Raw genomic sequence first — 226940 nt, 5'->3', positions numbered from 1 at the left:
CGAGGCGTTCGGCGTAAGCGACCGACTGAGCACGGAGGAAATCCAGCACGAAGAACGCACCACTGGTCGCGGTGTGCGGCCCGTCCTCTGGTCGAACCACCTGGATAGTCACATTGGGGCGCTTCGCCAGATCAATCAGGTGACGGAACTGCTCACGCCGGACCTCAGGCGTGCCGACCTCCAACCTGAGTGCGGCTTCTCCGATCACCGTGTGCAACTCCAGCGGTTCGGATTCGGTGAGCCGCTTGGCCCGCTCCACCCGGAATGACGCGAACCGCTCCGCGTGATCACGTCGCACGAAACCGGTGGCTTCGGTGATCGCTTGGGCGTAGTCCTCCGTCTGCAACAAACCCGGCAACACCATCGGTTCGAAGCAAAACTCGCTTTCGGCCAGGCCCTCCAGTCCGACGAAGGTCTTGAACCAGTCCGGGACGAGGTGGGACCAGGGCGCCCACCAGCTCTTGCCCTCGGAGCTGCCGGACAACGAGGCCAGCCGCTCGACGTCGGCGCGGCCCGCGCCGTAGACGTTCATGAGCTTGGTGACGTCGTCCGGGAACTGCTGGTAGCGGCCGGTTTCCATGTGTCCGACCTTGGCCCGCGTGATGCGGGCCGCCTCCGCCGCCTGCGCGATCGTGAGCCCGCTGAGCTTGCGGTAGTGCGCCAGCTCGACACCGACGAGCCATTGCAGCGCCGAGGGGTCGTTCCGAGTGGTCATGCACCGATCATTTCCTAGATGTCTGGCTAGCGCATTCACTCGATCAGGCAATATCCCACCGCTAGCCGTCTAGCTACCGTTGGTCCATGGATCTGTTGACGGATTTGGAATACGAGGCCCGCACTTCCCGGCCGACTTTGTTCGCCTTGGTCGGCGTGGGCCGTGGCGACGACGACCCGGGTTACGTCGCGTGGGGACTGGAGTTCACCGAACCACGCGCGGCGGTGCTGTGGACGGAGGACGGCGGGACGTGGGTGTCGCAATCGGCGGCCACCCTGCTCGCCCGCCACCGGGTGCTGGGTGAGGCGAAGCTGGTCACCTTCCCCGAGTGAGCGCCCCTTCCCCACCGGACACCGCCACTTCGCGACACCGCCACTTCGCGACCCCGCAGCTTCGCCACTCCGCACCGCCGCGCTCGGCCCGTCAGCCCTCGCTGACCGCGGCGTCGTACAACGCCTTCTTGCTCACCCCGGCCGCCGCCGCGACCTCGGCCGCCGCCGCCTTCATCCGCTCGCCGTCCGCCACGCGTTGCCGCACCTCCGCGACCAGCGACGCCATCGACGGCCCCGCGGCGGGCGCGCCGGGTGCGAGCACGACCGTGATCTCACCGCGCACCCCGGCCGCCGCCCACTCGGCCAGCTCGCCGAGCCCGCCCCGGCGCACCTCCTCGTAGGTCTTCGTCAACTCCCGGCACACCGCGGCGCGGCGGTCGTCCCCGAGCACCTCGGCCGCGTCCGCGAGCGTCGCGGCCAGCCGGTGCGGCGACTCGAAGAACACGCAGGTCCGCGGCTCGTTGGCCAACGCGGCGAACCACCGCTGCCGCTCGCCCTGCTTGCGCGGCGGGAAGCCCTCGAAGCAGAACCGGTCCGACGGCAGCCCCGACACGGCCAGCGCCGTCGTCACCGCCGACGGACCGGGCAGGCAGGTGACCACCAGCCCCTCCTCGACGCACGTCGCCACCAGCCGGTAGCCGGGGTCGGACACGCTGGGCATCCCGGCGTCGGTCACCAGCAGCACCGTGCGCCCCTCGTGCACCGCCTCGACGAGGCCCGGCAGGCGGCTGGTCTCCACCTGGTCGTAGAAGCTCACCACGCGCCCGCCGACCTCGACGTCCAGCGCGGCGGCGAGGGCACGCAGGCGGCGGGTGTCCTCGGCGGCCACCACGTCGGCCGTCGCCAGTGCCTCCACCAGGCGCGGCGACGCGTCTCGGATGTCGCCGAGCGGAGTAGCGGCCAGCACCAGACGGCCTGATCCCGATACAGGTCTCACACCCTTCACCCTACGATCGGGCGCGTGAGCCTGATCGCACCGCAGTCCGCAGACGACGTGGTCGACGTCGGGGAGCTGCCCCCGACCAGCCCGCCCCCGGGCAACGACCGCGAGCAGCGGGCCAAGCAGCTCGAACCCGGCCCGCTCAGCAGCGCGCTGCGCGGGTGGCTGGTGACGCTCGCCGTGGCGTTGATCGGCGGCGTGGTGCGGTTCTGGAACCTGGGGTTCCCGACCGACAAGGGCACCCCTCTCTTCGACGAGAAGCACTACGTGCCCCAGGCGGCGCAGGCGCTGCGCAACGGCGGGTACGAGGACAACCCCGGCTACGAGCTGATCGTCCACCCGCCGCTGGGCAAGCAGCTCATCGCCATCGGCCAGTGGCTGTTCGGCTACGACGGCCTGGGCTGGCGGTTCGCGTCGGCGCTGGCCGGGACGATCGTGATCCTGCTGGTGGTCCGCATCGCGCGCCGGTTGACCCGGTCCGACCTGCTCGGGGCCATCGCGGGCGTGCTGATGATCGCGGACGGCCTGAACCACGTGCAGACCCGGATGGGGATGCTGGACGCCTTCGTCACGCTGTTCGTGGTGGTGGCGTTCGCGTGCCTGGTGGTGGACCGGGACCAGATGCGGGCCCGGCTGGCGGTCGCCGTGCGCGAGGGCTGGGTGAACAACTCGGTGTACGGGCCGTCGCTGGGCTTCCGCTGGTGGCGGTTCGGCGCCGGTGTCGCGATCGGCCTCGCGTGCGGCGTGAAGTGGTCCGGCGCCTGGTACATCCCGTTCTTCGGGCTGCTGCTGGTGCTGTCCACGGCGACGGCGCGGCGGACGGCGGGCGTGGCGCGGCCGTGGGTGGGCGCGATCCTGCGTGACGTGCTGCCGTCGCTGTTCGCGCTGGTGGTGCTCCCGCTGCTGACCTACCTGGCCACCTGGTGGTCGTGGTTCGCCAGCGAGACGGCGATCGACCGGCACGTGGTGGGCCAGAAGATCCCGGACGACTCCTGGGTCCCGACGCCGCTGCGGGCGCTCTGGTACTACAGCGGCAACGTGCTGGAGTTCCACAACAACCTCGTGACGTCCGAGACGAACCGGCACCCGTGGGAGTCGAAGCCGTGGACGTGGCCCATGGGCCTGCGGCCGATGCTCTACTACTACGAGGGCTCGGTGACCGGCTGCGGCGCGGCGTCGTGCGTGGGCGCGATCATGCTCGTCGGCACGCCCGCGATGTGGTGGCTCGCGTTCCCCGTGCTGGGCTGGGCGGTGTGGCGGTCCATCGCCCACCTGGACTGGCGGTACACCGCCGTGCTCGTCGGCTACGCCGCCGGCCTGCTGCCGTGGTTCGTGAACGTGGACCGGCAGATGTACTTCTTCTACGCGATGCCGATGGCGCCGTTCCTGGTCCTGGGCATCACGCTGGCGCTGGGCGACATCCTCGGGAAGGCGTCGGCGGGCAAGGAGCGCCGCGGCACCGGGTTGCTGGTCGTGGCCCTCTACGTGGGTCTCGTGGTGGCGAACTTCGTGTGGCTGTGGCCGGTCCTCAACGGCGTACCGATCACACCGGAGATGTGGGAGGCCCAGCACTGGCTCCCGTCCTGGCGGTAGCGCCTTCCCGGAAAACCCCGGCGGCGATGTCGAGAACCCGTGACCGGCTCCGTCCCCTGGTTGACCGCGACGACAGCGGTCGCACCGCACCGAGGAGGACCACGATGGCGAAGTACCTGTTGCTCAAGCACTACCGCGGCGCGCCGGCCGCCGTGAACGACGTGCCGATGGAGCGGTGGACGCCGGAGGAGGTCAACGCCCACATCAAGTTCATGCTCGACTTCGCCGCGCGGCTGGAGGAGACCGGCGAGTTCGTCGACGCGCAGGCGGTCGCGCCGGAGGGCCTGTACGTCCGGTACGACGGCGAGGGCAGGCCGCCGATCACCGACGGCCCGTTCCCCGAGACCAAGGACCTCATCGCGGGCTGGATGGTGATCGACGTCGACAGCCACGAGCGGGCCGTCGAGCTGGCCGGGCAGCTCTCGGCCGCGCCGGGCGCGGGCGGGCGGCCGATCCACGAGTGGCTGGAGCTGCGCCCGTTCCTGGCCGAGCCGCCCACCATCACCGAGTGAACACCCTCCTGCGGAGCCTCACGCCGGGCGTCCTGGCCGCCCTCGTCCGCCGCGGCGCCGATTTCGCGGCGGCCGAGGACGCCGTGCAGGACGCGCTGGTGGAGGCGTTGCGCACCTGGCCGGACGAGCTGCCGCGGGACCCGAAGGGCTGGCTCGTCACCGTGGCCTGGCGGCGGTTCCTCGACGCGACCCGCGCGGACGCCTCCCGCCGCCGGCGGGAGGCCGTCGTGGAGCCGGAGCCCGGTCCGGTGCCCGCGGTGGACGACACGCTCCAGCTCTACTTCCTGTGCGCCCACCCGTCGCTGACGCCGTCGTCCGCGGTCGCGCTCACGCTGCGTGCCGTGGGCGGGCTGACCACCCGTCAGATCGCACGGGCCTACCTGGTGCCCGAGGCGACGATGGCGCAGCGCATCAGCCGCGCCAAGCGCACCGTGTCCGGCGTGCGGTTCGACCAGCCCGGTGACGTCGCCACCGTGCTGCGCGTCCTCTACCTGGTGTTCAACGAGGGCTACTCCGGTGACGTCGACCTGGCGGAGGAGGCGATCCGGCTCACCCGGCAGCTCGCCGCCGCGGTCGACCACCCGGAGGTGGCGGGGCTGCTCGCGCTCATGCTGCTCCACCACGCGCGCCGCGCGGCGCGCACCACGCCCGACGGCGGCCTGGTGCCGCTCGCCGAGCAGGACCGCGGCCGGTGGGACACCGACGCGATCGCGGAGGGCGTCCGGGTGCTCCAGGCGGCGCTGGCCCGCGACCGGCTGGGCGAGTTCCAGGCGCAGGCCGCCATCGCCGCGCTGCACGCCGACGCGCGCACCGCCGGGGAGACCGACTGGGTGCAGGTCGTCGAGTGGTACGACGAACTCGCGCGCCTGACCGGCAGCCCGGTCGTGCGGCTCAACCGGGCGGTGGCCGTGGGCGAGGCGGACGGGCCGCGGGCGGGGCTGGCGGCGCTCGCGGAACTGGACGACTCGCTGCCCCGGCACACCGCGGCGGTGGCGTACCTCCACGAGCGGGCCGGCGACCTGGCGACGGCGGCCGACCGGTACGCCGAGGCGGCCCACAAGGCGACCACCCTGGCCGAGCGGGACCACCTGACCCGCCGGGCCGCCCGGCTCAACACGCGGCTGCGCACCTCCTGACCGTCAGGAGGGCAGCTCGGCGAACACCGGCTTGCGGGTGCTTTCGAAGATGATGGAGCTGCGGAAGCCCAGCACCTCGCGGCGCTCGCTGAGGCGGTCGATCAGGAACTCGTGGAGGCGTTCGAGGTCGGGCACGGCGACGTGGAGGATGAAGTCGTCGTCGCCCGCGCACACGTACGAGGCCAGCACCTCCGGCAGGCTGTTGAGGGCCGCCTTGAAGTTGTCGATGACGGCGCGGCTGAGGGGGCGGACGCGGCACGCCACGAACGCCTCCACGGGCCGGTTCAACGCGGCCAGGTCGATGTCCGCGTGGTAGCCGCGGATGACGCCCCGCTCGCGCAGCAGCCGCACGCGCTCCAGCGCCGTGGACGGCGCGACGCCCAGCCGCCTGGCCAGTTCGCGGTTGGTCAGCCGGGCATCCGCCTGGAGATGGGCGACGATCGCCGAATCAAGTTCGTCCACGGCGTGATCATGCCAGGAGCCGTCGAACGAAGTTCGGCAGCGACCCCGCACCACCACGCACGACGCTAGCTTCAGCCGCGTCTCACCGACCGGATGAACGGACCGAACCGTGCTGTCGACCAAGATCACCCTCGTCCTGCGTGCCGACCTGCCGCCGAACCTCGCCGCCAACGCGGCCGTCGTCCTGGGCCTGAGCCTGGGCGCGCGGCTGCCGGACATCCTCGGCACCGACGGCGCGGACGCCGACGGCACACCGCACGCCGCCATCACCGACCACCCGGTGCCCGTCCTCACCGCGCCCGCCGAGGAGCTGAAGGCGCTGCACCGGGCGGACGGCGTGACGGCCGTCGGCTTCACCGAGGTCGCCCGCCGCGCCCGCGCCTACGACGCCTACCTCCGCGACCTGGCCGCCACCGCCGACCCGGACTTCGTGGCGGTCGCCCTCCACGGGCCGCGCGAGGTCGTCACGCGCCTGACCCGCCGACTGCCCCTGATGGGCTGACGCGGGGCCGGGCGGACCGGGCCGCGGCGTCGACGAGCCAGGTCTCGCAGGCGATGAGGTCTTCCAGGGCGATGTGGGCGGTGGCGTCGAGCGGGGCGATGTCGATCAGCCGCTGGAGCCGCTTCGCGTCGACGAGACCGTGCTCGACCAGGGTGGAGCGGGTGAACAGGTCCCGGATGACGGACATGTTGTGGTGCAGGCCGCTGATGGCTTCGCCGCTGAAGTCGTCCTTGCTGCCGCGGTTGCGGATGACCTCGGGCATGATGCCGCGCATCGCCTCGCCGAGCAGTTGCTTGTAGCGCCACGGGGTCGAGCGCTGGTGGAGCTGGACCGCCGACACGGCGACGACCACGGCGTCGTCCAGGTAGGGCAGGTCGAGGAACACGCCCTGCTCGGCGTACAGGGCGGCGAGCTGGTGGTAGCCCGGCGCCGTGGAGCGGATGGCCAGCAGGGCCTGGTGCTGACCGGGGTCGGCGGCCAGGGGCGTGACCTGCCGCGCGGTCCGGCGCAGCGCCGCGCGGGTGGTCGCGATGGCCTCGGGCGTGGCGCACGTGCCGGCCCGCAGGGGGTCCAGGCCCCAGCCGAGGTCGGGTTCGCGGTCGGGCACCGGCGGTCCGGTCAGCTCGTCGGCCTGGGCCTTCCACCAGTCGCGCAGCGTGCCCCGCCGGACCAGGCCGCGCGCGGTGGCGACCAACGGCCAGTGACTCAGCGCCCGCTGGGCGCGGATGTGGCGCAACGCCTCCAGCGGTCGGTGGCGCGGCAGGCCCGTGAGGTAGCCGTGCGGTGGCAGGAACAGCTCGTCGCCGCCGTTGCCGGTCAGGTGGTGGTGGTAGCCGCGGTCGGCCAGCAGGCGGGAGATGTGGCGTTGCTGGGCGTCGGTGCGGGAGCAGGCGGTGGGGTGGTCGCTGTCGATGGCGCGGCCCGGGTCGGTGTGGAGGGCCGGCAGCTCGGCCGGGTCCAGCACCAGGTGCCGCGCGTCCGGCAGGGCACGCCGGGCGTGTGCGGCGAAGAACGGGTCGCCTTCCTCCGGGCCGTCCACGGCGACGCGCACCGTCAGCAGGTCGGGGGCCTGGTGGTGGGCGGCCAGGAAGCACAGCGAGGTGGAGTCCAGCCCGCCGGACAGGTCCGCGCTGAGCCGGCCGGGTCGCACGGCCATCGCACCCACCAGGGCGTCGCGGACCACCGCCGCGCCGGCCGCCAGGGGCAGTTCGGGGTCGGGCGGGGTCCACCAGCGCACCACCCGCGAGGTCCGCCTGCCCAGCACGACGTAGTGGCCGGGCGGCACCGCCGTCACGCGTCGCCACATGCTCTGCTCGCCCAGCGGGGCGGGCACGCTGTCGCCGCACACCACCCGGACCGCCAACGCCTCGGTGTCGACGCCCGCGCCGGTGAGCGAGGCCAGCAGGTCCGCCCGGTCGCCCGCCACCGGCACGTCCTCCGCGGCCCGCGTGTGCAGCACCCGGCGCAACCCGGCCAGCGTGCCCTGCACCCGGACGTGCCCGTCGACCGCGGCGATCAGGTGCGCGCTGCCCGGCAACGCGTGGGCGACCCGGTCGACGTCACCGACCGACCGCACCCCGCGGGCCAGCTCGGTCAGCCGCGCGGCCGTCACCGGGCAGAACCCGACCACCACCAGCGCCGCCTCGCCGGCGTGGGCCGACACCACCGGTTCCGGCGTGCCCCACGTCACCAGCCACGGCCTGCCCGACCGGTGCCGGACCGCCACCACACCACCCGGCGCGCCCGCCGCCAGGTGCTCGGCGGCGGGCGCATCGGGGAATACGAGGAATCCACGCATCCCGGCGGCTCAGAAGCGGGGACGACGACGGCGGAAGTCGGGCCGGGGACCGCGTGGTCCCAGGGTGTCGTTGCCGAACTCGCCCGCCTTCACCAGCACCGGCCGCTGGTACGGCCGAGGGGTCGTGTCCATGGTCAACCTCCTCTGACTACGATGCGTGCCCTAAGAGGCACACTCCGCAATGAACCTCGCGGAGTCGCGCTCCGCCAGACCCGCCGACCCGATTCACCCGCAGGTCCGGCCACGTCCGCCGATCGTGCCCGCACCAGTGCGCTCCACCGGCGGTTCCCAACACAGCGCCCCCGCCGCCGTGTTCGGCGACGGGGGCGTCCCGGGCGTCTCAGTGGGTGCGACGCCGCCGGTAGTCGCGCCCCCACGGGCCGCGGCCCAGGGTGTCCTTGCCGAACTCGCCCGCCTTCACCAGCACGGGCCGCTGGTACGGCCGCTTGGTCGTGTCCATGCTCAACCTCCTCTGACTACGGGGCGTGTCTCGAATGACACACACAGCAATCATCTCCGCGGAGTCGCGCCCCGCCAGACCCACCGACCCGATTCACCCGCAGGTCCGGCCACGTCCGCCGATCGTGCCCACACCACATCGGTGCCCCCGCCGCCGGGTGTTCGGCGACGGGGGCACCGGGCCAACTGATCCGCGAATCCCGACGTCTCAGAAGCGCGAGCGGCGCCAGTCACGCCCCCGCCCACGTCCGCCCAGGGTGTCCTTGCCGAAGGCGCCCGCCTTCACCAGAATCGGCCGCTGGTACGGCCTAGGGGTCGTGTCCACGATCAACCTCCTCCGACTACGGTGCGTGCCACGCGCGGCACGCTCCGCAATCATCCCCGCCGAACCCGACCCCACGAACCCGATTCACCCGCAGGTCCGCCCACATCCGCCGATCGTGCCCACACCACACCGGTGCCCCCGCCGCCGGTTCGGCAACGGGGGCACCGGGGGTCTCCGAGCCTCAGAAGCGAGGACGACGCCGTCGCCAGTCCCGCCGAGGCCCGTCGTAGCCCAGGGTCTCGCTGCCGAACCTGCCCGCCCTCACCAGCACCGGCCGCTGGTACGGCCTAGGGGTCGTGTCCACGATCAACCTCCTCTGACTACAGTGCGTACCCCGCACGGCACGCACCGCAATCATCCCCGCCGAACCCGACCCCACGCACCCGATTCACCCGCAGGTCCACCCATGTCCGCCGATCGTGCCCGCACCTCAACGCACGCGACGCGTCGGCGGCTCGGGGCGGTCGATCAGCCGGGTCACCGGGCCCTCCTTGCTGACACCCGCCTGCGACAGCCACGAGCCGAGTTCGGCCCGGACGGACGACAGCGACGGGCGACGGGCCGGGTCGGCGTCCAGCGCACTGGTCAGCAGCCGGGTGTGGGCGCTGTGCTGCGGCAGCTTCACGCACGGCTCGCCCTGCGCGGCGGCCATCAGGGCCGAGATCGGGTTCTCCCGCGTGCCCCGCGGCGGGTGTCCGGTGAGCGCGTAGCTGACCGTGGCGGCCAACTGCCAGGCGTCGGACGCGGGACTGGCCGCCTCACCGCGTGCCGTCTCCGGTGCGAGGAAGTCGGGCGTGCCGACCATCATCCCGGTGGCGGTCAACGTGCTGTCGCCCTTGGAGCGCGCGATGCCGAAGTCGATCAGGTGCGCCGAACCGCTGCCGTCGACGATCACGTTGGAGGGCTTCACGTCCCGGTGCAGCACGCCCTGCTCGTGCGCGGCGGCGAGGGCGTCCGCCATGTTCACCCACAGCCGGGCCGCGAGGGTGTCCTGGAGGAGACCGTTGTCCAGCACCACGTCCGACAGCGGCCGGCCGTCGATGTACTCCATGACGATGGCCAGGCCGTCCGGGTCCTGCACGATGTCGAACACGCGCACGCAGTTCGGGTGCCGCACGGCGGCCAGCGCCCGCGCCTCCCGCAGCATCCGCTGCTCGGTGTCGTTGTCCGGTGCGTGCGCGAGCTTCACGGCGACGGTGCGGTCGAGCTGGGTGTCCACGGCCAGCCACACCGTGCCGAACCCGCCGCGCCCGAGCTGCCGCACGCGCCGGAACCGCCCGCCTGCCGGGTTCCACACCATGCCGTCGGCGGTGGGTGACGGCGGTGGCGGCGTGCTCGCGCCGGGACCGAACGGCAGCGGCCCCGGGGTGTCGGCGAGCTGGGCCGGCTGCTCGGCCCGCGTCGGCACGGGACCCGGCTCGACGCGCGTCGGCAAAGCACTCGGGTCGACGCGCGTGGGCGCCGGACCCGGCTCGACCCGCGTCGGCCGCGGTTCGGACGGCGACGGCTCGACCCGCGTCGGCGGGTACTGCCGGACGGGTTGCCGCGCCGGCGGGTTCGGGTGGTACGGCGGCACCGGTCGGTAGGGCGGCACCTGCGCCGGCTGGTACGGCGGCGGCTTCGGCGGTCCCTGGTAGGGCGGCGGGTTGTTCCGCGCCGACGCGGCCGACGCGGCCGGCGTCGCCGGTTGCGCCGACGCGGGTGACGGGGTGGCGGGGGCCGGTGTGCCGCGATCCCGGCCGGGGCGGTTCAGCATGGCCGTAGTCAACCCGAAAACCCGCACGACGAAGGACCCGATCAGCGCAACCGGCGAGAACCCGAGCAGCAGGTGGCCCACCACCGTCACCGGAAGCGACGACGTGGCCACGAGGAGGACCAGGAACGGCGGCCAGAACACGCGCCTCGGCCAGTTCGGGCCGAGCCGGAACGCCGATCCGGCCTGCATCATCACGAACACCAGGCACAGCAGGGCGAGCAACGCCGTCGCACCGGCCGCCACCTGGAACACGATCCCGGAGCGCCCGGTGATCGCCGGCCAGATCGACGGCCCGCCGAGCAGGTACCTGCCCTGGGAGACCGCGAAGCACGGCGAGTCGTTCAACGTGCCCAGGCCCTCGAGGGAGTTGGTGCGCAAGGCGTTGACCGAGCCGGAGAACAACACCCACGGCAGCACCAGGGTCGCGGTGACGCCGAGCACGGCGAAGATCCCACCGGTCACCGGGCCGTAGGAGTTGCCGACCACCCGGCGGACGGCGATCGACAGCAGCGCGGCCACCGTCGGCAGCAGGCCGATGAACCCGCCCAACGCGGTCAGCGTCCACGCCCAGTCGCCGGGGCACACCGGGACGGCGGTCCAGCCGTGCAGCCACGCCAGCAACGACTTGGCCAGTTCCACGGCCGCCACCACCCCTTCTCGTCGCCCCTCAGGGTACGGGTGGTGGCCATCCCACCACTGCCGCACGGGCAAGGTGGTCGAGTTCTCCCCTGAACACGGGTGGTTTCCCGCCACCCGGCGCACAACACGGCGCGCGGGCGATCGGGTCCGCTCCCGATCGCCCGCGCGACCTGTGAGTGGGGGCGGGGCGCCTCCGCAAACGCCCCGTCATCCCCGGGATACGCGAGAGGAAGGGGGGCCCGACGTCCGCCGGGCCCCTCCCCCGCGCGTGCAGCTTGCCGCTAGCCCACGCGCGCCCACAGAGCGGGTGCCGTCGGCGGGTCCCAACCGGGCTGGGACGTGTGCCCCTGCAAGCACCGGTACCCGACGCCGTTGTACGTGACCGTGTTACCGGCCGTGTACGCGACGCCCGGCTGCCAGGTCGTGTTGCCGTTGTCGCTGGTGGTCGTCGACGTGGTGTTGCTCGTCGTCGTGCCGCCTTCGATGACCAGCTGGAGGCCGTACGCCTGGAGGATCGGGTTCACCGGCTGGAAGTACGTCGTGCCGCCGGAGGAACAGTTCCCGGAGCCGCCGGAGGTGACGCCCTGGGCCTGGTCGCCGGAGACCCACGAACCACCGGAGTCGCCGGGCTCGGCGCAGGCGTTGGTGCGGGTGACACCGGAGATGGTGCCCTCGGGGTAGGTCACCGAGGTGTTCTTCTGCTGGATGGTGCCGCAGTGCCAACCGGTCGTGGAACCGGAGCGGCAGACCGAAGCGCCGACCGCCGCCTCGGCGGAGCCCTTCACCGCGACGCTACCGGGGTAGCGGTTCACCAGGCCACGCATGGTGTTGCCCGCGGAGACGCGGACCCACGCGTAGTCGCGGCCCGGGAAGGTGGACCCGGCGAACGAACCGCTCGGCTGCGTGGTGGAGGTGCCCACCCGACCGCAGTGGCCCGCGGTCACGAAGCCGCCGTTGACCGAGAAGCCGACCGAGCAGCGACCGCCGCCGCCCATGTAGTAGGCGTTGCCACCGATCACGTCGATCAGGGGACGCGGGTTCTCGGTGCTCTTCTCGATGCGGACGTCGCCCTCGCTGACGCCGCTCGACTTGACGAACGCCTTGGCGTTCTCGACATTCCGCGCGAGGACGACGACCGAGTTGGTCTCCACGTCCACGTACCAGGCGGGGACGCCCTCCGGGGTGCTCCGGTTGGCGTCGAGCTTGCTCTTGATGCCGTCGAGCTGGATCTGGCTGCGCTGCACGACGACCGGCGTCGCGCCGGCGTCCTTGACCGCCTGGATCTGCGCGCGGTCGGTGACCGCGACGGTCAGCTGCGTGGCGTCGCCGTTGAGCCAGCCGCCGGCGTAGGAACCGCCGAGCCGGGCCTTCAGCCTGGTGTCCGCCTGGGAGGCTTCAGCCTCCCGGACGAGCCGGTCGCGGGCCTGGTCCGGCGTGATCTTGAAATCACGGGCCATGGCCGCGAGGACTCCGGGATCAGCCGCTTGCGCGGGTGGGCCGGCGTTCGCGGTGGAGGTCAGTGCGACTGCCACTCCGGCAGTGCTCAGGACCGCTACGGCGACGGCGGCGGCGATGCGTCGAGTCATCCGCTGTCTCCTTGCAGGGGGTGGTGACACGGGATGCGGGGCCGTTGTGATCACAAGCTAGCCGGCCGAGCCGGACGGCGGATATGCCAGTCAAGTCATAACATTGAGTTATGGTCCAGTCCATTTGTGATCTTGTTTGAGTTATTTTCGCTGCTCAGAGCCTCGTACAACCACGCGACAAACGGTTAAGTCACCACGTACGCGTGTTAACGCCAGGGAAAACGGCTGGTGCTACAGGAGGCTGAGCTGCGTGCCGCGGCCCCGCCGGCGCGGGCGGTCGGCCCCGATCCGCTCGACCCCGGTCAGCACGTCCAGGAACGGCGACCGCCGCCGCTCGCCCGCGTGGCTCAGGAACAACCGCCGCTGCGCTCGGGTCATCCCGACGAACAGCAGGCGGCGTTCCTCGGCCACGCCCTCGTCGTCGGTCTCGCCGGGCCACCGCAGCGGCAGCAGGCCGTCCGCGCAGCCGACGATGAACACCACCGGGAACTCCAGGCCCTTCGCCGCGTGCAGGGTGAGCAACGAGACCTGGTCCGCGCGCGGGTCCCACGCGTCGACCTCGACGCCCAGCGCCAGCGCCGCGCGGAACCGCTCGACGTCCGCGCCGCACTCCCGCGCGAGCGGCTTGAGCAACTCGTGCGCGGTGTGGTCGTCACCGGCCACCGCGCGCACCCGGTCCAGCACCGTCGCGCCCGGCGCGGCACCCACCTCGTGGGCGATCCGCGCGACGCCGGGCCGCTCGGCGAGCCGGTCGTGCGACCGCTTGCGGAACGGCAGGCCCGACCGCGTGAACGCCTCCACCAGCGCCCGCGCCTGCCGGTCCGTCCGGTACAGCACGGCGAAGTCGGCGAACCCGAGCCCCGCCGCGCCGTCCTCCACCACCCGGCCGCTGTCGAGCGCGTGGAACGACGCGCCGCCCAGCAGCCGCTCCACCGTCCGCGCGACGAACGCCGCCTCCGCCTGGTCCGACACCGCGTGGTGCACGCCGATCGGCGCGTCGCCGTGGTCGACCACCGCGCGCAGTTCCCGGCCTGGTGCCAGCGAGGTCGGCGCGACGACCTGGAGCGCACCCGCGACGACCCGCGCGCTGGAGCGGTAGTTGCGGGTCAGCGGCACCTCCCGCGCGCCCGGGAAGTCCTCCCGGAACCGCAGGAAGAACCCGACGTCCGCGCCCCGGAACCGGTAGATCGCCTGGTCCGGGTCGCCGATCGCGGTCAGGTTCCCGTCCGCCGGCGCGAGCAGCCGCAGCAACCGGTACTGCCGCTCGTCCACGTCCTGGTACTCGTCCACGCAGATCCACCGGTACCGCGCGCGGTAGGCGGCGACCAGCGCCGGATCACCCTCCAGCAACGCCACCGGCAACGCGACGAGGTCGTCGAAGTCCACCAGTCCCTTCGCGCGCAACGCCTCCTTGTACCGCCGGTCGTTCTCCTGGACCAGCCGCCGGGCCTCCGCCGCGTCACCGGCGACGGAGAGCGCGACCTCCGCCTGCTGCTCGGGGTCGGCGACGGTGAAGTCCGCGGGCAGACCGGCGGCTGCGTGGTGCTCGCGCAGGACCAGCACGCCCAGCGAGTGGAACGTGGCGACGGTCAGCCGGTCGGCGTGGTCCGGGACGAGGGCGGCCAGCCGCTCGGCCATCTCCTCCGCCGCGCGGCGGGTGAACGTGATGGCGAGGCAGTTCTCCGGCGCGACACCGCGTTCCGCGACCAGGTGGGCGATCCGGTGGGTGAGCACGCGCGTCTTGCCGGTGCCGGGTCCCGCGATGACGAGCAGCGGCCCGTCACCCGCCGCCGCGGCGGCCTTCTGCTCCGGGTCGAGCCCGTCCAGCAGCACGGTGGCGTCCACAGTGGACTCCGACACGTCGGGCTCCGGCACGACCGGTTCCGGTGCCACGCGCACCGGCGCGGCGGGCACCGCCACCTCGAACAACGACGGCTTCGCGCGCCGCTCCAGCTCACCGGGCTCGAACAGCCGGATCACGCCGTACTCGCCGTCGTAGCCCGCGTCCCGCACGACCTGCCCGCGCCGCAACCGGTCGACGGCCTCGCCCAGCAGCGGTGAGCGTGCCGCGATGTCGTCGACCGGCACGTCCTGGAGGATCACCAGCTCCGGCCCGAGCGCGGCGGTCAGCCGGTCCACCTCGCCCAGCACCCGCTTGCTCTTCGGTCCCGTGCCCACGATCTCGCCGACGATCTCGGGCAGCGGCACCAGGTTGCGGAAACCGGCCGCGCCGTCCGGCCGGTGGCCCGCCGGCCGGTCCGCCAGCTCCTCCACCCGGCTCAGCACGCCGACCGTCAGCGGTTTGCCGCACTCCGGGCAGATGCCCCGGTGCGCCGCGGTTTCCGCGGGTTCCATGCGCACGCCGCACTTGCGGTGCCCGTCGACGTGGTACTTGCCCTCTTCCGGGAAGAACTCCAGCGTCCCGGCGAACCCGACGCCGGTCTCCAGCGCACCGCGCACCGAGTGGTAGTCCAACGCGGTGTCGAACACCGTGGCCTCGCGGCCGAGCATCGGCGGCGAGTGCGCGTCGGAGTTGCTGACCAGGCGGTACCGGTCGAGCCCGGACACCCGCCAGTTCATCTCCGGGTCGCTGGACAGCCCGGTCTCCACCGCGGACACGTGGTCGGCGAGGTCCGCGTAGCAGTCCTCGACCGCGTCGAACCCGGATTTCGAGCCCAGCACGGCGAACCACGGCGTCCAGAGGTGCGCGGGCACCAGGTAGCCGCCGCACTCCAGCACGATCTCCAGCAGGTCGCGCGAGTCCAGGCCGAGGATCGGGCGGCCGTCCGAGCCGATGTTGCCGATCCTGGCCAGCCGCCGGTTGAACCCGCCCGCCGCGTCCAGGTCCGGCAGGTAGACCAGGTGGTGGACCTTGCGCGTGTGGCCGTCGCGCTTGTAGATGGTGGAGATCTCCACCGACAGCATGAACCGGACGGTCGACGCGGCCAGCGACGGCGGCAGCGTGCGGTCGACCTCCCGGTCCACGTCGGCACGCAGCCGGTACAACCCCGGCTCGGCGGGCGTCAGGTTCTCACGCAGGTGCTCGTACCAGGCGGGGTGGGTGAAATCGCCGGTGCCGACCAGCGAGATGCCCTTGCGGCGCGCCCACCACGTCAGGTGCTCCAGGTCGCAGTCCCGGCTGCACGCCCGGGAATACTTCGAGTGGATGTGGAGGTCGGCCACGAAGCGCACCGACCCGATCCTAGCGGCGGCTGCGGAACGCGATCATCCGCGTCGGCTCGATCCGCGCCCACGGCAGCGCGCTCATCCAGCCGTCCCAGGCTTCCCGGCCGTACACGCCGACCAGGAACGCCGTCAGCTCGTCGTCCGGTCGCACCTCGCGCGCGACGCCGTGCACCGTGACCTGCAACCGCTCGCCCTCGATGACCGACGCGGACACCGCGGGCTGCGCCCGGATGTGCCGGAACCGCACCGAATCCGCGCCCGAGCCGAAGTGCAGCCTGCCCCGGTGGAACAGCCCGTCCACCGGTCCGACCCGGGGTTCACCGCGCGCGGTCGTGGTGGCCAGCGCCATCACGCGCATCGCGCCCAGCTCGGCGACCACGCCCGCCGCGTCCAACCGGCGCTCCGGCGTCACGACGGACCGCAGGTGCGCACCTGCCGCCGCGTACGACTCGTCCAGCAACTCCTGCAACCACACCATGTCCGCGGATGTCTCGTGCACACCGCCGAGCGTGCCGGCCGCTCAGACCGAGAAGTCGTCGGGAGGGGTCCACGGGTCGCCCGCCTCGAACACCCGTTGCCGGTACTGGCGCTCCATCACCTCGTCCCAGTCGTTCGGCCCCAGCTCCGGGTCGTGCCGGCGGTACTCCCGCCACGCGGCGGCCTTCTCGTCACGCCAGAACCCGGACCAGTTCTCCGGCCGCTGCCGGATCACGTACCCGTCGTACTCGTCGCGCCGGATCCACGTGCGGCCGTGCTCGTCGCGGTCCGCCAGCGCCGCCAGGATCGCGGCGGCCGTGTGGTCGACGTGGTCCCGGTCGCCCTCGCGGTGCCCGACGGTGCTCAACGTCCGCACGTAGTCCGGCCCGGCCCGGCGCAGCAGGTCACGCAGCACGCCGAGGAACGAGTCCCGCGTGTACGGGGCGCGCCCGTCGATCGGCCGGGCCTGGAACCCGCCGTCGAGCACCATCCGCGCCAGGTCGCCCACCTGGTCGCTGCCGCCCGCGGCGTGGATGAACATGAAGGCCAGCCGGACCCCGGTGCCGTCCAACGTGTTCGTGGCGACCCGGTGCCCGCCGAGCGACAGCTCCTCGAACGTCCACCGGTTCGCGACGTTCGCGGCCCGCGCGTAGGCCGCGCGCTCGCCGTGGATGCGCATGTCGGCGTATTCCATGCCACAGGCCCGGAAACCCTCGCCGCAGGGCAGGTCGCCGGCGCTCAGGTACACCACCCACACCCCGAAACCCGCCCGGACGTCGGACAGGACGTCCGGGCTCATGAACAGCAGGTCGTCGTCGGGGTGCGCGACGAAGCTGACGGTCGTGGTCATCGGCCCATCCCCATACCGGACAAGAGGCAGAGACAAGCGCCCTGATACCGCTAGGCCCCGCCCTCCCCGCGCCGGCAGGGGCGGTCCGGGCCGCGCTCCGGCTTCGAGGGCGGCTCCTAGTCGTCCGGGCCCACCAGGTCCAGCAGGACGTCCGGCGACCCGGCCCGCATGATGCGGACGCCGTCCGCGGACTTCGCGGCGGACCGGTCCCGGCGGGCGCGGGGGATGCGGGTGCCACCGGGCGGCACCCAGAGCCAGCCCATCAGCCGGGACCCGCTGACCGGGACGTCGACCGGTTGGAACGCCACCTGGTCCAGCCCCCGCTCACCACGCCGCACCACCTCGCCGTGGAACCGGTCGGACACGATCAGCCCCAGGTCCTGGTCCGGCGCGTCGGCCAGCGACTCGCGCAACCGCGGCGCGTCCACCAGCCGCGCGGTGGCCACCACCGGGTCACCGCCCACGTGCTGACCCTCCACCACGATCTCGCCGTGGTCGATCGCGACCCGCAGCCGCAGCCGGTGCTCCGGGTTCGCCACCCGGTTCTCCTCGCCCACGGCGATCAGCACCTCCCGCAGCACGAAGTCCGCCACGACCCACGCCTTCGCGACCCCGGCTTCGACCACCAGCGTGGCGCTGTCCCCGTCGGCGCGCCGGAACGAGCCGGCGATCGGGTAGCGGGGGTCGCGGACCGCGTCGATCGCCCGGTCCAGCACGGCTTCCAGCGCGCGGTCCAGGTGCACCTGCCTGCCGCGGCCGCCGGCGCTGGAACCGACGACGTCCAACCGCAGCACGGTGCGGGCGAGTGCGAGTGCGCTCACGTTGCCTCTCTTGCCGGGGAAGGGGTTCGGCGATTGCGATCACCTTTGGGGGCAGACCCCGTGGCCACCACATCCCGTGACGTCTTTCGCGTGGTTCAGACCGGACAGTGCGACGAGGCACGCGACGCACGGCACCTCCACCCGCCCGTACCCCGTGACCACCAGTTTCCGCGTTCTCAGCCGCCGCAACGCGCGCTGCGCCGACACGTGCGAGGCGGCGGCGAGCTGCGCCAGCTCCTCCTGCCCCAGCGGCACCGACACGCCCCGTGCCGCGGAGCCCTCGTCCACGAACTCCGCCACCAGGTCGACGAGCACCCGCGTCACGCGGGTGTCGACGTTCTCCGACGTCAGCTCCGACTGCTTGCGCTCAGCGTCCCGCAACCGCTGCGACACCTGGCGCACCACCTCACGGGCGACCGCGGGCCGTTCGTCCATGATGCCGACGAACCGCGTCTTCGTGATCTTGGTGGCCTCCACCGCGCCGTGCGCGACGACCGACGCCGACCGCGGCCCGTCATCCACGCAGGACATCTCACCCAGCAGCTCGCCCTTGCCCCGGATGCCCAGCAACCGGTCGTGCCCGGACCCGTCACGAGCCACGACCTTGACCCGCCCGGACCGCAGCACCCACACGCAGTCACCCGGATCCCCTTGGCGCATCAGGTGATCCCCGGCGGCGTAGCGAACCGACCGCCCGCTCTCCAACAACACCCGCAGATCAGCGGACCCCACCCTGGCGGCGAACGCTCTCCGGCTCAAGTCCCCACCCCCACCGCGGCATTCTCCAACCACCCCGCTGTACAACCGCAAAACCCGCCCACGAGCGGCAAGCCCACCAAGGCAAGATCCCAGCAGCAAAGCCAACCAGGCGAGGGGCCAACGCCCCCACGACGAGCGAGCGAAGGCGGGGACCCGACGGCGAAGCCAACCGGGCGGGGTTCAGCGGCGAAGCCAGCCGGCAGACCCGACGGCAAAGCCAACCGGGCGGGGTTCAGCGGCGAAGCCAGCCGGCAGTCCCGACGGCGAAGCCAGCCGGGCGATAGCTCCGGCAACGAAGCCAGTCCGGGAGAATCCGGCGGCGAAGCCGGCCGGCCGGGGGTCCGGGGGCGAAGCCCGCCGGGCGGGGTCTGGGGGTTGCACCCCCAGGAAATACGACGAAGCGAGGCGGTCGACGCTCTCCGTCGACACACCTCGCCCATCGCTACGTGGAGCTGAGGGGAATCGAACCCCTGACCTACTCGATGCGAACGAGTCGCGCTACCAACTGCGCTACAGCCCCGTGTTCAGTTGTCGTTCCGTCGTACGGGGAGAAGCATATCAGTAGTCCGGGGGTGGTTTTGCCACCCCCCTCCTACTCGCCCGAGGCGCGGCGGTACGGCAGCGCCTCCGGCCCGTCCAGCTCCACGAACACCGGGTCCTCGTCGTCGGTGTCGACCACGACGGTGCCCGGCCGGACGTGGTGCTCGAAGCGCGGCTGCGGCGCGAGCCCGGCGACCTCCTCCGCCTCGACCGACTCCTCGGGGTCCGGCACGGCGACCGGGCGCGCGACCGGGCGGCGACGGCTCTGGGCGAGCCGGGCCTGCCGACGGGCGCGGACCTCCTCCTCGATGCGCACCTGCCGGCGCAGGTAGCCGAGGTAGCCCACGAGCGCGAGGTCGACGGCCGCGTGCCCCCACCACACGAGCGGCACGAAGAAGCCCGCCACCACACCGCTGGCCAGCGCGAGCAGCAGCAGCGCCGCGACGACGCGGCGGCGGAACGCGTACTTCGCCTGGGCGACGATCGCCGCGGTCTCCGGGTCGTAACCGCCGCGTCCGGGCCGGTACGGCCGGTGGGCGATCTCCTCGTAGTCGTCGTCGGCGAAGTCGTCGTACTCGTCGAACTCGGCGTCGGGCATGGCGTCGTACTCCTCCTCCATGCTGGTCCGCGCATCGGCGCGCTTGCGCGCGACCATGGGGACGAGGACGACCAACCAGGCCACCACCAATCCCACGACGATCAGCGAACTCGGCATCCCCGTCACCTCCCCCTGCCCCGCGGCCCGCTAGCTGCGTGTGCCACGCTAGTCACAACAGTCACACCTGTGTCGGAGACTCGCCGACCGGCGTGCGTACCAAAGTGTGGTCTATCACCCACTTTCGGGTGATCAAGATCAGCCACTCGGCCCGGTGATCAGGCAGTTCGGGCGTACCCCCGGGCGACCAAACGGCGTACCAAACCCTCGGGTGAGGTCTCTTCGGACGTCATCGCGAAGCACAGGTGGTCCCGCCAGTCGCCCGCCACGTCCAGGTACCGCAGGAACAACCCCTCCTCGCGAAAACCGGCCTTCGTCAGCACGCGGAGGCTGGCCGCGTTCTCCGGCCGCACGGTCGCCTCCAGCCGGTGCAGGCCGGCGTCGCCGAAGCAGTGGTCCACGACCAGCGCCAGCGCCGCCGTCGCCACGCCGCCACCCGCGCGGTCCGCCGCCACCCAGTAGCCGACCCACGCGGACCGCAACGAGCCGCGCACGATGTTGCCCACCGTGATCTGGCCGGCCAGGTCACCGTCCACGGTGATCACGAACGGCAACGCCTGACCGCGGCGCGCCAGGGACCGCAGCGACGACCACTGCGCGGGCCACGCCATCGCCGCGTTGCGCTCCGCCCAGCCGTCCACCGCGGTCGGCTCCCAGTTCTCCAGGTGCTCCTGGTCCCGCAACCGGATGCGGGACCAGGTGGAGGCGTCGAACAGCTTCGGCGGGCGCAGCGCGACGACACCGGCGGCCACCCGCAGCGGACCGAGCCGCACCGGCCAGCCGGGATGCCTGCCGCCTTCCCACGCCAGTCCGGAGCCCATCCGTCCCCTCTGCGCTCAGCTCTTCTGGGCGAGGAAGCTGACCATCACTTCCGCTCCCACCGAGACGTCCGTCACGTCTTCGTCGACCATGATCAGGCAGTTGGCCTCGGCCAGCGAGGCGAGCAGGTGCGAACCGGAGGTACCCAGCGGCTGCACCAGGTACTCGCCGTTCTCGGCGTCCCGCAGGAGCTGGCCGCGCAGGTAGCCGCGCCGGCCCTTGGTGGACGTCAGCGGCGACAGCAGCCGCGCGCTCACCGCCCGCCGGTACGGGTTGCGCTTGCCCAGCGCCGCCCGGATCAGCGGGCGCACCAGCACCTCGAAGACGACCAGCGCGCTCATCGGGTTGGCGGGCAGCAGGAACGTCGGTACCGCGTCCGGCCCGAGCCGGCCGAAGCCCTGCACCGAACCGGGGTGCATGGCGACCCGCGTGCAGTCGACGTCGCCGAGGTCGGCCAACGCGGACCGCACCTCGTCACCCGCCGCACCGCCGACGCCGCCCGCGATGACCACGATCTCGGACAGCAGCAGGCGGCCCTCGACCACCTCGCGCAGCCGACGCGGGTCGGCGGGCACGATGCCGACCCGGCTGACCTCCGCGCCCGCGTCCCGCGCGGCGGCGGCCAGGGCGTAGGAGTTCACGTCGTAGACCTGGCCCGGACCGGGCGTGCGGTCCACGTCCACCAGCTCCTCGCCGACCGAGACCACCGACACCCTGGGCCGCGGGTGGACCAGCACCTTGTTGCGCCCGACCGCCGCGAGCAGGCCCACCTGCGCGGCGCCGATCGTCGCGCCGCGGCGCACCGCGACGTCACCGGTCTGCACGTCCTCGCCCGTCCGCCGCACGAACGCGGCGGACGGCACGGGGGTGTGCACGGTGACGTTCGCCTGGTGCCCGTCGGTGTGCCCGAGCGGGACCACGGCGTCGGCCAGCGTCGGCAGCGGTGCGCCGGTCGCCACCCGGACCGCCTGGCCGGGCTGCAACCGCCGGGGCTGGCGCGACCCCGCCGGGATCTCGCCGACCACCGGTAGCCGCACGGGTTCGTCGTTGGCGGCCTGGACGTCCACGCTGCGCACCGCGTAGCCGTCCACCGCCGCCTGGTCGAACCCGGGCAAAGCGCGTTCCGCGACGACCTCCTCCGCGCAGAGCAGGCCCTGCGACTCGGAGATCGCCACCCGCACGGGTGCCGGCCGCACGGCGGCGGCGATCACCTTGGCGAGTTGCTCGTCCACTGACCTCATGTGTTGACCTCGTTCAGGAGTTGCCCAGGCGTTCCCGCAACCACTCCCCCAGCTCGGGCCCGTAGTCCGGGTGCTCGAGTGCGAAGTCAACCGCAGCTTTGAGGAAACCCCCCGGATTGCCCAGGTCGTGTCGCCCACCCCGGTGGACGACGACGTGCACCGGGTGGTCCTCGGCGATGAGCAGCGCGATGGCGTCGGTGATCTGGAGTTCGCCGCCCGCGCCGGGCTCGATGCGCTTGATGGCGTCGAAGATCGCGCGGTCCAGCAGGTAGCGGCCGGCCGCAGCGAACGTGGACGGCGCGTCCTCCGGCTTGGGCTTCTCCACCATGCCGACAACCTGCTTGACGTCGTCGTCACCGGTGTCACGCACGTCGAAGACGCCGTACGCGGAGATTTGGTCCTTGGGGATGTCGAACGCGCACAGCACGCTGCCGCCGAACTTGTCGCGGGCGGCCGCCATGCGGGTGAGCACGCCCGTCGGCAGCACGAGGTCGTCCGGCAGGAGGACGGCCACGGCCTCGTCCTCGCCGGTCAGGTTGCCCTCGGCGCAGCCGATGGCGTGCCCGAGGCCGAGGGCCTGCTCCTGGATGGCGGTCTCGACGTGCAGCAGGCTCGGCGCGCGGCGCACCTTCTCGACCAGTTCGGTCTTGCCACGCGCCTCCAGGGTCCGCTCCAACTCGGGCTGCGGCCGGAAGTATTCGGCCACCGCGTCCTTGCCGGGTGAGGTGACGATCACGAGCTTCTTCGCCCCGGCCTGCGCGGCCTCGGTGGCGACCAGTTCGATACCGGGGGTGTCGACGACCGGCAGCAGCTCCTTGGGCACCGCTTTGGTGGTGGGGAGGAAGCGCGTGCCCAACCCCGCAGCGGGCACGATTGCTGTCTGGAAGGCGCTCATGGGAAGCGAGCGTAACGGCGCGCTTAGGGTTACCTGCTATGACGTCCGATCTGCGTAACCAGAAGACGACGCTGCGCACACGGCTGCGGGCCGCCCGGCGTACCGCCCCGCCCGCTCCGCTGTCGTCCGAAGTGCGGCAGGTGGTTGCCGCGTTCGACGTGGTGCCTGGTCAGACGGTGTGCGCTTACCTGGCCGTCGGTGGCGAGCCGGGGTCGGCGGAGATGCTGGACGTGCTGCGGTCCGCCGGGTGCCGCGTGCTGCTGCCGGTGGTGGTCGGTGACGCGCCCCTGGAGTGGGCGGTGCACGACGGCGAGTTGCGGCCCGGTCCGTTCGGCCTGCTGGAGCCCGCCGGCGAGCGGCTGGGGGTGGCGGCCATCGCGGAGGCGGCGGTGGTGCTGGTGCCGGCGCTGGCGGTGGACCGCGGTGGCGTGCGGCTGGGCAAGGGCGGCGGCCACTACGACCGCTCCCTGCCCTACGCCACGGGGCCGCTGGTGGCTTTGGTCCGGGATGAGGAGTTCGTCCCGGAATTGCCGGCGGAACGGCACGATGTCCGGATGAACGCCGTCCTGACGCCGGGTGGGGGCCTGATCCGCCTGCCGCTGTGACGTTGACCAGTGATGTTTGCGTGACGTATGCCGGCCGGCGCATCATCGTTGTTGGCACTCGTGACGTCGGAGTGCCAACCCAGGGACCCGTGGAGGGGCGAACCGTGCCGACTTACCAGTACGCCTGCACCGTGTGCGACCACCGGTTCGAAGCGGTGCAGTCCTTCAGCGACCAGGCGCTGACCGAGTGCCCGGAGTGCCAGGGCAAGCTCCGCAAGCTCTACGGGGCCGTCGGCGTGGTGTTCAAGGGCAGCGGCTTCTACCGCACCGACAACCGTTCCACGACTTCCTCGTCCAGCTCGTCGTCCACGACTTCCGCGTCGTCTTCGTCGTCTTCGTCCTCGTCCTCGGGCGACTCCGCCCCCGCGGCGGCTGCCTCCTAGCCCTCCGGGCAAGGCGAGTTATCCACAGGCCCCCGAGTTGTCCACAACTCGGGGGTTTCCTGCTTCCCACCCCCGCCGAAGATCCGTAAATTCGGCCCCGTGAACCTCACCCGCAAGCTCCTCGCAGCAGCATTTGCCCTGCTCGCGCTGGCCGTGGCGACCTGGCCGACCCCTCCGCGAACCCCCGTGGCGGTGGCCGCGCGCGACCTACCGGCAGACGTCCCTTTGACACCCGCGGACCTGAAACTGGTCCACGTCCCGCCCGAGTTATCCCCAGCGGGAGCCGTACCGGTGGACAAAGCCACCGGCCGCGCCCTCACCGCACCGGCGAGGGCGGGAGAACCCCTGACCGACGCCCGTTTGGCCACGCCCGACCCCTCCATGGCCTCGGTAGCCGTGCACCTGCCGGGCCCGGCCACCACCCTGCTCCGGACCGGCAGCCGGGTGGACGTGATCGGTGAGGAGTCGGCGGTGCTGGCCGAGCAGGCGTCGGTGACCTCGGTGCGCGACGACGTGGTGGTCCTGACGTTGCCCCACCAGGCAGCCACGAGGGTCGCCTCGGCCGCGCTGTCCCAACCGGTGACGGTAACCCTCCGCTGACCGTCTCCCCGCGCACCCCACCGGCCTCCTCTCCCCTCACCCGCGCACGCCCTTCCGCGCCCTCGCACGCCCTCCTCCGCACGGCTCCACACACCGCCCCCGCGCACCCTTCCCACGCGCCAACCACCCCGCCCTGCCCTCCGCACACCCCCTCGCTCCTCCGCACACCGCAGCCTCCGCACACCCCGCTCTCCCCCACGCACAACGGCGCTCCGGCACCGCACACCGCGGCACTTCCGGCATTCCCGGCACCCCCGCAACGGCACCTCGCCCCAGGACCGTCCTGTTCGCACGGAAGTGCCCCCGGCACGACCCGCCAGCCGCCACACTTCAACCCCGACAACAACAACCAGCCAGGAGAGCACAGTGGACTGGAAGCTAGAGGTCGTGATCGTGCCGGTGACCGATGTGGACCGGGCCAAGGAGTTCTACGCCGACAAGCTCGGCTTCCCCGTCGACACCGACCACCGCGCCGGCGACGACTTCCGGGTCGTCCAGGTGACCCCACCCGGTTCGGGGTGCTCGATCGTCTTCGGCAAGGGCGTCGGCGCCGGGACGCCCGGCTCGGTGAAGGGCAACCACCTGGTCGTGGCCGACATCGAGGCCGCCGCCGCGCACCTCGACGCCAACGGGGTGCGGCACTCCGGCATCCAGCACTTCGAGAACGGCGGCATGGCACCCGGCCCGGACCCGCAGGGCCAGGACTACGCGAGCTTCATCTACTTCGACGACCCGGACGGCAACACGTGGGCCGTCCAGCACGTGAAGAACCGCTGACCACCCGACCGTCACCCGCACGGGTCATGTGACCCGTGCGTGGGTGAGACACGAGTACGCACCACGTCACAGGAGGTCGGTCAAGCCGTTACCCTCCGCAAGCCCCCAATGTCCCCCCGAACGGAGGAACCGGCTGTGATCAAGGGTTTCAAGGACTTCCTGATGCGCGGCAACGTGATCGACCTCGCGGTCGCGGTCGTCATCGGCGCGGCGTTCGGCGCGATCGTCACCGCCTTCACGAACAACCTGATCAACCCGGTCGTCGCCCTCTTCGGCGGCAGCAACATCCACGGCCTCGCGGTCCAGTTGGGCAGCAACGACAAGACGGTGGTCGACTTCGGCGCGATCATCACGGCGACGATCAACTTCGTGATCGTCGCGGCGGTCGTCTACTTCGTCTTCGTCCTGCCCATGAACAAGATCAAGGAACGACGCGAGCGCGGCCAGGAACCCGGCCCGTCGGAACCGACGGACGTGGAGCTGCTCAAGGAGATCCGCGACCTGCTCGCCGCCTCCCAGGACCGCGGTCCACGGCCGGGCAACGGCCCGAAGTCCTGAACCACCGGCCTCAACAGCCAGGGCGCAACGCGCAACCCTCGCGATACGTCGCCACACTGCTCCCGCTCAGCAGGGCACCCCTCGCGTCCGGCAGGACGGTCACTCGCGCCCCTCAGGAGTTCGCGCGCGGCGCGGCGGCACGCGGCGGGGCATCACTCGCGGCGTGGTAGCGCATCACTCATGCCCGGCAGAAAACCGCCCGCGGCATCGCCCGCAGCGGGGTCCCGCGGCGGCACCGGTCGCGCGGCGGCGAATCACCCGCGGCGCGGCGGCGGATCGGCCTCCCCGGCGCGGCCTCATCGGGAGCGCGGCCTCACTCGTGGTGGGGCGGGCGGTTTTCCAGGTACCACTGGTCGTCGTGGCGGTGGGGGGCCGGTTCGTCCGGGGTCTCCGGGAGCACGTCACCGAAGACCTCGGCCAGCCGACGACGCCGCGCCGCCTCCTCCGCCGCCGCGTCGGCGGCCGGGGTGGGTGCGGCGTCGTCCGCGGGCCGTTCGGTCATGACTCGTCTAGCCCGGAGAGCTGTTCGATCACGTACGGCACGAGGGACGACAGGGTCGCCATGCCGTCCCGCACCGCCGAGCGCGAACCCGCCAGGTTCACCACGAGGGTGCTGCCGGACACGCCCACCAGACCACGCGAGATACCCGCGTCCACCGCACCCGCGGCCAGCCCCGAAGCACGCAACGCCTCGGCGATGCCCGCGATCGGCCGGTCCAGCACGCCTTGCGTGGCGTCGGGCGTGACGTCGCGGGGCGACACGCCCGTGCCGCCGACGGTGACCACCAGGTCGACACCACCGATGACCGCCGTGTTGAGCGCGGCGCGGATGCCCACGACCTCGCCCTCCACCGCGACGGTGCCGTCGACGATGAATCCCGCTTCCTCCAGCAGCTCGGTGACCAGCGGCCCCGTGCTGTCGTCGTGCTCACCGTGCGCCACCCGGTCGTCCACGATCACGACAAGGGCGCGTCCCAGGCGCTGCGCGCTGCGTTCCATGCGGATCACCGTAGCCAATCGGCGGATATGACGGTTCCGCGACGTCACGTGGTCTTCACGCGCGTCGCCCGACCGTTCGGTCTGGTTGCCCACCACGTGCGGCTATTCCAACCGACGTGAAACCAAGGACACCCGCCGGCGGGTGAGGGGCGGCCCGCCGGCGGGTGGTCTCGGTACCGGCCCGCGAGGGGCCGGGGTCCTGCTACCGGGTTTCCACGGGCTGACTGCCGAGGGTCACCTCGACCGTGCGCCCGCCGTCCACGGTCAGCTGCACCTTCTCCCCCGGCGCCCGCGAGCGGACCGCGGCGACCAGGGCGTCGGAGCTGTCGATGGGGCGGTCACCGAACTTGGTGATCACGTCGCCCGCCTTGACACCGGCCTGCTCGGCCGCGCCGCCGCCGGTGACCTCGCGCACCTGCGCGCCGCCGTTCTGGCCGTCGGTCACCTGGACGCCGAGCACCGTCTGGTTGGCCTTGCCGGTCTCGCTCAACTCCTTCGCGGTGCGCCGCGCCTGGTCGACCGGGATGGCGAACCCGATGCCGACCGAACCGGCCTGACCCGACCGGCTGCTGTTGGGGCTGTAGATCGCCGAGTTGATCCCGACGACCTGACCCTGCATGTTCACCAGCGGCCCGCCGGAGTTGCCCGGGTTGATCGCCGCGTCGGTCTGGATGGCGTTCAGCACGGTCGCCTGGCTGCCGTCCTCGCCGCCGGCCCGCACGGGGCGGTTCAGCGAGCTGACGATGCCCGACGTCACGGTGCCGTTGAGGTCGAACGGCGAACCGACGGCCACCACCTGCTGCCCGATCCGGAGGTCACCGGAGTTGCCCAGTTCGGCGGTGGGCAGGCCGTTCACGCCGTCCGCCTTCACCACGGCCAGGTCCGACGTGGGGTCGCGGCCGACGATCTTGGCGCTCGCGGTCCGGCCGTCCTGGAACTTGACCCGCATGGGCCCGCCGTTGGCGGCGGTTTCCACGACGTGGTTGTTGGTCAGCACCAGGCCGTCGGAGCTGAGCACGAAGCCGGAGCCCGCGCCACCGCTGACCTGCACCTGCACCACCGTCGGCAGCACCTTCTGCGCGACCTGCTCGATGGAGCCCTGCGGCGCGTTGCCGGTCTGCTGGGCGGGCGGCGCGGCGTTCAGCGCGTTGGTCACCGGCCCGGACCGCTCGGCCGCCTGGTAGCCGACGTACCCGCCGATCCCGCCGGCGAGGGAACCCACGCCGAGCACGAGCGCGGCGATCCCCGCGACGACCTTGCCGCGGCCACGTCCCCGCGGTGTGACGACCGCCGGTCCGGGCGGTGCGTAGTGGGGTCCCGGCCCGCCGAGCTGACCGGGTACCTCGGAACTCCACGCGGGAGCACCGTTCCAGGGCGCGTCCGCGCGCCCGGCATGGCCGGGCACCTCGTGGCCGCCCCAACCGGGCTGCCCGGAACCGCCGCTCCAACCGGTCGCGGTGTCCCCCCGACCGGCCTGGTTCGGCACCTCGTGGCCGCCCCAACCGGACTGGCCGGGCACGTCCGGACCGCGGTGCGCCCAAGCCGATGGCGGTGCGCCGGAGCCGCCCTGCACGGCTCCGGGCGCACCTGAACCCGATGACCCGGCGCCACCCTGCGAGGCGCTCGGCACATCGGCGGCCGGCGTCGTCCGGCTCCCCTGCGAAGCCGTCGCGACGCCTTCGTGCGGCACGGCGTCTCCCTGCGAAACGCCCTGCGCGCGTTCCGGCGGTACGGGGCTGCCCTGCACAACCCCGTGCGCGCCGTCGTCCGGCTCACCGGCACCCTGCTGCCGGGAACCGGCGTTCCCCTGACCGGTCCCGGCGCTCCCGCGCGCCCACGGCTCGGGTGAGGGCTGCTGCGGCGGCTGCGACTCGTTCTCGGTCATGTCCACCACTCTGGGGTGTGCGCCTGAGAGGAGCCTTAAACAGACCTGGGGATCACTTGTGAGACTCGCGCAGGCGCTCCGCGATCTGCTCCGGCGTCACGTCGTTGATCCACACACCCATGCCCGACTCGGAACCCGCCAGGTACTTCAGCTTGTCGGCGGTGCGCAGCACGGAGAACACCTCCAGGTGCAGCCACGCGAGGTCGCGCCCGGTGCGCACCGGCGCCTGGTGCCACGCGGCGACGTACGGCAACGGCCGCCGGTAGAGGCCATCCAGGCGACCGAGGACACGCAGGTACACCAAGGCGAAGTCGTCACGCTCGGCGTCGGTCAGCGCGGGCAGGTCGGGCACCTGCCGGTGCGGCACGACGTGCACCTCCACGGGCCACCGCGCGGCGGCGGGGACGAAGGCCGTCCAGTGCTCGGACGTCTCCACGACCCGCGTGCCCGCGGCACGCTCCGCGGCCAGGACGTCCCCCATCAAGGGACGTCCGTGCGCATCGCGGTACTCCGCCGCCATGGCGAGCATCCGCTCCGTCTTCGGCGTCACGAACGGGTAGCCGTACACCTGCCCGTGCGGGTGGTGCAGGGTGACGCCGATTTCCTCGCCCCGGTTCTCGAACGGGAACACCTGCTCCACACCGCTCACCTCGGCGAGCGCCGCGGTGCGGTCGGCCCACACGTCCACGACGGTCCGCACCCGCGACGGCGGCAGCTCGCCGAAGGACGTGTTGTGGTCGGACGTGAAGCACACGACCTCGCACCGCCCGCGCCCGGCGGCACGCGCCACCATCGGCATCCCTTCCACGGTCGGCGGCACGTCGGGAACGCCCTGCGCGAACGACGGGAACCGGTTCTCGAACACGGCCACGTCGTAGCTCGACTCGGGTATCTCGGTGGGCTTGCCGGGCGCGGACGGGCACAGCGGGCACAGGTCGGCCGGCGGTTTGTAGGTGCGGGTCTGCCGGTGGGCGGCCATGGCGACCCACTCACCGGTCAACGGGTCCCGCCGCACCTCGGACGCGGGCCGCGCCTCGGGCAGGTCCCGCTCGTCCGCGGCGGTGCGCGGTGGCGCGTCCGCCGTGTCGTCGAAGTAGATGATCTCCCGACCATCGGCGAGTCGCCTGGCCGTGCGCTTCACCGCAGCACTCCCTCTCCCGTCCCGGTGGGCACCACCGTACGGTCGGCGCGCTCACCCCGCCGGTGCGCGGGTCGAGGTGGTCACGGCCGGCCGGGCAGGCGCAGGGTGAACAACGCGCCGCCCTCCGGCGCCGGCCCCGCGTACGCCGCGCCGCCGTGCCGCTCGGCGGCCTGCTTCACGATCGCGAGCCCCAGCCCCGAGCCGGGCAGCGTGCGTGCCTCGGAGGACCGGTAGAAGCGCTCGAACACGTGCGGCAGGTCGTCGTCCGCGATGCCCCGGCCCGAGTCCGCGACCTCCAGCGCCACGCTGCCGTCGCCCACCTGCCGCAGCTCCAGCCGCACCACGCCGTCCGGCGGGCTGAACTTCACCGCGTTGTCCAGCAGGTTCAGCACGGCCCGCTCCAGCGCGCTGGAGTCGCCGAGCAGCGACCACGGCTGGAGCCGCACGTCGAAGCGCACGTCGGCGGGCGCCCGGCGGCGGGCCCGGTCCAGCGCCCGCTCCACCACCTCGACCAGGTCCACCGGCTCGTGCACCACGTTCGGCGCGTCCTCGCGGGCCAGCTCGACCAGGTCGCCGATGAGCGTGGTCAGCTCGTCGAGCTGGGCGCGCACGTCCGCGTTGATCTCCGCCTTGTCCTCGTCGGACAGGGTCGGCGAGTCCGGCCGCTCGGAGGCGAGCAGCAGCTCCAGGTTGGTGCGCATGGACGTGAGCGGCGTGCGCAGCTCGTGGCCCGCGTCGGCGACCAGCCGCCGCTGCCGCTCCTGCGATTCCGCGACTGCGCCGAGCATCGCGTTGAACCGCTGCGTGAGGCGGGCCAGCTCGTCGTCGCCGGTCACCGGTATCGGCCGCAGGTCACCGGTCATCGCGACGCGCTCGGTGGCCTCGGTCAGCCGCTGCACGGGCCGCAGCCCGGTGCGCGCCACCGCCGTCCCGGCCGCCGCCGCGACCAGCACGCCGATACCGCTGATCACGAACAACACCACGGACAGCTTGCCCAGCGTGGTGATCAGCGGGCGCATCGACTGGGCGATCACCATCGCCTGGCCGTCGGCGTAGGGCACGGAGATCACCCGGAACCCGTTGCGCGTGTCGGTCCACAGGTTCTCGACCTTGCGGCCCTGCGCGACCTCCATGTCGCCCTGCTGCCACGGCGGCGCGACGGTGCCCTTCGGGTACAGCATCTGCCCGTCTTCGCTGAGCAGGCCGATGCGCACGTCACCCGCCGCGAGGAACGCGCCGGGTATCTCGGTGACGTTGTTGTTGACCCGCGGCGCGGTGCGGGCCGCTTCGGCGCGCTGGCGCAGGTTCACGTCGAGCTGGTCGTTCAGGTTGGAGCTGACGGTCATGTAGGCGCCGAGCGACACCACGCCCACCACGCCCGCCACGCAGAACGCCGCCAGCAACGTGACCCTCGCCCGCAGCGAAACCCGCTGGAACCGCCCGTTGGCGGTGTTGATCACGGAGGGGTCTCCCGCAGGACGTAGCCCACCCCGCGCACCGTGTGCAGCAACCTCGGCTCCCCCTCCGCCTCGGTCTTGCGGCGCAGGTAGCCGACGTACACCTCCAACGCGTTGCCGGAGGTCGGGAAGTCGTAGCCCCACACGTCCTCCAGGATGCGGCTGCGCGTGAGCACCTGCTTCGGGTGCGCCAGGAACAGCTCCAGCAACGCGAACTCGGTGCGGGTGAGGCTGATGGGGCGGTCGCCGCGCCGCACCTCGCGGGTGCCGGGGTCCAGCTCCAGGTCCGCGAACCGCAGCACCGCGCCCGCCGGCTCGGCGGCGTCGGCGGCGGCCCGCCGCAGCAGCGCGCGCAGCCGGGCCAGCAGCTCCTCCAGCGCGAACGGCTTGGGCAGGTAGTCGTCCGCACCCGCGTCCAAGCCGGACACCCGGTCGGACACCGCGTCACGCGCGGTGAGCACCAGGATCGGCAGGTCGTCGCCGGTGCTGCGCAGCCGGCGGCACACCTCCAGCCCGTCCAGCCGGGGCATCATCACGTCCAGCACCATCGCGTCGGGACGCTGGGCGACGACCGCCTCCAGGGCCTGCCGGCCGTCGCCGGCCAATTCCACCTGGTAGCCGTTGAATTGCAGTGAGCGGCGAAGCGACTCACGCACGGCCCTGTCGTCGTCGACAACGAGGATGCGCATGGGGTCAGTTTTGCCCCTCGGCCTGAGAGCCGCCTGAGAAGGCGATGTGAGCTAGCCGTCAAGTTTCCTGGCCACCGGGGCGTTCCACTTCCGCCACAGCGCCAGTATCCGCACGCCCGCGATGAGCGCCGCCCCGACCAGCGTCACCGGACCGGCGGGCAGGCCCAGCCGGTGACCGAGCGCGACGATCACCGCACCGCCGAGCGCCGCCACGGCGTAGATCTCGCGCCGCAGCACCAGCGGGATCTCCCGCAGCAGCACGTCCCGCAACGCGCCGCCGCCGATGCCCGTCGTCATGCCCACCAGGCACGCGGCGTACGGCGGCGCGCCCAGGTGGAGCGCGGTGGTGGTGCCCGCCGTGACGAACAGGCCGAGCCCGATCGCGTCCAGCAGCAGCACGGACCGGCGCAGTTTGGCCACGGTCGGGTGGAACTGGAACACGACCAGCCCGGTGCCGGCCGCGACCGCGAGGTACGGCCAGGTCACCAGCGCCGCGGGCGGCCGGACGCCGAGCAGGATGTCCCGCACGATCCCGCCGCCCAGCGCGGTGGTCAGGGCCAGCACGATCACCCCGAACACGTCCAGCCGCGCCCGGACCGCCGCGAGCGCACCCGAGGCGGCGAACGCGGCGATCCCGATCAGCTCCAGCACGGTCAGCACGCGAGGAGGCTAGAAGAAATCCGCCAATCGGGGCACGCCCGGCGCGCCGGTGAGCAGGTCGAGCAGCGGCGCGTCGCCGTCGAGCAGGCCGGCGCGGCGCAACGCGTGCGTGTCCTGGAAGCCGCTGAACCACGGCCCGAGCGCCCGCGCGTGCACCCGCACCGCGCCGCTGCCGCCCGGCTCCAGCCGCACCCGGCCGCCCTCCACGACCAGCCGCCGGCGGCCCGCGTGCCACGGCGCGTGCTCGTCCACCACGTCCAGGTCGACGGCGGCGGACCCGATGACCGCGGCGGTGGGCCAGCCACGTGCCCCGACCGCCGCCGCCAGGTCGACCACCCGCAGCATCCACTGCGACGTGGTCGTGGTGTACCGGATGCCCTGGTTGGTGAGCAGGCCCGGCACGGCCGGGTCGGTGACCCGCAGTGCCAGCCCCTCCAGCAGCCCGGTCCACGAGGCCAGGCCGCGCAGCAGGCCGAGCTGGGTGTCCCGGTCCCGGCCCACCAGGTCGTGCACGCGCAGGCCCGCGCGGTCGCGCTCGGCGGTGAGGTAGCCGCGCACGTCGCCGTCGTGGCCGGGCACCACGGAGACGATGTCGAGCTCGAGCACGTCGGCCACGTCGATCGCGGGCGCGGAGCGGTCCAGCATCCCGTTCACGGTGGACGCCAGGTCGGCGTAGCAGGCGTGCAGCGCGGCGAGGTCGGCCTCGGTGGCGGGGCGGGTGTCGACCCTGGGTCCCGCGGGCAGCCGGTCCAGGGCCAGGTCGAGCGTCTCGTGCACGCCGGCCCGCTCCCAGCCGCGCGACCGGTACAGCGGCGGCGCGGTCGGGAAGAGCACGGACAGCGGCTGCCCGTGCTCGCGCAGGTCGACCAGCGCCCGGTCGAGCAACGCGGAGGCCACGCCCCGGCCCCGCGCGTGCGGGTCGACGGCGACGCCGCCGACACCGCCCATGGGCACCGGCGACCCGCCGTAGAACTGGTGGTGCTCGTTGATCGCCAGCACGGCGGCGGGCCGCCCGTCCAGCTCGGCGATCAGCCCGCGCCTGCCCGGTCGGACCGGCCGGTCGTCGGACGTGCCGCCGAACGCGACCTTGCGCAGCCGGACGACGTCGTCGGTGTCGTCCCCGTTCCACTCCCTGATCAGCACGTCGCCTGCTTACCAGGTGAAGAAGCCCCGCCCGGTCTTGCGGCCGAGTTCGCCCGCCGCGACCTTGGCGCGCAGCAGGGCGGGCGGTTCGAAGCGCGGACCGAGTTCGGCGGCCAGGTGCTCGGCGATGGCCAGCCGCACGTCCAGGCCCACCAGGTCGGTGAGCCGCAGCGGTCCCATGGGCCAGCCGTAGCCCAGGCACATCCCGGTGTCGATGTCCTCGGCCGAGGCGACGCCCTCCTCCAGCATCCGCATGGCCTCGATGCCGACCGCGACGCCCAGCCGGGACGTGGCGAAACCCGGCGCGTCCCGCACCTCGATCACGGTCTTGCCGAGCTGCTCGGCCCACGCACGGGCCTTCGCGACGACCTCGGGCGCGACCCCGTCGTGGTGCACCAGTTCCACCAGCCGCTGCACCGGCACCGGGTTGAAGAAGTGCATCCCGAGCACGCGTTCACCGGGCAGCCCCGCGGCGAGGCGGCCGATCGACAGCGACGACGTGTTGGACGCCAGCACGGCGTCCGGGCACGCCTCCGCCGCGGCGGCGAGCACGCGGCGCTTCAGCTCCAGGTCCTCCGGGACGGCCTCGACCACGAGTTCGGCGGGCACGGCGGCCGGCCGCTCCACCACCGTCAGCCGCGTCAGCAGGTCGTCCGGCTCGGCGTCCAGGCGGCCCTTCGCGGCGGCCTTGGCGAGGGAGTCGGCGACGGCACGCCGGGCCGCGGCGGCCCGGGCCGCGCCGGACTCCGCGAGCACGACCTCGTGCCCGCCCGCGAGCAGCACGTGCGCGATGCCCGCGCCCATCGTGCCGCCGCCGATCACCACGGCGATCATGCCTCGACGACCTCCGCGGCGAACATCGCGACCAGGTCCAGGCCGCCGATCTCGGTGAGGTTCACGCCGGCGGCCTGCCACTCGGGCGAGGCGATCGCGGCTTTGAGGGCGTCCGCGGACTCGAAGTACAGCTCCGCCACCAGGTGCGGCTCGTGCTCGCCGAGGAAGCCGGGTACGAACACGCGGGACACGGTGGCGACCTCCACCCGCAGCAGGCCGGGTGTGCGCGCGACGAGGGGCAGGTGGGTGTCGAGGTAGGCCCGGTCGAACTCCTCGACGTGGTCGGGTTTCCGGTACAGCGCGATGTACTTGATCATGTGACACCTTCCGTCCGGCTACCCGCCGGACTGTAACACCGGCACCATGGTCGGGTGCGGATCATCCTGCTGCGGCACGGTCAGAGCCTGGGCAACGTCGACGAGCTGGCGTACTGCCGGATACCCGATCACGCGCTGCCGCTCACGCCCCTCGGCGAGCAGCAGGCCGCCGCGGCCGGACCGCGGGTGAAGGCGCTGCTCGACGGCGCGCGGACGGCGGTCTACGTCAGCCCGTACGTGCGGACGCGGGCCACGTTGCGCGCGCTCGCGCTCGGCGACCAGGCCGAACGCGTGGTCGCCGAACCCCGGCTGCGCGAGCAGGACTGGGGCAACCTCCAGGACCCCGTCCAGCAGGAGGTGCTCAAGCACCAGCGGCACGCGTTCGGCCACTTCTTCTTCCGCCTGCCCAACGGCGAGTCGGGCGCGGACGTGGACGACCGGCTGGCCGCGTTCCTGGTGGACCTGGAGACGCGGATGACGCGGCCCGACCACCCGGACACGGCGCTGGTCGTCTCGCACGGCCTCACCATCCGCCTGCTGTGCCGGCGGCTGTTCGGGTGGAGCATCGAGCTGTTCGAGTCGCTGTCGAACCTGGACACGTGCGAGCACCGCGTCCTCACCCACGACGGCGCGCGATGGGCCCTGGACCGGCCGTTCGCCCAGTGGCGCGACTCCCCGGACGGCGAGACCCAGGTGCGCTGACCCCGGTTGCGGTTGCGGGCGCGCGCGGGCGGAGGTGAGCTGACCGGTGTCCGAGTCGAGCAGCTAGGAGAGCACCGTGCCCAAGCCCGAACGGCCGCTCAAACGCCGCCGCAACCTCCTGCGCGAGCAGGGCGTGACCACTGTGGACTGGAAGAACGTCACGCTGCTGCGCAAGTTCATCTCCGACCGGGGCAAGATCCGGTCGCGCCGCGTCACCGGCCTCACGCCGCAGGAGCAGCGGCAGGTCGCCACGGCCATCAAGAACGCCCGCGAGATGGCGTTGCTGCCCTACCCCGCGGCGGGCCGCTGACCCCCGTTGAGACGCACGCCACGACCACGGCGGCGGGTTCACCGGATCGCGTGAGGCACGATCACGCGATGAGCTTTTACGACGTGCTGCACCGCCGGCGGGACACCAGGGGTGAGTTCACCGGCGCCCCCATCCCGCCCGACGTGCTGCGCCGGGTGCTCTCCGCCGCGCACGCCGCGCCCAGCGTGGGCCTGTCCCAGCCGTGGGACTTCATCGTGGTGCGTGACGAGCACACCCGGCGCGCGTTCCGCGACCACGTGCAGGCCGAACGGGACGTGTTCGCGTCCGGTCTGGACGGCGAGCGCGCGGAGACGTTCGCCCGGATCAAGGTCGAGGGCATCCTCGAAGCCACCCTCGGCGTGGTCGTCACCTACGACCCCGACCGCGGCTCGCCCGCCGTGCTGGGCAGGCACGCCATCGCCGACGCGGGCCTGTACTCGGTGTGCCTGGCGATCGAGAACCTGTGGCTCGCGGCGACCGCCGAGGGCCTGGGTGTCGGCTGGGTCAGCTTCTACCGCGAGGACGCGTTGCGCCGCCTGCTGGACATCCCGTCGACCGTGCGGCCGGTGGCGTGGCTGTGCGTGGGTCCCGTGCACAGCCTGCCCGGCGCACCCGACCTCGAACGGCACGGCTGGCGCAACCGGCTGCCGCTCGAAGACGTGCTGCACCAGGAGCGTTACACCCGGCGGTCGGCCCGGTAGCCTGTGGAAACCGTGCCGCTGGCGAGCGGGACCGCGTAACCCCTCGCCGAGTCGGAATGGAGTGTCAGCACGAGTGGAGCAGCGAGAGCCGCGCGCAGCGGCGCCCGGGGCGGACGACGAGGTCAAGGCGTTGCTGGACGCCGGCCGCCTGGTCGAGGCGAACACCCTGTTCGACCGGGTGGTGAGCCGGGTGCCGCCCGGCGCGGACCGCTGGGCGCGCTCCGCCGTGCTGGTCAACCGGGCCAAGCTCGCGTGGCGCCTCGGCCGCATCCCGCTCGCGCTGGAACTCGCCGCCGAGGGCTGGACGGACCTCGACGGCGAGCACGCCGACGACCCGGCCGCCGCGCAGGCCATGCTCGCCCTCGGCTACCTGCTGGAGGGCATCGGCAACCGGCGGGCCGCCGTGGACCTGCTGCGGCTGTCCGTGCGGGTCGCGCGGCGGGCCGACGCGCCGGAAGTGCTCGCGGGCTGCCTCCAGGGGCTCGGCGGCACGCTCAACTTCCGCGCCATCTCGTCGCCGCCGGAACTCGCGCCCGGCATCTTCGCCGAGGCGCGCGACCACCTGCGGGAGGGCCTGGCGCTGACCCGCGACCCCCAGCTGCACCGGGCGCTGCTGGGCGCGTGCGGCCGGTCGCTGGCCGGGGTGGGCGACCTGCCCGCCGCCGACGAGGCCGCGAGCGAGACCCTGCGGCAGGCCGTCGAGGCCCACGACCGGTGGGCGGAGGCCGTGGCCAACTGGGTGCTCGCCGTCGTGCGGCGGGAACGGGCCGAGCTGGCGGGCGCGCGCACCCTGGCCAGCCGCGCCGTGGCCGCCGCCGAGGCGATCAACGACACCTCCCTGCTGCTGCGGTTCTCGCTGGACCTGGCCGACATCTGCGCGCGGATGAACGACCCGGTCGGCGAGTCGGCCGCGTTGCGCCGGTCCGTGGCGGCCGGTCGCACGGCGACCGAGACGTTGCAGGAGGGCCTGGCGCAGGCGCTGGAGCAGCGGCGGGTGGCCGTGCAGGCGCAGCGCCTGGCCGTGGCGGCGCAGGAGGCCGCCGCGCGCGACCCGTTGACCGGGCTGGCGAACCGCCTCGGGCTGGAGCGGTCGGCGCCCGCGCTGCTGGAGAGCACCACCACGCGTGGCCGGGTGCCGTGGCTGGTGCTGGTGGACGTGGACTGGTTCAAGGACGTCAACGACGACGCCGGGCACGCCGCGGGTGACGCGGCGCTGCGTGAGATCGCCCAGCTCCTGCGCCGCGAGTGCCGGGCGGGCGACCTGGTGGCCCGGTGGGCGGGCGACGAGTTCGTGGTGCTGCTCGGCGACAACGAGGGCGCCGCGCACGACGTCGGCCCGACCGTGGCCGAGCGCATCCGCGCGGCGGTGGACGACCACGACTGGACGATGGTGCTCGGCACGACCCGCCGACCGACGGTGAGCATCGGCGTGGCCGCCGGCGCGACCCGGTTGGACCAGCTCTTCGCCGCCGCCGACCTGGCCCTGTACCGGGCCAAGCGGCACGGCCGCAACCGGGTCGAGGTGGAACCGGCGGTGGGCGTCGGGGAGACCGTCTGACCCGGCGCCCGACCACCGCACCGGTCAGGCGATCAGCCCGCCGCGGAACGCGACCAGCGCCGCCTGCACCCGGTTCACCGCACCGATCTTGCCCAGCACCGACGACACGTAGCCCTTCACCGTCGCCTCGGACAGGTGCAGCGTGCCGCCGATCTCGGCGTTCGACATGCCCTGTCCGATGAGGACCAGCACCTCGCGCTCCCGCTCGGACAGCGAGGCCAGCAGCCGCCGAGCGGGTTCCGCCGCCCGCTCACCGTCCGCGACCGCCGCGAGCACCCGTGCCGCCACACCGGGGTCGAGCACCGCGCCGCCCGCCGCCAGGTCGCGCACCGCGCGCACCAGCTGCTCCGGCTCGGTGTCCTTGAGCAGGAAGCCCGACGCGCCCAGCCGCAGGGCCTCCGACACGTACTCGTCCACGTCGAACGTGGTCAGCATGGCGATCCGCGGCGGGTCCGGTATGGCGCGCAGCCGGCGCAACGCCATCAGCCCGTCCGAGGAACGCATCCGGATGTCGAGCAGCACCACGTGCGGGCGGTGCTGGCGGGCCAGGTCGGCCACCAGGTGCCCGTCATCGCATTCGGCCACGACCTCGATGTCGCCGGCGCTGCTGAGGATCATGCGAAGGCCGGACCGGACGAGATCCTCGTCATCGGCCAGCATCACCTTGATCACGACGCCTCCCCGCGTTGGCGTTTCGTGTTCGTGCCCGCCCAGCATCGCGCACGAACACGCAAGCTGACGTTAATTCATCGTTATCTCACCACGGAACACGACCGGAACACCCTGTTCACAGTTGCCAGGAAATACCGGTCACCGCGAGTGGACCCGCGCAACTTCCTGGCGCGGGCACGGCCACCGGGCGCAGGCGCGGTCGTCCGGACAGAGCGCGGATCATTGCCCGTGACGGGCGAAACCACGGGGTTCGGGGCCGTTGACCGTGAACGCGGGCGGGCGGCGCGGACCACGTCGGGCTGCGCTGTCCGGCGCTGCCACCGCTGGGGCGGACGGGCCGGCGGACCACCGGCCGTTCCACGCAGGGCCGTGGATGGAGAACCCGGTCGGCGGCATTCCACCGGTCCATCACACGGGACAGCGGGAGTGCGCACGAGTCCTCACAGGACGATGAATTCAACGCTTTCCGGACGCGCGCCGGTGCGGCCGGATTCGTACGAATGACCGGTATCCAAGGCGTCGGCGCGTGCGGATACTCGCAGTACGAGCTTGAGGTCCGCGACACGCGGACCGGCCCGCAGGAAGACCCCGGTCCACCCCCAGGGACCGGGGTCTTCCGCCGGGTCAGGGCAGGGGTTTGGCGCCGTTCTGGTGCGGCAGGCCCACCTGCTCGGCGAACTCCGTCGCCACCGCCGGGCCGCCGTAGATGCCCAGCGCCTTGGCCAGGTGCAGGCGCAGGTCCTGCCGGTGCCCGTCGGTCAGCCGCGGCAGCGCGCTCTCGAACGAGGTCACCAGCGTCTCCGCCCAGTGGCCGTCCCGGCGCTGCGCGGCGATCCGCACGAGCTGGTCGAGCTGCGGCGCGAGCGCGACCGCCTGCTCCACCTGGTAGCCGCTGCGGTACAGCCACCAGATCGTGGCGGTGGAGAGGTCGGTGAGCACCTCGTCCCGCAGGTAGCGGATCTCGGCCCGCTCCGCGTCCCGTTCCGCTTGGCGCACCGTGGTGGTGCGCAGCAGTTCGATGTGCTTGCGCGCCATCTCCAGGTCCGCCTCGTCGGCGGACAGCTCGACGCCTTCGGCACGTGCCCACACGTGCGTGCCCTCGACCTGGCGTTCCGCGGCCAGCTCGTCGCCGAGCTGGTGCTGTAACGCCGCGTGGTGCACCAGCATGGCCCGTTCGGTGACGGCCTTGGCGCGGCGCACGATGTCGTTGATGGCCGCGCTGCGCGGCGCGTTGTGCCGAACCCCGGACGTCAGGTCGAGCCGCCAGTGGACAGTGAACCGGGCGCGGAAGTCGAGCCCGTAGACGGCGCTGGGCAGCGGCGTCTCGAACACCTGCTGGTGCGACGAGGAGGGCGGTTCGAACGTGAACTCCTCCCGCCGGGCGAACCGCCGACGCCACCAGGCCGCCAGGGCGCCCATCGGTCCGGGCCGGAAGTCAGGCCAAGGTCTACCGCTCATGGAATGTCTTTCGCCGGAGTCTCACAACGCCTCCTCCCTACCGGATCCCCAAACCGGCGGGAAGGTGACCCACCCCACTTCCCCCCAACAGCCCACTCCCCACCCGGCGGGGGTGCACGCAGCGCAACCCTCCCCGCCTCCACCGCGTGGCCGGCCGACCCGGTACGCTGCGGCGTGCGCCCTCGTAGCTCAGGGGATAGAGCATCGGTTTCCTAAACCGTGTGTCGCAGGTTCGAATCCTGCCGGGGGCACTCACCTTTCGCCGGGTGAATCAGGCCCTGAGCTGCTGTGATGCGCTCGGGGCCTGAACTTTTCGGTCGGTCCGCGGTCGGCTTCTCCATCGCCACCGACTGCCCGTCGGCGTGATTGGCACACCTTCGGCAGCATGTCCACGCCGCAGCCACCGGGTCGCGGTGGCTGCGACAGCACGCCGTACAGCCGGGGTGACTCGTCTTTTCGAGGCGCGGTGCGCACCGCCCGCTCCAGCGAGAAGCGCCGCCCTGATCGGATCGATCTCAGCCACCGAACGCAGAGTTACACTCGCGACTAGGCACGTCGTGCTGTGTCGCGCAGGCACCGCCGACACTCGGCTCTACGAGATCAAGCGCATGCGGCAACGAGCGGCAAGGCGGCAAGCCGGAGGACGACGAGCCGCCGTGGCTCGCCATCGGGACTCGATCCTGAGGCTCCACGTCAAGGATGCCACCGCCGGCTTCGAGGCGACCTCGCGGTCCAGTTGGATCCGCGCGGATGCGTGGCGGCTGCGGGCCAGCGGGTGGGACCCCTGTCGCGCACGTGGGTGAGCGGTGCGGCGTTCGGCAGCCCGCTCAGTATGTTCGGGATCGCAACACAACCGAGCCCCGGAAGGGTGTTCCCATGCGCGTGGCATCCCGGTTCGCGCTCACCGCCGCGGCGGTGGCCGGACTGCTCTTCGCCCTGCTGCCGGCCGCGGTCGCGACGCCTGGTCGTGGCGTCACCTCGGTCACGGTGTTCGACCGCGTGGTTGGCGATACCCAGTACGTGCTCAAGGAGATCACCATCGCACCCGGTGGCAGCACGGGCTGGCACTTCCACCCCGGCCCCGTGCACGGGCTGGTGAAGAAGGGCGTGCTGACCCACTACGACTCCACCTGCGCGCCCGACGGCGTCTACCGCGTCGGCCAGGTCATCGCCGAGCCGAGCGGGCCGGGTTATGTCCACATCGGACAGAACCTGGGCAGCACGCCGCTGGTGCTTGAGGCGCTGTACCAGAACCCGGTCGGCCGACCGCTTGCCGTGGACGTGCCCAACCCCGGCTGTTCCTTCGAGTGACCGGGCACCGCCGCCCCACGCCGGCGCGGGGTGCTCAGTTGCGCTCGCAGGCGACGCCGTTGTGGTCGTTGTCCAGGTCGTAGACGTCCGGGCCGAGGACGTCGATGGGGCCTTGCACGTATTCCGGGCCGTTGCCCTTGCCGCCTGCGCAGTCGACGTCGGAGGCGATTGGTACGCAGCCGCCGTAGTTGGGGTGGCACGGGGACTGCGGAACTGGTGGCGGCTCGACCGGGGCCGGAGCGGGTTCTGGAGGGGCGATTACCGGGGGTTGGGTGACCGGGGGTGGGGCCGCCGGTGGCTGGGTGGTTGTCGTGGGTGAGGGCGTGGTGGTGGTTGGAGCAGCGGTGGTGGTGGTTGTGGGGGCCGCGGTGGTGGTGGAGAGAGGGGTGGTGGGCGCGGTGTTCGCGGTGGGGCGCGGGGTGGTGCTGTTGGCGATCGTCGCGATCAGGAGTACGGCGCCTACCGCTGCCGCTGCTATCCAGATCGGCTGTCTCGACTTGCGCGGGGGCACGGCCGGGGCCGGCGTCAAGGGGGTTGCCGGGGCCGGAGTCAGGGGCAGGGTCAGGTTTCCCTCGCGGGGCAGGCGGAGGACTACCTCGGTGCCCCGGACACCCGCCTGGAGGAGGGCTTCGCAGCCCGCCCGGCTGCCGCGGGCGGCTAGTTGTACCAACAGGGGCGCGTAGCGGCGGGACATGAGGTGGGTCAGTTCGCCCACCCTGGCGCCGTCCAGGCGGACCTCGATGGCTCGTTCACCCTGGTACTTGCCGGACTTGATCTCGCACCACGCCAGTTCCACCACCACGTGGCGGGTCATGCCCGGTGCCACCGGGTAACGGGCCAGCTCCGGCTGGTGGTTCTCCTCCCCGGTCACGGTTACCGGGGTTTCGGCTTGCAGCACGACCAACCCCGCGGACGAATTCTCGATCATGGGCGGTGCTCCCGACGCTCGGCGGCGCGTTTGGTGTGAGCATCGCCGCGACCCGGCTTGGTCGTTACCGCCGACTGGATACCGGATGAACGGCGGGAACTGGAACCGCGAACTGGTCGAGCGGGACATAACCGGACGAAGTGGACGCGGCGAGCACGGTCCACTTAGGACAGTTCAGACGGCTCGCGTGCGAGAAGGGGAGCCGGAAAACGGCCCGAGAAAAGGAAAGGCCCCCGGACGTCTCCGGGGGCCTTCCTGGTCCGGGCGGGGCGGCCGTCGCCGTCCTCGCTCGCGCGGCGCCGGGACTGCTGCCGATGGCAGGGTCTGGCGCGATCGGTTACCGGGCCGCGCGTGCCTGACGGATCAGGCTCAGGCGACGCGCCACAGGGCCGGCACGTTCGGCGGCTCCCAGCCGGCCTGCGCCGTGTGGGACTGGAGGCAGATGTAGCTCACGCCGCCGTACGTGACGCTCGCACCGGGCGAGTACGCCGTGCCCGCGGTCCACGTCCCGACCGGCACCGAGCTGGTGGTGGTCGGCGTCGTCCCGCTGGTGGGGTTGGGGTTCTGCTGCACGTTCAGGACGAAGTCGTACACCGCCTCCCGACCCTGCCCGACGTTGCGCACCTGCATGAGCAGGCGCGGGTCGAAGATGGTGTCGGTGTTGTTGCGCGGCTCGTTCGGGAAGTACAGCTGCGTGGTCAGCACGCGCTGGCCGGGCGCCTGGAGCTTCACGTGGATGTGCCGCGTGCGACCCGGGTAGAGGCCCGGCACGATCGTCGTCAGCGTGAACTTGCCCTGCGCGTCCGTGAACTGGTGGCCGCGGAACTTGAAGCCGGTGTTGTCGTACACACCGTTGTTGTCCGCCTGCCAGAAGTCCAGCAGCACGTTCGCGATCGGCTGGCACCGCAGGCCGAACACGAAGCCGGTGACGGTCAGGCGCGTGCCGACCGTGTTGGCGTCGACCAGCGAGCTGCGTCGCGGCGAGTTCGGCTTGAAGTACGGCCCCTCGGTCTGCGGCGGCGTCGGGTCGTCGCCGTCGTCGCACTGCGGGGTCGGCTCCAGCGTGCCGCCGGTGCTGGGGATCGTGCGGGCCAGCGCGGGCACACCCATCAGCGCGGCGGGAACCGCCACGCCCGCCGCCAGCGCGGCACGCAGGACCGGCCTGCGGCTGAGGTTGCGGGAATCCGGCGATTCCTCGGTGGTGCTCTGGTCGCCGTCCAGAGGCGTGTCCATGCCTGCTCCTCGTGGGGGTGGGCGGTCTCGGGAATTCATAACGAACCTATGGAGGCCGGTCGGCGCGGACGATGGACTTGAGCGGTAGGTCGTGGTGAATCTCGCGGGCGGTCATAACTGTGAACGGCGTCACCGACGACACCGCGCCGGACGTCGCCGGACCGGCGGAAGTCACCGGGGCTCACCCCCGTCTCCCGCCGGAAGAACCGGCAGAAGTACGCCGGGTCCGCGAACCCGACGCGCCCGGCGATCTGCCGCACGGTCAGGTCCGTTCGGGCCAGCAACCGCTTGGCCTCGGCGGCCCTCGACTCGCGCACCAGTTCGGACGGCGTGCGGCCGGTGGCGGCCTTCACCGCCTCGGTGAGGTAGCCGGGGGTGACGCCGATCCGCTCGGCGTAGGCGCGCACGGACCACAGGTCCACGTCGGGCCTGCCCGCGAGCCGGGCGAACTCCTCGGCGACCGCGCCGGTCCGCGCGGGCGGCGGCGCGGACGGCGTCTCCGGCAACCGCGCCGCACGCACGATCAGCACGTGCAGCAGGGACCGCAGCACGGACTCGACGCCCTCGGCACGCGCCCGGTACTCGTGGTCGAGTTCGCGGACCAGGCCGTGCAGGCTCGCGTGGTCCGCGGCGTCGAGGGTGAGCCACGGCCGCTCGCTCAGCCGCCGCAGCAGCTCCCGGTCGCCCGGGTGGTCGATCAGGAAGTCCTCGGTGAACAGGATGACGAAGCCTTCCAGGTCACGCGTGTCCCAGTGGTGCACCTGACCCGGCGCGATGACGCACAGGTGGGGTGGGCTCAGCTCCCACCGGGCCAGGTCGACCACGTGCACACCGGTGCCGCCGGTGACGTACACGATCTCGTGAAACGTGTGCCGGTGCGGGAAGTCCGCCTGCGCCAGCGGACCGATCGAGTCGAAGGTGCCGATGGAGAACGGCAGGGCGTTGGGCACCGGCACCTCCAAGCGGTGCATCGGCAACTCACCGGCGCGCGGTGTCTGGCAGGGCGTGCCCGGTAACACGGTGGTGCCACGCATCTATCCACGTCCTTTCGCCTCCGGACGCGAAGGTCCAGACCAATCGTTGGTAAACCCACGATGGCATGACGAAGCCCACGTGGGAACACACCGCGTCCACGAGGTAACGGACCGTCTCACCCGAGGGGACGGCGGCGGACCCCGCCGCGCCGGAAACCCTCCGGCGCGGACCACCACCCGGCTCACTTCTTCACGCGCCGGCGCAGTTCGGCGATCAACTCGTCGTCACCCAGCTCGGCCGGGTCGGGCCGGGCCCGGCGCAACCCGGCCTCCTCGGCGGTCAGCAGCCCACCCGCGACCAGCACGGCCACCGGGTCGACCCGGAACAGCAGCGCCGCACGGCGCGCGGTCGCCACCGACGGCCGACCACCCGCGCGGTAGTCCGTCAACCGGCTCCGGTCGACGCCCAGACCACGCGCCAGCTCGCCGGTCGTCATGCCGGCGTCCTCCCTCCGGGCGGTGAGCCACGCCCACCAGTCCGGAGCAGCGTTTTCATCCATGGCACGCATGTTAGTCGCGTACACACAACGTTGGCAACGCGCTACCAACACGTTCACCTGGTCGTTTGCGCACAACGGTCGTTGCGTGCGAACAACCAGAGCTAGTGTTCTGCCAACAGAACAAGTGTTGTGCGACCACAAGGGACAGCGAGGGGGCCATGCCGAAGACGATCAGGCTGCGCACCAAGGTGTTCGCCAAGGCCGCGTTGCTGGCCGGCTTCACGTCGGACTACGCGCTGGCCAAGGCCATGGAGGTGAACCGGTCGACGGTCGCCCGCGTGCTGAGCGGCGACCTGCGACCGGGTCCCGCGTTCATCGGGGGCGCGCTCACCGCGCTCGCCCCGATGCAGTTCGACGACCTCTTCGAAGTCGTCCAGGCGTCGGACCGGGATCATTGAGGGCCGCCCCGGACCGGCGTTTCGGCGGTGTCCGGAACTCCGCCCGGTGGCTCACACTGAGTAACCGGGCGGTGGGACGAGAGGTGGACGCGGGCCGCGTGGCGCGGACCGGGAAGGACGGCGGCGGGTGAGCGAGCAGGCCAGGCGGTTGCTGCGGGGCGTGCTGCGCCTCGGCCACGGCGTCCCGGAACCGCCGCGCACCACCGCCGAGTGGTTCACCGCCCACCACGCCGAGCTGGTCGCCGCGGTGGCGGTGGGCGACGACGACGCGCTCACCCTCTACGCGCACGCGTGGGCGGCACTGCCGGCGGACGCCGACGAGGCGTGGTGGCGCGGCCTGTACGACGTGGCGACGCCGCTGTCCGCCGCACTGCCCCGGTCCGGTCCGCTCGCGACGGCGTTGCGCGTGGGCGCGGAGGCCCTGCGGGCACGTGGCCTGCTCCGGCACGCGGTCGCGCTGGGCGTGCGGGAACTGGCCGTCCGGCGGCTGCTCGACGACCCGGACGCGACCGCCGCCGCGCTCGACTCGCTCGCCGCGACCTACCGGGCGCAGGGCAGGCCGCACCGCGTGATCGGCTGCGCGGACGAGGTGCTGGAGCTGCGCATCCGCGCCGGGCGGCCGGACGGCGTGGCCCGCGCCCTGGCCCACCTCGGCACGCTCATGGTGGAGGTGGGCCGACCGGACACCGCCGTCAACTACCTGACCCGCGCCGAGAAGGTGTTCGCCGACCTGCCGCCCACGCCGGACCGGTCGGCCGCACGCGTCGAACTGGCCCGCGCGGTGTGGCTCGCGGGCGACGAGGCCGCGGGCCGCCGCCGGCTGCGCCGCGCCCTGCCCGAGCTGCCCGACGAGCAGGCCCGGCGCGCGCGGTCGTGGCTCGACCTGCCGCCCGGCACGGCGCCGGACGAGCCGTGACCGGTCAGGGCAGTGCCGCGGTGTCCGGGTGGTCCACCAGGAGGTTCAGCACGTCCCGGCACACGAACACCCGCCGGTAGTCGCGGAAGTCCCACGGGACGAGGATGTCCGACTCCACCAGGCGGCGGGTGATGTCGGTGGCGGCCTTGGTGGTCACGCCGTGCCGGTCGCGCAGGGCGCGGTGGTCGATCACCGGGAAGCCGATCAGCTCGGCCGCCACCGCGGGCAGCGTGCCGGTGCGCGGCAGCCGCCGGGCGTACCGGTCGGCGAGGTCCTCCAGGTCCGCGATCAGCCGGAGCTGCGCCGCCGCCTGGTCGCGGACCGCGCACGCGAAGAACTCCACCCACTCGTGGACGCGCCCGGTGTCCACGACGGACCGGATCTCCTCCTGGTACTCGGGCAGCGTGTCGTCCAGCCACACCGACAGCGGCAGGAGCTGGTCGCGCAGCAGGCCGGCGCGGATCATCTCCAGCATCGAGAAGCCACGCGCCACGTGGCCGTTGGCGGTCGGGAACGGTTGCAGCACCTCGAGCTGGTAGTGGGCGAGCGCGATCCGCGCGACGCGCGGCTGGGCGTTCTCCTCGCGCACCCACGTCGACCACTGCTCCAGCAACGCCACGAGGTGCGCGCCGGTCGCGGTGAGCAGGTAGGAGCGCTCCGGGGTCGCGCCGAGCCGGCCGGTCTCGCGGCGCAGCACGTCACGCAGGCCCGCGCCGCACCGCCCGACCATGATCGCGGTCATCTCGCCGACCAGCACCGCGTCCACGACGGCGCCGCGCCGCACGCGGTCGACGCCGTGGTCGTACGCGGCCAGGTAGGGCGCGAGCAGCTGGGCGGGCGCGGACCGGTCGGTCGGCGGCGTGCCCCGGGCGGCCTGGAGGTCCGCCGCCAGCGCCTCGCGCAGCCCGATCGCCGTGCCGCTCAGGCCCGCCGACGCCTGCGCGTCCCGGACCTGCGTCGCGCGCACGAGGCCGGCGCGGACGCCGAGGCGGTCGGCGGCCTCGTCCAGCCGGCCGAGGGCGTGCTCCGCCTCGGCGGCCAGGCGGTAGGTCCGCACGGGCAGCGCCAGTTCGGACGGCAGCGGCGGCGGCAGGTACGCGCCCTCGCGCCGCAGTTCATCGGGGACGCCCGGTGGTGGCACGGGCACCGCCGCCCACTGCCCCGGCGGCAGGGTGGGGACGTTCATGGGGAGCAGCATCCACCAAGTGAAGTGAATGCGCAATACACTTCAACTCCGCTCGCTGACCAAAGGCTGGAATTGAACACTTCCCCCAGGCGCACCCATTCCCCGGCCACCCGGTTATAGCACCCGTGGCCGATCGGCGTACCTCCGCAGATCTGCGGCAACCCATTCTGAACTGGGCGGATTCCACTTCGGAGAAACTATTCCGCGCATTCCGGGCAGGGGGTGCGCCGATCGGCCGCGCCCCGCCGCTGCTCCGAGCGGGGGAAGGTCCGCTCACTGCTCAGGGTGTCCGTCCGCTGGTGTGTAAGTCTTTCGCGTTAGCTCGGAAGTGGCACCAGGAGAAGGGCCACCACCATGGGATTATCCCGCCGCCGTCCCGCCCCCGATCGGCTCACCACGCGCGCGACCGTTCTGCTCATCACCGCCGGCGCGCTCGTCGCATTGCCGCCGACCGTTCACGCCGCCGTCCCGCCCGGATTCACCGACACCGTCGCCATCGGCGGGCTCACCGCACCCACCGCCGCCGCGTTCGCACCCGGCGGAAAAGTGTTCATCGCCGAGAAGAGCGGTCTGGTGAAGGTGTACGACTCGCTCGCCGACACCACGCCCACCGTGTTCGCCGACCTCCGCCCGCAAACCCAGGACTTCTGGGACCGCGGTCTGCTCGGCCTCGCCGTCGACCCCGCGTTCCCGGCCCGCCCGTACGTCTACGTCGCCTACACCCACGACGCCGCACCCGGCGGTTCCGCGCCGCGCTGGGGCGACACCTGCCCGACGCCGCCCGGCGCGACGGACCGGGGGTGCGTCGTCACCGGCCGGGTCTCCCGCCTCACCTCCGGACCCGGCGGCACGGCGACGGCCGAGCTGCCGCTGGTGACCGACTGGTGCCAGCAGTACCCCAGCCACTCCACCGGCACCGTCGCCTTCGGACCGGACGGCGCGCTCTACGTCGGCGGAGGTGACGGGGCGAGCTTCAACTTCGCCGACTACGGCCAGGTCGGCAACCCGTGCGCCGACCCGCCCGGCCCGGCGGGCACGGACCTCACGCCGCCCACCGCGCGTGGCGGCGCGTTGCGCTCCCAGTCGGTCCGCCGACCCGCGGGCGAGCGCGTCACGCTGAACGGGTCGATCGCCCGGATCGACCCCGACACCGGCGCCGCCCTGCCGGACAACCCGTTCGCGGGTCACCCGGACCCCAACGCGCGGCGGATCATCGCGCACGGCCTGCGCAACCCGTTCCGGTTCGCCTTCCGGCCCGGCACCGAGGAGCTGTGGGTGGGCGACGTCGGCTGGGACGCGTGGGAGGAGATCAACCGGGTCGTCGACGTCAACGACACCGCGGCCGAGAACTTCGGCTGGCCCTGCTTCGAGGGCCCGGACCGCCAGCCCGGTTACGACGGCGCGGGCCTCGCGCTGTGCGGGTCGCTCAACGCGGCCGACCACACCGCGCCGTTCCACGCCTACCACCACACCGCGTCCGTCACGCCCGGCGACCCGTGCCCCGTGGGTGGTTCCTCCATCGCCGGCATCGCGTTCGAGGGCACCGGGAACTACCCGCCCGCCTACGACGGCGCGTTGTTCTTCGCCGACAGCTCACGCGGGTGCGTCTGGGCCGTGCAGACCACCGGCGGGCAACCCGACCCGACGAAGGTCGTGCCGTTCGTGACCGGCGCCAACGTGCCCGTGCAACTGCTCACCGGCCCCGGTGGCGACCTGTTCTACGTGGCGCTCGGCGCGGGCCAGCTCCGGCGCGTCGGCTACCCGTCCGGCGGGAACCGCGCGCCCACCGCCACCGCCACCGCGACCCCGGCGAGCGGTCCCGCGCCGCTGGCCGTGCGGTTGTCCGCCGCCGGTTCCACCGACCCGGACGGCGACGCGTTGAGCTACGCGTGGGACCTCGACGGCGACGGCGCGTACGACGACTCCACGTCCGCCACGCCGACCCGCACCTACCTGAGCACCACCGCGGTGGGCCTGCGCGTCACGGACCCGGCGGGCGCGGCCGGCACCGCCTCGGTCGTCGTCACGGTCACCGGCCAGGACCCGGTGCCGGTCATCGACGACCCGACGGCCGCGTTGCGCTGGCAGGTCGGCCAGGTGGTGCCGTTCGCCGGGCACGCGACCGATCCACAGGACGGGCCGCTGCCGCCGTCCGCGTTGCGCTGGCGGTTGAGCATCCAGCACTGCGCCACCACGGGTTCCTGCCACGAGCACGTCGTGCAGGACTCGACCGGCGCGTCCGGGACGTTCGTCGCGCCGGACCACGAGTACCCGTCGCACCTGGAGCTGACGTTGACCGCCACGGACTCCGGCGGTCGGGCCGTGAGCACGAGGGTGCGGTTGGACCCGCGCACCGTGACGTTGAACTTCGCGTCCGACCCGGGCGGCGCGCTGCTGTCCGTCGGCGGCACGACGCAGCGGACACCGTTCTCCCGCACGGTGATCGTCGGGTCGAACAACTCGGTGAGCGCGCCGAGCCCGCAAGACCTGCCGCCGCTGAACCTGCGGCACCGGTTCCGGAGCTGGTCCGACGGCGGCGCGCAGGCGCACAACACCACGGCGCCCGGCGGCACGGCCACCCTCACCGCGACCTACACCTTCTGCCTGCTCACCTGCTGACGGCCGTCCACAGTGGACGGCGAGCCGTGACCGGCGCGGAGGTCGGGTGCGGCCGACCTCCGCGCCAGTGGGGCGACGAACACGGAGTTTCGCTTAGAGCGTCGTGGAACCGGCTTTCGGGCGCGGAACCGGTTCCCGCTGCGTCTCCAGGTCAAGTTCGTCGGCGAGGGGCGCTGCCGCCCCCCATCCCGTCACCCGCGCGGAACGGGTGGTCTCAACCGACGCGGTCGTCGGGCAGTTCCAGCAGTTCGTCCAGCACGTGGGCGGCCGGGCCGCGCCGCTGCCAGGAGAACCTGCTGGGGCACAACACGTTCGTCTCGTCGGCGGGCATCCGCATCGCCACCGCGTCGTCCTCGGTGTGCAGGCGCACGACGTCGATCACGGTGTCGTGCGCGCGCACCCCTACCACAGCGGCGAGTTCTCCCCGCTCGTCGCGCGGGTGCAGGAACTGGAACCCGCGTTCGATCAACTGGCGCAACTGGACCGTGGTGCGGGTCGCTACGTCAGCCGAGGAGGTCATCGAATTCCCCGTCCCTGGCACCGGCCACGAAGGCCGCGATCTCCGCGCGCGTGTAGACCAGCGCGGGACCGTCCGGGAACCGGGAGTTGCGGACCGCGATCTCGCCACCGGCCAGCTCGGCGAGTTCGACGCAATTGCCTTTCGCACCACTGCGAGCGCTCTTGCGCCAGGTCACTTCCGGCAGCTCGGCAGCGGACATGCCGTTGTGGGCCTTGATGGCCATCGACGTCACCTACCCCACGCGACGGGTTGCATCTGCACGTGCATCTGGCTGTGCACGGACCGTAGCACTACGTATCGCGGCGGTAAATGCACGTGCAGATGCCGCGCGCGAATCTCCCCCGTACGGAGGAAGCTACAGCTCCGCTCGGACCTTCATCAGGAACTGCCGGCTCCGGTCGGGCGTCTCGGCGTCCACCGTGAGCCGGTCGAAAACCCGGCTGTAGCTCTCCAGTTCCTCCACTTTGTCCAGGTAGAGCGCGCCGGAGAGGTGTTCGAGGTAGACGATGTCCGGCAGGTCGGGCTCGCCGAACCGCAGCATCGTGAACGGACCCTCGGCCGCATAGCCGCTCAACGGGAACGGAACCACCTGAAGAGTGATAGGGGCCTCTTTGGTCACGGAGAGCAAGTGGTCGACCTGGTCGAGCAGCACCTGCCGACCGCCTATCGGCCGCCGCAGCACGGACTCGTCGATCACCGCCCACAACCGCGGCGCGCCCGGTCGGAAGAGGACCCGCTGCCGCTGCATCCGCAACGACACCCGCCGCCGCACCTCCGGACCGGCCTTCTCCGGTCTGCCGTGGCTCGCGATCGCCATCGCGTACGCCTCGGTCTGGAGCAGGCCGGGCACGAAGTGGTTCTCGTAGGTCAGGATGCGCGTGGCCGCTTCTTCCAGGCCCACGAAGTCCTGGAACCAGTCCGGCATCAGGTCGTTGTAGCGGTGCCACCAACCGGGCTCGTTGGACCGCCGGACCATCGCCAGGAACTTGTCCCGCGCGTCCTCGTCCACCATGCCGTACATGGTCAACAGGTCCGCGACGTCGCGTTCCTTCAGTCCGACGCGACCCAGTTCCATCCGGCTGATCTTCGACTCCGAGCCGCGGATGTTGTAGCCGGCGTCGGCACGCGTGATCTCCGCGGCCTCGCGGAGGCGGCGCAGCTGCGAGCCGAGCACGATGCGCAGCGCGGTCGGGCCGCCCTCGCGCTCCGCCGAGCCTTCGGGGTCACCAGTGGCCATCGCCGATCCTTTCGACCGTCATCACCCTTGCGCGTCCCCGCCACCCGAACAGCGGTTGCGTTCGGACACCCCGAAATCGCATCGTCACTGAACGTACACCGCCGATCTTCGTCCGTCCGCCGGACACCGCCCACTCCGCGTTGGACCTGTTCTCTTACGCTGGGCGGCCTGCGACGTGGTGCACGGCCACCGGCCCCCATGGAAACCGACTGCGAGGTCAACAAATGTCGGGTACGTCTCCGGACACCTCCGCCCCCGTCTACATCGACATCACCAAGGCGAGCATCGCCAGGGTCTACGACGCTTTCCTCAACGGCAAGGACAACTACGAGATCGACCGCGAGGTGCTGCGCCGTGTGCAGCAGGTCGCGCCCGAGGCGGCGACGCTCGCCGTGGACAACCGGGCGTTCCTCATCCGCGCCACCCGGTTCATCGCCGGGCAGACCGGCATCACGCAGTTCCTCGACTGCGGTTCCGGCCTGCCCACCGCCGAGAACACCCACCAGGTCGCCCAACGCATCCAGCCGGACGCGCGGGTCGTCTACGTGGACAACGACCCCGTGGTGCTCGCGCACGGACGCGCGTTGCTGGAGGAGAACGACCAGACCCACTTCTCCGCCGCGGACATCTTCAACGCGCGGCAGACCCTGGACGACGAGGTCGTCCGCCGGCACATCGACTTCACGGAGCCGGTGGCGTTGTTCCAGCTCGGCACGCTGCACCACTACAACGGCACCTCCCCCACGTCCGCGGAGATCATGGCGGAGTACATCGACGCCCTGCCATCCGGTTCCTACGTGGCGTTGAGCCACTTCTTCGACCCGGAGACCGAGGAGCACTCGGCCATCGCCCGGCGCATGGAGGAGACGTTCCTGCACTCCGCCATGGGATCCGGTCGGTTCGCCACGCGTGCCGAGCTGCTGGAGCTGTTCGACGGCCTGGAGATGGTCGAGCCCGGCCTGGTGATCCTCGCCGACTGGTGGCCGGACGGTCCGCGCCTGCGCAAGCTCGACGCGGTGTCCTACTGCATCGCGGGCGCGGTCGCCCGCAAGCCGTGACGCGCGGGGGGTGAGCACGCGCCGGGTGTCGTGCCATGTGCGGATGGCACGGCGCTGGGAGCCGACCCCGAAGCCGGCGCGGGGAAGACGGCCGCGCGACTACCAGGCAGGCTCCCTGAGAGGTCCGGGAGCGACAGCCCGACCACACCAGTTCTGAGGTCCTAGCGGCCGAGGAAGTCGACCAGCACCGGTGCGGTCACGGCGGCCTTGACCATGTGGGTCTGCCCCGGCAGCACCGCCAGCTCCGCGTCGGGCAACGCGTCCGCGAGGACGGTCTGCGCGTTGCGCAGGTACTCGGGGCTCTTGCCACCCGCGATCACCAGGCCGGGCGCCTTCGCGCCGGACCAGCGGTCGGCCGCGGGGGCCGCGCCGTTCTGGAACTCGCCCACCACGGAGATGTCGTTGGGCAGGGTGTGCGCGACGGACTTGAGCTTGCGCCACGGCGGCATCACCCGCATCAACGCGATGACCAGCCCCGGCGTGCCGACGTACCGCATGAACAGCTTCACCGCGTCACCACGCCTGCCCTCGTCCACCGCCCGGCGCACCCGCTCCGGGAAGTCGGGGGCCATCGGGGTGCGGGTGCCGTCCACGACCATCGGCGACTCGTAGATCGCGTACCGGTCGACGGCGACACCCCGGTGCACGGCCTCGGCGACCAGCGTGCCGCCCGACGACATGCCGAACAGGTGCGCCCGACCGCCCGCCGCCTCGATCAACGCGGCGATGTCCTCGACCTCGCGCGCCACGTCGTACGGCGTGTTGCCGGCACCGCTCTCACCGCGCCCGCGCCGGTCGTACGTGTAGACGGTGAAGTTCGGCGCGAGGGCGTCCGCGAGTTGTTGCGCGGGGCCGAAGCCCCGGTGGCACAACGCGCCGTCGACGATGATCAGCGCGGGGCCCGAACCGGTGGTGCTGTAGGCGATCGTCGTGCCGTCCGAGGAGGTCACGGTGGCCATCTTCGCTCCTTTGTGGACTGTCCTCAGAGGACTGCGAGGTCGTTGAGCCAGACGGACCAGGCGTGGTCGTCACGCTGGTCGTCGGCGAACACGTGGTGCATGGCGATCAGGACGCCGGTGATGCCCTGGAAGAACCGGTACATCGCGTCGGGCGTGCGGATGCCGATGGTCTGGCTGTTGACGTAGTAGACGACACCGCGCTCGCCGTCGACGGTCGCGGTGTCGCCGATCCGCGGCGGCGTGGTGAGGCCGAGCTTGCGGTGCAGGGCGGACCACAGGGCGGGCCAGTCGGTGACCTCCGGGCCGATCACCGTGACCGGCCGGGCCGTGCGGCCCGCGAAGTGGCCCAGGTACTCCAGGAGCGTGCGCCAGAACATCGCGCCGCCCGCCGTCATGGCCTCGAACTCGTCCTGCCAGTCGTCGCCGGGCAGGAAGCCGCCGGCCACCATGCGCAACACGGTGCTGCCGTGGTCACGGCCCTCGATCAGGAACTCGTAGGCCATGAACCGGCCGTCGGGTGCCTTCTCCCCGCCGTAGGCGAGGTGCTTGCCCGGTTCCCAGGCGGTGATGCCGTGCCGCGGCTCGTAGCCGTTGAACGCGCCCCTCACCACCGCGCCGGGCTCCACCTCGTTGACGCCCATGAACCAGGAGTCGATACCCGGTCCGGTCGCGATGGCCTCCCACACCTGCTCCGGCGTGACGTCGGCCAGCAACGCCTCGTTGGTCTCCTCGAACGCGTGCCCCATCAGGACTCCTTGGGAATGCTGGGGTGCACGGCGACCACGACGCGGTGCGCCCGCCCACCCCCCGCCGTCTCGTCGTGGTACTTGGCGACCAGGCCGGTCACCGCGACGGCCAGTTCCTCCGCGAACGCCGCGCGGTCGCGCGCGGTCGCGAACCGGACCTCGCCGTCGATGGCGAAGGTCGCCACCCGCTTGCCCGCCTTCGTGGCGCCGGTGATCAGGCTCCCGACGTCCCGCACCAGCCGCGCGGCCACCGCGAGCAGCCACCGCGCGGACAACCGGTCGGGCGACCGCGCGGGATCGGGCTGCACCGCGGCCAGCGCCGTCGGCGAGATCACGTAGGAGGCGGCGGTGGCCCGCATGACCCGTTCAGTCATGTTGCCCTTGCGCCGCTCCTCCGCCAGTTCCACCAGACCGTGCTGCTCCAGGGTCCGGAGGTGGTAGTTGACCTTCTGCCGGGGCAGTCCCACCTTCGCCGCCAGCGTGGTCGCCGAGCCGGGCTCGACCAGTTCGGCCAGGAGGCGGACCCGCACCGGGTCCAGCGTCACCTCGGCCGTCGCCGCGTCCTCGATCACCGCCACTTCAAGCATGGGAGAACCTTCTCACCGACGATTTGATTTGTCAAGACAACTCGACTTGTCGGTGGCGCGGTGGAGTGGCCGGTGAGCAGCAGCGGAGGGACGGCGCAGGTGGGCGGCGCAGCGGGCGACCGCGCGGAGGAGGCCGCGCAAGGGGCGCGGGGGCGGCGGAGGGCGGGACAGCGGTGCGGAGGGGCGGGATGGGGTGGCTGGTGGGAAGCGGTCGGGGGTCGCCGGCAGCGGCCGGCCGTCGCGCACGGGGGCGGTCAGCGTTTGGTGCGCGTCCTGTCAGCGGGGGTCGCCAGGCTGGCCCCCATGGCGGACACACAGGTCAAGAAGAAAAGCTGGTGGCGGCGGCCGTGGATCATGCCGCTCAGGATGCTCGTGGTGGTGTTCGTGGCGTTCTCGCTGCCGCCCTACCTGAGCATGGACCCCGCGCAGTCACGCGTGCCGCAGCCCGGCGACCACACCTGGCACTTCCCGGCGCTGGCGGCGCACGTGGTGTTCGGCTCGATCGCCATCCTCACGGCCGTGCTCCAGATGTGGCCGTGGTTCCGGCGTCGGCACCCGGTCTGGCACCGCTACGCCGGGCGCGTCTACGTGTTCGCGGGCGTGCTGCCCGCCGGCGCCCTCGCCGTGCCGGTCGCCGCGGTCAGCCCGTTCGGCATCTCCAACCAGGTGAGCGGCGTGATGATGGGCGTGCTCTGGGTCGTCTTCACCGTCGTCGGCCTGCGGATGGCGCGGCAGCGGCGGTACGCGGACCACCGCCGCTGGATGCTCCGCAGCGCCGTGCTCACCCTCTCCATCATCGGCAACCGGATCTGGGGCGTGGTCTTCACGATCGTGCTGACCCCGCAGCTCGACACCACGTTCGGCGGGAACCAGGCCGCGCTCACGCAAGCCGTCGCCAGCGTCACCTCGTGGGTGAGCTGGGCCGTGCCGCTGCTGGTGCTCCAGTGGTGGCTGGAGCGCAACCGCCGCCCGGCCCGCCGTCAGCCCGCGCGGCCCGCGGAACGCGTCGAGGTCAGCGTGTGAGCCTCGAACGCCAACAGGTGCCGCTTGCGCTCGACACCGCCGCCGTAGCCGGTCAGGTCACCGGACGACCCGACCACCCGGTGGCACGGCACGATGATCCCCACCGGGTTGTGGCCGTTGGCCGCGCCGACCGCCCGCGCGGCGGTCGGCCGGCCGAGCCCGGCGGCAAGCTCGCCGTACGACACCGTCTCCCCGTAAGGGATCTCGCACAACGCCGACCACACGGCGCGCTGGAACGGCGTGCCCGCCAGGTCCAGCGGCACGTCGAACGTGGTCCGCGTGCCCGCGAAGTATTCGGCGAGCTGGTGCGCCACCTCCCGCAACGACGTGTCGTCACGCGCACCGAAGTTCTCCTCGGCCGGCCGGTACCGCTGCCCGGTCATGTACAGGCCGGACAACGCCCCGTCCCGCGCGACCAGGGTCAACTCGCCGACCGGGCTGTCGACCACCGCGTGCACCACCAAGAACCGCTCCTCTCAGGACGGCAACCGGTTGACCGCGTGGTCACCGGTCGCCCACAGGTGTTGAACGGCGTACGCCCGCCACGGGCGCCACGCCTGTGCACGGCGGATCAGCGCGCCCGGCGTGTCCGGCATCCCGAGGTTCCGGGCGGCGATCCGCACGCCCAGGTCGCCGGGCACGAACGCGTCCGGGTCGCCCAGCGCCCGCATCGCGATCGTCTCCACCGTCCACGGCCCGAACCCCGGCAGCGCCGACAGGTCGGCACGCGCCTTCGCCCAGTCCGCGCCCACGCCGAGGTCGAGCCGCCCCGACGCCAAGGCGTCGACCAGCGCCGCGAACGCCGTCTTGCGCGCCCTCGGCATGGCCAGCACCGCCGGGTCCAGCTCGGCGAGCTGCTCGGCGGTCGGGAACAGGTGGGTCAGGCCGTGGTCGGCGATCGGCGTGCCCGCGACCGCCACGACCCGGCCGGCGTGGGTGCGCGCGGCGGCCGTCGACACCTGCTGGCCGAGCACGGCGCGGACCGCGAACTCGTCCGCGTCGACCGTGCCCGGCACCCGGCGGCCGGGGTCCTTGTCCACCAGGGGGCGCAGCTCCGGGTCGGCGCGCAGCCGCTCGTCCACGGCCTCCGGGTCGGCGTCGAGGTCGAGCATCCGGCGGCAGCGGGCGATCGCGATGGGCAGGTCGCGCAGGTCGGACAACGCCAACCGGCACGCGACGTGGTCCGGCCGCGGGCTCAGCGACACCACGGCGTGACCACGCGGCAGCCGCAGGGTGCGGCGGTACGCGCCGTCCCGCCACTCCTCCACGCCCGGCACGGCGGTCGCCGCCAGGTGCCCGAACAGGTTGTCCGGGCACAGCGGGGCGCGGAACGGCAGGCGCAACGACAACACGCCCGGCGTGTCCGGCACCGCCCGCCGCCGCGTCCGCAGGTCCGTCGGCGACAACGCGAACACCTCGCGCACGGTCTCGTTGAACGCCCGCACGCTGGCGAAACCCGCGGCCAGCGCCACCTCGGCCATGGGCAGCGAGGTCGTCTCGATGAGCAGCCGCGCGGTCTGCGCCCGCTGCGCGCGGGCCAGTGCCAGCGGACCGGCCCCGAGTTCGGCCAGCAACTGCCGCTCCACCTGCCGGACGCTGTAGCCCAGCCGCGCGGCGAGCCCCGGCACGCCCTCGCGGTCCACGACGCCGTCCGCGATCAACCGCATCGCCTTGGCCACCGCGTCGGCCCGGTGATTCCACAGCGGTGATCCCGGACTGGCATCCGGGCGACACCGCTTGCAAGCGCGGAATCCCGCTTGCTGCGCTGCCGCCGCGCTCGCGTAGAAACGCATGTTCTCGGCCTTGGGCGGCGTCACCGGACAACTCGGCCGGCAGTAAATCCGGGTGGTCGTCACCGCGGTGAAGAACCACCCGTCGAACCGCGCGTCCTTCGACCGCACGGCTTGCAGGCACCGTTCCGCGTCTTCGTGCACGGGACCCAGCATTGGTCAACTCCGGGCGCTTGGCCGGCGGAATTGCGACATCACCGGGAGCCGGGGCCGGTGGACGCCTCGTCCGGCGGCGGGTGGTGTGGTGGGCGGTGCGCGGGGCGAGCGGCGGATCGGGCGGCGCGCGGGACCAGCGGGGGGACGGCGCGCGGAGGGCGAGGCGCGGGAAGCGGCGGGCGGGGCGCGGAGAGCGGGGCGCGGGGCGCGGGGCGCGGAGAGCGGGGCGCGAGGCGCGGAGGGCAGGGCGCGGAGGCGGGCGATGCGTGGGACCGGGTGAACGGGCTCAGGGGCGCGGGGCACCGGGGGCGCGGTGGCCCCAGCGGACCGCGCGCGGCTCGACACCCTGCGCAGGGCCGGGCGGGTGGGAACGCCCGGCCGTCACGGGTGGTGACCGCTGCCGGCCTGGCCGGGCGGCACGGCGGGTCGCCGCGCCGGTCCACCGGCCGGGCCGGTCCCGCGCACACCGCTGAGGAGACCCCCAGGACCCCTCAGCGACGACCGGTCCACCCCTCGCTGTAGTTGCTGGCGAAACCACTTCGACCGGTACCCGGCGGAACCTGACGACGTCTGCGCAACGTCCTCGGCAGCTTGGCAGCCCAAGTCGTTAGGGTGGACTTCCGGAGCCGCACCGGCCCGCGAACCACCTGTTCACGCGTTCACACCCGGTTTTCCGGTCCGGACGCCCGGACCTTCAGGGAGGCAGCCGCGGATGGCCCGTTCTGGTCAGGGGGCGGGACCCCGCGCCGTCTTCGCGGAGCGGTTCGCGCTGCTCTACGCCGAGGCGGGCGACCCGCCCCTGAAGCGGGTCACGGAGTCGGTTTCCCGCGCCCGCCGCACCGACGAGCGCGGTCGCCCGGTGCGGGCCACCGCGCAGCGGGTCAGCGACTGGCGGCGCGGCCGGAACGTGCCCGCCCGGTTCTCGGCACTCTCGGTAGTCCTCGAAGTGCTCATCGGCGAGGCACGCAAGTCACGCCCGCAACCGCCCGTGCCCGACCTGTACGACCTGGCCGCGTGGCGGGTGCTGTGGGAGCAGGCGCTCGCCAGCCCGGCCACCGCGCCCGCCGAGGAGCCGCCCAGCTCCGACGAGATCGGCGTGTGCCCCTACCGCGGGCTGGCCGCGTTCCAGGCCGAGGACTCCTCGTGGTTCTTCGGCCGGGAACGCAGCACGGCGGCGCTGGTGTCCCGGCTCGGCGCCGCCGCGGACACCGGCGGGATCGTGGTCCTGGTCGGCGCCTCGGGTGCCGGCAAATCGTCCCTGGTGCGTGCCGGGGTCATTCCCGCGGTGCACGCCGGCGAATTGGCCGTGCCCGGTTCGGAGCAGTGGCCGACCGTATTGCTGACCCCCGGCGCGGACCCGGTGAAGGAACTCGTCCGGCAAATACCGGAATTGGCCGGGCCGCTCGCGGAGCCGGAGCAGGAGGAAATCGCGCCGGAAACGTTCCCCGGGCCGTCGCTGCTGAGCGATCTGCGACTCGCCGCGCACATCCGCGCGGCATTCGCCGCCTACGCCGAGCGGCACGGTGGCGAGCGCGTGCTGGTCGTCGTGGACCAGTTCGAGGAGGCGTTCACGCTGTGCGGGGACGACAGCCTCGTCCAGCTCTTCGTGCAGGCGCTGCACGCGGCGGCCACGCCCGCCGTGCCCGGCGTCGCCGCGCCCGCGCTGGTCGTGGTCGGCGTGCGTGCCGACTTCTACGGCCGCTGCCTGGCGTTCCCCGAACTGGCCGACGCCCTCCAGGAACGCCAGATGGTGCTCGGGCCGATGACCTCCGCCGAGCTGCGGGAGGCGGTGTCCCGCCCGGCCAGGGCCGCCGGCCTGCAACTGGAACCCGGCCTGATCGAGCTGATGCTGCGCGACCTCGGCGTGCGCGGCGGACGGCCGCAGGCCCGCGCCGGGCAGGGCGCGTACGACGCCGGCGCGCTGCCCCTGCTGTCGCACGCCCTGCTCGCCACCTGGCAGCGGCGCACCGCGGGCAAGCTCACCATCGCGGGCTACCGCGCGGCGGGCGGCATCCAGGGCGCGGTGGCCGCGACCGCCGAACGGGCCTGGGCCGACCTCGCCCCGGACGCCCAGCAGGCCGCCCGGCCGCTGCTGCTGCGGCTGGTCCGGGTCGGCGAGGACACCCAGGACACCCGCCGCCGGTCCACCCGGCAGGAGCTGGTCGAGCAGTCCGCGAACCGCGCCGCGACCGAGGAGGCGCTGGAGGTGCTGGCCCGCGCGCGGCTGGTCACCCTGGACGCCGGATCGGTCGAGATCACGCACGAGGCCCTGCTCCAGGCGTGGCCCCGGCTGCGCAGCTGGCTCGACCAGGACCGGGAGGGCCAGCTCCTGCGCCAGCGGCTGGAGGAGGACGCGGCGACCTGGGCCAACCAGCACCGCGACCCCTCGCTGCTGTACCGGGGCGCGCGGCTGGGTACCGCGCGGCACTGGGCGGACGCGGCCGGTCCCGGCGGCCTCACCGGCGTGGCGCAGGACTTCCTCGCCGTCTCCACCCAGTACCGCAAGCGGGCCACGTGGGGCAGGCGCAGCGCCGTGGCGGCCGTGGTGGTGCTCGCGGTCATCGCCGTGACGGCCGCCGTGCTCGCCGTGCGGCAGCGGGACGACGCGGTGTTCCGCCAGGTCGTCGCGGAGGCCGACCGGCTGCTGGAGACCGACCCGTCGCTGTCCGCGCAGCTCGACCTCGTGGCGCACCGGATGCACCCGGAGGACCAGGAGGTCTACACGCGCATCCTGTCCACGCAGGGCACGCCGCTGGCCACGCAGCTCGACGGGCACGAGGGCGCGGTGTACCTGACGTCGTTCTCCCGTGACGGCAACACCCTCGCCACCGCCTCCTACGACGCCACGGTCCGCCTGTGGGACCTGCGCGACCGCGACAACCCCCGCCAGCTCGGCCCGCCGCTGCGCGGGCACAAGCGGTGGGTCAGCTCGGCGGTGTTCAGCCCCGACGGCGGCACGCTCGCCACGGCGGGCGACGACGGCACCGTGCGGCTGTGGGACGTCACCGACCCGAGCCGCCCGCGTGCCCTGGGCCAGCCGCTGGACGGCGACAACGGCACCGTCTACCTGGTCGCGTTCAGCCCGGACGGCCGGACGCTGGTCACCGCCAACGAGGACCGCACCGCGCGGCTGTGGGACATCGCCGACCGGACGGCCCCGAAGCGCCTCGGGCAGCCGCTGGGCCTGCACACCGGCCAGGTGCGCTCGGTGGCGTTCAGCCCGGACGGTCGGCTGCTCGCGGTCGGCGGCGACGACCGGACCGTGGTGCTGTGGGACGTCCGGGACCTGGACCGGCCGACGCCGGTCGGCGCGCCGCTGAAGGGGTTCGACGGGATCGTGCGGTCGGTGGCGTTCAGCCCGGACAGCCGCGTCCTGGCCACCGGCAGCGAGGACCGCACGGTGCGGCTGTGGGACGTGGCCGACCCGGAGGCCGCCCGACCGCTCGGGATGCCGCTCACCGAGCACACCGGCGCGGTCTGGTCGGTGGCGTTCAGCCAGGACGGCCGGGTGCTCGCCACGGGTGGCGGCGACGGCGCGGCCCGGCTGTGGAACGTGACCGACCCGGCGCACCCGATCGTCGTCGGACCAGCCCTGAGCGGGCGCAACGGCACCATCTACGCGGTCGCGTTCAGCCCGGACGGCCGCACCCTCGCCACCGGCAGCCAGGACGCGGCGGTGCGCCTGTGGTCGTTGCCGCGCACCGTGCTGGTCGGGCACTCGGAACGCACCGTGGGCCTGGCGTTCACGCCGGACGGCAAGCGGCTGGTCACCGGCAGCCGCGACCAGTCGATCCGGGTGTGGGACCGGTCCGACCCGGACGGCCCGCGCAGCGCGGCGCAGGTGCGCACCGGCGACGACAGCGGCGTGTGGAACCTCGCGCTCAGCCCGGACGGGCGAACCCTCGCGGAGGTCAGCGACAAGGCGCTGCGGCTGTGGGACCTGTCCGACCCGGGCGTCATCCGGCCGCTCGGCGAACCACACGCGCTGCGCACCAGGTACAGCGCGCCGATCGCGTTCAGCCCGAACGGGCAGGTGCTGGTGACCGGCTCCACGGACGACTCCGCGCAGCTGTGGGACGTGCGGGACCGCGAGCGCCTGAAGCCGGTGGGCAAACCCCTGGTGGGGCACGGCGGGTACGTGCACTTCGCCGCGTTCACGCCGGACGGTCGGACGTTGATCACGGGCAGCGCGGACCGGACCGTGCGGTTGTGGAACACCACCGACCCGGCCGCGGCGCAGCCGGTGGGCCGGCCGCTGGCCGGGCACGCGGGCGCGGTGCGGACCGGCGCGGTCAGCCCGGACGGCCGGATGCTGGCCACGGCGGGCGACGACAAGGAGATCCGGCTCTGGGACCTGTCCGACGTGTCCCGCGTGCGCCCGATCGGCGCACCGCTGACCGGGCACGTCGAGGCCGTGGCCGCGGTCGCGTTCAGCCCGGACGGGCGGACGCTGGCCAGCGGCGGCGACGACCAGACGGTCCGGCTGTGGGACGTGGGCGGACCGGCCCGGCCGCGGGCCAGGGGCCAGGCGCTGACCGGGCACGACTCGGGCGTGCAGGACGTCCGGTTCGCGCCGGACGGGCGGACCGTGGCGTCCACCAGCCTGGACGGCACGGTGCGGCTGTGGGACCTGGACCAGGACGACGCGATCGAGCGGATCTGCACCAAGACGAAGGGCGTGCTGCCCGAGGAGCTGTGGCGCGAGCACCTGCCGCAGCTCGACTACGAACCGCCGTGCTCCTGACGGCACCCCGAACCCCGACCGCACGTAGCCGTCTCGTTCGGCACTTTTCGTCATGGAATTCGCACAGGGTGTCACTAAGTTTCACCCCATGCGTCTACTCGGCCGGGTGGGGAGCCCGCACGCCGCGGTCGCGGTGCTCACCGCCATCACCGGCGTCTACATGGGTCTCGTGGCTCTCGGCAACATCACCGACTACGACACGAACCACGCGTTCGTGCAGCACGTCTTAGCCATGGACACGACCTTCCGGTCACCCAACACCGCTTATCGGGCGGTGACGAACCCCATCGCGGTGAGCGCCGCGTACGTGTTGATCATCGCGTGGGAGGCGGTCACCGCCGCGGTGTTGCTGGTCGGCGCGGCGGCGTGGGTGCGGGGCCGGGCCGTGGCACGTCCCCTGTCCGGCGCGGGGTGGGTGATGCAGGCGCTGCTGTTCGGCGTCGGCTTCCTCGCGATCGGCGGCGAGTGGTTCCAGATGTGGCAGTCGAAGGAGTGGAACGGGACGTCGCCCGCGTTCCAGAACCTGGTGATCGCCCTGCTCGGCCTCGTCCTGCTGCACGCCACCCGCCCCGCCGACCGGACGGCCGCCGTCAGGTGAGCATCCGGCGGAGCTGGTCGAGCAGTTCCGCGCGGCTGGCGCAGCCGAGCCGCCGGCGGATGCGGGCCACGTGGTGCTCCACGGTCTTCGCGGAGATGAACAGCCGGTCGCCGACCTGCTTGTAGGTCAGGCCGCCGACGACCAGTTCGGCCACCTCGCGCTCGCGGTCGCTGAGCCGGTCCGCGGCGGGGTGGCCGGACAACCCCGCCGGCTCGGCCGCGGATTCGGCGGTCCGGCGGGCCGCCGGGCGGCCCTGGAGGAGGCGGGCGCGGTCCAGCAGGCGCACCATGGCCTGCCGGTCGGACGTCCTGATCGCCGCCTGGCCCGCCAGCCGGGCCGCGTCCCACCACTGGCCGGCGGCGTGCAGACCGCACGCGGCCTCCTCGACGCGGTCCGCGTCCACCTCGCCCGCCAGCACGTCGAGCCAGCTCTCGGCCGCCGCCGACAGCACCGCGCAGTGCCCGCCGCCGGACGCGTGCGCCGCGAGCGCGGCGGCGTGCTCCTCGGCCGCGGCGGTCTCCTCGCCGATGATCGCCGCGTGCAGCAGGTTCCAGCGCAGCTGCGCCGACCACAGCGGCGGGTCGCCGAGCCCGTGCAGCAGGGTCCGCGCCGCGGCCAGGTGCGGCGCGAGGCGGTGCTGGTCGCGCAGCCGGGCCGCCGCGGCGGCGAACTCGCCCAGCGGCAGGAACGCGTACAGGTCCACGGGGTGCCGCAGCACGGCCTCGCACGCCTGCTCCCAGGTGCGCCGCAACGCCGCCAGGTCGCTGTCGCGCCGGGCCACGCCGACCTCCAGCGCCACCGCGAACAGCCAGTCGCGTGGTTCCAGGGACCGGCCGGCCACGCGCAACGCCGCCACCACGTCCCGCGCCCGTGCCAGGTCGCCCCGGACCATCGCCGCCCACGCCCGCAGCAACCGGTGCCGCACGGCCATCAGCTCGCCGCCGGACGCCGTGGCCAGCGCACGGTCCAACACGGACTCGGCGACCGCGACCTCACCGCCGTGCAGCGCGACCAACGCCGCGAGCGCCGCCGGGGTGTCCGGCAGCAGCACCGCGGCACCGGCGGGCTCCAGCAGCCCGGCGGCGCGGACCAGGGTGGCCAGCGCGGTCGTCGGGGCACCCGTCACGGACTCCAGGACCCCTTGCGCCATCAGCGAAGCCGCACCGTCGAGGAGGGTCGGCGGCGCGGGCGGCAGCGGACCGGCGGGCACGCGGCCCACCCCGATCCGGCCGACCACCGCGAACGCCGCCGACGTGGCGCTGGGCGACCAGCGGTGCAGCTCGGCACCGCGGGCGAGCTGGCCCCGGTGCGCCAGGGCGATGGCGGCGACCTCCGCCGCCGGGCCGCGGTGCGCGCGGTCGCCACCGGTGATCACGCGGTCGGCGAGCCGCAGCGCCGCGTCCAGGTCGCCCGCCATGGCCGACGCCACCGCCCGCCGCACGGCCACCTCGTCGTCCGGCGTGCCGACCGCGCCCAGCAGGCGGGCCGCCAGGGCGGGGTCGGTGGGCAGCGCCTCGCGGGCCGCGGCCTGGAACGCCGCCGACACGGCCGGCCCGCCGACACCCGTGCCGAGCAGCGGGCGCACCAGGTCCAGCACCGGCCCGCCGGCGCGGAGCTGGAGTTCGGCCAGCCGCTGCCGCACGGCGATCCGCCGGTCGGCGCGGCTGAGCACGGCCACGGCGGTGCGGGCGACGGGCAGCAGCGTGCCGTCCGCCGCGAGCAGACCGGTGGCGCGGCCCGCCTCGATGACCTCGCCGACCGCGTCGGGGTCCCGGTCCAGCAGCCCGCCGAGCAGGTCGAGCCGCAGCCCGGCCCCGGCCTCGGCGGCGAGCAGGAACTTCTGCACGTCGGCGTCCAGCCAGTCCAGGTCGGCGCGGAACGCCGCGACCACCTCGGCGGGCACCTCCGGCGTGGTGAGCCCGGCCAGCCGCGTCACGAACCGGGGCACGCCGCCGGTCTGCCGGTGCACGAAGTCGGCCAAGCCGCGCCCGGCGGCGGGCAGCGCGGCACGCACCCGCTCCCGCGTGAACGGCGCGGGCAGCAGCGGCGGGCGCGCCCGGCCCAGCGCTTCGGCGAGCGCCGCCAGCGCCCGCGACCTCGGCCACGGCCGGTAGGCGACGACGATCCGCGTCCGCCCCTCCTCCACGACGGCGCGCAGGGCACGCAGCTCGTCGTCGGGCAGCAGGTGGGCGTCGTCCACGACGGTGGCCTCCACGCCCGCCACGCGGTAGGCGTGCTCCACCTCGCGGAGCACGGTGGTCTTCCCGTACCCGCCGGGCGCGAGCACGCCCAGCCGCAGCACGGCCCCGGGCGCGGCGGCGATCTCGGCCAGCACCTGACGGGCGTGGTCGTCCAGCAGCGGTCGTTCGGCGGTCGTGCGAGGGCTCAACGGCCGTCCCCCCGGCCACGGCCGCGACCGACCGACGCCAGCCCGCGCACGACGTGCCGCACCGAGCGGCGGCCGGGCAGGTCCAGGGGTGTGATGTCGACCGGCGGTCGGGGTGGTGGTTCCGGCGCGTCCTCGGCCGTCGTGGTGGAGCCGACCGGGAAGCGCAGCAGCGGGTCGTCGTCACGCACCAGCACGGACGTCTCGACGGGTTCCGGTTCGTCCGGGCCCAGCAGCAGGTCGCGCCCGGCGACCGCCGCGCCCCTGGCGACGGTGGTCTCCGGCGCGGCCTCGCGCACCACGCGGCCGGGCAGCGCGGCCGGCACCAGCGGCACGCGGGCGGTGCCGCCGACCACGACCGTCACCTCCGGCGTGAGCACCCGGGCGACCCGCTCGAACACGGCGGCGGCCTCCTCGACGTGCGGCCGGATCAGCCCTTCGAACTCGGCCCTGGTCAGCGGGACCTCCACGACACCGGTCGGCAGGTGCACGGGCACGACGGCCTCGAACGCGTGGGACAACACGCGTTTCGCCGCCTCGCAGTCCCGCCGCAGCCGCGCGTGCAGGCCGCGGGTGCGCGGGTCGTCCGGGTCGAGCGCGGCGAAATCGCGGCCGAGGGCGGCGCGGACGTGCTCGAACACCAGGTCGTCGTAGTCCGCGCCGGCCGCGACGTCCACGCCGTCCGCCCAGGCCACCAGGTCGAACGGCGGGCGCACGACGGCGGCGTGGCACGTGTGCGCGCCCAGGCCGAGCACGCCGACCGGACCGCGCCCGAACGCCGCGGCGGCGGCCAGCGGTTTCGCCAGCAACGTCACGTCCGGCAGCCCGACGTCGTTCAGCGCGCGGTGCGCGAGCGCCCGCGCGTGGGGTCCCCAGGACGGCGGGTGGGCGAGCACGACCCGTTCGGCGGCCTCGCCCTCGCGCTCGGCGACGCGGCCCACCACCCACAGCACCAGCAGGGCGGTCAGCTCCTCGGCGGTGAACCGGGCGGTGCCGAGCACGACCGGCACGGCGTCGCCGACGCGGCGGTGGAACCCGGTGGCCGTCCACCGCGGGTCGCCCGGCTCGCCGACGGCGAACGCGCCGTCGGCCGTGAGCAGCAACGACGTGGCGACGCCACCGCCGGGACCGCCGAGCCCGACGGGTTCGGGCTCGGCGCGGCCCGCGCCGCCGAGCCGGCACACGGCGGCGGTGGTGCGGGTGGAGCCGACGTCGACGCCGAGGACGTACGGCACTTCGGAGCCTCCTCCACTCGGCCGGACGCGGTAACGGGATACCTACACGGAGCTACCAAGGGATGACAAGCCGATCCCCTAACCCCCTAGGGAGTGAACGAGGAGCACCCCAACGCAGATGCGCCACAAACCCGGAGTGATCCCCGATGGCCGCCGGTCCCCCGTTGCCTAGGTTGCCGTTGAGGCCGGGCCCACCCCTGCCGGTCCTGCCCGGACACCGACACGACCATGGAGACACCGATCATGGGCAGCAGCCCCAACACGTTGCACGACTTCGTCCTCGACCTGCTGAGCAACCCGACCGCGCTGGCCGACTTCCAGGCCGACGCCGAGGGCGCCCTGGCCGCCGCGGGCCTGAGCGACATCAGCGCCCTGGACGTGCAGGAAGTCCTCCCGCTGGTGCTCGACTACGCACCCGCGGGCACCCTGCCCGCGCTGGACGGGGCGCTGCCCGCCGACCTGCCGGCCGCCGACCTGGACGCCGACGACGCCATCGGCAGGCTCCAAGCCGTGGCCCAGACCCTCGCCGCCGCGCCCGGCTCGTCCGACGTGAACTCCGCGGCGGCGGGCGCGCTGAGCACCAACGGCGTGTCGGTGTTCGGCGGGTTCTCCGACTGGGGCTTCGGCGAGGCGCCCCGTTCCGCCGACGCCACCCTGGCGGACGACTTCTCCGCGGTGGGCGACGTGACCGGCGCCCTGGACGACGCGCTGCCCACCGCGACCGGCCCGGTCACCGACCTGGCCGGTGCGCCGTCCGACGTCCCGGGCGGCGCGCTCGCCGGCGGGGCCACCGACGCGCTGCCGGACGCGCACGGCCTGACCAGCCAGGTGTTCGGCGCGGTCGACACGCTCGACGGCGTGGTCGACGGCGTGACCGGTGGCCTCGCCGGCCAGTTGCCCGGCACGGTGCCGGACGCGGGCCGCGCGGTCGACGTGCTGGACCCGGTGGAGCTGCCCGACCCGGGCATCGCCCCGGAGACCACCGTGGGCACCGTCGAGGACACCACGGGCATCGCCGTGAGCGACGTCACCAGCCACGTGCCGGCCACCGACGCGCCGCTGCTCGGCCTCGGCGCGACGAACCTGCCGGTGGTCGACGACCTGTTGTTCTGAGCGACCGGTGAGGGGTCGGCGTCCGCCGGCCCCTCGCTTTCCCCTCACCGGGTGAATACAGCAGACTCTGCGGAGTGATGTCCGCACCCTGGCTCGACGTGCTAGACGACACGATCCGGTCCTGCGTCACGCACAACCGGCCGGACCTCGCCGAACGGCTCCGCGAGCAGCGGGCCCGCCAGCTCGACCCGAAGCTGCGCGTCCTCGTGCTCGGCGAACCCAGACAGGGCAAGAGCCAGCTCGTCAACGCGCTGGTGAACGCGTCCGTCTGCGCGGTCGGCGACGACGTCACCACCACCGTGCCGACCTTCGTGCAGCACGCCGAGACCCCGAGTGCCGCGCTCGTCCGCACGAACGCCGACACGCCCACCGAGCGCATCCCGGTGCCCATCGACCGGCTCGCCGGCGAGCTGCGCGCGGGCCGCGTCGACCGGCTGGTGCGCGCCGAGGTCGGCCTACCGCGAGCGCTGCTCACGTCCGGTCTGGTGCTGATCGACACGCCGGGCGTCGGCGATCCCCGTCCCGCGCGCACCGCGAGCACGTTCGCCGCGTTGCTCCAGGCCGACGCCGTGCTGATGGTCAGCGACGCCACCGCCGAGCTGACCGCCTCCGAGCTGGACCTGCTCAAGCGGGCCATGGCGTCCTGCCCGAACGTCGTGGTGGTGCTCACCAAGATCGACCTGGCCACGCGGTGGCGGCACGTGCTGGAGCGCAACCGGGGCCGGCTCGCGCGGGCGGGCGTGGCCGCCAAGCTGATCCCGGTGTCGGCGGCGTTGCGGCTGCGCGCCGCGCGCACCGGGGACCGCGCCCTCAACGCCGAGTCCGGCTTCCCGGAGCTGCTGGCGTGCGTGCAGCGCGACATCGTGGCCGCCGCCGACGTGCTGGCCCGCCGCACGGTCGCGGTGACCGCCGCGTCCGCGCTCCGCCAGCTCGTCGTGCCCGTCCGCGAGGAGCTGACCGCGCACGGCTCGCCGGTCGCCGTGGCCCGGCTGAACGAGGCGCAGCGGCGCGTCGACGAGCTGCGCCGCCGCTCCGCGCGCTGGCAGGCCGTGCTCGCCGACGAGATGGCCGACCTGGTGTCCGACGTGGAGTACGACCTGCGTGACCGGACCCGCCGCATCCTGCGCGAGGTGGACCGGGTGTTCGAGACGGCCGACCCGGCACGCGGGTGGGACGCGTTCGAGGAGTGGTTGGAGGACAACCTCACCGAGGCCGCCGCGGCGAACTTCGCGTGGTTGCTGGACCGGTCGCGGTGGGTGGCGGAGAAGGTCGCGCGCAGCTTCCCGGTGCACCGCGACGACCTGCTGCCGGAAGGGGTCTTCCCGCCGGACGTGCTGGACCGGGTGGCCAAGTTGGACAAACCGCTCATCGAGCGGTTCACGGTGGGGCAGAAGCTGTTCACCGGGTTGCGCGGCTCGTACGGCGGTGTGCTGATGCTCGGGCTGGTGACCAGCCTCGCCGGGATGCCCCTGATCAACGCGATCTCGCTGGGCGCGGGCGCGTTGTTCGGCGGCAAGACCGTGCTGGACGAGAGCGAGCAGCGGCTCAGGCGCCGCCAGGCCGCCGCGCGGGTCGCCGCGCAGCGGCACGTGGACGACTTCCTCCTCAAGTTCGGCAAGGACTTCCGGGACGCCGCCCGCCACATCCAGCGCAGCCTGCGCACCCACTTCAGCACGCTCGCCGACGAACTCCAGGAGACGTTGCTGGAGTCGGCCCGCAGCGCGCGCCGGGCCGTGCAGGAGGACACCACCGCGCGTGAGCGCCGCACGCAGGAGGCGAAGCGCGAGCTGGACCGGCTGGTGCGGCTGTACCAGCGGGTCCAGGCGCTCGGCGACGAGCGCGCCGCGCCGCTGGTGCTCAGCGCGTGACGCTCGCGGAGGAGGTCCGGCTGCTGCTGGAGCAGGCGCTCGCGGTGTACCGGGACAGCCCGCGTGCCGCGGCGTGGCTGCGTCGCCACCGGTCCAGGTTGGACGAACCGGTGCGGGTGGCCGTGGCGGGCGCGTCGCGTGCGGGCAAGTCGACCGCGGTGAGCGCGTTGGTCGGTGAGGAGTTCGTGCCGACCGGGGCGTGGGCGTGGTACCGGGACGGCACGCGGGCGCGTGCCGTCGTGGGCGGGCACGAGGTGCCGATCGCGCGACGCGACGGCAGGGCGTTCGTGGACGTCGGCGACGCGGAGCGGGTGGACGTCGAGTGGCCCGCGCGGTCGTTGCGGGACGTCGTGCTGGTCGACACGCCGGCGGACGCGCCCGTGGAGCAGGTCTACGGCGAAGCGGACGCCGTGCTTTACCTGACCCGGCACGTGGGTAGTGCGGACCTGCGTTACCTGCGGGCCGCGCACGACCACCCGGTGGCGCGTGCCGCGCCGGTGAACACCGTGCTGGTGCTCGCGCGGGCCGACGAGGTCGGTGGCGGTCGGATCGACGCGTTGTCGTCGGCCCGCCTGATCGCCCGCCGCCACCGGCGCGAGCCGCAGGTGAAACCGTTGTGCCAGCAGGTGGTCGCGCTCGCCGGGCTGCTCGCCGCGGCGGCTCGCACGTTGCGTGACGACGAGTTCGCCGCGCTCACCGCGCTGGCGGCGGCGGCACGCGTCGACCTGGAGGACCACCTGCTGTCGGCGGACCGGTTCGTCGGCGAGGACTTCCCCGTGCCGCTGCCCGCGGCGGCGCGGCGGGCGCTGGTCGACCGGTTCGGCATCTTCGGCGTGCGGCTCACCACCACCCTGATCCGCCAGGGGTTCGGCACGCGGGTGCAGCTGACCGGGCAGCTCGTGCAGCGCAGCGGGCTGGCCGAGTTGCGCGAGGCGGTCGGCGCGCACTTCACCGAGCGGCGGGACGCGCTCAAGGCGAGGTCCGCGTTGCTGGGGCTGGACGTGGTGCTGCGCAACGAGAACCGGCCCGGCACGGCCGCGCTGGCGGCGGGCGTCGAACGCGTGCTGGCGTCCGCGCACGACTTCCGCGAGCTGCGGTTGCTGGCGGCGCTCCAGGCCGGGCGGGTGCGGTTGCCCGAGGAGCAGGCGGCGGAGGCGACCCGGTTGGTCGGCGGTCTCGGCACGAGCCCGGCGGCCAGGTTGGGCGTGGAGCGGCTGCCGGGTGACGAGCTGCGCCCCGCCGTGCTGGACGCCCTCGGTCGCTGGCGGGAGCGGGCCGCGGACCCGGCGTCCGACCAGGGCGCCCGACGCGCGGCGGCCGTGGTCGTGCGCAGTTGCGAGGGGGTGCTGGCGGTCAGCTGAGCGCGTCGACGACCGCCCGCACCGCCGCCGACGGCGTCCGGCGCGGGTCGGTCACCAGGAACAGCGTGCTGTCCGGCAGTTCCCGGACGCGGTGCAGCGCGCCCGCGTCGAGCTGCTCGGCGACCGCGACGCGGGGCAGCACCGTCCACCCCAGACCCGCCACGACGCAGGACCGGACGGCCTCGATGCTGCCGAACCGGGTGATGGTGGGCGTCGCGGTCAGCTCCCGCACGAACCGGTCGGTGTAGGAGCAGCCCTCCTCCAGCAGGAAGTACCGCTCGTCCACCGCCACGCCCGGCGCGGCGACCAGCTCGATCGGCTCCACGCCGACGACGTCCACCGCGAGGCCCGGTGCGAGCAGCGCGTCCTCCAGCACCAGGGCGAGGTCCAGGGCGCCGGAGCGCACGCCCGCGACGGCGTCACGCGTGCCGACCGGGGAGAGGTGGACGGTGATGCCGGGCCAGCGCAGGGCGACGTTCGCGATCCGTTGCGGCAGGCGGTAGGCGCACACCGACTCCGGCGCGCCGACCCGCACGTCGCCTTCCACCGCCGTGCTGCCGCGCACGGCGTCACGCAGGCGCTGCTCGGCGGCCAGCACCTCGCGCGCGTGCTCCACGGCCCGCCGCCCGGCCTCCGTCAACCGCGCACCGCTGGGCAGGCGGTCGAACAGGCGTGCCCCGAGGTGTCGTTCGAGGGCCTTGACCTGACTGGTGACGGTGGACTGGACGAGGTGGAGCTGGGCCGCCGTGGCGGTGAAGCTGCCCGTGCGCGCGAGCACGAGCAGGGTGCGCAGGAGCCGGGTGTCCACGTCATCGACAATAGCGATCGAGGGTATCGGAGGGAATCGTTGGCTTCGATGGGGCGCGTCGGGGAAGCTTGCTGTCATGACCGACGTGCTGCGTTACAGCGCTTTCACCACCGACCCGGCGGGCGGCAACCCGGCCGGGGTCGTCCTCGACGCGACCGGGTTGAGCGATGGGGACATGCTCGCCATCGCGGCCGAGGTGGGGTATTCCGAGACGGCGTTCGTCCTGCCCGGCGACGGGGGCGCGTACCGGGTCCGGTACTTCAGCCCGCTGGTGGAGGTGCCGTTCTGCGGGCACGCCACCGTTGCGACCGCGGTGGCCCTGGGGAAGCCCGGAACGCTGGCCTTCTCGACGGCCGCGGGTGAGGTGGTGGTGGAGACCGATGGTCGGACGGCGACGTTGACCAGCGTGCCCACGTCGGTGGTGGCGGTGGGGGACGAGTTGGACGAGGCGTTGGCCCTGGTGGGGTGGGCGCGGGAGGACCTTGATCCCCGTTATCCGCCTTCTTGGGCGTATGGGGGCGCGCGGCACCTCGTGCTCGTTGCTCGGACGCGGGAGCGGTTGGCGCGGTTGGACTACGACCAGCGGGGGTTGGGTGACCTGTTGGTGCGGTACGGGGCGGTGACCGCGCACCTGGTGCACCAGCGGTCGGAGGACGTCTTCGACGCGCGCGACCCGTTCCCGGTCGGCGGGGTGGTGGAGGACCCCGCGACCGGCGCCGCCGCGGCTGCGTTCGGGGGCTACCTGCGTGCTCTGGGGCACGTGCGGGAGCCCCGGCGGCTGACCATCCACCAGGGCGACGACATGGGGCGGCCGAGCGTGCTGCACGTGGACGTTCGCCATGATGATGACCGGGTACGCGTCACCGGCGCGGCAGTGCCGATCAAGGGTTGAGCGGACCACCACGCCCTCGCCACCACACGCCGGCCTACCCGTTGCCGCTGCCCGCTGCCCCACAGGCGAGGGCTGTCTTCCGGGCGGGCTCCCCGGCGGACGAGGAGCGCAGCCACCCCCGCCGCGCCTCCGCGGATCGGACCACCGCGCCCCGGGTCCGGGGTACCGGAGCCGGGCGGCGGTTGCCGGAGCGGCCGGGGCCACGCGGCTGTCGGCGAGGGCGTGGCCGTTCCCGGGCGCGGCGAGGGGGCTAGGCGCGGTCCAGGACGACGACCGGGATCTCTCGATCCGTCTTGCGCTGGTAGTTCTCGTAGTCGGGCCAGACCTCGTTCATCAGGCGCCAGAGCTTCGCTCGTTCCCCGCCCTCCGCGGTCCGGGCGGTCACGGCGAAATCCTCCGCCACCACGCGCACCCACGCCCTCGGGTCGGCCAGCAGGTTCTTGTACCACGCCGGGTGGTCCCGAGCCCCGCCGTTGGACGCGACCACCACGAACGCGTCCCCGTACGTCCGGTAGATCAACGGCGTGCGCCGGGGCTGCCCCGACTTTCGCCCGGTCGTGGTGAGCAGGAGCGTGTACACGCCGTCCTGCCACTCGTGACCCTTCGCGCCGTCGGTCTCGACGTACTCGCGGATGTGCTTGTTCACCCAGTCAACCGGGCTGTCGGCGGCCATGCCCCCGACGCTACCCAGCAAACAGCGGGGCCGCCGGTCGCTACTCCGCAGTCACGACCGGCGGCCCGCGCGGTGGGGTGGGGACGTCCGCACCCCCTCGGCCATCCCGGCTCCCCGGCGATCCCCCGCGCATCCGCCCGCGTAAACGGGTGCCCGGGTCGCTCGACCGCGCCGGTGTCGGGACGCGGTTCGGGACGGGACGGCCACAGCCCGGCACTCAGTAGATCTGGCTCGCGCGCATGTCTTCCTCTCCATCTCTACAGGCGACTTCGCCAACTATGGCTGCCGTGAGGGGTAGCGGCTCATTCAAAAGGGGGATAGAAGAGCGTTATGCCCGACCTTGAACTCCGCCACCTCCGCGCCGTGTGCGCCATCGCCGAAGAGGGCAGCCTGACGAAAGCCGCGATCAGGCTCGGCCTGACCCAGCCCGCCATGAGCGCTCAACTCCGCACCGTGGAGCGCATCGTGGGCGGCCAGTTGTTCGACCGCACGCCCGGCGGCAGCATGCCGACCGACCTCGGCAAGCAGGTGGTCGGCACCGCCCGACTGGTGCTCGACGAGGTGGAGCAACTGGTCAGCCTCGCCCGGGAGAAGACCCGGGACGGCGCGCCCGGACCGCTGATCGTCGGCGGCGTGCCCACCTTGTTCTTCGGCCACTTCGTGGAGGAGCTGCGCCGGACCATCCCCTGCTCGGAAATCCGCACCGAGATCTCCGCCGGCGGCTCGGACCTGCTGGAGCTGCTGGTCAACGGCCAGGTCCACCTGGGCGTGGTCGACCGCTTCGAGGGCATGGAACGCCGCGAGCTGCGTGGGCTGGAGATCCGCCGCCTGATCAGCGAACCGCAGTTCGTGGCCCTGCCCGACTGGGACCCGCTCGCCGGCCAGGAGGAGGTCGACCTCGGCCGGCTCGCCGACCGGGACTGGGTGTCGCCACCGGACGAACTGGTGGGCAACCGGCTCCAGATCTTCAGCGTGTGCGCGGAGGCGGGCTTCACGCCGCGCTTCACCCACCACGTCAACGAAGCGTCCAGCGCACGCAGCCTGGTCGCCAACGGCGCGGTCTCCTTCGCACTGCCGCAGTCGCGCAGCGGCGACGGCATCGTGATCCGCCCGCTGCGCGGCGCGCCGCTCATGGTGGACCTGATGCTCGCCACCCGCCGCGAGGGACCCGCCGCGGGCCGTGCGCACGACGTGTTCCTGTGCGCGGCCCGCGCGTACCACGCCGTGCTACCGCGCAACCCGGGCTACGCCCGGTGGTGGGCGGAGCACCCGGAAGCCCACCCGGAGATCGACGCGGCGCTGCTGCTGGCGGGTCACCGGTGAGCGGCCGGCTGCCCGTGACGAAGGCACCAACAAGCCGTGGACCTCGTGCGGACCTTGCCAGAATGTGTTCATGACGCAGCCCTTCACCGACGATAGCCACCCGGCCGAGCCCTACCCGGGCGCTCGGCCGGGACACTGCTTCGTGCACCTCGACGGCGCCGGGTGGCCGGTGACCCCGGACCCCGCCGCCGACTCCGGGTGGCGGGTCGCGCCGGACGGCCAAGACCTCGACGACTGGCTCGCCGACCGCGGCGAACCACCGCTGGCGGGCCGGCTGCCCGTCCTCGCCTACGGCTCCAACGCCAACCCGGCGAAGGTCACGTGGCTGCGCGCGGAACTCGGGCTCACCGGGCCCGCCGTCGTCCTGCGGGCGCGCTGCGCGGGACTCGCCGCCGTCTGGGCGGCCGGGCTGCGCCGCACCGACGGCCAGCGCCCCGCCACCCTCGCCGCCGCGCCGGGCGTCGAGGAGGAGCACGCCGTCTGGTTCGCCACCCCGGACCAGCTCCGCGTGCTGGACCGCTGCGAGGGCCGCGGCCTGCGTTACCGGCTGGTCCGCGTGCACACCGGCCGGGTCACCCTCTTCAACGGCGCGGAGGTGGACGGCGTGCTCGCCTACACCGGCGCGGGCAAGCGCCGGATGCCGCTGCTGGCCGCCGGGCGACCGGTGCGCTGCGCGGACGTGGACCAGCGCGGCGCGCGCACCCTGGGCGGCCTGCCCGCCGAGAACGACGGCCTCGACGTGAGCCCCGTGCACGGCGACCCGTCACCGGACGACTGGCCGGACCGCCTCTTCACCTACGGCACGCTCCAGCCGGGCATGGCGGCGTGGGACCTGGTCGCACCGCACGTGGTCGGCGAGCCGGAGGCCGTGCGGCTGCCCGGCGCGCTGCACGACACCGGCCGGGGCTACCCGGCGCTGCGCCCCGGCGCCGGTCCGGGCGTGCCGGGCCGCCTGCTGCGGCTGGCCTCGCCCGAGGACGCCCTGCCCGCCCTGGACGAGTACGAGGGCCCGGCGTACCGACGCGTCCGCGTGCCGTTGCCGGACGGGCGGGTGTGCTGGACCTACCTGTGGGCGGGCGCGGTGGACGGGATGCCCGTGCTCGCCGACGGCTGGGTCGGAAACCACCACTGATGGCCCCGTTCCAGTGAATTCTTGGCGAACCGACCCAACCGGCCGCCGACTGGGTACGTCCTCCGGGTAGGACCACGACTCCAGGAGGTGGAGATGAGGCGACTCGTCGCGTGCGGCGCCCTGCTGGCGCTCTCCGCGTGCGGTAGCCCGCAACAGGCCGCCGACCAGCCGACCGGGCCGAGCACCCAGAGCACCCGGAGCAGTCCCACCAGCGCCGCCGAGGTCCCGCCCACGTCGCCAACGTCCGCGCGGCAGGCCGCGGCCGACCGCTGCACGGCCGAGTCGCTGTCCGGCCGGGTCGAGCCGACCGACGCGGGCGCGGGCAACCGGCACGGCCGGTTCGTCGTCACCAACACCGGCGGCGCGGCGTGCACGCTCAACGGCTACAGCGGCTTCCAGCTGCTGGACGCGTCGGGTCAGCCCGTGCCGACGGACCTCCAGCGCACCGACGACCCGGGCCCGACGCGCGTCGACCTGGCGCCGGGCGCGACGGCCGCGGCCAACCTGCACTGGACGGTCGTGCCCGCCGGCGGCGAGCCGGTGGACCGGCCGTGCGAGCCGGAGGCGGCCAACGCCGCCGCGATCCCACCGGACGAGACGCGACCCATCACCGTGGCGTGGGGCCTCGGCCCGGTATGCGGCGGTGGGAAGATCGAGATCAGCGCGTTCTACGCTGCCTAGGTGATCGAGTCGAACGTACCCGGGCACGCCGGGGATCTCGCGGTGCGGACCTGGCCGAACCTGTCGGCCACCTGGCTCGCCGTCCTGGTGCACGGGTACGGGGAGCACAGCGGCCGGTACGGGCACGTGGCCGAGCGGCTGGTGGCGGCGGGCGCGCTGGTGGTCGCGCCGGACCACGTGGGTCACGGCGGTTCGGCCGGCGAGCGCGCCCTGATCACGTCGGTCGACGGCGTGGTGGCCGACGTCGGCGCGGCGATCGGGTCGGCGGCGACCGACCTGCCGACCGTGCTGATCGGGCACTCCGTCGGCGGCCTGGTCGCGGCGCGCTACGCGCAGCTCAACCCGCTCGCCGCCCTGGTGCTGTCCGCGCCGGTGCTCGGCACGTGGCAGGAGCTGGACGCGCTCGCGGCGGACGAGATCCCGGACGTGCCCATCGACCCCGACGCGCTGTCCCGCGACCCGGAGGTCGGCAAGCGGTACGCCGCCGACCCCCTGGTCTGGCACGGCCCGTTCAAGCGGCCCACGCTGGAGGCGCTGGAGCACGCCCTCGAAGAGGTCAACTACGGGCCGACGCTGGAGCACCTGCCGACGCTGTGGCTGCACGGCGACGACGACGCCCTGGTGCCGCTCGCCGACACCCGCACCGGCACGGACCGCCTGCGCGGCCTGCTGTTCGAGGAGCGCGTCTACCCCGGCGCGCGGCACGAGGTGTTCAACGAGACCAACCGCGACGAGGTGCTGGACGACGTGGTGGCCTTCGTGCGCCGCGTGCTGCGCCTGGGCTGACTCACCAGGACTGCTCGACCGGCCGCACCATGATCTCGCTGACCGCCACGTGCGCGGGCTGCTCCACGGCGTACCGGACGGCGTTCGCGACGTCCTCGGCCGCGAGCTGCCGCACCGAGTCGGCCCGCTGCTCGGCGGCGGCCTTGGCGGCCGGGTCGGTGATGTGGTCGCGCAGCTCGGTCGCCACCACGCCGGGCTCGACCACCACGACCCGGACACCACGCGTGGCGACCTCCTGGCGCAGCGATTCGCTGAACGCGTTGAGGCCGAACTTGGTGGCGCTGTAGACGGCGGTGCCCGCACGCGCCACGCGCCCGGCCGTGGACGACACCTGGACCACCGCGCCACGCCGGTCGAGCAGGTGCGGCAGCGCGGCGTGGGTCAGGAACATGACGCCGAGCAGGTTGGTCGACACCATGCGGGTCCAGTCGGTGGTGTCCGCGCCCTCCACGTCGCCGAGCAGCATCACGCCCGCGTTGTTGACCAGCACGTCCAACCCGCCGAACGCCTCGACGGTCCGCGTCACGGCGGCCCGGCACGCCGCCTCGTCGGTGACGTCCAGCTCGACGGCGAGCGCCTCGACCCCGGCCGCGGTCAGCTCGCGCTCCAGCGCGGCGAGCCGGTCGACCCGCCGCGCGGCCACCACGACGGACGCCCCGGCCCGCCCGAGCGCGATCGCGGTGGCCGCGCCGATACCCGAGGACGCCCCGGTGACCAGCGCGACCTTGCCCTGAAGGTTGTTCGTCATGGCGTTCAGCCAACACGATGGCGCGCGCTGCCGGTCAAGCGGGCGCGGAGCGCCGGATTGGTCCGGTCGGCCGAGTTTGCCCGCGCGGTGCGGGCTGGGGGCGGAAGAGTTCCGCGAATCATGGACAATCCCGGTGCGATGGTGGGCGAAGACCTGGAGCTGCTGATCACCGTGGTGGTCGCGGCGAACGACGAGCGGCAGGCGCGGGACGCCTGTGCCGGGCTGCTGCGGCGGGTCGGCGGGCAGGTCGTGCGGGCCGTCGACTGCTCCGACGAGGAACCCGGGTGCTGGTCGGTGACGGTCCGCCGGCGCAGCGGGGAACGGGTCGGGCAGAACGTGGCCGGCGCGCTGGCCAGGGCCGTCCGCGCGTTCGTCCGCTCGCTGGGCGACGACTTCCCGCTGCCGCGCGTGGCGTGCGAGCCGCCGACCGCGTGGACCGTGCTGGAGGACCCGCACCGGCTGGCCGGGCTCGTGCCGGGGGCGGAACGGGTGCTCGTGGAGGTCTGGGCGGGTGGCGACCCGCACCACCGGGAGGCACCGCCGGAGCCCGCGCCGCCGGTCGCCGAGGCGCCCGCGGGTGGTTGCCGGCTGCTGCTGCGGGTGGACGTGGCGACCGACCGGGAGGCCGGCGCGGCGTGGCAGGCGCAGGCGGTAGCGAGCCGGGTCGCCCGGAGTGGCAAGATCACCCGGGTGGCTCCCCAAGGGCACCTACTCAGCGTGCACGTCGATCTCGGACCGAGCGCGGATTCGCCCGCGGCGGCACTACGCGACGCGGTTTCCGCACTGGGCCGTTCGGGGTGGGCGCCGGTCGAGCGGGTCGGTGAGTCGGCGGTCGTCCGCTGGTCGGCGGCACCCGTCCCGAACAGCGGGATCACCGCGATGGAACTCACCGCTACACCCGCTTCGGCATTCGTGTGGACGGTGCCCGGCTGAGTGCTTTCCGACTAATCCGATCGAGTGGATTCCCATTACCACCCGGTCAGCCGATCTTGCTTGTGGAATTCACGACTTTCGGTACTACTTTCAACTATAGGAACTCCAGCGTTACAGGAGGGGTCGGGAACCGACATGGCCAGCATCGAAGAGGTCCGCGCCGCGATCGCCCAGGCCGTCGACAAGGCCGGCCAGAGCGCCCAAGCCCTGCAACAGGCCGCCGACCTGGCCGAGGACGCCCAGGCGCTGCTGAGCACGGCCACCCAGGGCAGCGTGCAGGCCGACGTGGAGCAGGCCAACGCGCAGTTCGCCGAGGTGGTGACCGGCGTGAGCGACCTCCAGAAGTTCCTCAGCGCCGGCATCTCGCAGGCCGAAAGCATCAACAACCGGCTGTGAACCCGTGACGTCGGTCGGCGAGGTCAGGCTCGCGCTGGAGCAGAGCTGCGACGTCCTCCGCGCTGCCTACCGCAGCGTCCGCGAGGCGCAGGACGCGCTGGACGAAGCGGTGGACCTGCTGGTCGAGGCGGGCGCCAACCACCCGGAACCGCTGGTGCCCGCGGGTTTCGCGCGTGCCAGGGAGCGGTTCGCCGACGAGCTGGAGCTGATCGTCGGCTGCCTCGACCTGGTCCAGCGACTGGCCGTGGAGCTGTGACGTGAGCAGGCGCGACGAGCGGCGCAGGCGGATCGAGGACTCCTTCGAGGAGTTCCGGCTGGCGGTGGCCGCCGCACTCGGCAACGCGTCGCGGGAGCTGCGGCGGCTCGCGGACGAGCGCGCCCGCGACATGTTCGAGGTGGTGGTGCGCGGCGAGGGCGTCGACCGCGCGCTCGCCGACCCGGTGCTCTCGGCGGCGGCGCGGCGGGAGGGTTTCAAGCAGCGCCTGGCCGACACCATGATCGACCGGGTGGCGGCGTTCCGCGAGTGGTCCGAGCGCGGGCCCGACCAGCTCACCGCGCTGGTGGAGGAGGTCGCGCCGGGAGCGGCGTCGTGGCCGCCCGAGCAGTGGCTCGGCCGGCCGGGCACGGCGGACGGCAGCGAGGGCGTGCCCGAGCTGTGGCGGATCGGCACCGGCGTGGTGCGCTCCGCGCCGGAACCACGCGCGTTCCCCGTGGCGGTGCCGCTGGTCGACCACTCGCACCTGCACGTGGCCGCCGCGGTGGAGGGCCGCCCGGCGGCCGACGCGCTGGTGGAGAACCTACTGCTGCGGCTGGTCAGCTACTTCCAACCGGGCCTGGTGCACGTCCACGTGTGGGACGTCAACCAGCTCACCGGCTCGCTGCCCGGCCTGTACCCGCTGACCCGCGCGGGCCTGCTCACGGTGCACGACCCGGCGCGGCTGCACGAGCTGCTCGACGAGCTGTCCGACCACATCCGCCGCGTGCACACCGGCGTGCTGGTGGAGGGCCACCAGTCGGTGCGCGCGGTCGGCGGCAGGCGCACCGAGCCGTGGCGGGTGGCCGTGTTGTTCGGCAACCGGCAGGCGCTCAAGGAGGAGCACCAGCAGCAGCTGCAACGCGTGGCGCGCAACGGTTTGGCGTGCGGCGTGCTGCTGATCATCGTGGACATCCCGGTCACCGTGAACTCGCCGATCGAGACCGTCACCATCGCCGCCGACGGCTCCGCGACGTGCACGATGAGCGGGCGGCACGTGGCCGTGTCGCTGGACCCGCAGTTCCCCCGGCAGCAGGTGCCGCTGGCGTGCGCGGAGATCGCGCGGCAGCGGGAGGAGCGGCGCACCCGGCTGAGCACGTTCGAGGACCTGCTGCCGGAGGCGTACTGGCGGGAGAGTTCCGCCTCGGGCGTCGTCGCGCCGGTCGGCTACGACGAGGGCGAGCCGGTGCACGTGGCGCTCGGCGACACCTCGCCGCACGCGTTGATCGGCGGCCCGAGCGGTTCGGGCAAGACCAACTTCCTGTACGCGATGCTGGGCAGCCTGGCCGCGCGCTACCACCCGGACGAGCTGGAGCTGTACCTGCTCGACTTCAAGGAGGGCGTGTCGTTCGCCCAGTTCGCGCCGGGCCGCAAGGACCCGACGTGGCTGCCGCACGCGCGCCTGGTCGGCGTGAACGTGAACACCGACCGCGAGTTCGGCGTGGCGCTGCTGAGGTTCCTCGCCGACGAGATGCGCAGGCGCGCCGACGCCGCGAAGCAGCACGAGGTCACCAAGCTGGAGCAGTTGCGCGAGGAGGACCCGGACGGCCACTGGCCGCGGGTGGTCGCGGTGATCGACGAGTTCCAGTACCTGTTCGGCGAGCGGGACCAGGTGACGGCGCAGGCCACGCAGCTGCTGGAGGACGTGGCGCGGCGCGGTCGGTCGCAGGGCATCCACCTGGTGCTGTCGAGCCAGGACGTGTCGGGCATCGAGGGCTTCTGGGGCAAGTCCGCGATCTTCGAGCAGTTCACCGTCCGCATCGCGCTGCCCAAGGCGCGGCGCGTGCTGGCCGAGCCGCAGAACGACGCGGCCGTGGAGCTGCCGCGCTGGCACGCGGTGGTCAACCACGAGTCGGGCGTGCGACCGGGCAACGAGGTCGCGCGCATCCCGGACGCCACCGGCCGGGGCACGTTCGACCGGCTCCAGGCCGAGCTGCACGCGCGCCGGCCGCCGGAGCTGCCCGAACCGATCCTGTTCGACGGCAGCAAGGTGCCGAACCTCCAGGCGCTGCCGGACTTCCGCGCCCTCGGGCCGACCGGCGGCAACCCGACCGTGCTGCTGGGCCAGGTGATCGACGTGGCGGGCAGCGCGGCGAAGGTGCGGTTCGCCCGCACGCCGGGCCGCAACATCGCCGTGCTCGGCTCGCTGCCGGAGGACGCGGCGGCCGTGCTCGGCGGCGCGGCGTTGTCCCTGGCCCGCCAGCACCCGCCGGGCGAGGCGCGGTTCAGCGTCGCGTGCCTGGCGGAGGACGCGTGGTCGCACGCGGAGAAGCTGTACAAGCAGCTCCGGAACGAGAACCACGCGGTCGACCTGGTCCGCCTGGAGCACGTCCGCGCGCTGCTGGACCGGACGGCCGCCGACCTCACCGCGTCCGCGACCGGCGAGGCGGAGCTGCCGCTCGACCCGCACTACCTCGTGGTGTACGCGGTCGACGCGGCGCACACCCTGCTGGAGAAGAAGGACCCCGGCACGCGTTCGTCCGGTTTGGACAGTCTGCGCACGGTCCTCAAGCACGGCCCGGAGAACCGCACCCACGTGCTCGGGTGGTGGCGCGGCGTGCAACGCCTCAAGAACAGCCTGCCGCCCGGTGTGTACGACGACATCGGCGCGTGGCTGGCGTTCGACGTGCAGGGCAAGGAACTGCTGTCGTTCGGGCCGGAGCAGGTGATGGCGTGGTCCCCGAGACCCCGCCGGGCGTTGTTCTTCGACCGCTTCGAGCACGCCCGGCCGCAGGTCGTCATCCCGTTCGACACCGGGGAGGAACCGTGATCGAGGACGGCGCACCCGCGCCGGGCGTCTCGGCGGTGGAGCGGTACAAGGAGGTCGTCGCGCTGGCCGACACCGCGGTCGGCCGGATGCGCGCGCGGGACGGCGAGCGGGTCGCCGAGCTGCTGGCGGCGCTCGCCGCGTCGCAGGACCGGGTGGCCGCGCTGGTGGAGCAGGAGGGGTTGACCCGGGTCGGCGTGCGGTTGCTCTGGGAAGCCGCGCTGGAGGCGTTGTGGGAGGAGCGCTGGCTCCAGATGAAACCGCTGCCGGACCCGGACGAGACCGTGCCGCCACGTGCCCAGCGCGACTACCTGACGGCGATGGACGTGGCGTTCCAGGCGTTGGAGGACACGCTCCAGAAACGCGGCCTGTTGCGGCGCAAGGGGCACTGACGCCGACCGCGCCCCGTCGGCGATGATGCGGTCATGCGTGTTTTGCGGAACCCGGACGAGGTGGCGGCGGCGAACCCGGACGCCCTCGTCCGGTGGGCGGCCCAGTGCCTGCTGCCGGGCCGGGGCGGTGCGGCGTGGGCGCACGGCGGGGCGGTGGCCGTCATCGCGCCCGCCCTGTACCGGCACGACCGGATCGTGCTGGCCGGCCCGCCGGACGACGTGGCGGCGCTGCTGCGCGCCAAGGCCCGGCCCGGCCTGCGGCCGATCGTCACGACGGAGGTGGCCGCGGCCCTCCCGGAGTTCCCGGTGCTCGGTTCGACCACCTGGATGGAGCGCACCGGCGCGCTCGCCGCGGACGGCGTGCGCTGGCTCGGCCCGGACGCGTGGGACGAGGTGGAAGCCTTGCTGCGCAACGCGAATCCCGGCTCGTGGGTGTGGCCCCACGAGCCCGGTGCACGCCGCTGGGCCGGTGTGCGCGCCGAGGGCGGCGTGCTCGTCGCCGTCGCCGCCGACGCCTGGGCCGCGCCGGGCGTGGGTTTCATCGGCGGCGTTGCCACCCACCCCGACCACCGCGGGCGGGGCCTGTCCACCCGCGTCTGCGGGTTCCTGACCAGTGCGCTGCTGGCCGAGTTCGGCACCTGCGCGCTGATGGTCGACCCGGACAACACGGGCGCGGTCAAGGTGTACGAACGGCTCGGCTACCGGCAACGGGACATCACGGCGTTGCGGGACGTAGGTCACACCGGCTGATCGGAACACGGTGCGGACCCCGTTCGGTTGGAGCTGGCATGACCGTGCCGAGCACCGCGCTGGAGATCCGCCTCGCGTCCCGCCCGCAGGGGCTGCCGACGCCGGAGAACTTCGAACTGGCCGAAGCACCCGTGCCGACGCCGGGGCCGGGCCAGTTGCTGGTCCGCAACCTGGTGATGAGCGTCGACCCGTACATGCGCGGCCGGATGAACGACGTGAAGTCCTACGTCCCGCCGTTCCAGGTGGGCCAGGCGTTGGACGGCGGCGCGGTGGGCGAGGTCGTCGCCTCGAACGCCGAGGGCTTCGCGGTGGGCGACAAGGTGCTGCACGGCCTGGGCTGGCGCGAGTACGCCGCCGTGGACGCCGAGCACGCCGTGCGGGTCGACCCGGACCTCGCGCCGCTGGGCGCGTACCTGGGCGTGCTCGGGATGCCCGGTCTGACGGCCTACGCGGGCCTGCTGGAGGTCGCCGCGTTCAAGGAGGGCGACGTCGTGTTCGTCTCCGGCGCGGCGGGCGCGGTCGGGCAGGTCGTGGGCCAGGTGGCGAGGCTGCGTGGCGCGAAGCGCGTCATCGGCTCGGCGGGCACGGCCGAGAAGGTGAAGTACCTGGTGGAGGAGCTGGGCTTCGACACCGCCTTCAACTACCGCGACGGCGACGTCCCCGAGCTGCTGCGCTCCGCCGCGCCGGAGGGCATCGACGTGTACTTCGACAACGTCGGCGGCCCGCACCTGGAGGCCGCGCTCGACGTGTTCAACCCCTACGGCCGGGCCGCGTTGTGCGGCGCGATCTCGGTCTACAACGAGTCCGCGAGCACGCTGCCGCCCGGCCCCCGCAACCTGGGCGTCGCCGTCGGCAAGCAGCTCACGCTGCGCGGCTTCCTGGTCCGCGACCACGCCCACCTCCGGGACCGGTTCGTCCAGGAGGTCGGCGGGTGGATCGCCGACGGCAGCCTGCGTTACACGGAGACGGTCACCGAGGGCGGCGTGGCGAAGGCCCCGGAGGCGTTCATCGGCATGTTGAAGGGCGAGAACACCGGCAAGGCCCTCGTCACGTTCTGACTAGACCAGCTCGCCGTCCGCCGCGACGACCCGACCGGCGTGCACCACGAGCGTGCGTGGCGCGCGGTCCATCACGGCCGCCGTCACGGTGTCGCCGGGCACCACCACGAGATCCGCCGGTGAGCCCTCGGTGAGCCCGTGCGGCAGGCCGACCACGGACGCACCGCCCCTGGTGGCGATGTCCACGCACATCTCCACCAGGGCGTCCTGCCGGAACCCGTCGCGGTAGGCGAGCTGCCACGCGCGGTCCAGCATGTCCCCGTTGCCGTACGGCGACCAGTAGTCGCGCATACCGTCCTGGCCCAGCCCGAGCCGGACGCCCGCCCAGCGCAACTGCCGCAGCGGCAGGGGCTCGCGGGCTCCGGGCGCGACGGTCGTGACCGCCACGTCGTGCTCGGCCAGCAGCTCGACCAGCTCGCGCTGCCGCTCGGCGTCCACGCTGGACAACGCGAACGCGTGGCTGACGGTCACCTTGCCGCGCATGTCCAGGGCGGCCACGCGTTCGCAGATCAGCTCGATCTGGAACGCGCCGAGCGAACCCGCGTCGTGCAGGTGCACGTCCACGCCCCGCTGGTGCTTCTCGGCGAGCCCGAACACGACGTCCAGGTGCCGCACCGGGTCGCGGTCGTACCCCGCCGGGTCGAGCCCGCCGACCAGGTCCGCGCCCGCGCGCAACGCGGCCTCCAGCAGCTCGGCGGTGCCCTTCTCGCGCAGGATGCCGCACTGCGGGAACGCCACGACCTCGACCGACGCGCGGTCGGCGTGCGCCTCGCGGGCCGCGAGCACGCCCTCCAGCTTCTCCAGTCCCGAGTCGACGTCCACCTGCGCGTGGCTGCGGACGATGGTCGCGCCGGCGGCGATGGTGACGCCGAGGGTGTGGGTGGCGCGCTCGGCCACGCTCCGCTCCGCGGTCCGCCAGTTGCGCCGGTCGTTCTCGATCAGCTCGGCGAGCCCGCTGCCCGCGCTGTGCGGCCGGAACGGCAGTCCCAACCGCGTCGAGTCGAGGTGCGCGTGCGCGTCGGTGAACGACGGCAGCAGCACACCGCCCCGCCCGTCCGCCACGGGCACGCCGGGTGGCGCGTCGAGGTCGGCCCCGATCGACGCCACCTTCCCATCAGTGCACAGCACGTCCACCGCGGGCGTGTCAAGGCTGTTGGGCCACGGCCGCACGGAGCGAATCAGCAGATCACCGGTCACCACGTGAAGCTAGCCCGCCGGGGATCAGCTTGCCAGGGTTGAGCACGCCGGTGGGGTCGAGCACACGCTTGGCGGACGTCAGGACGGCCACGCCGAGCGGCCCGACCTCGGCCTCCAGGTAGGGCGCGTGGTCGACGCCGACGGCGTGGTGGTGGCTGATGGTGCCCAGCCCCGCGACGGCCTCGGCCGCCGCCGCCTTCGCCACCTGCCACTGCCCCACCGGATCGGCGGAACGCGCTGCCAGCACGGTGAAGTAGAGCGACGCGCCGGTCTCGTAGGCGTGCGAGACGTGGCACATCACGACGCACTCGCCGAGCGCGTCCACCAGCGCCTCCCGCACCGCCGTGCGCAGCTCGGAGAGCCGGGACCAGTGCGTGGCGGTCTCCAGGGTCTCCACGCACGCGCCGATCTCCAGCAACGCGTCACGCTGCCGCGGCCCGTTGAACCGCCCGTGCCGCCACGCCTCGCCGACGACCCGGCCGAGCGGCACCAAGCGCAGGCCGCGCAGGGTTTCCCGGCGGCGTCGCCGCACCTCGGCCGCGGTCGCACCGTGCCAGCCGAGCACCAGCAGGCACGGGTCGGTGACACCACGCGCACGCAGGTACGCCTTGAGGGCGGTGGTCCGCAACCCGCCGGCCAGCGCCAGCGCGACCCCGGTCTCGTCCACGTCGGACAGCCGGGTCACGTCGGCGAGCACGCGCCGCTGGGCCAGCCTCCGCACGACCGCCGTGCCGCGTTCCCAACCGGACACGGCGAACGCCTCGTACCGCTCGACCGCGGGCCGGGGGCGGACGCGCAACGCGACCTCCGTGATGACGCCGAGCACGCCTTCGCTGCCCACCACGAGGTGCCGGAGGTCGGGACCGGCGGCGGACGCGGGCGCGACGCCGAGCCGCCACTCGCCGACCGGCGTGGCGAGCCGCACGCCCTCCACCAGGTCCTCGAACCGGCCGTAGCCGGAGGACGCCTGCCCGGCGGACCGGGTGGCGGCGAAACCGCCGATGGTGGCGCGCTCGTAGGACTGGGGCACGTGGCCGGTGGTCAAGCCGTGCGCGGCGAGCAGCCGGTCCGCCTCGGGCGCGGGCAGCCCGGCCTGGAGCACGGCGACCCGCGACACCGGGTCCACCGACACCAGCCGGTCCAGCCGGGCGAGGTCGAGCGCGATCACGGCGGCCTTGTCACCACGCAGCGCGGTCACGCCGCCGACCACGGACGTGCCACCGCCGAACGGCACCACGGCCACGTCGTGCTCCGCGCACGTCCGCAGCACCGCCACCACCTGCTCCGGGTCGGCGGGCAGCACGACGGCGTCCGGCACGGCGAGCCCGCCGACGCCACGCCGCCGCAGCAGGTCCAGGTAGGACAGGCCACCCGCGCGGCCGAGCCGCGAGTCCCGGTCGACCCGCACGTGACCGGGCCCGACGACGGCCTCCAGCGCGATGCGCGCGGTGTCCGCCAGCTCGGAGCCGGGCACGTCGGGCGGGCGCACGGGCGTCCGGACGTCGGCGAGCCCGGTCCGCCGCCGCAACCACGCCACCGCGTGCGGCGGTAGCTGCCCGGGTGCCTCGGTCCACCTGTCGCGCGGGGTGTGCTCCACCGCTACAGTGTTACACATGACGTCTCAACGTCACAGTGATGACGCGCTCCTCGACGCGGCCCGCGACTGCGTGGTCGAGGTCGGGGTCCGCCGCACCACGCTGACGGACATCGCCAAGCGCGCCGGCGTCAGCCGGATGACCCTCTACCGCCGCTACCCGGACGTCCGGACCCTGGTGCGCGCTTTGATGACCCGGGAGTTCGGCGCGCTGCTGCGCCGGGTGGAGGAGGCGCGGCAGCCCGCCGCGCACGCCCGCGCGCGCCTGGTCGCGGAGGCCGCGGCGAGCATCCGGCTGCTCGCCGCCGACCCGCTGCTGCGCCGCGTCCTGGACCTGGACGCCGAGCTGATGCTCCCCTACCTCGTGGACCGCCTGGGCAGCACGCAGGAACTGGTCGAGGCGCACCTGCTGAACCGGGTCGCGGAGGGGCACGCGGACGGTTCGATCCGGGCGGGCGACCCGGCCGCGCAAGCCCGCCTCGTGCTGCTGACCACGCAGTCGATGGTGCTCTCGGTGCGGCTCGCCACCACGGGGCTGGACTTCGAGGCGTTGCTCGCCGAACTGGCGGCCTTCCTGGACGGCGCGCTGGCGTGAGGACGTCGTTGAACGCCGCCCGCCGCCGCCGGGAACTCGCCGAGGTCGCCGAGCGCACCGTGGACCTGCTGGTGGTCGGCGGCGGCGTCACCGGCGCGGGCGTCGCGCTGGACGCGGCCACCCGCGGCCTGGACGTGTGCCTGGTCGAGGCGCACGACCTGGCGTTCGGCACGTCGCGCTTCTCCAGCAAGCTCGTCCACGGCGGCCTGCGCTACCTGGCGCACGGCGAACTGGGGCTGGCGCACGAGAGCGCCGTGGAGCGCGGCGTGCTGATGACGCGCACCGCGCCGCACCTGGTCCGGGCGCTGCCGCAACTCGTTCCGCTGCACGGGAAGCGGCACGACCCGCTGGTGGCGGCGGGCCTGCGCGCGGGCGACCTGCTGCGCCGCGTGGCGGGCACGCCGTCCCGCGTGCTGCCGGGTCCGCGCCGCGTGCCCGCCGCCGAAGCCCTCGCCCTCGTGCCCGGCCTGCGTGCCGCGGACCTGCGGGGCGGCCTGCTCGGCTTCGACGGGCAGCTCGTGGACGACGCGCGGCTGGTGGTCGCGCTCGCCCGCACGGCGGCCGGGCACGGCGCGCGGGTCCTCACGCGGGCCGAGGTCACCGCGTTGCACGGCCGGTCGGCGGACGTGGTGGACCGCCTCACCGGCGAATCGCTGACCATCCGCGCGCGCGCCGTGGTGAACGCCGCGGGCGTGTGGGCCGGCCGGCTGGTGGACGTGCGCCTGCGCCCGTCGCGCGGCTCGCACCTGGTGGTGTCGGCGGGGACCGCGGGCGTCGTGGGCACCGCGCTGACCGTTCCGGTGCCCGGTGAGCGCAACCGCTTCGTTCTGGTGTTGCCGCAACGGGATGGGAAAGTCCACATCGGACTCACCGACGAACCCGTCAGCGGCCCGGTCCCGGACGTGCCGGAGGTGCCACCGTCCGATGTGGACTTCCTGCTGTCGGTCGCGTCGTCCGTGCTGGAGCGCCCGCTCACGCCGGCCGACGTGCTCGGGGCCTACGCGGGCCTGCGCCCGTTGCCGGACACCGGGGACGGGCCGAGCGCGGACCTGTCGCGGCGGCACGCCGTGCTCACCGCGGACGGCGTCACCACGGTGGTCGGCGGCAAGCTCACCACGTACCGGCGGATGGCGGAGGACGCCGTGGACGCGACCGGCCTGACCACCACGCCGTGCCGCACCCGCTCCGCGCCACTGGTCGGCGCGGGTCCCGCACGCGGTCCGGCGGACCTGGTCGCGCGGTACGGCGCGGAGGCGGCCGACGTCGCGGAGGTCGGCGAGTTCGCGTGGGCGGTGCGGCACGAGGGGGCGCTCGACACGGCCGACGTGCTCGACCGCCGCACCCGGATCGGCCTGGTGCCCGCCGAACGCGCCGCCGCGCTGGCCGAGGCACGCGCCGTGGTCGAGCGCGAACTCGCCGCACTGGCTTGACACCGCCGCGGCGGCGGGAAATCGGCGAACTGCCGCCGGACAGGCGAAGAGGGGTCTCCCGCCCGGGAGACCCCTCTTCGCCGTCGTCAGCCGCCGACCGTCACTCGCCGATGATCGGCTTGGCCGCCCTCGGCGGCTCCTCGATCAGCGGCTCGCCCTCCAGCCGGACCTTGCGCTGGTGGTCCTTGCCGCCGCCCTGGCCGGGCGCGGCGGCCATCGGGGCCATCATCCCGCCCATGCCGCCGACACCGCCGCGACCGCCACCGGGCGCGCCGCCGACACCGCCCGCGCCACCACCGGCGCCGCCGGTGCCCGCCGGCAGCACGGCGGACGAGCCGCCCGCCTGGAGCGTCTGACCCGCGCCCGCGCCACCCGCGCCGGCACCGCCGCCGCCACCCGCGAAGCCGCCGCCACCGCCGCCGAACCCGCCGCCCGCGCCACCACCGGCGCCGCCGCCCGTGCTCGGCAGCTCGCTCGCCGTGAACGGGCGCGCGGTCGGCACGTAGGGCGTGCTCGGCGTGGTGGTCGTGGCGTGCGTGGTGTCGCGCGGGGTGTAGCCCGACGGGTACGTGATCGGGTTGACCCGCGGCGGGAGCTGGTTGGAGCCGCCCGCGGGCACCCACCGGCCCGGCTCCCAGTGGCCGCCGCTGCTCGCGCCGCCGCCGGAGCCCGTGCCGACCTGCGGCGGCCGGCTCACCACGGGACCGGGCGCCGAACCACCCGAACCACCGCTGCCACCGGGGACCGTCACGCCGCCCGCGCCCGCGTCACCGCCGAACGACGGCGGCCGGCTGACCACCGGCTGACCCGCGTTCGGCGAACCGCTGGGGTTGGTGGTGCCGCCCGCGCCGCCCGCACCGGTGTTCGCGTACCGCTCGCGCGCGTTCCGGTCCATCCCGGCGAGCTGCTCCTCCGTGAGGCCGAGCCCGCCCGCCGAGTTGCGCGGACCCGCGCCGCCACCACCCGCGCCCTTGTTGGAGTGCGTCATCGCGGTGATCGCCTGGAGGATCTGCTTGGCCGTCGACGCGATCTGCTGCACCGACTTCACCAGGTCGATCAGCTTCTTCAGCGATTCGCCCAGCTTCTTCAGGAAGTCCATCAGCTTCTTGGCGTAGCTGACGGCCATCCGCACGATGTCCGAGATCGCCGCCGCGATGGCCGCGCCGAAGGTGAGGAACGACGCCGCCAACCACTCGATGATCTTCATGACCATCTCGGACACGGCCTGCGAGATCAGGTCCATGATGGTCTTGCGCACGGTGGCCACCAGCTCGCCCGCGCCCTTGGCCGCGTTGGAGATGCCCTTGGCCGCCTTGCCCAGCGTCTCCAGGCCGCTCGCGTGCTTCACGGCCGCCGCGCGGTAGCCGTCGGCGGACCGGCCCTTCCAGCCGCGGGTCTCCTCGACGGCGGTGCGCCGGTAGTCGGCGACGATGCCCTCGATCTGCTTCGCGGCGGACGCCCAGCTGTCCGACATCCGCTGGATCGCCTGCGGGCTGCCCAGCAGCGCGTCGAACGGCTCCCGCAGGAAGTCCACGTGCTGGATGGCCCAGCTGAAACCGGCGGACAGCAAGCCCGACAACGGGTTCGTGGAGAGGCCGACGATGCCCATGGCCGTGTTCGCGATGCCCAGTCCGGCCTGGACCCAGTCACCGCGCTCGACGGCGGCGACGGTGCCCTGCACGTCACCGATCAGGTAGGAGGGGTCGCGCCCCTGCGTACCGGCCTGCGCGTTCATCCACGTGCCCTTCCGGTGAACCCGAACGCGTTGTCCAGGTCGACGTTCTCGTAGAGGTCGGCGACTTCCTTGAGGCCCTGGCACATGTCGGCGATGGTCTCGGTGGCCTGCCCGAGGATGTCCTGGGACGTGCCCGCGGTCTTGAGCAGGAAGGAGGCCAGGAACGAGGCGAATGCGCCGAAGGCGTCGGTCGACAGCGACGGGTCGGCGGTCTGGGTGGCCGAGAGCATCCGCTGCGTCAGCTGGTCGACCGTGCCGGCGTGCTTCCGGATCTCCTCCGGACTCACGTTGAACGACACGAACATGGACATCTACCCCCTGCTCAGGCCATCACGTCTGGTGGGTTGGTGAAGTAGTCGTCATCGGGCCTGGTGTCTCGACGCTGGACCTCGGACTCCGGTTCCGCGCCGTCGGTTCCGTCACCCGAATAGCCGTTGGGCATGTTCGCCTTGACGAAGTCCAGGGCCGGACCGTCCCCGACGAAGTCGGTCATGATCTGCACGACCTGGCCGGCGGCCTGGCGTTGCGCGTTGCCCACCGCGGTCATGATCTGGGCCGAGACGCGCTCCGGGTCCTCGCCGCGCAGTGCGGGCCGCAGGATGAGGTTGGTCAGCGCGCCCGACGCGTTCACCGTGACGGTGATCAGCCCGTCCGGCGACGTGGCGCTGCCGCCGACCTCGCCGAGTTGGCTGCGCGCCTGCTCGGCGTTCTGCTTGGCCTGCTCGATCTTCTGGCCGTACTGCGCGAGCCACTGGTCCGGCTCCATCGGCTCCATCTGGTCACCCCTCCAGGCAACGGGGCTTGCGGCCCACGACACATCCGACCGGTCGTCGGTCGATCCGGTTCCCGGGGCCGTATCGTTTCACCGAATCGTGATTTCCGGGTCGAGCCGATGCGGATACCGCCGTTCGGCTCATTGTGTGAATTGTTTACTTGCCGTTCTGTTGGGTTTTCGCAACACTTCGTAGCATGAGTCCGGCACGCCGGGAGCCGCAGCGGCCGATCCACAACCGGGTCCGGGTGCTGCGGGCCGAACGCGGTATGACCAGAGTGGAGTTGGCACGGGCGGTGGCGGTCAACCCGCAGACGATCGGCGCGCTGGAGCGGGGCGACCACTACCCCAGCCTCGACCTGGCGCTGCGCATCTGCGAGGAGTTCGGCCTGCCGGTGGAGGCGGTGTTCGGCCGGGAGCCGTTCGAGCCGCTGTCGACGCGGGTGTACGGCGGGTGACCGACAGGAGGGGAGCGACCGTGGCACAGGGCGTGCTGGAGATCGACCGGGTCTCCAAGCGCTACGGCGATGTCGTCGCGTTGCGCGACATGGCCTTCGACGTCCGCGCCGGCGAGCTGTTCGGTTTCGTCGGCAGCAACGGCGCGGGCAAGACCACCACCATGCGGATCGCCCTCGGCGTGCTCGCGGCCGACGCGGGCGAGGTGCGCTGGAACGGCGCTCCGGTCACCCTGGAGACGCGTCGGCGGATCGGCTACATGCCCGAGGAACGCGGCCTCTACCCGAAGATGAAGGTGCTCGACCAGCTCGTGTACCTGGCCGAGCTGCACGGCATGTCCACCGACGACGCCCACCGCTCGGCGGAGAACTGGATCACCCGCCTCGGGTTGCGCGACCGGCGCGGCGACGAGGTGCAGAAGCTCAGCCTCGGCAACCAGCAGCGCGTGCAGCTCGCGGCGGCCCTGGTGCACGAGCCGGACGTGCTGGTGCTGGACGAGCCGTTCTCCGGCCTGGACCCGGTGGCGGTGGACGTGATGAGCCAGGTGCTGCGCGAGACCGCGGCGACCGGCGTGCCCGTGGTGTTCTCCAGCCACCAGCTCGACCTGGTGGAGCGGTTGTGCGACCGGGTCGGCATCGTGCGCGGCGGTTCGCTGGTCGCGTGCGGCACGGTCGACGAGCTGCGCTCGTCCGGCGCGGTGCGGCTGGTCGTGGACGCGCCCGGCGCGCCGCCCGGCTGGGCCGACGCCGTGCCGGGCGCGCACGTGGTGTCCGTGACCGGGACGCGCACCGTCGTGGAACTCGGGCCGGACGCCGACGACCAGGCCGTGCTGCGTGCCGCGCTGGCCGTCGCGCCGGTCCGCGAGTTCACCCGGCAGCGGCCGACGCTCGCCGAACTGTTCCGCAGCGTGGTGACCGAGGAGCGCGAGGCATGAGCGGACTGTCCCCGAGCCGGGCGGTGTTCCTGGTGGCCCGGCGCGAGTTCACCAGCCGGGTGCGCACCAGGTCGTTCGTGATCAGCACGGTGGTCGTCCTCGCGTTGATGGGCGGTTTCGTGTTGTTCCAGGCGTTGCTGCTGGACAACGCGAGCCGCGACACGGTCGCGCTCAACGGCCAGGCGACCGTGCTCGCCGAGCCGCTGCGGCAGACCGCGGAGTCGTTCGGGCGCGACATCGAGACCGTGGACGTCACCGACGTCGCCGCCGCCGAGCGGCAGGTGCGTGACGGCGAGGTGTCCGCGCTGGTGACCGGCGCGCCGGACGCGTTGCGCGTGGTGGTGAAGGAACGGCTCAACGACGACCTGCGCAACTCGATCGACCTGATCGTCAAGCAGCAGGTGCTCAACGCGCAGCTGGCCGAGGTGGGCTTGAACCCGGCGGACGTGGCGCGCAACGTCGACCGGGCGAAGGTCGACGTGGTGGCGCTGGAGCCGGCCGACCCCCAGCGCGGTGAGCGCCTGGTCGTCGGTGTGGTGATCGCCGCGCTGCTGTACTACTCGCTGCTGGTGTACGGGACGATGGTCGCGCAGGGCGTGGTGGAGGAGAAGTCCAGCCGGGTCGTGGAGATCCTGCTGTCCACGCTGCGGCCGTGGCACCTGCTGCTGGGCAAGGTGATCGGCCTCGGTCTGGTGGGGCTGGTGCAGCTCGTGCTGATCGGCGGTGTCGGGTTGGGCTTGGCCGCGGTGTCCGGTGTGGTCGCGCTGCCGGGTGTCGCGGGTGGTGCGCTGGCCGTGGGCGTCCTGTGGTACCTGTTGGGATTCTTCCTGTACGCCACGGTGTTCGCGGCGGCGGCGTCCCTCGTGCCGCGGCAGGAGGAACTCCAGTCGGTGATCACGCCGATCAGCATGGCCATCGTGGTGGTGTTCGTGGTCGGCATCAACCTGATGGTGCAGGACGGGTCGGACACCCTGGTGGCGGTGCTGTCCGTGCTGCCGCCGTTCTCCCCGATCATGATGCCGGGCCGGATGGCGCTGGGCGTCGCGCCGCTGTGGCAGGTGCTGCTGGCGCTGGTGCTGGCGCTGCTGGCCGTCGCCGCGATCACGTGGCTGGGCGGCAAGGTGTACGCGAACGCCGTGCTGCGCACGGGAACCCGCGTGAAGCTCCGCGAAGTCCTCACCACCCGCCACTGACACCGACCGGTCCGTCCACAGCGGACGGTGCGGCTGCCTCAACCGCGGATCGCCTCGTAGCGGGCCAGGGCGATCCGGCGTTCGTGGGCGTGGTCGACGATCGGGTTCGCGGGCCGGTGCACCGCGCGGCCGGGAACGTGGCGCAGTTCGGGGACGTGGCGGCGCACGTAGTCGCCGTCCGGGTCGAACTTCTCGCCCTGCGTCACGGGGTTGAAGACGCGGAAGTAAGGTGCCGCGTCGGTGCCCGTGCCGGCCACCCACTGCCAGTTGTGCTGGTTGGACGCGAGGTCGCCGTCCACGAGGTGCTTCATGAAGTGCCGCGCGCCCCACCACCACGGCAGGTGCAGGTCCTTCACCAGGAAGCTGGCCACCACCATCCGCACCCGGTTGTGCATCCAGCCCTCGGTGAGGAGTTGCCGCATCCCGGCGTCCACGAACGGGAACCCGGTGCGCCCCGCGCACCACGCCCGGAACCGCTCCCGGTCGTGGTCGAGTTCCACGCGGTCGAACCGGCGGTCCAGGTTGCGGCGGGCCGATTCCGGGCGGTGCCACAGCACGTCGGCGTAGAACTCGCGCCACGCCAGCTCCGACCGGTACGCGCGCGAGCCCGCGTCGCCGCCGAGGTCGGCGAGCAACGTCCGCGGGTGCACCACGCCCCACCGCAGGTACGCGGACATGCGGCTGGTGCCGTTCCGGTCCGGCCGGTCCCGGTCGCGGGCGTAGTCGGGCAGCCGCTCGTCGCGGAACGCCGCCCACTCCGCCGCGGCGTCCGCCAGCCCCTCGCCCGGCGGCAGCGGCTCGGACTCGGGCGGCTCTATCCAGTCCACTGTGGACTCGTCGGTCGCGGCGGGTGGCCGCCACCCGTGCTCCTGCCACGCCCGGGAGAACGGCGTGAACACCCGGTACGGCGTGCCGTCGGGTTTGCGCACCCGGCCCGGCGCGACGGCGTACGGCGACCCGGCCCGCACCAGCTCGACCGCGTCCGCAACCGCGGCATCCCGCTCCCGCCCGTACGGCCCGAAGTCCGCCGACACGTGGACCGCCGACGCCCCAACGGTTCTCGCGACCCGCGGCACCACCTCGGCCGGGTCGCCGGTGACCACCATCAGCCGCCCGCCGAGCCGTTCGTCCAGGGTGCGCAGGCAGCGGAACAGGAAGTCGACGCGCGGGCGGCCCGCGACGTCGAGCAGCCGGGGGTCGAGCACGTACAGGGCGAGCGCCTGCCGCGCGCGGTCGGCGGCGGCGGCCAGCGCGGGGTGGTCGGCCACCCGCAGGTCGCGGCGGAACCAGACCACGGTCGTAGAGTCCACGCCGCCGACCCTAGGAGCGCACGCACCAGCCCGCACGACATCGGGTGGTTATCTTTCAGGCAGGCTCCCTGATAGATAACCACGCAGACCCAGCGCGGACGGCCGACCCGGACAGCTAATTATCAGGCAGGCTCCCTGAAAGATAACGACAAAGGCCCGTACCCCCTCGCGGCGAGGGGCACGGGCCTCGGGATTGCCGGTACGGCGTCAGCGCTGCTCGACGGGCACGAAGTCGCGCTGCGGCGAGCCCACGTAGACCTGGCGCGGGCGGCCGATCTTGGTGGCCGGGTCCTGGATCATCTCGCGCCAGTGCGCGATCCAGCCGGGCAGGCGGCCCAGCGCGAACAGGACGGTGAAGAACTTCGTCGGGAAGCCCATCGCCCGGTAGATCAGGCCGGTGTAGAAGTCGACGTTCGGGTACAGCTTGCGCTCCACGAAGTAGTCGTCCGCGAGCGCGGTCTCCTCCAGCTTCTTGGCGATGTCCAGGAGCTGGTCGTCGGCGCCGAGCTTGCCGAGGATCTCGTCCGCGGTCTTCTTGATGATCGCGGCACGCGGGTCGTAGTTCTTGTAGACCCGGTGGCCGAAGCCCATCAGGCGGACGCCGTCCTCCTTGTTCTTCACCTTGCGCACGAACGCCTCGACGTCGCCGCCGTCGGCCTTGATCTTCTCCAGCATCTCCAGCACCGCGCTGTTCGCGCCGCCGTGCAGCGGGCCGAACAGGGCGTTGATGCCGGCGGAGATGGAGGCGAACAGGTTGGCCTCCGAGGAGCCGACCAGGCGCACGGTCGAGGTGGAGCAGTTCTGCTCGTGGTCGGCGTGCAGCACGAACAGCAGGTCCAGCGCGCGGACCAGGTCGGGGTCCACGTCGTACGGCTCGGCGGGGAAGCCGAACGTCATGCGCAGGAAGTTCTCCACCAGGCCCAGCGAGTTGTCCGGGTAGAGGAACGGCTGGCCGACCGACTTCTTGTACGCGTAGGCCGCGATGGTCGGCACCTTGGCCAGCAGGCGGATCGTGGAGATCTCCACCTGGTTGGCGTCGAACGGGCTGAGGCTGTCCTGGTAGAAGGTGGACAGCGCCGACACCGCGGAGGACAGCACCGGCATCGGGTGCGCGTCACGCGGGAAGCCGTCGAAGAACCGCTTGAGGTCCTCGTGCAGCAGCGTGTGGCGGTTGATCTTGGACGAGAACTCGTCGAGCTGCGCCCGGGTCGGCAGCTCGCCGTAGATCAGCAGGTAGCTGACCTCCAGGAAGTTGGACTTCGCGGCGAGCTGTTCGATCGGGTAACCGCGGTAGCGCAGGATCCCCGCGTCACCGTCGATGTAGGTGATCTCGGACGAACAGGACGCGGTGTTGACGAACCCGCTGTCCAGGGTGACCAGTCCGGTGGTGGCGAGGAGCTTGCCGAGATCGATGCCGGGCGCACCCTCGGTGGCCGGCACTACCTTCATCTCGTGCTCTCCGCCCTGATGGCGCAGCGCGACGGTACGGGTGTCGTTCGGCGCAGTCGTCGCGTCGGGCATTCAGAGTCCCTCTCACGCTAGGGCGGGGTGGCCTGGTGCGGGTACTCGCACGCGCGCAAGCGGAGGCCATGGGCTCTCCGCACCGCAGCACCACCCCGTTGGGGTCCTGTCAGTTGTGGCCACGCTAGTCGGCGGGCGACCCGCTACACAGCCGCGGCGTGAACCGATTCTGCGAGGTGGGACCGGCATCACACTGGATGCACGGGTGGCTAGCGCGCCTCCCCACCGTAGCCGTTTTGCCGCGTTCCTCCACCTCAACGCGGGTGAGAGCTAGGTCATCCCCGGCTCGCGTTTGAATGGCGGTTCCGCTCCCGCGCGCGAGCAGGTAATGGCCGCGGCGGCGCCCGCCCAGGACAGCGCGGCGGTCCAGCGGGCGGTGTCGAGGCCGCGCACGGCGTCGGCGGAGAGCGCGTCGTGGTCGTGCAGCCAGGCGAGCAACGCGCCGTGCACCGTGTCGCCCGCCCCGATCGTGTCAACGACGTTCACCCGGACCGGTGGGACACGGATCACCTCGCCGCCGGCGGTCACCACGGCCAACCCGTCCGAGCCGAGCGTGAGCACGACGGCCGCGGGTCCCGCCGCCCGCCAGTCGCGCACGACGTCCAGCACGGCGTCCTCGGGCGCGTCGGCGGGCAGGTCGGCCAGCCACCGCGCGTCGTCCGCGGACACCTTCAGCAGACCCACGTGCGGCAGCCACGAGGCGTACCGGTCGCGGTAGGCGAGCGGGTCGTGGATCAGTCCGGGTCGGACGTTCGGGTCGAGCACGGTCAGCGCGCCGCGCCGGGATTCCCGCCACAGCACGCGTTCGTACGCACTCGCACCCGGCTCCAGGACGAGGGAGAGCGTGCCGAACGACACGGCGCGCACGGACGGCGGCAGCGGACCCGGGTCGGTGACGAGCCGGTCGGCCGTGCCCTCCACGTAGAACGAGTACCGCGCCGAGCCGTCGTCGCCGAGCCCGACCACGGCGAGCGTCGTCGGCTCCGGTCCGCGCTGCACGAGGTCCGTCCCGACGTTCGCCGCGTGCAGCCGGTCCAGCAGCCGGTCGCCGAACAGGTCGGTGGAGACGCGGGACAGGAACTCGACCGGCGCGTCCAGCCGCCCGGCGGCCACGGCCGCGTTGTACGGCCCGCCGCCGAGCCGGGGCGCGAGGTCGCCGCCCGCCGTGGGCACGAGGTCGACCAGGGCTTCACCCGCGATGACGATCACGTCCGGCTCCGTTCCCTGCGCAGGCCGTCGAGCAGCAGCTCACCGAGCGCGGTGAACGCCTCCGCGTCCGACACGCCGGCCCGACGGGTGAGCACGCCGGTCTGGATGCCCTCGATGAGCAGTCCCGCCATCTCCGCCACCAGGGTGGCGTGGACCTCGCGGAACACACCGCTCTGCACACCGTCCTGGATGAACGAGCGGATGCGCTCGGCCGCCGCACGCGCGTTGCGCTCGTAGGTGGACCGTGTCGGGGCGTACGCCGACACGTCCGCGATGAACTGCGCGGACGCCCGACGCAGCTCCTCCGCCGCGCCCGTGAGGTACGTGTCGATGCGGTCGCGGACGTCGGCGACACCGGCCACCCGCTGCTCGATCCGCTCCGCCGCGCCCTTGAAGTACCGGCCCACGACGCGCACGGCGAGCTGTTCCTTGCTGGTCGCCAGCGCGTAGAGGGTGGACTTGGAGCAACGCAGGCGTGCGGCCAGGTCGTCCAGCGTGAAGTGCGCGAACCCCTCCGCCAGCACCAGCGCCTCCAGCTTGGCGAGCAGGTCGACCTGCCGGGGCGTGAGCGGTCTGCGCGCGATCGAGGAGGTCATGGGACGACTCTGTCACAGCCCCTGGCGATGATACTGGAGTACGTCCTACAGTACAGCTGACAGTACGCTCCCGTCGATCGACGGCACCGGCCGTCGCGGAGGTCGAAGATGCCCGCCGAGCGCCTGCTGCCCACGACCGAAGCCGAGGACCTGCTGGACCTGGTCCGGGAGATCGCCCGCGCCGAACTGGCACCGCACGCCGCGGCGGCCGAGGAGGACGCGCGGTTCCCGCGCGAGACCTTCCGCCTGCTCGGCAAGAGCGGCCTGCTGGGCCTGCCGTACCCGGAGCGGTTCGGCGGCGGCGAGCAGCCGTACGAGGTGTACCTCCAGGCGCTCGAAGAGGTGGCGGGCGCGTGGATGTCCGTGGGCGTCGGCCTGTCCGTGCACGTCATGTCGACCTACGCGCTGGCCACGTTCGGCACGGAGGAGCAGCAGGAGCGCTGGCTGCCGGACGTGCTGGGGGGCGACCTGCTCGGCGGGTACGCGTTGTCCGAGGCGCACGCGGGTTCCGACGCGGGCGCGTTGTCCACGCGTGCCAAGCGCGAGGGTGACAAGTACGTCGTCAACGGCACGAAGGCGTGGATCACGCACGCGGGGGTGGCCGACTTCTACACGCTCATGGCCCGCACGGCGGACACGGGCGGCAGGGGCGTGAGCTGCTTCCTCGCGCCCGGTGCGGCGGACGGTCTGTCGGCCGCGTCGCCCGAGCGCAAGATGGGCCTCACCGGGTCGATCACCGCGCAGCTCCGGTTCGAGGACGTGGCGCTGGACGCCGACCGGCTCATCGGCGCGGAGGGCGACGGGCTGAAGATCGCCTTGTCCGCGTTGGACTCCGGGCGGCTCGGCATCTCGGCGTGCGCGGTCGGCCTGGCGCAGGCGGCGCTGGACGAGGCTGTGGCGTACGCGAAGCAGCGCACCCAGTTCGGCCGGGCGATCATCGACTTCCAGGGCCTGGAGTTCCTGCTGGCGGACATGGCGGCGGCGGTCGAGTCGGCTCGCGCCACGTACCTGGCGGCGGCCCGCCGGCGTGACCGCGGCCTGCCGTTCACGCGGCAGGCGGCGATCGCGAAGCTGGTGTGCACGGACGCCGCGATGAAGGTCACCACGGACGCCGTGCAGGTGTTGGGCGGCGCGGGCTACACCCGCGACTTCCCGGTGGAGCGGTACATGCGCGAGGCGAAGGTGCTCCAGATCTTCGAGGGCACCAACCAGATCCAGCGCCTGGTGATCGGGCGCGAGCTGCGGCGGTGACCCGGGGCCGGGCGGTCGGCGGAAGGGGGAACTCGACCACCGACCGCCCGGGGTCTCAGGGTTCCCGGTGGTACGGGTCCTCGACGACGCCCTCGCCGTCCTCGTACCGGTAGACCTCGCGGCCCTCCACGAAGACGCGCAGGGCGCGGCTCATCACGTCCAGCGGGTCGCCGGACCACACCACCACGTCGCCGTCCAGGCCGGGCGTCAGCGAGCCGACGCGGTCCGCCAGGCCCATGATGCGGGCCGGGTTCGCGGTGAGGGCCGCGAGCGCCACGTCGCGGTCCAGCCCCTCCTTCACGGCCAGCGTCGCCTGGTGCACCAGGAAGTTGATCGGCACCACCGGGTGGTCGGTGGTGATGGCGATCTCCACGCCCGCCCGCGCCAGCACGCCGGGCGTGTGCAGCGACCGGTTCCGGACCTCCACCTTGGACCGCGACGTGAACAGCGGCCCGATCACGACCGGCACGTTCCGCTCGGCGAGTAGGTCCGCGACCAGGTGGCCCTCGGTGCCGTGGTTGACGATCAGCCGGTAGCCGAACTCGTCGGCGAGCCGCAGCGCGGTCGCGATGTCGTCGGCGCGGTGGCAGTGCTGGCACCACGGCAGGGTGCCGTCGAGCACCTGGGACAGCACCTCCAGCGTGTTGTCCCGCTCGAACGGGCCGTCGGCGGCGGCCTTGCGGGCGACGTAGTCCTGGGTCTTGGTGAACGCGTCGCGGATGACGGCCGCGACGCCCTGCCGCGTGGACGGCAGCTTCTTCTGCTCGCCGTAGACGCGCTTGGGGTTCTCCCCGAGGGCGCTCTTGACGCTGACCGGCTCGCGCACCAGCATCTCGTCCGCGGTGCGGCCCCAGCACTTCACGGCGACGGTCCGGCCGCCGATGACGTTGCCCGAGCCGGGTTTGATCACGGCCGTGGTGACGCCGCCCATGAGCGCGTCGGCGAAACCGACGTCGGCCGGGTTGAGGGCGTCCAGCGCACGCAGCCGGGCACCGTTCGGGTCGGTCATCTCGTTGGTGTCCTGACCCGCCCAGCCCTCGCCCTCCTCGTGCACGCCGAGGTGGGCGTGGGCCTCCACGAAACCGGGCAGCACCCAGCCGCCCGCCGCGTCCACGACCCGGAAGCCCGGCGGCACGACGACGTCCGCGCCGACCTCCGCGATCTTGCCGTCCCGGACCAGGACCGTGCCGTTCTCGATGGGCGTCCCCGAGATCGGGACGACGTAACCGCCAGTGATCGCCACGTTCATGTTTAGCGACGCTAACAACCTAGTCGAGCGGACGCAAACCCCACCTGCCGGACCACGCGTCGCCGGGCTCCAGCCAGAGCAGGTCGACACCCGAGTTGAGCGCGTCCGGCGGGCACGTCATCGGCTCGACGGCCACCGCGCGACCCCGGCCCGGGAAGTCGTCCGGCGTGTACACCTGGACCCACCTGAAGTCCGGGTCCGCCCACACCTCGACCCCGCCACCCGGGCCCCGCAACACGTGCCTGACCAGGCCGTCCACTGGTTCGCAGCCGCCGAACGGCGTGTCCAGACGGACACCGGCGAGCAGGCGCGCCACGCGGAAGTCCCGCTCGCCCGCGACCGGTGCCGCCGGGCCGGACGGGACCATGGTCACCGGGTCCAGCGGCAGCTCGGTGGTCGCCGCCAGCGACAGCGCGGTCTCGTCCGTCGCGGAGTGCCCGGCTCGCGGGTAGGGGTGCGTGCCGACGCCGAACGGGGTCCGTTCCGCGCCCACGTTGTGCACACCGTGCGTGACGGTCAGTCCTTCGTCGTCCACCGCGTACGTGATGGTGGTGCGCAGCTCGACCGGCCAGCCCGCGCCGGTCACCGGCGTCGCCAGGGTGACGTGCGCGGCGGCGTGCTCGACGACGTCCCACGTCGTGCGCCGGACCAGCCCGTGGATGGCGTTGCCGCGCGCGGGTTCGGTGACGTCGAGCCGCTGCTCCCGGCCGGCCAGGGCCCAGCGCGCACCCGCCGTGCGGTTGGGCCACGGCACCAGCACCGCGCCGCTGCCCATCGGCGGTGCGTCGTGGTAGGTCTCGACGTACGGCACGCCGGCGACCTCGAACGACTTCAGCCCCGCGCCGGTCGGGGCGATGACGGCGCGCGCCGCGCCGCGGGCGATCTCCAGCACGTCACCCATCCTGGCACCGCGCGGCGGCGCGTGGTGGACCGATCGAACGGAGTCCACCGTTCTTCCCGCCGTCCACTCAGGACGGTTCGTCGGACAGCTTCGCGGCGTCGTAGTCCACCTTGCCGTGCATGACGCGGTTGACCACCCACAGCACCAGGCCGGCGGCCAGCAGGTAGAGGGCGATCAGGTAGTCGTCGACGGGGCGGCCGGACAGCGGGCTGGCCAGGTACGCGCACGTGATCGCGCCGAGCACCGGCACCCACGTGGGCGCGCGGAAGTGCTCGTGGTCGACCGGGTCCTTGCGCAGCACCAGGACCGCGATGTTGACGAGGGTGAACACGCCCAGCAGCAGCAACGCCGTCGTGCCGCCGAGCCGGGCGATGTCGGTGGTGCACACCAGCACCACCGCCACGCCGCTGGTGAAGACGATCGAGATCCACGGCGTGCGGCGGAACGGGTGGACCGTGCCGAACACCGCGGGGATGATCCGCTCCCGCGACATGCCGTAGACCAGGCGGCTCGCCATGAGCATGTTGATCAACGCCGAGTTGATCACGGCGAACAGGCCGATCAGCGAGAACACCCACAGCGGGAAGCCGGGCGCGCCGACCTCGACCACGCGCAGCAGCGCGGAGCTGCCGGACGCGGCGAGTTCGTCGGCCGGGATGAGCAGCGACGAGGCGATCGCGACCAGGACGTAGACCGTCGCCGCGACGACCATGCCCCAGAGCATCGCGCGCGGGAAGATCCGCACCGGGTCGCGGCACTCCTCCGCCATGTTCACCGAGTCCTCGAAGCCGACCATCGCGAAGAACGCCAGCGCCGTCGCGGACGTGACGGCGACCAGGACCGACTGGTCGGGCGCGGGGTCGATCTGCGTGAGGCGGCTCGCGTCGCCGGCGCCGACCGCCACCGCGTACCCGCCGATGGCGATCACGATGAGCAGGCCGGACAGCTCGATGCAGGTCAGCACCACGTTGGCCTTGACCGACTCGGACACGCCGCGGAAGTTGACCGCGCCCAGGCCGACGATGAACAGGACCGCGACCAGCGTCGCGGAGACCGTGAAGGTGTCGGAGAAGAACTCGCGGACGATCGCGTCCAGGTAGGTGCGCCCGAACGCCAGCGCCGCCGAGGAGGCCGACGTGATCCCGGAACTCATGACCGCGAAGGCGACCATGAAGGTCAGGAACTGGACCTTGAACGCCCGGTTGGCGTACAGCGCCGCGCCCGCCGCGCGCGGGTACTTGCCGACCAGTTCGAGGTAGCTGAACGCGGTCAGGAAGGCCACCGCGAACGCGATCAGGAAGGGCAGCCACAGCGCGCCGCCGATCTTGCCGGCGACGTTGCCGGTCAACGCGTAGATGCCCGTGCCGAGGATGTCGCCGACCACGAAGAAGAGCAGCAACTTCGGCCCGATGGCCCGCTTCAGCTCCGGTGCGCTCGTCGCTTCCGCCATGCCCCAGCAGTGTGCCGGATCACTCCGGGCCGTGCCCGTTCGAGGCGACCCTCAGGTCGTCATCGGCACACACGACAGCCTCCGCCAGCGCCGCCCGGAACGCCGCGACCTGCTGCCGTTCGAGGCGGATGCAGTCGGCTCCGTCCGGCAGGTGCAACTCGACCGCGCCGAGCGTCACCCCCATCTCGAACACGCGGCCGCGATTCCCGTCGCACGGCAACACCCAGTCCCGCTTGATCTCCGGTGCTTGGTCCATGGAATAGAGTTTGCAGCGCTTCAATTCCAGCAGCAATGACACCATCAGGTGATCGCCCTGGTGAACACCACGGGGCCGGCCCTAACGTGTCCGCCGTGGCACGCCGCGCCGGACGCTCGGTCCGCTCCCGACGACTCGCCCACGCGCTCCGCAGGCTGCGGAACGCCTCCGGTTGGACCACGGACGGCGCGGGTGAGGCGGTCGGCATGTCCGGCAGCAAGATCAGCCGCATCGAGACCTCCGAGATCGGCGTCTACCTGGACGACCTGGAGAAGCTGCTGGACCTCTACGGGGTCTCCCGGAGGCAGCGGGTGGACCTCCTCGACCTCGCCCGCCACGCCGAACAACGAGGACTGCTCCGGATCAACAACTCGAACCTGCCGGGCGAGGACTGGCACACGTGGGCGGACTTCGAGGAGGAAGCCAACGGGCTGCTGTTCTACGAACCCCTGATGATCCCCGGCCTGCTCCAGACCACCGAGTACGCCCGCGAGATCATCACCGCGACCGGCCACGACCTGTCCGTCGACGAGGTCGAAGCCCTGGTCGGCAGCCGCAAGGCCCGCCAGGGGAAGCTGACCCGCGCCGCACCGCTGAAGCTGCACGCGATCATCGAGCAGGGCGCGGTGGAACGCGACTTCGGCGGTCCCGGCGCGCACGCCCGGCAGATCCGACACCTGCTGGACACCGCGGAACTGCCCAACGTCGTGGTCCAGGTCCTGCCCGCCGACGCTGGCCTGCACGCGGCGATGAGCGGCGCGTTCGTGATCCTGGAGTACGACGACGAAGCCGGCCTCGTGCTGCTGGAGAACAAGGTTTCCAGCGTTTTCCTGGACGAGCCGGAGCAGATCGAGGTCTTCGACGCCACGTGGTCGCAACTCCTCCACCAGGCACTCACCCCGGAGGAAACGGCGGAGTACCTCAAGCGCCTGGCGTGAAATCATCACGCCATGACCCTGTGGCGCAAAAGCTCTCGGAGTGCGAGCAGTGCGAACTGCGTCGAAGTCGCCTACGACGGCGACCGCGTCCACACCCGCGACTCCAAGCACCCCGGCCCGACGCTCAACCTCCCGACGACGGCGTGGGGGAGGTTTGTGCGACGGGTTCAGGGGTGAAGCGGTAGCGCCAGACGGCGGGGATGAGGAGGGCGGCCACGGCCGTGGCGACCACGACGCCCAGTCCGCCCCACGCGCTGGCCGCGCCGGGGCCGATGGCGGCGCCCGCCGTGCCGTGCGCCAGGTCCGCCAGGCGCGGCCCGCCGGCGACCACCACGACGAACACGCCCTGCATCCGGCCGCGCATCTCGTCGGTCGACGCCGTTTGCAAGATCGCGCTGCGGAACACCAGGCTGACCATGTCGGCCGCACCGCCGATCGCCAGGAACACCACCGCCGACCACAGCGTGGGCGACAGGCCGAACCCGATCATCGCCACGCCCCACGCCACGACCGACAGCACGACGCCGACGCCGTGCCGGTGCACCCGCGACGTCCACCCGGACACCAGGCCGCACAGCATCGCGCCGAGCGGGATCGCGGCGAACAGCCAACCCAGGGCCAGGCCGCCGCCGGGCGGGTCGCCGAACGTCGTCTCCGCCATCTCCGGGAACAACGCGCGCGGCATCCCGAACACCATCGCGATGATGTCCAGCAGGAACGACGCCAGCAGCAGCTTCTGCACCGCCAGGTACCGGAACCCGTCGACGACGTCCTTGATCCCCGCCCGCCGCACGACCCCGTCCAGCGGCGGCAGGGGTGGCAGCTTCCACACCGCCCAGATGGTGACCGTCAACGCCACCGAGTCGACCAGGTACAGGGTCGCGATGCCGACCACGGGCATCAACGCGCCCGCCAGCATCGGGCCGAACACGCCGCCGAACATCATCACCGTCGAACCCAGCGCGGTGGCCGCGGGCACCTGGTCGGCGGGCACCAGGCGGGCGATGGACGCGGTCCGCGCGGGCGAGTTCGCGGCGAAGAACACCTGCTGCAAGCCGAGCAGGGCGATGACCAGCCAGACGTTGCGCACGTCGAGCGCGGCCTGCACCCACAGCAGCACGGACGTGACGGCGATGCCGATGTTGGTGACCACCATCAGCTTCCGCCGGTCGACCACGTCCGCGACCGCGCCGCCCCACACCCCGAACACCAGCAGCGGCACCAGGGCGACGCCCGCGGAGACACCCACCCAGCCCGACGAGCCGGTGATGTCGTAGACCTGCTTCGGCACGGCGACCGCCGTCAACTGGCTGCCGATGGCGGTCACGACGGTCGACGTCCACAGCCGCCGGTACGCCACGACCTGCAACGGGCGGGTGTCGATGGCGACCTTGCCCAGCAGTCTCCTCACTCCGGTTAGCGTACGACAACTAAACGGTCGTGAACCGAGACTTGCGCCACCGCTACGGCGCTACGCGCTGGACCTCCCAGCCGTCCCGACCCAGGCGGAAGCGGAGGCGGTCGTGCATCCGGTCCCGGCGGCCCTGCCAGAACTCGACCTCCTCGGGGCGGATGCGCCAGCCGCCCCAGTGCGGCGGCACCGGCACGCGCTCGGCGTCCGCGAACTGCCGCTCGATCTTGTGCAACGCGCTGTCCAGAGTGGACCGCCCGGTCACCACCCTGGACTGCGGCGACGCCCACGCGCCGAGCTGCGACCCGCGCGGGCGGCTCTCCCAGTAACGCGCCGTCTCCTCGGGACCGACCTTCTCCACGGTGCCCCGCACGTGCGCCTGGCGCTGCATCGCGAACCACGGGAACGTCGCGGACGCGTAGCGGGTGGCCATCAGGTCGTGGCTCTTCGCGGACGTGTAGTTGGTGAAGAACACCAGACCACGCGCGTCGAGCCCCTTGGCGAGCACCGTCCGGGACGACGGCCGGCCGTCCGGGTCGGCGGTGGCCAGCACCATCGCGTTCGGCTCGGGCAGCCCCGCGCCGGTGGCCTGGTCCAGCCACAGCTGCAACTGCTCGTGCCAGGAGGCGGCGAGATCGCCCTCCGTGAGCGAGCCCTGTTCGTAGGACACGCGCATCGACGGCAACGCGATGTTCGTCGTCTCCGACATCCCGAACCTCCCGAGCAGCTTTTCCAGGTGAGGCACTTGTGGCACCTGACGATCCCGCGACCGTACGGGGTTCACCGCCACCCGCGAAACCGCCTGCGCGGTGATGAGCACCACCCCAAACGTGACGGTCGGTGGGACGGCCTTTTCGGAATCGAACACGGGATCGAGTCAGATCATCACTCGTTCCGGGACCCATTGGTCGTCGGTGGTGAAGCGCACGTCCGGCCGTCACCCGCCACCACCGGGAAGCCGTCCGGGAATGCCGCCGCAATGGGTGACGACCAGTCGTGTGATCCGCCGAACCCGGGCCGCTGCGAAGCGTCTCGCACGGTGTGGCGGCGATTCCTCCCGAATCGCGAGAGGCGGGGTGTTCCGCCGGAATCGCGACGCGGAATCCGGCCACCGTTTCCGGCGGCACGACCCGCGGGAGGGCCGCGGTCGCCGGGGCCGCCCGACCGGGGCCGGCACCCGGTCGGGCGCGCCACGCAGGCGTTCCGCCAACCGGAAATTCCACGCCGCTAATTGGAAAACACTGGATCGATTCCTGAATCGTGACCGACGACACGGAAAGGCGTCGTTGCCAGGGGGTCCCCGGGAGAGCAAGCTCGCCCCAACTCTTGAGCCTCGCGGACAAGGAGCGCACAGCGTGGTGCAGCAGACCGAGCAGGACGGCTTCCGACCGGGCCTCGAAGGCGTCGTCGCATTCCGCACCGAGATCGCGGAGCCGGACCGCGACGGTGGCGCGCTGCGCTACCGCGGCGTGGACATCGAGGACCTGGCGGGCAAGGTCACCTTCGGCAACGTGTGGGCGCTCCTGGTGGACGGCCGCTTCGGGCCGGGTCTGCCGCCCGCCGAGCCGTTCCCGATCCCGGTGCACACCGGCGACGTGCGGGTGGACGTGCAGGCGGCGCTGGCCATGGTCGCGCCGATCTGGGGCTACCAGCCGCTGCTCGACATCGCGGACGAGGAAGCCCGCGCGCAGCTCGCCCGCGCCTCGGTGATGGCGTTGTCCTACGCGGCGCAGTCCGCGCGCGGCATCGGGCGGCCCGCGGTGCCGCAGCGGCGCATCGACGAGTGCCGCACCATCACCGAGCGCTTCCTCACCCGCTGGCGCGGTGAACCCGACCCGGCGCACGTGCGGGCGCTCGACGCGTACTGGGTGTCGGCGGCCGAGCACGGCCTCAACGCCTCCACGTTCACCGCTCGCGTGATCGCGTCGACCGGCGCGGACGTGGCGGCGTCGCTGTCCGGCGCGATCGGCGCGATGTCCGGCCCGCTGCACGGCGGCGCGCCGGCCCGCGTGCTGCCGATGATCGAGGAGGCCGAGCGGACCGGCGACGCGCGGGCCGTGGTCAAGGGCATCCTGGACCGGGGCGAGCGGCTGATGGGCTTCGGCCACCGGGTGTACCGGGCGGAGGACCCGCGGGCCCGCGTGCTGCGCCGCACCTGCCAGGAGCTGGGCGCGGCGCGTTACGAGGTGGCGGCGGCGCTGGAGCAGGCCGCGCTCGCCGAGCTGCGGGAACGCCGCCCGGACCGCGCCATCGAGACCAACGTCGAGTTCTGGGCGGCCGTGATCCTGGACTTCGCGCAGGTACCGCCGCACATGATGCCCGCGATGTTCACCTGCGCCCGCACCGCGGGCTGGTCGGCGCACATCCTGGAGCAGAAGCGCACCGGACGGCTCGTGCGCCCGTCCGCGTCGTACGTCGGCCCCGGTCCGCGCAAGCCGTCCGAGGTCGAGGGCTGGGCCGAGATCGCCTGAACCACGCGGCCCGCGCGTGAGCAGCGACACCCGGACGTCACCCGCGGGCCACGCGGCTGCAACACTGTGAACCCCGGCAACGGCGCCGGTGAGGCTGTCCCCCTCCCCCGCGACCGGAGGCTTTCGCGATGACCCAGACCGCCGACCCGACCACCCTGGTCCTCCCCGCCGAGCTGCGCCCGTCCGACGGCCGGTTCGGCTGCGGACCGTCCAAGGTCCGCCCGGAGGCGCTCGCCGCCCTGGCCGCCGAGGGCGCCGCCCTGATGGGCACCTCGCACCGGCAGAAGCCGGTGAAGTCCCTGGTCGGCTCGGTCCGCTCCGGTCTGCGCGAGCTGTTCGCGCTGCCCGAGGGCTACGAGGTGGTCCTGGGCAACGGCGGCACCACGGCGTTCTGGGACGCGGCGGCCTTCGGGCTGGTCCGGGAGCGCGCGCAGCACTTCACCTACGGCGAGTTCTCCGCCAAGTTCGCGAAGGTCACCTCGGACGCGCCGTTCCTCGGCGACTCCGTCGTGGTCAAGGCCGACCCGGGCTCCGCGCCCGAGATCGCCTACGCCGAGGGCACCGACCTGGTCGGCTGGGCGCACAACGAGACCTCCACCGGTGTCGCGGTGCCGGTGTCCCGGCCCGCCGGCTCGGACGGCGCGCTGGTCGCCATCGACGCCACCTCCGGCGCGGGCGGCCTCCCGGTGCGTGCCGAGGACTTCGACGTCTACTACTTCGCGCCGCAGAAGTGCTTCGCCTCCGACGGCGGCCTGTGGATCGCCCTGATGTCGCCCGCCGCGCTGGAGCGGGTCGCGGAGATCGGCGCGTCCGGCCGCTGGGTGCCGGAGTTCCTGTCGCTGACCACGGCGCTGGACAACTCCACCAAGGACCAGACGTACAACACGCCGTCGCTGGCGACGTTGTTCCTGCTGGACGACCAGATCAAGTGGATCCTCGGCAACGGCGGGCTGCCGTGGGCGGTGGAGCGGACCGCCGACTCCTCGTCGCGCCTGTACTCGTGGGCCGAGTCGACCTCCTACACCACGCCGTACGTGGCGGACCCGGCACACCGCTCGCAGGTCGTCGGCACCGTCGACTTCGACGACTCGGTGGACGCGTCGGTGGTGGCCAAGGTGCTGCGCGCCAACGGCGTCGTGGACGTCGAGCCGTACCGCAAGCTCGGCCGCAACCAGCTCCGCGTGGCCATGTTCCCGGCGGTCGAGCCGGCGGACGTGACGACGCTGACCAAGGCCGTCGACTGGGTCGTCTCCCAGCTCTGACCCGTGCCGTGACCGGAGGGCCCCCGACGCGACCTGCGGCGGGGGCCCTCCGCGCTTCGACGATCGTCGAGGTGAACCTTCGCGTAACAGACGTGCGGACACCGTCGACATACGGCAAGATCACGTGAAGATATCGGTGAACACGGCGAGCCTCCCGCGTCAAGGCGGCACGCCGGATTAACGTCGGCACCTGGCGAGGTGAAGTCACACGGGAGGCCAATGATGCGAGCGCTGCGGGTCATCGGGCTCGAAGACGACGGCAAGTCCGTCATCCTAGAGGACCCGGAACGCGGCGAGCGCTTCACGCTGCCCGCGGACGAACGGCTGCGTGCGGCTGCGCGCGGCGACCTCACCCGACTCGGCCAGATCGAGATCGAGGTGGAGAGCCAGATGCGTCCGAAGGAGATCCAGGCGCGGATCCGCGCCGGCGAGTCCGTCGCGCAGGTCGCGGCGGCGGCGGGCATCCCGACGCACCGCGTCGAGCGGTTCGCCTACCCCGTGCTGCTGGAGCGCTCGCGCACCGCGGAGCTGGCGCAGCGCGCGCACCCGGTGCGCGAGGACGGGCCCGACGTGCAGACGCTGGGCGAGGTCGTCGCGCACTCGTTCGGCCTGCGCGGGCAGGACTACACCGACGTCAGCTGGGACTCGTGGCGTGGTGAGGACGGCCGCTGGGTCGTCCAGCTGCACTGGACCGCGGGCCGGTCGGACAACCGGGCGCACTGGGCGTTCCACCCCGGCGCGCACGGCGGCACGGTGACCGCGTTGGACGAGGGCGCCGTGGACCTCATGGACCCGAACCCCAACCGCACGCTGCGCACCGTGCGCCCGGTGACGCAGCTGGCCCGGCAGGCGCTCTCCCTGGAGAAGGCGGCGGAACCGGAGATCCTCGTCCGCGAGGAGCCCCCGCCGCCGCCGGAGCCCAAGGCGGAGCCGAAGCCGAAGGCCGACGCCGAGCCGGTGCCGGCGGCCGAGGAACCCGCCGTGCCCGCGCCCGCGCAGGGCGGGAAGAAGGAGCCGCCGAAGCGCGGCAAGAAGACCCACCCCATCGTGCCGTCCTGGGAGGACGTCCTGCTGGGCGTCCGCTCCAACCGCGGCTGAGCCGTTTGCTCTTCGTGCGCGCCGGGTAACCGTGCGCACATGCTGCGGCGGGTGATCGTCGGTGTGGTGCTGGGCGCGGTGCTCGGCGCGGCCTGGTGGGGCGTGCGCGAGCTGATCGCGTCCGGCGCGGTCTGCTCGAAGGACGACTGGGGCTGCCTGTCCGCGGGCGTGGTGGCCGTCCCGGTCGGCGTCGTGGTCGGGGTGCTGGTCGGGTGGGCGGTGCTCGCCGCGCTGCACGTGACGCGCCCCCTGGGCATGGCCGCGGTCGGCGTCGGGATCGCGGCGGTGCTCGCGCTCGGGACGACGTGGGTCGCTTTCCCCGCGAGCGCCGTGCTCGCCGGCGCGGTCGGGTTCGCCCTCGCCGCGCCCCTGACGGCCCACCGGAACTGATCACGGGGCGGGCACCTCGTCCAGCAGCCGCGGGTCCCAGCCCACGTGCTCGCACCACTCCTCGGCCTCCGCGCGGGACATCGGCCGGGCGTGCTCGGCCCGGCCGCCGAGGGCGTCCCAGCCGTCCGGCGCGAGCACGTGCAACCGCCCGCCCCGCACCGCCAGGAGCCGGCCGCGGGGGAACGCCATGGTCGCCTCGGTACGCAGGTACCGCACGTCCATCTTGACCTCCACCTAGGTAGAGCCTGCATGTTCGTGGTCGGGAAAAGGGGATGCTCGCGGGGGGCGAGGTTCGTACCGTGGAATCGGACCCGAGGGGGAAGACACACGTGGCAGAGCGCGCCCAGTCGCCGACCGGTGACAACGATGCACCGCACCACTCGACCGCCGCCACGGTGCGCAGGCTGTGGCCGTACTTCCGACCGGTACGCCTGCCCATGCTCGCGAGCATGGTGGCCGCGCTGCTCGCGATGCTGTGCGGGCTGGGCATCCCGCTCGTCACCCAACGCATCGTGGACGGCCCGATCGCCGACCGCGACCTGGGCGCACTGCCGCCGCTGGTCGGCCTGGTGCTGCTGCTGGGCGCCGCGGAGGCCGGCTTCTTCTACGCGCGCCGCCGCTTCATCGCGCGGCCGGCGTCCGACGTGGAGGCTCGGATGCGCGCCGACATGTACCACCACCTGCAACGGCTGCCGGTCTCGTTCCACGACGGGTGGCAGTCGGGCCAGCTGCTGTCCCGCGCCACGCAGGACCTGAACACCGTCCGCCGGTTCGTGGCGTTCGTCATCACCTTCCTGGTGGTGAACACGTTGATCGTGCTGACCGGCCTGGGCGTGTTGTTCTGGCTCTCGCCCGTGCTGGGCCTGATCGTCCTGGGCTGCACGCTGCCGCTGGTGCTGCTGTCCTACCTGTTCGAGACCAGGTTCAAGGTGGTGGCCCGCCGGGCGCAGGACCAGACGGGCGACCTGACCACCGTGGTCGAGGAGTCCGTGCTGGGCATCCGCGTGCTCAAGGCGTTCGGGCGCGGACCGCACCTGGCGCGGCGGTTCGTGCGGCAGGCCCGCGAGCTGCGCGACACCGAGCTGGCCAAGGTGCGGATCTTCGCGTTGCTGTGGGCGGTGCTGATCGTGCTGCCCGAGCTGGCCATCGCGGGGCAGCTCGCGTACGGCGCGGTGGGCATCGCGAACGGCACCGTCACGACGGGCACGCTGGTCGCCGCCGTCACGGTGAGCGCCTTCCTGCGGTGGCCGATCGACTCGATCGGCTGGCTGCTGGCGGAGACCAACCAGACCGCGTCGGCCTCCGAGCGGTACTTCGAGGTGGTGGACGAGCCCGTCACGATCACCGGCCCGGCCGAGGCGACGCCGCTGCCGCGCCCGGTGCGCGGGCACGTGCGGTTCGAGGACGTGCGGTTCGCCCACGGCCCCGGCGGCCGGGAGGTGTTGCGCGGCGTCGACCTGGACGTCCGGCCCGGCGAGACGGTGGCGCTGGTCGGCGCGACCGGGTCCGGCAAGACGACGGTGACGGCGCTCGTGCCGCGCCTCGCGGACGTGACCGGCGGCCGGGTCACCATCGACGGCGTCGACGTGCGCGACCTGGACCTGGCGGAGCTGCGCCGGGTCGTGGGCACGGCGTTCGAGGAGCCGATCCTGTTCTCCGCGAGCGTGACCGAGAACGTGGCGCTCGGCGGCGAGGACGTGAGCGAGGAGCGGGTCCGGGAGGCGTTGCGGGTGGCGCGGGCCGAGGAGTTCGTGGACGCGCTGCCGTGGGGCCTGGACACGCGGATCGGCGAGCAGGGCCTGTCCCTGTCCGGCGGGCAGCGGCAGCGGCTGGCGCTGGCCCGCGCGGTCGCCGGGCACCCGGCCGTGCTGGTGCTGGACGACCCGCTGTCCGCGCTGGACGTGCACACCGAGGCCGAGGTGGAGGCGGCGCTGCGGCGCGTGCTCAAGGGCGTGACGGCGCTGGTCGTCGCGCACCGGCCGAGCACGGTGCAGCTCGCGGACCGGGTCGCGATGCTCGTCGACGGCCGGATCGCGGCGGTCGGCACGCACCGCGAACTGCTGGCGACCAACGAGACGTACCGGCACCTGCTGGCCACGCTGGAGGACGAGGAGGTGGCGGCGTGACGGCCGTGGCGGACCGGGTGGACCGGCCCGAGGACGAGGAGCGGTGGCGCGGCGTCGCCGCCGAGGACGTCGAGGAACTCGACTACGCGACGGGCTCGAAGCTCCAGGCGCGGTCACGCCGGCTGCTCGGCTCGCTGCTGCGCCCGCACACCCGCGCGGTGGTGCTGGCGCTGGTGATCGTGGTCGCGGAGAACCTGGCGAGCCTGGCCGGCCCGCTGCTGATCGCCGCCGCCATCGACCGGGGCGTCCCGGCGGCGGTGGACGGGCGGCCCGCCGTGTTGGCGTGGTGCGTCGGCGGGTACGTGGGCACGGCGCTCGTGGCGACCGCGTTGCGCTGGTCGTTCGTGCGGTTGTCCGGCCGGATCGGGCAGGACCTGCTGCTGGACCTGCGGGAGCGGGTGTTCCGGCACGTGCAGAAGCTGTCCGTGTCGTTCCACGAGAAGTACACCTCCGGCAAGGTGATCTCGCGGCTGACCAGTGACGTCGACTCGCTCCAGGACCTGCTGGAGCAGGGCCTGGACGGTTTCTTCACGTCCCTGCTGTCGGTGGTCGGCATCTCGATCGTGATGCTCACCCTGGACCCGCCGCTGGCGATGGTCGTGTTGTTCGGCTTCCTGCCGCTGCTGGTGCTCGTCCGCTGGTTCCGCCGCCGCTCGGCCACCGCGTACCGGGGCACGCGTGGCGCGATCGCCAAGGTGATCGTCCAGTTCGTGGAGACCATGAACGGCATCCGCGCGGTGCAGGCGTTCCGCCGGGAGCACCGCAACCGCGGGATCATGGACGAGTTCAACGGCCAGTTCCGGGACGCCAACGCCGACGCGTTCCGGGTGATGGCGGCGTTCACCTCGCTGGTGCGGCTGATCGGCAACGTCTCGCTGGCGGTGATCCTCGCGCTGGGCGCGTGGCGGGTCGCGAACGGCGACCTGGAGCTGGGCGTGCTGGCCGCGTTCACGCTGTACGTGCGGCGGTTCTACGACCCGTTCGACGAGATCGCCATGTTCGCCAACTCGTACGCCTCGGCCACGGCCGCGCTGGAGAAGATCTCCGGCGTGCTGGAGGAGAAGCCGGCCGTGCCCGAGCCGGACGACCCCGCGCCGCTGCCGGACGTGCGCGGGCAGGTGGCGTTCGACGGCGTGGAGTTCCGCTACTCGGCGAGCACCCCGGTGGTGCTGCCCGCGTTCGACCTGCACGTGCCCGCCGGGCAGACGGTGGCGCTGGTCGGCGCGACCGGTGCGGGCAAGTCGACGCTCGCGAAGCTGGTGGCCCGGTTCTACGACCCGTCCGCGGGCGCGGTGCTGCTGGACGGCGTGGACCTGCGGTCGGTCGCGGACGAGGACCTGCGGCGGGCCGTGGTCATGGTGACGCAGGAGAACTTCCTGTTCGACGGCTCGGTGGCGGACAACATCGCGCTGGGCAGGCCGACCGCGACCCGCGAGGAGGTCGTGGCGGCGGCACGGGCGGTCGGCGCGCACGAGTTCATCTCCGCCCTGCCCGACGGGTACGACACGGACGTGCGCAAGCGCGGCGGTCGGCTGTCGGCCGGGCAGCGGCAGATGGTGGCGTTCGCGCGGGCGTTCCTGGCGGACCCGGCGGTGCTGGTGCTGGACGAGGCCACGTCGAGCCTGGACGTGCCGTCGGAGCGGCTGGTGCAGGGCGCGCTGGAGACCGTGCTGGCGCGGCGGACGGCGTTCATCATCGCGCACCGGCTGTCCACCGTGCTGATCGCGGACCGGGTGCTGGTGATCGACGGCGGCCGGGTGGTGGAGGACGGTTCGCCCGAGGAGCTGATCGCGGGCGAAGGCCGGTTCGCCGCGCTGCACTCGGCGTGGCGGGACTCGTTGGCCTGACGGGGAGGGTGGCCTACAGCAGCGTCGAGAGCAGGGCGAGCCAGGCGGCCGGCACGCCCGCCACGACGCCGTAGGCCACCCAACGCCACACCGGCACGTTGCGGGCCAGCCAGACGGACGGCGTGATGCCGCCGACCACCAGGACGTTGGCGATCAGGGCGAGCCAGCGGCTGGTCTCGCCGAGGCCGAGCGACAGCGTGACCACCATGATCGCCACCACGGCGGCGGTGATCACGCTGACCGTCAGGCCGGTGCCCCACGGCGTCTTCTCCGGCGGCCCCGCGGGTTCGGGTTCCGGTTCGGGGTCGGGCGCGCCGACCACGTACTGCTCGCCGGTGACCGGGTCGGTGTAGGCGACGGTCGTGCCCATGTCGGCGGCCAGCCGCCCGGCGAGCTGCCGACCGCGCCGGGCCACCAGGGCGCCCGCCGCGCCGTCCTCGGGCGTGTCGGCGCGCAACACCGCGTCGGCGACCTTCGCCCACTCGTGCAGCGCATCGGCGAGTCCCGCGCCCAGCGGCAACGCGTGCGGGTCCACCTCCCGCTCGCCCGCGTCGTCACGACCCGCGAGCACGGCTCGGCCGCCCTGGACCCGCAGTTCCACGGATTCCTCCTCATGGGGGTGCTGCTGGGTCGACGTTAGCCGGTCAGCCGAGCGCGTAGAAGGCGATCGCGCCCGCGGTCGCGACGTTGAGCGAGTCGACGCCCTCCGCCATCGGGATGCGGACGGCCACGTCGGCGGCGGCGATGGCCTCGTCGGTGAGGCCGGGTCCCTCCGCGCCGAGCAGCACGGCGGCGCGCCCGCCCGCGAGCCCGGCCTCGGGCAGCGGCACGGCGTCGGCTCGGGGTGTCAGCGCGGCAATGCGGAAACCGGCGGCCCGCAACGCTTCCAGTCCGGTCGCCAGGTCGGGCAGGTGCGCGAACGGCACGCGCAGCACGTGTCCCATCGAGACGCGGACGCTGCGCCGGTACAGCGGGTCGCTGCACCCCGGTCCGAGCAGGACGCCGTCCACGCCCAGCGCGGCGGCGTTGCGGAACAACGCGCCCAGGTTCTCGTGGTCGCCGACGCCCTCCAGCACGGCCAGCCGCCGGGAGGTGGCGGCGAGTTCGGCGGCGGTCGGTTGGGGCGCGCGGTCGGCGGCGGCGAGCACGCCGCGGTTGAGGTGGAAGCCCACCACCTCGGCCATCACCTCGGCGGAGGTCACGTAGGCGGGCGCGGGCAGGTCGCCGAGCGCCTCGACGCGGCGGCGCACGCCGAGCAGCGCGCGCACCGGGTAGGGCGAGGCGAGCAGCCGTTCCACCACCACCACGCCCTCGGCGATCACCAGGCCCCGGCCGCCGGGGCGGTCGGGTCGGCGGTCCGCCGTCGACAGGTCCCGGAAGTCGTCCAGCCGCGGGTCCGCCGGGTCGTCGATCTCGATCACCCGGGCAGTGTCCCACTTCCCGACATGTGAACACCGCTCGTAGTCCAGAGGGCCGAAAGGCGAGCCTCCAACCTGCATGTTCTCGCTGATTGTTACTGCGGTGTGACAGAGAGCACCGATTTGGGCGCTGGCGGGCCGGTGATCACTGTGTCACGGTTGGCCTCCGCTGAGCCCGCCGGAACAGCCCGACCGATTGGGAGGCGGCATGGGTGGCAAGGTGTCCGTTGGCGTGTTCACCAGGGAGGACCGGCAGCGCTACCGCGAGCGGGTCCAGCGGTGCCTGGACGCACTGGGAACCATGTTGGCCGAGGACAGCTTCTCCTTCCCGCGCCAGCAGATGGGGCTGGAGATCGAGCTGAACCTGGTCGACGACGAGTGCCGTCCCGCGATGGCCAACGCGGAGGTGCTGGAGAAGATCGGCGACCCGTCGTTCACGCTGGAACTGGGGCAGCACAACCTGGAGGTCAACGTGCCGCCCCGGGAGCTGGCCGGCGACCAGACCCTCGCCCTGGAGCACGCGCTGCGGGAAACCCTCTCCTCGGCGGACGACAAGGCGCACGACGCGGGCACGTCCATCGTGATGATCGGGGTGCTCCCTACGTTGCGGCAGGAGCACTTCGACCGCCGGTGGCTGTCCGACAGCCCGCGGTACGCCCTGCTCAACGACCAGATCTTCGCGGTGCGCGGCGAGGAGACCGTGCTGTCGATGGAGGGCGCGCCGATGCCCGGCGGCACGACGCCCGAGAAGTTGTTGAGCTACGCGGAGTCCATCCTCCCCGAGGCGGCGTGCACGTCCGTCCAACTGCACCTCCAGGTGGCGCCGGACGACTTCGCCGCGCACTGGAACGCCGCGCAGGCGTTGGCCGGCGTGCAGGTGGCGATCGCGGCGAACTCACCGTTCCTGCTCGGCCGCGCGCTGTGGCACGAGACCCGCGTGCCGTTGTTCCTCCAGGCCACCGACACCCGCACGGTCGAGCTGAAGAACCAGGGCGTGCGCCCGCGGGTGTGGTTCGGCGAGCGGTGGATCACCTCGATCTTCGACCTGTTCGAGGAGAACGTCCGCTACTTCCCCGCGCTGCTGCCGGAAACCGGCGACGAGGACCCGCTGGACGTGCTCGGCGCCGGTGGCACGCCGGCGTTGACCGAGCTGCGGCTGCACAACGGGACCGTGTGGCGGTGGAACCGGCCGGTGTACGACGTGGTGGACGGCGTGCCGCACCTGCGGGTGGAGAACCGCGTGCTCCCGGCCGGCCCGACGGTGTTGGACACCATGGCGAACGCGGCGTTCTTCTACGGCGCGCAACGCGCCCTCACCACCCTGGAACGTCCACTGTGGACACAGATGTCGTTCCAGGCGGCGGAGGAGAACCTGTACGCCGGTTCACGGCACGGGATGGGCGCGCAGCTCTACTGGCCGGGCATCGGCTGGGTGCCGCCGGACGAGCTGGTGCTGCGGCGGCTCCTGCCGTTGGCGCACGAGGGCTTGCGGGCGTGCGGCGTGTCCGACGCCGCGCGGGAGAGGTACCTCGGCGTCATCGAGGCGCGGTGCCTGGCGCGGCGCACCGGGTCGCAGTGGCAGCGGGAGACCGTGGCGTTGCTGGAGGAGCGCGGTGCGGACCGGGAGGCGGCGCTGGGCGCGATGCTCTCCCGGTACGTCGAGCTGATGCACACCGGCGAGCCGGTGCACACGTGGCCGGTCGGCTGAGTCAGCGACGACGGCCGGCTTTGAGCGGTGCGACGTCCGCGCCGTCGTGGGAACTGCGGCACTCCTCGGGCGTCACCGCCTCGACGGCCAGCGTCAGCATCCCCTTCACGCCGGTGTAGATCGACTCGCCCGCCGACGCCAGGGACGCGTGCACCCGGTTGGAGTCGGAGAAGTCCCGCTCGTCCTTGGTGCGCTTCTTGCCCGCCTCCTCCGGCTTGGTCGCGCTGCGGAGGTTGACCTCCAACCACGCCGCGACCTCGGTCGGGGTGGTCAGCACCTCCTCCGGGGTGCGCTCCAGGCGCTCCTGCCGGGGTGAGGCGTGGTCGAGGGACGTGTGTTCGACGTAGGCGTGCCAATGCGTGTTGCGCAGCGACCACGTCTGCTCGATCGGCCAGTCCTCCTCGGTGCCCATGGGCGTCATCTTGCCAGGCACCGCACACCGCCCCCCTGATCAACCCCCGCATATTCCGCACCGGCTCGCGGGGGCGCCGCGTGACCGGCTCTCCGGACCCGCGTCGCGCCGCCCGCCGGCCGCGCACCCCGGGCCGACCGCCGCGGCTCACCCACCGGGGCCGCGCACCTGCCGCGGTCGGCCCACGCGGCTCGCGCCCGCCGCCGGCAGGCGTCCACAGTAGACAGATCGGGCGGCGATCCACCTCGCCGAACCTAGACCTAAGTCAATGTCCAGACATCGCCTCACACGGCGGCTGACCAGGTGAAACACCCCTCCGCCCCGGCACCGCCAGGCCCCGCGCCCAACCTCACCGCCCGCGCGCCGCCGGACCACCCGCGTGCATTCCCGATCCCACCGAAAAGCCTTGTGATCACCACCCCAGTTTCGGGCGGCCGTGGTTGCAAGTAGATTGCAGGTACAAGAGTGTTGCAACGAGGGGATGGTCATGGCCCAGTACGTGCTGCCGGATCTCGACTACGACTACGGCGCCCTCGAACCGGCGATCATCGGCGAGATCAACGAGCTGCACCACAGCAAGCACCACGCCGCTTACGTCAAGGGCGCGAACGACACGATCGACCAGATCGCCGAGGCGCGGGACAAGGAGTCCTTCGGCTCCATCGTCGGCCTGGAGACGACGCTGGCGTTCCACCTCGCGGGTCACGCGCTGCACCAGGTGTGGTGGAAGAACCTCTCGCCCAACGGCGGTGACAAGCCGGTCGGCGAGCTGGCCGCGGCCGTGGACGAGCACTTCGGCTCGTTCGACAAGCTGCGCGCGCAGCTGGGCGCCGCCGCGTCCACCATCCAGGGTTCCGGCTGGGGCATCCTCGCGTGGGAGCCGGTCGGTCAGCGGCTGATCACCCAGCAGCTCAAGGACCACCACTCCAACCTGTCGATCGCCACCACGCCGCTGCTGGTGTTCGACATCTGGGAGCACGCGTACTACCTCCAGTACCGCAACCTCAAGGCGGACTACATCTCCGCCCTGTGGAACGTCGTCAACTGGGACGACGTGGCCGCGCGCTTCGAGGCCGCCCGCGCCGGGCAGAACGGTCTCCAGCTGCCGCAGCAGTGACAGGCTCGGCGGTGGATGCTCCGACAAGCTCCCATCGCTGACACGACGAGGCCCCGCTCCCCGGCGGTACGACCGGGAGGCGGGGCCTCGTCTGTTCCCGAACTGACTGCCGCTCCCACCACGAAGCGACGAGCTTAGGTTAGCCTAAGCTCGCTTCGTTGGGAAGTCCGGAGCACCAAACCGCGTGCGACCAGCCAACACCCGACACCCCGGAGCCACGTGGTCGATCAGACGCGGGCTCGACGGCGCAGGCCCAGGCGGTACGTCGGCAGGGTCAGCCCGCCTCGCTTGGCCAGCACGAACCCGCCCACCAGCGCCGCCACGATGGACACCACGCCACCCGCCACCAGGGGGGCACGGGCCGTGAAGTGCTCGGCCAGCCAGCCCATCACCGGGCCGCCGACCGGGTTGCCGCCCAGGAACACCAGCATGTACAAGCCCATCACCCGGCCGCGCATCGCGGGTGACACGGCCAACTGCACGGTCGCGTTGGCGGTGGTCGTGAAGGTCATCATGGCGATCCCCACCGGGATCAGCACCACGCCCACCAGCCACAGCGACGGCATCAACCCGGCAGCGATCTCCAGCACGCCGAACGCCAACGCGCCCACGATCAGCAACCGCAACCGCGGCTTTCCCTTGGCGCTGCGCCGAGCCGCCAGCGTCGCGCCCGCCAACGTCCCCACCGCCAGCATCGTGGACAACAACCCGTACGCATCGGCGTCACCACCGAACGTGTTGCGCGCCAACACCGCCAGCGTCACGTAGAAGTTCAACCCGAACGTGCTGATGAAGAACACCAGGCACAGCAGGATCACCAGGTCCGTCCGGCCGCGGACGTACCGCAGACCCTCGCGGAGCTGGCCCTTCTCCCTGGGCACGGGCTCGTCGCGGTGCAGTTCGGCCGGGTTCATCAGCACCAGGCCGGCCAGCACCGCCAGGAAGCTCACCGCGTTGATCAGGAAGACCCAACCGGTGCCGACCACGATGATCAGGCCACCGGCCACCGCGGGCCCGACCATGCGGGCCAGGTTGAACGTCATCGAGTTCAGCGCGACCGCGTTGGTGAGCTGGTCACGACCGACCATCTCCACCACGAACGACTGGCGCACGGGCGTCTCGACCGCCGACACGGCGCCCAGCAGCAAGCACAGCAGGTAGACGTGCCACAGTTCCGCGATGCCGGTGACGTCGAGCAACCCCAGGGTCAGCGCACACAGCCCGAGCCCGGTCTCCAACGCCAGCAGCAGCTTGCGCTTGTCCATCCGGTCGGCGAGCACGCCCGCCCACAACGACAAGAACAACGTCGGCGCGAACTGGAGCGCGGCGGCGATGCCCAGGGCGACCGGTGAGCCGTCGGACAGCTCCAGCACCAACCAGTCCTGGGCAACGCGCTGCATCCACAGCCCGACCAGGGAGATGACCTGCCCGGACGCGTAGAGGCGGTAGTTGCGCACGCGGAGCGAACCGAACATGCGCCGCTTGCCCGGCGGGGGTAGCGCCTCTCGACGATCGGTCCGATCGGTCTCCGCACCACCCGCGTACGCCGGCACTCGTTACTGCCCCGCCATCCTGTCGATTATCTCGGCGGCGCGCGACAGCACGCCCCGTTCCTCCGGTGTCAGCTCCGCCAGCCGCACGTCGAGCCACGCCTCGCGCGCCGACACCTCTTCGTTGATGTAGCTCTGCCCGGACTCGCTCAGTTCCACGATGGCCTGTCGCCCGTCCGTGGGGTGCGGGCGTCGGGTCGCGAAGCCGAAGTCCTCCAGCGCCGCGATGACCCTCGTCATGGACGGGGGCTGGACGCCTTCCTTGGCGGCCAGCTCGCCGGGCGTCAGCGGCCCGCACTTGTGGAGCGTGGACAACGCGGACACCTGGGTCAGCGAGATCACCGAGTTGACCCGTTGGGCGCGGAGCCTGCGGTTCAGCCGGACCACGGCCAGCCGCAGCCGGCTCGCCAGCCCCCGTTCCGCGTCGCTCTCCGCCACGTAGTTAGCATACCTCACGATCTCTGCGCCCATCGTGTGAACTTGCCCATTTCAGCTCCCGAACACGGCCTGGATGGGCCCGATGCCGAAGTAGACGACGAACGCACCGGCCACACCCCACATCAGCGGGTGGATGCTGCGTGCCCGCCCGGTCATCGCCCGCAACACCACGTAGCTGACGAAGCCCGCGCCGATGCCGTTGGCGATCGAATAGGTGAACGGCATGACCACGATCGTGAGGAACGCGGGCAACGCCACGGAGAAGTCCGTGAAGTCGATGTCCCGGACCTGGACGATCATCAACGCGCCCACGATGACCAGCGCCGGGGCCGCGGCCTCCACCGGCACGACCGAGTACAGCGGCGTCAGGAACATCGCCGCCAGGAACAGCAGGCCGGTCACGACGTTCGCCAACCCGGTCCGCGCGCCCTCCGCGATGCCCGCCGCCGACTCCACGAACACCGTGTTCGACGACGAGGACGCCGCACCACCCGCGACCGCGCCGACGCCGTCCACGAACAACGCCCTGCTCACGCCCGGCAGCTGCCCGTCCTTGCCGATCAACCCGGCTTCCTTGCCCAGGCCGGTCATCGTGCCCACGGTGTCGAAGAAGTCCGTCAGCACCAGCGTGAAGACCACCAGCGCGGCGGTCAGCGCGGGCAGCCGCGTCCACGCGCCGAACGACACGTCGCCGAGCAGCGACAGGTCCGGCAGCCCCAGCACCTGGTCCGGCAGCGCCGGGTAGCCGAGGTTCCAGCCCTCCGGGTTCACGCCCTTCGACGGACCCGCGTGCACCACCGCCTCCAGCACCACGGACAGCACCGTCGCGCCGAGCACGCCGATCAGGATCGCGCCCTTGACCCGGCGCGCCACCAGGACGCCGGTCAGCACCAGGCCCACCACGAACACCAGCGTCGGCCAGGACGCGATGGAGCCGTTGATGCCCAGTCCGACCGGGACGGTCGTGCCCGCCTCGTCCGGGACGCGCCGCACGAAGCCCGCGTCGACCAGGCCGATGAAGCAGATGAACAGGCCGATGCCGACCGCGATGGCCGCCTTCAGCTCGGCCGGCACGGCGTTGAACACCGCGGTGCGCACGCCCGTGAGGACCAGCAGCAGCACCACGAGGCCGTTCACCACGACCAGGCCCATCGCCTCGGGCCAGGTGACCTTCGGCGCGATCGACACGGCCAGGAACGAGTTGATGCCCAGGCCGGTGGCCAGGGCGAAGGGGTAGTTCGCGACGAGTCCGAACAGGATGGTCATGACGCCCGCGACCAGCGCGGTCACCGCCGCGACCTGCGACACCGGCAGGATCGCGCCCAGGACGTCCGTCTTCGCCGACGGGTCGTCGGCCGCGAAGCTGCCCAGGATGAGGGGGTTGAGGACCACGATGTAGGCCATCGCGACGAACGTGACGACACCGCCACGCACCTCGCGGCCGACGGTGGAGCCGCGTTCGGAGATCTTGAAGAAGCCGTCCAGGCCGGTGGCCATACCCGTCTTCCCTTCGGTCGGTGCCGGCGCGCCCGGCTGGGGTTTCCGGCAGGTAGCCTGCCCCACGTGGCCGAACAGTCCCAATCGCCGCCCGCCCCGCCGCCGCTGCCGGCGCGCCTGGCCGACCCGGTGCCCGCCATCGCGGGCGGCACCGCCCTGTGGCTCCTCGCGTTCCTCGTGGTGCTCGTGTTCTTCCGGGAGCAGACGACGCTGCTGTGGACGTGCCTGTCCGGCGGCGTGCTGGGCGTGATCGGCTACGGCGTCTTCCGGTGGCAGCGCTCGGCCGCCCGCCGGGGCTCGCGCACCGCCCAGCAGGGCCTCTGACCGGTCAGCCCAGCAGCACCGTCGGCGTCGGGTCCGCGATCAGCGCCGCGAACGTGAACCGGTCGGCCCACCGGCCGGTCGCCCACGCCAGCGCACGCGCCAGCCCCTCCGGGGTGTCCGCCGCGTGCGGCACGCCGTCGGCGACCCACCACGACACCTCGTGCCGCTCGCCGTCGAACTCCACCACCAGGTCGTCGTGCACGACGACGGGACTGGTCGGCAGGTCCACGCCGAGCAGGTCGCACGCCAGCCGCACCGCGCCCAGCTCCGCCCACACCACCTCGTCGCCCGCGCCGACCACGTCCCCGCCGACCTCCTCGGACGCCAGGGGCAGCGCGAGCAGCTCCGCCAGCACGGCGGGGGAACCCTCGGCGGCCAGCACCTGCGCGCCCGGCAGCACGCCGATCAGCCACGGCAGGTCCAGCACCACCACGTCGTCGGCGGGCACGGCCTCGCCGGTGAGCACGCGCACCCGGTCCGGCGGCTCGACGCCCACCACGTCGGCGACCTCGGCCAGCGCCGCGTGCACCCGCAGCACCAGCGCGTCCGCCAACACCCGCTCCGGGTCACCCAGGCGGGCCAGCAGGTCGGTGACGTCGTCCTCGTCCAGCACGGCCAGCGACGTGCGCACACCGGCCGCGGCGAGCACGTGCGGCGGCACGTCCACGTCCGGCACCACGTCGTACAGGCCGTCCAGGCCCACCGCGTCGGGCAGCCGCCAGGCGTTCAGCGGCACGCCGCCCAGGGTCGCGTAGCGGGCCAGCCACCAGCCGGTGTAACCGTCCGGCTCGGTCACCGCGCGCCACGTCACCGGGTCGGCGGCCATCATCCGCAACGCCTCGGGCCACCTGTCCCGGGCCACCAGGTCCAGGTCCCGGATGCCGACCACCCGCGTGGGCGGCTCCTCCGCCGCGTCCCACCAGTAGCCCTCGTCGGCGAGGTCGTGGTCCGGTTCGGTCGGCGAGTCGTCGACCACGACCGTGAAGCCGTCCAGCACGCCCACGGCCGCCAGCACGTCACGCGGCCACTCGGCGGCCAACGCCGCGTCCAGCACGCCGATCGGCGCGTCCGGCTCCAGCACGTCCAGCAACGCCGAGTCGGGGAACGCCAGCTCGTCGGCCCGCCGCCACTCGCCCGCCGAGTCGGGCAGCGCCAACTCGCCCAGCCACGGCCGCCCGCCCGCGCGGTCCACCAGCGACAGCACGGTCCGCACCAGGTCGGGACCCTCCAGCGCCGGGTCGTCCAGGCTGCGGTGCACGGCCTCGCGCACGGCGTCCGAGTCCAGCAGCTCCGCGGGACCCGCCTCGGTCGCCCCGAGCCGCAGCAGCAGCGGGTGCGCCGCGTCGGGGTGGACGACCCGCAGGCCGGTCAGCCCGGCGGGCGCGTCGGACGACAGCAGCAGCACCCCGCGCGGCGAGCTGACCAGCCGGCCGTCCGCGAGCGGCACGGGCAACGCGCCCAGCGCCTCGCGCGCGGTGGAGTCGACGTCCGCCAGCGGCGACAACGCGGCGTACACCTGGTGCCACCACTCGGGGTCGCCGCCGACGCCGGCCAGCGCCTCGACCACCTCGCCCACCGACATCCGGGGCACTTCCAGCGCCGCCAGCGCCCTGGCGTGCGCGGGAAGCGTCAGTTCCGCGTCGAGCAGACCGGGTACCACGTCCTCCAGCAGCTCGACCAGTTCCTCGGACGGCGCGTCGAGCACCCTGGCCGCGGCCGGGGTGGTCCACTCGCCGCTGGCCAGCGGCAGCCAGGACGCGCCGCGCAACGCGGCCAGCACCCGGTCCCGCAGCAGGCCGTCCACCTCGGACAGCGGGAAACCCGGCAGCGGCACCAGCGCCGTGCGCTCCACCGCCGGCAACGCCGACACCAGCTCCGGGTAGGCCGCGGCGGCCTGCTCCAGCACGTACGACGCCGCACCGCCGACCAGCACCCGCCGCCGGGACGGCTCCACCGGCAGCGTCGCGATCAGGCGGGCGGGCAACGACAGCTTCTCGTCCGTCGGCGTCGGCGCGTGCAGCACGTCGCCGCTCAGCGGCTCGTCCATCGGCCACGCCCAGCAGGCGCTCCAGTGCGGCCGGGCCTCGACGCCCTGCACCAGGGTCGCGGGCAGCTCGCCGCCGACCCGGTGCACCCGCCACCGCGCCGCGCCGGCCGGGCCGGTGAGCACCACGACGCCGTCCTGCTCGGTGCGCTCCCACACCAGCTCGGCGCCCACCTCGACCCGGCGCAGGCCGGGCAGGGCGAGCAGCAGGTCCGGCACCTGCTCGGCGAACTCGGCCAGCAGCGCGGAACCGTCCACCTTCAGCGGCAGCCGCACCTCGGTGTCGAAACCGGCGGGCACGTCCGCCTCGTCGGTCGGCCACACCAGCCGCAGCACCGGCACGTCGCCGCCACGCGCGGACGCCAGCTCCGGCACCGCCTGCCGGGTGCGCGCCGCGGAGAACAGGACGCCACCGGACGACGACACCACGCGGGGCGCGTCGGTCACCGCCAGCACGGCCGCGAAACCCACGCCGAACTGGCCGACGGTGTCCAGGGACTTGGCGGAGGCGCGCAACGACGCCAGGGCCGCCACGCCGTCCGCGGTCAGCGGCGCGCCCGTGTTGGCCGCCCGCAGCTCACCGTCGACGAGGGACAGCCGCAGCACACCGGGTTCCGCGCCGGCCGCGTCGGCGGCGTTCTGCGCCAGCTCCACCAGCAGCCGGTCGCGGTAACCGCCGAGCCGCAGGTCCTCCTCGGCGTTCGCGTCCTCCCGGAACCGGGTCGGCGAACCACGCCACGCGGCGAGCACCGAGTCCCGGAGCGCCTCGGTGCCGAACGGGTCCCGGCTCACCGACCGGTTTCCGGCTCGTTGGCCTCCACGTCCAGCACGGCGTCGTCGTAGACCAGGTCGGCCACCGGCACCGCCGGGCCGTTGTCCACCGCCACCTCCGAGTGCGCGCCGCAGCCGTACTCCACGTGCACCACGTGCCCGTCGGCCGGCGTCAGCTCGTTCGCGCACACGCCGAACGCCGCGCCCAGCGAACCGGCGACCCGCGCGTAGAAGCCGCACGTGCCGCACTTGGCGGGCGCGCTGCGAGCCATCTCGCTGCGCGGGCCGAAGTCGCCGCCGTGCCAGCGGGCCGCCGCGTCCAGGACGCCTTCGCGGGAGAGCACGCGCACCCGGCCGAGGCCGACCTCCAGCGCCACCTCCTCCACCGCGGGGTCCGCGGAGCCCACGTAGCCGGGCGCGAGCCGCGGGTCGTCCTCGCGGGCGGGCAGCAGGTCGCCGACACCGAGGTCGCCGGCACGCACGCGCTCGTGCCACGGCACCCAGTCGGGGGCGACCAGCGCGTCGTCGCCGGGCATCAGCACCACCTCGGACACCGAGACGGGCGTGCCCGGACCGGCGTGCGCGATGGTGACGGCCCAGTTCCAGCCCCGGTAGCCCGCGTGCTCGGCCTCGAACAGGTGAGTGACCGACGACTTGTCCTCGGCGAGCACGCCCACGTGCCCCCCGACGGGTTCGGCCCCCGCTTCCTCCTGCGCGGCGGCACGGGCGGTGCTCACCGCTTCGGCGCCGGTGAGCACCGGGTCGGCGAACGCGGTTTCGGGCTGCTGGGTCGGCGTGGCGGTCACAGGGGGAATTGTGCCGCACGCCGGCACGGCCCCGTGCACACGTGCCACCCTTTCGGACGTGCGGTGGCTTCTGGTGGTCGTGGTCTTCGTGTTGTCCGCCGGGTGCACCGGTGCGCCGAGCGCGCCGAACGCTCCCGCCAAACCGGGTGTCGAGGTGCTCGGCACGATCCCCCACGACACGTCCGCGTTCACCCAGGGCCTCGAACTGGTCGACGGCGTCCTCTACGAGGGCACGGGCCTGACCGGTCAATCCACCCTGCGCCGCCTGAACCCGGAGACCGGTGAGGTCACCCGGCGGGTCGACCTGGAGCCGGAGCTGTTCGGCGAGGGCGTGACCGCGGTCGGCGACCGGATCTGGCAGCTCACCTGGCAGAACGGCGTGGCCATCCAGTGGGACCGCAACACCCTGGAGGAGGTCGGGCGCGTCCCCTACGACGGCGAGGGCTGGGGCCTGTGCCGCGACGGCGGGCGCCTGGTGATGAGCGACGGCACGGAGGAGCTGCGGTTCCGCGACCCGGAGACGTTCGCGGAGACCGGGCGCGTCACCGTGCGCCGCAACGGCGTGCCGCTGGTCCGCCTCAACGAGCTGGAGTGCGTGGGCGGCAAGGTCTGGGCGAACCTCTGGCAGTCCGACGAGATCGTCCGCATCGACCCCGCCACGGGCGCGGTGGAGCAGACCGTCGACCTGAGCCCGATCCGGCCGGCGGACGTGCCGAGGACGGACGTGCTCAACGGCATCGCCGCCCTGCCCGCCGCGGGCGAGTTCCTGGTGACGGGCAAGAACTGGCCGACGATCTTCCACGTGCGGATCACAGGCTGACCGCCAACCCGGTCTTCACGGCGTCGAAAACCGGCAACACCTCGTACCGCTTCACGTTCGGGTCACGCCGGAACAGCTCGTCACCCACCTCCCGGCAACGCTCCGCGTCCGGTGTGGACAACACCACAAGGTAGTCCCAACGCCCCGTCAACGCGTAGCACTGCTGCACCTCTCCCACCCCCCGCACCCGCTCCGCGAACGCGTGGTGATGAGCGGGGGAGTCCAGTTCCAGGGTGACCAGCACCACCGCCAGCACCACACCCAGCCGGGCGGCGTCCAGCACGGCGACCTGCCCGGCGAGCACCCCGTCCGCGCGGTACCGCGTGATCCTCCGCTGCACCGCGCTGGGCGAGAGCCCCACCAGGTCGCCCAGCTCGCGCAAGGTCCGCCCGGCGTCCCGCTGGAGCTGGTCGAGCAGCTCCCGGTCCACGTCGTCCACGGGAGAAGACTGCAACCACGCCTCCCCGGCGGCAATGTCTGAGACAGCCGCCACCTCGTGAGGCAGGATTGGGCCGTGACCCCTCCACGGCCGGAAGACCAGTCGCGGCGGTACCCGTGGGAAGACGACGAGTACCAGCCACGCAGCCGGCCGCACACCCGGGAGGAGCCACCCACAACGAAACCAACTCCCGAACAGCAACCAACCCAGCCGGCTCCCCCGCCCAGGAAGATCACGGTCACCCGGGTGGCCCTGTGGCGGACCAGGCAGCTGAGCAGCCAGGCGGTAACGGCGTTCCGCAAGGCGGCCCACGCGGACGGGGCCAAGCAATCGGGCCTGTCATCACTCACGTACGCGGTGATGATGAACTACGCCGCCGACGCGGCAATGGCCGTAGCCCTGGCCAACACCCTCTTCTTCTCCGCCGCCACGGGCGAGAGCAAGGGCAAGGTCGCGCTGTACCTGCTCATCACGGTCGCCCCGTTCGCCTTGGTGGCGCCCGTGATCGGTCCCGCGCTCGACCGCATCCAGCGGGGGCGCAGGATCGCGCTCGCCGCGTCGTGCGTGCTGCGCGTGCTGCTCTCCGTGATCATGGCGGTGAACTTCGACAACTGGGGCCTCTACCCGGCCGCGCTGGGCAGCATGGTGTTGTCGAAGTCGTTCACCGTGCTCAAATCCGCCATCACGCCCCGCGTCCTGCCCCCGGAGATCACGCTCTCCAAGACCAACGCCCGGATGACCGTGTTCGGCTTGGCGGCAGGTGGCGTCTTCGGCCTCTTCGCGGCCGGTTTCGCGAACATCTTCGGCTCACCGGGCGCACTCTGGTTCACCGCCGTCCTCTGCCTGGGCAACGCCTGGCTGTGCCTGCGCATCCCGTCGTGGGTCGAGGTGACCGAGGGCGAAGTCCCCACCAGCCTCCGCGCCCGCCCGCTCAAGCCGAAGCGCCAGCCGCTCGGCCGGACCGTCGTGGTCGCCCTCTGGGGCAACGGGTCCATCCGCATGTTGACCGGTTTCCTGATGCTCTTCGCGGCCTTCGTCGTGCGCGCGCAGACCGAGGGCGAGCCCTTCCTCCAACTGCTCCTGCTGGGCGTGATCGCCAGTGCGGCCGGCATCGGCAGCTTCCTGGGCAACGCGGTGGGCGCGCGAATGCAGTTCGGAGCGCCCGACCAGGTGGTCATCGGCTGCCTCACGGCAACGCTGGTCGCCACGATCGTCGCCGCCGTGCTGCCGGGTCTGATCACCGCGGCCGTCGTCGGCCTGGCCGGCGCCACCGCCAGTTCGCTGGCCAAGGTGAGCCTGGACGCGGTCATCCAGGACGACCTGCCGGAGGAGTCGCGGGCTTCGGCCTTCGGCCGTTCGGAAACCATCCTCCAGCTCGGCTGGGTGTTCGGCGGTGCCCTGGGCGTCCTGCTGCCGACCGAATACTGGATCGGTTTCACGGTGCTGTCCGGCCTGCTGGCGTGCGGCCTGGCGCAAACCATCCTGTCCCGGCGGGGCAGTTCGCTGATCCCGGGCCTGGGCGGCGACCGCCCCATCCGCCCCACCGCCGTCACACCGTAGGCTCCACCCCGTGCGCCGAGCCCTGTCCGTACTGCTGACCGCCGGTTCCCTCCTGGCAGCAACCGCCTGCGCCGCACCGGGGAACCCCGAGGTGACCTTCTACGCGGACGGGAAGACGGTCACCGTCAAGCCCACGCAATACTGCGACGTGAAGTCGGAGGACTGCGACGTGGACCCGCGAGCCACCGGCGTCCTCCGCGTCCGACCCGGCCGGACGGTGCAGATCTCCGTGCCGGGCGAACTGGCCAACAGCGCCTGGTCGGTGAAGTTCACCTACCGCAACGCGGCGGGCGAAGCCCAGGAACCCCTACGCAGCCGCCTCTTCACCGAACGCGACCCGAAGTACGCGTACTCGCTGGTCCTGCCCAACCGCGACGACCAGCTGGAGAGCGTCGAGGTCCAGCAGTACGGCGCACGAATCGAAGCAGGCACAGCAGGCGGCGCCTTCGACTTCGTGGCACGAGGCACCTGGGTCCTCTCAGTAGACGACCGCTGACCCACCCGCCACACACGCACAGCAGCTCCGCCACACTCGGCAGCTCCGCCCCCACACCCGGCAGCTCCGCCGCACACTCCAGCTCGCCGCACTCGGCAGCTCCGCTGCACACTCCAGCTCCGCTGCGTGTCATCCCCGTATGGCCTGCGCGCCAGCGAACCGCGCTCGTTCCCAGGGTGCAAACACGCACTTCGTTTGCGCCCTGGGAACGAGCGCGGTTGTCTTGACCAGGCCATACGGGGATGACACGCAGCCCGCACTTCACGTCATCCTTGGCGGCCTGCCAAGCGGCGAGCGTCGTTTTTAATCCAGACCCTTACGGATCCAACTCCCGCGCAACAGCACGCACCACGTCCGCGATCAGCTTCGTGTTCTTCCGATCGGGGTACCGCCCGCGGCGCAGTTCGGGCTGGACCTTCAACTCCAGCAGTTTGATCATGTCTTCGATCAGGCCGTGCAGCTCCTCCGCCGGCCGGCGGCGCGCTTCGGCCACCGACGGCGCGGGGTCGATCAGCCGGACGGACAGGGCCTGCGGCCCGCGCCGCCCCTCCGCCATGCCGAACTCGATGCGCTGCCCGGCCTTCAGGCCCTCGACGCCGGGGGGCAGCGCGGATTTCCGCACATAAACGTCTTCGCCGCCGTCCTGCGTGACGAAGCCGAAGCCCTTCTCCGAGTCGTACCACTTGACCTTGCCGGTCGGCACCGTGTTCACCAATCCCTCGACAACCACACGACGAACGCGCCCCGGGCGCACCCAGGACGCGTCCCTCCAGAATATCCAGAACACCACCGCCGGGGCACCTCCGATAGCGGTACTCGCGCACCCGGCGACTACCCTCACCCGCATGACGACCTCGAAGCTGATGCCGGTGGCAGTGCTGATCTTCGCCTGCGGTGTGGTCGCGATCGTCGCCATGTTCGCCGCGGGTCGCGAGGGTCTTCCCGCCTGGGTGTTCGCCGCGGGGTGGCTTCTCGCACCGGCCGGCCTCGCTCTGGGCGTTCTCGGCGCGGTGCGCTCTTCAAAACGTCGGTAACACCTACGAGGCCCGGGACGCGGCCCACCCGAGCAGCCACCCGGGGAACTCGGTCAACGACCCGAGGACGACGTCCGCCCCTTCGTCCGCCAACTCCTCCCGCGAACAAGGCCCGGTCACCACCCCGACCGACACCGCACCCGCCGCCTTGGCACCCCGGACATCCCCCACGTGGTCACCCACGTACACGTCCGCGCCCTCGGCACGCAGCGCCTCGGCCTTCCCCGTGGACCACAACTCGCCGAACAACCGGTCCACCTCCCACCCGAACGCGGCCAGGTGCAAAGCGGCGTTGGCCCGGTACTTCCCCGTGACGACAACCGTCCCGCCACCCATTTCCCGCACCACCGCAAGCGATTGCGCCGCACCGGGCAGGGCGACCGTGGCGGGGATGACGACCTCCGGGTACAGCGCGCGGAATCGCGCGATCAGGGCCGGGATCTCCTCCTCGGGCACGCCGAAGTCGCGGTAGGTCATGTCCAGGGGCGGTCCGAGGTTCGCGGCGAAGTGCTCGCCGTCGAGCGCGTAGCCGGATTCCGCGCCCACCGCGTTCATCACGGCGGCCATGCCGGGCCGGGGGTCGATCAACGTCATGTCCAGGTCGAATCCCACGGTCAACGGCACATCCGAACTGTACGTCGCCGGTACAACGCCTCCCTGTGCCAAGCTGGGGGCCGTGACGGACCTCACCCGCACGCTCCTGGAGGCCGCGGCCGAACTCCTCGCCGCACACGGCGTGCGCGGGTTCCGCGTCGCCGACATGGCTTCGCGAGCCGGGGTGAGCAGGCAGTCCGTGTACAACCAGTTCGGCAACAAGGAACGGGTCGTCCACGCCGTCGCCCTGTTCAAGACCGAGGAGTTCCTGGACGGGGTCCGCCAACGGCTCCAGTGCACCGACGCGGTCGAGGGCATCAGCGCCGCGTTGACCTTCGTGTTCCACCTCGCGGTGTCCGACCCGCTGGCGAAATCCCTCTTCACCGGGTCCGACGCGGAAGACCTCTTACCCCTCGTCACCACTCAGGGGCACCCGGTCCTGGCCGCGGCCACCGACGTGTTCGCCGAGCACGTCCAGCTCCACTACCCGTGGCTCCCGGTGGCGTACGCCGACCTGGTGGCCGAGCACGTCGTGCGGTTGGTGATCAGCCACCTGCTGACGCCGTCGCACGACCCGGTGCACGCGATCGTGACCGTCACCAGGGTGCTCTTGTCCGCGTGCCCGTAGGTAAGAACTCACGCCCCCGCAATCGCCTCGCCCCGAGGTAAGCACCGCCACCAAACTCACGCCCCCGCAATCGCCATACTCTGGCAACATCAACGATCGTGACCGTCGTGAGCCGCGTCCGATCAGGTGCCGCGCTGCTCGGCCCGGCCTTCGTCGCCGCCATCGCCTACGTCGACCCGGGCAACGTCGCCACCAACACCGCCGCCGGCGCGCGTTACGGCTACCTCCTGGTCTGGGTGCTGGTGGTGGCGAACGTGATGGCCGGCCTGGTCCAGTACCTCTCCGCGAAACTCGGCCTGGTCACCGGTCGCTCGCTGCCGGAGGCGGTCCGCGACCGCGTCCCGCGGTCGGTGCGGCTCGCGTACTGGGGTCAGGCGGAGGTGGTCGCCATGGCCACCGACCTCGCGGAGGTGATCGGCGGCGCCATCGCGCTGAACCTGCTGTTCGACCTGCCGCTGCTGCTCGGCGGGGTGATCACCGGGGTGGCGTCCACCGTCCTCCTGCTGATCCAGGACAAGCGCGGGCAGAAGCCGTTCGAGCGAGTGATCACCACCCTGCTCGTGGTGATCGCGATCGGGTTCGCCGCCGGTCTGCTCGTCGCGCCGCCCTCCGGGGAGGTCGTGACCGGGCTGGTCCCGCGCTTCGACGGCGCGGAGAGCGTCCTCCTCGCGGCGGGGATGCTGGGCGCGACGGTCATGCCGCACGCCGTCTACCTGCACTCGGCGCTGGCCCGCGACCGGCACGGCCGCGCGCCGCACCTGCTCCGGACGACCCGCGTGGACGTCGTCACGGCCATGGTCCTCGCCGGTGCGGTGAACCTGGCGATGCTGCTGCTCGCGGCGTCCGCGCTCCGGGACGCCCCCGACGTGGAGAGCCTGGAGGGCGTGCACCGGGCGATCGGGTCCGAGCTGGGCGGCGGCATCGCGCTGCTGTTCGCGGTGGGCCTGCTCGCGTCCGGGTTCGCGTCCACGGCCGTCGGCTGCTACTCCGGCGCGGTCGTCCTGGACGGGCTGCTCAACACGCGGGTGCCGCTGCTCACCCGGCGACTCGTCACGCTGGTGCCGGCGCTGGCGATCCTCGTGGTCGGGGTCGACCCGACGTACGCGCTGGTGCTGTCGCAGGTCGTGCTGTCGTTCGGCATCCCGTTCGCGTTGATCCCACTGGTGTGGTTGACCGCGCGGCGGGACGTGATGGGTGAGCACGTGAACCACCGCGCGGTCACCGCGGCGGCGATCCTCGTCGCCGCCGCGGTGATCGCGCTGAACGGGGCGCTGATCTACCTGACCCTCACGGGCTCTTGATGTCGAACAGCCCTCAACAGCCGACCTACTTCGGCACGTCGTCGTAGTTCAGCCCGATCTGCTCCGCGGCGGCGCTGATCGTGCGCTGGATGGCCAGCGACTCGGCCGGGGTCAGCGACGGGCTCTCGGTCTCCCCGGCGCGGATGCGCGCGGAGACCTCCTGCGCCTGGAGGCCGTAGCCCTCGCCGACCTGGTCGTCGTACAGGTACTCCTTGCCGTTCACGACCAGCTTCGGCGGGTTGTACAGCGGCGCGAACAGCTCCGCGCGGCCCGCCGAGCCGATGATGACGACGTTGTTGTCCAGGGTGCTGACCAGGGACGTGGACAGGTGCGCGGAACGGCCGTCCGCGTACCCGAGCAGCAGGTTGACCTCGGCGTCGACGCCGTTGCGGAACGAGCCGTGTGCCACGACCGTGTCCGGCGCGCCCAGGAAGAGGTGGGCGTACTGCACCGGGTACAGCCCGAGGTCGACCAGCGCGCCGCCGCCCTGCTGCCGGTCCCACAGCCGGTGGCCGAGCGCGCCTTCGAGGGCGAAGCCGAAGTGGGAGTGCAGGGACCGCACGTCGCCCAGCTCACCGTCGGCGATGAGCTGCTGGAGCTTGACGACCAGTGGGTTGAACCGGGTCCAGAGGCCCTCCAGCAGGAACAGCCCGCGCTCCCGCGCGAGGTCCACCAGGTCCTGGGTGTCGGCGAGGCTCAGCGTGGCCGGCTTCTCCACCAGCACGTGCTTGCCGCCCTCCAGCGCCGCGCGGGCCACCGCGTGGTGCTGGGGGTGCGACGTGGCGATGTAGACCACGTCGATGTCGGGGTCGGCGATTAACTCTCTGTAGTCGCCATATGCCCTGGGGATCTCGTGTTTGGCCGCGAACGCCTGGGCCTTCTCCAGGGCGCGCGACGAGACCGCCAGCACCTCGATGTCGGGAATCAGACGGAGGTCTCCGGTGACCGTGTCGGCGATGCCGCCGGTGGCCACCACCCCCCAGCGAAGTTTGTTAACCACGGCCGGGAGGGTAGTCCGGCAAGATGGTGGGGTGAGGATTCTCTTGAACCTGATCTGGCTGGTGCTGAGCGGCTTCTGGCTCGCGATCGGCTACGTGTTGACCGGCATCCTGTGCTGCATCCTGATCATCACCATCCCCTGGGGACTCGCCGCGTTCCGCATCGCCAACTACGCTCTGTGGCCGTTCGGGCGGACGGTGGTGGACCGGCCCGGTGCCGGCGCGCCGTCGCTCATCGGCAACGTCATTTGGATCGTCGTGGCGGGGATCTGGCTCGCGATCGGTCATCTGGTCAGCGGGGTCCTGCTGTGCATCACGATCATCGGCATCCCGCTCGGGGTGGCGAACTTCAAGATGATCCCGGTGTCGCTGATGCCGCTGGGCAAGGAGATCGTCCCGCTGCCCTAGCCCAGCCGATACGGAACGTTACCTAACATTTCTGGGTCTCTCGATCCGGGCAAACCCCAAGGCCACCTCGCTCCGACCCCTCCCCGGGCCGCCGACACGCTCCCGGGGCCACTCCGCCGGGGGTTCGTGTTCCCGAAGGGCGACCCCGCACTACGTGAGGTTTCCCGGGGTGCCACAACGCGAGGTTCCTCGGGGGGTGCCACGACGCGAGGGTTCCTCGGGGGCCACAACGCGAGGTTCCCAGGGGTGCCACGAAACGTGGTTCCCCAACGCCGCGAGGCCCCTCACCCGAGGTCCGCTTCGCCCTCGGCCTCTTCGTCCAGCCGCACGACGAGGCACGGCCCACCCGTGTACAACCCGGCGTCCACCGCCAGCACCTTCCCGTCCGCGTACCGCAGCGGCCCGTCGATCTCCGCCGGGGAGACCCCCAACTGGTCCGCGATGACGCTGTGCCCGTGCACCACCTGCGCACCGCCGAGCACCGACAGCAGCTCCGCCGCCACCACACCCCCGTCGTCACCGCGGAACGCGTAGCGGGTCGTCATCTTCCGCCAGCACTCCCACCACGCTTCGAGGTCGTCCCCGGTCAGCACCTCCTGCACGGCGGCGTTGACCTCGTCGATCGTGTCGCCCCACTCCAGGTACGCGAGCGTGTCGGAGTGCATCAGCAGGTGGTCGTCCACCAGGTGCAGCACCGGCCGGGTGGTCAGCCACTCGACGTGCCGGTCGGTCAGCCGGTCCTGGTCGCTGCGCAGGCCGCCGTTGAGCAGCCAGCTCCGGCCGAAGCTGCGCGGCGTGGGCGCGTTCGGCACGTTCTCGTCGCCGAACCGGCGCATACCGAGCAGCAGCACCTCGTGGTTGCCGATGAGCGAGTCGACCCGGCCGTCCGACTGCTCGGCCAGCCCCATGACGAACTCGATGACGCCGACGCCGTCCGGGCCGCGGTCCACGAAGTCGCCGAGGAACCACAGCGCGGCGTCACCACCCGCCCAGTTCCCGCGCTCGTCCACCAGGCCGCGGTCGTGGAGGGCGCGGACGAGTTCGGCGAGGTGCCCGTGCACGTCGCCCACCACGTAGATCTCGTCCGCCTCGGCCACGCCACCACTCGCTCGGTCCACAACTGCGACGATAAGCGACCCCGCCGGGCAGCGCCCGCAAGTGGATCACCGGGTCCGGGGTCCTCCTCCCCCAGCGGGGTGAACTACGCGCCGTGGACGTGACGTGACGACTGCTCGGCACATCATCACGGGCATGAGGGAGCACCTGGAGCGGGTCGCGGTGGTGTTGGACGAGGTGATGGCGGAGGCCGCCGCCACGCTGTCGCCGTGGGAGCAGGTCGAGTGGCTGCGGCTGCACGCCGACCTGCTCGACCGGCTGGGTGCGGCGGCCGGTGGCGGCAGCGCGGTGTCCGGGCGGGGTGAGCTGGTGCGGGACCGGGCGGAGCGGATGGCGGACCTGCTCAACCGGGTGCCCACGGTGGATCGGTGATCCGCCCGCCCCGCCCCAGCCCAGCCCGACCCCGCCTCAGCCCAGCCCGCCTCAGCCCAGCCCGCCTCCAGCCCGCCTCAGCCCAGCCCGCCCCAGCCCGCCCCAGCCAAGCCCGACCCGACCCGCCCCAGCCCAGCCCGGCCCAGCCCGCCCCAGCCAAGCCCGACCCGACCCGCCCCAGCCCAGCCCGGCCCAGCCCGCCCCAGCCAAGCCCGACCCGACCCGCCCCAGCCCAGCCCGGCCCAGCCCGCCCCAGCCCGCCCAACGCAGCCGGCCCCAACGCAGCCGGCCCCAACGCAGCCGGCTCAGCCCAGCCCCAACGCAGCCGGCTTCAGCCCAGCTCGCCGAACGGATCCCGCGAATGCCCCACCAACTCCGCGATCGACTTGACCACCCGCGTCGGCCGGTACGGGTACCGCTCCGCGGTCGACTCGGCCGAGATGCCCGTCAACACCAGGACCGTCCGCAGACCGGCCTCCAACCCCGCGCGCACGTCGGTGTCCATGCGGTCACCGATCATCAGGGTGTTCTCCGAGTGCGCGCCGAGCGCGCGCAGCGCGGACCTCATCATCAGCGGGTTGGGCTTGCCCACGTAGTACGGCTCCCGGCCGGTCGCGCGCTCGATCAACGCGGCGATGGAGCCGGTCGCGGGCAGCGAGCCCTCCCGCGACGGTCCGGTCGCGTCCGGGTTGGTGGCGATGAACTTCGCGCCCTCCTCCACCAGCCGGATCGCCTTGGTGATGGCCGTGAAGCTGTAGGTGCGCGTCTCGCCGAGCACGACGTAGTCGGGTTCGCGGTCGGTCAGCACGTACCCGATCTCGTGCAGCGCCGTGGTCAGCCCGGCCTCGCCGATGACGAACGCGGACCCGCCGGGCCGCTGCGAGTCGAGGAACTTCGCGGTGGCCAGCGCGGAGGTCCAGATCGCCGACTCCGGCACCTCCAGACCGGTGCGGGACAGCCGGGCACGCAGGTCGCGCGGCGTGTAGATGGAGTTGTTGGTCAGCACGAGGAACGGGGTGCCGTTCGCGGTCAGCTCGGCCACGAACTCGCTCGACCCGGGAATGGGGTGCTCCTCGTGCACGAGCACGCCGTCCATGTCCATCAGGTAGTTCCACTGCTCGGCCATGGCCGCAATGCTGCCGGCTCAGCCCTCGACCACGCGCTTCCGGAAGGTCTCGATCATCAACCGCTGGTAGCGCTCGACGACGTCCCTCTCCTGCGCGGTGAACTGCGTCAACACCTCGCGCAGCGTCTCCTGTGCCCCCACGAACAGGTGACCGAACTTGTCCTCCGCGATGGTGACCTCGACCAGCACCTTGCGGCGGTCGTGCGGGTCGCGCACGCGGCGGACGTACCCGGCGCGCTCCAGGCGGTCGATCACGCCGGTGACCGCGCCCGTGGACAGGCCGGACAGCTCGGCGATGCGGCCCGCCGTGACCGGACCCTCGGCCCGCATGGCGAGGTCGAGGCACTTCTCGTCGGTCGGGGAGAGGCCCATCTGCTCCGCCACCCGGCTGTGGAAGAGGATGGTGAGCGCGCTCGTCTCCCTGGCGTAATCGCCGAACCGCTCCAGCTCTTCGGTGGGGACGTCGTGCTCGTGCGTCATGTCAAATAATTTAGCCGCTGAGAGACCCGCTCCCCCACCCGCCGCGCTCGCGGGCCGCGGGTCGGCACGCCCGGACCGGTGCACGGGCGCGCACCGCGCTCGGACCGGTCCGCGGCCTGATCGGCGCACTACCCTGGGATGGGTGACAGCAGTCGAGTTGGGACTACCCGGCGTGCGCGGCACGGCGGTCGATCCGGCCAGGCCGGACTCCCCGCTGCTGACCGACCGCTTCGGTCGGGTGGCGACGGACCTGCGCGTATCGCTGACGGACCGCTGCAACCTGCGGTGCACCTACTGCATGCCCGCCGAGGGCCTGGACTGGCTGCCGAAGCCGGAGGTGCTCACCGACGAGGAGCTGGCGCGGCTGATCGGCATCGCGGTGACCCGCCTCGGCGTCACCGACATCCGGTTCACGGGCGGCGAACCGCTGTTGCGCCCCGGCCTGGTGGACGTGGTGGCGGCGACGGCGGCGCTGGCGCCCCGGCCCCGGATCTCCATGACCACCAACGGCGTGAGCCTCGCCCGGCACGCGCCCGCCCTGGCCGCGGCCGGGCTGGACCGGGTGAACGTCTCGCTGGACACCCTCGACCCGATCCGGTTCCGCACCCTGACCAGGCGTGATCGCCTGGGTGACGTGTTCGACGGCATGGCCGCCGCGCGGGCCGCCGGGCTGACGCCGGTCAAGGTCAACTCGGTGCTCATGCGCGGCGTGAACGAGGACGAGGCCGTGCCGCTGCTCCGGTTCTGCCTGGAGCGGGGCTACCAGCTCCGGTTCATCGAGCAGATGCCGCTGGACCCGCAGCACGGCTGGGACCGGGGCGACATGGTGACCGCGGCGGAGATCCTGGCGGCGCTGCGGTCGGCGTTCGAGCTGACCCCGGAGCCGGGTGAGCGCGGCGGTGCGCCCGCCGAGCGGTGGCTGGTCGACGGCGGCCCGGCGGTCGTGGGCGTGATCGCCTCCGTGACCAGGCCGTTCTGCGCCGCGTGCGACCGGACCCGGCTGACCGCCGACGGCCAGGTGCGCAACTGCCTGTTCAGCCGGACCGAAACGGACCTGCGCGCGCTGCTGCGCGGCGGCGCGTCGGACGAGGAGATCGCCGAGCGCTGGCGCGGCAACGCGTGGGCGAAGGCGGCCGGGCACGGCATCAACGAGGCCGGGTTCCACCAGCCCGACCGGCCGATGAGCGCGATCGGGGGTTGAGGTGGTCCAGCTGACGGTGCGGTACTTCGCCGGCGCGCGGGCGGCGGCCGGTGTGCCGGACGAGCGCGTGGAGCTGGCCGGCGCGCCGACCGTGGCGCACGTGCTGGCCGAGATCGGCGCGCGGCACGGCGGGCGGCTGGACCGCGTGCTCGCCGCGTGCTCCTTCCTGTTGGACGGCGTGGCGGTGCGGGACCGCGCCACGCCGGTGCCGGCGGGCGCGGAGCTGGACGTGCTGCCGCCCTTCGCCGGGGGCTGAGGTCTGTCACTCGGACGTGGAAAGACGCGTGACTCAGACCTCACTTAACGTGATCCATCTCGATAAATCTCGGATTGGAAACAGGACGGTAACGGCGGTCTGACCTGGGAAAACAGGCATCTCGCCAGATCACCCCCAAACGTTACAGTGATGGCCATCACAGGCCAGAACGTTTGGACTCGCGCTCGCGGTTACGTACGGTCGCTTCTCGGTTGGCCCCGACCGACCGAGAGCAACACCGGAATGCCGCACACCGAGCCCTGTCCTGCGGCACCGGACAAACCCCGAGCGAGAGAAATCCGCCGGACAGGGACTGATCGACAACCCGGGATCCCGAGCCCGCGTCGGTCGTGCAGGTGTGGTGGGCAGAGAGGCACATGGCTTCGTACCGAGGCAAGCACCGTCCGACCACCAGCGCCGCCGTCCGCACCGTCGCGAAGGTCGCCGTCGCCGGCGCCATCGTGGGTGCTCCCCTGGGCCTCGCCGCTGGTACCGCCAACGCGCAGGGCTCCGGCGTCAACTGGGACGCCGTCGCCGCCTGTGAGAGCGGCGGCAACTGGGGTACCGCGACCGGCAACGGCTACTACGGCGGTCTCCAGTTCCTGCCCAGCACGTGGCAGGCGAACGGCGGTTCCGGGATGCCCAACCAGGCGTCCCGCGAGGAGCAGATCCGCGTCGCGGAGAACGTCCTGGCGTCCCAGGGCATCGGCGCGTGGCCGGTGTGCGGCCCGAAGGGCCTCGGCGGCGGCTCCGCGCCCGCCCCGCAGCGCACCGCGCCGGTCCAGCAGGAGTACCAGGAGGAGTACCAGGCGCCCGCGCCGCAGCAGCAGGCCCCGGTGTCCGCGCCGGTGCAGCAGCAGCCGGTCGCGCCGGTCGTCGTGGCGCTGCCGAGCGACAACCCGGCCGGCGACTACGAGATCAAGGAGGGCGACACGCTCTCCAAGATCGCCGATGAGCTGAAGGTCGAGGGCGGCTGGCAGCAGCTGCACGAGCTGAACAAGGAGTTCATCCCGAACCCCGACCTGATCATGGTGGGTCACAAGATCGCCACCAAGTGATCTAGCAGACCAGAGGCCCCGCCGTTCCCCCCACGGCGGGGCCTCTCCGCTTCTTCTTTTCTCGGCCAAACGAGCGCCGGACAGCCACCCATCGGCAGTCCCTCCGGCGACCAGCCACCCATCGGCGGTCCCCGGCCACCCACCGGCGGTCCCCGACCAACCACCGGCGGTCCCCGACCAACCACCGGCATCCCCGGCCACCCATAGGCAGTCCCCCGACTACGGGCAGTTGACCCACTCGTCGGTGCCATCGGCGAACACCTGCCGCTTCCACACCGGGAGACGGCGCTTCACCTCGTCCACCAACTCCGAGCACAACGCGAACGCCTCCGCCCGGTGCTCCGCCGACACGGCGACCGCCAGCGCGACGTCCCCGATCGCGAGCTGCCCCACCCGGTGCGACACGGCGACCGCCCGCACCCCCGAGAACTTCCCGACGACGTCCGCCACGACCTCCGCCACCACGTCGGCGGCGGTGGGGTGACCGGCGTACTCCAACTCCCGCACGACCCGCCCGTGGTCGTGGTCGCGCACCACGCCGGCGAACGTCACCACCGCCCCCGCGCCGGCGTTCGCCACGAGGGCGGCGTGCTCCTCCACCGACAGCGGCTCCTCGCTGACGGTCGCGCGCAGGACCTCGGTCATGCGTGGTCACCTCCGGCCAACTGGTCCACGGCGTGCTCCAGCACGGTGCCGAGCACCTCCAACCCGTCACGCACGCCACCCGTGGAGCCGGGCAGGTTCACGACGAACGTCCGCCCCGCCACCCCGGCGACACCACGCGACAGCACGGCGGTCGGCACGCGGGGCCACCCGGCCGCGCGGACGACGTCCGCGACACCGGGCACCTCGTAGTCCAGGACGGCACGCGTGGCCTCGGGGGTGCGGTCCGTGGGGCTGATCCCGGTCCCGCCGGTGGTGAGCACCACCGCGGCCCCGGCGGCCACCGCCGCGCGCAACGCCTCCGCGACCGGTTCGCCGTCGGGCACCACCACGGCCTCGTCCACCGCGTACCCGCGCGACCGCAGCCAGTCCACGATGATCGGCCCGCCGCGGTCCGCGTAGACGCCCGCCGCGGCCCGGTTGGACGCGGTGATCACCACCGCCCGCCGCCCGGCCGTCACGGGCGGACCCACAGACCGGTCTTGCCGCCCTCCTTGCGCTCCACGCGCACGGCGTCGAGCGTGGCGGCCGGGTCGACCGCCTTGACCATGTCGTGCAACGCCAGACCCGCCACCGTGACGGCGGTCAGCGCCTCCATCTCCACCCCGGTCCGGTCGGTGGTGCGCACGGTGGCCGTGATCCGCACCTCCTCCTCGCCGACCGCCAGGTCCACCGCGATCCCGGACAACGCGATCGGGTGGCACAGCGGCACCAGCTCCCAGGTGCGCTTGGCGGCCATGATCCCGGCTATCCGGGCGGTGGCGAGCGCGTCGCCCTTCGGCAGGCCGTCGCCGCGGAGGAGGCGGACCACCTCGGCCGTGGTCCGCAACACCCCGCTCGCCACGGCCGTGCGGCTGGTCTGCTCCTTGGCGGACACGTCGACCATGTGCGCCGCGCCGCTCCCATCGAGGTGGGTGAAACCCTTGCCCATGCGCTCGATGCTAGGCCGCGCGGAGTTCCCCGCTAGACCTGCTCGGCGGCGGCCTTGCGGACGGCTTCCGCCACGGCGGGCGCGACGGACGTGTCGAACACGCTGGGCACGATGAACGAGGCGTTCAGCTTCTCCCCGTCCACCACGTCGGCGACGGCGTTGGCGGCGGCGAGGAGCATCGCGTCGGTGATGGTCCGCGCGTGCGCGTCGAGCAGCCCCCGGAACACGCCGGGGAACGCCAGCACGTTGTTGATCTGGTTGGGGAAGTCGGACCGGCCGGTGGCGACGACGGCGGCGTGCTTCTGGGCCTCCATCGGGTCGATCTCGGGGTCCGGGTTGGCCAGCGCGAACACGATGGCGTCCGAGTTCATGGTGGCGACCTGCTCGGCGCCGAACAGGTTCGGCGCGGAGACGCCGATGAACACGTCCGCGCCGACCAGCGCGTCGTGCAGGCGACCGGACGCGTTGCCCTTGTTGGTGACCGCCGCGATGGACTTCAGGTTGTCGTCCATGCCCTCCCGGTCGCGGTGCACGATGCCGTCCACGTCGACCGCGACCACGTCACCGGGTTCCTGCTTGAGCAGCAGCCGGATGATCGCCGAACCGGCCGCGCCGACGCCGCACACCACGACCTTGCAGTCGGAGATCTTCTTGCCGACCACCCGCAGCGCGTTGCGCAGCGCGCCGACCACCACGATCGCGGTGCCGTGCTGGTCGTCGTGGAACACCGGGATGTCCAGCTTCTCCCGCAGCCGGGCCTCGATCTCGAAGCAGCGCGGCGCGGCGATGTCCTCCAGGTTGATGCCGCCGTAGACGGGCGCGATCAGCTCGACGGCGCGGATGATCTCCTCGGTGTCCTGGGTGTCCAGGCACACCGGCCACGCGTCGACGCCCGCGAACTTCTTGAACAGGGCCGCCTTGCCCTCCATGACGGGCAGCGCGGCGGCGGGCCCGAGGTTGCCCAGGCCGAGCACCGCGGAGCCGTCGGTGACGACGGCCACGGTGTTGCGCTTGATGGTGAGGCGGCGGGCGTCGTCGGGGTTCTCGGCGATGGCCTGGCAGACCCGCGCGACGCCGGGCGTGTAGGCGCGGGACAGGTCGTCGCGGTTGCGCAGCGGCACCTTGGACGAGATCTCGATCTTGCCGCCGAGGTGGACCAGGAACGTCCGGTCGGACACCTTGCGGACCACGATGCCGGGCAGCAGGCCCAGCGTGTCGGTGATGTCCTTGGCGTGGTTGGCCGACAGCGCGTTGCAGGTGAGGTCGATGATGACCCGGTCGTTGTGCGACTCGACGACGTCGAACGCCGTGATGACACCACCGGCGCGGCCCACCGCCGAGGTGAGGTCGCCCGCGGCGCTCGCCGACGGTGGCGCCTCCAGGCGGACGGTGATGGAATACCCAGGGCCGGGGACCGGCATCGAATCCTCCCAGGACTTACTGCTCCAGCGGGGTACCGAGCCTAGACCGCGCCCGTAGGCGGAACGCGGGCGGCTCGCCCTGGTCGCAGCAAGCCTTCCGGGTGAGAGTCGTCTCCCCCGAAAGGTCTCCGCACGCGAGCCGCCCCGTCACTGCACGACGGGGCGGCGGGAAATCGCGGATCAGCGGTTGATCTCGGTCACCGGGTGGTGGTAGCCCAGCTCGTCGGCGGGCAGCGGGAACACGGTCCGGCCGAAGGGGGACAACGCACCCTGCAGGTCGCTGGCGAGTTCGCTGACCGCGTGCTTGTCGTTCCCGGCCGGCTCGGGCCAGTGCGGGTCGATGCGCTCGGGGCGGGCCTTGGCCACGATTCCTCCTCGGTGGTGCTGCACGTCGGGGACAAGTGTGCCTCACCGCGTCCGCGCCGCGCGCGGCCCTATACCGTGGTGGGGATGTCCGGCACCACACTCGCCGAGTGGCTGCGCGCGCAGGACGACACCGCGCTCGTGGCGCTGCTGCGCGCGCGCCCCGACCTGGCCACCCCACCACCCGCCGACACGGTGGTGCTCGCCACCCGCGTCGGGTCGCGGGCGTCCGTGGCGCGGGCGTGCGAAGACCTCGACACGCTCGCCCTCACCGTGCTGGAAGCCCTGCTGGTGCTGGACGCCGACCAGCGGCCGGCGCGGTTCGCGGACCTGGCCGCCCTGTTCGACGTGGACGTCCGCCCCGCGGTCGACCTGCTGCGCGCCCGCGCCCTGGTGTGGGGCGACGACGAGGCGATGAGCACGCCGCCCGCCACGCGGGACGCGGTGCACCCGTTCCCGTGCGGCCTCGGCCGGTCGGTGCCCGCCCTGGCCGGCGCGGACCTGGCCGACCTCGGCGACGACGAGCGGCGCGTGCTGGACGCGCTCGCCGCGGGACCGCCGATCGGGCAGACGAAGGACGCGGCGCACGTGGTCTCGCTCGCGAACGCCCGCACCCCGATCCAGAAGCTGCTGGCCCGCGGCCTGCTGGTGCGGCGCGACGCGCACACCGTCGAGCTGCCGCGTGAGATCGGTCTCGTCGTGCGCGGCGACCGGCCGCTGGGCGACGTGCACGCCACCGAGCCGCCGCTGGCGACCACGGACCGCGACCCGCTGACCGTGGACAGCACCGGCGGCGGTGCGGCGCTGGAGCTGTCGCGGCACGTGGAGGGCCTGCTCGCGGCGTGGTCCGAGGAGCCGCCCGCGGTGCTGCGCTCCGGCGGTGTCGGCGTGCGGGACCTGCGCAAGCTCGCGAAGGACCTGGCGGTGGACGAGAGCCGGGCCGCACTGCTGGTGGAGCTGGTGGTGAACGCCGGGCTGGTCGTGGACACCGAGGGCGCGGAACCGGAGTGGGCGCCGACCACGCAGGCCGACTCGTGGCTGACCGCCGCGCCCGAGCACCGGTGGGCGACGCTGGCGCAGGCGTGGCTGGACCTGCCGCGGCTGCCCGGCCTGATCGGGCGGCGCGACGACCGCGACCGCCTGCTCAACCCGCTCGCGCCGGAGCTGAACCGGCCGGCCGCGCCCCGTGACCGCCGGCGCGTGCTGGACGCCCTGGCCGCGTTGCCGCCGGGCACCGGCGCGCCGGACGTGGACGGGTTGGCGGCGGTGCTGGCGTGGCGCGCGCCCCGGCGTGGCGGGAAGCTGCGTGACGAGCTGGTGCGGTGGACCGTCGAGGAGGGCACGGCGGTGGGCGTGGTGGCGTTGCACGCGTTGACCGCGCAGGGCCGCACGCTGCTCGGCGAGGGACCGGGTCCGGCGGCGAAGCGGCTCGGCGACGCGCTGCCCGCGCCGGTGGACCACGTGCTGGTGCAGGCCGACCTGACGGTGGTCGCGCCGGGTCGACTGGAACCCGAGCTGGCGGAGGAGATCGCGCTCGTCGCGGACGTCGAGTCGGCGGGCGGCGCGACCGTGTACCGGGTGCACGAGGGCTCGGTGCGGCGGGCGTTCGACGCCGGGCGGACGGCGGCCGACCTGCACGAGCTGTTCCGGTCCAGGTCGCGCACGCCGGTGCCGCAGTCGCTGACCTACCTCGTCGACGACGCGGCCCGCAAGCACGGCAGGTTGCGCGGCGGCGCCGCGGGTTCGTTCCTGCGCTGCGACGACCCGGTCCTGGTGACCGAGGTCGCCGCGCACCCGGCGGCGGAGCGGCTGGAGCTGCGCAAGATCGCGCCGACCGTGCTGGTGAGCCCGTACCCGTTGGCCGAGGTGCTGGACGGGTTGCGCGCGGCGGGTTTCGCACCGGCCGCCGAGGGGCCCGACGGGCGGGTGCTGGACCTGCGGCCCGCGGGCAGGCGCGTGCCGAGCCGGGGCAGGCGGCGTTCGCCCGCACCCACCCCGCCGTCGGCGGAGCAGCTGGCCGAGCTGGTGCGGCTGGTCCGGGCGGGCGACCAGGCGGCGGCCACGACGGGTGGCGCGCGGGTGTCGGTGCCGGGCAACCTGGGCGCGGGCCCGTCCGCGACGCTCGCCCTGCTCCAGCAGGCGGCACGCGAGGGTCGCGGCGTGCTGGTCGACTTCGTGGACGGCCACGGCACGGCCGCGCGGCGGGTGATCAAGCCGCAGGTCGTCGGCGGCGGTGTGCTGGAGGGCGTGGACGTCAGCTACGGCGAGGTGCGCCGGTTCCCGCTGCACCGCATCACGTCGGCCGCGCTGGTCGAGGAGGACCCGGCGTAACCCGCACCGCTCGACCGACCCACCACGCACTCCCCCGGCCCGACGCACCCATCGTCACGCCGATCCCCCGTTGCGCGGACGCGCCGAAGGGGCGACCCCCGCCCGGGAGCCGCCCCTGGTGGTCCGGGCGGGTTCAGCCCGCGCGCACCGACATCCACTGGCGCATGGAGTGCTCCACCAGCGTGATCAGCGTCTGCTTGGTCGACTGCCGGTTGCGCGCGTCGCACGTCACGATCGGCACCGACTGGTCGATCGTCAACGCCTCCCGCACGTCCTCGATGCGGTGGTGCAGCAGGCCGTCGAAGCAGTTCACGCCGACGACGTAGGGCAGCTGGCGGTCGTCGAAGAAGTCGATCGACGCGAACGCGTCGGCCAACCGCCGGGTGTCCACCAGCACGATCGCGCCGATCGCGCCTTTGACCAGGTCGTCCCACATGAACCAGAACCGGTGCTGCCCCGGGGTGCCGAACAGGTACAGGATCAGGTCCTGGTCCAGCGACACCCGGCCGAAGTCCATGGCCACCGTGGTGGTGACCTTGTTCGGCGTCGCCGAGAGGTCGTCCACGCCGGCACTGGCCTCGGTCATCACCGCCTCGGTGGTCAGCGGAACGATCTCCGACACGGAGCCGACAAACGTCGTCTTGCCCACGCCGAAACCACCAGCCACCACGATCTTCGCGGAGGTCGTCGGCTTACGAGCGCCTTCAGCCGCGTTGGGGCTAGAGCCTGCGAAGCCCACTGAGCACCCTCTCAAGGAATTCAATGGAAGGCCGGTCCCCCACGACCAAGCCGCCCTGGTGAATCAAAACCAAACCCATGCTCGCCATGTCGCCGATCAACACGCGCACGACGCCCAACGGCAACCGCAGGTGCGCCGCCACCTCCGCCACCGACCGGGTGTCGGTGCACAGACCGCAGATGGACCGGTGCTCCGGCAGCACCGCCGCGTCCCGTTCCAGGCCACGTTCGCTGGTGGACACCAGCGCCTCGATGGCGAGGTCGTAGTCGGGCCGGGTGCGGCCACCGGTCCTGGTGTACGGGCGGACCAGCGAGCCCGACTCGGCCGCGGGGTTCTCCTCGCGCCGCACGACCGGCTGCGGGCCGGTCGTGTAGGGCAGCTGCTCCGGAACGCTGTCGGGCAGACCGTGGGCACCGAACAGGTCGGCGCCCGGACCCCCGAACAGCCCGCTGCCGTACCCGTCGATGTCGAACCGGTTGGGGACGTCGTCGTAGTCGTACGACGAGTCGTCAACCTCACGCTGAGACATATCGCCTTGCCCCTGCCCTGTGCCTTCGACCCGTGGAGGTTCGGCCGCCCGACCGGTCCACGAGTTGGGTGCGTCCTCGGCTTCCTCTTCCGCTGAGGGGTCGGCATCCGGCTCCGCGAATCGGAAACCGCCGACCGCCCACTCCTGGTAGTTGAAGTTCCTACCGAAGCGGCGGGCGCCGGCGCCAGATCGTTCAGCCATTTACCGCTCACCCCCACGATCTCATGAGGATCTACCGCCGAACCACGCCCTGGAGCTGCGCGCGCAGCTCCGGGGTGAGCTGCTGGCCGACGCGCTCGACCAGCAGGGTCATCTCGTAGGCCACGAGGCCGATGTCGCAGTTCGGGGCCGCGAGCACCGCGAGGCACGACCCGTCGCTGATCGACATGAGGAACAGGTAGCCCCGTTCCATCTCGACCACGGTCTGGTTCACGCTGCCCGCCTCGAAGCACCGAGCCGCGCCCGCCGTGAGGCTGACCAGACCGGAAGCCACGGCGGAGAGCTGCTCCGCGCGGTCGCGGGGCAGGCCCTGCGAACCGGCGAGCAGCAGCCCGTCCGCCGACACCACGACGGAATGGGCCACACCGGGAACCCGGCGCACGAAGTCGGTGATAAGCCAACCAAAGCTGCCTGGCTGAGCTGCGGTCGTCACTCCTGCTCCTCGTCTTGCCGGCTCGACATGTCACCAGCGTAAGCGTCGATCAACGCGTGTCGCCCTCGACGGACGCCCTGCTGAAGACTCGACATGCGTCCACGGATCGCGTCAGCCGATCGTGGTGGCAGCGGGGGCCGCTGCGGTTGCCGCTCCGCCGCCTGCGGCTTGGGAGCGGCTGATCCCGGCACAAGCTGAGCCTTGGGCACCCGCTTGGGCAACCCCGCCTGTGTCGTGGTCTCTGGGGCCTTGCTCAGCAACGCCTGCGCGGCCTGCCAACCCTCGTCGGCGGGCGACTGCCACGCCGATTCGGCGTCCTGCTCGGCGAACGCGGGCGTCGCGCGGGTTTCCGCGGGCGGGGCTTCCGCCGCGTGACCGCCCTCGGCGAAGTCCGACGCGCCGAAGTCCGGTGCGGCGAAGTCGTGCCTGGCGGAGTCCTGCCCGGTGCGGTCGTGCGCCACCGGCTCGGACTCGGGCTCGGTCACGCGGGGCACCTCCACAGCGCGCTTGGGCAGGTTGTCGGGCGAACCGGGCTGCCGCTTGGGCAGGCCGCCACCGGTGAACGCGCGGCCCTGGTCGACCTCGCGCGGCGCGACGACCGGCGCCGCCGCGTCGGCCGGGGCGGGCGTCGGCTCGACGGGTTCCTCCGCCGGCTCGGGCCGCGGCGCGGGCGGCACGTCCTGGGCGGTCGCCGCGGACGTCTCGCTGCCGACCGCCTGGAACCACTGGGAGAGCACGGCTTCGTAGATCGGCAGCCGCTCGGTCGGCGCGTCCAGGTCGTGCTCGGCCCTGGCGGGCCGGGCCTTGGCCGGCTCGACGTCGGCAGGCTCGGTGTCGGCGGGCTCGGCTTCGTGTGGCGTGAAACCGTTGCGGCGCACGGGTTCGGGCTCCTCGACCGGCGCCGCGTCGACGAACGGGCCGCCTGCCGCGGTCGGGTGGTCGATCGCGGGCGCGAACTGGGTCGTCTCGAAGCCGTGGCCGTCCGGGTCGTCCTCGTCCCGGCGGTCCTCGTAGGCGGTGAACAGGGTCGGCTCGCCGAACGTGCCGGACGGCTCGTGCTCGACGTCCCGCGCGGTCATGTCGTCGCCGAGCGGCAGCCACGGCTGGGACACCTCGCCGGAGGTCTCCGCCGGCGTCTCGCCGAACGTCGGCAGCGCCGCCGCGTCCTGCTCGCCCTCGCCGCGCACGAAGCTCACCGGGAACGCGGGTTCCTCGTCCAGGCGCGGCATGGAGCCGGTGAACGCGCCCGCGATGCCGCTGGCCCGCTCCGCCGGGTTCTGCGCGGGCGGGTAGGTGGCGGCCGGCGTGCCGAACACGGACTCCTGCGGCGCGCCGAGCGGCGAGCCCGCCGCGGTGGGCGCCGCGACCAGGGCCTCGGGCACCACGACGAGCGCGGTGGTGCCGCCCTCGATGTCCTCGTTGGCGCGCAACCGGACCTTGATGTCGTGCCGCTTCGCCAGCCGCGCCACCACGTACAGGCCCATCCGGCGGGACACCGCGACGTCCACGTCCGGCGGGTCGGCGAGGCGTTCGTTGGCGTCGGCGATCTCCTGCTCCGCCATGCCCACGCCGCGGTCCTGGATCTCGATCGCCAGTTCGCCGTGACGGGTGCGCGCGGTGCGCACGGTGACCTTGGTGACCGGGTCGGAGAACGCGGTCGCGTTGTCCAGCAGCTCCGCGATGAGGTGCACGAGGTCGTTGACCGCGCGGCCCTGGACGGTCAGCTCCGGGGTCTGGCCGACCTGCACGCGGGCGTACTGCTCGACCTCGGACACGGCCGCGCCGAGCACCTCCGCCGCGGGCACCGGTCGGGTGAGCCGCCGCGACAGGTCGGTGCCGGAGAGGACCAGCAGGTTCTCCGAGTTGCGGCGCATCCGGGTCGCGAGGTGGTCCAGCTCGAACAGCGAGGCGAGCTGGTCCGGGTCCTGCTCGTCCTGCTCCAGCCGGTCGATCAGGTTGAGCTGGCGCTCCACCAGCGCCTGCGAGCGGCGGGAGAGGTTGACGAACATCGAGTTGACGTTGTCGCGCAGCAGCGCCTGCTCGGCGGCCAGCCGGACCGCTTCGCCGTGCACGGCGTCGAACGCCCGCGCGACCTGGCCGACCTCCTCCTTGGTGGTGATCGGCACCGGCTCGATGGCGGTCTTCGCCGCCTCCTGCGGGTTGGGGTCGACCAGGATGCGGCTGACCGCGTCCGGCAGACCGTGGTCCGCGACCTCCAGGGCGGTGCGGCGCAGCGTGCGCAGCGGGTTGAGGATCGAGCGGGCCACGAACAACGCCATCACCATGGCGAGCAGCAGCGCGCCGAGCACGATGCCGGAGTCGCGCAGCGCGGCGGTGCGCGCCTCGCCGGTCAGCTCGTCGGTGCGGTTCTGGAGCTGCTCCAGCAGCAGGTTCTCCACGTCCCGGGTGAGGTTCACGGTCAGCGTGGACGCGATGTCCCACTTCTCCGGGCGCAGCGTCGACAGGCTCTTGTCCTCGGTGGCGAGGTTGAGCGCCGACTCCTGCATGTCGTTCGCGGTGTCGACGATCAGGCCGGTGACCATGTCGTCGTAGATCTTGGCCTGGTCGGGCGTCGCCGACTTGCGGAAGTCGTTGCGCGCCGCGTCCAGCTCGGCGTTGGCGGCCAGCAGCGCGCGTTCCTGGCCGGGGCCGAAACCACCGCGCTGGAAGACGTCGAGCATGATGCCGCGCTTGCGGGACTCCTGCTCCTTGATGCGGGACATGGCGTTGGTCGCCAGGTGCAGCCGCACCAGCTCGGGGTGGTTGATGCCGGCGATGGCCTGCTCGCCGAGGTCGAGGAGGTTCTCCACGGACTCGGAGTAGGTGCGCAGCACGGCGTCGGACGGGTACGCGGTGTCCCGGACGGCGTTGCGGAGGCTGTTGAGCCGGTTGAGCTGGTCGGCGGCGCGGCGGAACCGGGTGACGGCCTCGTCGCCCAGGTCGCCGCTCAGCTCGGAGATCTTGGTGTTCAGCGCGTCGGTCATGTCGTTGACGCGACGCAGCTGGCGGTCGAGGACCACGCGGTCCACGGTCTTGCCGGACGCCACGTAGCTCGTGCTCAGGTCGCGCTCGCGCTGCAACTGCTGCACGAGGTCCGCGACCGCGGCCTCCACCTGGATCTGGTTCGCGAGGCGGTTGAACTCGGTCGCGTCGTCGAGGTCCGACTGCACCCGGAGGCCGCCCAGCGCGAGCGCGGCCAGCGTCGGGATCAGCAGCACGGCCGCCAACTTGGTCGGCAGCCGCCAGTTTCGCAGCCGCCACGGCGCGGTACCCGCGCTTTGCCGCGCGCGCACGTCGGTGGTCGGCCCGCCGCCCGTTGACTCGGTCACAGTTCCATCACGCAGCGCAGCCAGTCCGTCACCCATTTCGGGGCTCTCTGAGCGCGGTGGAATCCCCACGCCTGACTGGCTGGGACCTCTCTCTCGACGGGCCACCCTGGGCTTCCTCTTCCGGCAGCAGTGTTCCCCGGCCTCTCCCCCGGACCGAAGCATGGGACTCTCGAATTCGGGCCGAATTGCAGCACAGGGACGGTCGCGCCGGCTAGGCACCCCACCCCCGCACGGGAAGGCACGGGGGTCCGGTCGGCCCTAGTGCCACCCGGCCGGCAGCGTAGTGCCGCACCCCCGTCCCGGGGAAGACTCTGGAAGCACTCACCGTATCGGCCAGGGCTGTCGTTTCACACCTCCGGGTGGTTACCATCCCCGCATCGACAACTGGGTCGAAAATTCGGTTGATCAAATAGACCCCTCAAGAGGTCATCGCGGCGAGAGGTGACATGCCAACCCCAGCGCGTGTTCTGCGACGTGCGGCAGCGTTGTTCGCGTGTGCCGCGACCTTGACGGCGTGCGGCCTCCTGCCGGGCACCGACGGCAACGAGCGTCCCGAGTTGGAGCGCAACACGCTGCGCATCGGGATCATGCCCGTGGTCGACGTGGCACCGCTGCGACTCGCCACCAACGAGAAGCTGTTCGAGAAGGCCGGCCTGTCCGTGCAGCTGGTGACGTTGAACAGCGAGGCCGAGGGCATCAAGCAGCTCGACACGACGCTGGACGTCACGTGGGCGAGCCACGTGAACCTGTTCCGCGCCGTCGCCGAGGGGACCAAGCTCCAGCTCCAGGGCGAGGCGTACCAGGCGGGCGCGAACACGATGGCGCTGGTCACGACCAATCCCGAGTACGACAGCCCGGCGAAGGTGGCCGCGCCGCGGATCGCCGTGAACAGCGAGACCGACGTCGGCGCGCTGACCACCAAGGCCGTGCTGGACACCGCGGGCGTGGAGAAGCAGCGGATCACGTTGAAGACCATGCCGTTCGAGCAGATGGTGACGGCGATGGAGGAGAAGCAGGTCGACGCGGCCTGGATGACCGAGCCGTTCATCACCAAGGCGCAGCGCGACGTCGGCGCGCGGATCGTGACGGACACGGCTGTCGGGCCCACCAAGGACTTCCCGGTGTCCGGGTACGCGTCGAGCCTGAAGTTCGCCGAGGCCAACCCCAAGGCGCTGGCCCTGTTCCGCCAGGTGTTGCGGGACGCGCAGCAGCTCGCGACGAACAACAAGCTGACCGTGCAGGACGCGTTGACCGGTTACGTGGACGTCGACCAGCAGACGGCGGCCCTGGTGTCCGTGGGGACGTTCCCGTTGTCGCTCAACCCGATCCGGCTCCAGCGGGTCGCCGACATGATGGACACCGAGGACGTGTTGCCGGGTCGGTTGGACGTGCAGGCCCTGCTGCCGCCGGGCACCACGAACTAGCGCCGCGCGATCAGGCGGTCGCTCTTTGTAGGGGGCCTTCCGCGGTGATCGCGGAAGGCCCCGGTTTTGCTATTCGTTCTCGGCCATGCAGATCGTGGTAGCGGGCTGTGAGTAAACGAACACGGTCTCGCCGCGTTGGCACGCGTTCTCGTCCTGCGTGCTGGCGACCTTGGTCACCTTGTGCGTGGCCCGGGAATCGCAGGTCACCTTGGTGGTTTTGCCCGCGACAATCGTCCCCTCCTGCTTGAAGCAGTCGCCCTCGCGGGCGTTGAAGACCAGGCAGAGCTTGAAGCCGTTGCTGCGCCGGCCGCCGCGGTCGCTGTACTCGGAGTAGTCCCCCGCCGGGCACGAGTCACGACTGCTGTCGAGGTTGACCGCCACCTTGAACGCCGCCTCGGGCGAGTTGCAGTCGATCGTGTCGACGTCCGCGTTGGAGGCGCTGACCGAGTTGACCTTGATGCAATCGCCCGCCTCCGCCCGTCCCGGGCTGCCGATGCCCGCGATGAAGCCGACCACGACGATGCCGACGATGCCCAGGGCGACGGCCCCGATCAACGCCTTGGCCTTGTTCGACGTGCCGCTCTTGGGCGGGGGCGGGAAGTTCTGCTGCCCGGCGGGGAATCCGAGGGGCGGCCCGGTGAACGCGGGTTGACCGACCGGCGGCGGCTGCTGCTCCCACCCGGGCTGCCCGCCCGGGTACTGCGCCCCGCCCGGCTGACCGCCCGGGTACTGGGCCCCGCCGACCTGCTGCCCCCACGCCGGTGGCTGTGCGGCCTGCTGTTCCCAGCCGGGCATCGGCGGCGGGGCTTGTTGGGGTTGCTGTCCCCAGCCCTGCGGCGGGGGCGGCGGGTAGCCACCTGGTGGCGGGCCGTAGGGGGGCGGGTTCGGTGGCGTGGTCACGCGGCGTTCCTCTCGGGTCGGACGAGCGGAACGTACCGCCGGGAGGCTCGCGGGCGCAGCGAATTCGGCAGGTCGGAGCCGGTTCACCGGCTGGCGGCGAGAGGCGGATCAGCCGATCTGAGCGGCCACGCGGCGCCGAGCGGACTGCCGGGAGCGCGGCGGCGCGGCGAGCCGTTCAGCGCGACGGGTTGGCTCGGGACAGGCAGAAGGTGACCCGGGGTTCCGGGTAGGTGAGGGTCCGGTCGTCACCGCAGGCGGCGGTGCCGTGGGCGGCTTTGACCACCTTCACCGCGTCGGCCTCGGTGCAGTCGACCTTGCGCACACCGGCCTCGCGGTCCTGCCGGTAGCAGCCGCCCTCGACGAAGTTCGGCATCAGGCACAGCGTCACCGAGGCCGAGTACGCCGCGTACGGCGCGCCGCCCCGGGGGCACGCGGCCTCGTTCTCGACGACCTTGGCGACCTTCACGTTCGCCCGCTCGACCCCGCAGTCGAGGGCCTCGTACCGGGCTTGCGCGGCCTGCCCCGTGACGCTCGCGCACTCACCCGGCCGCGGGTGGTCCTCCTGGCCGATCAGGCTCCACGCGTACCCGCCCAGCACCACGGCGGCGACCGCGCCGATGACCCACCCGATCTTCCGCACGGACAGGCATATCGGCACGGCCGCGTGCCCGGTTGAGCGGGTTCACCGCATGTGGTTACAGCTCAGCGGGTGCCAGGCAGTACGTGATGGCCGGCTCCGGGTACGACATGCCGGCGCTGTCCGGGCACTGCGCCAGGTCCGTCGAGTCGTTGATGACCTTGGTCACCTTGAACGCATCAGTTCCCACGCACTCGCCCTTGGCGAACCCGACACCCTCGTCCGGCTTGTAGCAGGCGCCCTCGACCATGTTGGGCAGCAGGCACAGCTTGTAGCCGTCGCCGACGCTCGACGTCGGGGACACCTCCGTGTACAGGCCCTCCTCCGGGCACATGGATTCGGCCTGGTCGAGCACCTTGCCGACCTTGAACGACGCCTTGTCGTCACCGCAGTCGAGCGTCTGGACGTCGGCGCGGTCGTTGTTCTGGCCGCTGAGGCTCACGCAGTCGCCCGCCGACGCGGCGGCGTTGTTGGTGACGAAGTACCGGATGCCGAAGAAACCGCCCACCGCCACCACGATGGCCAGCAGGACCAGCACGGCCTTCTTCCCCGCACCGCCCGCGTCCCGGGCGGGCTCGGCTTCGGTGTCCTCGTCGGGGTTGACCAGGTAACGCTGACCCGCGCCGGTGGCGGAGGCGGCAGCGCCGGGCTGCGCGGTGCCGTCCGGCTGCGCGACGGCAGGACTCCCGGCGGCGGGGCTGGAGGGATCGGACTGCGTGGCGGCGCTTCCCGCGGCCGACGGGGTGGCGGCCGGGGCACCGGCATCGGGCTGCGCGGCACCTCCAGCGGCCGACTGCGCGGCCGGGGCACCGGCGTCAGGCTGCGCGGCGGCACCTCCGGCGGCCGACCGCGCGGCGGCCGAGGCATCGGTGTCGGGCTGCGCAGCGGCACCTCCGGCAGCCGACTGCGCGGCGGCCGAGGCATCGGCGCCGGGCTGCGCGGCGGCCGGGGCAGCGGCGTCAGGCTGCGCGGCGGCACCCCCAGCGGCCGACTGGGCGGCGGCCGAGGCATCGGCATCAGGCTGCGCGGCGGCGCTTTCGGCGGGTGGCTGCGAGGCGGTCCGGGGTTCGGTGGTGGGTGCCGGCTTCGGGGCGTTGGGATCTGCTGCCCCGGCGGCGGGGGTGGCCTGGCCGCCGGCCTGGGACTTCGGCTCGGGCGCGTCCTCGGCGGGCTGGTTCGGCTCGTTGCTCATGATCATCCTCGCTGGACGGGTGCGCGTGACGAACACAGACGGTATCGGCACGCACACCCGTCCCGGCGATCAGGCGCTCTCGGCCGGTGCGAAGCAGAACGTCTGCTTCGGCTCCGAGAAGGTCATCGGCGCGCCGTCGGTGCACGCCGACTCGTCCGCGCTGCCCTTGACCAGCTTGACCAGCTTCATCACGCCCGACTTGCCGCAGTCCACGGGCGGGTAGCCGACGGTGCTGGAGTTGTCCAGCTCGTAGCAGGAGCCTTCCTTCAGGTTCGGCACCAGGCACAGCTTCGAGTCGGGGCCGCGGCGGGCGGTCTCGGTGTACTCGTCGTAGTAGTCGGTGCCGCACGACTCGGACAGCGAGCCGAGCACCTTGCCGATCGTGTAGTTCGCCTCGGACGAGCCGCAGTCGACCGTCTTGAAGTCCGGCTTGCTGGGCGTGCCGGTGAGGCTCGCGCACTCGCCCGCCTTGGACTGCGCGGCGTCGCTGGTGAAGTAGTTGAAGCCGTACACGACCAGCGCCGCGACCACGATGCCGGCCAGCGTGGTCAGGATCCGCACCACGAGGCTCTTCTTCTTCGGCGCGGCGGGTTCCGGCTGCTGCTGCGGCGGCGGGGGCGGGAAGTTGGGGGTGGGCGCGGGCGCGTCCGTGCTCATGATGACCTTCGTTCCAGTAATCGGGGACCCCGCCGGTTGCGCGCTGGCGCAGGCGAGGCAGGGCACGCTATCCGTTGCTCCAACCGGGTGTACGCGGCTTTACCGAACCGAGTCCATGTGCTTTCCGTGCACGTGCGGGCACTTTCAGTCGCCGACTTGCACCCGGTTGGAACACTGGAGGTACGCCAACGACAGGAGTGCGTTCTCGTGACCGACGGCCCACTGATCGTCCAGTCGGACAAGACCCTGCTGCTGGAGGTCGACCACCCGCTGTCGGACGACGCGCGCACCGCCATCGCGCCGTTCGCCGAGCTGGAGCGCGCCCCCGAGCACGTCCACACCTACCGCGTCACCCCGCTCGCGCTGTGGAACGCCCGCGCCGCCGGGCACGACGCCGAGCAGGTGGTGGACGCCCTGGTCCGCTTCTCCCGCTACCCGGTGCCGCAGCCGTTGCTGGTGGACGTGGTGGACACCATGGGTCGTTACGGCCGGCTCCAGCTCGCCAACCACCCCGCGCACGGCCTGGTGCTGAACTCCCTGGACCGCGCGGTGCTGGAAGAGGTGCTGCGGAACAAGAAGATCAAGCCCATGCTGGGCGAGCGGATCGACGACGACACCGTCGTCGTGCACCCCAGCGAACGCGGTCGGCTCAAGCAGACGCTGCTCAAGGTCGGCTGGCCGGCCGAGGACCTGGCGGGCTACGTGGACGGCGAGGCGCACCCCATCGACCTGGTGGAGGACGGCTGGCGGCTGCGCGACTACCAGCGGCTCGCCGCGCAGGCGTTCTGGGCGGGCGGCTCGGGCGTGGTGGTGCTGCCGTGCGGCGCGGGCAAGACGCTGGTCGGCGCGGCGGCCATGGCGGAGGCGGGCGCGACCACGCTGATCCTGGTCACGAACACCGTCGCGGGACGGCAGTGGAAGCGGGAGCTGGTGGCCCGCACGTCGCTCACCGAGGACGAGATCGGCGAATACTCGGGTGAGCGCAAGGAGATCCGCCCCGTCACCATCGCCACCTACCAGGTGATCACCCGCAAGTCGAAGGGCGAGTACAAGCACCTGGAGCTGTTCGACTCCCGCGACTGGGGCCTGATCGTCTACGACGAGGTGCACCTGCTGCCCGCCCCGGTGTTCCGGATGACCGCCGACCTCCAGTCCCGGCGACGGCTCGGGCTGACCGCGACCCTGGTCCGCGAGGACGGCCAGGAGGGCGACGTCTTCTCGCTCATCGGGCCCAAGCGGTACGACGTGCCGTGGCGCGACATCGAGGCGCAGGGCTGGATCGCGCCCGCCGAGTGCACCGAGGTCCGGGTGACGCTCACCGACAACGAGCGGCTGGAGTACGCGACGGCCGAGCCGGAGGAGCGGTACAAGCTGTGCTCCACGGCCCGCACGAAGCTGCCCGTCGTGCGCGCGATCCTCGACCGGCACCCCGACGAGCCCACGTTGGTGATCGGCGCGTACCTCGACCAGTTGGAATCGCTGGGCGAGGCGCTGGACGCGCCGGTGATCCAGGGCTCCACCAAGAACAAGGAGCGCGAGGCGTTGTTCGACCGCTTCCGGCGGGGTGAGCTGCGGACGTTGGTGGTGTCGAAGGTGGCGAACTTCTCCATCGACCTCCCGGAGGCGTCGGTCGCGGTGCAGGTGTCGGGCACGTTCGGGTCACGTCAGGAGGAGGCGCAGCGGCTCGGGCGGCTGCTGCGGCCCAAGGGCGACGGGCGGCAGGCGCACTTCTACTCGGTGGTGGCGCGGGACACGCTCGACACCGACTACGCGGCGCACCGGCAGCGGTTCCTCGCGGAGCAGGGTTACGCGTACCGGATCGTGGACGCGGACGACCTGCTCGGCCCGAAACTGCCGGAAGTCGGGTGACGTCGGCGCGCTAGGTTGATCACCTGACATCGGTCCCCGGCGAATCGGGTGGGACATGACGGTGGTCGTGCGGCTCAAGCCGGAACCGCGCTGGTGGGTGTGGCGACCGGGTGCGGACCGGGCCCCGGCGGTCCGGCTGGCCCGGCGGCGGGTTCACCGGGCGCGGGCACGTGTGTGGCCGGCCGTCGCGGTGCCGGCGGCCGTGGTGGTCGTGGTCCTCGCGCCCGGCTGGTGGATGGCGCTCGGCGTGGTGCCGCTGGTGCTCGCGGGCGTGGTCCTGCTGTTGCCGCAACGGGTTTCGGACCTGGACGTGGTGCTCGCCGCGTCGGATCGGGACGTGGTGCACGACGGGATGTTCGCCGACGTGGCGCAGCGGCGGCGGGCGCGGCGGCTGTGCGAGCACTTCCTGGCGGTGCGCGAGAACGCCGACCCGGCGCGGGTCGCGCGGGTGGAGGTCCTGTTGTGGCGGGCGCTGGTGGCGTTGCGGGACAGCCTGGCGGTGCGGGCGGAGCTGGCGCGCACCGACAACCGGCCGGGGTTGGCGGCGGCGCTCGCCGAGTCGACCCGCGGCCTAGCCGAGCTGGACCGGCGGGTGGACGAGTTCGACGCCGCGTTGCGCATCGCCGTGGAGGAGTCGGACCAGGGGTCGGACCCCGGGTCGGCGGCGAGGGCACTGCGCCGAGTCGCCGCCCTCGACCCGCTGTGACCTAGGCTCCCGGGGGTGTTCGCGGGTTGAGGACCGGTCGGGCGGTGACGCGCGGTGTGGCCGGGGCTCGGGGGTGTTCGCGGTCGAGGACCGGCCGGGCGGTGACGCGCGGGCTGTGGCCGGGGTTCCGGGGGGCGCGGGCCGAGGGCCAGCTGGGCGGCGGCGCGCGAGCTGTGGCCGGGGTTCCGGGGGGCGCGGGCCGAGGACCGGCTGGGCGGTGGCGCGCGAGTTGTGGCAGGGGCTCCCAGGGGAGTTCGCGGATCGAGGACCGGTCGGGTCGTGGCGCGCGGGCTGTGACCTAGGCTCCCGGGGGTGTTCGTCTACTCGATCCCCATGCGCAACCGGTTCCGCGGCATCACCGTCCGGGAGGGCGTCCTGGTGGAGGGGCCGCGTGGGTGGGGCGAGTTCTGCGCGTTCCTGGACTACTCGGACGTCGAGTGCGTGCCGTGGTTGGCGTGCGCGACGGAGGCCGCCGAGCACGGTTGGCCCGCACCGGTTCGCGATCGCGTGCCGGTGAACTGCACGGTGCCCGTGGTGTCGCCGGAGCGGGCGCACGAGATCGTTACCGCGTCGGGGTGTGCGACGGCCAAGGTGAAGGTCGCCGACCCGGGTGCCGCGTTGGCCGATGACGTGGAGCGGGTGGCCGCGGTGCGGGATGCGCTCGGGCCTTCGGGTGCGGTGCGGGTGGACGCGAATGCCGCTTGGGACGTGGACACGGCGGTGCGGGCGATTCGCGAACTGGACCGCGCGGCGGGCGGGCTGGAGTACGTGGAGCAGCCTTGCCCGTCGATCGAGGAGTTGGCCGCGGTGCGGCGGCGGGTGGACGTGCGGATCGCGGCCGACGAGTCGATCCGGCGTGCGGAGGACCCGTTGAGGGTCGCGGTTGCCGGGGCGGCGGACCTGGCGGTGATCAAGGTCGCCCCGTTGGGCGGGGTGCGGCGGGCGCTGGAGGTGGCCGAGGCCGCTGGGTTGCCGTGCGTGGTGTCGTCGGCGGTGGAGACGTCGGTGGGGATGGCGGCCGGGTTGGCGTTGGCCGGGGCGCTGCCGGAGTTGGACTTCGCGTGCGGGCTGGGCACGCTGTCGTTGTTGGACGGTGACGTGGTCGACGACTCGTTGCGCCCCGTGGACGGCTGGTTGCCGGTGCCCGCGCAGCCGCCCGTGCCGGTGCGGCGGGAGGAGTTCGCGGCGGACCCGGCTACCACGCGGCGGTGGGAGGAGCGGGTGGCGCGGGTGCTCGCCGAGTCGGGTACCCGCCCGCACTGGCTCTGACCCGGTGGGCCGCCCTGGGCAGGGCGAGCGGGGGCAGAGCAAGCGGCGCGAGGCCGCCCTGGGCAGGGCGAGCGGGACGAGCGCGGTCCTGGGGGGCGAGCGGAGCGAGGCCGAGCGCCAGCCGGGGGCGGGCCTGGGGGCGAGCGAAGCAAGGGCGAGCGCCGGCCGGGGGGCGAGCGGGGCCGGGGGCGTGCGGGGGCCGCGGGCGATGGGGCGGGGCGGCGAGTCGGCGCGTCGCGAAGGCGGACGGCCCGATGCGGGGCGAGCAAGTGCGTTCGGGTGGCAGGTGGACCGGCCGATGCGGTCAGGGCTGGCCGGTGTGGGGCGGCCGGGCGGTGCGGAGCGGCCGGGCGGTGCGGAGCGGCCGAGGTGGGCGGGGCGGTGTCGGCGGGCAGGCCGATGTGGCAAGGGTCGGTGCGGGTGCCCGTGGGTGCTGCTCGGCGTGATCTCGGCGGCTCCCTGTAGCAGCGTGGGCCGAGGAGGTGTGGTGGCGTCCGCCGACCACCGGGGCCACCGGATCCGGCCCCACGACCATCCTCCCACGAACACCCGTTCCAATGGATCACACGATTCGGTGATCACGACCGCCTTTGATCAGGGCCGCGCCGATCAAGGTCGTGGCCGATCAAGGTCGTGGCTGATCAGGGCCGCGTCAAGCCCTCGACGCCGAGGCTGCGCACCACCCCGTCCGTCCGGTTCAACGCCTCGGTGCGCCGGGGCGTCGGGTCCGCCCGGGTCAGGTCCACGACCCGGATCGGCGGCCCGAACTCGATCATCGTCGGCACGTAGGACGCGCTCTCCACGGCCCACCCCGCGGCGCCCTTCACGAACTTGAAGCGGGTCACGATGCCTTCTTCCGTGATTCCCCTCGGTTCCGAATGGCGTGCCACCTCGTTGCCCATGCCGTACACCACCCACTTGCCGTTGATCCGGTCGATCGGCTGCACGGCGTGCACGTGGGTGCCGATGATCAAATCCACCGCCGGGTCGCCCAGCACGGCCTCGGCCAGCGCCCGCTGCTCCTCCGTCACCTCGTGCTGGTACTCGGCACCCCAGTGCAGGCTCGCCACGACGACCTCCGCACCCGCCTCCCGCGCCGCACGCGCCGCCGCCAGCACCCCCTCCGCGGACAGCTCGTTCGCCATCCACGGCTCCGGCAACGGGATGCCGTTGAAGCCGTACGTGAACGACACGTGCCCGACACGCACACCACCCACGTCGTACAGCACGGGCGTCGCCGCCTCCTCCGGCGAGCGGAACGAGCCGGTGTGGCGCAGGCCGGCCGCGTCGAGCGCGTCCAGCGTGGTCCGGATGGCACCCGGCTCGCGGTCCAGCGTGTGGTTGGACGCCGTGGAGCACCCGTCGTAGCCGATGGTCTTCAACGCGGTCGCCACCTCCGGCGGCGCGCTGAACGCCGGGTAGCCGTAGGTCGGCTCGCCGGGCGCGGACAGCGGCGTCTCCAGGTGGCAGAGCGACAGGTCGGCGTCCACGGCGGGGCGGAGGCCGTCCAGGATCTTCGTGAAATCACGCGGCCCGTCCTGGTCGGCCTGCTCGGTGAGCAGCGGGTGGACGAGGATGTCGCCGCCCGCCGCCAGCGTGAACGACGGCGGCGGCGGTGCGGTGGTGGGCGGCGGCAGGCGCGAGGTGGTCAGCACGACCGGCGAGCCGGTGCACGCCGCCGTCACGCAGGCGACCAGCGACAACGCCGCCAGCCGCCCGCCACGCCGGCTCAGCGCCGCCGCCAACGCCGCACCAGCACCACCAGGACGACCGCCGCCACGACCGGCAGCAAGCGCTTGAGCACCGGCACGCCGGCGGTGTCCACCAGGTCCACGGCCTCGACAACGGGAGGAGGGTTCACCTCCTCAGCCTCCCCCGTGCCGAGGCCGCTCGCCAAGCACTCCGCGAACTGCCCCACGAGTTTGCCGCTGACCTCGCTGATCAGGCCGCGCCCGAGCTGCGCCGGCCGCCCGGTGACGGTCAGGTCCGTCACCACCGACACCCCGGTGCCGCCGTCGGCCGGCGTCAGCGCCACGGACACGGTCGCCGACGCGGTGCCGTTCCCCCGGCTGTCCTTCCCGGACGCCTTGATGACCGCCGCGTGCACGTCCTCGGCGACCGACGTGAACTCACCCCGCCCCTTGTACAGCAGGGTGACCGGCCCGAGCTTGACCTTCACCGTCCCGGTGAACGACCGCCCGTCCACCCCGGTGAGGGTGGCTCCGGGCATGCAGGGCGCGACCTTCTCCGGGTCGAGCAACGCCGCCCACACCTCCCCCACGGGCGCGGGAACGGTGAACGCGTGCTCCAGCCTCATGCGTCGCTCACCGCCGCGGTCACGGCCCGTTCGGTCAGCACACGGGCCAGATGGGTGCGGTACTCGGCATCGGCGTTGCCATCGGTCACCGGGTCGGTGCCCTCGGCCGCACGGGCGGCGGCGGCGCGGATCGCCTCGGCGGTCGCGGGTTCCCCGGTCAACGCCTCCTCCACGCCACGTGCCCGCACCGGGGTCGGCCCCATGTTGGTCAACGCGACCCGTGCCTGCTCGACGACGCCGTCGACGACCTTCACCGCCGCCGCGACCGCCACGATCGACCACGCCTGCGCGACGCGGCTGAACTTCTCGTAACGCGCACCCCAGCCGGTCAGCTTCGGCACGCGCACGTGGGTGAGCAGTTCGCCCGGCTCCAGGGCGGTGGTGAAGTAGTCGGTGAAGAACTCGGCCGCCGGCACCTCCCGCGTCCCGGCCGGCCCGGTGCACCGCAGCACGGCGTCCAGGGCGAGGACGGGCGCGAGCAGGTCGCCCGCCGGGTCGGCGTGGGCGAGCGCGCCGCCGAGCGTGCCGCGGTGCCGGATCTGCGGGTCGGCGACGGTGTCGGTGGCCAGGCGCAGCAACGCGGCGTGCTCCCGGACGTGCGGGTCGCGTTGCACCTCGTGGTGCGTGGTGAGCGCGCCGATGAGCAGCGAGTCGCCGTCGTCGTGCACGCCCGCCAGTTCGGTCAGCCGGGACAGGTCCACCACCAGCGTCGGCGCCGCGAGCCGCAGCCGCAGCACCGGCAGCAGGCTCTGCCCGCCCGCGATCGCCTTGGCGTCCTCGCCACCCGCCACCAGCGCGCGCACCGCTTCGTCCACCGTGGACGGCGCGGTGTAGTCGAACGCCGCGGGGATCACGCCGCACCTCCCCGCAACGCCTTCCACACGCGCATCGGGGTGCACGGCATCTCCACGTCGCGAACCCCCAAATGCCGCAACGCGTCCACGACCGCGTTCACCACAGCCGGCGTCGACGCGATGGTGCCCGCCTCGCCGACTCCCTTGACGCCCAACGGGTTCGTGTCCGCCGGTGTCTCGGTGCGGTCCGTGGTGAACCAGGGCAGGTCGACCGCCGACGGCAGCAGGTAGTCGGCCAACGTCGCCGTGGTCAGCGTGCCGCCCTCGTCGTGCACGGCCTCCTCGAACAACGCCTGCGCGATGCCCTGCGCGAGACCTCCGTGCACCTGCCCTTCCACGATCATCGGGTTCACCACCTTGCCCACGTCGTCCACGCACACGTACGACCGGATCACCACCCGTCCGGTCTCCGTGTCGACCTCCACGGCGCACAAGTGCGTGCCGTGCGGGTAGGAGAAGTTGTCCGGGTCGAACGTCGCCTCCGCGTCCAGTCCGGGTTCCACGCCGTCGGGCAGGTTGTGCGCGACGTGCGCCGCCACCACCACCTCGCCCAACGACATGGACGTGGCCGTGCCGCGCACGGCGAACGTGCCCGCGGTGAACTCGACGTCGTCCGGCGAGCACTCCATCAGGTGCGCCGCCACGGTGCGTGCCTTCGCCAGCACCTTGTCCGCCGCCAGCACGACGGCCGTGCCGCCGACCGCGAGCGACCGCGACCCGTAGCTGTCCATGCCGCGGTGCGCGACCCGTGTGTCGCCGTGCAGCACCTCGACGTCCTCGAACGGCACACCGAGCCGGTCGGCGACGATCTGGCTCCACGCCGTCACGTGCCCCTGTCCGTGCGGCGAGGTGCCGGTGATCAGCTCCACCTTGCCGGTGGGCAGCACCCGGATCGCCGCGTGCTCCCAGCCACCGGCCCCGTACCGCAACGCGCCGAGCACCCGTGACGGCGCGAGGCCGCACATCTCGGTGTAGGTGGAGACGCCGATGCCGAGCTGCACGGTGTCGTGGTCGGCACGTCGCCGCGCCTGCTCGGCACGCAGCTCGTCGTAGCCGAACAGCTCCACGGCCCGCGCGGTGGCGGCTTCGTAGTCGCCGGTGTCGTACGTGAGGCCGGCGACGGTGGTGAAGGGGAACTCGTCGTGCCGGATCCAGTTGCGGCGGCGCAGTTCCAGCGGGTCCACGCCGAGTTCGGCGGCCAGCTCGTCCATGATCCGCTCGATGGCGAACGTGGCCTCCGGCCGACCCGCGCCCCGGTACGCGTCGGTGGGCACCTTGTTGGTGAACACGTTCGTGCACGTGAAGCGGTAGGCGGGGAACTTGTAGATGGCGTTGTACATGAACGCGCCGAGGATCGGCACGCCCGGCGTGATCAACCGCAGGTACGCGCCCATGTCGGCGAGCAGGTCGACCTTGAGGCCCGTGACGGTGCCGTCGCGGCGGGCCGCGACGGTGATCCGCTGGAGCTGGTCGCGCCCGTGGTGGCCGGACAGCATGGACTCGGTGCGCGACTCGGTCCACTTCACCGGCTTGCCGAGCCGCCGCGCCACCAGCAGCGTCAGCACCTCCTCGGGCGTGACCTGGAGCTTGCCGCCGAAACCGCCGCCCACGTCGGGCGCGATCACCCGCAGCTTGTGCTCCGGGATGCCGAGCACCGCGGACAGCATCCAGCGCAGGATGTGCGGCACCTGCGTGGCCGACCACAGGGTCGCCGAGTCGGGGCCGGGGTCGACCACCACCGAGCGGGGCTCCATGAACGCGGGTATCAGCCGCTGCTGGCGGAACGTGCGCTCGACGACGACCTCCGCTTCGGCGATCGCGGCGGTCGCGTCGCCGCCGGTGCCCGCCTCGGCGGAGTCGAACACCCAGGTGGCGGACTTGTTGGTGCCCAGGTCGGGGTGCACGAGGTCCGCGCCGTCGGCGACGGCGGCGGTGAGGTCGAGCACCACCGGCAGGTCCTCGTAGTCCACGTCGATCGCGGCGAGCGCGTCCTGCGCCTCCTCCGGGGTGCGCGCCACCACCGCGGCGACCACCTCGCCCGCGAAGTTCACCTCGTCCACGGCGATGGACGGCGCGGGCGGTGCGAGCATGTCCTCGGTGATCGGCCACGCGCACGGCAGGCTGCCCTGCTCGGCGGCGAGGTCCGCGCCGGTCAGCACCTCCAGCACGCCGGGCAGCCGGACGGCCTCGGTGGTGTCGACCGACGTGATCCGGGCGTGCGCGACGGGGCTGCGCAGCACGGCGAGGTGCAGCATCCCCGGCAGCCGGATGTTGTCGGTCCACCGGGTCGCGCCGGTGATCAGCCGCGCGTCCTCCTTGCGCCGCCGGGCCCGCCCGACCTCGGGTTCGACCGCGGCCGTCATCGCGTGCCGCCCAGGCGGCGTGCGGCGTCGCGGACCGCGTGGACGATGTTCTGGTAGCCGGTGCAGCGGCAGAGGTTGCCCTCCAGGCCGTGCCGCACGGCGTCCTCGTCCGGGTCGGGGTCCTCCGCGAGCAGGTCGATCGCCTGCATGATCATGCCGGGGGTGCAGAAACCGCACTGGAGCGCGTGGTTCTCGTGGAACGCCTGCTGCACCGGGTGCAGCTCGCCGCCGTCGGCCAGGCCCTCGACGGTGGTCACCGCGCGGCCGTCCGCCTGGACGGCCAGGACGGAGCACGACTTCACGCTGCGGCCGTCCAGGTGGACGGTGCACGCGCCGCAGTTGCTGGTGTCGCAGCCGACGACGGTGCCGGTCTTGCCGAGTCGGTCGCGGAGGTGGTGGACCAGCAGCGTGCGGGGCTCGACCTCGTCGCTGTAGTTCACCCCGTCCACGGTGACGGTGATCCGCATGAACCCTCCAAGCATGTGGTGGTGATGGGGGTCACAAACGAGCGTGCTACCACTTGTCCCGTCAAACAACTCCAGCCTGCCGGCCGGTGCGGTGGATGGCGCCCGCCATCGCGGTGAGCCGACCGCCACCGCCGCCCCAGCGCAGCGCGATGACCTCGGCGGCGATCGACACCGCCGTCTCCTCCGGGGTCCGCGCGCCCAGGTCGAGGCCGATCGGCGACGACAGCCCGGCCAGTTCGTCCTCGGTCAGCCCCGCCTCGCGCAGGCGGCGCAGCCGGTCCTCGTGGGTACGGCGCGAGCCCATCGCGCCCACATAGCCGAGGTCGAGCCGCAACGCGACCTCCAGCAGCGGCACGTCGAACTTCGGGTCGTGGGTCAGCACGGCGACCACCGTGCGGCCGTCCAGCCTCCCGGCGTCCGCCTGCTGCCGCAGGTAGCGGTGCGGCCAGTCCACCACCACCTCGTCCGCCTCCGGGAACCGGCTGCGGGTCGCGAACACCGGGCGCGCGTCGCACACCGTCACCCGGTAGCCGAGGAACGCGCCGAGCCGCGCCATCGCCGCGGCGAAGTCGATCGCGCCGAACACCAGCAGCCGCGGTGGCGGTTCGAACGAGTTGACGAACACCGCCATGCCCTCGCCACGCCGCTGCCCGTCCGGGCCGTAGTGCAGGGTCGCCGAGCGGCCGGACGCGAGCAGGCCGCGCGCGTCGTCGGCGATCGCGTCCCGTGCCCGCGCGGACGGCACGTCGCCCGCAACCCGGTCCGGCCACACCACCAGCCGCCGACCGGCCCACTCCGGGTGCTCGACCACCGTGGCCACCGCCACCGGCTCCTCCGCGCGCACCGACGCCAGCACGTCCGGCAGCTCGGGGAACGTCGCCGCGGACACCGCCTCCACGTAGACGTCGATGATCCCGCCGCAGGTCAGGCCCACCGCGAACGCGTCGTCGTCACTCACCCCGTACCGCTGGAGCACCGGCGCGCCGGACGCCACGACGTCCTGCGCCAGCTCGTACACCGCGCCCTCGACGCACCCGCCGGACACCGAGCCGACCACCGCCCGGTCCGCGCCGACCAGCATCGCCGCGCCGGGCGGCCGGGGCGCGGAGCTGAACGTCGCCACCACGGTGCCGACGCCCACCACCTCGCCGTCCGCCACCCGGCGGGTGAGTTCCGGCAGCACGTCACGCACGTCCGACCTCCTCCAGCAGCAACGCCAGGGTCTCCAGGCTGTGCCCGGCCAGCAGCCGGTCCACGTGCGGCAGGACCACCGCGATACCGGACTGCACCGGGGCGTAACCGCCGCGGCCCACGTGCGGGTTGACCCACAGCACGCGGTGCGCCAGGCGCCGCAGCCGGGCGGCCTGCTCGCCGAGCAGCGCCGGGTCGCCCCGCTCCCAGCCGTCCGAGCACACCACCACGACCGCCCGCCGCGCCGCGCCCCGGCGGCCCCACCCGTCCAGGAACGCCCGCAACGCCTCGCCGAGCCGCGTGCCGCCCTCGAAGTCGGGCACCGCCCGTGCCGCCGCGGCCAGCGCCTGTTCGGGGTCGCGCCACCGCAGCTCCCGGGTGACGCGGGTGAGCCGCGTGCCGACTGTGAACACCTCCACCGGCATCCGACGCGCGACGACGTGCGCGAACCGCAGCAACGCGTCCGCGTAGGGCTTCATCGAGCCGGACACGTCCACCAGCAACACGACCTTGCGCGGTCGCACGGAGCGCCGCCGGTGCTTCGGCCGCACCGGTTCGCCGGCCGCGAGCCACGCCCGGAACGTGCGTCGCGGGTCGACCTCGCCACGCCGCGCGGGCCGCCTCCGCCGCGACCGCCGCACCGGTGGCACGGGCCGCAACACCGCCAGCAACTCCCGCAGGTGGGCCCGCTCGGCGGCGCTCAACGAGGCGATGTCCTTGCGCCGCAACACCTCCACGTCACTGGCCGCGACCGCCAACACTTGCGACCGCCCCGTGCCCGCGACCTCACCGCCCAACGCCGCGAGCGCCGACGCGCTCACCCCGCGCCGTACCGCGGGCGGTGCGGGCCGCCCGCCGAACCAGGCCGCGAACACCGCGTCGTACCGCGCCAGGTCGTCGGGTTCGGCGCACAACGCCACCCGGCCGGCCCAGTACACCCGGTCGGGACCCCCGACCCCGAGCACCTCGACCGCCGCGACGAACGCACCCACCCGCTCCGCGCCGCACGCCACCCCGGCCCGCCGCAACGCGTCGGCGAAGCCCACGAGCCCGGTCAACGGCCCGGCGTCGGTCACCCCCCGATTGTGCTACCCGGCGGCACGTCCAGCACACCCGCCGACAGGGCACGCCGCACGTCCTCCCGGTACTTCAGGACAGCACCCAGCGTGGCCGCCGCGGCGGGTGGGTCCAGGGTGGTCATACCCAGCGTGAGCAGGGCTTCCGCCCAGTCCAGGGTTTCCGCCACGCCCGGCGGCTTGATCAAGTCCAGGGTGCGCAACCGCCGCACGGTGGACGCCACCTGCTCCGCCAGGCGCTCGCCCACGCCGGGCAGCCGGCGGCGCACGATGGCGATCTCCCGGGCCAGGTCGGGGTGTTCCAGCCAGTGGTAGAGGCAGCGGCGCTTGAGGGCGTCGTGCAGTTCACGCGTGCGGTTCGAGGTGAGGACCACCAGGGGTGGGGTCTCGGCGCGCACGACGCCCAGTTCGGGGATGGTGACGGCGTGCTCGCCGAGCACCTCCAGCAGGAACGCCTCGAACTCGTCGTCGGCGCGGTCGACCTCGTCGACCAGCAGCACGCACGGCGCCTCCTCCAACGCGCGCAGCAGCGGCCGGGCGAGCAGGAACCGCCGGGTGTACAGGGACGCCTCGGCGCGCTCCACGTCCACCGGCCCGGCCGCCTCCAGCGCACGCAGGTGCAGCAGCTGCCGCGGGAAGTCCCAGTCGTAGAGGGCCTGCGCCGCGTCGATGCCCTCGTGGCACTGGAGCCGGATCAGCGGCAGCTCCAGCGCACGCGCCAGGGCGAGCGCGAGGGACGTCTTGCCGGTGCCCGGCTCGCCCTCGCAGAGCAGCGGGCGGCGCATCCGCCACGCCAGGAACGCCGCCGTGGCGACGCCCTGGTCCGGCAGGTAGCCGACGTGGTCCAGCCGGGCGGCGAGGTCGTCTGGCGTCACGGTCCGACCGTAGCGCCATCGGGGGCGGGTCCGGGGTGTACCCCGAGGCGGAGTCCAGGGTCCGCCCCCGATGTGCCGCGCCGCGTTGACCAGCACCATTGGGCCATGACGACGAACGACGTGCTCAACCAGGCCACCGACCGGGTCAAGAAGCTCCGCCGCAGCCGGGACGACCGGATGGTCGCGGGCGTGTGCGGCGGGGTCGCCAAGCTCCTCGGCGTCGACGCGGCGCTGATGCGCATCCTGCTGGTGGCCGCCACCCTGTTCGGGTTCGGCACCGGCGCGGTGCTCTACCTCGCCGCGTGGATCCTCGTGCCCGAGGAGGACTGACCGCTACCGGGGGAACCCGGGCACGCCGGGCATCCGCTGCCACGGCTTCGGACCGGTCAGCGGCCGGTACTCGACGCCCAGCGCGTCCAGCCTCGGCAGGTGGTGCTCGGCCAGCCGCGCCCGGAACTCCTCGACGTCGCGTGGTCCGGTGCTCCACACCACCTCGGCGAAGGCGCTCAACCGGGGGAAGACGCCGAAGTCGAGGCGGCGCGGCGAGTCGAGGTGCTCGGTCCACACGTTGGCCTGGGCGCCGAGCACCCGGTCCGCCGCCGCGGGCTCGTAGGCGTAGACGTCCTCCCACGTGAGCACGGTGCCGACGGGGATCGGCTCGTCACCGCTCGAACTCTGCCGGTAGTCCAGGTAGACGTGCGCCTCGGGGCACATGACGACGTCGTGACCCCGCTCCAGCGCGGTCAGCCCCGCCTCCTCGCCCCGCCACGCGGCGATCACCGTGCTGGTGGGCAGCGGTCCGACGTTGAGCACCTCGTCCCACCCGTGGGGCCGCCGGCCGCGCTCCACCAGGTGCTGCGCGATCCGCCGCACGAACCGGCCGTCGCCGCCCTCGGCCTCGTCGCCGCCCAGCCCGATGATCTCGCTCGGGAAGACGTCCAGCAGCTCGTCGAACACCTGCCGGTAGAAGTCCACCACGGACTCGTCGGCCTTGAGCACGTTGGGGTTGACGCCCCAGTCGGTCCACACGCCGCCGGGCGTCACGCCGAGTTCCGGGTACGCCGCGATGGCCGCCTGGCTGTGGCCCGGCACGTCGATCTCCGGCACGACGGTGATGTGCCGCTCCGCCGCGTACGCCACGACCTCGCGCAGGTCGTCCTGCGTGTAGTAGCCGCCGTGCGGCCGGCCGGTCTGCCCGCCGGTCCGCCGGTCCCCGTAGCGCGACGACGGCCGCCAGCCGCCGACCTCGTGCAGCCTCGGGAACTTCTTGGACTCGAACCGCCAGCCCTGGTCGTCGGTCAGGTGCAGGTGCAGCACGTTGAGCTTGTGCACCGCCAGCAGGTCCACGTACCGCAGCAGGTCGTGCTTGGGCAGGAAGTGCCGCGCCACGTCGAGCATCAGGCCGCGCCACGCGAACCGCGGCGCGTCCTCCACCACGCACACCGGCAACGTCACCGGGCCGCGGTCGATGGACGCGGCCCGGAACGCGTTCGGGCCGGCCAGCTGCCGCAGCGTCTGCCGCGCGTAGAACAGCCCCGCGTCGTCGGCGGCCCGCACCCGGACGCCGTCCTGGTCGACGGTCAGCCGGTACGCGCCGGACGGCCCGTCCAGGTCGGTCCGGCCGTCGACCGCACCGTCCCAGGCGATCTCGCCGTCGCCCCGCGTGAATGACACCGGTCGAGGAAGAATCACGATTTCACCGCTCCCGCCAGTCCCGCGACGAGTCGTCGCTGCACCAGGATGAAGAAGATCAGCACCGGGATCGTCATCAACGTGGAGCCCGCCATGATGGCGCCCCAGTCGTTCTGGTCCGGTTTCACGAAAACCTGCAACGCCAGGGGAAGCGTCTGGTTCTCCGCCGCCGAGATGATGAACGTCTTGGCGAACAGGAAGTCGTTCCACGCGTGGATGAACGAGAGCACGCTGGTCGCCACCAGGCCCGGCGCCACCAGCGGGAACAGCACCTGCCACAGGAACCGGAAGCGGGACGCGCCGTCCAGCGTCGCGGCCTCCTCCAGCTCCACCGGCACGGCCGCCACGAACCCGCGCAGCATCCAGATCGCGAACGGCAGGCTGAACGCCAGGTGCACCAGCACCAGCGAGCCCAGGTGGTTCAGGCCGAACACCGGCGCGACTTCCCGCACCGACTTCATCATGAAGAACAGCGGGATGGTCAGCGCCTCCACCGGCACCATCTGCACCACGAGCAGCATCACCAGCAGCGTGGTCCGGCTGCGGAACCGGAACCGGGTCAGCGCGGTGGCCGCCAGGAACGAGATGAGCAAGCTCAGCAGCACCACGGCGATCGCCACCACGAGGCTGTTCACCAGGTACCGCCCGAAGCTCTGCACGGTCAGCGCGCGCACGAAGCTGTCGAACGTCGGCGCGAGCGTCCAGGGCCGGGGCTCCGCGGAGATCACCTCGGACTCGGGCTTCAACGCCGTCAAGAACATCCAGTACAGGGGGAACGCCACCACGCCCGCGATGAGCACCGTGACGCCCTCGGCCACACCACGCAGCTTCACAGCGCTTCACCCGACTTCCGCAACGCACGCAGGTACCCGAGCGTGACCAGCAGCAGCAACAACGTCATCACCACGCCGATCGCCGCGCCGAGCCCGTACTCCGAGGCGGCGAACGCCTGCTGGTACGCGTACACGTTGAGCACCAGGTTCCGGCCGGCGATGCCGCCGCCGTTGGTCATGATGTAGATCTGGGTGAACACCTTGAAGTCCCAGATGATCGACTGGATCGTCACGACGATCAGCAACGGCCGCAGCAGCGGCAGCATCACCGACCGGGCCGTGCGCAGCGCGGACGCGCCGTCCAGCGCGGCGGCCTCCAGCACCTCGCCCGGGATCGCCTTGATGCCCGCGTACAGCGTCACCATGACGAACGGGAACGAGCACCAGATCACCTGCGCGGCGACCAGCCCGAACGCGACCCAGCGGTCGTAGGTCCAGGAGAACCCGGTGGTGCCGAGCAGCTCGTTGACGAAGCCGAAGTTCGCGTCGAACAGGAACAGCCAGATCGTCGAGCCCGCCACGGTGGGCGTCGCCCACGCGCCGAGCGCGGCCAGGAACAGCACGGTCCTGGCCCAGGTGCGGACCCTGGTGGCCAGCACGGCGAGCGCCGCACCGACCACCAGCGTCCCGAGCACGCACACCGCCGCGAAGCCGACGGTCTGCCCGAGCACGGACCAGAACTTGGTGTCGGAGAACAGGGTCGCGTAGTTCTCCAGGCCCAGGAAGGTCAGCGGCGCGCCGCCGCTGACCTGCTCCTGGCCGTAGTCGAACAGGGAGATCAGCACCAACTGGTAGATCGGGTAGCCCATCAACCCGACCAGCACCAGCAGCGCGGGGGTGAGGTAGGCGAAGGCAATCCGCCCGTCACCCTTGTGCGCGCGCATCATCACGAAGCGAACGCCGCGTTCATGGCGTCGGCTGCCTTCTTGGCGGCGGCGTCGAGCCCGTTGCCGCCCGTCGCGACCTCCTGGATGAGGTTCGGCAGCAGGGCCTGCGCGTCGATCTTGGCCCAGTTCGCGGTCACCGGGACGAACTTGGTGCCCGCGCCGAGGGTCTTGATGAACGGCTCCACCACCGGGTTGGCCTTGGCCACGTCGGCCTGCACGTCGCCGAAGGTCGGCATGTTGCCCATGGCGTCGAACATCTTGCGCTGGTACTGCTTGCCGCCCAGCAGCTTGACGAACTCGGTGGCCAGGGACTTGCGCTCCGAGCCCTTCATCACGCCGAGCAGGTTGCCGCCCGCGAAGGCGGGCGCGACGGAGCCCTCGGTCTTGCCGGGCAGGGGGACGATGCCGTACTTGCCCGCGGCGGCCGAGGCGTCCACCGACTTGCGGTTGAAGTCGCCGCCGATGGTCATCGCCGCCTTGCCGGCGCGGAACGCCTCGACGCTCGCGTCACCGCCGTTGCCGGCGCACTGGGCGGGCGGGCAGATGTCGTCGGCGATCAGCTCGGTGTACTGGCGCAGACCCGCCTTGGACTCCGGGCTGTCGATGGCGGCCACGAACTTGTCGCCGTCCTTGCGCGCGATGTCGCCACCGTTGGCCCACACGAACGGCATGGCGCCGTAGGTGTACTTGCCACCGGCCGAGATGCCGAGCAGGTCGGGCTTGGCCGCCCGGATCTGCCGGGCGAGCGGCGCGATGTCGTCGAGCTTCGTCGGCGGCTTCAGGCCCAGCTCGGTGAACACGTCCGTCCGGTAGTACAGGGCGCGCACGCCGACGTACCACGGCACGCCGTAGACCTTGCCGTCCACCTTGCCGGTGTCGAGCACGGCGGGCAGCAGGTCCTTGGCGTCGGCCCAGGAGGACAGGTCCAGTTCGCCGAACCCGCCGCCCGCGACGTAACCCGCGAGGTCGGTGTTGCCGAACTCGGCCACGTCGGGTGCGCTCTTCGGGTCGCTGAACGCGGCCTTGAACCGCTCCGCGCGTGCCTGCACCTGGATGTACTGCACGTCCACCGTCACGCCCTGGTGGGCGTTCTGGAACTCGGTCACCGCCTCCTTCACGACGGCTTCCTTCGGGCCCCGGTTGACCTCGTCGAACAGCCAGACCCGGAGTTGCCCGGTCTGCTGGTCGGCACCGGTCGCGGCCGGACCGGACTGGACCGGGGCGCACCCGGCCAACACTGTGACGGCAAGGCCCGCCGCCACAGCGGCCCACCTCTTCGCTACCCGCATTCTCCGAACCCCCTCCAGCACGTGTTGCGTGATTTGCAACGGCCATTTCATGGGAAGCAACGGAGATGCTAGTGTCCGAATCGGCAAGCGGTCTAGACCAGATTTGCCCAGGTCCGGACGGCGTCGGCGGACAACGGTGCGTCCCACCCGCCGGGTCGAACCGCGCCCCCGACGTGGAAGCCGGTCGCGCCCGCGGCCTTCAGCGGCGCCACGTGCTCCTGCTTGAGCCCGCCGCCCACGAGCAGCGCGACCTCGTCCTGACGCGCGGCGAGCCGCTCCAGGACCGGGAACCCGTCCGCCACGCCACCCGGCGCACCCGACGCGAGCACCGTGTCACAGCCCAACCCGGCCACCACGCCCCAGGCCGCCTCCGGGTCGGCGGCGTTGTCCAGGGCGCGGTGGAACGTCCACGCGCAACCGTCGATCTCGGACAGCACGGCACGGCAGGTGTCCTCGTCCACCCGGCCGCCCGCATCCAGGAAGCCGAGCACGAACTCGGTCGCGCCCGCCTCCCGCAACGCCGCCGCGTCCCGGCGGAGGCCGTCGAGGGAGCCGGGCGCGAAACCGTCCGCGTCGCGCAGCATCACCCGTACCGGTAGATCAGTGGCCGCCAGCACGCTGCGGACCAGGGCCGGTGGCGGCGTCATGCCGGACCGCGCCATGTCGGTGACCAGTTCGAGTCGGTGCGCGCCGCCGGCCTGGGCGGCGACCGCGTCGGCCGCGTCGAGAGCGATGACCTCAAGCATGGTCTGGACCATAACCACCCGGAGCCGCGGGCCGAACACCCCGTCACGGCTCTCGCACCGGCGCGTCACGCAGCGTCGACCGAGTGCGCCGTCAGGCTCCGCCCGTGCCGCCACCTGCGGTAACACGGATCACGCCGAAAGAACGTGAACTGTTAACAGCGAAGGTGTATCCACGGCCGAACCACCCCCTCCTTATCTCATGACCGACGCTCCGGCACCGGCCGGAGACCAGGTCCCGACGACCCACGTGGGGGAGGGGGGTGGTGCCCGGTCGGCTTCGAGGGGTGCCGATCGGTCGCCACCCGCGGTGAAGAGGGGCGGTCCGCGGTGCGAGGGGGGCATCGCGGACCGCCGCCCCGGGCCGGACCGCGGTGTGTGACGATCAGCTTCGGCTGGGGGAAGTCGAGGAGGAGGTGACGACGTGGGAGATCTGCGCACGGCCGGTGAGCGCCCACCGTGGGAGGGCTTGGACGGGATCGACCGGCACGCCGCGTGCGTCGTCGCCGCCCGCGACGGCGATCGACGGGCGCTGGACGTGCTGGTCGCCGACCTGACGCCGCTCGTGTGGCACGTCGCCCGCGGTCACGGCCTGGACCGCAGCACCGCCGAGGACGTGGTGCAAACGGTCTGGCTGGCGTTGCTGCGCCACCTGGACCGCCTGCTCGAACCCCGCGCGCTGGCGGGGTGGCTCGTCGTGGCGACGCGCCGCGAAGCCCAGCGCACCTGGACGCCCGCCCGCCGGGAGGCAGCGCTCTCCGACGAACTGGCGGAGCAGTTGGAGAGCGAGTACGGGCTGCCGGAGGACGCCGCCCTCGTGGACGACCGGGACCACCGGTTGTGGCGGGCTTTCGGCCGCTTGTCGCAGAGGTGCCAGGAACTCCTGCGCCTCACCGTGCTGGCCGGGCGGGCGGAGTACCGCGCGGTCGCCGAAGCACTGCACATGCCACGCGGCAGCATCGGGCCCACCCGGGGCCGGTGCCTGAACACGCTGCGCACACATCTTGACGCGGAAGGAGGATCGCGGTGAACGACATCGACCCGCGCGATGACCGCAGAGGCCAAGAGGACACCGCTGTCCTCACCGAGCTGAACCGACTCGTGTACCAGCTCGACGCGCCCCCGGCGGGGCTGGTCGAGCGCATCCAGTTCGCGGTCGCGCTGGAGGACCTGGACGTGGAGGTCGCCCGGTGGCAGCGGACGGACTCGCTGGCCGGCGTTCGCGGCGGCAACCCCGGCACGATCACGTTCACGGTCGACAACCTGACCCTGATGGTGAACTTCACGCCGAGCGGGGCACGCCACCGGATCGACGGGTGGCTGGTACCCGCGGGTGAGCACACCGTGGAGGTACGGGTGGCCGAGCACGAGTCCAGCACCACCAAGGCCGACGACGGCGGCCGGTTCGTGCTCGCCGACGTGCCCACCGGCACCACCCAGATCGTGGTGCACCTCGTGGACGCGCGCGGCGTCCCCGGCCGGACCGTGGTGACACCGACGATCATGCTGTGACGCGTCGGCATCTCCGCGCCGACGCCAACCGGGCTGCCGCACCCCGACCAGGTACGGCAGCTCTTCTTCATCCCCGCCGCGCTGCAGTGAGCGGCACTTCTCCCCGTTGACCGACACCCGACCGTCACATCCCTCCGCACCGAAACCGATGTGACCGGTGTAGTGGTGGTGGAGGCTGTCCGAACGGCTTCGCGAACGTTCGCCGAACGGCGGCGCCGCGACCGGGGCCGCCCGGTCCGCGTTCGCGAACGACACAGGGGGTGGGCGGGGTTGGACCTCACGCCGATCGAGTCGACCGCGCCGGCCGAGGTGCAGGCCGTGGCCCGCCGGCTCCGCGAGTGCGCGCACCGCGCCGGGTACCCGTCGCTGCGCGACCTGGCGAGCGCGGCCGGGTTGTCGCCGTCCACGGTGTCCGAAGCCCTCTCCGGTGGCCGCACACCGAGTTGGAAGACCGTGACGGCGTTGCTGAAGGCGTGCGACGTGGCGGCCAGCCCCGCGTGGCTCCGGCTGTGCGAGGAGGCGAAGGACGCCGAGCGGCGCTGGCGGCAGAACCTGCCCGCCGAGGCCGCCACGCGGCCGACGCCCGGCATGTACTCGATCCGCCCGCCGATCGGCGACCTGCCCGCGCGGGTGCGTGGCCGGGACGCCCTGCTCGACCACCTGGAGGGCCTGCTCACCGCTCCCCCGCAGGCGATCCAGGTGCTGCACGGGCTCGGCGGCTGCGGCAAGACCACCATCGCGCTGGAACTCGCGCGCCGTGCCGCCGAACGCGGCCACCAGGTGTTCTGGGTGTCCGCGCACCAGCACGAGCGGCTGCTGGTCGGTATGCGTGAGATCGCGCAGGAGATCGGCGTGCCCGAGGACGAGCTGAACGAGACGTGGGGTGGCGGCGGCAGCGCGCCCGACCTGCTGTGGCGGTACCTGGACACGTCGCGGACGAAGTGGCTGCTGGTCATCGACAACGCGGACGAGCCGGGGTTGCTCGCGGCCGACGACGGCGTGCCCGGTGACGGCACCGGGTGGTTGCGCACCAGCCCGGCGGGCACGGCGGTCGTCACCACGCGCGTGGACAGCCCGGACGTGTGGGGTGGTCGCGCGCAGCGGCACCTGGTGGACGTGCTGCCCGGCGAGGACGCCGCCGACGTGCTGATCGACCTGGCCGGGCACGCGGGCGCGCGGGAGGACGCGCTGCGGCTCGCCGACCGGCTCGGCTGCCTGCCGCTCGCGCTGGTGTCGGCGGGCCGCTACCTGGACCGCGCGAAGCACGGCGCGAACCTGCTGCGCCGCCGCACGGGACGGGCCCGGATCACCACGTTCGGCGACTACCGGCGCGAGCTGGGCACCCTCGGCGCGGACTTCCTGGACGAGGGCAGGCAGCACGCCGTGGACTCGACCAGCCTGGAGCGCCTGCACCGCAGGCTGGTCGGCCGCACCTGGGAGATCAGCCTCGACCTGCTGGAGGAGCGCGACGTCGGTCCCGCGCGCGGCCTGATGCGCCTCATCTCGTGCTTCGCGCCCGCACCGCTGCCGGTGGACCTGATCGACCCGGCCGGGCTCGACGGCGACGTGCCCGCGTCGGAGGCGAGCCGGGCGCTGGAGGCGCTGGTCGACTTCCACCTGCTGAACGTGACGGAGATCGGCGACCTCGCGGCCGTGCCCGCCGACTTCCCGGAACCGCCGCTGCCGTGCGTGACCGGGCACCGGCTGGTGCTGGAGGTGACCGCGTCCCGGGTCCGCGGGCTGGACCGGGCGCGGCGGCGGGCCGTGTGGCGGCGGGCGGCGGACGTGCTGGGCACGGCGACCGGCCCGGTGCCCGAGGAGCGCGCGAACTGGGACTGGTACCGCCTCGTGACGCCACACGTGCGGGCGGCCGTGGACGGTGTGCCGGACGACGACCGGGAGACCCTGACCCGCGTGCTGCGGGCCGGGTTGCGTTGCTTCGCGTACCTGGTGTTCTCCCGCCGGTTCGGGGAGTCCGAGGAGTTCTCGGGTCCGCTGTACGAGCGGTCCGCCGTGCTGGACCCGGACGACCCGGTCCGCCTCGCGATCCGCCACCGCAGGACGTTCTCCGAGAGCGACCGCACGCCCGAGCAGACGCGTGCCGAGTACCGCGACATCCTCGACCGGCAGCTCGCCGTGCTCGGCCCGGACGACCCGGACACCCTGATCACCTGGCACAACTGGGCGACCGCGCTGGACGACGCGGAGGGCGAGGAGCAGCTGCGCGCGGTCGTCGAGGCGCGGACCAGGGTGCTGGGCCCGGCCGACCCGTACACGCTGCTCTCCCGCCACGCCTGGTCCGACGCGTTGGACGCGCTCGGCCGGGAGGCGGAGGCCGAGGCGGAGAAGCGCGCGATCGTCGCGGACTGCCTGCGGTTACGCGGGGACGTCGACTACTACACGTTGGTGCACCGCGCGTACCTCGCGAGCCACATGACCGCCTACGGGCACGAGGAGGCGGCGGACGCCGAGTACGACGCGATCGCCGGGTCGTACGGCGACGGGACGTTCGACGGCGATGGCGCGTTGTCCGCGTTCGCGCACCACCAGTTGGCGCACGCGCTGGACAAGGCCGGCCGGTACCCCGAGGCGGAGGCCGAGTACCGCGCGACGCTGACCGCGATGCGGGACGAGGGCTACGACGACTCCAACGAGTTCGTCCACGTGCGCCGGTGGCTCGGCCGCAACCTGCGCTCGCAGGACCGGACCGAGGAGTCGCTGGCGCTGTTCGAGGAGGTCATCGCGGAGTGCGCGGACCGGCCCGCGACCGACCCGACCCTGCTGGCGCTGCGGCACGACTACGGCGACGGGTTGGCCAACGCCGGGCGGTACGCGGAGGCCGAGGCCGAGCAGACCGCCGTGCTGGAGCTGCGCGCGGGCACGCGGGACTCCACGACGCTCCAGGAACGCCACTGCCGGGCGCACATCCTCCAGCACCTGGACCGGCCGGAGGAGGCGGAGGCGGAGTTGCGGGAGGTCGCGGACAGCCTGGAGGAGCTGATCGGGGCGGAGGCCGAGCTGGCCCGGCGGGCGTCGTGGTGTCACGCGATGGCGTTGCTGTCCCTCGACCGGCTGGTGGAGGCGCTGGTGCGGTTGGAGCGCTGCCTCGCGGCGGAGCTGACCGCGTTGGGCAGCGAGAGCCGGGACGCCCTCGTGTCGCGCCGGCACATCGCCGAGACCCGGTACCGGCTCGGGCTGGCCGACGGTGCGGAGACGACGGCGGAACTCACCGCGGTCCTGTTCGCGCTGGTGTTCCACGACGGTGAGGACGGCGCGCAGCCCACCGCGGTCCGCCGGTTCCTGGCCGAGTTGGGCTGAGCTGCCCGACCGGGCGGCCCCGAGGGGCGAGGGCGCTCGGGGGCGGCCCCGCCACGAGGCGGCACGAAGCGGGCGAGGCTGCCGCAGGGTGGAGGGGTTGCCGCGGGCCGGGGGGCTGCCGCGGGCCGGAGGGTCGCCGCGGGCCGGAGGGTCGCCGCGGAGCGGGGGGTCGCGGCGAGGCGAGGGCTGCGGCGAGGCGAGGGGTTGCCGCAGGGCGGGGCTGCCGCGGAGCGAGGAGCTGCGCGAGGCGGGCGCTGCCGCAGGGCGGTCGTTCTCGTCCCGAACAGCCGGGAGGCCCGGTCCGCGAACGGACCGGGCCTCCCGGGTGCTTGCCTGACGCGCGATCAGAAGTCCATGCCACCGGCGTCGGGGACGGCCGGCGCGGCGGCGGCCTTCTCCGGCTTGTCGGCCACGACGGCCTCGGTGGTCAGGAACAGCGCCGCGATCGAGGCGGCGTTCTGGAGCGCCGAGCGGGTGACCTTCGTCGGGTCCGGCACGCCGGCCGCGAGCAGGTCCTCGTACGCACCGGTCGCGGCGTTGAGGCCGTGGCCGACGGGCAGGCCCTTGACCTTCTCCACCACGACGCCGCCCTCGAGGCCGGCGTTGACGGCGATCTGCTTGAGCGGAGCCTCGACGGCGACCTTGACGATGTTCGCGCCGGTCGCCTCGTCGCCCTCCAGCTTCAGGCCCGCGAAGGCGGCCTCGGCGGCCTGGAGCAGGGCCACGCCACCACCGGCGACGATGCCCTCCTCGACGGCGGCCTTGGCGTTGCGCACCGCGTCCTCGATGCGGTGCTTGCGCTCCTTCAGCTCCACCTCGGTGGCGGCGCCGGCCTTGATGACCGCCACACCACCGGCGAGCTTGGCCAGGCGCTCCTGGAGCTTCTCGCGGTCGTAGTCGGAGTCCGACTTCTCGATCTCGGCCCGGATCTGGTTGACGCGGCCCTGGATCTGCTCCGCGTCGCCCGCGCCCTCGACGACCGTGGTCTCGTCCTTGGTCACGACGACCTTGCGGGCCTTGCCCAGCAGGGACAGGTCGGCGTTCTCCAGCTTCAGGCCGACGTCCTCGGTGATGACCTGGCCACCGGTCAGGATCGCGATGTCCTGGAGGATCGCCTTGCGGCGGTCACCGAAGCCGGGGGCCTTCACCGCGACGGACTTGAAGGTGCCGCGGATCTTGTTGACCACCAGGGTCGCCAGGGCCTCGCCCTCGACGTCCTCGGAGATGATCAGCAGCGGCTTGCCGCCCTGCATGACCTTCTCCAGCAGCGGGAGCAGGTCCTTGACCGAGGAGATCTTGGAGCCGTAGAGCAGGATGTACGGGTCCTCCAGGACCGCTTCCTGACGCTCCGGGTCGGTCACGAAGTAGCCCGAGATGTAGCCCTTGTCGAAGCGCATACCCTCGGTCAGCTCGAGTTCGAGGCCGAGCGCGTTGCTCTCCTCGACGGTGATGACGCCTTCCTTGCCGACCTTGTCCATCGCCTCGGCGATCAGCTCGCCGATGGTGGAGTCGCCCGCGGAGATGGACGCCGTGGCGGCGATCTGCTCCTTGGTCTCGACCTCCTTGGCGGTCTTCAGCAGCTGCTCGGTCACGGCCTCCACGGCCTGCTCGATGCCGCGCTTGAGACCCAGCGGGTTCGCGCCCGCCGCCACGTTGCGCAGGCCCTCGCGGACCAGGGCCTGGGCCAGCACGGTGGCGGTCGTGGTGCCGTCACCCGCGACGTCGTCGGTCTTCTTCGCCACTTCCTTGACGAGCTCGGCCCCGATCTTCTCCCACGGGTCCTCCAGCTCGATCTCCTTGGCGATCGAGACGCCGTCGTTGGTGATGGTCGGCGCGCCCCACTTCTTCTCGAGCACGACGTTGCGGCCCTTGGGACCCAGCGTCACCTTGACGGCATCCGCGAGGGTGTTCATGCCGCGCTCAAGACCACGGCGGGCGTCCTCGTCGAACGCGATCATCTTGGCCATTGCGGTGTGTTCCTCCGCCTGTGTAACGACTTATGGGGCCACTGTGGACGCGCGTCCACAGCGGAACACGGCGCTTGGCCAGGCTCGGTGCCCGCGACGGACGACCTGCCCCGGGGGGCCTGCCTCACCGTCCCAGCCTGCGTGCTGGCACTCGGAAGGCCCGAGTGCCAGCACCGTGTTTAGCACTCAACCAGGGAGAGTGCAAGAACAGCAGGTCAACGGGACGACTTCACGGGCACGCTGGTGGGCAGCGGCTTCGCGCTGTCGCGGTCGCCGCCGATGTCGGCGGAGTGGCCGGCGCCGGTCTGCGCGGGCGGGCGCGGGTCCTCGGACTTGGGCGTGAGGATCAGGACCAGGACGACGACCGCGATGATCGCCACCACGCCCACCACGACCGGCGCGACCCACGCGGGCCGGGTCCTGGCGGTGTCGGTGAACGCGGACGCGCCGACCTGCGCGGGCGGGCGGAGCCGGACCGGTTCGGCCAGGAAGCCCGGCTGCTGCGCGAAGCCGCCGGACGGCGGGCCCGGCTGCGGACCGGGCGGCGCGAAGCGCGGCGGCGTCGCGGGCGCGGCGGCCTGCGGCGCGGCGACCGGCGCGTCGGTCCGCCGCGGCGGCGTGGTCACCACCGCCGCGCCGCCGAGCGCGGTGCGCGCCGCCGAGATCAGCTCCTGGCACGTCGCGAACCGCTTGTCGGGGCTCTTGGCGGTGCCCTTGCGCAGCACGTCGTCGATACCGGGCGGCAACGCGACCAGCGAGGTCAGCGCGGGCACCTCGGCGGCCAGGTGGCCCTGGATGACGTCCTGCACGCCGCCCTGGAACGGCGGGCGGCCGGACAGGCACGCGAACACCATGCAGGCCAGCGCGTACTGGTCGGTGCGGCCGTCCAGGGGCTCGCCGCGCAGGTGCTCGGGCGCGGCGTAGGTGGGCGAGCCGAGGAAGTCGCCGGTGCGGGTGCGGTGCCCGGTCGCGCCACGCCTGGTCAGGCCGAAGTCGGCCAGGTAGACGTGCTCGCGGGACGCCTCCTTGGTGGTCACCAGCACGTTCGCGGGCTTCACGTCGAGGTGCACCAGGCCCTTGCCGTGCAGCATGTCGAGCGCCTCGGCGACCTGGCCGAGCAGGGTGAGCGTGCGGGCGGGCGAGATCGGGCCGTCCTTGATGTGGCTGGCCAGGTCCTGCCCGTCGACCAGCCGCATGGCGATGTAGAGCAGGCCGTCGACCTCGTCGAAGTCGTACAGCGGCACGATGTTCGCGTGGTCGATCGCGGAGGTGTTGCGCGCCTCGTCCACGAACCGCTCGCGGAACTCCGCGTCGGCGGTCAGGTGCTCGCCGATGACCTTCAACGCCACCTTGCGGCCGAGTCGGACGTCCGTGGCCCGGTAGGTCACGCTCATGCCACCGCGGCCGAGCACCCCGTCGATCCGGTAGTGGCCCAGCCGTCGCCCGCTCAGGTCCTCCGACACGCCGGGCAGCCTAACGCCCGTGGCCCGCGGTTCGCGCCGGGTTCCGGTCAAGCGGACCGGCCGCGACCGGCCGGTGGAGCGGCCCGACCCGCCGGTGGGCGGGCCGGGCGGGGGTCACGAGGCGGCCTTCCGGACGTCCGAAGCCTGGCTGCGGCCGTCGCGGCCGGCCTGGATCTCGAATTCCACGCGGTCCCCCTCGGCCAGCGTGCGGAAGCCCTCCATCTGGATCGCCGAGTAGTGCACGAAGACGTCCGGCCCGCCGTCGGCGGCGATGAAGCCGTACCCCTTCTCCGAGTTGAACCACTTGACCGTGCCGACAGCCAAGACGTCCTCCTTCGAGAAATACCTGAGCAAACCGCCACGCTAGAGGCACGGAGGGGTTCGCCGATACCTCCTTATGGAGTCATGCGCGAGCGCTGAATCCGTTGTCCCGCAACCAACTGACGAGTGCTCGCGGACTGCGGGTGCGGGTCAGCACGAGGCCCGGACCGGCGAAGTCGAGCACCAGCCCGGCACCGGTGCGCACGGATTGCGGCACGTCCGGGGACACCGCCCGGAGGCGCACCTGGAGGGTGTCGGCGAACCCGACCACGTGGCCGCTGTCGAGGGTGACCAGCTCGCCCGCGTCCAGGGTCAGCACGTCCAGCGTGCCGTAGCAGCTCAGCACCGCGGACCCGGTGCCGTGCAGGTGGGTGAGGAACCCGCTGTCGCCGCCGTGCAGGGCGCGCACCGGGGGCGCGGCCGGGTCGAGCACGACGGAGGCCGAGGAGGCCAGCCAGGCGTCGCGCGCCACGCACCAGCCGGTGACGCCGTCGAGTTCCAGCACGTGCAGGTCGCCGGGCAGCGGCGGCGCCACGTCGACCCAGCCGCCCTCGGGGCCCGCCGTGCACCGCGCGGCCTGGACGCCCGGCGCCCGGCCCCTGGTGTCCGGGTTGACCCCGTAGCTGGTGGCGAACAGCGACGACCGCGCCACGAGGACGGGCTCGGCGGGCGCGAGCACCAGCCTGGCCACGCCGAACGTCGGTGTGTGCCGCGTGCGGACCTGCACGGAAACGTTCCCCCTCCCCCGACCGCGCCGGGCGGCCGGTCGGGGCAGTTTCGCACGCGGGCGGCAGGATGGTGCGCGTGGCGAACTCGTTGAACGCGGTCGCGGACCACCGGGCGCGGATCGCGGAGCTGGTGGGCCTGATGCCGGTCGTCGAGCTGCCGGTGGCGGACTGCGCGGGGCTGGTGCTGGCGGCGGACCTGGTCGCGCCGGTCGCGCTGCCGCCGTTCGACAACTCGGCGATGGACGGCTACGCGGTGCGCGCGGCGGACGTGGCGGACGTGCCGGTGGTGCTGCCGGTGGCGGACGACGTGCCGGCGGGCCGCACCGAGCTGTCGCCGCTCGCGCCGGGCACGGCGCACCGGATCATGACGGGCGCGCCGGTGCCGCCGGGCGCGGACGCCGTGGTCCAGGTCGAGTGGACCGACGGCGGCACGTCGGCGGTGCGGGTGGACCGGGGCGTGGCGGCGGGCGCGAACATCCGGCGCGCGGCGGACGACGTGGCGGCGGGCGACGTGGTGCTGCGCGCGGGCACGCCGCTCGGCCCGGCGCGGCTCGGGCTGGCGGCGGCGCTGGGCTTCGGGTCGCTGCCGGTGCGCCGCAGGCCGCGGGTGCTGGTGCTGTCGACCGGTTCGGAGCTGGTCGGGCCGGGTGAGCCGCTGCGGCCGGGGCAGATCTACGAGTCGAACGGCGTGATGCTGGCGGCGGCCGTGCGCGAGGCGGGCGGCGTGGCCGAGCTGCTGCGGTTCGTGCCGGACGACGTGGCGGAGTTCCTGGCGGCGGTGGACGCGCGGCTGCCCGGGTTCGACCTGCTGCTCACCTCGGGCGGGGTGAGCGCGGGCGCGTACGAGGTGGTGAAGGACGCGTTCACCGGGCGCGGCGTGGAGTTCACCAAGCTGCCGATGCAGCCGGGTGGTCCCCAGGGCTCGGGCCGCTACCGGGGCGTGGCGGTGGCGACGCTGCCCGGCAACCCGGTCAGCGCGCAGGTCTCGTTCGAGGTGTTCGTGCGGCCCGCGCTGCGCGGGGCGATGGGGCACGCGGACGTGGAGCGGCGCGCGGTGCGGGCGCGGCTCGGCTCGGCGCTGACGTCGCCGGCGGGCCGCACCCAGTTCCGCCGCGGCCGGTACGACCCGGAGTCCGGGCGGGTGGTGACCCCCGTGGGCGGCCCCGGTTCGCACCTGCTGTCGGCGCTGGCCGCCAGCGACTGCCTGATCGAGGTGCCCGCGGACGTGACCGAACTCGCGGCGGGCGACGAAGTCGTGGTGCGGTTCCTCCAGTAACCTCGGTGAAACGATTTCACCCAGTCACGCTGCCCCCACTCAGTGCCATTGCCCGCGCAGGTGACCCGGACCACTCCCTCCCGCGCTTTTCGAACGGGGTTCGCGGACATACCGGACAGACGCCGGGCGTCGCCGGCGTAGCGTGTGGCCGGCCAGCACTGCCCGACACGGAAGAGCCATGACCGCCGATCGCGACCCGAACCGTGGTGCCGTCTCCCACTTCATCGACCTCGTCCGGGGGACCGTTCCCCCGATGAACCCCGCAGGCCGCCCGTTCGTCGCGGGCGCCGCCGTCGCGGCCCTCGTGCTCCGCCGGTTCTCCCGGCGCGCGGGCGTGGTGGGCGGTCTGCTGACCGCGTGGGTGGCGTGGTTCTTCCGCGAACCCAAGCGGATCACACCGACCCGACCGGGCGTGGCCGTCGCGCCCGCCGACGGCACCGTGTCGCACGTCGTGGCCGCCGTGCCGCCGGCCGAACTCGGCCTCGGCGACGCGCCGATGACCCGCGTGAGCGTGTTCCTCTCGGTGTTCGACGTCCACGTGCAGCGGCTGCCCGTGACCGGCGCGGTGCGCCAGGTCTCCTACCGGCCCGGCAAGTTCCTGTCCGCCGACCTGGACAAGGCCAGCGAGGACAACGAGCGCAACGCCGTGTGGCTGACCTCCGACGAGGGCCACGACGTGGTCGTCGTGCAGATCGCCGGCCTGATCGCGCGCCGGATCGTGTGCCACGTCGGTCAGGGCGACCACGTGACCGCGGGCCGGACCTACGGCCTCATCCGGTTCGGGTCGCGGGTCGACCTGTACGTGCCCGCGGGCAGCCGCGTGCTGGTCGAGCCGGGCCAGCGCACCATCGGCGGCGAAACCGTGCTCGCCGAACTGCCGGAGCGCTGACCCCATGGCGCCCGGCGGTCCCACGGTCCGGCTGCTGCCCAACGCGATCACCGTGCTCGCCATGTGCGCGGGCCTGTCCGCGGTGTACTTCGCCACCACCGGCCGCTGGGGCGCGGCCATCGCGTCCATCGGCATGGCCGCCGTGTTCGACGGCCTGGACGGGCGGATCGCCCGCCTGCTCGACGCCACCAGCAAGATGGGCGCCGAACTGGACTCGCTGGCCGACGCCATCTCGTTCGGCGTCGCGCCCGCCCTCGTGATCTACGTGTGGAAGTTCCAGCCGTACCGCGAGGGCTGGGTGGTCGCGCTGATCTTCGCGGTGTGCATGGTGCTGCGCCTGGCGCGGTTCAACACGCTGCTGGACGTCGAGCAGCCGCCGTACGCGAAGGAGTTCTTCGTCGGCGTGCCCGCGCCCGCGGGCGGCCTGCTGCTGCTCCTGCCGCTGATCGTGGACGAGCAGGTCGGCGACACCGGCTGGTGGTCCAACCGGTGGGTGGTCGCGGTGTGGACGGTCGGCGTGGCGTTGCTGCTGGTCAGCCGCGTGCCGACGTTGTCGGTGAAGACCATCAAGGTCCCGCCGCGGGCCGTCGCGCCCCTGCTGGTGCTGGTGGGCCTGCTGGCGGCGGCGGTCATCACGTTCCCGCTGGTCGCGCTGATCGCCGCGATGCTGCTCTACCTGGCCCACGTGCCCTACTCGATCCGCCGCTACCGGTGGCTGGCCCGCCACCCCGAGGCGTGGTCCGTGCCCGCGGCCGACCGGAGGGCCATCAAGCGGGCCCACGGCGTCGCCGCGCGCAGGCTCGGCCTCCGGCGGCCGCTCGGCGGCCGGGTGGCGGGTGCGGCCATGCGTGCCGTCCGCCGCCCGCGGCGCGGGGTCGACCCCACGCAGGTCGCCGCGGAGACCAACGGCCAGCCCGGGGCGGGCAAGCGCCGGGGCTGGCGGCAGATCGGCCTCCGCCGCCACCACCGCCCGTAGAGCCTTGGGGGGTTCCGTGCTGGACGACTTGTTCGTGGCGTTGCGGTGGGACGCCGTGAACGTGATGGTCAGCGTGTTCGTCGTGGTGGACTCGGACACCGCGCCGGAGGTCGACTTCGCGGTCGGCCCGGCCGTGCCGGACGCGGTCCGGGTCTTCGCCCTCCAGGAGGACGAGGAGGCCCCCGTGCTCGCCGGTTCGGCGGTGTTCGAGTACGACCTCACGTTCGAGGCGCCCCCGGCGGACTTCGCCGGGTACCTGGCGGAGGTGCTGCGCCGCGTCGCGGTCGGCGCGCGGGTGGCGTGGCTGGGGTTCGAGGGCTCGTTCCACTTCGACGACCTGCTGGGCGAGGTCGCGGCGCCCAACCTGTACGGGGTCGTCCGGCCGGGGGGGACGCCGGTGTTGGCGCTGACCCGGGAGGAGCGGCGTGGCCCGGCGTGGCTGGAGGTCGTCCGGCGGCACGGGCGGGAACTCCGGTACCGGCGCTGACCCGAGCGCGCCGGCGCAACGCGCAGGCCACCCCGGCGCGTCGCGACCGAAGGCCACCCCGCCGACACGCGCGGCAACCCCGGCACCGCGCCGACCCGACCGGCGGGTTCCGGGCCGGCGCGTGGCCTAGGCTCGCCGTGTGATCACGTTGACCGCCCGGCTGTCCCCGTCCGCCCTCGACACCCGGCGCGGCGTCGTCCGGCTGCACCCCGAGGTGCTGGACGCGCTGGGCCTGCGTGCGTGGGACGCGGTGCGGTTGACCGGGGCGCGCGTGAGCGCCGCGCTGGCCGCCGCGAGCGACGCCGCGCCCGGCGTGGTGCTGGTGGACGACGTGACCCTGTCCAACCTGGGCGTCGCGGAGGGCGCGGAGGTGGTGGTCGCGCCGGTCGAGGTGAGCGCCGCCCGGTCGGTGACGGTCGCCGGGTCCCGGCTCGCCGCGACCTCGCTGACCCCGGAGACGCTGCGCATGGCGCTCACCGGGAAGGTGCTCACGGTCGGGGACGCGGTCTCGCTGCTGCCGCAGGACCTCGCGCCGCCGCCCGGCGTGGACGTGAGCGTGACCCGGCGGAAGCTCTCCAACGCCATCGGCATGACGTGGACCAACGAGCTGCTGACCATCACGTCCGCGGAACCCGCCGACGGCCCGGTGGCCGTGCAGCCGTCGACGGTCGTCGGCTGGCGGGACGGCGCGCGCACGGGTGACGCGCCACCGCCCGCGCCGGTCGAGCGGGCGGCGACGCCGGCACCCGCGGCGGACGTGGCGGACGTGGCGCCGGTGGCGGAAGCGGTGCCCGTGGCCGACCTGGTCGGGCAGCAGGACGCCGCCCGCCGGCTCGGCGAGTGGCTGGACCTCACCTTCAGCCACCCCGAACTGCTCACCCGGCTGGGTGCCGCGCCCCGGCTCGCGGCGCTGGTCAGCGGGCCGGAGGGGGTCGGCAAGGCGACGTTCGTCCGGTCCGTCGCGCACCAGGCGGGCGCGACCGTGGTGGAGCTGGCCGCGCCGAGCATCGCGGTGCTGGAGGCGAACGCCACGGCCGAACGGCTCGCGAGCGCCATCGCGTCGGCGTCCGCGCCCGCCGTGCTGCTGCTCACCGACGTGGAGGCCCTGCTGCCCGCGAACGACCCGCCGCCGGTGGCCACGGTCGTGCTAGACGCCCTGCGCGCGGCGACCGCGCGGGAGGGTTTCGCGCTGGTCGTCACCAGCGCCCACCCGGAGGCCGTCGACCCCCGGCTGCGCGTGCCGGAGCTGGTGGACCGCGAGCTGGTGCTGCCGCTGCCGGACGGCGTGGTGCGCACGGACCTGCTGCGGGTGCTGCTGCGCGACGTGCCGCTGGAGTCCGATGTGGACCTCGGCGCGATCGCCGACCGGACGCCCGGTTTCGTCGCCGCGGACCTGGTGGCGTTGCGCCGGGAGGCCGCCGTGCGGTCCGCGTTGCGCCAGCGCGACGCCGCCGAGCCGCACGTGGCGCAGCAGGACCTGGTCGGCGCGCTGGACACGGTGCGCCCGATCTCCATGTCCACTTCGGACACGCTGCGCACGGGTGGGCTGACGCTGGACGACGTCGGCGACATGGTCGAGGTGAAGCAGGCGCTGACCGAGGCGGCGCTGTGGCCGTTGCAGTACCCCGACTCGTTCGCCCGGCTGGGTGTCGCCCCACCACGCGGCCTCCTGCTCTACGGCCCGCCCGGCTGCGGCAAGACGTTCCTGGTGCGCGCGCTGGCGGGCAGCGGGCGGCTGAACGTGCTGTCGGTGAAGGGCGCGGAGCTGATGGACAAGTTCGTCGGCGAGTCGGAGCGGGCGGTGCGCGAGCTGTTCCGCCGCGCCGCCGAGGCCGCGCCGGCGCTGGTGTTCCTGGACGAGGTGGACGCCCTCGCGCCGCGCCGGGGCCAGTCCGCGGACTCGGGTGTCGCGGACCGCGTGGTCGCCGCGCTGCTCACCGAGCTGGACGGCGTCGAGCCGCTGCGGGACGTGGTGGTGCTCGGCGCGACCAACCGGCCGGAGCTGGTCGACCCCGCCCTGCTGCGGCCGGGCCGGTTGGAGCGCCTGGTGTACGTGCCGCCGCCGGACGCCGACGCGCGTGGCGAGATCCTGCGTGCCGCGGCGCGCAACACGCCGCTGGGCGAGGACGTGGACCTGACCGCGCTCGCGGCGGAACTCGACGGCTACTCGGCGGCGGACTGCGCGGCGCTGGTGCGGGAGGCGGCGTTGACCGCCATGCGCGAGTCGCTGGCGGCGGTCGAGGTCACCGGCGCGCACCTGGCAGCGGCACGCGCGGCCGTGCGGCCGTCGCTGGACCCGGCGCAGCTCGCGGCGCTCGCCGCCTACGCCGAGTCGCGCGCGACCTGATCAGATCTTGCCGGCGGAGCCCTGGTAGTTGTTGGTGACGATCAGGATGATGCCCTCGTGCGCCGACTCGATGCCGTCGAACCGGGGCTTCGCCTCCGCCTTCAGCACCTCCGCGAGCTGCTGCGCGGACTGCTCCTCGGCGGTGCCCGGCCGGTAGTACACGGTGGTCGTCGGGATGACGCCCTGCGAGTAGTTGCTGGTCTCGGTGACCTCCCAGCCCGCGCGGCGGACGTCCTCGGACGCCCTGCCCGCGAGGCCGGGGATGGTGCTGTTGTTGTAGACCCGCACCGGCGGTCGCGACTCGGAGTTCGCGGCCGGCGGCGGCTGGGCGGTCCGCCCCGCGTCGCCGGGTTCCTCGGGGGTGGTCGTCGGCGCGCTCGTCGGCGCGGTCGTGGTACCCGTCGGCTGACCGGTGGACGAGCCGGTCGGCTGACCTGCCGACGTCGGCCCGGCCGACTGCTGCTGCGAGCTGGGCACGGGCTGCGCGTCGCCGCTCTCGCCGCCGTTGGTGAACAACGACACCACGCCGATCACGAGGGCCACGCCGGCGACGCCGAGGAGGGCGATGCCCGCCGCGCGGGCGGGGTGCGAGACTCCTGCCGGTTCCGGGTTGCTCATCGGCCCTCGACACCCAGTCGCCGCGCCGCCCTGGTCCGCGCGCGCCCCGTCCTGGTCCGTTGCAGCCGTTTCACCAGCATCGGGTCCGCCGCCAACGCCTCTTCCTTCTCCAGCAACGCGTTGAGCAGTTGGTAGTACCTGGTCGGCGAGAGGTCGAACAGCTCCCTGATGGCCTGCTCCTTCGCACCCGCGTACTTCCACCACTGGCGTTCGAAGGCCAGGATTCCGCGTTCCCGGTCGCTCAAACCGTCGTCCGGCCCCTCCGCCGGCGCCAGTGCCTCTGCGGCGTCCATCTGGCTCCTCAGCCGTGCCTGTGCGTGGGTGCCATTACATCACGTGATCTTCATCCGGGACGGCTCATCGCTCGGCGCGTCCCCGACCGCGCGCCGGTTAGGCTGCGCGCCATGGCAGTTCACCCGATCGTCATCGCCGGCGAGCCCGTGCTCCACCACCCGACCAAGCCGGTCGAGGTGTTCGACGACGCTTTGCGCACGCTGGTCGAGGACATGTTCGAGACCATGGCGGCAGCGCACGGAGTCGGCCTCGCCGCCAACCAGATCGGGATCGACCAGCGCGTCTTCGTCTACGACTGCCCCGACGACGAGGGTGTGCGGCACCGCGGCGTCGTGGTGAACCCGGTGCTGGAGACGTCCGAGATCCCGCTGGGTATGCCCGACCCGGACGACGACTACGAGGGCTGCCTGTCCGCGCCCGGCGAGTCGTACCCGACGGGGCGCGCGTCGTGGGCCAAGGTGACCGGCTTCGACACCGCGGGCGAGCCCGTCGAGGTCGAGGGCACCGGGTTCTTCGCGCGCTGCCTCCAGCACGAGACCGACCACCTCGACGGCTACCTGTACCTGGACCGGCTCGTCGGCAGGCACAAGCGCGCGGCGAAGAAGATGCTCAAGGCGAACGGCTGGGGCGTGCCCGGCCTCACCTGGGACCCGGCGAACTCGGAAGACCCGTTCGCGGAGTGAATTCGCTGGACGAACGGGTGACCATGGCCACATGTGGAGCAGCCTGGCCGCGTTCGTCGCGGCGTCCTTCCTGATCGCCCTGTCACCCGGACCCGGTACGGCGCTGGTGCTGCGGCAGTCGGTCCGGAGCCGGGCGAGCGCGTTGGCCGCCGTGCTCGGCATGGAGGCCGCCGTGGCGGTGTGGGCCGTGGCGGCGGCGCTCGGGCTGTCGGTGCTGGTGACGGCGTCCGAGGTCGCCTACCACGGGCTGCGGATCGTCGGCGCCCTGTTCCTGGTGTACCTCGGGGTGAAGGCCATCCGGTCGGCGAGCGCGCCGCTGCCGGCGGCGCCGCCCGCCGGTCGCGCGTTCCGGGCGGGCCTGGTGGTGAACCTCGCGAACCCGAAGCTCGGGGTGTTCGCGATCTCCTTCCTGCCGCAGTTCCTGCCGCCGTCGGCGGGGCGTGGCGCGTTGCTGTTGTTCGCGCTGGTGTGGGTGGCCGTCGACACCGCCTGGTACCTGGTGCTGGTGGGCGCGCTAGACCGGGTCCGGGGCACGCTCGTCCGGCCGCGGGTCCGCCGGTTGCTGGAGCGCGTGTCCGGTGGTGTCCTGGTCGCGCTGGGGCTGCGGCTGGCGCTCGACACGCGTTGACCGCCGCCACGGCAGCTCCGGGAAGCCCGCCAGCTCCACGTGCGACGTGCAACCGGCCAGCTCGGCGTACGCGCCCGCGATGACGTGCGCGCGGATGCGCCGCACCTGGCCCGCTGTCGGCAGGTCGCCGACGAGGAGGAACGGCAGCAGCAGCCGCCACGCGCGCACCACCGCGGGCCGGCGGCGGTGCGGCGCGCGCAACACCGCCCGCGCGACCCGTAAAGCGTGCTCGCCCGCCGTGATGGACCTCGGGTACCCCGTGTGGTCCCACGACCAGCGCCGCGCCTCGGCCACCGCGCACCGCACGCAGTCGACCGGGCCGCAGCCCAGCTCGTGGCCGCAGTGCGCGCAGGAGACGAGCGTCATCGCCCAGTCGGTGCACGTCCACGGGTGCCGGCCGACCTCGTCGGCGAGCACGAGTTCCGCCAGCTCCCGCTCCCCCGCGCCGCCCTCGGTCAGCTTCTCGGCGGCCAGCAGCTCCTGCCAGTCGAGCAGCCAGTGCTGCTCCAGCAGTTCCGCGCAGAACCGGCAGGCGGGGTAACCACGCCCGGCGAGGTCACCGCAGGACGGGCAGGCGGCAACCGCGGCGGGGCGCGCCACGCGCCGCGCGCCGGGCGGGAACGGCTGGTGATCAGCCACGCGGAGAAAGGTACGCGCAAACCACCCCCGTTGGCATCCTCACGAACCGCCCGGTCGAGACCCGCTCGCACCCGGTCCGGGGCCGCGGGTGCGTGGCCGGGTCGGCGCTGATCACCCTGCCGAGGGGCCGCCCGGCCGGGACGGCTCGGCCGGTGCGGAGGCGACGTGGAGCGGCACGGGCGGCGGAGAGGGTCCGGATCGCGCGGCGGGCACGAGCGGGTTCGCCGGGGTGGGCTTCGGGCAGCCGCAGGGGTGTTCCCCTCCTCACGGAGGGCGTTCGGCGCGGACGGGTGGGTGGTGGCCTTGGCACGGAGGCCGCGGCGTGACTATGGTCGGCTCGACAACTCAACATCGCGGGAGCTTGCGCTTGAGCGGGCTGAGAGGGCGGCTGGACCTGGTCCGGCGCCGCCGACCGCCTGAACCTGACCGGGTAATGCCGGCGTAGGGAGGAATGTCGTGACGGCACTTGACGACCGTTCGGTGAAACCCAGCGTCACCACCGGGCCGATCTCCGGCTCGCACAAGGTCTACCGCGAGGTGGGCGACGGCGTGCGGGTCCCGTTCCGCCGGGTGGAGCTGACGAACGGCGAGCACGTCGACCTCTACGACACTTCCGGTCCGTACACCGACGCGGACGCGACCATCGACGTCCACAGTGGACTCCCGGCGCTGCGCGCCGACTGGGTCGCGGCGCGTCGGCCGATCAACGGGGCGGTCACCCAGCTCGCCTACGCGCGAGCCGGGCAGGTGACGCCGGAGATGGCGTTCATCGCCGCGCGGGAGAAGTTGAGCCCGGAGTTCGTGCGGGACGAGGTGGCGGCCGGCCGGGCCGTCATCCCGCTCAACCGCAACCACCCCGAGGCCGAGCCGATGATCATCGGCAAGAAGTTCCTGGTGAAGATCAACGCCAACATCGGCAACTCCGCCGTGTCCTCCTCCATCGAGGAGGAGGTGGAGAAGATGGTGTGGGCGACCCGCTGGGGCGCGGACACCATCATGGACCTGTCCACGGGCAAGCGCATCCACGAGACCCGTGAGTGGATCATGCGCAACTCGCCCGTGCCGGTCGGCACCGTGCCCATCTACCAGGCGCTGGAGAAGGTCAACGGCGACCCGGCGAAGCTGTCCTGGGAGGTCTACCGGGACACCGTGGTCGAGCAGGCCGAGCAGGGCGTCGACTACATGACCGTGCACGCGGGCGTGCTGCTGCGCTACGTGCCGCTGACCGCGCGCCGGGTCACCGGCATCGTGTCCCGCGGCGGCTCGATCATGGCGGCCTGGTGCCTCGCGCACCACCGGGAGAGCTTCCTCTACACGCACTTCGAGGAGCTGTGCGAGATCCTGCGCACCTACGACGTGACGTTCTCGCTGGGTGACGGCCTGCGGCCGGGTTCCATCGCGGACGCCAACGACGAGGCGCAGTTCGCCGAGCTGCGCACGCTGGGCGAACTCACCCACATCGCCCGCTCGCACGACGTGCAGGTGATGATCGAGGGCCCCGGCCACGTGCCGATGCACAAGATCGCCGAGAACGTCCGGTTGGAGGAGGAGTGGTGCGGCGAGGCGCCGTTCTACACCCTCGGGCCGCTGGCCACGGACGTCGCGCCGGGCTACGACCACATCACCTCGGCGATCGGCGCGGCGCAGATCGGCTGGCTGGGCACGGCGATGCTGTGCTACGTCACGCCGAAGGAGCACCTGGGCCTGCCCAACCGGGACGACGTGAAGACGGGCGTGATCACGTACAAGATCGCGGCCCACTCGGCGGACCTGGCCAAGGGCCACCCCGGCGCGCAGGACTGGGACGACGCGTTGTCCAAGGCGCGCTTCGAGTTCCGGTGGCAGGACCAGTTCAACCTGGCGCTGGACCCGGACACGGCCCGCTCGTTCCACGACGAGACGCTGCCCGCCGAACCCGCGAAGACCGCCCACTTCTGCTCGATGTGCGGCCCGAAGTTCTGCTCCATGAAGATCACCCAGGACGTGCGCCGGTACGCCGAGGAACGCGGCCTGTCCACGGTGGACGCGATCGAGGCGGGCATGACCGAGAAGGCGCACGAGTTCTCCGACCGCGGCAAGCAGGTCTACCTGCCGGTGGTCGACTGATGGCGCTCACGCCACCGAGGGTCCTCACCATCGCCGGATCGGACTCCGGCGGTGGTGCGGGCCTCCAGGCGGACCTGCGGACGCTGTTCGCGTGCGGCGTGCACGGGATGACCGCCGTCACGGCGGTGACGGTGCAGAACTCGCTCGGCGTCACCGGCTACACCGAGATCCCGCCGGAGGTGGTGGCCGCGCAGATCGAGTCGGTCGCCACCGACATCGGCGTGAACGCGGCGAAGACCGGGATGCTGGCGTCGGCCGCGATCATCGGGGCCATCGCCGACGCGTGCGACCGGGTCCACATCGGACGGACGATCCCGTTCGTCGTGGACCCCGTCGCGGCGTCCATGCACGGCCAGCAGCTCCTCGCGGACGACGCGCTGGACGCGTTGCGCACCAAGCTCTTCCCGCGCGCGACGCTGGTCACGCCGAACCTGGACGAGGTGCGGCTGCTCACCGGCGTCGAGGTGCGCGACCACGCGGACCAGCGCAAGGCGGCGGAGGCGTTGATCGAGTTCGGCTCGGAGTGGGTGCTGGTGAAGGGCGGCCACCTGTGGGACGACCCGGGCTGCCTGGACGTCCTCTACGACGGGCGGACCTTCATCGAGCTGCCGGGACCCCGGTACGACGTGAAGCACACGCACGGCAGCGGGGACACGCTGGCGTCGGCCATCTCGTCGCGGCTGGCGCGTGGCGAGGACGTGCCGACGGCGGTCCGGTTCGGCAAGGAGTTCATCGTCCGCTCGGTGGCCGCCGCCTACCCGCTGGGTGGCGGCGTCGGCCCGGTGTCCCCGCTGTGGCGGCTCGGCAACGTGTGACCGCGGGACTAGTTTGGCGACCATGGAGAAGATCGCCCTGACGGGTGCTCCGGAGACGATGCTCGCCACGCTGTACGGCCGCGCGCTCGACGCGAAAGCTCCGAAGTCCTTCCTGCACGACACGACCGCCGCCGAGACGGTGGCCCGGATCGACTACGACTTCCGCCGCACGGGCGTGACACCGTCGACGGCGGCGGGCGTGGCGCTGCGCGCGCGGCAGCTCGACGTCTGGACGGCCGAGTTCCTGCGGGCCAACCCGGTCGCGACGGTGCTGCACCTGGCGTGCGGCCTGGACACCCGGGCGCACCGGCTCGCGCCCGGCCCGGACGTGCGGTGGGTCGACGTCGACCTCCCCGAGGTGGTCGAGCTGCGGCGACGCCTGCTCGACCCGCCGGCCGGCGACTACCGCCTGGTCGCGTCCTCGGTGACGGACGCGGCGTGGCCGGCCGACGTCCCCGCGGACCGGCCGACGGTCGTGGTCTGCGAGGGGCTGACCATGTACCTGCACGAGCACGAGGTCCGCGACCTGTTCCGGCGGGTCGCCGAGCGCTTCCCCGGCGGCGAGCTGCTGTTCGACGTGTACGGGTCGGTCGGCATCCGGTTGCAGAAGCTGGTGCCCGCCGTGCGGCGGTCCGGCTCGACGCTGCACTGGGGCCTGGACGACCCGCGGTCGATCGAGCCGTGGGGGCTGCGGCTGGTGTCCGACGTCCGGAGCGTGAGCCTGCCCGGCACCGACGAACTGCCCGCCGCGCAACGGTTCCCGCTGCGCGTCATGGCGAAGGTGCCGGGCCTGCGCGACATCGGCAGGCTGCTGCGCTACCGCTACTAGCCCGCCTCGCCGACCAGCTCCTCCAACGCCGGCAGGGCGTGCACCAGCGCCGACTGGTGCTCGGGCGACAGGTCCTCGATGCGGCGCTGCAACTCGCGCACCCGCGCCGACCGGACGCCCGACACCATGGTCTCGCCCTCCGCGGTGGGCGTGGCGAGCCAGGCGCGGCCGTCCTGCGGGTCGGGGTCGCGCCGCACGTAGCCCGCCTCCACCAGCGCGGCGACGATGCGGGACAGGGTCGGCGGCGCGACGCCCTCCTTGGCGGCCAGGTCGCCCAACCGCATGGGACCGCACCGCGCCAGCGTGGCCAGCGCCGACACCGCACCCGGACCGAGGCCGGGCGACCCGGTGCGGCGCAGCAGCCGGGACAGCCTGCCGATCGCGAGGTACAGGCGGGCGGTGGCGTCCTCCAGCTGCTCGGCAGCCACGGCAGCCTCCTACGTGCGCGACGGAAATGAACCAGAAGCATCCATCATGCCCTGTGCCCCGGCCACCGCCCGTCGGGTGATCAGCGGATCAGGCGTCCGGCGCAGGGCTCGACGCGTGCGCCCAGAACCGCTGCGGTATCCGACCCGCCAACCGGGCCAACCTGCCGCCGTCCACCGCGGCCCGCATCGCGGCGGCCATCCGGGGCGGGTCCTGCGCACGGGTGACGGCAGTGGCCAAGAGCACAGCGGAACAACCCAGTTCCATGGCCAGCGCCGCGTCCGAAGCGGTGCCGACACCCGCGTCCAGCACCACCGGCACGCTCGCGCGGGCCACGATCAGCTCGATGTTGTGCGGGTTGCGGATGCCGAGGCCGGTGCCGATGGGCGAACCGAGCGGCATCACCGCGGCGCAACCCACGTCCTCCAGCCGGCGGGCCAGCACCGGGTCGTCGTTGGTGTAGGGCAGCACCGTGAAACCGTCGTCCACCAGGCGCTCGGCGGCGTCGAGCAGCTCCACCGGGTCCGGCAGCAGGGTCTGCTCGTCGGCGACGACCTCCAGCTTGACCCAGTCGGTGCCCAGCGCCTCGCGGGCCAGCCGCGCGGTGAGCACGGCCTCCGCCGCGCCCCGGCAGCCGGCGGTGTTGGGCAGCACGTCGATGCCCAAGCGCCGCAACAGGTCCAGCACACCGCCGCCCGCGGCGTCCAGGCGGCGCATGGCCACCGTGGTCAGCTCCGTGCCCGACGCGACCAGGGCGCGTTCCAGCACGGACAGGTTCGCCGCGCCGCCCGTGCCCATGATGAGCCGGGAGCCGAACTCGCGGTTCGCGATGACCAGCGGGTCGTCCACGTCAGCCTCCCTGCACCGCGGTCAGCACCTCGACGGCCGCGCCCTCGCGCACCGGGGTGGACGCCCACACCGCGCGCGGCACCACCTCGCCGTCCAACGCCACGGCCACCCCCGACGCCGGCGCACCGAGCAGGTCGAGCACCGTCGCGACGGTCGCGCCGTCCGCCAGCTCCCGGTCCTCGCCGTTCACCCGAGCCTTCACCTGTTTCCTCCCTCGCGCAGCAGGTCGAGCACGCGTCGCGCCGTGACCGGCGCGAGCAGCAGGCCGTTGCGGTGGTGCCCGGTCGCGGCCAGCACGCCGGGTTCCAGCCAGTCGATCACCGGCAGGTTGTCCGGGCTGCCCGCGCGGAAACCGGCGGCGCACTCGGCGAGCGCGTACCCGGCGACCGCCGGCCACACCACCTCCGCGTCCCGCAACAGGTCCCGGACACCGCCGACGGTCACGTCCGGGTCGAACCCGGCCTCGTACTGGGTCGCGCCGAGCACCAGCCCGTCCACGCGCGGCACCAGGTACACGGGTCGGCCGGACACGTGGGCGCGGAGGGTGTGCGTGGGCGGCGGCAACGCGTCGGGGCGCGTGCCCAGTCGCAGGATCTCGCCCTTCACCGGCCGGATCACGTCCCGCAACGCCGGGTGCAGGTCGCGGCTCCACGCGCCGGCGGCGATCACCGTCACCGCACCGTCCACGGTGGACTCGGGCACGAACCGCACGCCGTGCTCGACGCACGCGGCCCGCAAAGCCCGCAGCAGCAACCGGTTGTCCACCGACAGGTCGCCCGGCACGGACAGTCCACCCCGGACGGACGGGCCGAGACCCGGTTCCAGCTCGCGCAGTTCCCGCCGGGACAACCGGGTCGCCACGCGCCCGAGCGCCGCGAGGTGCGCGTGGAGCTGGTCCAGCACCTCCGCGTCGGCCGCGTCGGTGGCGACCGCGAGCGTGCCCGCGGTGCTGAGCGGCACGCCCAGGTCGGCCGCGAAACCCGGCCACAGCGCCAGGGATTCCACGCCCAGCGCCAAGACTTCCTCGTCGCCCGGCCACGCCTCGGTGATCGGTGCGAGCATCCCGCCCGCCACCCGGGAACCGGCGTGCGGCGAGTCCCGGTCGACCAGCTCGACCGCGTACCCGGCCCGCGCCGCGAACCAGGCGACGGACAGCCCGATGACACCGCCGCCGAGGACGGTCACCGCGTTCACCACTGCCAAGGCACTCACGCTCCCTGCGCCGGCATGACCCGGATCAGGTTCGACGGTCGGAGCGAACCACGCTCCCTCTCAGCCCGGTGTCCTCCAGGCTCCCGTGCGGACCGCCTCCACCGTAGCGCACGATTCCGGCCGGCGGTTACCGTGCGGCCGTGCCAGGACTCGACGGAACCCAGATCAGGCGGCGGCTCGCGGACGCCCGGCTCTACCTCTGCACGCCGGACCGGCCGGACCTCGCGGCGTTCGCGGACGCCGCGCTCGCGGGTGGCGTGGACATCGTGCAGTTGCGGGACAAGGGGATCGAAGCCAGGCGCGAGATCGCGGCGCTGGAGGTGCTGGCCGAGGCGTGCGCCCGGCACGGCGCGCTGCTCGCGGTGAACGACCGGGCGGACGTGGCGCTCGCCGTCGACGCCGACGTGCTGCACCTCGGGCAGGACGACCTGCCGGTGCCGCTCGCGCGCCGGGTGGTCGGCGAGCACGTGGCGATCGGCCGGTCGACGCACGACGTGGCGCAGGCGCGTGCGGCGGCGGTGGAGCCGGGCGTGGACTACTTCTGCACCGGCCCGTGCTGGCCGACGCCGACGAAGCCGGGTCGGCCCGCGCCCGGCCTGGACCTGGTGCGCGCCACGGCGGGCACGACGGACCGGCCGTGGTTCGCGATCGGCGGGATCGACGGCGACCGGCTGCCGGAGGTGCTGGCGGCGGGCGCGGAGCGGGTCGTGGTGGTGCGGGCGATCACCGACGCGGCGGACCCGGCCGCCGCCGCGTCGGCGTTGAAGCGGCGGCTGGCGTGACCGGGGAAGGGGAACGCCCCCCGGGCCAGGTACCCGGGGGGCGTCCGGTGCGCGGTGCGCGGTCCGCAGGGATGTCGACCGCGCGCCGTGTGGCTCAGCCGGTGGTCAGGGTCAGGCTGTAGGCGCGGAGGATCTCGTTGACGGGCTGGAAGTACGTGGTGCCGCCGGACGAGCAGTTGCCCGAACCGCCGGACGTCACGCCCTGGGCCTGGCCGAAGCCCGTGCCCGCGACCCACGAACCGCCGGAGTCACCGGGTTCCGCGCAGGCGTTGGTGCGGGTGAGGCCGGAGACCGAGCCCTGCGGGTAGTTCACCGTGGAGTTCTTGGCCTGCACGGTGCCGCAGCGCCAGTTGGTGGTGGAGCCGGAGCGGCAGATCGACGCGCCCACGGCGGCCTCGGTGCTGCCTTTCACCGTCACGTTGGTGCCGTTGTAGCGGTTGACCCACGGGCGGGAGGTCCAGTTGGCGTTCGTCGCGACCCAGGCGTAGTCGTTGCCGGGGAACGACGAGCCGCGGAACGTGCCCTGGGACACGCGGTTGAAGCCGGTCGTCGTGGCGCCGGACTTGCCGCAGTGCCCGGCCGTCACGAAGCCGTTGGTCACCGCGAAGCCCACCGAGCAGCGGCTGCCGCTGCCGATGTAGTAGGCGTCGCCGCCACGCGTGTCGTGCAGCGGGGTCGGCGAGGCGTCGACCTCGTCCACGCGCACGGCGGGGCTGAGCGACCTGGCGGTGGCGAGGAACCGGTCCGCCGCCGCGTCGCGGGTGTGGCGGTTGACCTCCACGACGACCGCGTTGGTCACGTCGTCCACGTGCCAGCCCGTCACCGCGGGCGGGGCGGCGATGCCGTCCAGCGCCGCCTTCGCGCCGTCGAGCTGGCGGTGCGAGAAGGCGACGACCTTGGCGTTGGCACCGGTGGCACGGACCGCGTCGATCCGGGCACCGTCCGTGACACCGACGGTCAACGCGCCGGTCGTCCGGTCGATCCACGCGCCGGCGAACGCGTCGCCGACCGCATCACGGGCCTTCGCCGCCAGTTCGCCCGACCTGGCGTCACTCGCCAGACGGACGCGTGCTTGTTCGGCGTTCAGGCCGAGGTCGCGTTGCACCGCTTGGAGCAACTCGGCCGGGTAGCTCTCCGTGTCGGAGGACGTTGCCCCATAGGGGGCCGCGGGGTTCGCAATCGCCGGTACGCTGAGAGCCGAAGCCACGCCGGTGGCCAGCAGGGCCACCGCGGCGAGGCGGACCGCACCTGTGCGGTTCATGTAGGCGTCTCCCTCATCTTCGGGTGCAGGGAACCCGAGAGCCTGGTTGCAGGGACCGCTCTCGGGGGCTCTAGGGGGACGGGTGGTGGGGCGGCGGCAGGGGTCGCCCCACCCCTTTTCTCTCCGCCGGTTCGGGCGGCTCGGTTCGGGCGAGGTCCGCGGCGGACCGGTTCAGCGGCGTTCGACGCCCCCGCATCACGCCTCCTCCCTCGGTCCCTACTGACCGGTACTCGCCCGTTCGAGCGAAGTTATGACCCTGTTATCTATTACGGTGCGGGCCATCCGTGGTCGGAGTGTGTCACAGCTCACGACCATTTGACTGCGCTGTGTAGCAATTGACAGTTAACTCTCACTCAAGGTAGTTAGTCGATCACCGATTTGGCGTGTTTTGCCAGAAGTAAGGGCTCCGGCGATTTATGGCCCTGAAGTGTGAATGCTGCTGGGCTGTGTGGGTGACACCGGAGGAGTTTCGGTTGCGGTGAGCGCAGTACCGGACGCCGCCGAGGGCGTGATCGGCGCAACGCCGACCCGGGCGACGGCGCGCCGGCCGGTGCGGCTGAGGCCGATCGGGGACGGGGACGCGCCTCCCGGACGGCCGGTCGGCCCCCGGTCGGCCATGGCGGAGCACCCGCGCGGAGGGCGGGTCGGCACGGCGGAGCACCCGCGCGAAGGGCGGGTCGGCACAGCGCAGCGCCCCTCCGGACGGCGGGCCGGCACGGCGAAGCACCCACGCGGACGGCGGGCCGGCACAGCGCAGCGCCCCTCCGGACGGCGGATCGGCACGGCGGAGCACCCGCGCGGACGGCGGGTCGGCACGGCGAAGCGCCCCTCCGGACGGCACGAGGCCGGGCGGGCGGCGTTCCCCTCCTGATCGGCGTGGCGGAACCCGGCTGACACGGTGACGCACCCCCTCTCCCAACGCCGGGCCGGGCCGGCGCCCGTGCCGGTGGCCCGAAGAGTGGAGAGGGCACGCGGGTCCCGATTACCTGGCCCACGGCAAAAATGTGACAAGACGCACACCTCTTCTGACGCCGAGTCACCGCCCGGGAGTGAGGATCGGCCCCATGGCACTCGTGACGCTCTCCGACATCCGCGCCGCCGCCGACCTGATCGCGCCCGCCGCGGTCCGCACACCGCTGCTCCGCTTCGACGACCGCCTGTCCCTCAAGCCGGAGAGCCTGCAACCCGTGGGCGCGTTCAAGATCAGGGGCGCCTACCACGCGTTGGTCCGCCTGTCCCCCGAGCAGCGGGCCCGCGGTGTCGTCGCGTACTCCAGCGGCAACCACGCGCAGGCCGTCGCCTACGCGGCCCGGCTGCTGGACGTGCCCGCCGTGATCGTGGTGCCCGACGACGCGCCGGAGGTCAAGGTCGCCGCCACCCGGCGGTGGGGCGCGGAGGTCGAACTGGTGCCGATGGCGCGCCGCGAGTCCCGCGCGCACGAGCTGGTCGCGGAGCTGGGCGCGACCCTCATCCCGCCGTTCGACCACCCCGACGTGATCGCGGGACAGGGCACGGTGGGCCTGGAGGTGGTCGAGGACCTGCCCGACGTGGCCGTCGTGCTGGTCCCGATCAGCGGTGGCGGGTTGGCCTCGGGGGTGGGCGCGGCGGTCAAGGCGTTGCGGCCCGGGGCACGGGTGGTCGGCGTGGAACCCGAGCTGGCGGCCGACACCGCGGCGTCGCTGCGGGCGGGCGAGTTGGTGCGGTGGCCCGCCGCGGAACGCGCGCGGACCGGTGCCGACGGGTTGCGCGCCGAGCCTTCCGAGCTGACGTTCGCCCACCTGCGCGCCCACGTGGACGACGTGCTGACCGTGTCGGAGGCGGAGATCGGGGACGCCGTGCGGCGGCTGGCGCGGGAGGCGCGGCTGGTCGTGGAGCCGAGCGGCGCGGTCGCGGTGGCCGCCTACCTGGGCCGGACCGACTGGCCGGACCGCGTGGTGGCCGTGGTGTCGGGCGGCAACGTCGACCCGGAGGCGTTCAAGGCCCTGCTGTGAGATCAGGCCCTGGTCCGGGCGGGCGGTGCGTCGACGCCGCAGCTGTGGCACGCGCGACCCGGCGGCACGGGGCGCAGCACGGCGTTGTCCACGCCCAGGGCCAGCAGGCCACCGGCCGCGGCCGCCGCCGCGCAGATCAACAACGCCGTCCGCCACCCGGCCGTCATGGCGGCCGGGTCGGCGTAACCCGCGCCGGTCAACCCGACCAGCGCGGGCAGCACCGCCACCGCGAGCAGGCTCCCGGTGCGGGCGACGGCGTTGTTCACCCCCGACGCCACGCCCGCGTACCGGTCGGGCGCGGCGGCCAGGACGGTCGCCGTCACGGGCGCCACCACGATCGCGAGGCCGAACCCGAACACCAGCACGCCGGGCAATACGCCGTTCAGGTACGACGTGCCGGGTACGGCTCCCCGAAGCAGCAGCATTCCGACCGAGATCACCAGAGGTCCGATGACTAGCTGGATTTTGGGCCCGATGCGTTGCGCCAGGCGACCCGAGCGGGCGGACAGCGCGAGCATCGTCGCGGTGATCGGCAGGGTCGCCAGGCCGGCCTCCACGGGCGGGTGGCCGAGCGACACCTGGAGCTGGAGGACGAGTAGTACCAGCACTCCGCCCAGGGCCGCGTAGACCAGCAGGGTCACGGCATTGGCCAGCACAAAGGTTCTATCGTTGAACAATTGAGGTGGTACTAGCGGAACCCGCGCCCGGAGCTGGAGGACGACGAACGCGGTGAGCCCGACCACACCGACCGCGGCGGCCGTGACGACCACCACGCCCCAGCCGCGCCCGGGTGCCTCGACCAGGGCGGCGGTGACCCCGGCCAGACCCAAAGCTCCGACTACTGCCGACAGGGCGTTGGGCCGTCCGCCGGGTTCCGGGTCCCGCGATTCGGGCACGCACCGCCGCGCCAGCCAGACGCACACCGCCGCCACCGGGAGGTTCACCAGGAACGCGAGCCGCCACGACCACAGCTGCACCAGCAGGCCGCCGACCAGCGGACCCACCGCGGAGGCGACACCGGACAGGCCCGACCACGCCCCGATGGCCCGCGCCCGGTCGTCCCGCGCGAACACCGACTGGATGATCGCGAGCGATCCCGGGGTGAGCAGCGCGCCGCCCACGCCCTGGAGCACGCGGGCCGCGACCAGCAGGCCGGTGTTCGGCGCGAGCCCGCACAGCAGGGACGCCGCGCCGAACCACACCACGCCGAGCACGAACACCCGCCGCCTGCAGTACCGGTCCCCCAGCGAGCCCGCGACCAGGATCAACGAGGCCAGCGACAGCAGGTAGCCGTCCAGCACCCACTGGAGGTCCGCCACGTCCGCGCCCAGCTCGGCGCCGATCCGGGGCAGCGCGACGTTGACCACCGTGCTGTCCAGCATCGCCATGCCCGAACCGAGGACGGTGGTCGCGAGCACGGCGCGTGCCCGCGGTGTGCCCCAGCTCACGGTGTCCGCCACGCGGGCCATTGTGCCCGCGCGGCACCGCACCGGCAGGCCGCTAGTCGGCCGGCCGGTTCAACGTCGCCACGAACTTGTAGCGGTCACCCCGGTACACCGAGCGGACCCACTCCACCGGGTTGCCCTCGGTGTCGAACGAGTGCCGGGACAGCAGCAGCATCGGCAGACCGATGTCCGCACCCAGCAACTCGGCCTCCTCGGGCGAGGCGAGAGCCGTCTCAATAGTCTCCTCGGCGTGGCCCATCTCGACACCGAACCGCTCACGCAGCACCTGGTACAGCGAGGCACCGGGTGCGAGGTAGCGGCGCAGCCCGCGGAAGCGGCCGAGCGCGAGGTGCGTCGTCTCGATCGCCATCGGCTCGCCGTCCGCGAGGCGCAGCCGGTGCAGGCGCAGCACCTTCGCACCCGCGCGCACGCCGAGCAGCCGCGCGAGTTCGGCCTCGGCGGGCATCTCGGACGCCTCGATCAGGCGCGACGAGGGCTGCCTGCCCTGGGCCTTCATGTCCTCTGTGTACGACGACAGCTGAAGCCGTTGGGCCACCTTGGGTTCCGCCGCGAACGTGCCCTTGCCCTGCACGCGCAGCAACCGACCCTCCACGGTCAGTTCCGCGAGTGCCTGCCGCACGGTGGTCCTGGACACGTCGAACTCCGCCGCGAGCGATCGCTCGGTGGGGATCGGCGATCCGGGTGGCAGCGCGCGCAGCAGATCGAGCAGGTGCCTCTTGAGTCCCCAATACTTCGGCTCACGCTGCGCGCGAGACCTGGCGTCCACGCCGCCGGATGCAGGGCTCGTCTCCAGCATTGCCTTCCTCCTCGACCTTGCCAGCGCTCCCAGGACAGGATGCCTTGTCCACGTCGGATCGTGCGCCCGAACCCCCGACAAGAGTCGCGGAAATTGATCCGATGACTTTGCAACGTCTCGGCAACGTCCTTGACATGCCCTGTGGCGAGGCACACTCTAGGCCGCATTGGTCTACACCACTTTGGCTGCACCGGTCGCAGGGGACCGGGCAATGGGAAAGGGCGCACACGTGAAGGGCTGGAGAGGACTGGCCGTCGGCGCCGCCGCTGTCGCGGTGGCCGTGGCGGGCTGTGGCACGAGCACCAACGACAGCGGCGGCAACTCCGGTGAGGCGAAGACGCTGACGGTCTGGCTGATGGACGGCTCCGCGCCGGAGACGCTGACCAACGCGCTGAACAAGGAGTTCCAGGACTCCCACTCCGGTGTCACCGTGAACTACGAGGTCCAGAAGTGGACCGGCATCCAGGAGAAGCTGACCACCGCGCTGGCGAGCAACAACCCGCCGGACGTCATCGAGCTGGGCAACACCCAGACGGCGAAGTTCGCGGCCGACGAGACGCTGCTCGACCTGAGCGGCGACGTCTCCAACCTCAACGGCGACCAGTGGCTCGGCGGTCTCAAGGACTCGCTGACCTGGAACGGCAAGCAGTACGGCATGCCGTTCTACGCCGCGAACCGCACGGTGGTCTACCGGACCGACCTGTTCCAGGCCGCCGGCATCGAGCCCCCGAAGTCGCGTGACGAGTGGGTCGCCGCGATCGAGAAGCTCAAGACCGCCAACGCGGCGGACCCGGAGTTCCAGTCGCTGTACCTCCCGGGCCAGTCCTGGTACGCCCTGCTCTCGTTCATCTGGGACGAGGGTGGCGACGTCGCCAAGGCGCAGGGCTCCGCGTGGGCGGGTGCGCTGAACACCCCCGAGGCCAAGGCCGGCCTCGACTTCTACAAGAAGCTGGTCGACACCTCGGGCACCAAGGCCCCGAAGGACGTCGACGAGGCCACGCCGCAGCAGTTCGAGGTCTTCGCCAAGGGCAAGGTCGGCATGATGATCGCCCTGCCGTGGGAGCTGGGCAGCGCCGTCAAGGCCGACCCGACCCTGAAGGACAAGACCGCGGCGTTCCCGATCCCGTCGAAGACCGCGGGCAAGACCGCCCCGGTGTTCCTCGGCGGCTCGAACCTGGCGATCCCGGGCGGCTCCAAGAACCAGGACCTGGCCAAGGAGTACCTGAAGCTGCTCAGCAGCGCGAAGTACCAGGACCAGCTGGCCGAGGCCGGCGCCGTCCCGGGCACCTCGAAGGACACCGCCAAGCTGGCCACCAGCCCGCTGGGCAAGGCCCTCGCCGCGTCCGCCCCGACCGGCAAGGTCACCCCGACCACGCCCACCTGGGCCGCGGTCGAGGCCGGCCAGAACCCGCTGAAGGACATGCTGACCGCGTACCTCACCGGCGCCAAGTCGCTGGACCAGGCCACGTCGGACGCCAACACCGCGCTCTCCAAGACGCTGGGCGGATGACCTCAGCATGACGGCGGTCCACACCACCGACGCCGGGGTGCCGACGAACAAGTCGGCACCCCGGCGTGCCGCACCGGGCGGCGCGCCGCGCCGTCGGGGCAGCTCCTTCGACCGGTTGCTGCCCTACCTGCTGCTGGCCCCGGCGTTCGCGGCCATCCTCTGGCTCATCGGCTGGCCGGTCCTGTCCCTGCTGGTGACCAGCTTCCGCAAGCTGAACCTGAAGGAGCTGACCCGCGGCGAGGTCGTCTGGGTCGGGTTGGACAACTACACCGAGATCCTCGGCAACCCCGACTTCTGGATCATCACCGCGCGCACCGTCATCTTCACGGTGGCCGTCGTCGGCCTCTCGGTGCTGTCGGGCCTGCTGATCGCGTTGCTGATGCGGCAGGTCAGCCCGGTGGTGCGGATCGTCCTCCAAGTCACCATGCTGCTGGCGTGGGCGATGCCGCTGATCGCGGCCACCACGGTCTACCAGTGGATCTTCGACCAGCAGTACGGCATCCTCAACAAGACGCTGGTGAAGCTCGGGTTCGACGGCTTCGCCGGCTACTCGTGGTTCTCCACCGGCACCTCCACGCTGGCCGTGATCGGCCTGCTGGTCGTCTGGCAGGCGGTGCCGTTCCTCGCGTTCTCGCTGTACGCGGGCGCCATCGGCATCCCGCGCGACCAGTACGAGGCGGCGGCGATCGACGGCGCGTCGCCGTGGCAGACGTTCCGCTCGGTCACGTGGCCCGAGCTGCGCCCGCTGGTGATGATGCTGACCTTCCTGTCCATGCTGTGGGACTTCAAGGTCTTCACCCAGATCTGGGCGTTCCGCAAGGGCGGCCCGGACGGCGCGAGCACCACGCTCCCCGTGCTCCAGTACCTCGAAGGCATCTCCAAGAGCCACTTCGGCGTCGCCGCGGCCGTGTCGGTCGTGATGATGGTGCTGCTCGGCGTGCTGACCTTCCAGTACCTGCGCCGGCTCATCAAGCAGGAGGGCACCCTGTGATCGCCAAGAAGGTGTCGTCGAACGTCATCGCCGTCGTGCTCGCGTTGTTCTTCGCGTTCCCGACGTACTGGATGGTGACGTCGGCGTTCAAACCGACCAGGGACCTGTCGTCGAGCAGCTACGACCTGATCCCGCTCAGCGTGACGGCGCAGAACTTCGCCGCCGCGTGGAACAAGGAGGGCTTCCTCCGCTCGCTCGGCAACAGCCTGCTGGTCTCGCTGACGGCGGTGCTGGCGGCCCTGCTGGTCGGCCTGCTCGCGGCGGTCGCGATGTCCCGCCTGCGGTTCAAGGGCCGCAAGGGTTTCGTGCTGCTGATGCTGGTCGCCCAGATGGCGCCGTTCGAGGCGCTGCTGATCCCGATGTTCCTGATGATGCGTGACCTGGACCTGCTGGACAAGCTGCCGTCGCTGGCGCTGATCTACTTCGCGGTGACGCTGCCGTTCTGCGCGTGGACGCTGCGTGGTTTCGTCAACGGCATCCCGCTGGAGCTGGAAGAGGCCGCGATGGTGGACGGCTGCGGCCGGTGGGGCGCGTTCCGCCGCGTCACGCTGCCGCTGCTGGGCCCGGGTCTGGTCGCCACGTCGGTGTTCGCCTTCGTCACGGCGTGGAACGAGTTCCTGTACGCGCTGTCGCTGATGAAGGACCAGGCGAAGGAGACGCTGCCGGTCTGGCTGTCCGGCTTCCAGACCGCGTTCGGCACCGACTGGGGCGGCGCGATGGCCGCCTCGACGCTGTTCACCCTGCCCGTGCTGGTGTTCTTCCTGATCGTCCAGCGGAAGATGGTGTCCGGCGTGACCGCCGGCGCCGTGAAGGGATAACCAGACATGTCGTTGCACCGGCTCGCCGCTGCTGTGCTCCTCCCGGGGTTCCACGGCACGACGGCTCCGGAGTGGTTGCTCAAGAGGGTCGAGGACGGGCTCGGCGGTGTGGTGTTCTTCGGCCGCAACGTCGTGGACGACGCCCAGGTCACGGCGCTCTCGGCCGCGTTGCGCGCGGTGCGGCCGGACGTCGTGATCGGCATCGACGAGGAGGGCGGTGACGTCACCCGCCTGGACGCGGCCGTCGGGTCGGAGGTGCCGGGCAACCACGCGCTGGGCGCGGCGGACGACCCGGCGCTGACCCGGGCCGTGGCGGCGTCCATGGCCGCGCGGCTCGCGGCGTGCGGGGTCAGCCTGGACCTCGCGCCGTCGGCCGACCTGTCGCTGACCCTGGAGGACCCGGTCATCGGCGTGCGGGCGTTCGGGGCGGACCCGGAACTGGCGGGCCGGCACGTGGCGGCGTTCGTGGAGGGCGTGCAGGCGGTGGGCGTCGCGGCCTGCGCCAAGCACTTCCCGGGCCACGGCGCGTCGTCGGTGGACTCGCACGAGGCGCTGCCGGTGCTGCCGCGGACCGTCCAGGAGCTGCACGACGTCGAGCTGGTGCCGTTCCGCGCCGCGGTGCGGGCCGGTGTCCGGGCGGTGATGACGGGCCACCTGGTGGTGTCGGCGTGGGGCGACCTGCCCGCGACGCTGAACCCCGAGGCGGTGCGGGTGCTGCGCGAGGAGCTGGGCTTCACCGGCGCGGTGATCACCGACGGGCTGGACATGAAGGCCGTCGGCGGCGACCTCGCGCAGGGTTCGGTGCAGGCGCTGGTGGCGGGCGTGGACGCGTTGTGCCTCGGCGGCGAGCCGCTGGACGACGCCGGGTTGCAGTGGCTGATCGACAGCATCGTCGCGGCCGTGGAGAGCGGCGTCCTGCCGCGCGCCCGGCTGGAGGAGGCGGCCCGCCGGACCGCCGCGCTGGGCGCGCCGCCCGCCGCGGTGAACGGGCACGACCCGGAGATCGGGCTGGTCGCGGCGCGGCGGGCGCTGGAGGTGACCGGCGACCTGGCGCTGTCCGGTCCGCCCGTGGTGCTGGACCTGGCGGTCAAGGCGTCCATCGCGGTGGGCGACGAGGTGCCGTGGGGTCTCGGGCCGTACCTGGTCGAGCTGCTGCCGGGCACGACGGTGCTCGCGGAGCGGGACCCCGAAGCGGTCGCGGCGGCGGCCGGCGGGCGCCCGGTCGTGGTGGTCACGCGAGAGGCGCATCGCTTCCCGTGGGCTCGCGACCTGGTCCGCTCGCTGGTTACTATTGGTCTAGACCTAGTGCACGTCGAGACCGGCGTGCCGGGTCCCGACCTGGGCACCGGTGCCCGCGTGAACACCCATGGCGGTTCACGGGTGTGCTTGCGTGCCGCGGCCGAGCGCATCGCCGCCAGCAGCTCAGAAGGGCGACTCCGATGACCGATCCCCAGCCCGGCAGGCACATGTCGGCCGAGATCGACCAGCAGCCCGCGATCTTCGCGGACCTGGTGGCCCGGCGCTCGTCGATCGCCGCCGTCGCGGACGTCATCCGCGCGCGCGAGCCGCGGTTCGTGCTGCTGGCCGCGCGTGGTTCGTCCGACCACGCGGCGATCTACGCGAAGTACCTGACGGAGGTGCTGCTCCAGCTGCCCGCCGGCCTGGTGTCGCCCTCCACCACGACGCTCTACGGCGCGCGCCCCGACCTGCGGGACGTGCTCGTGGTGTCGGTCAGCCAGAGCGGCGGCTCGCCCGACCTGCTGGAGGTGACGCAGTCCGCGCGGGAGCGCGGCGCGCTCACCGTGGCCGTCACCAACACGGCCGGCTCGCCGCTGAACAGCGCGGCCGAGCTGTCCGTCGACATCGGCGCGGGCGTGGAGCAGGCGGTCGCGGCGACCAAGACCTACTCCGCCACCCTGCTCGCCCTGTACCTCCTGGTGGACGCCATCCGCGGCGGCAACGGCGCGGCCGTCGAGGGCATCGGCGACCTCGCCCGGTCCACCCTGGACGGTTCGGCGGACGCGGTCGCGGAGGCCGTCCAGCGGTACCGCTTCGTGGACCGCGTGCTGACCACCGCGCGCGGGTACTCGCTGCCGTCGGCCATGGAGTCGGCGCTCAAGCTCGCCGAGACCAGCTACCTGGCGGCGCGGGCGTACTCCGGCGCGGACCTGCTGCACGGCCCGGTGGCGGCGGTGGACGGCGAGACCGCCGTGCTGGCCGTCACCAGCGCGGGCAAGGGCGGCGAGGCCATGCACGACGTGCTGGACGTGGTGCACGGGCGTGGCGCGGACGTGCTCGCGGTCGGCTCGGCGGCGGACAAGGTCGCGGCGGCGCTGCGCATCCCGGTCGCCGAGACGGCCGAGGAGGTCGCGCCGATCCTGGAGATCCTGCCGGTGCAGCGCCTGGCGCACGGCCTCGCGATCGCGCGTGGCGGCGACCCGGACAGCCCGCGCGGCCTGAACAAGGTCACCCGGACCCGCTGACCACACGGCAACGGCCCGGCTCCCCTCTCGGGGCGCCGGGCCGTTGTCGTGTGGTCAGTGCGCGGTGGCCAGCTCGGGGCTGAGGCCGACCTCCGCGTCGAACACGACCTCGCCGTCCACCCACACCTTGCGGGGCCGCAGGTCGTCGTCCCACCAGACCAGGTCGGCGACCGCGCCGGGCGCGAGGCGGCCCAGGGTCGGCTCGCCGAGCACGTCCGCCGGCACGGCGGTGGCCGACACGAGGGCGTCCGCCAGGTCCACGCCGACCGACACGATGTTGCGCACGGCCCGGTCCATGGTGAGCGCGCTGCCCGCGATGGTGCCCTCCGGCGAGCGCGGCACGCCGTCCTCGGTCAGCACCACGACCTCGCCGCCGAGCTGGTAGGTGCCCGGCGGCATACCCGCCGCCGCCACCGCGTCGGTCACCAGGGCGACCCGGTGCCCGGCCGCGGCGAACACCAGCTTGCAGACGTCCGGGCCGACGTGGGCCAGGTCGGCGATCAGGCCGAGCGTGAACCGGTCGTCCACCAGCGCCACGCCGGGCACGCCGGGTTCGCGGTGGCCGAGCGGGCGCTGGGCGTTGAACAGGTGGGTGATCATCCGCGCGCCCGCCTCGGCGGCGGCGCGGGTCTGCTCGCCGGTGGCGTCGCTGTGGCCGACCGCCACCAGCACGCCCGCCTCGGCCAGCCGCCGCACGGCCGCCAGGCCGCCGGGCTGCTCCGGGGCCAGCGTGACCATCCGCAGGCGGCCCACGAGGTCGTCCGCCAGCAGCAGGTCGATCTCCGCCGGCCCGGGTTCCACCATCAGCGCCGGGTCGTGCACGCCGGGGCGCTTGGGCGACAGGAAAGGGCCTTCCAGGTGCACGCCGAGCGGTCGCGCGCCGGAGTCCGCGGGCAGCGCGGCGGACGCCGCGAGCACGGCGCGGGCCTGGCGCAGCGCGACCGGCACCGGCGCGGTGATCAGCGTCGGCACGAAGCGGGTCACCCCGGTGCGCGGGAGGGCGCGGGCGACGGTGCGCATGCGCTCGTCGTCCACCTCGGCGAAGTCGACGCCGACCGCCCCGTTGACCTGCACGTCCACCAGGCCCGGGGTGAGCAGTCCGCTGGTCAGCACCTCGGCGCCCGAGGGCGGGGCGCCCTGGACCACCTCCACGATCCGACCCGCACGCACGCGCACGCTGGCAGGGCCGGTGATGGTGCGACCGAGCAGCGCTCGCGGAGCTGCGACAACCGTGTCCAAGGTCCCTCCTCAAATGGTCCAGACCATTATGGCGGGAACCGGTGGTCGCCGTCACGTGCGGTGGGAAGATAACCGAATCTTGATATTTAACGTTAGTAATACTCCAAACGCGCGTCCGGGAGCCGAACGGCCGAGGTGGTGGCCCATACTTGGGTCCAGACATCCGAGGTCTACGGAGGTTCCTCGTGGCAGTCACCGACGACGCCATCCTGCGCGTGAAGGAAATGATCACGTCGGGAGAGCTGAAGCCAGGCGACCGCCTGCCCCGGGAGGCCGACCTCGCCGAGCGGCTCGGGTTGTCCCGCAACTCGCTGCGCGAGGCGGTGAAGGCGTTGTCGCTGGTGCGGGTGCTGGACGTGCGGCAGGGTGACGGCACCTACGTGTCCAGCCTGCGTGCCGACGACCTCCTCGGCGCGCTGTCGTTCGTGCTGGACCTGCACCGCGGCGAGGACTCCGTGCTGGAGGTGCTCCAGGTGCGCCGCATCCTGGAGCCCGCCGCCGCGGCGATGGCCGCGCAGCGCGCCACGCCCGAGGAGGTGGTGGTGCTGCGGGCGCTGTGCGACGCCGTGGAGCAGGCGCGGTCCGTGGCCGAGCTGGTCGAGCACGACCTGGAGTTCCACCACGCCATCGCGCGGTGCTCGGGCAACGCCTACCTGGCGCGGTTGCTGGACACGTTGGCCGGGCCCAGCGCGCGGACCCGCATCTGGCGCGGCATCACGCGGGCCGGCGCGGTCGAGCGGACCGTCGCCGAGCACCGCGCCATCGTCGAGGCCGTCGCCGCGCACCAGCCCGAGTTGGCGCGCTCGTGGTCGACCGTGCACGTGGCGGGGATGGAGCAGTGGCTGGGCGACCTCGGTTAGCCGCCGGGACGTCCCCCGTCCGGCGGCCAGTGGTCACCGGGTCGGAGGACAAGCGGGCGGAAGCCCTGGCGCGGCGACGCGGTGATCGGGAGGATCTGGCGGCTCGATGACCCGGCTGCCGGCCGGGTCGTCGCCGGCGGGCCACGAGAAGGGGTTTCGGGGGTTGTACGTCGCGCAGTGCTCGCCCGGCTCACGCCGGGATGCCCGCCCGCCATGCCACCCCCGGCCGGGGAACCCCGAACACCGCCCGCGGACCTGCGGATCGCGGCCCCGCACCGGATCCCACCCCCTGCCCTCCCGGAACGCGGCGGGCGCACCTGCCGCCCCGCGCCCGGTCCCCACCCGGCGAGCACGCCCGCACCTCCAGGCCCGATCCCAGCGGGCGCGACCGCACCACGCGCGGACCCGCCCGGCCCCACCCGGCGAACGCACCCGCGGCCCCGTGCCCGGACCCTTCCGGCACCGGGCGACCGCCCGCGTGGGCGTGGGGCGCCTGCGGCGCGGGCCGGACCTCAAAGGCGGCGAATCGTCCGATGATTCGCTGTCCCGCCCACCCTTCGCAACCGCCCGGTCGCGCTCCGTTCGCCCCCGCATCACCCGCGAGCCCGGCCACCCCGCCCACCCGATGACCCGATCGGCCCAGTCGACTCCACCGGATACCCGACCCGCCGTCCCCGGCCGACCGGGCCGGTCCACCCGCACCCACCCGTCCCCGACCACCCCGACCGCCCCGCCCGGACCACTCCGCCCGACCACCTCACCCGTCCGCTCCGGCTGAACCACCCGACCGGCCGCCCCCGACCCGGCTGACGAAAGGTTCCGATGAAACACCGCCGCGTGGTGTGGGCGTCCGCCGCCACCGCCGCCGCCCTGCTCGCCACCCTCACCTCGGCCGCCGGCGCGGACGAGGTGCCGGCCGCACCGCTCGCACCCGCCCGGGCCGCACCCGCACCCGCCGCGGCGTCCGAACGGGTCGGCGCGTCGCTCGCCGGGGAGACCGGCGCGGTGACCGCGTTCGTCGAACTCACCACCACCCCGGCCGCCCAGGAGTTCGCCGACCAGAAGGCCCGCGGCGCGGGCGACGGCCAGGCCGCGGAAGCGGCGCGGGCCACCCGGCAGCGCACCGACGTCCAGGCCGACCGGGTGCTGGACGTGCTGCGGGACAAGGACCCCGGCACCAAGGCCGTCGCGCGCACGACCAACGCGGTGCCCGGCGTGGTGGTCACCGCCGACGCCGCCGAGGTGCGTGCCCTGGCCGCGCTGCCCGAGGTGAAGGCCGTCCGCCGGGCGGTGCCGAAATCCGTGCGCAACTCCGGCGCGGTGCGGCTCACCAGGGCCGTGCAGGCGTGGCAGCGGACCGGGTTGCTGGGTGACGGCGTCCGCATCGGCGTCATCGACACCGGCATCGACTACACGCACGCCGACTTCGGCGGACCCGGCACGCGGGAGGCGTACCAGGCGGTCGACCGCACCGGGCCGTGGACGCCTACCCCCAAGGTCGTCGGCGGCCACGACTTCGTGGGCGACGACTACACCGGCGCCGACACCGTGCCCGCGCCCGACCCGAACCCGATCGACTGCCAGGGCCACGGCACGCACGTCGCCGGTTCCGCCGCCGGCTACGGCCAGAACGCCGACGGCAGCACGTTCACCGGCGACTACAGCTCCCTCACGCCGGGCGTCCTCAACACCATGCGGGTCGGTCCCGGCACCGCTCCCCGTGCGTCGCTGTACGCGTTGAAGGTGTTCGGCTGCACCGGCACCACCGGCCTGGCCGGGCAGGCGATGGACTGGGCGCTCGACCCGAACGGCGACGGCGACTTCTCCGACCACCTCGACGTGGTCAACCTGTCGCTGGGCGCCGACTACGGCGCGCAGGACGACCCCGACAACCTCTTCGTGCGCAAGCTCGTGCAGCACGGCGTCGTGGTGGTCGCGGCGGCGGGCAACGGTGGCGACCTCTACGACATCGGCGGCTCGCCGGGCAACACGCCGGAGGCGTTGACGGTGGCCAACTCGCGGGACTCGTTCGCCGTCCTGGACGGCGTCTCGGTGACCGGCGCGGGCGACGAGCCCGGCCAGTACAGCGTCGCCTACACCGGCTACCCGGAGCTGGACCGCACCGCGCCGGTGGTGACCGTCGCCGACCCGGCGAACGCGGACGGCTGCGCGCCGGTCGACCAGGACCTCGCCGGGAAGTACGTCTGGCTGGCGTGGGACGACGTGGACGCGACCCGCAAGTGCGGTTCGGCGCCGCGCACCGAGCACGCCGCGGCGGCGGGCGCGGTGGGCGTGCTGCTGCCGTCCACGCGGGACAGCTTCATCGCCGCCATCGGCGGCACGGCGGCCATCCCGGTGTTCCAGTTCACCCGCACCGCGTCCGAGCGGGTCCGCCCGCTGGTCGAGGCGGGCGGCGCGGAGGTGCGGATGCGCGGCGCGCTGCGGGGTTCCGTGCTGTCCGACTCGCCCCGGCTCGGCGACACCATCACGCCGACGTCGTCACGCGGTGTGCGTGGCGCGGTCGCCGCGAAGCCGGACGTCGCCGCGCCCGGCGACACCATCACGTCCGCGCACTCGGGCACCGGCGCGGCGGGCGTCAGCCAGAGCGGCACGTCCATGGCGTCGCCGCACGTCGCGGGCATCGCCGCGCTGGTGCGCCAGAAGCACCCGGGCTGGTCGGTGGAGGAGGTGAAGGCGGCGTTGGTCAACACCGCGACCGCTGACGTGAAGTCCGGCGACGACAACACGTCCGGCCTGCCCGAGGCGCCGATGCGGGTCGGCGCGGGCCGGGTGAACGCGTCGGCCGCCGTCGGCACCGACCTGCTCGCCATGGTCGAGGACGACCCCGGCTCGGTCGGCGTCAGCTTCGGCCCGGTCGAGGTGGCCGGGCAGGTCACGCGGACGAAGGTGGTGACGGTGGTCAACAAGTCCCGCCTGCCGCGTGCCGTCACGGTGAACTACCAGTCGACGACCGAGGTGCCCGGCACGCGGTTCGACGTGTGGCCGCCCGCCATGGCCGTACCTCCCGGCGGTTCCGCGCGGGTACGCGTCGTGCTGCGGGTGGACGGTGACGCGTTGCGGAAGGTCGGCGACCCCACGGTGCAGGCGGAGCAGTCCGGGGTGGCGCGGCAGTTCCTCGCCGAGGCGTCCGGCCGGATCGTGCTCAAGAGCGTCGACCGGGTGCTGCGGGTCCCCGTGTACGCCGCGCCGAAACCGGTGGCGGAGGTGTCGGCGACCGGTCTCGCGTTCGAGGGCGACCAGGGCGTGCTGCGGCTGGGTGGTCGCGGGCTCGCGCAGGGCGAGGGCGCGCGGGCGTACCGGTCGCTGGTCAGCGCGTTCGAGCTGCACGGCACGTCGCCGCGGTTGCCGGACTGCACCGACGACGTGCAGACCGACTGCGCCGTCAACGAGACCGCGAAGGGCGGCGACCTGCGGTACGTCGGCGCGACGTCCACCGCGCCCGGCGACCGGTCGGCGGGCGCGCTGCTCGCGTTCGGCGTGGCGACGTGGCACAACTGGGCCACGCTCGGCACGGGCACCACACCGGAGGTCCGCATCGACACCGACCGCGACGGGAACGCCGACTACCGGATCAGGGTGGTGAAGCCGACGACCAACGGGCACGTGGTGGCGGACGTGTGGTTGGCGCGGACCACCCGCGCCTCCGACAACGCGGTCGTCGACGAGCAGCCGGTCAACGGCCAGCACGGTGAGGTGGACACCAACGTGATGGACAGCGACGTCGTGGTGCTGCCGGTGTCGTTGACCGCGTTGGGCATCGACCCGGGCGGCACGTCGGCGCGGCTGGACTACGGGGTGCGGACGACCGGCGCGTACCCCGCGCCCGGCAACGACGGCGGGTACGTGGACCGGATGGGCGCGGCGATGTCGTTCGACCCGCTCAAGCCGGGCTACTGGGTGCGTGGCGAGTCGGCGATGACGTGGGTGTCCGCGCCCGGCACGCGGTTGACCGTGCTGCGCGACCAGGCCGCGTTGGCGGAGGACAAGGCGGAGGGTCTCCTGCTGCTGCACCACCACAACGCCTCGGGTTCGCGGGCGGAGGTCGTGCGGCCCGGCTGATCACGTTCCGCGAGGCCCGGTGCAACCCTTCCGGGTGTGCCGGGCCTGCGGCTTTGCCGCCATACTCGGTCGAATGGGCTTCGTGGTGGGGTTGGACGCGGGCGGCACGTCGACCAGGGCGCTCGTGCTGGACCTGGACGGGACGAGGCTGGGTGCGGGCGTCGCGGGTGGCGCGAACCCCAACTCCCACCCGCCGGAACTCGCGGCGACGCACGTGAACCAGGCGTTGTCGGCCGCGTTGGACGGCTTGGACGCGGCGAAGGTGGCGTCCGGCGTGCTCGGGATGGCGGGGTCCAGCAAGCTGACCGACCCGACCGTGGCGGCGTTGTTCGAGCAGGCATGGGCGGGTGCCGGGCTGCGGTGCCCGATGCGGGTGATCACCGACTGCGAGGCGGCGTTCGCGACCGGGTCCGCGTCGCCGGACGGCACCGTGCTGGTCGCGGGGACGGGCTCCATCGCGGCGAAGATCGAGGACCACCGGTTGGTCCGGACGTCCGGCGGGTACGGCTGGCTGCTGGGTGACGAGGGTTCGGCGTACTGGCTGGGCCGGGAGGCGGTGCGGGCGACGTTGCGGGCGTTGGAGCGCGACACGCCGGACGCGCTCACCGACGCCGTGCTGAACCTGGCGAACCTCGCGCCGTCCCCGCCGCGCGAGGCGTGGCGCGGCCTGATCACCGCGGCGAACCACCTGGCGCCGATCAACCTGGCCCGCTACGCGCCGCTGGTGACGGCGCACCACACCGCGCCGTCGGCGGCGGGGATCATCGCCGAGGCGGTGGACGTCCTGGCTGACCTGACCCTCGCCGACCGCGACCCGGCCGACCGGACGCCCATCGTGCTGGTCGGCAGCCTCGTCCAGGCCCACCCGCTCGGCACGCGGCTGCGGGGCGAGCTGGCCGCGCGCACGCCGGCACCGGTGCGGATCGCGACGGAGGCCGCGGCGGGCGCGGCGTGGTTGGCGGCGGTGGACCTGCTCGGCGACACCGCACCCCGCCCGGCCTGAGCGGTACGCGACGACGGCCGGCGGTGGGCCGGCGCGAAAGCGGTGGCGTGGTCTCAGGTCGTGCGCGGGTGGCGGAGGCCGGGGTGGTCCGCGGGCAGGGTGCGGCGGATCAGCCACCAGCTCACCGCGATGCACACCACCTGCAACGGCCACGTCATCGCGGCCCTCATGAGGCCCAGCAGGACCACCTGCCCGGCCAGCCACAGCGCGCCGAACACGACCACCCGCAGCACGTACTGCCCGACCCACGCCCAGCTCGCCACCCGGTAGGCCCGCATCAGGTCCGGGTCACGGCGCCAGCGGAACTTCTGGCCGGTGATCAGACCGACCACCACGCCCAGCAACGGCCACCGCACGACGATGCTGGCCGCCCACACGAGGGCCGACGCGGCGTTCAAGAAGATCTGCAACAGGAAGAAGTCCTCGGCCCTCCCCGTCTGCAACGCGACGTACGCCGCCAGCACGACCAGCGCCACGCTGACCACGACGGCCCGCGGGCGCTCGCCGCGCACCAGCCGGACCACGCCGATCACGACACCGCACACCACCGCGGCGACCGCACCGACGGCGATGGACTGCCCGCTGAACACCCAACCCAGCGCGAACGCCAGCGGTGGCAGGGAGGCGTCCAGCGCACCTCCCCGCCCGCCGAGCAACCGGGCCAGCGAGTCAGGACGCGTGTCGGTCATGCCTCCAGGGTGCCTTAGGCAAACCTAACCGAGGTAACAGACCCGTCTCGGAGCATTGACCACAGGTGAGCCCCGTCACTACCGTGGCCGAAATCGTCTGGAAAGTTAACAGACAGGAGAACCGATGCGAGCCGGCAGCCCCCGCCTGCTGCGCGAGATCAACGACCGCGCGGCGATCGAGGCACTGCTCCGCAACGGCCCGCTGACGCGTTCGGAGCTGGAAGGCATCATCGGGTTGTCCAAACCCGCGACCGCCCAGCTGCTGACCCGCCTGGAGACCGACGGCACGGTGCTGCGCAACGGCTTGCGCGGCGGCGGGCGCGGGCCGCGGGCCCAGCTCTGGACGGTGAACGGGGCGCTCGCCCACGTCGCCGCCATCGACCTCGCCCCGGACGCGGTGGACGTCGCGATCGCCGACATCTCCGGCGCGCTGCTCACCGAGCACAGCGCGCCCATGCCGCGCACCGACGTGCTGGAGGCGTTCCACAGCGCGGTCACCAAGGCCGCCAACCAGGCCGGCCTGACGCCCGACGCGCTGCACCACGTGGTGATCGGCTCACCCGGCGCGGTCGACCCGAACACCGGCCGCATGAACTACGCGCCGCACATGCCCGGCTGGGAGGGCTTCGACATCCCCGGCACGCTGCGCGCCCTGCTCGGCACGACGGTCACCGTGGAGAACGACGTCAACCTGGTCGCCCTGGAGGAGATGGTCGCCGGGCGGGCCACCGACGTGAAGGACTTCGTGCTGCTGTGGCCCGCCGACGCGGTCGGCGCGGCGGTCGTCGTGAACGGCGTCCTGCTGCGCGGCGCGACCGGCGGCGCGGGCGAGATCGACGCCATGCAGGTCCCCGACCACGCGACCGCCGACACCGGCACGACCCGGTCCGGCAGCCGCTACGGCGACCTGCTCGACTCGGCCGCCATCGTGAAGCTCGCCCGCGCCCACGGCGTCTCCGCGCGCACCGCCGGCTCGGCCGTGCGCAAGGCGCTCGGCGCGGGCACGGCCGGCCGGGAGTTCCTGGTCGACCTGGCCCGCCGGATCGCGACCGGCGCGGCGAACGTGATCACCGTCCTCGACCCGGAGCTGGTGCTGCTCTCCGGCGACATCGCGCAGGCGGGCGGTTCGGCGCTGGCCGACCTGGTCGCCGCCGAGCTGCGCCGGCTCGTGGTGCCCCGCACCCCCGTCCAACTCGCCCTGGTGACCGGGAAACCGGTGCGCTCCGGTGCGCTGCACGCAGCGCTGTCGGTCGTCAGGGAACAGGTGTTCGGCCTACCCGCCGCCACGACCGAACCCTTCCGAGGCCCGCGCCACGCCTGAGCCGTCCCGCCACGACCCGGGCGTCCCGCCGGCCGCAACGTCCCCGACCGCACGTTGAGAGAAGGAGAGCACATGCGCAAGGTCCCCCGCGCAGTGTTGTTGTGCGTGGCCGCCGCGGTTTCCCTGTCCGCCTGCGCGGCAGGCGCGGGCAAGTCCGACCAGCCGGGCGGCCTCGGCGCCGCGCCCGGCAAGGACGACAAGTTCACGCTCACCGTCTGGAGCAACTACTCCGCCCGCGAGCAGGAGGAGGTCACCAAGGCGCTGGAGACGTTCAAGAAGAAGTACCCCAACGCCGAGATCAAGCACGAGGGCAGCCAGGACGACGACAAGATCACCGCGAGCATCCGCGGCGGCAACCCGCCGGACGTCGCGATGTCGTTCACCACCGACAACATCGGCCAGTTCTGCTCGTCCGGCTCGTTCCAGGACCTCAAGCCCTACATCGACCGGGACAAGGTCGACCTCAACCAGATCACCGACGCGGTCCGCTCGTACACCGAGTACAAGGGCAACCGCTGCGCCATGCCGCTGCTGAGCGACATCTACGGCCTGTACTACAACAAGGAACTGCTCGCCGCGGCCGGCATCACCACGCCGCCGAAGACGACGGCCGAGCTGCTGGACTTCGCCAAGCGCACCACCAAGAAGGCCGCCGACGGTTCGATCGAGGTCGCGGGCTTCCTGCCCAACATGCTGTTCTACGCCAACCGCCCGCCGATCTGGGCGCCGAACTTCGGCGCCAAGTGGGAGGGCCCGGACGGCAAGTCGTCGCTGGCGACGCCCGAGTGGGCGGAGATGCTGAAGTTCCAGAAGGAACTCGTGGACTTCTACGGCTTCGACAACCTGGAGCGGTTCCGCGCCGGGCTCGGCCAGGAATACTCCACGGACCACGCGTTCCACCAGCAGAAGATCGCCATGATGATCGACGGCGAGTACCGGACCGCGTTCCTCAAGGACCAGGCGCCGAACGTCAAGTTCGGCACCGCGCCGTTCCCCACCGTGCGGCCCGACCTGTACGGCACCGGCTTCACCACCGGCACGATCATGGGTGTGCCGAAGGGCGCGAAGAACCCCGGCGCGGCGTGGGAGCTGATCAAGCACCTGTCGTTCGACACCCCGACCGTGGTGTCGCTGGCCAACGGGATCAAGAACATCCCGAGCACCAAGGCGGCGCTGGCGGACCCCGGCCTGGAGGTCGACGAGAACTTCAAGACGTTCATCGACCTGGCCAAGAGCACCAAGCTCCAGGGCAACCCGGTGACGCCGATCGGTGACGCGCACATCAAGCTGATCGGCGACTTCGCGACGTCCTGGCAGAGCGGCAAGGTGTCCGACCTGATGGGCGGCCTGAAGGAAGTCGACAAGCAGATCGACGACCAGATCGCGAAGAGCGGCAAGTAGCCATGACCGCCACGCTCGACCGCGTGGACGTGCCCCGGACCGCCCCCGCGCGGGGGCGGTCCCGGGCCCGCGCCCGGCACCGGCTGACCGTGCTGGCCTTCCTGGCCCCGGCGGCGATCGGGTTCGCCCTGTTCTTCGGCTACCCGCTGATCGCCACGGTCGTGTTCTCGTTCACCCGGTACGACCTGATCAACCCGCCCGAGTGGATCGGGCTGGAGAACTACGCGTACATGTTCGGCGACAAGCTGTTCCTCACCGCCGTCACCAACACGCTGTGGTTCGTGGTCGTGCTGACGTTCGCCCGCGTGGTGTTCGCGCTGGGCGTCGCGTCGGTGATCGCCCGCCTCAAGTCCGGCGTGGGCCTGGTGCGCACGCTGTGCTACCTGCCGTCGCTCGCGCCGCCGGTCGCCGCCACCCTGGTGTTCTTCCTGGTGATGCGCCCGAACGACGGGCCGCTGGACGTGGTGCTCGGGTGGTTCGGCATCCAGAGCCCGCTGTGGTTCGCGGACCCGGCGTGGTCCAAGGCGGGCATCACGGCGGTCATGCTGTGGGTGTCCGGCGACCTGATGATCATCATCCTGGCGGCGGTGCTGGACGTGCCGCAGGAGCAGTACGAGGCGGCCGAGCTGGACGGCGCCGGTCCGCTGCGGCGGTGGTGGCACATCACGCTGCCGTCGATCTCGCCGGTGCTGATGTTCGGCGTGGTGAACTCGATCATCCTGGCGTTGCAGCTGTTCACGCAGGCGGTGGTCGCCGGCTCGGCGGCCAGCGGCGCGGCGGACCTCACCGGCAACACCAAGTACCTGGGCTTCCCGGAGAACTCGACGCTGACGTTCCCGGTGTGGCTCTACACCCAGGGTTTCCGGTACTTCGACATGGGTTACGCGGCGGCCATGGCGACCGTGCTGTTCGTCATCTCGTTCATCGCCACCGCGTTCCTCGTGCAGCGGATGCGCCGGGCCAGCCACCAGGAGGAAGGGGGTCCGGGCGCATGACCGCCGTGCTCGACCGGCCGACCCGCGAACCGGCGGCGGACCGCGGACCCCGCCGCAACTGGCGCGCGGTGCTGGACTGGGTGGCCGTGCACAGCATCGGCCTCGCGCTGGCGCTGATGTTCGCGCTGCCCATCGTGTTCGTGTTCCTGACCGCCGTGATGTCGGACTCGCAGGCGTTCACGTCGGAGCTGTGGCCGCGCGAGTGGCACTGGGGCAACTTCCTGGAGGCGTTCGACAAGGCGCCGCTGCTGAAGTACCTCGGCAACAGCATGCTGTACTCGCTGCTGGCCACCGCCGGGATGCTGCTGTCCTCCATCCCCGCCGCGTACGCGTTGGCGAAGCTGCGGTGGCGCGGGCGCAACGTGGTGTTCCTGCTCGTGGTCGGCGCGATGATGCTGCCGCCGCAGGTGGTCGCGGTGCCGCTGTACGACTCGTGGTCCAGCCTCGGCCTGACCGGGTCGCTGTGGCCGCTGATCGCGCCCTACTTCCTGTTCGACGCGTTCAGCATCTTCCTGCTGCGCCAGTTCATCCTCACCATCCCGCAGTCCTACGTGGACGCGGCGCGGGTGGACGGCTGCTCGGAGTTCCAGACCCTGGTGCGGATCGTCGTGCCGATGGCCCGGCCCGGCATCGCGGCGACCGCCCTGTTCTGCTTCCTGTACACCTGGAACGACTACTTCGGTCCGCTGCTCTACACCGGTGAGAAGCCGGACCAGTGGACGCTCTCGCTCGCCCTGTCGTCGTTCAAGGGGATGCACCACGTGCAGTGGAACCTCGCCATGGCGGTGACCCTGCTGACCATGATCCCGGCCGTGGTGCTGTTCGCCTTCGCCCAGCGATCCTTCGTCAAGGGCATCACTTTCACTGGAGTCAAAGGATGAAGCTCACCGTGGTCGGGGGCGGCTCGACCTACACCCCGGAGCTGGTCGACGGGATCGCGGGGCGGCGCACCAGCCTCGCCGTGGACGAGATCGTCCTGGTCGATCCCGACGAGCAGCGCCTGGCCGTGGTCGGCGCGTTCGCGCAGCGGCTGCTCGCGCACGCCGGGCACCCGGCACGCGTCCGCACCACCGCGGACCTGGAGGAGGGCGTGGCCGACGCGTCCGCCGTCCTGCTCCAGCTCCGCGTCGGCGGCCAGGCGGCCCGCGCCCAGGACGAGACGTTCCCGCTGGTGTGCGACTGCGTCGGCCAGGAGACGACCGGCGCGGGCGGCCTCGCCAAGGCGTTGCGGACCGTGCCGGTGGTGCTCGACATCGCCGAGCGGGTGCGGCGGATCGCCGGTGACGACACGTGGATCGTCAACTTCACCAACCCGGTCGGCATCGTCACCCGCGCCCTGCTCCAGGAGGGGCACCGCGCCGTCGGGCTGTGCAACGTGGCGATCACGTTCCAGCGCTGGACGTCCGCGTTGCTCGACGTGGACCCGGCGGCCGTGCGGCTGGAGCACGTCGGGCTCAACCACCTGTCGTGGGAGCGCGGTGTGTTCGTCGACGGCGTCGACCGCCTGCCGGAGCTGCTGGAGCGGCACGGCGACGCGCTCGCCGAGCACATCGGCCTGCCGGCGGACCTGATGCGCCGGCTCGGCATGGTCCCGTCGTACTACCTGAAGTATTTCTACGACCACGACGACGTCGTGCGGAAGCAGAAGACCGAACCACCGCGCGCCGAGGTCGTGGCCAACGTGGAGAAGGAGCTGCTGGGCATCTACCGCGACGTCGACGTCGTCACCAAGCCGGAGCAGCTGTCCCAGCGCGGCGGGGCGTACTACTCCGAGGCGGCCGTGCAGCTGGTGCACGCGTTGACCGGTGGCTCGGGTGCGGAGCAGCACGTGGTGAACGTGCGCAACAACGGCACGCTGCCGTTCCTGCCCGACGACGCCGTGATCGAGGCGCCGGCCGTGGTC

At 72.8% G+C, this 226940-nt stretch carries 218 protein-coding genes, 2 tRNA genes, 1 pseudogene and 2 riboswitches (2 of these 223 only partly in view); of the genes and pseudogenes, 100 read left to right on the top strand and 121 right to left on the bottom strand.

What is annotated here, in order from left to right; all coding sequences use genetic code 11:
- Positions 1-715, bottom strand: the 5' portion of a protein-coding gene (locus KZQ38_RS18150) for a helix-turn-helix domain-containing protein (protein WP_219443290.1). 128 nt of this gene lie to the left of the window's left edge; 715 of the gene's 843 nt are visible here — the first part of the coding sequence; it begins with the start codon at positions 713-715; its stop codon lies off the left edge, out of view.
- Between the two features lie 86 nt (positions 716-801).
- Here KZQ38_RS18150 and KZQ38_RS18145 point away from each other — a divergent pair, with 86 nt between their 5' ends.
- A complete protein-coding gene (locus tag KZQ38_RS18145) occupies positions 802-1047 on the top strand; it encodes a hypothetical protein (protein ID WP_219443289.1) in 246 nt (81 codons plus the stop codon).
- Positions 1048-1138: 91 nt separating this feature from the next.
- Here the strand turns inward: KZQ38_RS18145 and rsmI are convergent, their stop codons facing one another.
- Entirely contained in the window at positions 1139-1984 is an 846-nt protein-coding gene (rsmI, locus tag KZQ38_RS18140; RefSeq protein WP_219443288.1) for a 16S rRNA (cytidine(1402)-2'-O)-methyltransferase, read from the bottom strand.
- Between the two features lie 57 nt (positions 1985-2041).
- Between rsmI and KZQ38_RS18135 the strand changes: the two genes are divergently transcribed.
- The 3 genes from KZQ38_RS18135 to KZQ38_RS18125 all read left to right on the top strand — a co-directional run bounded on the left by KZQ38_RS18135 (position 2042) and on the right by KZQ38_RS18125 (position 5228).
- Positions 2042-3580, top strand: coding sequence for a dolichyl-phosphate-mannose--protein mannosyltransferase (locus KZQ38_RS18135; protein WP_372452256.1), 1539 nt, complete (start codon positions 2042-2044; stop codon positions 3578-3580).
- A gap of 104 nt (positions 3581-3684) precedes the next feature.
- Positions 3685-4092, top strand: coding sequence for a YciI family protein (locus tag KZQ38_RS18130; RefSeq protein WP_219443286.1), 408 nt, complete (start codon positions 3685-3687; stop codon positions 4090-4092).
- On the top strand, positions 4089-5228 hold the full coding sequence (locus KZQ38_RS18125; protein WP_219443285.1) for an RNA polymerase sigma factor: 1140 nt from the start codon (positions 4089-4091) through the stop codon (positions 5226-5228). Before KZQ38_RS18130 ends, KZQ38_RS18125 begins: the two co-directional genes overlap by 4 nt.
- Before the next feature lie 3 nt (positions 5229-5231).
- On the opposite strand, the gene KZQ38_RS18120 is transcribed toward KZQ38_RS18125, so the two are convergent.
- Positions 5232-5690 (bottom strand): Lrp/AsnC family transcriptional regulator, encoded by a 459-nt coding sequence (locus KZQ38_RS18120; RefSeq protein WP_219443284.1) that lies wholly within the window; start codon positions 5688-5690, stop codon positions 5232-5234.
- 109 nt (positions 5691-5799) lie between these two features.
- Between KZQ38_RS18120 and KZQ38_RS18115 the strand changes: the two genes are divergently transcribed.
- Positions 5800-6192 (top strand): DUF2000 domain-containing protein, encoded by a 393-nt coding sequence (locus tag KZQ38_RS18115; protein ID WP_219443283.1) that lies wholly within the window; start codon positions 5800-5802, stop codon positions 6190-6192.
- On the opposite strand, the gene KZQ38_RS18110 is transcribed toward KZQ38_RS18115, so the two are convergent.
- From KZQ38_RS18110 to KZQ38_RS18035, 16 genes are all read right to left on the bottom strand, one after another.
- Positions 6155-7990: an asparagine synthase-related protein gene (locus KZQ38_RS18110; RefSeq protein ID WP_219443282.1), complete on the bottom strand. Its 1836-nt coding sequence runs from the start codon at positions 7988-7990 to the stop codon at positions 6155-6157. The two genes, KZQ38_RS18115 and KZQ38_RS18110, sit on opposite strands and share 38 nt — an antisense overlap.
- Positions 7991-7999: 9 nt before the next feature.
- Positions 8000-8122, bottom strand: coding sequence for a lasso RiPP family leader peptide-containing protein (locus tag KZQ38_RS18105; RefSeq protein ID WP_219443281.1), 123 nt, complete (start codon positions 8120-8122; stop codon positions 8000-8002).
- Between the two features lie 208 nt (positions 8123-8330).
- A complete protein-coding gene (locus KZQ38_RS18100; protein ID WP_219443280.1) occupies positions 8331-8450 on the bottom strand; it encodes a keywimysin-related RiPP in 120 nt (39 codons plus the stop codon).
- Between the two features lie 207 nt (positions 8451-8657).
- Positions 8658-8828, bottom strand: a complete 171-nt coding sequence (locus KZQ38_RS37505) for a keywimysin-related RiPP (protein WP_372452251.1) — start codon at positions 8826-8828, stop codon at positions 8658-8660.
- A 376-nt stretch (positions 8829-9204) separates the two neighbouring features.
- Positions 9205-11181: a serine/threonine-protein kinase gene (locus tag KZQ38_RS18090; protein ID WP_219443278.1), complete on the bottom strand. Its 1977-nt coding sequence runs from the start codon at positions 11179-11181 to the stop codon at positions 9205-9207.
- Positions 11182-11450: 269 nt separating this feature from the next.
- A complete protein-coding gene (locus KZQ38_RS18085; RefSeq protein WP_219443277.1) occupies positions 11451-12755 on the bottom strand; it encodes a carbohydrate-binding protein in 1305 nt (434 codons plus the stop codon).
- A 231-nt stretch (positions 12756-12986) separates the two neighbouring features.
- Positions 12987-15947 carry a UvrD-helicase domain-containing protein gene (locus KZQ38_RS18080; RefSeq protein WP_219443276.1) on the bottom strand — a complete coding sequence of 987 codons (2961 nt, stop codon included), beginning with the start codon at positions 15945-15947 and terminating at the stop codon, positions 12987-12989.
- A 10-nt stretch (positions 15948-15957) separates the two neighbouring features.
- Positions 15958-16440, bottom strand: a complete 483-nt coding sequence (locus tag KZQ38_RS18075) for a pyridoxamine 5'-phosphate oxidase family protein (protein WP_219443275.1) — start codon at positions 16438-16440, stop codon at positions 15958-15960.
- Positions 16441-16461: 21 nt separating this feature from the next.
- Positions 16462-17268, bottom strand: coding sequence for a PIG-L family deacetylase (locus KZQ38_RS18070; RefSeq protein ID WP_219443274.1), 807 nt, complete (start codon positions 17266-17268; stop codon positions 16462-16464).
- 116 nt (positions 17269-17384) lie between these two features.
- A complete protein-coding gene (locus KZQ38_RS18065; RefSeq protein ID WP_219443273.1) occupies positions 17385-18089 on the bottom strand; it encodes a hypothetical protein in 705 nt (234 codons plus the stop codon).
- Positions 18090-18128: 39 nt separating this feature from the next.
- Positions 18129-18800 carry a Crp/Fnr family transcriptional regulator gene (locus KZQ38_RS18060; RefSeq protein ID WP_308258484.1) on the bottom strand — a complete coding sequence of 224 codons (672 nt, stop codon included), beginning with the start codon at positions 18798-18800 and terminating at the stop codon, positions 18129-18131.
- Positions 18801-19295: 495 nt separating this feature from the next.
- Positions 19296-19368, bottom strand: a tRNA-Ala gene (locus KZQ38_RS18055).
- Positions 19369-19440: 72 nt separating this feature from the next.
- Positions 19441-20103: a divisome protein SepX/GlpR gene (gene sepX / locus KZQ38_RS18050; protein ID WP_219443271.1), complete on the bottom strand. Its 663-nt coding sequence runs from the start codon at positions 20101-20103 to the stop codon at positions 19441-19443.
- Positions 20104-20261: 158 nt separating this feature from the next.
- Positions 20262-20924, bottom strand: coding sequence for a GNAT family N-acetyltransferase (locus KZQ38_RS18045; RefSeq protein ID WP_219443270.1), 663 nt, complete (start codon positions 20922-20924; stop codon positions 20262-20264).
- 15 nt (positions 20925-20939) lie between these two features.
- Positions 20940-22163 carry a molybdotransferase-like divisome protein Glp gene (gene glp, locus KZQ38_RS18040; protein ID WP_219443269.1) on the bottom strand — a complete coding sequence of 408 codons (1224 nt, stop codon included), beginning with the start codon at positions 22161-22163 and terminating at the stop codon, positions 20940-20942.
- Between the two features lie 13 nt (positions 22164-22176).
- Positions 22177-23058: a UTP--glucose-1-phosphate uridylyltransferase gene (locus KZQ38_RS18035; RefSeq protein ID WP_219443268.1), complete on the bottom strand. Its 882-nt coding sequence runs from the start codon at positions 23056-23058 to the stop codon at positions 22177-22179.
- Between the two features lie 38 nt (positions 23059-23096).
- On the opposite strand from KZQ38_RS18035, the gene KZQ38_RS18030 reads away from it, so the two are divergent.
- The 5 genes from KZQ38_RS18030 (at position 23097) to mscL (ending at position 25981) form a co-directional block, all read left to right on the top strand.
- Complete coding sequence (locus KZQ38_RS18030; protein ID WP_219443267.1) at positions 23097-23663, top strand: 5-formyltetrahydrofolate cyclo-ligase; 567 nt, start codon at positions 23097-23099, stop codon at positions 23661-23663.
- A 104-nt stretch (positions 23664-23767) separates the two neighbouring features.
- Positions 23768-24046: an FmdB family zinc ribbon protein gene (locus KZQ38_RS18025; protein ID WP_219443266.1), complete on the top strand. Its 279-nt coding sequence runs from the start codon at positions 23768-23770 to the stop codon at positions 24044-24046.
- A 99-nt stretch (positions 24047-24145) separates the two neighbouring features.
- On the top strand, positions 24146-24646 hold the full coding sequence (locus KZQ38_RS18020; RefSeq protein ID WP_219443265.1) for an SAF domain-containing protein: 501 nt from the start codon (positions 24146-24148) through the stop codon (positions 24644-24646).
- 366 nt (positions 24647-25012) lie between these two features.
- Entirely contained in the window at positions 25013-25423 is a 411-nt protein-coding gene (locus tag KZQ38_RS18015; protein WP_219443264.1) for a glyoxalase superfamily protein, read from the top strand.
- Between the two features lie 135 nt (positions 25424-25558).
- Positions 25559-25981 carry a large-conductance mechanosensitive channel protein MscL gene (gene mscL, locus KZQ38_RS18010; protein ID WP_219443263.1) on the top strand — a complete coding sequence of 141 codons (423 nt, stop codon included), beginning with the start codon at positions 25559-25561 and terminating at the stop codon, positions 25979-25981.
- Positions 25982-26294: 313 nt separating this feature from the next.
- On the opposite strand, the gene KZQ38_RS18005 is transcribed toward mscL, so the two are convergent.
- The 10 genes from KZQ38_RS18005 to KZQ38_RS17960 all read right to left on the bottom strand — a co-directional run bounded on the left by KZQ38_RS18005 (position 26295) and on the right by KZQ38_RS17960 (position 35106).
- On the bottom strand, positions 26295-26483 hold the full coding sequence (locus KZQ38_RS18005; RefSeq protein ID WP_219443262.1) for a hypothetical protein: 189 nt from the start codon (positions 26481-26483) through the stop codon (positions 26295-26297).
- A complete protein-coding gene (locus KZQ38_RS18000) occupies positions 26480-26980 on the bottom strand; it encodes a MogA/MoaB family molybdenum cofactor biosynthesis protein (RefSeq protein WP_219443261.1) in 501 nt (166 codons plus the stop codon). Before KZQ38_RS18000 ends, KZQ38_RS18005 begins: the two co-directional genes overlap by 4 nt.
- 202 nt (positions 26981-27182) lie before the next feature.
- On the bottom strand, positions 27183-28865 hold the full coding sequence (locus KZQ38_RS37145; protein WP_219443260.1) for a trypsin-like peptidase domain-containing protein: 1683 nt from the start codon (positions 28863-28865) through the stop codon (positions 27183-27185).
- Between the two features lie 52 nt (positions 28866-28917).
- On the bottom strand, positions 28918-30006 hold the full coding sequence (gene galT / locus KZQ38_RS17990) for a galactose-1-phosphate uridylyltransferase (RefSeq protein ID WP_219443259.1): 1089 nt from the start codon (positions 30004-30006) through the stop codon (positions 28918-28920).
- 80 nt (positions 30007-30086) lie between these two features.
- Positions 30087-31466 (bottom strand): sensor histidine kinase, encoded by a 1380-nt coding sequence (locus tag KZQ38_RS17985; RefSeq protein WP_219443258.1) that lies wholly within the window; start codon positions 31464-31466, stop codon positions 30087-30089.
- Positions 31463-32152, bottom strand: coding sequence for a response regulator transcription factor (locus KZQ38_RS17980; RefSeq protein ID WP_219443257.1), 690 nt, complete (start codon positions 32150-32152; stop codon positions 31463-31465). Before KZQ38_RS17980 ends, KZQ38_RS17985 begins: the two co-directional genes overlap by 4 nt.
- Before the next feature lie 51 nt (positions 32153-32203).
- Positions 32204-32812: a trimeric intracellular cation channel family protein gene (locus KZQ38_RS17975; RefSeq protein WP_219443256.1), complete on the bottom strand. Its 609-nt coding sequence runs from the start codon at positions 32810-32812 to the stop codon at positions 32204-32206.
- A 9-nt stretch (positions 32813-32821) separates the two neighbouring features.
- A complete protein-coding gene (locus KZQ38_RS17970; protein ID WP_219443255.1) occupies positions 32822-33955 on the bottom strand; it encodes a GNAT family N-acetyltransferase in 1134 nt (377 codons plus the stop codon).
- 9 nt (positions 33956-33964) lie between these two features.
- On the bottom strand, positions 33965-34789 hold the full coding sequence (locus tag KZQ38_RS17965) for a 3-hydroxyacyl-CoA dehydrogenase family protein (protein WP_219443254.1): 825 nt from the start codon (positions 34787-34789) through the stop codon (positions 33965-33967).
- Positions 34786-35106, bottom strand: a complete 321-nt coding sequence (locus KZQ38_RS17960; RefSeq protein WP_219443253.1) for an EthD family reductase — start codon at positions 35104-35106, stop codon at positions 34786-34788. Before KZQ38_RS17960 ends, KZQ38_RS17965 begins: the two co-directional genes overlap by 4 nt.
- A 54-nt stretch (positions 35107-35160) precedes the next feature.
- Here KZQ38_RS17960 and KZQ38_RS17955 point away from each other — a divergent pair, with 54 nt between their 5' ends.
- The 4 genes from KZQ38_RS17955 (at position 35161) to KZQ38_RS17940 (ending at position 38377) form a co-directional block, all read left to right on the top strand.
- A complete protein-coding gene (locus KZQ38_RS17955; protein ID WP_219443252.1) occupies positions 35161-35808 on the top strand; it encodes a histidine phosphatase family protein in 648 nt (215 codons plus the stop codon).
- A gap of 76 nt (positions 35809-35884) precedes the next feature.
- The gene (gene rpsR, locus KZQ38_RS17950) at positions 35885-36118 is read left to right on the top strand and encodes a 30S ribosomal protein S18 (RefSeq protein ID WP_219443251.1); all 234 of its coding nucleotides are present in this window, start codon (positions 35885-35887) and stop codon (positions 36116-36118) included.
- Between the two features lie 68 nt (positions 36119-36186).
- Positions 36187-36819 carry a 5,6-dimethylbenzimidazole synthase gene (bluB, locus tag KZQ38_RS17945; protein ID WP_219443250.1) on the top strand — a complete coding sequence of 211 codons (633 nt, stop codon included), beginning with the start codon at positions 36187-36189 and terminating at the stop codon, positions 36817-36819.
- Positions 36820-36892: 73 nt separating this feature from the next.
- Positions 36893-38377: a diguanylate cyclase gene (locus KZQ38_RS17940; protein WP_219443249.1), complete on the top strand. Its 1485-nt coding sequence runs from the start codon at positions 36893-36895 to the stop codon at positions 38375-38377.
- Between the two features lie 24 nt (positions 38378-38401).
- Here KZQ38_RS17940 and KZQ38_RS17935 read toward each other — a convergent pair whose 3' ends face one another.
- A complete protein-coding gene (locus KZQ38_RS17935) occupies positions 38402-39049 on the bottom strand; it encodes a response regulator (protein WP_219443248.1) in 648 nt (215 codons plus the stop codon).
- A 624-nt stretch (positions 39050-39673) separates the two neighbouring features.
- A complete protein-coding gene (locus KZQ38_RS17930; RefSeq protein WP_219443247.1) occupies positions 39674-40507 on the bottom strand; it encodes a hypothetical protein in 834 nt (277 codons plus the stop codon).
- Positions 40508-40685: 178 nt separating this feature from the next.
- Between KZQ38_RS17930 and KZQ38_RS17925 the strand changes: the two genes are divergently transcribed.
- Both KZQ38_RS17925 and KZQ38_RS17920 read left to right on the top strand, forming a co-directional pair.
- Positions 40686-40758: transfer RNA gene (locus KZQ38_RS17925), tRNA-Arg, on the top strand.
- A gap of 625 nt (positions 40759-41383) precedes the next feature.
- Positions 41384-41818, top strand: a complete 435-nt coding sequence (locus KZQ38_RS17920; RefSeq protein WP_219443246.1) for a cupin domain-containing protein — start codon at positions 41384-41386, stop codon at positions 41816-41818.
- A 34-nt stretch (positions 41819-41852) separates the two neighbouring features.
- Here the strand turns inward: KZQ38_RS17920 and KZQ38_RS17915 are convergent, their stop codons facing one another.
- From KZQ38_RS17915 to KZQ38_RS17900, 4 genes are all read right to left on the bottom strand, one after another.
- Positions 41853-42746 (bottom strand): hypothetical protein, encoded by an 894-nt coding sequence (locus tag KZQ38_RS17915; RefSeq protein ID WP_219443245.1) that lies wholly within the window; start codon positions 42744-42746, stop codon positions 41853-41855.
- Positions 42747-43115: 369 nt separating this feature from the next.
- On the bottom strand, positions 43116-43979 hold the full coding sequence (locus KZQ38_RS17910; RefSeq protein ID WP_219443244.1) for a dioxygenase family protein: 864 nt from the start codon (positions 43977-43979) through the stop codon (positions 43116-43118).
- A 35-nt stretch (positions 43980-44014) separates the two neighbouring features.
- Entirely contained in the window at positions 44015-45013 is a 999-nt protein-coding gene (locus KZQ38_RS17905) for a helix-turn-helix transcriptional regulator (protein WP_219443243.1), read from the bottom strand.
- Positions 45014-45195: 182 nt separating this feature from the next.
- Complete coding sequence (locus KZQ38_RS17900; RefSeq protein ID WP_219443242.1) at positions 45196-45513, bottom strand: helix-turn-helix domain-containing protein; 318 nt, start codon at positions 45511-45513, stop codon at positions 45196-45198.
- Between the two features lie 158 nt (positions 45514-45671).
- Between KZQ38_RS17900 and KZQ38_RS17895 the strand changes: the two genes are divergently transcribed.
- Both KZQ38_RS17895 and KZQ38_RS17890 read left to right on the top strand, forming a co-directional pair.
- Entirely contained in the window at positions 45672-45911 is a 240-nt protein-coding gene (locus KZQ38_RS17895) for a transcriptional regulator (protein WP_219443241.1), read from the top strand.
- A 127-nt stretch (positions 45912-46038) separates the two neighbouring features.
- Positions 46039-46827, top strand: coding sequence for a tetratricopeptide repeat protein (locus KZQ38_RS17890; RefSeq protein WP_219443240.1), 789 nt, complete (start codon positions 46039-46041; stop codon positions 46825-46827).
- Positions 46828-46831: 4 nt separating this feature from the next.
- Here KZQ38_RS17890 and KZQ38_RS17885 read toward each other — a convergent pair whose 3' ends face one another.
- Positions 46832-48013: a Fic family protein gene (locus KZQ38_RS17885; RefSeq protein ID WP_219443239.1), complete on the bottom strand. Its 1182-nt coding sequence runs from the start codon at positions 48011-48013 to the stop codon at positions 46832-46834.
- A gap of 354 nt (positions 48014-48367) precedes the next feature.
- Between KZQ38_RS17885 and KZQ38_RS17880 the strand changes: the two genes are divergently transcribed.
- Positions 48368-50632, top strand: coding sequence for a PQQ-dependent sugar dehydrogenase (locus tag KZQ38_RS17880; RefSeq protein WP_219443238.1), 2265 nt, complete (start codon positions 48368-48370; stop codon positions 50630-50632).
- 214 nt (positions 50633-50846) lie between these two features.
- Here the strand turns inward: KZQ38_RS17880 and KZQ38_RS17875 are convergent, their stop codons facing one another.
- The 3 genes from KZQ38_RS17875 to KZQ38_RS17865 form a co-directional block, all read right to left on the bottom strand.
- A complete protein-coding gene (locus KZQ38_RS17875; RefSeq protein ID WP_219443237.1) occupies positions 50847-51152 on the bottom strand; it encodes a hypothetical protein in 306 nt (101 codons plus the stop codon).
- The gene (locus tag KZQ38_RS17870; protein WP_219443236.1) at positions 51136-51375 is read right to left on the bottom strand and encodes a DUF397 domain-containing protein; all 240 of its coding nucleotides are present in this window, start codon (positions 51373-51375) and stop codon (positions 51136-51138) included. The genes KZQ38_RS17875 and KZQ38_RS17870 overlap by 17 nt, the downstream gene beginning before the upstream one ends.
- 132 nt (positions 51376-51507) lie before the next feature.
- A complete protein-coding gene (locus tag KZQ38_RS17865; RefSeq protein WP_219443235.1) occupies positions 51508-52389 on the bottom strand; it encodes a Sco1979 family transcriptional regulator in 882 nt (293 codons plus the stop codon).
- Positions 52390-52613: 224 nt separating this feature from the next.
- On the opposite strand from KZQ38_RS17865, the gene KZQ38_RS17860 reads away from it, so the two are divergent.
- Positions 52614-53447, top strand: a complete 834-nt coding sequence (locus KZQ38_RS17860) for an SAM-dependent methyltransferase (RefSeq protein ID WP_219443234.1) — start codon at positions 52614-52616, stop codon at positions 53445-53447.
- 161 nt (positions 53448-53608) lie between these two features.
- Here the strand turns inward: KZQ38_RS17860 and KZQ38_RS17855 are convergent, their stop codons facing one another.
- Genes KZQ38_RS17855 through KZQ38_RS17845 form a run of 3 tightly spaced genes read right to left on the bottom strand, consistent with a single transcriptional unit; the run spans position 53609 to position 55739 of the window.
- Positions 53609-54406, bottom strand: a complete 798-nt coding sequence (locus tag KZQ38_RS17855) for an alpha/beta fold hydrolase (protein WP_219443233.1) — start codon at positions 54404-54406, stop codon at positions 53609-53611.
- A gap of 23 nt (positions 54407-54429) precedes the next feature.
- Positions 54430-55152 carry an SRPBCC family protein gene (locus KZQ38_RS17850; RefSeq protein WP_219443232.1) on the bottom strand — a complete coding sequence of 241 codons (723 nt, stop codon included), beginning with the start codon at positions 55150-55152 and terminating at the stop codon, positions 54430-54432.
- Positions 55152-55739, bottom strand: coding sequence for an ArsR/SmtB family transcription factor (locus KZQ38_RS17845; RefSeq protein WP_219443231.1), 588 nt, complete (start codon positions 55737-55739; stop codon positions 55152-55154). The genes KZQ38_RS17850 and KZQ38_RS17845 overlap by 1 nt, the downstream gene beginning before the upstream one ends.
- Positions 55740-56042: 303 nt before the next feature.
- Between KZQ38_RS17845 and KZQ38_RS17840 the strand changes: the two genes are divergently transcribed.
- Positions 56043-56762: a DUF2306 domain-containing protein gene (locus tag KZQ38_RS17840; protein WP_219443230.1), complete on the top strand. Its 720-nt coding sequence runs from the start codon at positions 56043-56045 to the stop codon at positions 56760-56762.
- On the opposite strand, the gene KZQ38_RS17835 is transcribed toward KZQ38_RS17840, so the two are convergent.
- Together KZQ38_RS17835 and KZQ38_RS17830 are read right to left on the bottom strand one after the other, a co-directional pair.
- Complete coding sequence (locus KZQ38_RS17835) at positions 56720-57226, bottom strand: methylated-DNA--[protein]-cysteine S-methyltransferase (RefSeq protein ID WP_219443229.1); 507 nt, start codon at positions 57224-57226, stop codon at positions 56720-56722. The genes KZQ38_RS17840 and KZQ38_RS17835 overlap by 43 nt on opposite strands.
- 12 nt (positions 57227-57238) lie before the next feature.
- The gene (locus tag KZQ38_RS17830; RefSeq protein ID WP_219443228.1) at positions 57239-58696 is read right to left on the bottom strand and encodes a DNA-3-methyladenine glycosylase 2; all 1458 of its coding nucleotides are present in this window, start codon (positions 58694-58696) and stop codon (positions 57239-57241) included.
- A 724-nt stretch (positions 58697-59420) separates the two neighbouring features.
- On the opposite strand from KZQ38_RS17830, the gene KZQ38_RS17825 reads away from it, so the two are divergent.
- Positions 59421-63452: a WD40 repeat domain-containing protein gene (locus KZQ38_RS17825; RefSeq protein WP_219443227.1), complete on the top strand. Its 4032-nt coding sequence runs from the start codon at positions 59421-59423 to the stop codon at positions 63450-63452.
- An 88-nt stretch (positions 63453-63540) separates the two neighbouring features.
- The gene (locus tag KZQ38_RS17820; protein ID WP_219443226.1) at positions 63541-64050 is read left to right on the top strand and encodes a DUF2165 domain-containing protein; all 510 of its coding nucleotides are present in this window, start codon (positions 63541-63543) and stop codon (positions 64048-64050) included.
- Here the strand turns inward: KZQ38_RS17820 and KZQ38_RS17815 are convergent.
- Positions 64043-66439, bottom strand: a complete 2397-nt coding sequence (locus KZQ38_RS17815) for a helix-turn-helix transcriptional regulator (protein WP_219443225.1) — start codon at positions 66437-66439, stop codon at positions 64043-64045. The genes KZQ38_RS17820 and KZQ38_RS17815 overlap by 8 nt on opposite strands.
- Complete coding sequence (locus tag KZQ38_RS17810) at positions 66436-67671, bottom strand: Hsp70 family protein (RefSeq protein WP_219443224.1); 1236 nt, start codon at positions 67669-67671, stop codon at positions 66436-66438. Before KZQ38_RS17810 ends, KZQ38_RS17815 begins: the two co-directional genes overlap by 4 nt.
- A gap of 228 nt (positions 67672-67899) precedes the next feature.
- Here KZQ38_RS17810 and KZQ38_RS17805 point away from each other — a divergent pair, with 228 nt between their 5' ends.
- The 3 genes from KZQ38_RS17805 (at position 67900) to KZQ38_RS17795 (ending at position 72013) form a co-directional block, all read left to right on the top strand.
- Positions 67900-68784, top strand: a complete 885-nt coding sequence (locus KZQ38_RS17805; RefSeq protein ID WP_219443223.1) for an IniB N-terminal domain-containing protein — start codon at positions 67900-67902, stop codon at positions 68782-68784.
- Between the two features lie 77 nt (positions 68785-68861).
- Positions 68862-70652: a dynamin family protein gene (locus tag KZQ38_RS17800; RefSeq protein ID WP_219443222.1), complete on the top strand. Its 1791-nt coding sequence runs from the start codon at positions 68862-68864 to the stop codon at positions 70650-70652.
- Entirely contained in the window at positions 70649-72013 is a 1365-nt protein-coding gene (locus KZQ38_RS17795) for a GTPase domain-containing protein (RefSeq protein ID WP_219443221.1), read from the top strand. The genes KZQ38_RS17800 and KZQ38_RS17795 overlap by 4 nt, the downstream gene beginning before the upstream one ends.
- On the opposite strand, the gene KZQ38_RS17790 is transcribed toward KZQ38_RS17795, so the two are convergent.
- Positions 72006-72821: a LysR family transcriptional regulator gene (locus KZQ38_RS17790; RefSeq protein ID WP_219443220.1), complete on the bottom strand. Its 816-nt coding sequence runs from the start codon at positions 72819-72821 to the stop codon at positions 72006-72008. The two genes, KZQ38_RS17795 and KZQ38_RS17790, sit on opposite strands and share 8 nt — an antisense overlap.
- Before the next feature lie 76 nt (positions 72822-72897).
- Between KZQ38_RS17790 and KZQ38_RS17785 the strand changes: the two genes are divergently transcribed.
- Positions 72898-73713, top strand: a complete 816-nt coding sequence (locus tag KZQ38_RS17785; RefSeq protein ID WP_219443219.1) for a PhzF family phenazine biosynthesis protein — start codon at positions 72898-72900, stop codon at positions 73711-73713.
- Positions 73714-73963: 250 nt separating this feature from the next.
- Here KZQ38_RS17785 and KZQ38_RS17780 read toward each other — a convergent pair whose 3' ends face one another.
- Positions 73964-74386 carry a nitroreductase family deazaflavin-dependent oxidoreductase gene (locus KZQ38_RS17780; protein WP_219443218.1) on the bottom strand — a complete coding sequence of 141 codons (423 nt, stop codon included), beginning with the start codon at positions 74384-74386 and terminating at the stop codon, positions 73964-73966.
- 330 nt (positions 74387-74716) lie between these two features.
- Between KZQ38_RS17780 and KZQ38_RS17775 the strand changes: the two genes are divergently transcribed.
- From KZQ38_RS17775 to KZQ38_RS17760, 4 genes are all read left to right on the top strand, one after another.
- Entirely contained in the window at positions 74717-75709 is a 993-nt protein-coding gene (locus KZQ38_RS17775) for a LysR family transcriptional regulator (RefSeq protein ID WP_219443217.1), read from the top strand.
- A gap of 70 nt (positions 75710-75779) precedes the next feature.
- Positions 75780-76841 carry a gamma-glutamylcyclotransferase gene (locus tag KZQ38_RS17770; protein WP_219443216.1) on the top strand — a complete coding sequence of 354 codons (1062 nt, stop codon included), beginning with the start codon at positions 75780-75782 and terminating at the stop codon, positions 76839-76841.
- Positions 76842-76934: 93 nt separating this feature from the next.
- A complete protein-coding gene (locus tag KZQ38_RS17765) occupies positions 76935-77522 on the top strand; it encodes a DUF4232 domain-containing protein (RefSeq protein ID WP_219443215.1) in 588 nt (195 codons plus the stop codon).
- Entirely contained in the window at positions 77523-78308 is a 786-nt protein-coding gene (locus tag KZQ38_RS17760) for an alpha/beta fold hydrolase (protein ID WP_219443214.1), read from the top strand. It abuts the gene before it with no gap.
- 1 nt (position 78309) lies between these two features.
- Here the strand turns inward: KZQ38_RS17760 and KZQ38_RS17755 are convergent, their stop codons facing one another.
- On the bottom strand, positions 78310-79056 hold the full coding sequence (locus KZQ38_RS17755; RefSeq protein WP_219443213.1) for an SDR family NAD(P)-dependent oxidoreductase: 747 nt from the start codon (positions 79054-79056) through the stop codon (positions 78310-78312).
- A 120-nt stretch (positions 79057-79176) separates the two neighbouring features.
- On the opposite strand from KZQ38_RS17755, the gene KZQ38_RS17750 reads away from it, so the two are divergent.
- The 7 genes from KZQ38_RS17750 to KZQ38_RS17720 all read left to right on the top strand — a co-directional run bounded on the left by KZQ38_RS17750 (position 79177) and on the right by KZQ38_RS17720 (position 85605).
- The gene (locus KZQ38_RS17750; RefSeq protein WP_257901643.1) at positions 79177-79989 is read left to right on the top strand and encodes a hypothetical protein; all 813 of its coding nucleotides are present in this window, start codon (positions 79177-79179) and stop codon (positions 79987-79989) included.
- A gap of 135 nt (positions 79990-80124) precedes the next feature.
- Positions 80125-80385 (top strand): hypothetical protein, encoded by a 261-nt coding sequence (locus KZQ38_RS17745; protein WP_219443212.1) that lies wholly within the window; start codon positions 80125-80127, stop codon positions 80383-80385.
- Positions 80386-80389: 4 nt separating this feature from the next.
- Entirely contained in the window at positions 80390-80641 is a 252-nt protein-coding gene (locus KZQ38_RS17740; RefSeq protein ID WP_219443211.1) for a hypothetical protein, read from the top strand.
- Position 80642: 1 nt separating this feature from the next.
- A complete protein-coding gene (locus KZQ38_RS17735) occupies positions 80643-83408 on the top strand; it encodes an FtsK/SpoIIIE domain-containing protein (RefSeq protein WP_219443210.1) in 2766 nt (921 codons plus the stop codon).
- Entirely contained in the window at positions 83405-83797 is a 393-nt protein-coding gene (locus KZQ38_RS17730; protein ID WP_219443209.1) for a hypothetical protein, read from the top strand. The genes KZQ38_RS17735 and KZQ38_RS17730 overlap by 4 nt, the downstream gene beginning before the upstream one ends.
- Before the next feature lie 33 nt (positions 83798-83830).
- Positions 83831-84547: a GNAT family N-acetyltransferase gene (locus tag KZQ38_RS17725; protein WP_219443208.1), complete on the top strand. Its 717-nt coding sequence runs from the start codon at positions 83831-83833 to the stop codon at positions 84545-84547.
- 38 nt (positions 84548-84585) lie between these two features.
- Positions 84586-85605, top strand: coding sequence for an NADP-dependent oxidoreductase (locus KZQ38_RS17720; protein WP_219443207.1), 1020 nt, complete (start codon positions 84586-84588; stop codon positions 85603-85605).
- Here KZQ38_RS17720 and KZQ38_RS17715 read toward each other — a convergent pair whose 3' ends face one another.
- On the bottom strand, positions 85606-86802 hold the full coding sequence (locus KZQ38_RS17715; protein ID WP_219443206.1) for an amidohydrolase: 1197 nt from the start codon (positions 86800-86802) through the stop codon (positions 85606-85608).
- Positions 86792-88417: an FAD-binding oxidoreductase gene (locus KZQ38_RS17710; protein WP_219443205.1), complete on the bottom strand. Its 1626-nt coding sequence runs from the start codon at positions 88415-88417 to the stop codon at positions 86792-86794. The genes KZQ38_RS17715 and KZQ38_RS17710 overlap by 11 nt, the downstream gene beginning before the upstream one ends.
- On the opposite strand from KZQ38_RS17710, the gene KZQ38_RS17705 reads away from it, so the two are divergent.
- Positions 88416-88991 carry a TetR/AcrR family transcriptional regulator gene (locus KZQ38_RS17705; RefSeq protein ID WP_219443204.1) on the top strand — a complete coding sequence of 192 codons (576 nt, stop codon included), beginning with the start codon at positions 88416-88418 and terminating at the stop codon, positions 88989-88991. The genes KZQ38_RS17710 and KZQ38_RS17705 overlap by 2 nt on opposite strands.
- Positions 88988-90421, top strand: coding sequence for a glycerol-3-phosphate dehydrogenase/oxidase (locus KZQ38_RS17700; RefSeq protein WP_219443203.1), 1434 nt, complete (start codon positions 88988-88990; stop codon positions 90419-90421). Before KZQ38_RS17705 ends, KZQ38_RS17700 begins: the two co-directional genes overlap by 4 nt.
- Positions 90422-90521: 100 nt before the next feature.
- Here KZQ38_RS17700 and KZQ38_RS17695 read toward each other — a convergent pair whose 3' ends face one another.
- The 3 genes from KZQ38_RS17695 to KZQ38_RS17685 are packed head-to-tail and all read right to left on the bottom strand — an operon-like array spanning position 90522 to position 92931.
- Positions 90522-92156, bottom strand: a complete 1635-nt coding sequence (locus KZQ38_RS17695) for a WXG100 family type VII secretion target (protein ID WP_219443202.1) — start codon at positions 92154-92156, stop codon at positions 90522-90524.
- Positions 92153-92467 (bottom strand): type VII secretion target, encoded by a 315-nt coding sequence (locus KZQ38_RS17690; RefSeq protein WP_219443201.1) that lies wholly within the window; start codon positions 92465-92467, stop codon positions 92153-92155. The genes KZQ38_RS17695 and KZQ38_RS17690 overlap by 4 nt, the downstream gene beginning before the upstream one ends.
- 11 nt (positions 92468-92478) lie before the next feature.
- A complete protein-coding gene (locus KZQ38_RS17685) occupies positions 92479-92931 on the bottom strand; it encodes a YbaB/EbfC family nucleoid-associated protein (RefSeq protein WP_219443200.1) in 453 nt (150 codons plus the stop codon).
- A gap of 194 nt (positions 92932-93125) precedes the next feature.
- Here KZQ38_RS17685 and KZQ38_RS17680 point away from each other — a divergent pair, with 194 nt between their 5' ends.
- From KZQ38_RS17680 to KZQ38_RS17670, 3 genes are read left to right on the top strand one after another with little or no spacing between them, the layout of a single operon-like run.
- Positions 93126-93386: a helix-turn-helix transcriptional regulator gene (locus tag KZQ38_RS17680; protein WP_219443199.1), complete on the top strand. Its 261-nt coding sequence runs from the start codon at positions 93126-93128 to the stop codon at positions 93384-93386.
- A gap of 20 nt (positions 93387-93406) precedes the next feature.
- Entirely contained in the window at positions 93407-94318 is a 912-nt protein-coding gene (locus KZQ38_RS17675) for an ABC transporter ATP-binding protein (RefSeq protein ID WP_219443198.1), read from the top strand.
- Entirely contained in the window at positions 94315-95511 is a 1197-nt protein-coding gene (locus tag KZQ38_RS17670) for an ABC transporter permease (protein WP_219443197.1), read from the top strand. Before KZQ38_RS17675 ends, KZQ38_RS17670 begins: the two co-directional genes overlap by 4 nt.
- A gap of 38 nt (positions 95512-95549) precedes the next feature.
- On the opposite strand, the gene KZQ38_RS17665 is transcribed toward KZQ38_RS17670, so the two are convergent.
- From KZQ38_RS17665 to KZQ38_RS17650, 4 genes are all read right to left on the bottom strand, one after another.
- Positions 95550-96821: a cryptochrome/photolyase family protein gene (locus tag KZQ38_RS17665; RefSeq protein WP_219443196.1), complete on the bottom strand. Its 1272-nt coding sequence runs from the start codon at positions 96819-96821 to the stop codon at positions 95550-95552.
- Between the two features lie 207 nt (positions 96822-97028).
- Complete coding sequence (locus KZQ38_RS17660; protein WP_219443195.1) at positions 97029-98342, bottom strand: citrate synthase; 1314 nt, start codon at positions 98340-98342, stop codon at positions 97029-97031.
- 270 nt (positions 98343-98612) lie between these two features.
- Positions 98613-99551 (bottom strand): carbohydrate kinase family protein, encoded by a 939-nt coding sequence (locus tag KZQ38_RS17655; RefSeq protein ID WP_219443194.1) that lies wholly within the window; start codon positions 99549-99551, stop codon positions 98613-98615.
- Complete coding sequence (locus tag KZQ38_RS17650; protein ID WP_219443193.1) at positions 99548-100147, bottom strand: TetR/AcrR family transcriptional regulator; 600 nt, start codon at positions 100145-100147, stop codon at positions 99548-99550. The genes KZQ38_RS17655 and KZQ38_RS17650 overlap by 4 nt, the downstream gene beginning before the upstream one ends.
- Positions 100148-100255: 108 nt before the next feature.
- Between KZQ38_RS17650 and KZQ38_RS17645 the strand changes: the two genes are divergently transcribed.
- A complete protein-coding gene (locus KZQ38_RS17645) occupies positions 100256-101398 on the top strand; it encodes an acyl-CoA dehydrogenase family protein (RefSeq protein ID WP_219443192.1) in 1143 nt (380 codons plus the stop codon).
- A 55-nt stretch (positions 101399-101453) separates the two neighbouring features.
- Here KZQ38_RS17645 and KZQ38_RS17640 read toward each other — a convergent pair whose 3' ends face one another.
- From KZQ38_RS17640 to KZQ38_RS17625, 4 genes are all read right to left on the bottom strand, one after another.
- Positions 101454-102647 (bottom strand): amidohydrolase, encoded by a 1194-nt coding sequence (locus KZQ38_RS17640; RefSeq protein ID WP_219443191.1) that lies wholly within the window; start codon positions 102645-102647, stop codon positions 101454-101456.
- A 19-nt stretch (positions 102648-102666) separates the two neighbouring features.
- Positions 102667-103548 (bottom strand): aldose 1-epimerase family protein, encoded by an 882-nt coding sequence (locus KZQ38_RS17635; protein ID WP_219443190.1) that lies wholly within the window; start codon positions 103546-103548, stop codon positions 102667-102669.
- A gap of 67 nt (positions 103549-103615) precedes the next feature.
- The gene (locus KZQ38_RS17630; RefSeq protein ID WP_219443189.1) at positions 103616-104998 is read right to left on the bottom strand and encodes an APC family permease; all 1383 of its coding nucleotides are present in this window, start codon (positions 104996-104998) and stop codon (positions 103616-103618) included.
- A 19-nt stretch (positions 104999-105017) separates the two neighbouring features.
- A complete protein-coding gene (locus KZQ38_RS17625; RefSeq protein WP_219443188.1) occupies positions 105018-105254 on the bottom strand; it encodes a hypothetical protein in 237 nt (78 codons plus the stop codon).
- A gap of 95 nt (positions 105255-105349) precedes the next feature.
- Here KZQ38_RS17625 and KZQ38_RS17620 point away from each other — a divergent pair, with 95 nt between their 5' ends.
- Both KZQ38_RS17620 and KZQ38_RS17615 read left to right on the top strand, forming a co-directional pair.
- Positions 105350-106192 carry a helix-turn-helix domain-containing protein gene (locus KZQ38_RS17620; RefSeq protein ID WP_219443187.1) on the top strand — a complete coding sequence of 281 codons (843 nt, stop codon included), beginning with the start codon at positions 105350-105352 and terminating at the stop codon, positions 106190-106192.
- 12 nt (positions 106193-106204) lie between these two features.
- Positions 106205-106369 carry a DUF397 domain-containing protein gene (locus KZQ38_RS17615; protein ID WP_219443186.1) on the top strand — a complete coding sequence of 55 codons (165 nt, stop codon included), beginning with the start codon at positions 106205-106207 and terminating at the stop codon, positions 106367-106369.
- Here the strand turns inward: KZQ38_RS17615 and KZQ38_RS17610 are convergent.
- Entirely contained in the window at positions 106317-107603 is a 1287-nt protein-coding gene (locus tag KZQ38_RS17610; protein WP_219443185.1) for an MFS transporter, read from the bottom strand. The genes KZQ38_RS17615 and KZQ38_RS17610 overlap by 53 nt on opposite strands.
- Positions 107604-107655: 52 nt before the next feature.
- Positions 107656-108312: a pyridoxamine 5'-phosphate oxidase gene (gene pdxH, locus KZQ38_RS17605; protein ID WP_219443539.1), complete on the bottom strand. Its 657-nt coding sequence runs from the start codon at positions 108310-108312 to the stop codon at positions 107656-107658.
- 646 nt (positions 108313-108958) lie between these two features.
- Between pdxH and KZQ38_RS17600 the strand changes: the two genes are divergently transcribed.
- The 4 genes from KZQ38_RS17600 (at position 108959) to KZQ38_RS17585 (ending at position 112824) form a co-directional block, all read left to right on the top strand.
- Positions 108959-110074, top strand: a complete 1116-nt coding sequence (locus KZQ38_RS17600) for a citrate synthase 2 (protein WP_219443184.1) — start codon at positions 108959-108961, stop codon at positions 110072-110074.
- 128 nt (positions 110075-110202) lie between these two features.
- Positions 110203-111336, top strand: a complete 1134-nt coding sequence (gene serC, locus KZQ38_RS17595; RefSeq protein WP_219443183.1) for a phosphoserine transaminase — start codon at positions 110203-110205, stop codon at positions 111334-111336.
- Positions 111337-111558: 222 nt separating this feature from the next.
- Entirely contained in the window at positions 111559-112434 is an 876-nt protein-coding gene (gene sepH / locus KZQ38_RS17590; RefSeq protein ID WP_219443182.1) for a septation protein SepH, read from the top strand.
- A gap of 51 nt (positions 112435-112485) precedes the next feature.
- Positions 112486-112824, top strand: a complete 339-nt coding sequence (locus KZQ38_RS17585; RefSeq protein WP_308258455.1) for a hypothetical protein — start codon at positions 112486-112488, stop codon at positions 112822-112824.
- On the opposite strand, the gene KZQ38_RS17580 is transcribed toward KZQ38_RS17585, so the two are convergent.
- Positions 112825-113058: a hypothetical protein gene (locus KZQ38_RS17580; protein ID WP_308258454.1), complete on the bottom strand. Its 234-nt coding sequence runs from the start codon at positions 113056-113058 to the stop codon at positions 112825-112827.
- 95 nt (positions 113059-113153) lie between these two features.
- Here KZQ38_RS17580 and KZQ38_RS17575 point away from each other — a divergent pair, with 95 nt between their 5' ends.
- Positions 113154-114950 (top strand): ABC transporter ATP-binding protein, encoded by a 1797-nt coding sequence (locus tag KZQ38_RS17575; protein WP_308258453.1) that lies wholly within the window; start codon positions 113154-113156, stop codon positions 114948-114950.
- The gene (locus tag KZQ38_RS17570) at positions 114947-116797 is read left to right on the top strand and encodes an ABC transporter ATP-binding protein (protein WP_219443179.1); all 1851 of its coding nucleotides are present in this window, start codon (positions 114947-114949) and stop codon (positions 116795-116797) included. The genes KZQ38_RS17575 and KZQ38_RS17570 overlap by 4 nt, the downstream gene beginning before the upstream one ends.
- A 13-nt stretch (positions 116798-116810) precedes the next feature.
- On the opposite strand, the gene KZQ38_RS17565 is transcribed toward KZQ38_RS17570, so the two are convergent.
- On the bottom strand, positions 116811-117398 hold the full coding sequence (locus KZQ38_RS17565) for a DUF2537 domain-containing protein (RefSeq protein ID WP_219443178.1): 588 nt from the start codon (positions 117396-117398) through the stop codon (positions 116811-116813).
- 43 nt (positions 117399-117441) lie between these two features.
- Positions 117442-118218 carry a TrmH family RNA methyltransferase gene (locus KZQ38_RS17560; protein WP_308258452.1) on the bottom strand — a complete coding sequence of 259 codons (777 nt, stop codon included), beginning with the start codon at positions 118216-118218 and terminating at the stop codon, positions 117442-117444.
- A 205-nt stretch (positions 118219-118423) separates the two neighbouring features.
- Here KZQ38_RS17560 and KZQ38_RS17555 point away from each other — a divergent pair, with 205 nt between their 5' ends.
- Entirely contained in the window at positions 118424-119923 is a 1500-nt protein-coding gene (locus KZQ38_RS17555) for a glutamate-cysteine ligase family protein (protein ID WP_219443176.1), read from the top strand.
- Between the two features lies 1 nt (position 119924).
- Here the strand turns inward: KZQ38_RS17555 and KZQ38_RS17550 are convergent, their stop codons facing one another.
- Positions 119925-120335: a hypothetical protein gene (locus KZQ38_RS17550; protein WP_219443175.1), complete on the bottom strand. Its 411-nt coding sequence runs from the start codon at positions 120333-120335 to the stop codon at positions 119925-119927.
- A 487-nt stretch (positions 120336-120822) separates the two neighbouring features.
- On the opposite strand from KZQ38_RS17550, the gene KZQ38_RS17545 reads away from it, so the two are divergent.
- Positions 120823-121452: a superoxide dismutase gene (locus KZQ38_RS17545; protein ID WP_219443174.1), complete on the top strand. Its 630-nt coding sequence runs from the start codon at positions 120823-120825 to the stop codon at positions 121450-121452.
- A gap of 227 nt (positions 121453-121679) precedes the next feature.
- On the opposite strand, the gene KZQ38_RS17540 is transcribed toward KZQ38_RS17545, so the two are convergent.
- Genes KZQ38_RS17540 through KZQ38_RS17530 form a run of 3 tightly spaced genes read right to left on the bottom strand, consistent with a single transcriptional unit; the run spans position 121680 to position 124937 of the window.
- Positions 121680-123005 (bottom strand): MFS transporter, encoded by a 1326-nt coding sequence (locus KZQ38_RS17540; protein ID WP_219443173.1) that lies wholly within the window; start codon positions 123003-123005, stop codon positions 121680-121682.
- Positions 123006-123008: 3 nt separating this feature from the next.
- Positions 123009-123473 (bottom strand): MarR family winged helix-turn-helix transcriptional regulator, encoded by a 465-nt coding sequence (locus KZQ38_RS17535; protein ID WP_219443172.1) that lies wholly within the window; start codon positions 123471-123473, stop codon positions 123009-123011.
- Positions 123474-123491: 18 nt separating this feature from the next.
- A complete protein-coding gene (locus KZQ38_RS17530) occupies positions 123492-124937 on the bottom strand; it encodes an NCS2 family permease (RefSeq protein WP_219443171.1) in 1446 nt (481 codons plus the stop codon).
- Between the two features lie 66 nt (positions 124938-125003).
- Here KZQ38_RS17530 and KZQ38_RS17525 point away from each other — a divergent pair, with 66 nt between their 5' ends.
- Complete coding sequence (locus tag KZQ38_RS17525) at positions 125004-125261, top strand: DUF2530 domain-containing protein (RefSeq protein WP_219443170.1); 258 nt, start codon at positions 125004-125006, stop codon at positions 125259-125261.
- 4 nt (positions 125262-125265) lie between these two features.
- On the opposite strand, the gene KZQ38_RS17520 is transcribed toward KZQ38_RS17525, so the two are convergent.
- Both KZQ38_RS17520 and KZQ38_RS17515 read right to left on the bottom strand, forming a co-directional pair.
- Positions 125266-128097: a sacsin N-terminal ATP-binding-like domain-containing protein gene (locus KZQ38_RS17520; protein WP_219443169.1), complete on the bottom strand. Its 2832-nt coding sequence runs from the start codon at positions 128095-128097 to the stop codon at positions 125266-125268.
- Positions 128094-128882 carry a DUF3027 domain-containing protein gene (locus tag KZQ38_RS17515; protein WP_308258451.1) on the bottom strand — a complete coding sequence of 263 codons (789 nt, stop codon included), beginning with the start codon at positions 128880-128882 and terminating at the stop codon, positions 128094-128096. The genes KZQ38_RS17520 and KZQ38_RS17515 overlap by 4 nt, the downstream gene beginning before the upstream one ends.
- Positions 128883-128940: 58 nt before the next feature.
- On the opposite strand from KZQ38_RS17515, the gene KZQ38_RS17510 reads away from it, so the two are divergent.
- Positions 128941-129702: a glutaminyl-peptide cyclotransferase gene (locus KZQ38_RS17510; RefSeq protein ID WP_308258450.1), complete on the top strand. Its 762-nt coding sequence runs from the start codon at positions 128941-128943 to the stop codon at positions 129700-129702.
- Here the strand turns inward: KZQ38_RS17510 and KZQ38_RS17505 are convergent.
- Positions 129692-130156 (bottom strand): Lrp/AsnC family transcriptional regulator, encoded by a 465-nt coding sequence (locus tag KZQ38_RS17505; RefSeq protein ID WP_219443167.1) that lies wholly within the window; start codon positions 130154-130156, stop codon positions 129692-129694. The two genes, KZQ38_RS17510 and KZQ38_RS17505, sit on opposite strands and share 11 nt — an antisense overlap.
- Before the next feature lie 231 nt (positions 130157-130387).
- Between KZQ38_RS17505 and KZQ38_RS17500 the strand changes: the two genes are divergently transcribed.
- Both KZQ38_RS17500 and KZQ38_RS17495 read left to right on the top strand, forming a co-directional pair.
- A complete protein-coding gene (locus KZQ38_RS17500; RefSeq protein ID WP_372452250.1) occupies positions 130388-131701 on the top strand; it encodes an MFS transporter in 1314 nt (437 codons plus the stop codon).
- A gap of 10 nt (positions 131702-131711) precedes the next feature.
- Positions 131712-132197 carry a DUF2771 family protein gene (locus KZQ38_RS17495; protein WP_219443165.1) on the top strand — a complete coding sequence of 162 codons (486 nt, stop codon included), beginning with the start codon at positions 131712-131714 and terminating at the stop codon, positions 132195-132197.
- A gap of 316 nt (positions 132198-132513) precedes the next feature.
- On the opposite strand, the gene KZQ38_RS17490 is transcribed toward KZQ38_RS17495, so the two are convergent.
- Positions 132514-132900 carry a cold-shock protein gene (locus tag KZQ38_RS17490; RefSeq protein ID WP_189221110.1) on the bottom strand — a complete coding sequence of 129 codons (387 nt, stop codon included), beginning with the start codon at positions 132898-132900 and terminating at the stop codon, positions 132514-132516.
- A gap of 142 nt (positions 132901-133042) precedes the next feature.
- On the opposite strand from KZQ38_RS17490, the gene KZQ38_RS17485 reads away from it, so the two are divergent.
- Positions 133043-133231 (top strand): hypothetical protein, encoded by a 189-nt coding sequence (locus KZQ38_RS17485; protein WP_219443164.1) that lies wholly within the window; start codon positions 133043-133045, stop codon positions 133229-133231.
- Positions 133232-133234: 3 nt separating this feature from the next.
- On the opposite strand, the gene KZQ38_RS17480 is transcribed toward KZQ38_RS17485, so the two are convergent.
- Complete coding sequence (locus tag KZQ38_RS17480; RefSeq protein ID WP_219443163.1) at positions 133235-133855, bottom strand: HAD family hydrolase; 621 nt, start codon at positions 133853-133855, stop codon at positions 133235-133237.
- 52 nt (positions 133856-133907) lie between these two features.
- On the opposite strand from KZQ38_RS17480, the gene KZQ38_RS17475 reads away from it, so the two are divergent.
- Together KZQ38_RS17475 and KZQ38_RS17470 are read left to right on the top strand one after the other, a co-directional pair.
- Positions 133908-134453, top strand: coding sequence for a TetR/AcrR family transcriptional regulator (locus tag KZQ38_RS17475; RefSeq protein ID WP_219443162.1), 546 nt, complete (start codon positions 133908-133910; stop codon positions 134451-134453).
- Between the two features lie 98 nt (positions 134454-134551).
- A complete protein-coding gene (locus KZQ38_RS17470) occupies positions 134552-135754 on the top strand; it encodes an Nramp family divalent metal transporter (protein WP_219443161.1) in 1203 nt (400 codons plus the stop codon).
- A gap of 25 nt (positions 135755-135779) precedes the next feature.
- Here KZQ38_RS17470 and KZQ38_RS37140 read toward each other — a convergent pair whose 3' ends face one another.
- Positions 135780-136754, bottom strand: coding sequence for a Gfo/Idh/MocA family protein (locus KZQ38_RS37140; RefSeq protein ID WP_219443160.1), 975 nt, complete (start codon positions 136752-136754; stop codon positions 135780-135782).
- A gap of 31 nt (positions 136755-136785) precedes the next feature.
- Here KZQ38_RS37140 and KZQ38_RS17460 point away from each other — a divergent pair, with 31 nt between their 5' ends.
- The gene (locus KZQ38_RS17460; protein WP_219443159.1) at positions 136786-137160 is read left to right on the top strand and encodes a YccF domain-containing protein; all 375 of its coding nucleotides are present in this window, start codon (positions 136786-136788) and stop codon (positions 137158-137160) included.
- Positions 137161-137444: 284 nt separating this feature from the next.
- Here KZQ38_RS17460 and KZQ38_RS17455 read toward each other — a convergent pair whose 3' ends face one another.
- Positions 137445-138278 (bottom strand): metallophosphoesterase, encoded by an 834-nt coding sequence (locus KZQ38_RS17455; RefSeq protein WP_308258449.1) that lies wholly within the window; start codon positions 138276-138278, stop codon positions 137445-137447.
- 133 nt (positions 138279-138411) lie between these two features.
- Here KZQ38_RS17455 and KZQ38_RS17450 point away from each other — a divergent pair, with 133 nt between their 5' ends.
- Positions 138412-138648 carry a hypothetical protein gene (locus KZQ38_RS17450; RefSeq protein WP_219443158.1) on the top strand — a complete coding sequence of 79 codons (237 nt, stop codon included), beginning with the start codon at positions 138412-138414 and terminating at the stop codon, positions 138646-138648.
- A 331-nt stretch (positions 138649-138979) separates the two neighbouring features.
- On the opposite strand, the gene KZQ38_RS17445 is transcribed toward KZQ38_RS17450, so the two are convergent.
- Complete coding sequence (locus KZQ38_RS17445; protein ID WP_219443157.1) at positions 138980-139774, bottom strand: HAD-IIA family hydrolase; 795 nt, start codon at positions 139772-139774, stop codon at positions 138980-138982.
- A gap of 18 nt (positions 139775-139792) precedes the next feature.
- Positions 139793-140254, bottom strand: coding sequence for a MarR family winged helix-turn-helix transcriptional regulator (locus KZQ38_RS17440; RefSeq protein WP_219443156.1), 462 nt, complete (start codon positions 140252-140254; stop codon positions 139793-139795).
- A 142-nt stretch (positions 140255-140396) separates the two neighbouring features.
- Between KZQ38_RS17440 and moaA the strand changes: the two genes are divergently transcribed.
- From moaA to KZQ38_RS17425, 3 genes are all read left to right on the top strand, one after another.
- On the top strand, positions 140397-141455 hold the full coding sequence (moaA, locus tag KZQ38_RS17435; RefSeq protein WP_219443155.1) for a GTP 3',8-cyclase MoaA: 1059 nt from the start codon (positions 140397-140399) through the stop codon (positions 141453-141455).
- A gap of 1 nt (position 141456) precedes the next feature.
- A complete protein-coding gene (locus tag KZQ38_RS17430) occupies positions 141457-141711 on the top strand; it encodes a MoaD/ThiS family protein (protein WP_219443154.1) in 255 nt (84 codons plus the stop codon).
- A 377-nt stretch (positions 141712-142088) separates the two neighbouring features.
- The gene (locus KZQ38_RS17425) at positions 142089-142769 is read left to right on the top strand and encodes a LysM peptidoglycan-binding domain-containing protein (RefSeq protein WP_219443153.1); all 681 of its coding nucleotides are present in this window, start codon (positions 142089-142091) and stop codon (positions 142767-142769) included.
- Positions 142770-142988: 219 nt separating this feature from the next.
- Here the strand turns inward: KZQ38_RS17425 and KZQ38_RS37135 are convergent.
- From KZQ38_RS37135 to KZQ38_RS17400, 4 genes and pseudogenes are all read right to left on the bottom strand, one after another.
- Positions 142989-143893: pseudogene (locus tag KZQ38_RS37135) on the bottom strand (molybdenum cofactor biosynthesis protein MoaE).
- Positions 143890-144363, bottom strand: a complete 474-nt coding sequence (gene moaC, locus KZQ38_RS17410; RefSeq protein ID WP_219443150.1) for a cyclic pyranopterin monophosphate synthase MoaC — start codon at positions 144361-144363, stop codon at positions 143890-143892. The pseudogene KZQ38_RS37135 and the gene moaC overlap by 4 nt, the downstream one beginning before the upstream one ends.
- 32 nt (positions 144364-144395) lie before the next feature.
- The gene (locus KZQ38_RS17405; RefSeq protein ID WP_219443149.1) at positions 144396-145784 is read right to left on the bottom strand and encodes an NAD-dependent malic enzyme; all 1389 of its coding nucleotides are present in this window, start codon (positions 145782-145784) and stop codon (positions 144396-144398) included.
- A 180-nt stretch (positions 145785-145964) separates the two neighbouring features.
- Positions 145965-146150, bottom strand: coding sequence for a hypothetical protein (locus tag KZQ38_RS17400; RefSeq protein WP_219443148.1), 186 nt, complete (start codon positions 146148-146150; stop codon positions 145965-145967).
- A gap of 84 nt (positions 146151-146234) precedes the next feature.
- Here KZQ38_RS17400 and KZQ38_RS17395 point away from each other — a divergent pair, with 84 nt between their 5' ends.
- Positions 146235-148478: a helicase-associated domain-containing protein gene (locus KZQ38_RS17395; protein ID WP_219443147.1), complete on the top strand. Its 2244-nt coding sequence runs from the start codon at positions 146235-146237 to the stop codon at positions 148476-148478.
- Positions 148479-148611: 133 nt separating this feature from the next.
- On the opposite strand, the gene KZQ38_RS17390 is transcribed toward KZQ38_RS17395, so the two are convergent.
- The 4 genes from KZQ38_RS17390 to KZQ38_RS17375 are packed head-to-tail and all read right to left on the bottom strand — an operon-like array spanning position 148612 to position 153763.
- Positions 148612-149217 carry a GTP-binding protein gene (locus KZQ38_RS17390; protein WP_219443146.1) on the bottom strand — a complete coding sequence of 202 codons (606 nt, stop codon included), beginning with the start codon at positions 149215-149217 and terminating at the stop codon, positions 148612-148614.
- Positions 149198-149947: a DUF742 domain-containing protein gene (locus KZQ38_RS17385; protein WP_219443145.1), complete on the bottom strand. Its 750-nt coding sequence runs from the start codon at positions 149945-149947 to the stop codon at positions 149198-149200. The genes KZQ38_RS17390 and KZQ38_RS17385 overlap by 20 nt, the downstream gene beginning before the upstream one ends.
- 31 nt (positions 149948-149978) lie before the next feature.
- A complete protein-coding gene (locus tag KZQ38_RS17380; RefSeq protein ID WP_121223425.1) occupies positions 149979-150398 on the bottom strand; it encodes a roadblock/LC7 domain-containing protein in 420 nt (139 codons plus the stop codon).
- On the bottom strand, positions 150395-153763 hold the full coding sequence (locus KZQ38_RS17375; protein WP_257901637.1) for a sensor histidine kinase: 3369 nt from the start codon (positions 153761-153763) through the stop codon (positions 150395-150397). The genes KZQ38_RS17380 and KZQ38_RS17375 overlap by 4 nt, the downstream gene beginning before the upstream one ends.
- A 410-nt stretch (positions 153764-154173) precedes the next feature.
- On the opposite strand from KZQ38_RS17375, the gene KZQ38_RS17370 reads away from it, so the two are divergent.
- Positions 154174-155151, top strand: a complete 978-nt coding sequence (locus KZQ38_RS17370) for an ABC transporter substrate-binding protein (protein ID WP_219443143.1) — start codon at positions 154174-154176, stop codon at positions 155149-155151.
- Positions 155152-155220: 69 nt separating this feature from the next.
- Here the strand turns inward: KZQ38_RS17370 and KZQ38_RS17365 are convergent, their stop codons facing one another.
- From KZQ38_RS17365 to KZQ38_RS17350, 4 genes are all read right to left on the bottom strand, one after another.
- The gene (locus tag KZQ38_RS17365) at positions 155221-156051 is read right to left on the bottom strand and encodes an LppU/SCO3897 family protein (protein WP_219443142.1); all 831 of its coding nucleotides are present in this window, start codon (positions 156049-156051) and stop codon (positions 155221-155223) included.
- Between the two features lie 175 nt (positions 156052-156226).
- Positions 156227-156691 carry an LppU/SCO3897 family protein gene (locus KZQ38_RS17360; protein ID WP_219443141.1) on the bottom strand — a complete coding sequence of 155 codons (465 nt, stop codon included), beginning with the start codon at positions 156689-156691 and terminating at the stop codon, positions 156227-156229.
- 55 nt (positions 156692-156746) lie between these two features.
- The gene (locus tag KZQ38_RS17355) at positions 156747-157880 is read right to left on the bottom strand and encodes an LppU/SCO3897 family protein (RefSeq protein WP_219443140.1); all 1134 of its coding nucleotides are present in this window, start codon (positions 157878-157880) and stop codon (positions 156747-156749) included.
- 69 nt (positions 157881-157949) lie between these two features.
- Positions 157950-158537 (bottom strand): LppU/SCO3897 family protein, encoded by a 588-nt coding sequence (locus tag KZQ38_RS17350; protein WP_219443139.1) that lies wholly within the window; start codon positions 158535-158537, stop codon positions 157950-157952.
- A gap of 207 nt (positions 158538-158744) precedes the next feature.
- Here KZQ38_RS17350 and KZQ38_RS17345 point away from each other — a divergent pair, with 207 nt between their 5' ends.
- The 3 genes from KZQ38_RS17345 (at position 158745) to KZQ38_RS17335 (ending at position 162381) form a co-directional block, all read left to right on the top strand.
- Positions 158745-160406 carry a DNA repair helicase XPB gene (locus KZQ38_RS17345; protein WP_219443138.1) on the top strand — a complete coding sequence of 554 codons (1662 nt, stop codon included), beginning with the start codon at positions 158745-158747 and terminating at the stop codon, positions 160404-160406.
- A 55-nt stretch (positions 160407-160461) separates the two neighbouring features.
- Entirely contained in the window at positions 160462-161112 is a 651-nt protein-coding gene (locus KZQ38_RS17340; protein ID WP_219443137.1) for a hypothetical protein, read from the top strand.
- A 312-nt stretch (positions 161113-161424) separates the two neighbouring features.
- Positions 161425-162381, top strand: a complete 957-nt coding sequence (locus KZQ38_RS17335; RefSeq protein WP_219443136.1) for an o-succinylbenzoate synthase — start codon at positions 161425-161427, stop codon at positions 162379-162381.
- Between the two features lie 641 nt (positions 162382-163022).
- Here the strand turns inward: KZQ38_RS17335 and KZQ38_RS17330 are convergent.
- The 8 genes from KZQ38_RS17330 to KZQ38_RS17295 all read right to left on the bottom strand — a co-directional run bounded on the left by KZQ38_RS17330 (position 163023) and on the right by KZQ38_RS17295 (position 171623).
- The gene (locus KZQ38_RS17330; RefSeq protein WP_257901636.1) at positions 163023-164126 is read right to left on the bottom strand and encodes a CapA family protein; all 1104 of its coding nucleotides are present in this window, start codon (positions 164124-164126) and stop codon (positions 163023-163025) included.
- Positions 164111-164698, bottom strand: coding sequence for an SRPBCC family protein (locus KZQ38_RS17325; protein WP_219443135.1), 588 nt, complete (start codon positions 164696-164698; stop codon positions 164111-164113). Before KZQ38_RS17325 ends, KZQ38_RS17330 begins: the two co-directional genes overlap by 16 nt.
- Entirely contained in the window at positions 164695-165552 is an 858-nt protein-coding gene (locus KZQ38_RS17320; protein WP_219443134.1) for an FAD binding domain-containing protein, read from the bottom strand. The genes KZQ38_RS17325 and KZQ38_RS17320 overlap by 4 nt, the downstream gene beginning before the upstream one ends.
- Complete coding sequence (locus KZQ38_RS17315; RefSeq protein ID WP_219443133.1) at positions 165549-167915, bottom strand: xanthine dehydrogenase family protein molybdopterin-binding subunit; 2367 nt, start codon at positions 167913-167915, stop codon at positions 165549-165551. Before KZQ38_RS17315 ends, KZQ38_RS17320 begins: the two co-directional genes overlap by 4 nt.
- Positions 167912-168382: a (2Fe-2S)-binding protein gene (locus KZQ38_RS17310; protein ID WP_219443132.1), complete on the bottom strand. Its 471-nt coding sequence runs from the start codon at positions 168380-168382 to the stop codon at positions 167912-167914. Before KZQ38_RS17310 ends, KZQ38_RS17315 begins: the two co-directional genes overlap by 4 nt.
- A gap of 61 nt (positions 168383-168443) precedes the next feature.
- Positions 168444-169574 carry an XdhC family protein gene (locus KZQ38_RS17305; RefSeq protein WP_219443131.1) on the bottom strand — a complete coding sequence of 377 codons (1131 nt, stop codon included), beginning with the start codon at positions 169572-169574 and terminating at the stop codon, positions 168444-168446.
- Positions 169567-170649 (bottom strand): vWA domain-containing protein, encoded by a 1083-nt coding sequence (locus tag KZQ38_RS17300; protein WP_219443130.1) that lies wholly within the window; start codon positions 170647-170649, stop codon positions 169567-169569. The genes KZQ38_RS17305 and KZQ38_RS17300 overlap by 8 nt, the downstream gene beginning before the upstream one ends.
- On the bottom strand, positions 170646-171623 hold the full coding sequence (locus KZQ38_RS17295; protein WP_219443129.1) for an AAA family ATPase: 978 nt from the start codon (positions 171621-171623) through the stop codon (positions 170646-170648). The genes KZQ38_RS17300 and KZQ38_RS17295 overlap by 4 nt, the downstream gene beginning before the upstream one ends.
- A gap of 6 nt (positions 171624-171629) precedes the next feature.
- On the opposite strand from KZQ38_RS17295, the gene KZQ38_RS17290 reads away from it, so the two are divergent.
- Complete coding sequence (locus tag KZQ38_RS17290) at positions 171630-171854, top strand: PspC domain-containing protein (RefSeq protein ID WP_219443128.1); 225 nt, start codon at positions 171630-171632, stop codon at positions 171852-171854.
- 3 nt (positions 171855-171857) lie between these two features.
- Here KZQ38_RS17290 and KZQ38_RS17285 read toward each other — a convergent pair whose 3' ends face one another.
- From KZQ38_RS17285 to KZQ38_RS17265, 5 genes are all read right to left on the bottom strand, one after another.
- Positions 171858-173198: a beta-N-acetylhexosaminidase gene (locus KZQ38_RS17285; protein WP_372452249.1), complete on the bottom strand. Its 1341-nt coding sequence runs from the start codon at positions 173196-173198 to the stop codon at positions 171858-171860.
- Between the two features lie 14 nt (positions 173199-173212).
- A complete protein-coding gene (locus tag KZQ38_RS17280) occupies positions 173213-174049 on the bottom strand; it encodes a carbohydrate ABC transporter permease (protein WP_308258446.1) in 837 nt (278 codons plus the stop codon).
- Positions 174046-174936 carry a carbohydrate ABC transporter permease gene (locus KZQ38_RS17275; RefSeq protein ID WP_219443534.1) on the bottom strand — a complete coding sequence of 297 codons (891 nt, stop codon included), beginning with the start codon at positions 174934-174936 and terminating at the stop codon, positions 174046-174048. The genes KZQ38_RS17280 and KZQ38_RS17275 overlap by 4 nt, the downstream gene beginning before the upstream one ends.
- A complete protein-coding gene (locus KZQ38_RS17270) occupies positions 174936-176225 on the bottom strand; it encodes an extracellular solute-binding protein (RefSeq protein ID WP_219443126.1) in 1290 nt (429 codons plus the stop codon). Before KZQ38_RS17270 ends, KZQ38_RS17275 begins: the two co-directional genes overlap by 1 nt.
- Positions 176226-176317: 92 nt before the next feature.
- A complete protein-coding gene (locus KZQ38_RS17265; protein ID WP_257901635.1) occupies positions 176318-176971 on the bottom strand; it encodes a copper homeostasis protein CutC in 654 nt (217 codons plus the stop codon).
- Positions 176972-177392: 421 nt separating this feature from the next.
- Between KZQ38_RS17265 and KZQ38_RS17260 the strand changes: the two genes are divergently transcribed.
- The 3 genes from KZQ38_RS17260 (at position 177393) to KZQ38_RS17250 (ending at position 181798) form a co-directional block, all read left to right on the top strand.
- Positions 177393-177998: an RNA polymerase sigma factor gene (locus KZQ38_RS17260; RefSeq protein WP_219443124.1), complete on the top strand. Its 606-nt coding sequence runs from the start codon at positions 177393-177395 to the stop codon at positions 177996-177998.
- Between the two features lie 59 nt (positions 177999-178057).
- A complete protein-coding gene (locus KZQ38_RS17255) occupies positions 178058-178480 on the top strand; it encodes a carboxypeptidase regulatory-like domain-containing protein (protein WP_257901677.1) in 423 nt (140 codons plus the stop codon).
- A 270-nt stretch (positions 178481-178750) separates the two neighbouring features.
- Positions 178751-181798 carry an NB-ARC domain-containing protein gene (locus KZQ38_RS17250; protein ID WP_219443122.1) on the top strand — a complete coding sequence of 1016 codons (3048 nt, stop codon included), beginning with the start codon at positions 178751-178753 and terminating at the stop codon, positions 181796-181798.
- Positions 181799-182142: 344 nt separating this feature from the next.
- Here KZQ38_RS17250 and groL read toward each other — a convergent pair whose 3' ends face one another.
- The 4 genes from groL to KZQ38_RS17230 all read right to left on the bottom strand — a co-directional run bounded on the left by groL (position 182143) and on the right by KZQ38_RS17230 (position 186276).
- Entirely contained in the window at positions 182143-183765 is a 1623-nt protein-coding gene (gene groL / locus KZQ38_RS17245) for a chaperonin GroEL (RefSeq protein WP_219443121.1), read from the bottom strand.
- Positions 183766-183980: 215 nt separating this feature from the next.
- Positions 183981-185228 (bottom strand): serine/threonine-protein kinase, encoded by a 1248-nt coding sequence (locus KZQ38_RS17240; protein ID WP_219443120.1) that lies wholly within the window; start codon positions 185226-185228, stop codon positions 183981-183983.
- A 114-nt stretch (positions 185229-185342) separates the two neighbouring features.
- Positions 185343-185552, bottom strand: a complete 210-nt coding sequence (locus tag KZQ38_RS17235) for a cold-shock protein (RefSeq protein ID WP_219443119.1) — start codon at positions 185550-185552, stop codon at positions 185343-185345.
- A gap of 79 nt (positions 185553-185631) precedes the next feature.
- On the bottom strand, positions 185632-186276 hold the full coding sequence (locus tag KZQ38_RS17230; protein WP_219443118.1) for an AIM24 family protein: 645 nt from the start codon (positions 186274-186276) through the stop codon (positions 185632-185634).
- 68 nt (positions 186277-186344) lie between these two features.
- On the opposite strand from KZQ38_RS17230, the gene moeA reads away from it, so the two are divergent.
- The 5 genes from moeA to KZQ38_RS17205 all read left to right on the top strand — a co-directional run bounded on the left by moeA (position 186345) and on the right by KZQ38_RS17205 (position 192252).
- Positions 186345-187553 carry a molybdopterin molybdotransferase MoeA gene (gene moeA / locus KZQ38_RS17225; RefSeq protein WP_219443117.1) on the top strand — a complete coding sequence of 403 codons (1209 nt, stop codon included), beginning with the start codon at positions 186345-186347 and terminating at the stop codon, positions 187551-187553.
- Positions 187554-187731: 178 nt separating this feature from the next.
- On the top strand, positions 187732-188442 hold the full coding sequence (locus tag KZQ38_RS17220; RefSeq protein ID WP_219443116.1) for a phosphatidylserine decarboxylase: 711 nt from the start codon (positions 187732-187734) through the stop codon (positions 188440-188442).
- Positions 188443-188446: 4 nt separating this feature from the next.
- Positions 188447-189418, top strand: coding sequence for a CDP-diacylglycerol--serine O-phosphatidyltransferase (pssA, locus tag KZQ38_RS17215; RefSeq protein WP_219443115.1), 972 nt, complete (start codon positions 188447-188449; stop codon positions 189416-189418).
- Between the two features lie 16 nt (positions 189419-189434).
- Positions 189435-189905: a hypothetical protein gene (locus KZQ38_RS17210; protein WP_219443114.1), complete on the top strand. Its 471-nt coding sequence runs from the start codon at positions 189435-189437 to the stop codon at positions 189903-189905.
- Positions 189906-190044: 139 nt separating this feature from the next.
- Positions 190045-192252, top strand: a complete 2208-nt coding sequence (locus tag KZQ38_RS17205) for an AAA family ATPase (protein ID WP_219443113.1) — start codon at positions 190045-190047, stop codon at positions 192250-192252.
- Here KZQ38_RS17205 and KZQ38_RS17200 read toward each other — a convergent pair whose 3' ends face one another.
- Entirely contained in the window at positions 192253-192870 is a 618-nt protein-coding gene (locus KZQ38_RS17200) for a LytR C-terminal domain-containing protein (RefSeq protein WP_219443112.1), read from the bottom strand.
- Positions 192867-193163 (bottom strand): DUF3263 domain-containing protein, encoded by a 297-nt coding sequence (locus tag KZQ38_RS17195; RefSeq protein WP_219443111.1) that lies wholly within the window; start codon positions 193161-193163, stop codon positions 192867-192869. Before KZQ38_RS17195 ends, KZQ38_RS17200 begins: the two co-directional genes overlap by 4 nt.
- A gap of 111 nt (positions 193164-193274) precedes the next feature.
- On the opposite strand from KZQ38_RS17195, the gene KZQ38_RS17190 reads away from it, so the two are divergent.
- Together KZQ38_RS17190 and KZQ38_RS17185 are read left to right on the top strand one after the other, a co-directional pair.
- Positions 193275-193847: a peptide deformylase gene (locus KZQ38_RS17190; protein WP_219443110.1), complete on the top strand. Its 573-nt coding sequence runs from the start codon at positions 193275-193277 to the stop codon at positions 193845-193847.
- Between the two features lie 31 nt (positions 193848-193878).
- Positions 193879-194475, top strand: coding sequence for a LysE family translocator (locus KZQ38_RS17185; RefSeq protein WP_219443109.1), 597 nt, complete (start codon positions 193879-193881; stop codon positions 194473-194475).
- Here KZQ38_RS17185 and KZQ38_RS17180 read toward each other — a convergent pair.
- Positions 194362-195114 carry a hypothetical protein gene (locus tag KZQ38_RS17180; protein ID WP_219443108.1) on the bottom strand — a complete coding sequence of 251 codons (753 nt, stop codon included), beginning with the start codon at positions 195112-195114 and terminating at the stop codon, positions 194362-194364. The genes KZQ38_RS17185 and KZQ38_RS17180 overlap by 114 nt on opposite strands.
- Positions 195115-195457: 343 nt before the next feature.
- Positions 195458-195581, top strand: a riboswitch (TPP riboswitch).
- Between KZQ38_RS17180 and thiC the strand changes: the two genes are divergently transcribed.
- The 3 genes from thiC (at position 195571) to KZQ38_RS17165 (ending at position 198864) form a co-directional block, all read left to right on the top strand.
- Positions 195571-197220, top strand: a complete 1650-nt coding sequence (thiC, locus tag KZQ38_RS17175) for a phosphomethylpyrimidine synthase ThiC (protein ID WP_219443107.1) — start codon at positions 195571-195573, stop codon at positions 197218-197220. (Overlaps the previous riboswitch by 11 nt.)
- Complete coding sequence (gene thiD / locus KZQ38_RS17170) at positions 197220-198035, top strand: bifunctional hydroxymethylpyrimidine kinase/phosphomethylpyrimidine kinase (RefSeq protein ID WP_219443106.1); 816 nt, start codon at positions 197220-197222, stop codon at positions 198033-198035. The genes thiC and thiD overlap by 1 nt, the downstream gene beginning before the upstream one ends.
- A 22-nt stretch (positions 198036-198057) precedes the next feature.
- Positions 198058-198864, top strand: coding sequence for a class I SAM-dependent methyltransferase (locus tag KZQ38_RS17165; protein WP_219443105.1), 807 nt, complete (start codon positions 198058-198060; stop codon positions 198862-198864).
- Here the strand turns inward: KZQ38_RS17165 and KZQ38_RS17160 are convergent.
- The 4 genes from KZQ38_RS17160 to thiO form a co-directional block, all read right to left on the bottom strand.
- Positions 198861-199292, bottom strand: a complete 432-nt coding sequence (locus KZQ38_RS17160; RefSeq protein ID WP_219443104.1) for a MarR family winged helix-turn-helix transcriptional regulator — start codon at positions 199290-199292, stop codon at positions 198861-198863. The two genes, KZQ38_RS17165 and KZQ38_RS17160, sit on opposite strands and share 4 nt — an antisense overlap.
- Before the next feature lie 88 nt (positions 199293-199380).
- Complete coding sequence (locus KZQ38_RS17155; protein WP_219443103.1) at positions 199381-200139, bottom strand: thiazole synthase; 759 nt, start codon at positions 200137-200139, stop codon at positions 199381-199383.
- Position 200140: 1 nt separating this feature from the next.
- Complete coding sequence (thiS, locus tag KZQ38_RS17150; RefSeq protein WP_219443102.1) at positions 200141-200341, bottom strand: sulfur carrier protein ThiS; 201 nt, start codon at positions 200339-200341, stop codon at positions 200141-200143.
- Positions 200338-201342, bottom strand: coding sequence for a glycine oxidase ThiO (gene thiO, locus KZQ38_RS17145; protein ID WP_257901670.1), 1005 nt, complete (start codon positions 201340-201342; stop codon positions 200338-200340). The genes thiS and thiO overlap by 4 nt, the downstream gene beginning before the upstream one ends.
- A riboswitch (TPP riboswitch) is annotated at positions 201337-201448 on the bottom strand. It overlaps the preceding gene by 6 nt.
- Before the next feature lie 43 nt (positions 201449-201491).
- Here thiO and thiE point away from each other — a divergent pair.
- Positions 201492-202133, top strand: a complete 642-nt coding sequence (gene thiE / locus KZQ38_RS17140; RefSeq protein ID WP_219443101.1) for a thiamine phosphate synthase — start codon at positions 201492-201494, stop codon at positions 202131-202133.
- Positions 202134-202227: 94 nt separating this feature from the next.
- Here the strand turns inward: thiE and KZQ38_RS17135 are convergent, their stop codons facing one another.
- Entirely contained in the window at positions 202228-203394 is a 1167-nt protein-coding gene (locus KZQ38_RS17135) for a S1 family peptidase (RefSeq protein WP_219443100.1), read from the bottom strand.
- Positions 203395-204458: 1064 nt separating this feature from the next.
- Between KZQ38_RS17135 and KZQ38_RS17130 the strand changes: the two genes are divergently transcribed.
- Positions 204459-205385, top strand: a complete 927-nt coding sequence (locus KZQ38_RS17130) for a threonine ammonia-lyase (RefSeq protein WP_219443099.1) — start codon at positions 204459-204461, stop codon at positions 205383-205385.
- A 2-nt stretch (positions 205386-205387) separates the two neighbouring features.
- Here KZQ38_RS17130 and KZQ38_RS17125 read toward each other — a convergent pair whose 3' ends face one another.
- Together KZQ38_RS17125 and KZQ38_RS17120 are read right to left on the bottom strand one after the other, a co-directional pair.
- Entirely contained in the window at positions 205388-206854 is a 1467-nt protein-coding gene (locus KZQ38_RS17125) for an MFS transporter (protein WP_219443098.1), read from the bottom strand.
- A 31-nt stretch (positions 206855-206885) separates the two neighbouring features.
- Positions 206886-207647 (bottom strand): GntR family transcriptional regulator, encoded by a 762-nt coding sequence (locus KZQ38_RS17120; protein ID WP_219443097.1) that lies wholly within the window; start codon positions 207645-207647, stop codon positions 206886-206888.
- A gap of 229 nt (positions 207648-207876) precedes the next feature.
- Here KZQ38_RS17120 and KZQ38_RS17115 point away from each other — a divergent pair, with 229 nt between their 5' ends.
- The 5 genes from KZQ38_RS17115 to KZQ38_RS17095 are packed head-to-tail and all read left to right on the top strand — an operon-like array spanning position 207877 to position 213449.
- Complete coding sequence (locus KZQ38_RS17115; protein ID WP_219443531.1) at positions 207877-209157, top strand: sugar ABC transporter substrate-binding protein; 1281 nt, start codon at positions 207877-207879, stop codon at positions 209155-209157.
- A 7-nt stretch (positions 209158-209164) separates the two neighbouring features.
- Positions 209165-210148, top strand: coding sequence for a carbohydrate ABC transporter permease (locus KZQ38_RS17110; protein WP_219443096.1), 984 nt, complete (start codon positions 209165-209167; stop codon positions 210146-210148).
- Positions 210145-210966 carry a carbohydrate ABC transporter permease gene (locus KZQ38_RS17105; RefSeq protein ID WP_219443095.1) on the top strand — a complete coding sequence of 274 codons (822 nt, stop codon included), beginning with the start codon at positions 210145-210147 and terminating at the stop codon, positions 210964-210966. Before KZQ38_RS17110 ends, KZQ38_RS17105 begins: the two co-directional genes overlap by 4 nt.
- 6 nt (positions 210967-210972) lie before the next feature.
- On the top strand, positions 210973-212409 hold the full coding sequence (locus KZQ38_RS17100; RefSeq protein WP_219443094.1) for a glycoside hydrolase family 3 protein: 1437 nt from the start codon (positions 210973-210975) through the stop codon (positions 212407-212409).
- Entirely contained in the window at positions 212406-213449 is a 1044-nt protein-coding gene (locus tag KZQ38_RS17095; RefSeq protein WP_219443093.1) for an SIS domain-containing protein, read from the top strand. The genes KZQ38_RS17100 and KZQ38_RS17095 overlap by 4 nt, the downstream gene beginning before the upstream one ends.
- A gap of 54 nt (positions 213450-213503) precedes the next feature.
- Here the strand turns inward: KZQ38_RS17095 and nagA are convergent, their stop codons facing one another.
- Positions 213504-214688 (bottom strand): N-acetylglucosamine-6-phosphate deacetylase, encoded by a 1185-nt coding sequence (gene nagA / locus KZQ38_RS17090; protein ID WP_219443092.1) that lies wholly within the window; start codon positions 214686-214688, stop codon positions 213504-213506.
- Between the two features lie 185 nt (positions 214689-214873).
- Between nagA and KZQ38_RS17085 the strand changes: the two genes are divergently transcribed.
- The 3 genes from KZQ38_RS17085 to KZQ38_RS17075 all read left to right on the top strand — a co-directional run bounded on the left by KZQ38_RS17085 (position 214874) and on the right by KZQ38_RS17075 (position 220631).
- Entirely contained in the window at positions 214874-215548 is a 675-nt protein-coding gene (locus KZQ38_RS17085; RefSeq protein ID WP_219443091.1) for a FadR/GntR family transcriptional regulator, read from the top strand.
- Positions 215549-216370: 822 nt separating this feature from the next.
- Complete coding sequence (locus KZQ38_RS17080; protein WP_219443090.1) at positions 216371-219628, top strand: S8 family peptidase; 3258 nt, start codon at positions 216371-216373, stop codon at positions 219626-219628.
- Between the two features lie 73 nt (positions 219629-219701).
- Positions 219702-220631, top strand: a complete 930-nt coding sequence (locus KZQ38_RS17075; RefSeq protein WP_219443089.1) for an N-acetylglucosamine kinase — start codon at positions 219702-219704, stop codon at positions 220629-220631.
- A gap of 53 nt (positions 220632-220684) precedes the next feature.
- Here KZQ38_RS17075 and KZQ38_RS17070 read toward each other — a convergent pair whose 3' ends face one another.
- Positions 220685-221320, bottom strand: coding sequence for a DUF3159 domain-containing protein (locus tag KZQ38_RS17070; protein ID WP_219443088.1), 636 nt, complete (start codon positions 221318-221320; stop codon positions 220685-220687).
- 124 nt (positions 221321-221444) lie between these two features.
- On the opposite strand from KZQ38_RS17070, the gene KZQ38_RS17065 reads away from it, so the two are divergent.
- The 5 genes from KZQ38_RS17065 to KZQ38_RS17045 form a co-directional block, all read left to right on the top strand.
- Positions 221445-222641 carry an ROK family transcriptional regulator gene (locus tag KZQ38_RS17065; RefSeq protein WP_219443087.1) on the top strand — a complete coding sequence of 399 codons (1197 nt, stop codon included), beginning with the start codon at positions 221445-221447 and terminating at the stop codon, positions 222639-222641.
- A gap of 72 nt (positions 222642-222713) precedes the next feature.
- Entirely contained in the window at positions 222714-224042 is a 1329-nt protein-coding gene (locus tag KZQ38_RS17060) for an ABC transporter substrate-binding protein (RefSeq protein WP_219443086.1), read from the top strand.
- A gap of 2 nt (positions 224043-224044) precedes the next feature.
- Complete coding sequence (locus KZQ38_RS17055; RefSeq protein ID WP_219443085.1) at positions 224045-225037, top strand: carbohydrate ABC transporter permease; 993 nt, start codon at positions 224045-224047, stop codon at positions 225035-225037.
- The gene (locus tag KZQ38_RS17050; protein ID WP_219443084.1) at positions 225034-225918 is read left to right on the top strand and encodes a carbohydrate ABC transporter permease; all 885 of its coding nucleotides are present in this window, start codon (positions 225034-225036) and stop codon (positions 225916-225918) included. The genes KZQ38_RS17055 and KZQ38_RS17050 overlap by 4 nt, the downstream gene beginning before the upstream one ends.
- A protein-coding gene (locus tag KZQ38_RS17045; protein WP_219443083.1) for a 6-phospho-beta-glucosidase crosses the window boundary here: on the top strand, positions 225915-226940 show its 5' portion. The gene runs 249 nt beyond the window's last position; the window shows 1026 of its 1275 coding nt (coding positions 1-1026); the start codon lies at positions 225915-225917; its stop codon lies off the right edge, out of view. Before KZQ38_RS17050 ends, KZQ38_RS17045 begins: the two co-directional genes overlap by 4 nt.

It is taken from the genome of Saccharothrix obliqua (genome assembly GCF_019375475.1).
GTDB lineage: Bacteria > Actinomycetota > Actinomycetes > Mycobacteriales > Pseudonocardiaceae > Actinosynnema > Actinosynnema obliqua.
The sequence above is the reverse complement of the archived record's forward strand: the minus strand, read 5'-3'. Positions and strand labels throughout refer to the sequence as shown.

Coding starts and splice junctions, on each gene's coding strand:
- KZQ38_RS17385 (WP_219443145.1), bottom strand. CDS start 149,947: ATGGCTGAACGATCTGGCGCCGGCGCCCGCCGCTTCGGTAGGAACTTC.
- pssA (WP_219443115.1), top strand. CDS start 188,447: ATGGCGCCCGGCGGTCCCACGGTCCGGCTGCTGCCCAACGCGATCACC.
- KZQ38_RS18110 (WP_219443282.1), bottom strand. CDS start 7,990: ATGCGTGGATTCCTCGTATTCCCCGATGCGCCCGCCGCCGAGCACCTG.
- KZQ38_RS18085 (WP_219443277.1), bottom strand. CDS start 12,755: ATGACTCGACGCATCGCCGCCGCCGTCGCCGTAGCGGTCCTGAGCACT.
- KZQ38_RS17340 (WP_219443137.1), top strand. CDS start 160,462: ATGACGGTGGTCGTGCGGCTCAAGCCGGAACCGCGCTGGTGGGTGTGG.
- KZQ38_RS18000 (WP_219443261.1), bottom strand. CDS start 26,980: ATGGAACGCAGCGCGCAGCGCCTGGGACGCGCCCTTGTCGTGATCGTG.
- KZQ38_RS17445 (WP_219443157.1), bottom strand. CDS start 139,774: ATGGCCGAGCAGTGGAACTACCTGATGGACATGGACGGCGTGCTCGTG.
- KZQ38_RS17095 (WP_219443093.1), top strand. CDS start 212,406: ATGACCGATCCCCAGCCCGGCAGGCACATGTCGGCCGAGATCGACCAG.
- KZQ38_RS17135 (WP_219443100.1), bottom strand. CDS start 203,394: ATGAACCGCACAGGTGCGGTCCGCCTCGCCGCGGTGGCCCTGCTGGCC.
- KZQ38_RS17050 (WP_219443084.1), top strand. CDS start 225,034: ATGACCGCCGTGCTCGACCGGCCGACCCGCGAACCGGCGGCGGACCGC.
- KZQ38_RS17195 (WP_219443111.1), bottom strand. CDS start 193,163: ATGGACGCCGCAGAGGCACTGGCGCCGGCGGAGGGGCCGGACGACGGT.
- KZQ38_RS17720 (WP_219443207.1), top strand. CDS start 84,586: ATGACCGTGCCGAGCACCGCGCTGGAGATCCGCCTCGCGTCCCGCCCG.
- KZQ38_RS17055 (WP_219443085.1), top strand. CDS start 224,045: ATGACCGCCACGCTCGACCGCGTGGACGTGCCCCGGACCGCCCCCGCG.
- KZQ38_RS17725 (WP_219443208.1), top strand. CDS start 83,831: ATGCGTGTTTTGCGGAACCCGGACGAGGTGGCGGCGGCGAACCCGGAC.
- KZQ38_RS17765 (WP_219443215.1), top strand. CDS start 76,935: ATGAGGCGACTCGTCGCGTGCGGCGCCCTGCTGGCGCTCTCCGCGTGC.
- KZQ38_RS17865 (WP_219443235.1), bottom strand. CDS start 52,389: ATGGCCACTGGTGACCCCGAAGGCTCGGCGGAGCGCGAGGGCGGCCCG.
- KZQ38_RS17275 (WP_219443534.1), bottom strand. CDS start 174,936: ATGATGCGCGCGCACAAGGGTGACGGGCGGATTGCCTTCGCCTACCTC.
- KZQ38_RS17680 (WP_219443199.1), top strand. CDS start 93,126: ATGAGTCCGGCACGCCGGGAGCCGCAGCGGCCGATCCACAACCGGGTC.
- KZQ38_RS17805 (WP_219443223.1), top strand. CDS start 67,900: ATGGAGACACCGATCATGGGCAGCAGCCCCAACACGTTGCACGACTTC.
- KZQ38_RS17450 (WP_219443158.1), top strand. CDS start 138,412: ATGAGGGAGCACCTGGAGCGGGTCGCGGTGGTGTTGGACGAGGTGATG.
- sepX (WP_219443271.1), bottom strand. CDS start 20,103: ATGCCGAGTTCGCTGATCGTCGTGGGATTGGTGGTGGCCTGGTTGGTC.
- moaC (WP_219443150.1), bottom strand. CDS start 144,363: ATGGGCAAGGGTTTCACCCACCTCGATGGGAGCGGCGCGGCGCACATG.
- KZQ38_RS17960 (WP_219443253.1), bottom strand. CDS start 35,106: ATGATCAAGTACATCGCGCTGTACCGGAAACCCGACCACGTCGAGGAG.
- KZQ38_RS17880 (WP_219443238.1), top strand. CDS start 48,368: ATGGGATTATCCCGCCGCCGTCCCGCCCCCGATCGGCTCACCACGCGC.
- KZQ38_RS17630 (WP_219443189.1), bottom strand. CDS start 104,998: ATGGCGGAAGCGACGAGCGCACCGGAGCTGAAGCGGGCCATCGGGCCG.
- KZQ38_RS17220 (WP_219443116.1), top strand. CDS start 187,732: ATGACCGCCGATCGCGACCCGAACCGTGGTGCCGTCTCCCACTTCATC.
- KZQ38_RS17980 (WP_219443257.1), bottom strand. CDS start 32,152: ATGCGCATCCTCGTTGTCGACGACGACAGGGCCGTGCGTGAGTCGCTT.
- KZQ38_RS17295 (WP_219443129.1), bottom strand. CDS start 171,623: ATGGTGCTGGTCAACGCGGCGCGGCACATCGGGGGCGGACCCTGGACT.
- KZQ38_RS17685 (WP_219443200.1), bottom strand. CDS start 92,931: ATGGAGCCGATGGAGCCGGACCAGTGGCTCGCGCAGTACGGCCAGAAG.
- KZQ38_RS17785 (WP_219443219.1), top strand. CDS start 72,898: ATGACCGACGTGCTGCGTTACAGCGCTTTCACCACCGACCCGGCGGGC.
- KZQ38_RS17770 (WP_219443216.1), top strand. CDS start 75,780: ATGACGCAGCCCTTCACCGACGATAGCCACCCGGCCGAGCCCTACCCG.
- KZQ38_RS17845 (WP_219443231.1), bottom strand. CDS start 55,739: ATGCTTGAAGTGGCGGTGATCGAGGACGCGGCGACGGCCGAGGTGACG.
- KZQ38_RS17855 (WP_219443233.1), bottom strand. CDS start 54,406: ATGGCCACCGTGACCTCCTCGGACGGCACGACGATCGCCTACAGCACC.
- KZQ38_RS17530 (WP_219443171.1), bottom strand. CDS start 124,937: ATGGCCACCGGCCTGGACGGCTTCTTCAAGATCTCCGAACGCGGCTCC.
- KZQ38_RS17825 (WP_219443227.1), top strand. CDS start 59,421: ATGGCCCGTTCTGGTCAGGGGGCGGGACCCCGCGCCGTCTTCGCGGAG.
- KZQ38_RS17930 (WP_219443247.1), bottom strand. CDS start 40,507: ATGAGCGGTAGACCTTGGCCTGACTTCCGGCCCGGACCGATGGGCGCC.
- KZQ38_RS17550 (WP_219443175.1), bottom strand. CDS start 120,335: ATGGGCACCGAGGAGGACTGGCCGATCGAGCAGACGTGGTCGCTGCGC.
- KZQ38_RS17915 (WP_219443245.1), bottom strand. CDS start 42,746: ATGATCGAGAATTCGTCCGCGGGGTTGGTCGTGCTGCAAGCCGAAACC.
- KZQ38_RS17060 (WP_219443086.1), top strand. CDS start 222,714: ATGCGCAAGGTCCCCCGCGCAGTGTTGTTGTGCGTGGCCGCCGCGGTT.
- moeA (WP_219443117.1), top strand. CDS start 186,345: ATGGTGCGCGTGGCGAACTCGTTGAACGCGGTCGCGGACCACCGGGCG.
- KZQ38_RS17905 (WP_219443243.1), bottom strand. CDS start 45,013: ATGCGTGGCACCACCGTGTTACCGGGCACGCCCTGCCAGACACCGCGC.
- KZQ38_RS17370 (WP_219443143.1), top strand. CDS start 154,174: ATGCCAACCCCAGCGCGTGTTCTGCGACGTGCGGCAGCGTTGTTCGCG.
- KZQ38_RS17645 (WP_219443192.1), top strand. CDS start 100,256: ATGCCCGCCGAGCGCCTGCTGCCCACGACCGAAGCCGAGGACCTGCTG.
- KZQ38_RS17820 (WP_219443226.1), top strand. CDS start 63,541: ATGCGTCTACTCGGCCGGGTGGGGAGCCCGCACGCCGCGGTCGCGGTG.
- KZQ38_RS18130 (WP_219443286.1), top strand. CDS start 3,685: ATGGCGAAGTACCTGTTGCTCAAGCACTACCGCGGCGCGCCGGCCGCC.
- KZQ38_RS17750 (WP_257901643.1), top strand. CDS start 79,177: ATGGACAATCCCGGTGCGATGGTGGGCGAAGACCTGGAGCTGCTGATC.
- KZQ38_RS17920 (WP_219443246.1), top strand. CDS start 41,384: ATGCGCGTGGCATCCCGGTTCGCGCTCACCGCCGCGGCGGTGGCCGGA.
- KZQ38_RS17965 (WP_219443254.1), bottom strand. CDS start 34,789: ATGATCGCCGTGGTGATCGGCGGCGGCACGATGGGCGCGGGCATCGCG.
- KZQ38_RS17395 (WP_219443147.1), top strand. CDS start 146,235: ATGTCCGGCACCACACTCGCCGAGTGGCTGCGCGCGCAGGACGACACC.
- KZQ38_RS17440 (WP_219443156.1), bottom strand. CDS start 140,254: ATGACGCACGAGCACGACGTCCCCACCGAAGAGCTGGAGCGGTTCGGC.
- KZQ38_RS17910 (WP_219443244.1), bottom strand. CDS start 43,979: ATGGACACGCCTCTGGACGGCGACCAGAGCACCACCGAGGAATCGCCG.
- KZQ38_RS18100 (WP_219443280.1), bottom strand. CDS start 8,450: ATGGACACGACCAAGCGGCCGTACCAGCGGCCCGTGCTGGTGAAGGCG.
- KZQ38_RS17185 (WP_219443109.1), top strand. CDS start 193,879: ATGTGGAGCAGCCTGGCCGCGTTCGTCGCGGCGTCCTTCCTGATCGCC.
- KZQ38_RS18070 (WP_219443274.1), bottom strand. CDS start 17,268: ATGACCACGACCGTCAGCTTCGTCGCGCACCCCGACGACGACCTGCTG.
- KZQ38_RS17755 (WP_219443213.1), bottom strand. CDS start 79,056: ATGACGAACAACCTTCAGGGCAAGGTCGCGCTGGTCACCGGGGCGTCC.
- KZQ38_RS17130 (WP_219443099.1), top strand. CDS start 204,459: ATGGCACTCGTGACGCTCTCCGACATCCGCGCCGCCGCCGACCTGATC.
- KZQ38_RS17110 (WP_219443096.1), top strand. CDS start 209,165: ATGACGGCGGTCCACACCACCGACGCCGGGGTGCCGACGAACAAGTCG.
- KZQ38_RS18105 (WP_219443281.1), bottom strand. CDS start 8,122: ATGGACACGACCCCTCGGCCGTACCAGCGGCCGGTGCTGGTGAAGGCG.
- KZQ38_RS17885 (WP_219443239.1), bottom strand. CDS start 48,013: ATGAACGTCCCCACCCTGCCGCCGGGGCAGTGGGCGGCGGTGCCCGTG.
- KZQ38_RS18145 (WP_219443289.1), top strand. CDS start 802: ATGGATCTGTTGACGGATTTGGAATACGAGGCCCGCACTTCCCGGCCG.
- KZQ38_RS17800 (WP_219443222.1), top strand. CDS start 68,862: ATGTCCGCACCCTGGCTCGACGTGCTAGACGACACGATCCGGTCCTGC.
- KZQ38_RS37505 (WP_372452251.1), bottom strand. CDS start 8,828: ATGATTGCGGAGCGTGCCGCGCGTGGCACGCACCGTAGTCGGAGGAGG.
- KZQ38_RS17270 (WP_219443126.1), bottom strand. CDS start 176,225: ATGCGGGTAGCGAAGAGGTGGGCCGCTGTGGCGGCGGGCCTTGCCGTC.
- KZQ38_RS17870 (WP_219443236.1), bottom strand. CDS start 51,375: ATGGCCATCAAGGCCCACAACGGCATGTCCGCTGCCGAGCTGCCGGAA.
- KZQ38_RS17355 (WP_219443140.1), bottom strand. CDS start 157,880: ATGAGCAACGAGCCGAACCAGCCCGCCGAGGACGCGCCCGAGCCGAAG.
- KZQ38_RS18030 (WP_219443267.1), top strand. CDS start 23,097: ATGACGTCCGATCTGCGTAACCAGAAGACGACGCTGCGCACACGGCTG.
- KZQ38_RS17325 (WP_219443135.1), bottom strand. CDS start 164,698: ATGAGGCTGGAGCACGCGTTCACCGTTCCCGCGCCCGTGGGGGAGGTG.
- KZQ38_RS17425 (WP_219443153.1), top strand. CDS start 142,089: ATGGCTTCGTACCGAGGCAAGCACCGTCCGACCACCAGCGCCGCCGTC.
- KZQ38_RS17075 (WP_219443089.1), top strand. CDS start 219,702: ATGGGCTTCGTGGTGGGGTTGGACGCGGGCGGCACGTCGACCAGGGCG.
- serC (WP_219443183.1), top strand. CDS start 110,203: ATGACCCAGACCGCCGACCCGACCACCCTGGTCCTCCCCGCCGAGCTG.
- KZQ38_RS17375 (WP_257901637.1), bottom strand. CDS start 153,763: ATGGGTGACGGACTGGCTGCGCTGCGTGATGGAACTGTGACCGAGTCA.
- KZQ38_RS17080 (WP_219443090.1), top strand. CDS start 216,371: ATGAAACACCGCCGCGTGGTGTGGGCGTCCGCCGCCACCGCCGCCGCC.
- KZQ38_RS17065 (WP_219443087.1), top strand. CDS start 221,445: ATGCGAGCCGGCAGCCCCCGCCTGCTGCGCGAGATCAACGACCGCGCG.
- KZQ38_RS17875 (WP_219443237.1), bottom strand. CDS start 51,152: ATGACCTCCTCGGCTGACGTAGCGACCCGCACCACGGTCCAGTTGCGC.
- KZQ38_RS17710 (WP_219443205.1), bottom strand. CDS start 88,417: ATGTGTAACACTGTAGCGGTGGAGCACACCCCGCGCGACAGGTGGACC.
- KZQ38_RS17315 (WP_219443133.1), bottom strand. CDS start 167,915: ATGACGGCCGCGGTCGAACCCGAGGTCGGGCGGGCCCGGCGGCGCAAG.
- KZQ38_RS17900 (WP_219443242.1), bottom strand. CDS start 45,513: ATGGATGAAAACGCTGCTCCGGACTGGTGGGCGTGGCTCACCGCCCGG.
- KZQ38_RS37145 (WP_219443260.1), bottom strand. CDS start 28,865: ATGACCGAGAACGAGTCGCAGCCGCCGCAGCAGCCCTCACCCGAGCCG.
- bluB (WP_219443250.1), top strand. CDS start 36,187: ATGAGCTTTTACGACGTGCTGCACCGCCGGCGGGACACCAGGGGTGAG.
- KZQ38_RS17200 (WP_219443112.1), bottom strand. CDS start 192,870: ATGAGCAACCCGGAACCGGCAGGAGTCTCGCACCCCGCCCGCGCGGCG.
- groL (WP_219443121.1), bottom strand. CDS start 183,765: ATGGCCAAGATGATCGCGTTCGACGAGGACGCCCGCCGTGGTCTTGAG.
- KZQ38_RS17895 (WP_219443241.1), top strand. CDS start 45,672: ATGCCGAAGACGATCAGGCTGCGCACCAAGGTGTTCGCCAAGGCCGCG.
- KZQ38_RS17165 (WP_219443105.1), top strand. CDS start 198,058: ATGGAGAAGATCGCCCTGACGGGTGCTCCGGAGACGATGCTCGCCACG.
- thiD (WP_219443106.1), top strand. CDS start 197,220: ATGGCGCTCACGCCACCGAGGGTCCTCACCATCGCCGGATCGGACTCC.
- KZQ38_RS17640 (WP_219443191.1), bottom strand. CDS start 102,647: ATGAACGTGGCGATCACTGGCGGTTACGTCGTCCCGATCTCGGGGACG.
- sepH (WP_219443182.1), top strand. CDS start 111,559: ATGCGAGCGCTGCGGGTCATCGGGCTCGAAGACGACGGCAAGTCCGTC.
- KZQ38_RS17745 (WP_219443212.1), top strand. CDS start 80,125: ATGGCCAGCATCGAAGAGGTCCGCGCCGCGATCGCCCAGGCCGTCGAC.
- KZQ38_RS17650 (WP_219443193.1), bottom strand. CDS start 100,147: ATGACCTCCTCGATCGCGCGCAGACCGCTCACGCCCCGGCAGGTCGAC.
- KZQ38_RS18035 (WP_219443268.1), bottom strand. CDS start 23,058: ATGAGCGCCTTCCAGACAGCAATCGTGCCCGCTGCGGGGTTGGGCACG.
- KZQ38_RS17635 (WP_219443190.1), bottom strand. CDS start 103,548: ATGGGTGACGTGCTGGAGATCGCCCGCGGCGCGGCGCGCGCCGTCATC.
- KZQ38_RS17100 (WP_219443094.1), top strand. CDS start 210,973: ATGTCGTTGCACCGGCTCGCCGCTGCTGTGCTCCTCCCGGGGTTCCAC.
- KZQ38_RS17290 (WP_219443128.1), top strand. CDS start 171,630: ATGACGACGAACGACGTGCTCAACCAGGCCACCGACCGGGTCAAGAAG.
- KZQ38_RS17660 (WP_219443195.1), bottom strand. CDS start 98,342: ATGCCCGACGCGACGACTGCGCCGAACGACACCCGTACCGTCGCGCTG.
- KZQ38_RS17310 (WP_219443132.1), bottom strand. CDS start 168,382: ATGCGGATCACCGTCACCGTGGACGGGGTGAACTACAGCGACGAGGTC.
- KZQ38_RS17615 (WP_219443186.1), top strand. CDS start 106,205: ATGACCCTGTGGCGCAAAAGCTCTCGGAGTGCGAGCAGTGCGAACTGC.
- KZQ38_RS17840 (WP_219443230.1), top strand. CDS start 56,043: ATGGCGGACACACAGGTCAAGAAGAAAAGCTGGTGGCGGCGGCCGTGG.
- KZQ38_RS17625 (WP_219443188.1), bottom strand. CDS start 105,254: ATGGACCAAGCACCGGAGATCAAGCGGGACTGGGTGTTGCCGTGCGAC.
- KZQ38_RS17690 (WP_219443201.1), bottom strand. CDS start 92,467: ATGTCCATGTTCGTGTCGTTCAACGTGAGTCCGGAGGAGATCCGGAAG.
- KZQ38_RS18045 (WP_219443270.1), bottom strand. CDS start 20,924: ATGGGCTCCGGACTGGCGTGGGAAGGCGGCAGGCATCCCGGCTGGCCG.
- KZQ38_RS18005 (WP_219443262.1), bottom strand. CDS start 26,483: ATGACCGAACGGCCCGCGGACGACGCCGCACCCACCCCGGCCGCCGAC.
- KZQ38_RS17535 (WP_219443172.1), bottom strand. CDS start 123,473: ATGGGCGCAGAGATCGTGAGGTATGCTAACTACGTGGCGGAGAGCGAC.
- KZQ38_RS17555 (WP_219443176.1), top strand. CDS start 118,424: ATGGGTGGCAAGGTGTCCGTTGGCGTGTTCACCAGGGAGGACCGGCAG.
- KZQ38_RS17405 (WP_219443149.1), bottom strand. CDS start 145,784: ATGCCGGTCCCCGGCCCTGGGTATTCCATCACCGTCCGCCTGGAGGCG.
- KZQ38_RS17780 (WP_219443218.1), bottom strand. CDS start 74,386: ATGGCCGCCGACAGCCCGGTTGACTGGGTGAACAAGCACATCCGCGAG.
- KZQ38_RS17070 (WP_219443088.1), bottom strand. CDS start 221,320: ATGACCGACACGCGTCCTGACTCGCTGGCCCGGTTGCTCGGCGGGCGG.
- KZQ38_RS17545 (WP_219443174.1), top strand. CDS start 120,823: ATGGCCCAGTACGTGCTGCCGGATCTCGACTACGACTACGGCGCCCTC.
- pdxH (WP_219443539.1), bottom strand. CDS start 108,312: ATGTCGGAGACGACGAACATCGCGTTGCCGTCGATGCGCGTGTCCTAC.
- KZQ38_RS17705 (WP_219443204.1), top strand. CDS start 88,416: ATGACGTCTCAACGTCACAGTGATGACGCGCTCCTCGACGCGGCCCGC.
- KZQ38_RS17850 (WP_219443232.1), bottom strand. CDS start 55,152: ATGGGGCACGCGTTCGAGGAGACCAACGAGGCGTTGCTGGCCGACGTC.
- KZQ38_RS17485 (WP_219443164.1), top strand. CDS start 133,043: ATGACGACCTCGAAGCTGATGCCGGTGGCAGTGCTGATCTTCGCCTGC.
- KZQ38_RS17190 (WP_219443110.1), top strand. CDS start 193,275: ATGGCAGTTCACCCGATCGTCATCGCCGGCGAGCCCGTGCTCCACCAC.
- KZQ38_RS17860 (WP_219443234.1), top strand. CDS start 52,614: ATGTCGGGTACGTCTCCGGACACCTCCGCCCCCGTCTACATCGACATC.
- KZQ38_RS17695 (WP_219443202.1), bottom strand. CDS start 92,156: ATGAACGCGCAGGCCGGTACGCAGGGGCGCGACCCCTCCTACCTGATC.
- KZQ38_RS17670 (WP_219443197.1), top strand. CDS start 94,315: ATGAGCGGACTGTCCCCGAGCCGGGCGGTGTTCCTGGTGGCCCGGCGC.
- KZQ38_RS17265 (WP_257901635.1), bottom strand. CDS start 176,971: ATGCTTGAGGTCATCGCTCTCGACGCGGCCGACGCGGTCGCCGCCCAG.
- KZQ38_RS17120 (WP_219443097.1), bottom strand. CDS start 207,647: ATGCTGGAGACGAGCCCTGCATCCGGCGGCGTGGACGCCAGGTCTCGC.
- KZQ38_RS17775 (WP_219443217.1), top strand. CDS start 74,717: ATGCCCGACCTTGAACTCCGCCACCTCCGCGCCGTGTGCGCCATCGCC.
- glp (WP_219443269.1), bottom strand. CDS start 22,163: ATGAGGTCAGTGGACGAGCAACTCGCCAAGGTGATCGCCGCCGCCGTG.
- KZQ38_RS17350 (WP_219443139.1), bottom strand. CDS start 158,537: ATGAGCACGGACGCGCCCGCGCCCACCCCCAACTTCCCGCCCCCGCCG.
- KZQ38_RS17125 (WP_219443098.1), bottom strand. CDS start 206,854: ATGGCCCGCGTGGCGGACACCGTGAGCTGGGGCACACCGCGGGCACGC.